Consider the following 230,686-nt stretch of genomic DNA (forward strand, 5'->3'; position numbering starts at 1 on the left):
GAGCGAAATTATGTTCATCTTGCGCGATATGACTCAACATCGCGTAAGCATTTGCTAGGAAGACCTGATTTCGAGGTGCCTTTCGCCCCGCTTCTAGCGCTTCGAATATCCGTGTTTTAAGTACATGTTTATTCTCTGGGTAATATTTTAAATAGTAACTAGCTACATTCAGCTTTGCGATAGCGTAAGTCCGACTTGCAATTTGACCCTGAAATTGATGGTTTAACCTGATGGCGTCTTCACAAATCTTGAACACGCTGTCCAAATCAGATTTATCTTTGTGTTGATCATATTTGTAGGTGTAAGCTACGGCGAGAGCGGAATATGCATTTGACAACAAATTTTTGTCGCCCGATTTTTTCGCTGAAGCCACAGACTTAGCCGCATAGCGCAGCGTATTGTCCAAATCGTTCCAATTGGTGTAAATGCTGTAAAGCAGGTAACAGGTCTTGGCTTTCAAAAAATCGTCGTCGAAATGTTCTGAAAGAGAAAGAACAGCTTGAAATAATTGAATAGCCTGTTCGTACTCTTCGTATTCATTAAGTAAATAGCCTTCCAAATAATTGCTATACGCTATAGCCAACTTATTTCTAGCCTTACTTGATGTCGCACGCGCCGAATCTAGGTAGATCTGTGCTTGCAGATAATTTTCCTCGCCAACACCTATTATCCCCTGAGCAACGTTGGCTTTGGTAAGCTCCGTCAGATTATTCTCTTTACCTGCCAATGCAATCAACTCCTTATTCTTTTCCGTTGCCCTATCATAGCGATCTTCTGCCCTCAATTGCTCGACCAACGACGTATAGATCTTCATTTTTGCCATTCCGTTAGTTGATGGCTGCTCCAATCGATTGATCAAACTGTCGATGTAAACGCTTTGAGCAAATAACAGGCGACTACACGATAAGATGCAACATAAAATAATCGCTTTTCTCATTACTCAAATGTATAAAATGTACCCTACAATATAAGTTGCTATTGCAAAGCCACCGAACAAACACAAAACATTGTAAATCAAACCAAAGCAAACCAATGTAGTCATTTTGTAGACAGCTTCATCAAATGTCGTAGTAATTTTGTAATGTCTACAAGCTACCATTTGACAAATAAACTGCGGAGCTTTGTTTAACGCTAAATCTTAGGCTAAATAAATCGGCTATGAACAACAAAATCGCATCCATGACATACAAAAGACTCCTTACTCAAGTATTCCCTCATCCGTTATTAAAATTTGCTAAAGAACGACATTTAGCAAACTTTTCTTCATTCAATTTTGCAAATACACTTAAAGGTATTATCGTATTTGGTTTGTTCGTCAGCTTTTTTTCCTGCACGATGATTGGAGCCAATCCGCAAAAGATCTTCAACAAAATTGGACTAAACGGCAATAAAATTCCGAGAAGCTTCCAACAGCATTTTAAAGAAATACGTGCCCAAAAAGCTGCCGGATCATTAACAATTGTTACCAAAGAAAACAAGGTAAAGAAAGGCATAACCGCCACCGAATACATCGAAAACAACTACATCCATATGTTTGAGCCCGATATCCAAGGCATTAAAGAATTGACTTCTGATAAGGAATCACAACCCATTATAGATGCTGGATTAGAAATGTTCAGCTATGCTGATGTAATCTACAAAACGGATTTTCCAAGGATAGCTAAAATGATAGATGACGGGCTTGATGATCAACAAATAGATGAGGCGATTGGAGATCTCGATAAGACTAAAGGGATAGATTTGAATAGAAAATATGAGAAAGCGATGGAATTATTACTTCCCTATGCAGATAAACATGCTGTGCAATATGAAGTAAAACACATGCCCTTCTAACAAGATCGAAAATCAACACATGACGACATTAAAACATTTTACCAAAGATGGTAATACGTATGCGATGAAACCGCAATACGGATTCAATATTGTACTGATAGCAGGCCTATTTGGTCTTGCATTCGTCAGCCATTATACAGCGCTTCCCATACTGATGTGGATCATGCTAGCATTGGGCATTTTATCGATATTAGCAATTGTTACAAAAAAAGTAATTATTGATATGCGTAATACGACGATAAGCATCAAAGCAGGCCTACTAAGACCAGCAGCACGCATTATCCCTATTGACAATATCGTGAATTTAGAATTTCGTACCGTATCATTTAACGCGATCCGAACAAGTACGGAGCTCGTGGTTTACTACCAAGAAAAGGGAAAAGAAAAATCGATGATCATCGTTCAGGCTTTTGCCGCCAGTGCCGTTCAAAACATCATCAATGAAATGGAAGAAATTATGGAATATGATCAAAGATAGGTATCAACTTGTAGAAACAGCCACATCCTTTTCTTTCAGGCCGTTTTATCACTATAAAAAAAGGTTAAAATGGTACTTGTCGCTAATTTTAATAGTAGCAGGATACCTTTTTATTGAGTTCCCTAGACTAAGTGAAACCCTACTCATTATAGGGGTGACCGTTTTGCTACTATCGCTTTATTTTTTCATGAAGGAGATGGTACTGATTCCTATCACATACATTTTTGAACAATCACAAAGGATGGTCTATCGTCGTTTCTCACCATGTTCGCAACAAGAAATCATGCCGTTTGATGACATCGTCATTCTGCGGAGCAGCGCGCATGGTGTTTGGCATTACGCTACGGGAAGAAAGCGAAGGCAATTTCTAAAAAACTACGCAATCAGCGAAAACTTCAACGACAGTAATAAAAAAGAAACAAGACGTATTGCTTTTGAACGGGAGATCCTAGATAAAATTGAAAATCTTATTTCCTCAAATCCATAACGTTCCGTATATGCGGAAAACATTATCACTAAAAAACAAAAGCTTAAAAATCGCATTGTCCAACTAGTAGAGTCAAAACATATCACCTTCAGCAACAAGTAGCTATATTGGCGAAAAGCACAAGTCAAAAAGTCAAAAAACTTTGTAAATTAGCTTAAAATAAGCGGTTGTTTAAATATATTCTCGTGGTTTATAAATTGGCGGAACCCATTCAAGTAGGGTATCTGCGTTTGTCTATAGGAGATTTTTGTTATGAAAAATACAACAGAAGCGGAAAAAATACTGGCGCAGATTGGCAGCAATACAAAGTTGGGCGATCTACGTAAAATTGCCAAAGAGATAAAGAAAAACCACGCGCTAGCAATGGAGCTATGGGCCACCAAGCTATTCCTGCCTAAACAATTGGCGATCTTGATCATGGACAACAAGCTTCTGGACCACACTATTATCGATGGGCTGACCGAAGATATGTATATCCATGATGCTACGGAGAGAAACCAGCTGATAGATTGGCTAATGGCCAATCAGCTTACCAAAGACAAAAAGAATATTGCGCTCATGCAATCTTGGGCTGATAGCCCATTTTCGCTTCAGCGACGCATCTACTGGTATTATCAGGCTAGATTGCGATGGACCGGACAGACGGCCCCAGCAAACACGGCTGACCTACTTGCGGCAATAGAGAAGAATATTGCAGGCGAAGAGCCTGAAGTGCAATGGGCCATGAACTTCACTGCCGGATGGATTGGCGTATACGAAAAGAAATATCGGGATCGCTGCATAGAGCTCGGTGAAAAAACAGGGCTTTACAAGGGTGATATGGTATCGAAAGGCTGTACGCCAAATTACCTACCGGAATTTATTGCTATGGAAAGTGAGAAAAGAAGTCTTTAACGTTATCAGGAAATAACGTCGATAACTTTAAAATAGATGAAGTAATTTTGTTTAATCTACAAACGTCTATATTCGTGCTGTACTGAGCAAACCTAGATGATGGTGCACAAAACAATAATCCTTAAACGGTAACCCACAAGGTTAAGGTATGTTAATTTTCTGAATATGTGCGTAAAAATAATTTTATTCGTGCATTCAAGAAAAAAATCTAATCATAACCTTGCGATATGGCTTTACAACATCCCTGCTCTTTACTCGCTATACTTTGTTTGACATTTGCATTCATAGCATGCAATACCGATAAAAGAAATGGCGACGCCGAGCCGCTGCTGAACCATCAGTTTTCTATATATGCCAACGAGATTCGAGATAGCTTTCAAGTTTCTGTACAACTACCCGAAGAATACAACGCCGACAGCAGCAAGCAACACTACCCTATGGTGCTACTTACCGATGCCGATCTTTACTTTCCTATGTTGGCCCCAGTTGTACGACAATACGAACGGATTGGACTGCTACCTCCAATCGTTCTAGTGGGCATCGGCTATGGTAGTATTCCTAAAATGGACTCCCTGCGTGTGCGAGATTTCTTGTATCCAAAAGCCATTACCTCCGATGAGATGGAAGCACCCGGTGGCGGGTTGAAATTCTACGACTTTATTTGTGAGCAGCTCATTCCAACGATCAGTCAAAACTATCGCTTAGCTGAAGAACGATTGCTGTTGGGTCATTCCTTTGGCGCCAACTTCAGCCTATTGGCTATGCAAACGCAACAGAAAAGTGAAGAACAAACATTCCATGGCTTCGTGGCTGCCAGTCCCGCCATATGGTACAACGACTTTTACTTCTTGAAGCAAGCGGTGAGCCTTCCTCCTACTAAAAGCATCAGTAAACTTTTCTTGACGATTGGCAGCAAGGAAGACAAGCAATGGACTATCGAACCCGTTAAACAGTATGCCGCGGCTATAGGTAAAATGCAAACCGACTCCATGGCCTTATCTGTATTCCAATATCCCGAGATGACACATATGGAAACGGGCTTAGTTTCCATGTTACAGGGAATAGTTGCCCATTTCGGAAATGCTGACGAATATTAAGTACACAAAATCATCTTTAACATTTTTTTACAAACGAAAAGCTGCTGGCAGCGTTCACTATACAAACAAGGAGGATATATTATGAGTGAATTAACATGGAAAGGACGTTGGAACGAAATTAAAGGTAAAGTAAAGCAACAATATGCAGACCTTACGGACGACGATCTATTATACGCTGAGGGTAAAGAAGATGAGTTACTCGGAAAGCTTCAAAAAACAACAGGAAAAACTAAGGATGAGGTCAATAGTTGGCTGAATGAGTTGTAGGTTTAGTGTAGTTTAGTTTTGGATGAAAAATGCGGATGGCCAGTATGGTTATCCGCATTTTTATTTTGACAACTACCTATTTTTTGCTCCACAAACATTAACGCGACACCTTAAAGAGCGACAGCTGGATAAAAAAATGCGAAGCTCGAAAGGAGCTCCGCATCTCGGACAGTAACTGTCCATATCAATATACCCGTGTGATTACAAAAAAGTCCTACATAGACACGGGAACAGCCGTATTGTCGTCGATATAGGATTGAATAGGTGAAAAATCCGTAATATTATTTCCGCGCAAATCGAGTTCGGCATCTGTCTCAACATAGCCCGGCGTTGTTTTTAATAATGCACCCTTTGCCATCATCTCGCCCAATACCGTAATGTTGGTTACACCTGTACTACGAATATTCAATCTGCTTAATTTTCCGAACTTGGCGATGGTGGTCATCATCTTGTCGCCTATTGCATTTCCGCGGAGGATAATCTGCTCGATATTTACATTTTTATCCAATGCGGCGATATCCGTAATACTACCTGCTTGGTTAGCATTAAAATAAGTCAGTGTTGTGTAATCGGCTACAGGACTAAGATCTGTAACAGGCGTTTCGTTCATACGCAGATAAGTCACTTTTGTTAAGCCCGCGATAGGCGTCAAATCATTCACCTTTGTATTGCCAAAATCGAGTAGGGTCAATTCCGTTGCATGTTCCAAGCCCTTTAAGCTCGAAACGTTCGCCAAGGTCTGACGGCGTTCAATCGCCGTACGAATATTAAGAGATGATAGCTTTTTAAGATCGCCGCGTGTGATCTTCGCCGTTGTAGCCAGTTCCAATTGCTCACGGATAAAAGAAGCTAGATCGGCATTTTCAAATTCCACCTCTAAGGTATTCTCATCGATCTGTTCCTCTTCTTCCGCAACTGGAGCGTCATCTTTGCTACAAGATTGTAGTACAGCGGTTGATCCTAAAAGCATAAATGCCAGTAAAAATGTGTTTAACTTTTTCATGTTTATGTTGATTTTTATTCTTATCGCCTGATGTATTTATAAATTGGTGGATAGCCGGCCAGGCTTGCCCTTTCACTTGTCGTGTAATAGTTGTCATCCGCGTTGAAGCATACGGCTTCTCCTTGCACCTCTCCCACGTAAGGTAAGCGCTCGGGGGTGTGGGCTAGCATTTGCCAAATCGCTTCATTGGCCTGTCGCTCCCAGTAAAAGATGTTCTGCCGATTACGGATGATCACTTTATTTCCTTGAAAATTCATCGTGGCGGCCGAAGCTTCACGAAAACCAAGATCACCTACCCAATAGCTGTTATTGGTTTCACTTGCCGAGTAAGGATAAGGCATCACATATACTTTCGATGCAGCATCACGCTTGGTTACAAAATAGACATCCGAGGTTTCGGGATCCACGAACATACCTTCTACATCATGGCTTCCGTCCGGATATCGTACATTGATTCGCTGTACGGTTGATGCATCAATATCCACAGTCATGCCACGGTTGGCTTGCGTGTAGCTAGGTTCCTCCAATTTATATACCGTTACGGGTTGTCGTCTTTCATCGTTGTCCCCCGTATCCGCGATATACAGATAGGGTATACCACTCGTGGCATCCTTCGCAATTTCAATATCTTCCCAATCTTGGTTCGTAGCGCCTACCACACGATAGCGGCAGACAATTTCGGCTGTCGCAGCATCCACGAGAAAAATAAAATTTACGTTCCCGCTATCTTCATGAGTCCATAACATCCCCGGATTCTTCACACTACTGCACAGACCCGAACTCTCGTTCAACTGCAGTGGTCCGATATTAATGGGTTCCGTTTCGTACGCCCCATTAAAAGGAAGTAAATCGGCCATATAGGAAACTTGGAAGGGCTGATGAGCTATCCAATCATACCCATTAGTTTCTTCAGATTCCTCTACTGTGGGGCTTTCATCTTTGCACGAGATAGCGCATCCGAAAGTAAGTCCCGTTAGTAAAAAGAGCAATAAAAATGACTTCATATCTGCGCGATCTTAGTTTGCTACCCCATATGCCCCAAAATGGGCTGCCGGTACAGGTGCTTGGTAACGATCACCTTTTAAGGTCACATATTCTGCGAACTTCGGAACGAAATTGGTGTTTGCTCCGGTTCTAGCGGGCGATGCCGCACGTAGACGAAAATCCGAACCCGCTGGAATTGCGTTTGCATTTAGCACGTTGTGCCCAAGCGAAAGTACTCACATTGTAGTTAACAAAAAGCGGATCGTTTGCGCCCGGAGCGCCGATGACATCCGTTGTCGGTATTGGCAATTCCGATCCTATCAACCCATTAGACGGATTGTTGGCGCCTGTTGGATAGAAGTTTTCCGTAATATCCGTTACGGTACCATAATGCCAATTGTATCCAAAACTTAACGAAGCGACACGCGGTTTTGCTTCGCCAGATGTAAGGCGTAATCCATAACGAGAGTTGACAATAAGGTTGTTGTAGGCTTTTCCATAGGCATCCGACTCGTAGTTAAGGCTACCACCGCGCGCAGCCTCTGCGCGTCTGTATCCCGAATTTACAATGGTATTGTTGTAAAAATTGGTTTCCAAAATACCACGTTCGCCAGCTTGAGTATCGGCCGACTTCAATCCATTCGTTGCGATGTTGTAAAAGAGGTTGAATGCATAGTCACCAGGAGCACCGGCTTTAATGTTGACGCCCTCACCGCCATTTAATCCTACCACTTCAAACACATTATGTGCCATCAAGGTTTTACCACCATTAGTACGGATGGCATCATCTAAGGTATAGGCGATATGCGAATTCAGCAAAATAAAGACACCATCTTGGCGGGAATCCGCGGGACGACAATACCATAACGCGTAACCTCTATCTCCAGCGCCTAAGCGACCGCTGCCGCCAGATTCCGGCGTGGTCATGATTGTCCCTTCACGGGCAATGCCTTCCGCATGCAAAACCTCCGCATATTCAAGCACAAGATCGCCTGCCTTCCGACCGGCGTGAATACCTCCCCAAAGCCCTCCGTATCCATCGTTACGGTCGGATGCCAAAGCGGACGCTGATCCCGTGAAAACAACCGGATCTGCAGCGGTACCCTTTACATAAAGTGATCCATGTACATCGATTACCCAAGCTTCATTCCGGGGGCCAATGTTAAACTCAAAAGTTACACCGGCAGGAATCGGAACATCCCTTCCTTCCGGCACATTTAAATCGCCCGTTACGGTGTATGTGGTTCCCGCCGTCAGCGTTACTGCAGACAAGTCACCAGAAATTCCAGCAACTGGATTTGTTGGAATCTCCTCATCTGGGTTTGTCGGATTTGCTGGTTCCGGCGCATTTTTACCGCAGCCTGCCAAGACAAGCAGCAGAAGTAGCAAATAGATTTTTTTTGAAATCTTCATGATATCTAATTTTAGTTTTTACTTGTTTACAATAGTTACAGTTTATAGCGCACACCTAGGCGGAAGGACAAACCATACCGATCTTCCCGCACATTGGCCATGTTGACTGGATCTTCTTGATGTGGATAGAAGCTTTCTGGATTTGCCAATCCACGATTGACGGTAATTTTATAAGGTGTATTGAGCAGGTTGTTAGCCTTAGCAAATACAACAAATTTCTACAAGAATCTGATCTAAGGCTGAGGGAAAAAGCTCGTAGCGCAGCTCGAAATTATGAGCAATCGTTGGTTGCAGGTTTGGATTTCCTTCTTCTGCATAAAAGGAGTCGCCCCCGCCGGCAGCACGTCTAGTAGGCACGATTTCGAAAAAACCCGGTCTGCTGATTGCTTTATAGTAGGTAGCTTTCAGCCAATTATCTGTAGCCAAAGCATATTTTGCACTGGCCGATGGAAAAAAGTTGATATACCGTTGCTCTTTGGAGAGATCGGTTGCATTGGCTTCAGCAGCATTGGCATTTATTTCATAGCCTTGAACAGTATGTTCTGCACGTAGACCTACCTGCAGTGCCAAAAGACCAAAGTTCCAATTACTGTTGATATACCCCGCAGCTACTGCTTCGTTAGCATCGTAGACCAGACTACTTCTGTTACCATCACCGAATCCATTAGTAAAAGATTTCCAAGGTAAGTCACCAAAATTTTGCCAATCCTCCCCGCGAACGCCTGTTAAGGTAGCAATGGCATCATATCGGTAATAATTATAGAAATTGTCCCTGAACTTTGATCGGTACATCCCTCCGATCTTGATCTGATCAAGGGCTTCGATAAAGTTAGGCTTGTAAGTAGCATTTACAAAAGCCGATATATCTTCATCGCGGTTCCGTTCCCAAGTCCTTGTGTTTGGAGAATCCTGAAAGTAGGGCTGTTCGTCGAAGTAACCATTTTGCGCATTACTCCAACGGGCACTCCGCATAAAAACACCATCGTCAGGCAACTCATTTTTTGCCGTTGAATAAACAAGGTGCCAATCCAACAGCAATAGATTGGAGAGTTGGTGCTTACCCTGTAAATCGGCTATAGAGATTGTTTGGTAGCTGTTCGTAATGCGAGTGGTCGGGAATACCGGATAATTATCGTTCGAGCTGAAGATATCTCTCCTATACTGCTCCCGTACACGAAACTCATTCAGCAGGTATTGTCCTCCATACACGGAGACTGTGTGCTTGGGCGAGAAGTTGTAATCCAGCTTCGCATGAAATGCCATTCGTTGCTGCTGGGTGCTGGTTCGTCTTTCGATCAGTTGCTGCATATTTAATGCATTGCTGGCAGCCACATTTGGCCGTGGATCGTAAAAGTAACTTTGATTAGGTCTGTATGAATTTTGGAAGCTTCCCCCGACCAATACACCAAATTTATTGTTCAACAATCGTGTTCCGTAACTCGCACTAGCTAAAATGTCGGGCAACACCTGCTTATTGATCGGCGTAAACATCTTGGGGGAGAAATCTCCCGGTACAGCATAATAATCAGTACCGAAATACTCTGCTGGAGAGCGTTTGTAAACTTCAGATCGATCGTAGGTAATGAACTTGCCGTCGTTGCTCATCGTATTACCACCTAGTTGAAAATCTGCCTCTAGAAGTCTTCTATTCTGCGGAACAGATTTCATGATCATGTCTATCGTTCCACCAATCGCATCAGCCTCCATGTCAGCCGAAAGCGACTTCGAAACAGTCAATTTTTCCAAAAAGACGGCAGGAAATATGTCCAGTGGTACGAAACGATTGTCATTATCAGGAGAAGGAATCTTGATACCATTGACCAAGGTATTATTGTAGCGCTTGTTCATACCCCGTACTACAGCATACTGTGGATCACCGTTAGCATTCCGCTCGATGGATAGTCCAGACACACGCTGTACAACATTTGCTACGGTAATATCTGGAGACAGCTCGATTTGTTTGGCAGAAATCACATTGATCACATTTGGAGATAGTTTCTCCATATTTCGAGCTTCCTGATCAGTTCCTTTATAATGTGCCTGCACTTCCACGGCCGATAGAGTGTTAAAATTTGGTTGTAGGGCGTATGTTTGGTCTTCCCCTTTATCGACGTAAGGCACCCGCAGTTGCTGGTAGCCCATAAAATCGAAAACGAGCACATAGCTGCCTGTTGTAGGAGCCGAAAAGGAGAACGCGCCATTGAGCCCCACCGCCCTAGAGCTTAGCACATCGCCGTTTGGGGATTGCAAGGTGACACTTGCTCCTGTGAGGTATTCGTTGGTTTGTTTATCAACAACAAAACCGCGTACATTGTCGTTTTGCGCAAAAGAAAAGACGAACCAAAAGGAAGCAAAAATGCTGAGTAAATATTTATACATTAATTATTATTTATGTTAACTACAGTTTGTTTTGACAAAGGTGAGACTGTTATGTAAACAAATTAAAACCCTATCATTAATATACGGTTAACACTAAATTTCTAATTAAACTCTAATGTACATCCAATGATTCCCTAACCTAAAGAGCAATCCATACCGCAACTTTAAGAACATATATTTCTTCCCAGTAAATAGCTCGCTTAAATAGCGATTAGCCGAACTAAGCACAAAAAAGGCATGTGACGAATCTACGCCACATGCCTCTATACTAGCTTATTTAATGTTAAGTACGGCGAGCCCTTAATAGCCTATAGCCCCGCCGCCCGCTGTTAACGGCTAGCCTGGATTTTGATAGATAACAGAGCTTGCAATATTATGATCGCTTGATGCAATCTGGAAGTTTTCAATGGCGATCGGTGACAAGTAATGCGCCATGGCAAACTTCGCTCCGCCATAGGAAAAGCGGTTAAGCCCCGATTCAGTTGCAAACCATAAAAAAACTTGTCGGTCGCGTGCAGCACCAACAACGTAGTTGCTAGACAACCCGTCTTCTACGCCCAAGCGCGAAATATGATGCTCCTGCCCCATAATCAACACCGGCAGCATGCATACACAAGAAAGAACTATGGATATAGCTTTTATCATAACGAGTTACTATCTGCTACAGCCTAGTAATTACTGTTGAATGCCAAAGAGAAAATGCGACTTCTCCTATATGGAGATGCACTGCCTAAGCCATGAAAAGCTTAAAAAACAGCCTAAAAAGCAATTATTTATAAAATATGTTTTTCATGTGGCTTAAGTTATGTCAGATTCTTATTTTATTCCCATTTTCATTAGTATTTTTGCCGTCAGATATTACATCATTATTCATGGATTCACTTTTACCGTTTTTACACAACCTTACCGACCCGGACTGGCTGGTAGCGCATGGCGGACTTTATCTTCTTCTTCTTATTATTTTTGCCGAAACAGGTATCTTGATTGGTTTCTTTCTTCCGGGCGATCCTATTCTTTTTATCGCAGGAATTATCATTGCCAACATGAAAATTGAACCGGGGCAAGAGATCCCTACACTGCTGTATTGGATTTCACTCATTTGTGTCGCTGCCGTTATCGGTAATTTTGTAGGCTATTGGAGCGGTAAATATTTTGGTCATAGGCTGTTAAAGATGAAAGACAATTTTATCTTTAAGAAGCACTATATTTTTAAGGCGCAAGAATTTTATGAACGTCAGGGTGGTGCGGCAATTATTCTAGCGCGTTTTCTACCTATCGTTCGCACCTTTGCCCCTATCGTAGCAGGCATCGTAGGCATGAATTTCAGAAAGTTTGCTTTTTACAATATTACGGGGGCCGTGCTTTGGGTAGCGAGTCTTGTTACGCTGGGTTACCTATTGGGCGAAAATGCGTGGGTACAACAAAACTTGGAGTACGTTATTTTAGGTATCGTGTTGCTTGCCACTGCTCCGGTTATTATTAAAGCCGTTTTCGGCAAAAAACAGCCTATCAAAACCGACGCCGTTACCGAAAAAGTACATTAAACATAAAGGTCTTACCCTTTGAATTTCCTTTATTGACGCCCTTGTATATTGTAAATTGCGGTTAAATCGTATCTTTAGCCTACAGCTACGGATTCTACAATTTAAATTTATGATATAAGGATGGGCAATCGAAAGGATGAACATTTAAAATATTTGGTCGCTAGCGATCTAGATCAGGCATGGGGATTTTTCGTGACGACGATTGGCTTTCAAGACATCCTTCCCAATACCAGCTACCCGCCCGCGGGACATCCGTCGAGCTATTGGTTTAAACCCGAGATAGGCAGGGTTTTAAACGAGTTCCAAGTTATCTATATTATTGCTGGGGAGGGCATCTTCCAGTCTAAAAACTGCAAACGTTGCAAGGTGCGCGCAGGTTCGGCAATATTTCTATTTCCAGGCGAGTGGCATAGCTTTGCTCCGATAGACCGTAGCGGTTGGCAGGTTTATTGGCTCGGTTTTGACGGTAAACATGCCGCGGATATTATGACCAACAGCTTTATCAATACACAACAGCCTGTTTTGGACATCGGCTTTACGGAAAAAGTGGTTGACCTATATGAACAAGGGATTGATGCAGCCCATTTGCAGCGTTCAGGGCATCAGCAGCTCTTGGGCGGTATTACCTACCACCTGTTGAGCTACTTGATCTATTTCCGTAAAAATGAAATGTTTAGAGACAAAGATATGGTCCAACAGATCAATCGGGCTCGGATGATCATGACGGCAAATGCCTATACCAATAAAAGCGCAGAAGAAATTGCTGAAGAACTGAACCTAAGTTACTCTTGGTTTAGAAAGTTGTTTAAGCAATATACCGGATTTTCCCCTGCTCAATACCAGATGGAAATTAAGCTGCAGAAAGCTAAAGAGCTATTGACAAGCAGCAATATGCCCATAAAAACAATAGCTTATGAATTGAATTTTGAATCGGCGAGCTATTTTGTGACCTTCTTTAAATCCAAGACGGGCATTTCCCCAGGTATCTTTCGAGAGCGCCTGCATCGTGAAAAAGACAAGCCCAATTAAGCCAACCTCTACCAGAATCTGTCAGCAAATCTGGATCACGCTTATACCAAGTAGTGCACCTAACTTTTTAATCTTATCGGCAATATGGCCTACCCCAATAGCACAATGGTGCGCTGGGCCATGGCTGTTCCAATCGTTCACGAAACTGCGTGCAGCAATGGGAAATTTGTAGCGGCTATTGGTATTTCCAATTTCCAATATAGGTCCTTCCACGGATGCTCCCTCGGCAACAAGGAGAGCAATGCTGCCATCTTGTTGCTCAATAACCGACAATAGGGTTACAGACCCATGTTTTACCGCCATTTCCACCGACAGTCCTTGCCCCACTTTACCATGATATACCTGTAAAGGCTTAACTTTAGTTTTTCCTTCTGCTATCGCAATATGTCCCGGCCCGTCATGCCCCATAAGTACAACATCATCGTTGTAATCCATGGCGTAATATTCGGTAAACGATCCTCCGGCGCCGAAGCTATCTAGAATCTTCATGGCTTGCACGTTCTTTATCTCATATTCACCAGCAACGGGCACATGTCTTGCCGTAAGCAGTGAATTCCCCAAAATAACCGAACTCATGGTATCCGCATTGTCAGCATTGCCCGTGCCTTTATAGTAATATGCTAGCGACCCGAGGTCATATTGCGCGACCAAGCGATCCAAAGCTATTGAAGTCCGTGCGGCACGCTGCAGCTCTTCCAGCGAACAGCTAGGGTCTACCGCAAAGGTCTCATAAAAAAGGGCTACCCTATCCGCTATTTCCGCCGCAGTTACCTGATGGCGTAGCGCAGAAAGCTCATCCACCTCCAAAATCTCCATATGGCCCCCAAAGGTGATTAGTTGGCGAGTCTTATCGGTATAGATGTCCAACATCCCGCTATAATAATGACCCATTAATCCTAATCGGTTGTGCATCATACGGTGCCGTACTTTCGCCGCTTGCACCCAACTCTCCACTTCTTTCCAGCAGCTATCTTGCTCATCCAAGATGCCCGTTACCTGATAAAACTGTATCCGAGCACGTTGAAAGACATTGGCTAATTCGGGAACAGGACAGGATCCGCAATACCTCAACCACTCGCCTGTCATCTTCGTTCTGTCGTTCATTTGATTGAAAGCGCTGTAGTCTATTGCTGCTTCCGGTGAAATATTCAAAATAATAACCGGTACTTTTACGTGCTGTACAATGGGTAATACCGTGGATGATAAGGCGTAGGTGCTGGCTAGCAAAAACAACATATCGACATCGTGCTCCCTAAATTTGTGGGCGGCATATATCGCCTTCTCTGCATTGTCTATAAGTCCAAGATTAACAACAAACGTACCAACAGCCGCAATACGATTATGCACGGTCTGCAGATAGCCCTCCAAGCGAGGCTTGAGCGTTTCAAACTGTTGCCAATAAGCTTCCAGTCCTATGCCAAAAAGACCAACCTTCATTTCGTAATTCTGCGATTTCATTCCGATGTTTTCTACCGTTTGCATGGGATAGCTATTTTTTACTTTTTTATAAAATTATGCAAACTTACAGCATACATATTGTGGCAAATGGTTGAGCAGTTTAGATTTTTGACATAAAGAAATGTACGAGGACGATCTTCGCCATACGTGCTATCAGCAAAAAAATCACGTAAAAAACGTAGTAAACATGAACAGAAAAAGATTCAAATAATCCTGCAATAAAATATATCATAGTAATAACTTGCGCAAAAAAGCAACGCTTTAACAAACTAAACCGTTTTATTCATGGAGGCATCGCAAAAAGGTAGGGTAACCAGCGGAACCGCCAACGCTCTGCTAGGAGAAGCCTATATGACCTTAAAAGATTTCCCAAAGGCTTTGAGCTACCTTAGAAAAGTGCAAGGCTACAGCCTTGTGTCGGTCTATGCAGATATCTTTAAACCGCAGAATAAGAACAATGTGGAATCCATCTTTGAGATTCAATATCTCGGATCAGATTCCACCTTGTCCAGCAATTTCATGTATAAATTTGCGCCGTTCAATTCGGGAACCGCTGTGACCGATGACGTTGGTACCAATCTGAATTATGATGCAGGCTGGAATACGCCCACACGCGATCTACTGGCGGCTTACTAGACCGGAGATCTGCATAAGAGCAGTTCCGTTGCAGAAACATTTACGTTGGCCGGAACGGTTTACCAAGTGCCCCATGTGATCAAATTTAACCACGGTTTTGTGCAGCCGGGGCAAACAAATGTAAATTTTCCACTTATCCGCTACGCCGACGTGCTTTTGGAAATTGCAGAGTGCTTGAACGAGCAAGCCTTTGTGGCCGATGGCGAAGCATTTGAGCTGCTCAATGCCGTTCGAAATCGGGCAGGATTAGCCGCTAAGACAGCAAACAACCCCAATTTGGCTTTGCGCGTCAGCAATCAGGAGAGCTTTCGCGAGGCCATTATGAAAGAACGCCAAGTGGAACTAGCTTTTGAAAACCATCGCTGATACGACTTGGTACGTACGGGGAAAACCGTTTCCGTGATGAATGCGCATGGCGCACGGAAGATGGCCGCTAATCCACAATATCCTGTGGGCAGTTATCAGGTAACAGAAAACAAACGGTTGCTTCCTATACCACAGCGCGAAGTAAATCTGGACACCCTTACACAGAACGAGCAATAATTAGCTGCTCAATAAAACGCCGTGCTCCAACAAAACGGAGCACGGCGTTTTCCTTCGTTCAGTATCGAACAAACAGCAGGTTTGTATCGTCGATCAACAGCCCATCTTCCCTTAATAGCCTTAGGTTCTATAGGCTAGCAACCGAAGAGCATTGGCTACAACTAAGAGGGTTGATCCCTCATGTATCATCACGGCAGGGCCTATCGAAGTAATGCCCAAGACGGTCAGTGGAATAAGCAACGCTACAATGCCCAAACTAACCCAAAGATTTTGACGAATAATGCTCTTCGCTTTACGGCTGAGTCCAATAGCAAAGGGTAAACTATCCAGTTTGTCCCCCATCAAAGCAATATCTGCGGTCTCTAGCGCTACATCCGATCCTGCAGCCCCCATAGCAATACCCACCGTACTTTTGGCCATCGCCGGAGCATCATTTACCCCATCGCCCACCATCGCCACCATACCTTCGCGAAGGTCTAGCTGTTCGACGGCTGCAACTTTATCCTCCGGCATTAGGTTGCCCATCGCGTCGGTAATGCCGATCTGCTTGGCAACGGCCTCTGCAACCTGTTGGTTATCGCCGGTCAGCATCAGCATTTTTTTGATCCCCAAGGCGGCCAGCTGCTGTAATACAGCCTTCGCCTCGGGTCGCGGCACATCCATTAGCGATAAGATACCGATATATTGACTATCCTCCTTCACCAACATCGTGGTATGTCCGTCCTTTTCAAGCCGCTCCACCTGCTCTATGATTTCCGAAGGCGTATTATCCGCTGCAAATAGCGCTTTGTTGCCAATAAGAATCTTCTTGCCTTCAACAACAGCTTCCACGCCGCGACCAACAATACCTTTCACTTGATCTGCTTCAGGTAGAGCCACCGAACCCAGCTTGGCCAAACCACCCTCAACAATAGCTTGTGCGAGCGGATGATCGCTCAGCTTTTCCACCGCAATGGCCAGTTTCAATAGCTGAGAATCTTCGACCCCGTTTAAGGGAATAACGTTGGTCAACTTCGGCTTGCCCTCGGTCAGCGTTCCTGTTTTATCAAAGGCTATAGCCTCCAGCGATCCTAGATCTTCCAAAGGGCGCCCCCCTTTAATCAGCACAGCTCCTCTTGCCGCGCGCGCCACTCCACTAAGAACAGCGCTTGGCGTAGAAATTGCCAATGCACAAGGGCTTGATGCCACCAGAACGGCCATCGCTCGGTAGAAACTCTCTGCAAAAGTCTCATCCAAAACAACAAAAGCAAAGCATAAGGCGGTAACCAATACAAGCACGAAGGGCACAAAATACCGCTGGAACTTGTCCGTCAACAATTGGGTTGGCGATTTTTGTTTTTCCGCTTCATTGACCATATTTATCAGCCTAGCGATAGTCGAGTCTTTGGCTTCCTTTAACACTTTCACCTCCAAGACTGATGCGCCATTGATGGTTCCCGCAAACACTCGATTCTCCGGCTTTACCTTATTGATATCGCTAACCACTTGCTCCCTGTGGGTCACCGCCATTTTATCCACCGGCACACTTTCGCCAGTGATGGGCGCTTGGTTTACGCTGCCCTCGCCCTGCACCAGCAGTCCATCTGCAGGAATTTTGCTATTAGGTTTAATGATAATCAGATCACCAACAACAAGCTCTTCAATGCGCAGCTCCACTGTTCCGCCATCCCTTTTCACCAACGCCGTCGCTGGTGCAAGGTTTGTTAAGGCCGCAATAGACTTTTTCGCTTTCGCCATGGCGTAATGCTCCAAGGCATGGCCAATGCTAAAAAGAAAAAGCAATAGCGCACCTTCTGCCCATTCTCCCAAGATAGCAGCTCCAGTAGCCGCCACCAGCATGAGGAAATCTATCTCAAAGCCTCCCTTTCGGATGGTGCCTACCGCTTCTACTGCTGTAAAGAAACCACCTAAGAAGTAGGCCATTATATAACATATCAGTGGTACCTGCGTAGGGACACCATCTAAAAAGGACAGTCCGCAGCCTATACCGAGAGCTAATCCGCAACCGATGGCGAAGAGCAGTTCTGTATGCTCACCTAAAATCGCACCGTGTTCATGCGATTCGTGCTCTTCGGCATGCCTGTGTTTTTTTTCTTTTGCTTCCATAACGTTTATTAATGTTCATGTCCACCCGTGTTACTCAATTTAGCATTGATAAAAAATCCGCCTTTAACAACCACTTTAGCTCCTGCAGGAAGATTGCCAACAGCTGTTATTGCTGTGTAGCCCATTTCCGAGACGCCCTTTGCAACCTCAACTTTTTCAAAATTTATCGTATTCCCCGCTTTCTTCACGTCATCATTATCGTTGTGTGCATGACTGTGTTCTTCGCCCTCTTCGTGTTTGTGCCCCTCTTCATCATGGTGCTCTTCGCCTTCTTTATCCGTTTGTACAAAAACATAATATTTACCATCGGCTTCCACGATAGCCTCATTGGGCACCGCTGGCGACATAACATGATCTAGGCTAATCATACCTACGGTATTCATGCCATCGATAAGCCCCTCTTTGTTGCCAACAACCGTACAATGTACAGCAACGGATTTACTGTCGCCCTCAAAGGATGCACCAATACTGAACACTTTCGCTGAAAAGCGATTAGTCGGATTATTTGTGATGGTAAAATCGACCAGTTGCCCAACTTTGATCGCCGGAAGATCCTTCTCAAATATTTGGAGATCCAGATGCAGCAGGCTATTATCAACGATTTCCAAAACAGGCGAAGAAACATCCACGTAACTACCAATTTTAGCAAAGACATTGCTCACTGTCCCAGCTATAGGACTAGTAACAACTAAACTGGCACGAAGGTTTCCACTACTCACACTAGCAGGGTTTAAGCCCATCAGCTGAATCTGCTGTTGTAACGAGGCTCTTCGGGTACGCAACGTGTTTAGTGTGGAACTGGCTGTTTGCAAATTCTTACGCGCACCGGCATTACCGGCATTCAATTCTTCCTGACGTTGTAATTCTTGTTCCGCCAGCACGATCTGTCCCGCAATGGTGAGGTACTCCTCTTGCACTTGAATAAATTGCGGGTTGCTTATTGTGGCTATGACCTGCCCCTTTCGAACGCGATCGCCAAGCTGCACAGGCATAGTTTTTATCACACCGCCATAGAGCGAAGAAGCATTTGCCTTGTTGTTGTTTGGCACACTGAGCACACCATTTGCCTTAATCATATTAATTAAGTTCTTCTGCTCGATATCCCCTAGTTTAATGCCCACCGCAGCAATCTGTTCAGCCGTGAGCGCGGACATATTACTGGTTTCTTCATGTCCTTCTTCAGCATGCCCGGCTTCCGCTGCCGAGTTGCCGTGCGTATGCCCGTCACCCTCCGAATGTGTTTGTCCACAGCTGGAAAGGACAAATGCCAATGACAAAGCGAAAAATATATGTTTATTGATTTTCATCTCTTACGTTTATTTATTGTTGTAGTAATTGAATGCTATGGCCGACTGGTTGTACACGTTCAGCACATCCAAATAGTTTTGCCTAATACCTATGGCTTGGCTTAAAAACTGGCTTAACTCGGCAAATCCGATTTCGCCCGTGTTGTAGCTTAGCGTTGCCGCCTTGATGATTTCCTCTGCTTGGCGCAATCCATCGGCTTCGTAAAACTGCAGTAACGCGATATTTTTCTGTATGGATGCCTGTGCGTTGCGCTGCTGCGTCGATAGCTCCTGCTGCCTAAATACCAGCGTTTCCTCTTGTACCTGCACCTCCGCTCTTGCGGCACGAACTTTATTCTTGTTGGCCGCAAGCCCAAATATCGGGAAGGCTGCCGTCACGGAGAATCCGGTAAAAGGATCGTTGGCACCCCATAGTCGTTGCGAAAAAAAGCGGCCGCTGAAATCCGGCATATTTCCTTGTTTCTGTATGTCTATGTTTCTTTCCGCAATCGCGACATTTTGCTGTTGCAAAGTCAGTGTCGGGTGAGATTCTGCTAATTGCAGGAGGTCGACATCAATCTTTCCCAATGGAGCCTCAATCGGCAACATCCATTGGTTGATGTTCAGCAGCAACATCAGTTGTTGCTGTTGCATGACCATTTCCTTCTTATTCTGCTCTACCTGCGCACGTATCTCACTCGATTTTGCCTGCGCTGCTATTTTATCCAATGCAGCCACATCACCCGTGCGGAGTCGGAGGTCTGTCGCATTAAAGAGCGATGTGTATACGCTATCAAGCTTATTGTACAGCCGTTGGCGATCCTGTAAAAACCACAATTGATAATAGGCCGCGCGCACATCACGTTTGATGGTTGCCTGCAGCAGTTCCCGATTCATCTCTGCAAATTTCAGCTGCTCCTGAAAATAACGCCGACGAGCAGCAAACAGGCCTGGCCACGGCAGATCTTGAGAAACGCCTATTTTTAAGATTCCTATATTGTCGGACGGTCTATAGTCTTCATTTTCGAAAAAAACACCCGTCTTAGGTACATCATTTGCCGTCTTTACCTGCAATCCAGCGGATCTTACCTCGGCATTGTTCACCTTAAACTGCTGATTGTTTTCCATCGCAATAGTAATAGCTCCGTCAATGGTCAATCGCTGTTGCGCATGCAGTGCGGGGATAGAAAGACCTAGAATCAGTAAACCCGTTGTTATCGTTGTCATACGTTTTCCGCTTCGGAAGTTAAATGTTGAATTAAAAATAATGTAGAGCAGAGGCAGTACAAATAGCGTCAGGAAGGTAGCCGTCACTAAACCACCGATCACTACTGTGGCCAATGGTTTTTGCACTTCGGCGCCGGCACTGCTACTTATCGCCATTGGTAGGAAACCAAGAGAAGCCACTGTTGCCGTCATTAAAACAGGTCGTAGACGCGTTAATGTACCTTCTTTTACACGCCGGAAAACATCGGTCATGCCTTCCTTTTCTAACTGGTTGAATGTACCGATCAGCACGATGCCATTTAACACTGCAACACCGAACAGGGCTATAAATCCAATTCCTGCACTGATGCTGAACGGCATATTGCGCAATAACAAAGCGATCACCCCGCCAATGGCGCTCATCGGAATCGCTGTAAAGATTAAAATAGCCTGTTTAAAGGAATGGAAGGTAAAAAAGAGCAGCATAAAAATCAATAACAGCGAAACAGGCACAGCCACCATTAACCGTGCACTGGCCTCCTGCAGGTTTTCGAACTGCCCACCATAGGTGAAATAGTATCCTGATGGCAATTTCTCCCGTTGGTTCAACTGTTCTTGGATATCACTTACCACACTCTGCACATCTCTTCCCGCGACGTTAAAACCGATCACGATCCGGCGTTTGCCCGCTTCACGGCTGATTTGTGCTGGCCCCAATTTATACCCCACATTGGCGATCTGATATAGCGGAATTTGATTGCCACCGACAATCGGAACCATCAGATTACTTACATCATCTATGTCGCTCCGGTTTGCACTATCCAAACGAACAACCAAATCAAAACGACGTTCGTTTTCATACACTTGGCCTGCCGCCTTACCGGCAAATGCCGTACTGACGATATCATTTATTTGTTGCACAGAAAGGCCATAGTTGGCAATTTTCGTGCGATCATATTCAATATTGATCTGCGGTAAACCATTGACTCGTTCGATCTGCGGCGCCGTGGTGCCGGGTACAGACTGCACCACACGTGCCACCTCGATTGCCAAATTGGCTAAACTATCCATGTTTTCGCCAAATATTTTCACCGCCACATCCTGCCGTATACCAGTCATAAGTTCATTGAAACGCATCTGTATAGGTTGGTTTTTCTCAAAAAACACGCCCGGTATCACCTCCAACCGTTCCATAATGGCATCGGCCAGTTCGTTATAACTGCGACCAGAGGTCCACTCCGCTTGCGGCTTAAGTACCACCATCATATCGGTAGCCTCCGGCGGCATCGGATCTGTAGGTACCTCGGCAGCCCCCGTTTTCCCAACCACCATTTTCACTTCGTCGAACTCCTTGATAATCCTTGAGGCCTTCATGGATGTTTCAATACTTTGGCTCAGGGAGCTTCCTTGCGGGAGGATACAGTGAAAGGCAAAATCACCTTCCTGCAGTTGCGGGATAAACTCGCCTCCCATACGGCTGAAGATAAAAACAGCAAGTGCAAAGATGCCAATGGTCAGGGCCACGATGAGGTATTTGATGCGTATAGCCTTTTGCAGCAATGGCGCATATATCTTTTGGAGGCGCTCTATAAAGCGATCGCTAAACGTCTTTTTGCTATGTCCTGTTTTAGGAAGAAACAAGGCACACATCATTGGGATATAGGTAAGCGATAAAATCAAGGCTCCCAAAATAGCAAAACCCACGGTTTTGGCCATCGGCGTAAACATTTTACCTTCCACACCCACCAATGTAAGAATAGGGATGTACACAATTAAGATGATGATTTCGCCAAAAGCGGCGCTAGTGCGGATCTTAGAGGCCGATTCAAAAACTTCCGTATCCATTTGCTCTTGGCTAAGCCTTTCCGTTGATTTGCGGAGTCCGAGATGGTGCAACGTTGCCTCCACCACAATGACGGCACCATCGACAATCAATCCGAAGTCTATGGCGCCAAGGCTCATCAAATTGGCACTTACACCAAATACGTTCATCATGCCGAGGGCAAAGAGCAAAGACAACGGGATTGCGGATGCCACAATTAAGCCGGCGCGCAAATTGCCCAAGAAGATTACCAATACAAATATGACGATCAATGCCCCCTCAATCAAATTCTTCTCGACGGTGCTGATAGCCCTGCCCACAAGATCTGTACGATCGAGATAAGGCTCAATCACGACATCGCTGGGAAGCGATTTTTGAATGGTGGGCAACTTATCCTTCACCCGCTTCACCACTTCATTACTATTTTCGCCCTTCAACATCATCACCACGCCGCCCACGGCATCAACCTCACCATTATACGTGAGTGCACCATAGCGTACCGCGCTACCAAATCGCACGTCAGCAACATCCTTTACATAGATAGGAACGCTACCGGTCGTCTTGACAGCAATACGCTGTATATCTTCGATCGAGGTTACTAAGCCTATGCCACGAATAAAGTAGGCATTCGGCCGCTTATCGATATAAGCGCCTCCTGTGTTTTGGTTGTTCTGTTCGAGGGCGGCAAATATCTCTGGAATAGTGACGTTCATCGCCTTGAGGCGGTCGGGATTTACCGCCACTTCATATTGTTTCAGCTCGCCGCCAAAGCTATTTATCTCCGCCACACCGGGGGTTCCATACAACTGTCGGGCGACGATCCAATCCTGCATAGTTCGCAGATCCTTGGCGTTGTATTTGCTCTCGCTCCCCTTCTTGGGGTGTATAATATATTGGTATACCTCGCCTAGTCCAGTACTCACGGGCGCCAGCTCAGGCGAACCTATGCCTGCAGGGATGGATTCGAGAGCTTCTTTCAGCTTCTCACCGATAAGCTGCCTAGCGAAGTAAATATCGACATCTTCCTCAAAAACCACCGTGATAACGGAGAGGCCAAATCGAGAGATACTCCGTGTCTCTTTAATACGAGGCACATTGGCAATGCTTTGTTCAATAGGAAACGTGACCAGCTGTTCAACCTCCTGTCCTGCTAACGTAGGGCAAGAGGTAAAAATCTGCACTTGATTATTCGTTATGTCGGGTACCGCATCTATCGGAAGCTTTGTTGCACTCCAGACACCCCAAATAACAAGTAATAAAGTCATTAAACCAATAATGATCTTATTCTTTATACTAAATTTGATAATGTTATCTAACACAATACATCTTATTAATGGTAAGTATTCAAGTCCTAACGAAAGTTGGAACCCATACATGTTGTTGTTGGCATAGATATAACAACATAGACGAAGCTATATGCGCTATACTGTCTTATGTTATGTTCTTTGGACCAACAGCAGAAACTGTCCTCTTATCTTGGCGAAGCCAGAAAAGAGACAGTGCCCATAGTAAAATTAAGCGATGTATTTTGGCGGTTGCCAAATTTGGTTGGGGTAATTATCTATGCTAGGGGCATCCATTTCGTAGGGCGCTGCGGCCAATTGAAATACGATTTTCTTGCCAATCCCAGCTTCAAACTTCTGAAAAGTCTCCATCTTCAGACTGCAGCATTGACAAGAACAAAAAGGCGAACATCCGTCGTTTTGATGGGCATGTCCAGCATGTTTGTGGGTATCTGCAGCACTATCGGTATGAGCTTCGGTAGATAAAATTGGTAAATGCAAATCATCTCCAGCATCTCGGCAGGGAAGCGCCGAAAGCACAAGGAAATAGATCGTTAACAAGCCTAAAACCAACTTCATAATAACAAATCTAGAAAAATATTTTTATTCGTTTAAAGGCAAAACAAAATATTTACAATCTTAAGTAATTTTTACCGTTCGCGCCTCTCCCTTTTTTTTAGCTTTTTGCCCCACTTCCGGTTGTACCAAACGATAAAGCCCGTCACGGGAAGTGATCCTGCAACCAATGTAGCAAAGAACGCCAAGATCTTCGTGGGTAAACCTCCGACAGAGCCCACGTGTATATCATAGTTCAACCGGCGAAATTTCTCGCCAGCATCCAGTTCATAAAAATCCTTGTTAAATAAGGAGATGCTGTTCGGTAAAAATGCTGCCGTGTATCGATCGAAGGAATAATACCTGTTGTTGTATTGGCGATCCATGCTGTTGCGGATATAAACTTGTATACTCGCATCTGCTCGCTTTGCATCGGGATAACTAATCGATAGATAGTGTGGATCTTTATACTGGCTCAATATACTGCCTATCTGCCGATCGAATGCTGCAGGGAAAGCATCGATTAGCGCCATCTTTGTGGTATCGGATTGTACTGGGCGTCTTTCTGCCAAGGTCTCTCCCCATTTCGTAGACCAATAGAGCGCCTTGTTGAACCATGTAATACCGTAGTACATGCCGGTGATGGCAAGCAGGATAACCAAAAGAAAGGAATAAAAGCCAAAGACATTGTGCAGATCGATATTTAGCCTTTTCCAACCGGCCTTCCATTTTACCTTGAAGCTTTTGGTACGGGTAGATTTGTTCCATTTTTTCGGATACCACCAAACAAGGCCCGTTAGCAGCGTTACTGTAAACACAAGCGTTGCGTAATTGACGATAGGCCTACCGATGTCTCGGGGCAGCCATAGAAAACGGTGCCCATCGATGGCCCAAGAGAAGAAGCCCTCCAAGCGTTGTTCTAACTTATCGTGTGTCGAACGCTCCTTGGTCTTTTCGCCCAAGTATACGCCGCTGTAGGGATGCAGAAGATGCGTGCTCCCTTTTTTATCCGCAGCACTTACTTCATCTACGGAAAAAGAGATCGGCGCATCTTTGGTATAGGTAATGTTTCGAACTAAAGCGTTTGGAAAAAGTGAGTCGGCAATATGGACGATCTGCGAGGGCGGCAATAACGATTCATGTTGGGCAAGAATAAACTGACTCTCCTTACGCGGCACCAACAAAGTCGTTATCTCATGATGAAATACCCATAAACAGCCGGTAAAACAAACGATAATTAAGATAGTACCCGAGAGCAGCCCGAGCCATAGATGCAGCCAATTGTTGACGCTGCGAAACGACCACATTTTCTTTTTCTTGATTTTTGATGGCATGATAGCGCTTTTTGACGCCCCGTAAAGTAGAAATCAATCTAGATGGGCGGATGGTTTATTGTACTTTATGGAGGCAAAAAAATAAGTTGTACGACGGTGCGTACAACTTATTGATGTATCGCTAAGAAAGCTTATTTTATCTTGTTGACATGATACACCCAAGTTACGCCCGGATCAATCTCAGCACCACGTTTGAGACTATTTGTTTCAGGATCGTATTCATAAACAAACCATTTGGACTCGTCAGTCTTGAACACATCATACAATTTACCATTTTCCATAAAGTTCATGGTTGTCTTTGGCTCGGCGCCTCCCGCAAGGATACGCAAGTCAGCGATTATCTTCTTGTTTGCCGGGTCAACCACATAAGGACTAATATAGGCTTTTCCGTTACCCAATTTCTGTATCATGGATGAGGAGTTCTTGAATACATTGAAATCTTTCAGATCGAAGAAATAATCAGGGTCAATGGCAGTCTCTCCCGATTTTATGCGGAGCAATCCATAACTTGAGGTTCCCACGCGACGTGTCAAGATATACAGGTCGTTATTATCGTCCAAGAAGGTCGGCTTATTGATCTCCCAGTGGCCAGCGGTGAATCCCCCACGCGGGTCCTTAATGATCTTGCCATTCGCCAAGCTCGGATAATCACAAACATAGATATAAGCTGTATCGATGATATCTGTTCGGGTAATATTGCTTCGATATTTGTGTCCTACGAAAAGTTTATCGCCACGAACGGTCATGCTGGTAGGCACGATATAGGGATCATCGTCGGCTCCATTCGTCTGTTTTGGAACATATTTAATCATCGGAATATCTACCGTAACACTCTTATTGATTGTTAAGTTATTGGTATTCATGTAATAAATAGGCTGCTCAAGCACTTTTTTCGTCGTGTTGGTCGTTCCAGCGGTCTTTGTCAACACCAGTTCATCTTTGGTACAGATGTTATCCAGCACCTTTCCCATAAAAAAGTTCCCCGGAAAAACATAATTATTCGTTTCGCGGAACTGACCATCGCTGCTTATTTCATGTTGGCTGAAAAGCTTTCCGTCGTTGGACAGGTAGAATTTACCATGGTGGTTGTATGCATACACGCCATAGAAAGCCGCCGGGAGATGAGATGTGATATCTATCCCCTTATTGTTGTTGGGAGATAAGAGCGTATCCTTCATTAGATCATTCGTAGTCAAGAGATAAGAACCGGTAGATGAGGTAACCCACAAACTGTATAGATTACCACTGGTATCTATGGTTTCTGACGGAGCATCGTCTGGAGAGTCCTTACAAGAGGATAACAGCGCCGTAGCGGCAATACATGTAGCGAGTAAGTGTTTAATTTTCATTGGATATATAGTATTACAATTAAATGATTACATTAATGATAGTCGATGTTTTAGATAGAAGGCGCGCCCCGGTTTTTGTAACCTAAAATTATCGTATGCGCGTTCATCAGTAAGGTTTCGTGCTTCGAAGGATACGTTGTATTTGTTGCGGCTCCACGAGTAGCTCAATATCGCCGAGTGGATAGTTTGTGTTGGGATATGATCTTTCGATGCCAGCGATCCTAAGTTGGATTCACTCAGGTAAAACCAATGCGTGTATTGCGACAGGTAAGAAAGTTGTACCCTACTCCCAGACTGGAACCAGTCATTTTGCATCAGGCTGATATCCATGCTGCCATAAACCCACGGACGATTGGCAATTTGCTGACCATAGGTTAAGCTCACTTGTTTTTTATTATCGTCGGTAAACTTTTTATTATCGATGGCACGGTCGTAGGATCCATTGAGCGTGACGGCCACTAAATCTTTATAACCATACTTGAGCTCGGCGGCTAAGCCATAGAGTTTTACACCCGGAATATTGTAAGCCTGCGTATATCCTTCGCCATTCACGTAGACCACACGTGTGTTGATATAGTCGGCCGCAAGGCGATAGAAGGCCGTGACATCCACATTCAAGAAGTTATTTTCCCGGATAAAGGTGTTGTAATAAAAGCCAGTGTTCAAGTTATCGCTTCGTTCCGGTTTCAGATCAAAGTTAGCGATGCCATTGACGCCATCCCCAAAAAGCTGCGTCATAGCAGGCAAATTGTAAGCCCGCTCATACGAAAGCTTCCATCCTCCATCGCGAGTAATACGGTAGCGAGAGGCTAAACTCAGGCTGTAGTAGTCCCAAGCTTTCTTGTAGTGTACCAAAGCACCGCTAAGAAGTTCGTTGTTGCCATCAAACACGCGCTCGTCTCTGTCTTTTGCCGCATCCAGTCGGTAGTATTTAGCAGAAAGGACATTGGAAAGCCTTTTATCAAACCACTGATTTTGCCAAGCCAATCCCAGAATATGGCGACCAAGGCTAGACGGCAGCCCCGATCTATCGTAACCATCCATCATATCATACTCTTTTTGGTTACTACTATTGTAGTTATAGTTGACATTGATGCTCTGGCGTCGTTCTTCGTCAAAGTCATAGTTGAGATTTATGCGCGCCAAGTAGTTGGACAGATCATACTTGGTATGGGTTTCCTGCCGGGGTAGATCATCCCCTATGGGCACCCAGTTTCCTGACCAACTATAATTATAGGCCGCTGTATCGCGCACGTGCCTAGTATCCATGCTGTAGCTCGTAAAAATATCGGCATATAGCCTTTTAACAATAAAGTCACTTTTCTTGTAGCTCAGGGTTGGCATCCAATAGTTGCTCTCGGTCCATTGTCCCACATTAAGTGTATTGATGGTAGCCCCCAACTGATTTTCTTTGTGGTTTTGGGAATAGGTTAAGCCAACATAGAACTGATCTGCCCAAGATTTATCCCGATAGCCCAGCTCTATCTGCCCCATAGCCGAGGTATAGGCATCGTAAAATCGACGCACCTGATCGATGGTATCCAACTTATTATTACGTTCACCACGCAGAATCACATTGTAACGCTCTTCGCTGTACATCTTGTAGTCGTTGTCCGAATGGTTAAAAAAGGCATTCAAACGCACTGACAGTTTATTTTTCGGATTGGTAAACGTTCCCACAACCGCCGCTTGGTGGGTATTGAACGAGCCTAGGCTATAGCTGAAGTCTAGAAATGGGCGAGCTCGTCGCTTGGTGATGATATTGACTGCTCCACCAAGCGCATCCGATCCCAAGAATGCAGGAACGACTCCTTTATAGATCTCGATACGATCGATAAGATTGACGGGAATATTGTTAAGCGACATAGACGAACCAAAATTATCCATGGGCACGCCATCTATAAATATTTTGGCATCCAATCCATTGATTCGAAACACGAAATTAGAGCCTAGACCACCATCTTCCCATATGGTTACACCGGTTGCTCTTTTCAATACTTGTGTCAGGTTAGCAGCTTCGTTGCTGAATTTATTGAGATCAATAACACTTACATTAAAGCCTGATCGGCTGATTTCTTGCACATGGCGCTCATTGTCCGTCTGTCCGACGATGGTCACTTCATCAATCTGTCGGCTATCTTCCCTCATCAATATATCCAAAGTGAGTTTACTGTTCGCCCCTACAGGCAGTGTTTTCTTTTCAGTCAAAAAGCCTACTGCCGTGACTACCACCGTGAGCATCTCGTCTTGGGCAATTTTATCGAATTTAAAATAACCATCATAATCGGCCTTCGTCTGCTCATTTTCAACGCTGATGGTAGCGGCATGCACCGCATTGCCAAAGTTGTCCTTGACATAGCCGGAAAGTTCTACTGTTTTCTTGTTTTGTGCCAAGGTAGCCGTATGCAGGCCACTGAGCAGGCATAGCAAGAAGGCTAAAGGGATAAATTTCATGTTTGGATTAGAGGTATTGCTGAGGTTTGTTTTTTAAATTTTCATGATCTACAGCTGCCGCTAGGTAGGCGGCCAAGGGAACATCAGGCAGCATCTTCAACTGATCGGCAGAGAGGATCAATTCCTTCTGCCCGATAACGCCGGGATCCTGCTCCAGTTGTACATGAATATAGCTTTGATTCTCCGCTAGGCAGTATATCCTACCGCTAGGTTGAAAGGTGATTTGAATCGGTTCTTCGGTTGGGTTGTGAACGCGATGTATGTCCACCAAGCCTTCCGCTTTGCTATTGCCCATGGCGTAGTTGATCTTTTCGATATGAAGCAGGTGCCCATCACGACCGAGCGATAGCAGTACATCATTTTCCTGAAAGGTCAGCAACAGTAATATTGCAGCCGCTACGCTGTACTTCGTCAAGCGCATAATAGGCAGATTAACTTGCCGTCGCGTTTTTACGGATATATCGGCCCAGATTTTTCGCTGTAGATCTTTATGATCGTCCGAAATGGAACTATGCGGTTGCGAAAACTCTGTTGGCTCCAACCAACGCTCTACCTGTAATCGTTCCTCTTCCGTGCAGGTGTTTGCGAGGTATCTTTGTATGATATCTTGATTCATCTACAGGGAAGTCTACCCTGCATCGCGATTGTCCCGAAATTTTTTTTTTTGCCCCTATTTGTAGCCGTAGGTTTTTAACTTCTGCCGAACGATGGATAGCACCATGGAAAACTTATTGCGTATGGTCTTCTCCGATAGCGCCAAATGAGCCGCAATAGTCTTGTTATCCAACCCATCTTCAAAGCGCATCCGGAATATATCCTGCTCGTCGCGTGTCAATGTCTCGATTATCCCTTTTAGATTTTTGTCCAAATCGTGCTTTAACGTCAGTTCATCGGCTTTTGATGTCGATGGCCTTTGCACCCCTTCTACCTCTTCCTGATGGGCGTACCGTTGTTCTTTCTTTAGGGCTGTGATGCAGGTAAACTTAACAGCCTGTATCAGATAGGCTTCAGCATTATCCAAATGTAGTGTTGCTCGACGTTCCCACAATGACACAAAAACCTGCTGTACGATATCCTCAGCAGCTTCCTTATCCTCCATGATGCGCTTCGCGTAGTTATACACTTTCGCCCAATAGGATTCGTAGATCGCTCGGAAAGTATCGTGATCTATTGCAGACATGCTGGTAAAGGGACTAGGATAAACATTTGCCTGCGAATCTATACTTAATTTAGATTAATTACAAACAAAAAGAAAAAATAGCATTCGCAACATGCTGTTGATACAGTTGCACTATTCGAAAAGTTTTTGGTCTATTTTTCTGCTACTGAGCTTCCACTCTTTGGAAAGTAGGGCTGCCAATCAATAGTTTTTTGGGTTTCCGATCATTTCTTTCTCGACAGTATCGTGATGACAACAGGTAGGGCGAGCATCAGCGCAAGACCAGCATAGGTAAGTGGTTGGTTTCTGCCATTGTCTGCAAAAAAATAGATAAGAACAGCCACAAGAACAATCGGCACCATCGGGATTATTTTTTGTTTGTAACGGCGATTTTCTTCATCAATCTTTGCTTCCAAGACAGCTTCTTGCGACAGCAGCTGCGGAAATTGTCGTTGCACGAAATCAAGAACCGAAGCCACTTCGTCCTTGGTTAATTCCAGTGGCCGTATCAAAAGATCTCCAACAGAAATTAACAAATTATTTTTCAATACTTTAACAGCAGTCACCTGATCGCTTCGATAAGTTTTGCGATAAGCTTCGGGGTTTAAAGCGTACCCCTTATAATCACTATCGTTCAACATCACCAAACAATGTAGTTGTTTGTTATCCCAATAAAAGACATCTACGGTATGTATGGCGCGATAGGCCTTCAAGGCAGATCGCAAAAAAAAACCAAAAGGGAGAAACAACGCCGTTACGAAGGCAATCAAAAGATCGACCGGCAGCACACAACTTATTAAATAGAGCGCAAATACCGCTAGTCCTACGAGCCACAACAGGCGTTTAGTTGAGTGCCCGCGCTGCAATAGATAAAGCAGAACAACGAGTATGGCTGCTGTGCCTCCGCTTTTCCAGTCGACGACGATACCTACTACCCCCAGCAGAAACAGTACACTACAGAAAAACAAGGTCGCTAAACTGCCGGATTTACCGAAGTTTTTTCTTTGAAAACGTATATATTGGGATGGTTCCATGCTACAGAATTATTCCCAACACACTTTGTGCCAATTTAACTACATCTACGCTTAGATCATTTTTTTCCGACTAGCTAGTGCTCCGCCGCTAACAAATGTCCTTATTTAGCCAAGACAAAGTTGCCAAAAGACTTGAGCATCGGCGTTGTAGCTGAAAGGTGCTGAAAGATAAAAATACCGGATGGCATCTCGCTTGAACATACGGGTATCCAACAACTTGGCCTTATTGATGTAAATGCGCATATGCTCCCCCTCTACCGCGATGGATACATGCAGAGTCGCATTGGAATAGCTGTTCAATGGAAACTTGACCGGATTGTAGATTTTCGTGTCGCTGCTGGAATTTGTCACTTCCTTATTGTGAAAATGAAGCTGCGCACTCGTTATTGCATTATCGTTGTAAGCATCGGAGATGTAGGATCGATTGGCATTATCTCGGGCAAATCCAAAAGACATGCTGCCAATATCTCTAGCCTCCACACTTTGCGTAAATAGATCAAACTCCAAGGTGAAATTTTCGGGCAACATCAATAGACTGTCCAGTCTGTAGCTCGTTCGTGCAGCCAATGCAAGCCATTTACCGGGTACACCGGGAGCTTCCTCTACACTACCACCTCCGCTGGATTTCCATTTTTTAGGCATACGTCCAAAGGTTTCGTTCTCAAAGTTGTCCCTAAAAAACACGGTGTTTCCTGGTAGAAAAGAGTACGTCTTCTCTAGATTAGGTAAGGTAGTCGGTTCGGCATCTCCTGCTTTTGTTTCGGCTTTGCCATCCAAGGCCTGATCAATTTGTTGCTCTACCTTGTTCTCCAGTTTTTGCTGTACCTTTTTCCATATCTGTGCGCTTGCAGATTCGGTGCTAAAACATAGACATCCAAACAGAAAACTTCCCAAAAGTATTTTTCTCATATGCATAAAAATTTATGTTGACCTTAGCAGGCACTAGATCTCCCTTGGCAAATACTGGAGAGATCTGAATTAGCGACGGCCAGTGATAACAAATTTAGCCAGCAGATTTCGTTATGAGAAAGAGAAAGGCAAGCGTTTGGTATTTGCAGGGAACGCTCTTGAATTTGCCTTAAAAAAAGCGGATTTTCCTAAAGAGCGTTGAGGTAATTGATGAGTAACGGACGTTTATGCAGCGATACGGGCACCACAATTCCCCCTTCCAGCGAAAGTTCATTTGTCTTTTTTCGGAATGCACTGATATACTTTACATGCACCAGATGGGATTGGTGCACGCGCATGAAACCGTTGGAACGGAGTCGGTTTTCAAACTCCTTGAGTCCCTGCGACACCAGAATAACCTGACCTCCGCGCAAGCGAAAGGTAGCATAGCTGTTATCAGCTTCTATGGCCACGATATCGTCCAAGTTGACGACGTGGATCTCTTCCACAGTTTTGAGCACGATACGCTTTTCTGGCGCATCTTGTCTATGTAGATTATGAAAAAGAGTCTCCAGTTGTAGATGATAATGCCTACTGCCTATTGCATCAACCGCCTTATATACGGCGTGAACAAGCTCTTCGGGAAGAAAAGGTTTCAATATAAAATCCAGCGCGCTGAATTTAAAAGCCTCCACAGCATACTGCGTATAGGCGGTTGTAAAGATAACGCTAAAGGTTTGGTTCTGTTGAAGGAGTCTCGATAACCAATCAAATGAAACACCATCGGGCAAATTGATGTCCAGAATAAGCAATGCGGGTAGGGCCTGCTGGCAAGCTTCATCAGCCTCTTGGATGGAGGAGCACACGCATTGCCTGATATCGGGAAAACTTTCCAAGAGCGTTTGCGAGATCATCTCGCGTGAAGATGCTTCATCTTCCAATATCAAACAGCTGATGGGCTCTGCGGGCTTAAACATGTTCATTTTAAAAATTGAATATATAAATGTACGATTGTTCCTTCGTAACCCGGCACGGGGCTACTTTGCGAAATATTCATGACGATCTCATATCGTCCCATTTTATTGAGTTGCTCGATACGCCCCTTAACAATGTCCATGCTCATCGATTTATGTAATCGGCCAGCCTGTGATGTGCTCCACACCTGACGTCCATTATCTTTGATGAAAATATCGATGCCCTTGGCATTGTTTTCAAACAACAATTCGATACGCCCATCACCATGCTGCTCCACGCCATGGTTTACAGCATTCTCCACAAAAGGTTGCAGAAGCATGGTTGGTATCCAAATGTTGTCTGGCTCCAGCTCCTCTGCAACTTGCACATGGTAAGAAAAAGATGGATTACGGTTCAGCTGCTGCAAGTGCAAGTAGTGTGTCAAGCTTTCAATTTCCACATCAAGCGAAACGGCATCCTCTTCCGAATTTTCCAATACCAGACGTATCAATCGGCTAAAACTATGCAGATATGTCAAGGACTTGTCCCTTTCATTCTTATGGATAAAATGTTGCACACTCTGCATGGCATTGAAAATAAAATGAGGGTTCAGCTGAACCAGCAAAAAACGGTGTCGCCATTCGGCTTTTGATAGGCGATCGCTCACGCGGTGTTGCTTCCACCGTAGATAAATGATCCCTGCGATCAAAAGAGCAATCAACGATATCGCCACAATCAAGTAGGTTTGCTGGGTCAGTTGCTTTTCTTGCAGCGCATTTTGCATGGCCAACTGTTCTATATGCCTTTCCTTTTCCGCAGATTGATACTTGGCTTCGAGTTCAGCAACTTTCTGTTCGTAGTTTGACGTGGCTAGCGAATCTTTTACTGCGTCGTAGCGCGCGATGGCTCGCCAAGCCTCCTCCTCCTCCCCCAGCGCTCTGTAGGCCTGGTGTAAATTATAATAGATCTGCTTCTTTTCTGCTATGCTTGCCTGTTGTAAAGCAACATGGTAGTATTGAATACCTTCTTTAAGACTCCCTAGTTGCACCAATGCATAGCCAAGGTTATTATAGGTAATTGCTGATGGGGGCTGCCCCAACCCTTTTCGAAGGGATATACTCTGTTTTGCATACTTGACCGTTTCTGCCCATTGTGCTTCGCCAATGTAGTAGTTGCTTAAGTTGGTATATAATATAGCTTCCACGGATGCATTCTTCAATTGACGGGCAAGCTGTATTGCAGCATAAAAGGTTTGGAGGGCTTCCGCTCGTTCATTTGTTTCCATATACACGCCCGCAAGATTGGCTAGCGTCTTCAAGCGATTGGCATTTTCCGTTGGATTAAGTTCCAAGGCCTTAAGAAAATAATCTTTGGATCGCTGGAACTGCTTAAGTCCTGAGTATAGCGCCCCCATGTTGGAATATATACGAGATAGCTCGCCGGCATATTGGTCGGCATGAAGGTGCTTTATGCTAATGAGGTAGTTCTCCAAAGCGGCATCCAGCTTTCCCTGCAGCAACAGCAGATTTCCTATTCCTGCATGCGACCTTCCAATAAGTGCAGCATCGTCGACCGCGATGGCTTTACGCAACACACTGTCCAGCAACGTTGCCGCCCGCTCATATTGTTTCTTGGCAAAAAGACTATCTAATGCCGCTAATCCGTCTCCAGACTGCCCATACAGTTTTCCGGAAACACTGCTTACGATGAGCAAGAACCATGTACCAAACAGAAAGGAATAAAAATTACGCATGTTACTGTAAATGATATGCTATAAAGTAAAGGAAAACAAGCTCACTTCGGCATGTTTTCGCTTCGAACGAACTACCGGAAGGTAAGCCGCCATTCAAAAATAATCTATTTCAAATGGCTTGCAAATATAATTCAGTAATTGTAACAGGTTCCGTGCATTTTGTTAAGCTTACATCTTCAAACGGCCGTCATCGTGGTCACTATCATCCATCTAGAGCCAGATTTCAAGTGCGGGTACATTGCTGCGGTAATAACGAAAGTAAAATCCCCGATTTGAGGGATTTCGAGAGTAGCTAAAAATATGGATTTTTGTATTATGAGGAAAGAACCGAGAAAAAACGCTGCCTATAAAAACTTTATTGGCTTTGCGTTGGCTATATTGATGATGCTAAGTGGCTGCACGCCATCATCAAGTAAACAAAAGGCCTTTGTCATGGATGAAGACATCAAGCAATTGATGGGCGGAGAATATGTAGGCGCGTGGCTTAGAAAAGTGCCCTACAACAACAAACTGAAACAAGCGGATAAGGATAAATTGATTTTCACCAACGCGAAGCAGGTATTCCCCTTTATGAACCGCTATTACGATGAGTTGGAAGAGCTGCGCATGGGGAGTGACCCCGCTACGGATACGGTAGTCTATACGACCACCGAGGTATTGTACCAAGATTCGGTTTGGGGCGATGTGTTTGTTGCCGCCTCCCTCCTCTACGATAAAAGGGAAGTTTTTTTAGACGATAGCTACTTGGAAACTGGTGATCCATTTTTTGGTGGCTCCAACGCCGTTACCGATATACATCGTGCTTCCTTGTACGAAACGGCAATATTGGCTAAGACGGCAAAATATAAAACAGGGATTTACAAAGTTTGGACAAACCACCGCGATTACCTTTTGGGTTTCTATCAACAGGGGCAGCTCGTTTTCGAAGTGGTCGTTCCGTTACTAGGATTAGACAGCTTGGCCTCGCTCAATAAAATGAAGGAGATCAACAGTAATTTAGGGTTGAACATTCCAGAGTGGGAACAAGCGACTGTAGCACAGCTCAAGCAAACAGATGAACCAAGTAGTTTTTGGCAAGATCCCTTCGTAGGCATCTATCCGGGCGAATACATTAATCTGGTATACCTAAAGTTAAAAGATAGTGCATTGAAACCGCAGGAACAACCATCGCAGGGCGATCACTCCTTCGCCTATAGTACCGATGCCGGCGAAGTTTCACTGTACACCACTTTACAGAAGACCGACATGTCAAAAGAGGCCTTTGTTAAAGCTAACGAATCGCTCCACAGTTATCGTTTTCGCTATCAAGATATCTTCTACGACGAGCAGCAACAAGATAAATTCATAAGAGGTATAGCAAAAATCTATATCAAGGAAGGACAATACCTGACGGTTCATTTCTCCTATCCAGCAAAGGATTTCGAAGCCAAGAAAGAGATACATGGCATACTCCGCAGCATATATACTATCGGATAAATGCGCTTACTTGTGCGTGAAAGATGATAGCTTTCTATCTTGAACTGCCTACGATTGCGCGTGAATACCTAACGATACACTGTAACAGCTATCTGTTCTGTAAAAAGTGCTAGCGTTTTTTCAAACAAACAAAACAGACATTTATCGGTCTTTAAACCCTATTTAAAAGCATTTTTTACCCTAAAAAATTAGGAAAACGAGCAAGCATGATTTTTGAAGTTTGTAGAATTTTGACTCGATTCTCCTAGTTCCGTGCGTTGTTTACGTTCGGGCTTAAAACAGGATAAATTGTTACGTTAATGACGAATTTAGGCAAACAAAATTGAAGTGTTCAACACGGTAAAAGGCCGAACTCGGGAGAGACGGCCTTTTACTACTAACTAAACAACAATACCAAGGGATGGTATCTAAAAAATTTATACGCTATTTTTCTTCCGGCTTCAGCGTCACGATGATTTCATTTTCTTGACGCAAGATCTTGCGCAGATAGGCATTAAGCTTCTTTAAATTCACCTGTGCCAAACGATCATTATGGCCAGCGAACTCATCCAATGCCTCTCCTTTGTCCAGTTGGCCTTTGAGGTAACCTAACCAAAATTGGTTCGATTTTTCCTGCAATTCATGTGCACGTTGCTCTTCGGCCATAAACTTAGTCCATTCCTCTAGCGAAATGCCTTCTTTTCGCATTTTGCCCCACTCCTCGCGCACAGCGGCAATCAAGTCTTCTTCCCGTGAAGGGTCGCAATCGAAGGAGATAACCAGTGCGTAAAAGCCCAATGGTTTTTTGGCTTTGGTAAGCTGTACTGACGGCGAGTAAACTCCACTCTCCTGCTTGCGTAGGCGCTCCGTCAACCGAAGCTCTAATGCAGCTTTCAAGGCATCCATATAGATATTGTTTGTCGCCGAATAAGCATACTTTCCACTAAACACCAGCTGTACAGTGCCCTTATCGCCTTGTCCCATATGCAGGTCGCGACGTATCTTGCCTTCGGGCACACGAATGTTCAGGTCGCGCGCTTGTTCCCTTTTTGGACTGCTAGGGAGCGATCCTAGATATTTCTCCGTTAACAGGCGCAACGAATCGAGCTTGAAATTACCTACAAAAACGAATGAAAAATCTGCGGCATTGGCAAAGCGTTCGTCAAAGATTGCCTTTACCCTATCGGCTTTGATCTGTTCGAGTGTAGCCAATGAACTTGGCTGCCGCCGAAAGTGGTAATTGCCCAATATATTGCCCACCGTGTCAGCAAAGGCACGCTTAGGATCGAAACCACGGCTGCTTATTGCGGTTCTGGAACGATCCATGATGATCCGAAAACGAGCCGTATCCAACCGCGAAGCGGACATATACAAGTGTGTTAAACCCAGTCCCGTCTCGAGTTCCTTGCCGATACTCGCGCCACTCACTCCTTCTTCCCGTTCGCCAATGAAAGGACTAACCTGAACGGCCCGTGCGTTCAAAAATTGGCTCAGCTGGTTGAGATCAAGTGTCCCCACGCCGCTATTCACAACAAAAGCAGGGGCATTCATAGCCGAGTAATAATCCTCATCGGCATACAGGGAGCTTCCGCCCGGACTAAATGCGGTAAACAAGATTTCGTCATTCTTAAAATCGGTAGGTTTGACCCATACCTGCACACCGTTGCTTAATGTCCAAGACGTTAACCCTAGGGCATCGTCCTTATTTTCCTTTACTACTTTACCCGCAGTGGGAACGCTATCCATTAAGCGAACAAGCTGCCTTTCCTGCACATAAGGTTCAATATGCTGCTGTCCCAAATCATTTATCCATTGCTTAAGCTGTTGTTGTTCTGGCAAGGGCTGATCGGCTTTGTCTAGCCCTAGCATCAGCCATAACTGATCTTTCTCATTCAGAAAATCACTGAGGTACCTTTTCACATCATCCGTCGTTACAGTCTCTAGCATACACCGGGTCAGTTCGATCTTTTTGTCGGTAGATAGATAGGCCGTTTTGCTCAAGAAGTATTGCAGGTAGTCTTCCACCAAGCGCAATGATGCAATCTTATTTTTTTCACGTTCCTGCATCGCTATTTGAGCTTTTAGGCGAGCCTTGACATCATCAAGTTCAGCAGCCGTAAAGCCATGTTTTTTCACGCGTAACACTTCGGTGTAGGCTGCTTTAAAGCCTTGCTCCCACTTATCCGGTGCTATCGATATACGAACATTTAGCAGCGATAGATCAGCTACAAAATCGCTAGCACTAACCTGCAGCCCCATATAGGTCAGGCTTCCCTTACGTGCAATTTCCTGAAATCGTGCAGCGAGCAGGCTGTTGCTCAACTGCCGCACCAAATCCCGCTTAAAACTGTCTTCATCCACGACGGGGCTGGTCTTTCTCTTCACAAACAATTCGATCTGTGCCGATGCATATTCCTTGTCCTTCACCTGCTTAACACGCAGGCTATCGATCAGGTCTATGCCGTATTCGGGTCTTACCGCGTTGGCGGCAGCCTTGCTTTTAAGATCGCCAAATAGCGCCTTAATTTGTTGTTCAACCGCATCGACATCGATATCGCCCACCACGATCAGCGCTTGCAAATCTGGCCGATACCAGCGGCTATAGAAATCACTGAGCACTTGGATATCGGCCTTTGCGATCACCTCGCTAAGGCCTATGGGTGCGCGCTCGGCATAGCGCGAGTGGTTGTACAACGAGGGCATATACTGCTCGCGCATGCGCCCCGCAGCATTCTGCTGTAAGCGTTTCTCTTCTAAAATAACACCTCGCTCTTTCTCAAATTCCTCGCGATCAAGCGTAGCTTCGGCAGCCCAGTCGCGCATAATTTGCATACCATTTTTCCATAGCTCGGCATTATCCGTCGGGATGGGCAGTTGGTAGATGGTTTCATCGTAAGAGGTGTACGCATTGAGATCAGCACCAAATCGTACACCAGATTTCTCCAAGTAGTTGATCAGTTCATTCTTCGGGAAATGTTTCGTTCCCTTAAAATTCATATGCTCCATAAAGTGCGCTAATCCGCGCTCTTCTTCTGTCTCCAGTATAGACCCCACCTTGTTGGCCAAATACAGCACGGCTCTTTTTTCGGGGTAAGCGTTTTGTTTAATAAAATAACGAAACCCGTTTGGCAGCTCTCCTACGCGAACCGTAGGATCCAACGGCAGCTGTTGTGCCAGCAGAACGGCTGCTGGGCAGAGGCCCAGCAACGTTCCGACTAGTAAACTTTTCAATCTCATACTATCTTCTTTTTCTTCTTAACAATAAAATGATCACGCTACCCGCCACCAGCAGTGGCAAGCCCAACAGCCAGCCAAACTTGATCAAGTCTAAGCCCGTGGATGTCACGTTGCCAATATCCGTAGGCTCGGTGCGGTTAGTATCAATTGGGAATTCATTATTACTGAACCAACGGAACAGGTCAGTCATCACCGAGAAATTGGCAGTTCTCGGCGATTGGCGAATTAGCTCGGCATTGTTCATAAAATCTGCATCACCGATCACCAAGATACGCTGTTGTTTATCTTTCAATTCACGTGTTAATGTTAGCGCAACTGGGTAAGATTTCTTCTCTTGGTTGCTGCGTGGATCGTTCAGTTCCTCCGAGCGGTCAATTTTTAGTCCGGGCTGCTTCCAGGTGTTCGCCGCTTGGGTCACAAAGAGCGGCTTGCTGCTGAAACGGCTATTTGCTCGCGCAGACAGCGACACCGAGGTAGGCACTGATACCAAGACACTATCTTTGTTTAGAAAATTGCTTTCGCCGACAGTCTCCAGCCAGTTGCTCTTCGAGATATTGGCCAAGATAAAATCGCGCTCGTAGTTTTGGCTTTGCTGCACCAATAGTCCTTCATCCATCTCCACATCCAGCATATCCAAGATCGGCTTTATGGTCGATTTATTTTCGGGTTCGGCCAAAACCATCAGGTTACCGCCACTTTCTACATACTGTTGCACATGCTGTAGCTCTTCGGCGCTAAAAGCACGCATAGGATCGGCAATAACCAAGATGTCTAAACCGACTTTCGGTGTTAGCGCATGCAGGTCTACCATCAGCACATCAAAACCTTGGTTGATCAATGCATAACGAAAAGCGATCTCTGTGGTGGCCACCTGATAGTCGCGGTCGCCCGATCGTTGAACGCTACGCTCATTATGGCCGGTCACGAAACCCACCTTGGGCGCTTGCACCAGCAAGCGTTTAAATGCGGCCGAAGTCTCCTTTTCGTTGGGATGTTTAAACAAGTCATCATACACGCGTAAAAACACCTCTTTGCCCTTATAGCTCAGCTTGCGTACAAATCGGTTACGCTCGGCACTCAAATCAATCTCTTTTTTGATCTGCGCGGGTGTCAAAAACTTCTTAAAAGGCAGTTTGTTTGTCTTGGCCATCTTGCGGGCAAGTTGTTCATCGCTCAACCCGGGGTTTTCTGCATAGAGGCGTTCGTTTGTGCTATGATCCCAGTAATACACATAGTCCATCGTGAGGTATGGCATAAACCTAAAATACATATCGAAGCGCTTCTTATCGCTGTTATGCCCCGCCGGAAGCCCCGAGTAATAATTTTCGTCCAGTAAGTTCACATAGGTAGTGATGTGCACGGGCTCTTCAAATTGTTTAATGATGGCTTGGCTGGCAGGGGTCAAGGTGCGGCTGTTGTTGGCCGTCATGTCTTTGTACAGGATAAACTGTGGCAGCGCGCTCAAGTAGCCCAAAAACAGCATCACGGCTATAAAGGCCACATAGCGTAAGCTTTTATTGAGCAAAGTCAATGTTTGGCGCTCAAACTGTAGTTTTAGGTAGGTCAAGCCTAAAAACAGTACGATAACGATGACAAAATACAACACATCATTGCTACCGAGCAGGCCATTGATGGATTCCTCCACACGTCCAGATATGGACAAAAAGTAGGTGATGTCACGCACAAAGTCTATATCCTGCCACAATTGCCCCACGAAGGTCAATGCCGCCAATACCACCAGCGTGCTGATGGCCGCCACCACTTGGTAGGTGGTCAAGCTGGACATGAACAGACCGATAGCGGCATAGGCACAGATCAAGAGGTATAGCCCGATGATCCCAGAGAGGATCATCGAAAATTCAGCGTCTTTGACGGTGAACAGGGTCAGCACGCCAAGTCCCAACAGCACGGAGATCAGGATCAAGCAATAGGTCATCATGGCCAAGTACTTGCCCAATATGATTTCACTGACTTTGATGGGCGATGAATACAGCAATTTAATAGATCCGCTGTTGGTTTCGCGGCTGATAAGCCCCATCGTCAGCAAGGGAATATAAAGGTATAAGTATTCCTGCATCTGCGGAAAAAGGGAGCGGAATCCAGAGAATATCCGGTTGGTGGCCCCTGCCACGATAGAGCCCATCTCCTGCCCTTGGTAAATACGTTCGAGGATGCCGTGGTATTGCCAGCCCGATTGTATGATCAGTACAATTAAGACGATCCAGGCTACGGGCGAGTAAAAAAGTTGACTCAGTTCGATCTTTGCTATGCGTAGGGTGGTCTTCATGATTTCTTGTTTGGCGTTTTATTAGAAAGTTGGGCAAATATTTGATCCAGCGAGCTTTTCTCCAGCGTCAGCTCACGCAGTCGCCAACCGGCCTGCACGCTGGCTTCGATCAGCCGCTCGCTGATACCGTTGGCATCGGAAAAGCGAATCCGGAATTGCTGGGCAGACAGCACTTCCACCTCCGATACGCCCGACACGGCCTTGAGTACTTCGGGGATCGGCGGATTGGCCATCACCATCAGCAAGCTATCTGGCTCGATGTAATTATTGAAGGCATCCATGCTGTCTTCAAACACCATAATACCATTCTCGATCATTTTTACCTGCTCGCAGGTGGCCTGCACCTCGGAGAGGATGTGGGAGGAAAAGATAACTGATTTCTCTTCGCCGATTTCCTTGATCAATTTCCGCACCTCGATAATCTGGTTAGGGTCCAAGCCATTGGTTGGCTCGTCCAGCACCACCAGTTTGGGTTCGTGGATAATGGCCTGCGCTATACCCACGCGTTGCTTGTAGCCGCCAGAAAGATTGGAGATCAACCTATTCCTGAAATGCGAAACCCCACATTTGGCCATCGCCCTATCCACCGCTTTATCAATCTCTTTGCGGGGTATCAACCGCAAGTGGGCACACTGCGTCAGGTACTCGTGTACCGTGAGGTCAAGGTAGAGCGGCGCATTTTGCGGTAAAAAACCGATTAGCTTTTTTGCTTCTATCGGACTTTGGCGCATGTCATAGCCACCGATGTTCACCTCCCCTTTTACTTGGTTAAGCACGCCGCACATGATGTTCATCGTTGTGGATTTACCCGCTCCATTGGAGCCTAGTAAACCTAAGACCCCAAATTCTTTGATCTCGAAATCGATATCTTGAATGGCCCATGCCGTCCCATAGCGGTGCCATAAATGGGATATCTTTACAATCGTATTTTCCATTTATTAAAAAAATTAGTCCATAGCCTTGGGCCAAAGAGCTCGGTAGGGTTGCTCCATTGCTGGGCAACCATCCTGTGCTCTTTAGACCAAGCCTTTCATATAGTTGTCTTGTTATCTTATTATCTGTATCCGTCGTTTTGGGTCAGAAATGGATTCGTGTCACGCGCACCCTGCGGTATCGGGTAAAGCTGCGCATAGCTATGCCAGGTGTTGGGCCGCAAAGCGCCCATAATGGTATCGGCCTTGCCCATACGTTTTATGCTGTACCAACGATCACCCAGCTCACAGAAAAATTCTATCTGGCGCTCTTTGAGTATGGCCTCTTCGATGTTTGCAGTTGTCGCCACGTCATTCAGCCCTGCACGGCGGCGGATCACATTCAGGTCTTCGCGTGCACCGGTTGTGTTGTTGCTGCGGAAACGGGCCTCGGCACGGATAAGGTATTGTTCGGCCAGCCGAAGCAACATGGGCAATTCTGTTCGCGTTAAAGAAACTGCCGTAGCTTGGTTAAAGTTGCGGAACTTATAGGGCTGAAATGTTTGCTTACCCGAGAGGTTGCTTTCTTTTACCCAGGCGGTTCTGCGCGCATCGCCTGCCTCAAATGCCGATAGCAGGTAGCTGGTAAGCTCGTAGTTGGCTACGGTGGATGTTGTTGTGGGCAAGAAGGTTGATCCTTCGACAGTGTATCCGTTGGTGGTGGCCACGGCAGGCCCCATTTGCAGGATAGCTTCTTTGGCATCTTTCAAAAATACATTGGCCAACTGTTCTTTGGGTAACAGGCTGTAGAGGTCGGTTTTAGCGATTACTTCTGTGGCATACTGCTCGGCTAGTGCATAGTTACCACTGTATAGGTATACGCGGGCCAGCAATGCCTTGGCGGCCGACCGGTTCACCTGGGAACGGCTATTGACATTGTTATTGCTTTGGTAGGTTTCGCCCACCTGATCTTTAGCTTCCTCTAGCTCGCTGGCCATCCAGGTGTAGATCTCCGTAGCAGGTACACGGGGCAACGTACTGGTGATATTGACATCGGTGGTATTGATCAACGGAACTGCGCCAAACATATTGATCAGGTGAAAGTAGCAATAGGCCCGCATCACGCGTGCTTCGCCCGTCATCTGTTGCACCGAGGCAGCAGGGATGGCTGCATTGTCCTTTAACCCTTCGATCACGCTGTTAAAACGATAGATCGCGGCATACACTTCTGACCACAGGCCGCTCATGCGGGTGGTCACGACGGGATCATATGTATTTTGCATAAAATCCTGAAACACGGTAGATCCTACAAAATCGATCTCGCCGGCGGCCATCGCGTTGAATTGTGTAAAATTCACGTTGAAAGCGCTGCTGGTGGTCACGGCGGTGTATGCACCTGCCAGTGCTGACTTTGCCGTGCCCTCAGATTTGAAGATCACGTCCGATGGTAATTCATTGGTAGGGGCATCAATTTCGATGAGCTTTTCGCAACTGCTCAAGCCCAGCCCGGCCAGCAATAATCCTATATATAATGTTGATTTTAATTTCATGATGATAACGTTAGAATGTAAATTGTAGCGTGCCGACAACCGTGCGGAGCGGTGGCAGGGATAGCCCTTGTGATTCCGGATCAAAGCCCACATAGTCTGTCACGGTGAAGAGGTTGTGCCCCTGCACTTGCAGGCGAAGGTTTTTAAAACGCAAACGCTCGACAAAAGTCCCCTTGATGTCGTATGACAGGCTTACATTCTTAAGCCTGATAAAGGATGCATCTACAATACTGGCCGATGAATAGGTATAGTTAGACCAAGCGGTGTAGGCATTGGTAAAATCTGCCGCCACCTGCAATTGCTCTGACGAACCTTGGCTCAGATAGTCCATTATGGGTGCTGCCGCAAAATTCGTCATGCCATAGCCCGGCGGGCTCCAAGACTGCGCCAATATGCTGCGGCCTTTTTGCTTGACAAATTGGAAGAGGAAATCCAACGTAAAGTTTTTGTAAGATATGGTATTGGAGAGCCCACCAAAATATTTGGGCAAGGTCGTGCCGGCTAGGTATCGATCGCCGAGGGCATAATCAACCAATCCGGTGCTGATCTTTCCGTCTTCGTTAAAATCGCGGAAGGCTGGCAATCCCGTAGCTTCATCAAAACCTATATATTCATAGGCATATAGCGGGTTCATCGGGTGTCCGATCACGAGTGATGAGGCGTAGGATGATGCCTTAATATTGGGATAATCGATCAGTTTATTCCGGTTCAGGGATAGGTTGAAGTCTGTGCGCCAACGGAACCCATCACGTTGGATATTGGTGCTTGACAGCGTGAATTCCCAGCCTTTGTTTTCTACGAGTGCAGGAAAATTGGCCTGGTAACTGTTCCATCCGGTCTGCGGGCTCACCAATTGGTTAACAAGTTGATTGCCGGAGCGGTTGCGATAGAATGCGCCGGTAAAGGATAGGCGGTCTTCGAACAAGCCCAGCTCGAGAGCTGCCTCAAATTTTGCCGTTTGCTCCCAACGGAAGGTGTTGTTGGCCAAGCGAGCGGGTACGAGGCTGGTGACACCGTTGAAAACATAGGAACTGGAGCCGTAGGAATCAAAGTATCCATAGTCGGCGATCTTGTCATTGCCCACCCAACCATAGCTGGAACGGATCTTGGCAAAACTGATCTGGGGAATAGATTTTAGGAAGTTTTCTTCGCTCATTATCCAGGCAGCACCCACAGAGCCAAAGTTTCCGAAACGTGCATTGGGTGCGAAACGGGACGAGCCATCGCGACGGAACGTTCCATTCACGATATACTTGCCATCCCAATTGTAGTTTAGACGGCCAAATATCGATGAATACTTGTATTCGCTGCTACGCTTAGAGATACTCATGGTGCGGGCGCTGGCTATGTTCTCCAAAAATTCATCGGAGGCAAAATCGTTGGCACTGATGTAAGATGGTTGGTTGGCCACACTGTGCTGCCAAGTAGACCCCAACATGGCGCTAAGCTTTCCTTTGGCAATATCCGTGCTATAATCTAGCTGTGGCTCTATCGAGTAGGTATCATTGACATTGTAGGCAAAGAAGCTATTGGACAAGCTGGTTGCCAAGCCCGGATCGAGGGCTGTTTTTGGCGTAAGACGCTTCTGGTCCATGTCCGATTTGCCATAGCCAAAGTTGGTCTTAAAATGAAGACCTTTCCAAAGGCGGTAGCCTAAGTTTAAGTTACCGATGAGGTTGGTCCCTTTATTTTTGACCACTTGGTTAAGCTGTGCCAATGGGTTGGCGGGCACGCCATAGCTTATTCCGCTCCAATATAGGCTGCCATCCTCATTGTACAAGGGGTAGTTTGGTGGCAGGTTGTAGGCTATCGATGTCTGATCAAGCAAAGCTACATTATTGTCATCTGCGGCATATATGGCCGAAAAGCCGAGGTTAAAGCGCTCATTGGCCGATTTGTGCTGCATATTAAAGTTTACAGCCGAGCGGTTGTAGCCTTGATCGCCGATAAAGACATTGCCCTCTTTATGGAATGTTCCGCTTAACCTAAAATTGGTACGTTGGTCGCCACCGCTAATCGAGAGGTTTGCGTCGGTAGATTGCGCGGTATTCCCGATGAGCAGCTTTTGAAAATCGGTGTAGGCCGTCTGATCCCAAGTGGTCAGGTCGAAAGCGTTTGTGCGTTCGGGTGTTGTATTGGCATTAGCCGCATTTGCGAAAGCTGTCCTACGCATAGCCAAGTATTGTTCGGTATTCATAGTTTCTACGAAATGGCTGACCTTGGCTACTCCATGCCGAAACAATCCATCCACCTGTGTACGACCGGCTTTACCTTTTTTCGTGGTGATCAAGATAACACCGTTTGCAGCTCTAGATCCATATATCGCTGTGGCATCGGCATCCTTCAAGATATCGACACTTTCGATATCCATCGGGTTGATCAGATTCAGGGGACTGGCTCCTCCCGAAGGGGCATTTGCACCGTTGAGGCCCGCACCTACCGTTCCGTTTATGGCATCAGACAGATAGGGTACGCCATCCACCACGATCAATGGCGCATTTCTATCGATGGTGCTGCCGGCCGTGATCAGTGAGTTTTGTCCACGGATGGTGAAGCGCATCGGGCTTCCGGGCAATCCATTGCTTTGTACAATCTGTACACCCGCGGCTCGCCCTTGCAGAGCATTAGCAAAGTTTGTTGCCGGCGTATTCATAATCTCTTCGGCCTTTATGGATACTGTTGACCCCGTATTGTTTCTACGCGTAGTGGTACCGTATCCCACAACGATAACCTCGTCCAAATTAGCCTGGTCAAGTTGCAACTCCAACTTCATCAATGCATTGCGTTGGCTTTTTTGTGCCACATTTTTATACCCCAAGTAGCGAAACTCAAGGGTATAGGAATCATCAACTACCCCGATATTAAAATAGCCGTTTTGATCGGTCTGCACGATATTTCCTGCTCGACGCACCGTTACAACTACACCTGCCAAAGGATTACCCTTTTCATCGATCACAACGCCTGACTGCACAAAGCCATTTTGATTCACGCCCTCGGGTATACCATTGCCTATTGTAACATCTTCTCCTTTTTTCGGGTTTCTCAATACGATGTATTGATTGTCAACGAAGTCAAAGGTTAGTTGATAGCTTGATAGCAACTGCTTCACAACGGATTCCAAACTACCTTCGTAGTTGCCGTTAACCAAGTTTTTAGTCTTCATATGCCCGTCATTGTAGACAAAACGAACATCAGCTTTCGCTTCAAGCGTCTTAAGTGCTTGTTGTAGCGAAGTATTGGTAAACTTGACTTTTACACGTTCGCGTAACACTTGTGCCTGCGCAGCCGATATAAGTAAAAGGAAGAAGAATAGTAAGCAGAAACTTCTGCTTCGTGACAAACGCGCCTTCCGGCTCTGTAACTCGCTTTTTACGCTTGTTTTTACAGAAACATAACGCGTCCATGTCAAATTTTTTTTATACATTTGATAGGTTAATTTGTTGAGTAAAATTAATAAGACCAAGATTTTTGCGGGGGTGTTGCGAGCATCTCCGCATTCTTATTTCTTAAGGTTGTTAGTTCATTTGTGTTTAGGGTTGATGTATTATCGCATTAAAAACAGCCTCCTCCTGTTAGTCTTATCGTATTGTCTGTCACTTTAAAATCGGCGTTGATCGATAAACTGAGTAATTTCAGTGATTTCTCTAGCGATTGATCGGTTAGGTCGGCCGTTACCTTACAGGATTTATATTCGCCAGTGTATCCTTCAAAGGATACATTAAACTTTTCCTCAAAACGTTTCATGATGTCTTCTACCGGTTCGGACACGAAATTCATGTCGTACTCGGTTCCCGCCGTCAACGTAGCCAGCTGCGCATCGGGTAGTGTGATGGATGGTTTACCCCATTCATCGGCTTTTGAGCGCAATGTTTCGTTAGCCTCTACTTTGTAGGCTTTTGCTTTGCCCATCCCTACCCCTTTTTTGGTTACTTCTACTGTTCCAGTCAGTACAGCCAGATCCAGCTCTCCGGTCTTCGGATCAACTTTCAGGTTGAAACTAGTACCTAATACTTTGGTGCTGTAGTCGGCCGCACGAATGATAAAAGGCCTGTCTTTGTCTTTACTGACCTCAAACAGGGCTTCGCCGATGAGTTCCACCTCGCGGATGCGCGAACCAAAGGCTTCCGGATACTTCAATTTGCTGTCGCCTTTAAGCCATACAATGGTTTGATCGGGCAATATGATTTTCTTGATTTGCTGTGCGGTGGATGCTGCAGAAATTATCTCTCCAGTTTTCCCTAACTCTGTACGAAAATAGGGCGAAAGCGTAAAGAACAATAAAATAGCGGCGGCCGCTGCTGCCACCCAACCTAGCTGTCGCAGGTTTCTACGCTTGCCAGTCTGCACCACCTCAGACTCCATGACATCCCTTACCTGCGCATACATTCGCTCTTTGAGCGCTGGTTCATCATCGCCATACCATTCCAGTTCCGCCGGCAACTCCTCATCATACCATGCGTTGAGCATGGCCTGCTCATCTGCTGTGAGCGAACCGGACTTCCATTTTAGGATCAAAAACTTAATATTTTCTGGAATGTTGGCCATTCTGATCTGTTTGTTCATATATATAGCGTGTAAAAATGGAGGGACTACGTACGCGAAAAAATATTATTTTTATTTTTTCTTTATATTCACAATCAAAAGCATAACGAAAGATCGATAATCTTACAAAAAAAACAACACATTGAATTTTTGTAGCGCTGTTTTAATGACACGCACGGCCTTGCTGATTTGCGTTTCAACGGTGCGGTGCGAAATATCCAGTTCTTGAGCAATCTGCTTGGCCGACAAGCCATCTTCTCGGCTCATTTTGAAGATCAAACGACATTTATCCGGTAATCCATCAACGATATCACGGATCTCGAGCTCAAGTTCGTGCAGCTCCATGCGCCCCATCTCGCTATCATCAATAGGCTGCTGCATGGGCAGCACATTATCCAACGAGAGATGCACCGATTGCTTTACATAACTATCAATAAAGCTGAGTATCTCGTAGCGCAATGCGCTGTATACATAGGCTTGAAATGTACCTCGTAGATTGATATTATTTCTCCTACGCCAAAGATTGATAAAGAGTGTTTGTACCACTTCTTCGGCATCACTTTGGTTATCGAGTTTATGCAGGGATTTCTTAATAAGATTCAGCCAATAGCGATCATAAAGCAACGCGAACGCAGCACAGCTCCCTTGCTGGCACAAGAGAAGCAATTCTTCGTCAGATTGTTCGGCTAAATTCACGTTTTCCTTATTTGAGCGTGTGTAAATATAGAGAATGTTTTGTAATGTACCTTCAAGCAAACTTTTCAAATACGAATAATCCCAATACCATCACCCAAACATCTCCTCCGCTATTTATTAGATTCCGAAGTAATGACGTAAGAAGGTAAATAGGCGTGAAGAACCATTAAATTCAAATATTTTTGCACAAATATTTATTTTACACTATTTTTTGAAAAAAAATGTATAATTTAAGAGCTTGTACCAGTACATCCATCATGCAAAAAATGCAGCATATAGCAATACAACTAGCCTATCCACGAAAAGGGACATGCAAGCTAACGTTTACTGCCTTATTGCCTCCATACCATTACGACATATTGAACCATGCTATTTTTGTATAAAACAAGAACAATGAAACACCTTATATCCATTTTTTCAATAAGCTTACTATCTTTTGCATCAGTCGCTCAAGACACCGTATTAAATTCCCTTGCCAACGAATACAAGCAGATTGTGCATCACGTTGATGGACACTTCGAAGGAGAGGCATGGTCAACGCTATTAAACGAAGTTCGCGCGCATAACCACGTATTAATCGGCGAAGATCACCACATTAACGAGGTTTTAGATTTTACACAGGCTATTGCTGAACATGGAACGTTTGACAACTACATTACGGAGTCTGACCAAGCTACTTTAAGAAGACTGGAGGCGCTAAAAACATTGGATAGCGAACAGTATAGAAAGAAAATAACACCCTTCAGGGAATATCTTGGCTTTTACGGTTTTGAAAAAGATAATGCATTACTCGATTTTTTTTGGAAAGAGGGCACACAGACTTTCGGTATCGATCAGGTCCTCCTTAACGGCGACGTCTTTTTGTATGATCAATTAATGGAGCTGGCGCAAACAGAACAAGCCAAGCTTCGCTATCAAAAATTGAAGAATCGATCTTTAAAAAATTGGATGATCTATAAAAAAAATCCCAATCAGACCCCGCCTTACAACTTTGATTCCATTCCACTACTTTTTGACGCCGAGTTAGCACAACAGCTCAACGAGCTGCTTCTTTCCGCTAGCTCGTTTAAGGAGCGTGAAATATTGGAAGAACTACTATTGAGCAACGATATCTATAGTCTCGCTGCCACGCCGGGGAAAGAGTACGATTCGCATGAAAAGCGAATTTCGGCGATGAAGAAAAAACTAATAATGCTCTACCCATCGCTTAGAGATAAGCGTAACCTCTATAAATTTGGTGCTAATCATTTGACGAAGTTTAAGAGTATAGGGCAAAATATGCCCGATGTGGGAAATCTAGTATACAATTTGGCAGATAGCGAAGAAGGAACGTCGCTACACCTTGCTATCATTCAAAAGCAGGGCGAGGCTGGATCTCTTTTTGAAGATAAGCAACAAACAAATGGCCTCTCCTTCTTAAAACCATTTTACGATCTATTTACCGAAACGCATGCTAGCGGCGACTGGCTTATGTTTGATCTACAAAAAATCAATCAAGCGTTGCGGAAGCAAAAAATAATATTGGAATCTACAGCGCTCAGAAATTATCTTGAAGGTTACGACTTTTTGATCATCTTTCCGCATGCTACTGCACAGAAAAAGCTATAATTAAGAACACTGCGCAGCTTAGTTATAGATTTCTTATTCTCGACATCACATTTCATAAGTCAGAGGCAGCGAATTGTAAATACAGGGAACAGTAATATTTATTAACGCCTAATTTAGGATAAAGGAAAATGGAATAGCTAAAGGGTAAGTAAACAAGATGTATTGTGTAGAAATTATGATTGAAATGAAGCATCGACAATGCAGGCTCCTCGCGATACTGTTATTTTTCGTGCCGTTCTATCTGCATGCAAATATGGCACAGCCCTATTTTGAGGGCTCGCATAATGCCGCACTGTATGGCCACAAAAACTGCAGTGTGCTAAGGGAAGTTATAGACATCGACGTCCGAAAAGATTCCCTTGAAGATCATCTTTATACCGTTTTTAAAGTGCACTACCACCTGCAATCGAACAACGAAGTAGACCTACCGCTTCTATTTCTTGCGTTGTCTTGGTCGGACACCCATGTTATAAAGGTTAACGGAAAAACTATTTCCCACCTGCCGTTGACGACTGCTAACGTTCAAGAGTTTCCTTTTATTACCAAAGGTAGAATGGAGAATAAAGAACAGTTTTATCAAGCTGCCTATAGCAAAAACGAATCCATCACCGTAAAACTAAAAGATCTGCTCTATTTTAAGGCTCCACTGCATAAAGGGACGAATGACATCTATATTGAGTATCGCGCAGATTTCGGCTTTCAAACCTATGGCTTTCTGAAAAATTATAGGCTTAAGTATTCACTCTATCCTTCGAAATTTTGGCAATCTTTTGGCCCTATAGCCGTCAACTTACACCTGAACGGCTTGGCAGAAATCACCCAGTCGAACCTTGGAAAGGCAAAAATAGAAAATGATGTGGTGAAATGGCAGTTATCGTCTTTTGACAACAATCTGGACATCACGATCAACCATCGCACCAATCTTCTCGGCAAAGCCCTTTTGTTGATCCAGCCGATCGGCATGGCTACATTGGCTTTCATTGGCTTATCCATTGCCCACGCCATGCTATTTAAGCGATTCAAGCGAACGAGAAATTGGATATTTTGGCTAGGCATTTTTGTACTTCCTGCGCTTTTCTATACCATTTTCCTTTTTTCTTATGATGTCATAGATCATGTCCTTGGCTATTCCTCGCGGCATGGCTACGTGTTTCTCTCTGTAGTTACCTATCCGCTATTGGTCATCGTGTATGGACTTTTATTCGCGATATGGAAGCGAAAACATCGTAATAATGAAAGTCCTATACTGTCTTAAGTCGGAACAAAAGAGGCTGTCAAAAAGTGATTAAATTTCCTCATCGCGAGAAGGAGGAACGACGATGACACAATCTTATAAAATAAAACTGCAGATTGCTTCGTCATACTTCCTCGCGATGACGCATTTTGAAGCTAATCGATCAGCTTTTTAGACGGCCTCAATAAAAGGTTGGAATGTAAAAGAAGCTGATCAGCCTACTTTAAGCCGTATTCCTCCAGCTTACGATAAAGCGTAGATAATCCAATTTCTAACAAACGTGCGGTTTCGGTTTTGTTACCGCCTGTAAGGTCCCATACCTTGCGAATATGTGCGCGCTCCATTGCGGCAAGCGAGAAGATGGAAGAACCGGAAGCTGTCTGCCCCATTAAATGGGTAATTTCCTGCGGTAGGTCTTCGATCTGCAGCTCATTGCCGGGCGCCGTTATGACGCTACGCTCTACCACGTTTTTTAGCTCCCTCACGTTCCCCTTCCAATTGTAAAGCTGCAAATGCTCTACATAGGCCTTGCTGAGTGTTAATTCCTTCCTCCCGATCTTCATCGCAAAACTCTGGGCAAAGACATTCGCCAATTGGGGAATATCACCTGCTCTTTCGCGCAGGGCGGGAAGCCGCAGTTGGAATGTCGATAGCCTGTAGTAGAGATCAGGCCGAAAATGCCCATTATCGATCTCTGTTTCCAAAATCCTATTGGTTGCGGCAATTACTCTGATATCCACTTTACTAACGCGTGTATCCCCAATTTTCAGGTATTCGCCCGATTCGAGTAAGCGCAACAATTTAGCTTGGAGATCAATGGCCATTTCACCGATCTCATCCAGAAACAACGTACCCTTGTCCGCCTCTTCGACCAATCCCTTTTTGTCTGCCAGCGCTCCCGTAAAAGCTCCCGCGCGGTATCCAAACAGCTCGCTTTCCAGCAGTTCCCTGCTGAAGGCCGAACAGTTGATGGCCACAAAGTTTCGATTCTGTCGCTGGCTAGCGAAATGTATTGCATTCGCAAAAACCTCCTTTCCGGTGCCGGTTTCTCCGAGCAATAGCACCGACGTTTCCAAAGGTGCTACCTTTTTTGAAAGTTCAATTGCCTTGAGCAGCAGTGGCGCGCTGCCAAGGATATTTTCAAAAGCATACTTTTTAAAAGCCTTCGCTTCGAGCTGCGCTACGCGTTTTGCAAGCGTCACTTTCTCTGAGGCGCGGTGAAGCAGGGGAATGATCTTTTGGTTATCGTCACCCTTTGTCAAGTAATCAAAAGCTCCTGACTTGATGGCCGACACCCCATCGGGAATGTTTCCAAAGGCCGTAAACAAGATGACCTCAGAAAATGGTTGCAGCTGTTTTATTGTTTCTATAAAGTGCAATCCGCTACCATCCGGTAGTTTGACGTCGCAAAGCACCACATCTACATCCTGTTGCTTAAGGATCGTGCGTGCCGATTTCAGACTTTCTGCTTCCAACACCTGAAAGCCTTCCCCCTCCACTCCTATTATCCTGCCCACCAATTGACGAAGCTTCTGTTCGTCATCTATTATCAAAACCTTGCTCATGAAGAATGTTTTAAGTAAAAGAAAAAGCGGCTCCCCGATCCAAAATCACTTTCGACGGCAATTTCACCACCTTGCCCCTCTATAAATTCCTTGCTAATACTCAAGCCTAATCCTGTTCCGCCAGTACGCGATCCAGGAACGCGGAAATATCGTTCAAAGATACGATCCATATATTTGGGTTCTATTCCCTGTCCATGATCCTTTACTTCAAATAGAATACGTCCCTTCTCTTTAGAAACCCCTATTTCGATAGAAGAGTGTTCATGCGAATAACGAATGGCATTGGAAATGAAATTTGTCAATACCCATGCCGTTTTTTCATTGTCGGCAAATACCGTGTCGACGTCCTGAGCTATGGCGACTTCCAGCAAGATCTGCTTTTGCTCTGCCGCAACACGATTTGCTTTTACAGCATATTCGACAATTGGTGTAACCTCGCTTTCATGAAGGTTCAGCTGAATAGCGCCGCTATCTACCTGTGCAATATTCAGTAACTCACCCGTAATGCTAAGCAGCCGCTCCGAATCTTCCTTGATACCCGTAATCAGGTCTCGCTGTTCATCGTTCAATGTGCCCACACGCTCGTTCTGCAGCAGCTGAACACTCATTTGGATTGCAGCTATCGGCGTCTTGAACTCGTGTGAAACCGTCCCGATAAAGTTGGTCTTTGCCAAATCCAATTCCTTGAACGGGGTAATATTCTTGAGCATGATCACTTGTCCGATATAGTTTGCTTCCTTTTCTCCGGTGGGTACAATATTGATGTCAATCACCTCCTTCTCGAAGTAGCTTTGCCGGCCATCGGCATATATTTTGAGGTTGGAAGTAAACTGCTGCCCCTCTGATGGCGAGGCGATATCTTTAAAAATATCGCGCAACAGATCATTTCCCATCGCCAGATCGCCCACATACTGGCCAAGCACCGCTGCTTCAGAAAGCCCCGTAATCCTGAGCGCCTGCTCATTCACAAATATGATGTTTCTTTTCTCATCCACAATGATTACCGGATCGTGCATATTCTCCACAAGCGCTTCGATACGTTTCTTGCCTTGCAGGATATCGTCCAACCTACTTTCTGAATACTCTTCCAACTTCTCGGCCATGCTGTTGAACGAAGAGGCCAGATCAGCAAATTCATTCCTCCCTTGAAAATGTACGCGCTCACGATAATTCTGCGCGGCAATCTGTTTGATACTATCTGTAAGCTTCGTGATAGGATCGGCAATATTCGAAGGCATATTGATGAGCAATGTAAAGGCGATTACAAAGCAAAGGGTTCCCGCGACGGCAATGATGATAATTGCATCTTCGGCGGTCTGATCGGCGACCCCACTTTTGCGCGAAATCGCATCCATATTCAGCTGCATGAGTCCGGTAATATCCTTTCGAATAGAAGACTTGAGGGCCTCATCAGCTAGGTTTTCCTGCAGTCGTTTAAAATGAGCTGCAATGTCCGCGGTGGTTTCACGCTCGCCAATTTCGGTAACGTTGCCCTGCTGCTTCTCCAGGTTTTCCTGAAAACGAAGAATAGCCCTATCATCTTGCGCAAATTCCTCTAAGGACAGCAGCATATTTCTGGAATACAACAAGGTATTATAGTTTGCCGTAAGGATGCTGCCCGTATCCTGCTTTAATTGGTTAATGTACCACCCGCTTAGGGCGGCCAGTAGAAAGACCATAAGGAATAAGGTACCTATACCCAGGGTCAGCTTTGTCTTTATTTTCATTTTCTTAACATTTATAATCTCGATATACTTAAGATAGAATAACTAGATCTATGCGCTCTTGCGCCAGCCTATTCAGCAATACACGGAAAGTATCGCCAAGCAAAACAATCTTGCTCAGCGTAATACGCGGTTTACCGATACAAACAGTGCTGATCTTTCGCAGTTCGCATTGTGCCATAATCTCCCGTCCTACATTCTTTCCCTCAATCTTAATGATTTCAGCCCCTAGCTCGGTGGCAAGCTTGAAATTATTGATTAAATGCCGCTGCTTGTCCAATGCTATGCGATCTACACTTTCCCGAGGCAACTGCACATATAACACAAACCAATTGCTATTGTAGTAGCCTGCCAACCTAGCTGTTTTGCGGATAACCGTCCGTGCGGTTTTTTCATTGGAACTGATGCAGGCCATAAAGCGCTCTTTCTTTACCGGACGATCATGCACCACCTCAGCTTCTACCTTACGTTGCACCTGTGAAGCCACTTCTTTCAGCGCCAATTCACGCAGCTGCAAGATATGGTCATTTTTAAAAAAATTATTCAGCGCCGCAGGAATCTTCGACTCATCATAGATCTTGCCCTCCCGTAAACGCGCGATCAGTTCTTCGGCAGTAAGATCTATATTAACTACATCATCTGCCTGATCGATAACACTATCCGGCACACGTTCGCTGACATCGACCCTCGTAATATCCTGTATCTCATCATGCAAACTTTCCAAATGTTGTATATTGACCGCACTGATGACGTTGATTCCCGACGCCAAAATTTCCAGCACATCCTGCCATCGCTTGTCGTTCTTACTCCCCTGTATATTGCTGTGGGCGAGTTCATCCACCAGTACCACTTCCGGGCGCATCTGCAGAACGGCATCCACGTCAAGCTCTTCCAGCTCCTTGCCCCTGTAAAAAAGCTTCCGACGTGCAATTTGCGGAAGACCGTCGAGTAGCGCATGGGTTTCCTTCCGTCCATGAGTTTCGATGTAACCTATTTTCACGTCAATACCATTTTTAAGCAGCAGATGTGCTTCCTGCAACATGCGGTAAGTTTTTCCGACGCCCGCACTCATGCCTATATACAGTTTGAACTTGCCCCGTCTAGACTTGGTAACCAGCTCCATGAAATGTTCAGCACTCTTTCGTTCTTCCATTTGATCAATGCAATAGTAATACAAAATTCCATGCAGAAAAAATCCTGCATGGAAGATCCAGTTAATTTATGCTGTTAGAAGCTAACCGCGATAGCCGTCGCTATAGTCGGACTATTTATCAGCAGATTTCCCGATCGGTTGGCAAAGGTGGCCTCGCGCCCCTGCAGATTTCGAAATTCCGTGCGCCAGACCACATTCCCAAAGATCGCATAGTCTGCATTCAGGGAATAACCGAAGGTGTCAAAGCCGCCGGGGGTATCGCCAGCAGATATAATGACGCCATGCTCATCGCGGTAGTATTCTCCACGCGCGGTCAGACTAAACCTTGCCGTTGGCGCATATTTAGCAAGAAGCACGGGTGTATACCAAGTATTGTAATCGCTACTACCCTTTTCCGTCTGTTCCATACCAATGTCAAAGCCCGCCGTCAAACCAAATTTAGCACTGATCTGATAAATTGCATACAGGTTATGGAAATAGCGCATTTGCCTCACGCTGTCGGCCTTATCGTTTCCAATAAAAGAACTGCTGTTTAGCGTCAGCTTATCATTAGGCTTGTACACGATCTGGTGACCAAAAGCAGGCGTGGTATTGCCATCCACCCGCTGTATGCGCTGCCAGCCATTGAGCACCAATCCGCTAAGGAACCACTGCCCGCTGGGCGAAGTGTAAGAGATCTTGGCACCCGCCTCATAGTAAGGCGAGTTATCGGCAAATAGACTACGGGTAAGGGTCCAGTTATCCTTACCAACGGCACTTTCGAAGCCTAAATGCGAGGAGAAGATACCCGCGTCTATCCACAGGTTGTGTTTTTGCGATACCTTGACCCCGGCGTTAGCCTCGTAGATGTTTTTAAGCACGCCCGGTTCGGCAGCATAGTTGGCATTCATGTAGCTCCCGGCAGCCAGTGCCAAATTTGCACGCACATTTTGGGTGTTGTAAGCGGCTTTGATAAAAGCTAAGTTGACACTAACCTCGTTGTTCCGGTTATGGCTGTACACAAAGCCCGGACGAGTATTGTTCAGAGGGTTATTGAAATCATGTAAGTAATAGGCTTCAGCATAACCACTGATGGTCAGCGGATTTGATGGTTGCTCCTGCGCGATCAACGTTCCTGTAACACCTAGCAACGCGCTAGCGAGCAATACGATTCTGTTCATAGATAATGATTATTTGATAAAATATTGTGTTTGGTATTTATTACTGTTAATTACTGGCCGGAAAGATTGTCTAGTGCGATGTTCAAGTTCAAAACATTGACTTTTTCCGGTCCAAAGAGCCCCCATAGCGGACGATCGGTGTGCATATCGATTATTGCAATCAGTTTCGCTTCCGAAATATTTCGGATTTTGGCAATACGAGCCACCTGCACTTTGGCTGCCTGAACGGAGAAATCTGGATCAAGACCGCTACCACTGGCTGTGACCAGATCCATAGGAATCTGCGAAACGGAAACCCCTGGATTGTGCGCTAGCAGTGTATCGATACGTGCCTGAACCTCGGCGAGATATTCCTCATTGGACGGTCCCTTGTTACTGCCTGCCGATCCCGCGGCATTATAGCCTACAGCGGAAGGGCGGGACCAGAAATATTTGTCCTGTGTAAAAGATTGTCCAATGTTGCCGTAATATTTTTTGCCAGTAGCGCTGATTGTTTGCCCCTGGCCTGCAGCAGCTGATAGCTTGGCGATACCCCAGACAACGGCTGGATAGACGACGGTCAACAATACAATTAGCAGGATCGTCAACTTTATAGCGGGAAATAGATGTGTTTTCATGTTATTAGTTTTAACTTTTGTATTCTTTAAATCCTTTAGATGGCACTAGATGAATATCGAAACCAACATATCGATCACTTTGATGCCAGCAAAAGGAACCAAAATACCGCCAAGGCCGAAGATCAACAGGTTACGACGCAGCAGTGCACTGGCACCTATCGGCTTATAGGCTACACCTTTCAGCGCTAAAGGGATAAGCATCGGAATAATAATAGCATTGAAAATCACGGCAGACAATATCGCACTCTGGGGACTCTGCAGATTCATGATGTTCAATCCCTGAAGAGCAGGAATAGCCGTTATAAAAAGTGCTGGGATGATCGCAAAATATTTAGCGACATCGTTAGCAATACTGAACGTAGTCAGCGTACCGCGGGTCATCAGCAGCTGCTTACCGATTTCCACAACTTCGATCAGCTTGGTCGGGTCGTTGTCTAGATCCACCATATTGCCGGCCTCTTTTGCCGCCTGCGTTCCGCTGTTCATCGCCACGCCCACATCCGCTTGCGCAAGTGCCGGCGCATCGTTCGTCCCGTCGCCCATCATGGCGACCAACCGGCCTTCGCTCTGCTCTTTTTTGATGTAGTTCATCTTATCCTCTGGCTTGGCCTCGGCAATAAAGTCATCAACGCCCGCCTTTTCGGCAATATATTTTGCCGTCAGTGGGTTATCGCCCGTCACCATGACCGTCTTAATCCCCATTTTACGCAGGCGCTCGAAACGCTCCTGAATACCGGTCTTGATGATATCCTGTAGTTCGATGACACCTAGCGCCAGCTCATTTTCGCTGACCACCAGTGGCGTACCGCCATTCTGTGAAATAATTCGCACGGTTTCTTCAATTTCGCTAGGGAAGCTGTTGCCTGCTGCGAGCACAATGGCTCGGATCGCATCGGTTGCACCTTTACGTATCCTTGTTCCTGCAAAGTCAATTCCCGAGCTACGCGTTTCTGCTGTGAACTTGATGAACGAGGGATCTTTCACCCCGTAGCTTAGCGGGTTAACACCGGCAAGCTCGATCACCGATTTACCTTCAGGCGTTTCATCTGCCATGGAGCTCAGGACAGCGGCCTTGATCACCGCCTCTTTGTCTACGCCCTTTGCGGCATGAAACTGTGTAGCCTTACGGTTACCGATCGTGATCGTACCCGTTTTGTCGAGTAGCAAAACATCGATATCACCGGCCGTTTCAACCGCCTTACCACTTTTGGTGATCACATTCGCCCGCAGGGCGCGGTCCATCCCTGCAATACCGATGGCCGATAAAAGACCGCCAATGGTGGTTGGAATAAGACATACAAATAGGGAGATGAAGGAAGCGATCGTGATGCTGACGTTTGCATAGTCTGCGAAGGGCTTCAAGGTGACGGTCACGATGATAAAGACCAGCGTAAATCCGGCCAACAGGATCGTCAAGGCGATCTCGTTGGGCGTCTTTTGGCGGCCTGCGCCTTCCACCAAAGCGATCATTTTATCCAAAAAACTCTCCCCGGGTTGGGTGCTCACGCGCACAGCTATCCTATCAGAGAGTACCTTCGTCCCACCGGTAACTGAGCTCTTGTCTCCGCCTGCTTCCCGAATTACCGGTGCCGATTCGCCCGTAATAGCGCTTTCATCAATCGTGGCTAAGCCTTCGATGATCTCGCCATCCGAAGGGATAACATCGCCCGCTTCACAGACAAACACATCGCCCTTTTTGAGTTGCGCAGAAGATACCGTTTGACCGCTTTGCAACTTGGCTGGCGTCTCTTCGCGCGTCTTGCGCAAGCTATCCGCTTGCGCCTTGCCGCGCGCTTCGGCAATAGCCTCGGCAAAATTGCCAAACAACAGCGTTAACAACAGGATGATAAACACCGTAAAATTGTAGCCGAAGCTACCTTGCGACTGCTCACCTGTCAGGATCCAAAGGCACACTACGGCCATGATCAGGGTGCCCACTTCCACGGTGAACATCACCGGGTTGCGGAACAATATTTTAGGGTTCAGTTTTACAAACGATTGTTTCAACGCCTGCTGAACCATCTCTTTTTGAAACAATGATTGATTCTTGCTCATTTCTTAATTTTTATAGGCTATTAGATCATGGAAAAATATTCGGCGATCGGACCGAGGGCCAGCGCCGGGAAAAATGAAAGGGCAGCGATGATAACGATTACCGTAAAGATCATCATGCCGAAAGTACCAGTATCAGTTTTCAGTGTACCATCTCCTTCAGGGACATATTTCTTCTGCGTCATAAGGCCAGCTATGGCGACAGGGCCGATAATAGGCAGAAACCGGGACAGGATAAGCACGATACCCGTTGTAATATTCCACCAAAGGGTGTTGTCGCCAAGCCCTTCAAAACCACTACCATTATTGGCCGACGCCGAGGTGTATTCGTAGAGTATTTCACTGAAGCCGTGAAAGCCGGGGTTATTTAATGTAGAAGCCCCTTGCTCGGGAAAAGCTGTTGCCAAACCGGTGCCGACCAAAATCAGGAAGGGGTGCACCAGCGCAATGATCATGGCGATCTTCATCTCGCGTGCTTCTACTTTTTTGCCTAAAAATTCGGGTGTGCGCCCTACCATCAAGCCACTGATAAATACGGCAAGGATGATGTAAATAAAGAAGTTGAGCAGCCCTACACCGCAACCTCCGTAGAAGGCATTGACCATCATGGCAAGCATTTGATTCATGCCCGATAACGGCATCGTACTGTCATGCATCGCATTGACCGAGCCTGTAGAGATAACCGTGGTCACGATACTCCAGAAGCCTGAAGCAGCAGCTCCGATCCGCGTTTCCTTGCCTTCCATTGCCCCAAGGCTATTATCCACGCCCATTTGAGCGATAGCTGGATTACCTTTCATCTCCATAAGTACATTGGGAACCGTCAGGATCAGAAAGCCTATCGTCATTACGCCAAAGATGATCCAGGATAGCTTACGTCGACGGATAAAATGTCCAAAGGCGAAGATCATGGCGAGTGGAACGATCAACTGCCCGATCATCTGCGCTATATTGCTGATGTAGCTCGGGTTTTCGAGCGGATGCGCTGAATTGGCGCCATAAAATCCACCTCCATTGGTACCTACGTGCTTAATGGCTACGAAAGCGGCGACGGGCCCTCGGGATACTTCGACCGTATCGCCTTGCAAGGTTAACATCGTGTCCTTTCCTTGGAAGGTCATTGGCGAACCTTCAAAAACGAGGATCAACGCTAAAATAAAAGATAGGGGCAATAATATGCGTGTAGACGATTTGACAAAGTATTCGTAAAAGTTACCAAGTCCGGTGACCGTTTTATCCCGGAAAGCACGGAAAAGCACGACTACAGCAGCCATACCCGTTGCTGCAGAAACAAACTGTAAGAACATCAACCAAAACTGACCAAGATAGCTCAGCCCGGACTCGCCCGAGTAATGCTGCAGGTCACAATTGACCAAGAAGGATATCGAGGTATTGAAGGCTAAGTCCGCAGACATACTTGGATTACCATCAGGATTCAAAGGGAGCGATCCCTGCGTCATTAGGATCAGCATGGAAAGGATGAACCAAATTAGGTTGATAGTCAACATGGCTATCATATGTTGCTTCCAGCCCATCTCAACATGAGGATCAATGCCACTTACGTTATAGAAAAACTGTTCTAAGGGGTGAAAGACTTTATCCAAAAATGTACGTTCACCAGCGTACACCTTGGCTATGTATTTACCAAACGGTATCGCTAGGATGACCGAAACGATAAACATGAAAATAATTCCAAAGATTTCTGTATTCATTTTTTTAGTTAATTTTTGTGGTATAATGCTGAATTATATTGCATTTAGGGAACCAGATCAAGCTATTTGAATTACGCTTAAAAAACCGTTGATGAAGTGTTGGGAAATTTCGGCAAGGACGGCCAAACCAAAACTCATCCAAACAATTCGTATAAAAAGCTTTCAAACTCTTCCTTTCAAGGATTCCCTCTTTAAAATTTCTCCGGTTTGATAAGCACGTAGCAGATATATCCAAAAACTGCCAGTGCTACGATAAATAGTAGTGCCATTTTAATGCTTTATTAATAGATGTTCGTTCATTTGTCTTTGATAGATCTCGATAAAGACCTTGGGCATTTTACGGGTCATTTCATCCCAACATGCGGGGTCTGAACGTCGTTGGAAGCTGCCTAACGAACGTACAAACAGGTTTTCAATAATATATTGCACGTAGGTATTTCCCTGATTGTACACTTTCCCAAGATAATCGATGTATCTGCTCACTTTGTCGAGCTTGCCCAGCGAATGCAGTGACTTCAGGTAATTGACCAATGCCTGCACTACGCCGGCAAAATTCCTATGCCGAGCAAGGTTTCTGATCTCGATTCTGATTTCCTTGAAACGTCCAGCCAAATAGTAGCTTGCCCGGGAATAATTGAGCTTTCTCATTTTTGTTACGCTTTTGTTTCCATGACTAGATCTTCTCAAAAAATCCGATGGATTTGACCAGTAGCCAAAAACATAGCAGACCAGTTATTAGCAGTATTACAGTTAACATATTGATGGTTATTTGTTATAAAATAAACTTGTTCGTTTTGTCCTAGCACCTTAAGCGTGGTAGAAGTATCCTAAGAACTTTTCACTCGGTTTCACATGTGATTGCGCAGCGCTTTCCTTGTCCTGTTTTAATTTTGAAGCTTTCGTTTTCATATCATATTTGTTTGGTACGGGCATACCAAAAGATATTCCATTATAAAAAATAGACAAACAAACAATTGATTATAAACACATTATAACATATCTAAGAAATTCACAAGGAGACAAACCTTACCATAATGACATGCTTTTTTCTCAAAATGAGAAATTGATGTAGATGCTACTTACATGATATCAAAAGCGCTCTACGCTGAAGCAGCAACACATTCGAAAATAATCCTATATTCGCCTACACGATACCTTACATTATTGACTATGCGCATGAGATCTCTATTTCTCCTTTATTTTTGCTGGGCAAGCCTTACATCCTACGCCCAAACTACCAAGCTGACCAAACAGGAGGTTGTGACTGATATCGAAGCTTTAAAAAAAATATTGGACGAAAATTCATCTTACGTTTATTTGAATGGATACGATATCAACGAAGATCTTGATAGATACCAGCGCAGCCTTCCCGATGCTATCTCTCTAGAAGAATTTGGATTGTTTCTTGGCGAAACCATTGGAAAAATTGGCGACAGACATGCGTCGGTACGAGGCTATCGCACACAAGACTCCCTATATCTACCACTTATTTTTGCGCCAGAGAAAGATAAAGTATTGGTGCTGCATCGAGACGACAAGAATTTGGCCTTTCTACAACCTTCGTTTCCATATCTTAAAGCAATAGATGGTGTCCCTTACCGTGAAATTGTTCAAAAAGCGCTTCCTGAAGAGGTTACGGCGCCGAAAGCTTCGTATTTCACACGTGCCGTTAGAGAGCTTAGGGATATTCAAAAGGTATATGGTTACTTACAAAAACCTTTGCCAAATGAGCTGAAAATTACGCTGTCGGACTCGCTATTGAAAAATGATACCACGCTAACCCTATCTCCTGTGGAGCGAAAAAAGACTTTCCGTCCTTGGGATGAAAGATTGGAGAGTGCATATCTTACGCTAAAAGACGAAGAATACAATAAAACGGAAATTCTTGATCAACTTTTCCGCGTAGAAGACAAAATAGGCTATATCCTGCTTCCGTCCATGGTAAGTCAAGACGATGCCCCTAATTTATTTAGTCGGATCGAAACGTTTATGAAAATGATACAGAAAGATAGTAGAGCCTTGATCATCGATGTACGAAACAATGGTGGAGGAACGCGAGACTTAACTTATGCATTGGCAAAATATCTTGTGCATCCGGATTCCATCTACGTTGTAAACGCCACTAGACAACGAGGTCCGCTACCATTGCCAGAAGATTATATAGAAAGTTTGCATGCCCGGTATTTGTTCGCTTACGCAGCGCTGGATTACGATGAGCAGCAAAAAGTAGTTGAATTTTTAAAGACGTTCAAACCCATGTATCAGCTGGAAGACACGAAATATAGTGCATACTATTTTGGGTTACTTCATGGTAAGAAATTAGCGAGTAAGTCCATGTATTACGATAGGCCTGTCTACATATTGGCGAACGAAAAGAGCTTTAGCGCTGCATCGGTTTTTGTCAGTATTTTCAAAGGCTTACCCCATGTACGCATTGTTGGCATGCCAACAGATGGTTCCAGCGGTAACAGCGAGCGATTTGAACTGCCCAATTCGGCATTGCGGATAAAACTTAGTACGATGGTTTCTTTCCAAAAAGACGGTAAAATTTTGGATGGCTTAGGCACACAGCCGGATATAAGAATTGAACGAGATAAAAAGCAAATTCTTTGGAAAACCGATGCACAGCTTGAAAAACTGCGTGAGCTTGTCGTAAAACAAGAACAGCAGCAAATCAATCAATAGCATGAACCAGCTTATTATAAGATTAGCTCTTAGCCATATACATAGAAGCAAATAAAAACGGAAACTACTTCATTTTTTTTAACCGCTCTTTTGCTGCCGGTATCACATCATCGTCTTCTGCATAATTTTCGACCACACTTTCCAATGTGCTCTTTGCCTGACGAACGTCTCCTTTGCGCGCATAGGTATCTGCCAAAAGGATGAAGCTCTTTGCTACCCAATAATCATGGTCGCTCATATTTTCTATGACATCAAAAGCTGATGCTTGCGCTTTGTCGTATTCCTTATTGTCATACTGCAATTGGCCAACACGGTACCTTGCTTCGGCGCTGGCAGCCGACTGGCTTTTGAGTGCTGCTAGGTTCAGTTCATCCGTTGCAGACTTCACGTTTTTCTGTTGTAACAGTGCCTTTGCCGTATACAGGTGTACAGTCGCAATTTCCTCGTCAGATACCCGTTTATAATTTTTGATCAATTTTACATACTTATCCATTTGCTCAAAGTCACCTATTTCAAAATAGCAAATCATCAGATTCGTTACAGCATAGCCATAGCTGTTTTTGAAATCAGCGTTGAGCTCTAGCTTTTTAAGGTGGACGATAGCCTCATTGTATTGCTTTAAGTCGAGATATAAAGCGGCAACCGTGAGCAGGGTATTCTCGGTATAGGGACTTGTCCAGTCGTTCAGGATAATATTGAGGTCGTGCAATGCTTCTTCCGGATGCCCTGTATGGTATAAACTTACCCCTCGAATATAGCGGGCATATTTCTCTTGCCGCGGTTTGGGAAACTTATCAAAATAAGCGTTAATGGCTTCTACGGCAGCAGCGTATTGTGCTCTGGAAAACAAGGTACGGCCAATCTTAAATGCCAAGTTATCTTGCTCGGCAGGGCTCAGCTCTGTAACATTGCTTCCCGTAGCGTACTGTATATAACTCGTTGCATCACCTCGGTCGAGATAGATATTTTCAATCGAAAGAAGCGCCTGTGCTGCCTCATCGGTTTTCGCGTAATCCTCTACCACCTTTTGGAAGGTGGCCATGGCCGCTTCGGTGTCGTCCTTATTGTACTGCACCAACCCTATCGTCATCAAGGCTCTCGGTAAATAGCTGCTGCGCGGATATTTCTCGATCATCTTTTGTAGCCCCTCGATGGCTGCATCGTAATCGCCCTTGGTGAAATAAACGTACGGTATCTCAAAGGCTACGTCGTCCGCATAATTAGAGCTCGGGAATTTCTCGACCACTGACCGCAGGGTATTGATTTTAGCTTCATTATCTCCCTGCAAACCTTGTATAATACCATGCTGAAACAGGGCATAGTCCTGATTAGGGGCTTTGTTATCGATAAGCATATCATAGTATGCATTAGCTCGTCCATAATTACGTGTGGACAAGTAGGAGTCGCCTAGGCGAGCAATCACATCATACCGCACACGTTCTTCCAAGGAACCTTCCTTGGTTGATAAGAAGCGTTCGAAATATTCAGCGGCCAGAGCAAACCGGTTGATGCGGAATGCAGCATAGGCCAAGGCGTAGTTCGCATAATTGTAGACCGAAGTATTCCGCGCGGCGGGCAAAGCTAAGAACTTGGAAAAATTGTCTACGGCCTCTCCATACTTGCGTACTTCATACATAGCCTCGGCTTTCCAATAGGTAGCCAATGCCGCCATTTCTGCATCGAACGGAAACTTTTCCGATCGCATAAACATGGATATGCTGTTTTCGAAAGCACGTTCGTTATAAAATTCCATGCCGCGATAATAGGTTATCTTTTGGTAGGTTACATCCGCTTTCCTATCCCTATTTTTGAATGATTCCAATAAATACACCGCAGCCTCAAAATTGCTGCTGCCGGATAACACATCGATCATTCTTTTTTCTGTAGTCTCCGTGTTTTTTTCATCGGGACGCTGTTCGGCATATTTCAGGGCGAGATATTCCTGAAGGGGTTTCAAAGCTACTTGCACGGAGTCTAGACTATACAGCGTTTTAGCATAGTTGTACAGCGCATCTGTTCTCAACTCTTGATCAAAGTTCATCTTGGAAGCCTTGTAAAACGCATTCCGCGCAGCTTGTTTATCTCCGGTTTTCAGGGAAATATAGCCCAAACCAATGATGGAGCTCTGATAGAAGGCATCCGCCGGTTCCACTTTCTTTAGAATGGAAGCCGCTCTTTCATATTCGCCAGCGCGAAAGGCCAAGATACCGATCCTGTTATTATCGATGTTGTTGCGTGGGGCGTCAGCATACCGTTGCGGCAAGGGAAAGTGGAAAGGTTCTCTGAAGTCATTACGCTCAAAATATAGGCTGGCAGCGACTTGGCGCACCTCGATCTCTAGTGCTGCGCGGTCGATTTTCATATCCGGACTACGGCGAATTTTCACCGCATCCGCCAGCATCGGGCGATAGTCGCGCACGATATCGATAGAATCCATCACCGACGGTCGCTTCTCTGTATGCAGCTTCTCGTCTTGCTGTGCATATGCATTCATCCCGCATAGCGAAAGGATGCTGATTAGCATGTATTGGAAATATTTACCGCCTATCTTCTGTTTACCTGTCATTTTTTCTTCGTATTTCTGCGTTTGCTTCGTCATTCATCCACATCGGGGATAAAGATGACATCGCAATCTTCCTGCCAAGGGACACGATCAAAACTAAAAAAATTCCATAACAATGATATGCACGCAAGAAAACGAACAGGTTGCCGCAGGTTGCAGACACCAGTATTAATAGCAATTTTTACATAAACAGTTACTTAAATCTCCATGCGTGCACTTCTACTGACGTTAGCGTCCATATTTGCTTTAACCTTCGCGACGGTCTATGGACAGGAAAAACAGCGCTCTTCATTTCAACAAATAAGCAATGATTCCTTTTGGAGTACCGAAAACGGATTGCCGATTTATAGCCAAGGCGGTGGAATTTTTAAGTTTAAGGATCCGGATAGCGGTCAATACAAATATTACTGGTATGGCGTACACTATAAAGAGGCAGAACGCTACCGACAAGATCCTTCGGTCACGCATGACCATGCCACGTTCGAAGGGGTAACATGCTACACATCAAGCGATCTTAGCAATTGGAAATACGAGCGCACGGTGCTAGCAAAAGAGGAGACAAACAAAAAGGATGCGAATCCGTGGGTTGGCCGTTTAGGTGTTGCATTTATTGCTTCTTTAAACCAGTATGCAATGTTCGTACAGCATCAAGATCAGGTTTTGGTGGCGTTGGCCGATCAGCCTACAGGCGACTTCAAAGTCAGCCATTTCATCAATATGAAAAACATGATAGGCACACCCAATACCGGAGACCAGACCGTTTTCACAGATGAGGACACGGGAAAATCATATTTGGTCTACTCCTATGGTCGCGGTAGAAACAAGATATATATCTCCGAGATAGGCCTGAAAGACGGAAAAGTTGGACTACTGGACTGTACAGAAATATTTAAGGGCGAAGGACGCGAAGGGAATTGCATGTTTAAATATAAAGGCAAATATTATATGTGCGCCTCCAACCTCTACGGATGGGATTCTTCATTTGCCTACTATTTAATGTCGGATGATATCAGGGGGCCATATCTACCCACCAATGATATGAAAATTATGGAGGGATCGGAAAGCGATTACGCACATGTCAGCCAAACAGGATTCTTTGTTTCCCTAAAAGGAACTTTGGAGGAAACGGTGATCTATTGCGGCGATCGCTGGGCAAATTTTGCAGGCAACGGCTTAGGTTATAATCAGTGGTGCCCTATTTCCTTTGAAGGCGACAGGCCGATATTCAACTCGCTAAGTGCATGGCAATTGACCGCGGAGAGCGGGCAATGGAAAGTAGCTACAGACAACAATTTTGTAAAAAACGGCAGCTTTGAGGCTGACAGAAAATACATCCCCAGTAAAGTAAAACCCGTACAGGAGGATCTCCTTGGCTGGAAAACGGAAGTTATCCAAGGAACGGCGATATCCCAACAGGACAGCATTTCCCCCGTGTTGAACTATTACAATACGACAGCGGATCGCAAAGAGGTCACCGGCGAAAAAAGCCTCAAGATCCACGATAGGGTTTCTTACAAAAGAAAGATTTCCCAAAAGATCAAGTCCACGAAGTACGTGCAATTAAGCAGTGGCAAGTATACGCTGCGTGCGAAAGTGAAAAACAGCAGTGGTTTTAACAACTTAGTGCTCTATGCTAAAAATCAGAAAAAAACCTACCGCTACACTGTTGTTGGAGAAACAGCTGCATGGAAAAAAATAAAGATCGAAAACATCAGCATTCGTCACGGAGAGGTGGAAATCGGCATATTAGCAGATGGCAACGCGGATGCTGTTTGCTATGTGGACGATATCGAGCTTGTTAAAACTGTTAAATAGTGATATAATACGACAAATTGCCAAGATACATTTTTATACTCCTCAGATAAGCTAAGTCTTCAAAAATCGGTTTTATTTTATATTTTAGCACGGCAGATTCAACGCTAAATTTGAATCCTCATAGAAAACTACACCAAAATATCTACATGAAAGCAGTCACGTTATTCTTCTGTTTATTATTCTCCCTTGCAACATTAGCACAGCAGCAGACAACAAAAATTTTATTAATTGGAACAATTCATTTCGAAACTCCTCACAAAGATGCCTTTGAACTAAAAGTAGAAGATTTTTTGAGTGACAAACGTCAAAAAGAACTAGAAGATTTTACGAATGCTTTAGCTCAAACAAAAGCGACAAAGGTGATGATTGAAAGACCATTTTCTGAGCAACAATCTAGCGACAGTTTGTATCACTTATACGTAAAGGGTCAATATAAAATGCCTGTGACAGAAAGAGAACAAATAGGTTTTAGATTAGCAAAGAAACTAGCACTGCAACAGGTAAACTGCGTGGATAAATTTTACGGATTAGTACGTGATAGCTTATTGTCAGCAACTGCGAAAGAAAATAATCAACTTTATTTGTTTGGCGATTTAGGAAAAATGGCAAATCAGATGAAGAGTAACTACGACGATGAGCTTAAAAACAACTCGTTTACGAACCTTATAAAATTCATCAATAAGCAAGAAGAGTTACAGAAAAATCTATCCATTTACCTGAAGTACTTAACGAAGGTTGGTGCTGGTAAAAACTATGCGGGAGCAGAATATGTCTCCGACTGGTATCTAAGAAATCTGAGACTGTAAAATAAACTGTGTCAAGGATAATAAATAGAAATATTATTTTTGAGATAGTAATTATGAGTATTAAAGAAAGCGATTTTGATTTTGAGTCCATGAAGGATAAAGCTCTAGAGCAGTTACGCAGCGGAGAATCACTTTATGGCAAGAATGGATGTGAAATTTTGAATTGCTCCCTTGGTAGCGGCATACGGCACCAATGTCGGATTGGGATTATAAGCGTTAACCGAAGTCGTGTTAATGATAGATGATCCAGGTGGCATATGCGGTTTTGCATATTTAACGAAATAGAACATTGCGCTCATATTTGTCTCAAATGTTTTGTTCCATTCTTCAGCCGATATAGCGGTGATTTCTTTGAAGGTCATCTGATAAGCTGCATTGTTTACCAGAATATCGATCTTTCCGAACTCGGCCACCGTTTCTTCAACAATTTTTCCGCAAAGCTCTTCATTTCGGATATCCCCTTGGTACAGCAGTACCTTTCGACCAGCCTTTTCTATCCACCTTTTGGTATCTTCGGCATCCTCGACTTCCGTTTCATCTTTATACGAAATAACAATATCAGCCCCCTCTCGTGCCATGGCAATTGCTGTAGCCTTACCGATTCCCGAATCGCCCCCAGTTATTAAGGCCACCTTACCTAATAGGATCTCGCTCCCGATGTAACTGTTTTCGCCATGATCAGGAATTGGATCCATTTTCCTACTGATACCCGGCGGATTCTGTTCTTGAGTCGGAAAAGGTGGGACTGGGTAAATATCTTTCGGGTTTCCTTTTTTAGTTGTTTTCATCGTTTAACTAGTTAAAATACACGTAAGCATAGAACGCTGCGAAGACCGTTTAGTTTCTTATGTTAACTTAGAAGTACCAGTGTCGATTCTTTCAGACTTCGGCAGACAAAATATGTACCTAGTTGAATACAATAAAATACACTCATGAAAAACGGTTACAACTATTAAATAAAAAACGACAGCCAAGTAGAAACCGAAATTAGCAAAATAGTATCAACCAATTGCTGTAATAAATCGTTATCTAATAAAGGCAGCCCATAGGCTTTGCCGATAGATTATTAAATTTTAAAAAGATGACGATAATAAAAAACCTCCTTTCGGCTTTTGCCGGATCCGTTGCGCTAAACGTAATTCACGAAGTAGCGCGTAAAACATGTACCAATGTACCGCAAATTAACAATGTAGCTGAAGAAGCCATTCAAAAATCCTTCTCATCAATTGGTGCTGAAGAACCAACGGGAAAAGCACTGTATAGCTACGCCTTGGCTGGAGATCTTGTAGCAAACACCGCCTATTTTACTTCGATTGCAGGGAAGACAACTAAGCAAACTTGGATAAAGGGCTTAATTGCAGGAGCTACTGCAGGGCTAGGAGCAATTACGTTGACTTCACCAATGGGGTTAAACGATGCACCAATTAATCGAAATCGAAAAACACAAATACTCACCGTACTTTATTATGTAGCGGGCGGGCTCGTTAGTGCAGGTGTAAGCAATTATCTGCGTACTCGACATAAAAAAATTTAAGAGGAACACGCTTCCCGAAAAATTACCCTGCTATCTAAAGCTGAATAGGCTAGGTATAGACCAAAAAATAAAACACATGAGACAATATCATATACCTAAGCAAGTAAAAGGGAAGCAAATAGTTATTAGCGAAAGCAGAAATTATAGTACACAGGAAGAAGTCACTGGTGCATTCCACCACGCAAGAAGTCGTCTTGGAAGTATTAACCAGTGGCAAGATTTCGCAGGAACCACATCCGCAACCTTCCAACTATTTGACGAGCTTGGCCATCAAATTACCCGTTTTCCAAAAATAGGTGATTATGTCAGGATTGACATTCCTGGGCCAGGCAGCTTCATCGGTAGGGGTTATGACTGGGTAAAAGTTACCCAATTCGACGATCGGCCGGAAGATGGTTATATACTAATTACCTTACAACCCAGTGTTCCTCCCGCCACCATAAAGAGAGACGCTGAGGTTGCACACTTCTTTAAAGCTACAGCTAGCACAAACATTGAAATTAAGGTTCAGCGCCTCTGCTTGCAGGTCAACTACTTTGGACGAAATGAGGAAACAAACAATACAAGCGCTCTGCTAATGGAGAATATCCGAAATTCCCTTATAGGATTTGGAGCAAAATTAGGATTTTCATACCCGCAGTGGAAAAAACTGGTAAAAGGCTTATTGGCGACCTGAAGTTAAGCACGCTTTTACGACAATAAAGACTGCACCACGCGCAAACTGGCCTCTTCGACAAAGTCGAGTCCCGAGTAGTCGGGATTGAAACCGCCGATAAAAGGTACTGCGAGCATATAGATACGCTCGTTAATCTTCCCGTACATGTCCGTGATCTGGAAATGATCGTTAATAGCCACGCCCGGCAATTGCATGTAGTAATGACCATCTTTCGCTTTACCCACTCCTTTGACGCCCTTGGCATAAGCGTCTTGACCTGCTTTATAGCTTTTAAATTTTACTACAGCTGGCGCAACGGTCTCTCGCTCTTTTAAGCTTTTAAAATGCAAATCGGCAATCGACAGTACCGGCTGTCCTACGCAGTCGACAAACATAGCATAATAGTCATTACATGCTTTGCCTTCGCTACTTTTGTAATGATAGCGTATACCTCCGGTTTGTAGCGGTTCCACCCTACTGTCTTCACCTACCTCAACTAGCGATAGTATGCCAGCGGCATGTAACGCCAATAGTTCTTCCACAGAATGCTGCGGCACAAAAGCAATCACAATACTAATCAATGGTTTGAGCGTATGTTCTAGCCGAAGCATATCCTCTGCGCAGAAATATTTGGCCGGATAGTTCATCGTGTAACTTAAGACGGCGAGCATTTCCTTCCAATAAATAGACTTCTGCTCGATTATTGAACGCGCCGCTTCGCGGTATTCGCGTTCTAGCAATTCAAAGGGATCCTTATCCTCTCTAAACTCCATCATTTTCTCTACGAAATCCTCCATAGTCAGCTCTTCAATCTTTTGGTGAAAGCTTGGTCGCTCTTCTTCTATACGCCTAAGGAATACGTGCTCGTAAAGATAGTCTAGCGGAACAAAACCTCCGTTTTCAGCTTTTATCCGCTCAATGTGTGCCGCAGAAAGGAGCTCACCGCGGCCTATTTGCGTATCGGCCAAATGAAAGCGCACTGCAGGAAGAAGTCCCGCTCTGGAATGCATGACCAATTTGAAGTCCTTTGATTCCGAAGCCAGACTATAGCATACAGCCCCCGATGCTGATGTGTAGAAGTGTCCATTGTTCCTGGCTAAGGTGCGAATGGCGTCTACTGCCGTCAGGGATGCGCCACGTATCGCGACGGAATAATTGTTTCGGCCAACTAACTTTGCGGGCGGATAGGGTGAATCAAAGTAGTTAGGTATATCTCCTTCGCCCATCTTTGGCCAAAGGTGCCCTGAACAGATAATCGCCTTATCAAAATCAGTACGCCCTTGCTGATGCACGACTCTGACCCGGGCGTTCTCAGGTTCATCAATAATATCAATCACTGCGCATCGATAATGTATTTCTATAGAAAAGCCCTTGACTTTACATTGTTGGATGAGCATCGAAAATTCATCCGCTAGGTAAGAGCCTAACAAGAGCCTCGGCAGCGCTCTGTGTTCATTGAAATCTTCTGCGTTTATGGCGAAGCGTTCAAGGGTTTCGCTGTCTTGCTTTTTTATCCAGTCATCCAATGAACTGAGCACCTCTGGCAATTCATTTGCAGAAATATTGGCAATATGTTCGTCCTCAGCGCCAAGGTGGCTATAGGGCATGCCAGCCCCTAGGACGTCTTGTTTTTCAAACAACTCGATAGCAAGTTGCCCCTCAAAATGGTCCAGCAGCCGTCGTATTAACAGCAGCGCCATCGGCCCACCACCAATAATAGCCAAGCTTGTAAATGCATCGATTTTCTTCATGAAAATATGTGTGATTGCTTGTATAACCATTGATTGGGAAAATCGTTTTTTAGAATTGTTTATTTTGCGTGAAATCAGATCCCTGCTTGGTAGATGAAAAGGATAATCGACGAATTGACAGAACTATTCTGCAAGAAATACGGTTCGTTAAAAAAGAATAATGTTATGGAAAATTCAAATACGCAAAAAGATCCAGATGAATGGACAACCGGCGAGGAGCCCATGACCGGTGCGCAGGCATCCTACCTAAAAACACTGTCCGATGAGGCGAAGGTACCTTTCGAAGAAGGCCTTACCAAAGCCCAGGCATCCAAGCGCATCGATGAGCTGCAACATATTACCGGTAGAGGTTTGGACAGCGCATCCGAGTAGTCAGCCGCTAAAACTAATGGCTGGAAAAGATAATTTCTAGCCATTAGTATCTTCATTCAAGACAAGCTTATGAATGTCCTCCTCCACCTGCTACTATTGCACGCGCTAGTGTTATTCTAGGCTCTTACGGAGTTGTCTTCTCGCCGTCCAACTGTATTGTAGTTTCATCTCTTTTTATCGATCAAATTTCAATACCGAAGCTTTTCTACTATAATTGGTTATATACCTGAGCAGCCCTATCAGTCGATGCGGCAAGCGCGCTACGGCTCAGAATGGATTCGCTTTGATAACCTTTCTTTTCACGTGTATCGCTGCTAGCGGGGCAATACCCTATTGACCAAGGTTAGCGTGCCAGAAAGAAACTTTGGGCAAAGTCCCTGCAGCGCAGCGGCCACCTTAGCAGGTAGTGTTAAGACCATTTCCTTTTTGCCAGATTCCATCCCGTCGGCAATTGCCGATGCGGCCCTTGCCGCGCTCTGGGATACAAAAGGCAGCGAATCGGCGATCTTAAACCATGCATATTCAAGCTTATGGCTTCCCTTTACGCCAATATTTAGAGGACTGCCGGTGCGCATCAAGCTTGGAACGACGGTCAAGACGTCGATGCCTGCGGGCGCGAGCTCAGCGGTCAATCCCTGACTTAAGCCCAGCAGGGCGAATTTGCTGACACTATAGGGCAACATATGGGGCACGGCAATTTTACCACCAATGGAAGCAATATTCACGACCTGCCCCGCAGACTGTGCGGTAAAATGTGGTAAAACGGCTTGTATACAATAGAGACTAGACCAACAATTATTGTCCATGATCTTTTTATAATCTTCGCTATCCATAGCCGCATGCGGACCTACTAACATGGCGCCGGCATTGTTGACCAGCACATCAACACGCCCGTAGTGCCCGACGACCTGCTGCACTAGGATATCCACTTGTTGTGGGTCGGTAACATCGGCTGGGTAAACAAATACCTCCGCTCCCCTTTCGATAAGCGCCTGCTTTGCAAGCTGCAAATGCTCATCACTTCTTCCGCAAAGCGCAAGCAAGGCGCCCCGAGTAGCCAGCTCTTGAGCCAGCGCGAAGCCCAAACCACGGGAACCTCCCGTTATAAGAACGACCTTTCCTTCTACGGATAACTTGCGACGCTTACTGCGCTGCATACCTATCATAGCTCCACTTACGGCAGCCAAGAGGGCTATTTTTGCCAGTTTTCCAAAAATCATTACACGTTGTTTAAAGATTTACATTTCGCCGAGCTGCGATTACCCTATATACGATCCGTAGCATATCGATATCATCTCGCCGCTTTACTTCCATCACTACGGCTTAAGCACCACTTTGACACAGTCATCCTGCTTTTTATCGAATAGCTCATAGCCGTGCGCAGCTTCTGAAAGCGGAAGGCTATGGGTAATAATATCATCTAGCACTACCTTGTTTTCATTAACGAGCTCGACTAGCTTATCGATGTAGTTGAGCACGGGCGCCTGCCCCTGTTTGATGGTTATTCCTTTGTCGAATATGCGGTGTAAAGGGAAATTATCATAGGGCGAGCCGTAGACACCAACGATGGATACGGTTCCCATGCGGCGCACCGCCTTAAAACACATATCCAACACCTTCATTGAACCCACTTCGAAATTTACCGTAGCCTTTACCTTATCGAGAAAGCCCCGTTCAGGCTCGAAGCCCACCGCGTCTACGCACACGTCAGCTCCGCGCCCCCTTGTCATTTCCCGAATAGCCTCGATTACATCCACCTCATTCGGGTTTAGGGTATCCACGTTATTCACCGCCTTGGCCTTGGCCAAGCGGTAATCCAGAGGGTCTATCGCGATAACCCGACCCGCGCCATTGAGCCAGGCCGCTTTTTGTGCCATAAGCCCTACCGGTCCGGAACCAAAAATAGCTACCACCTCACCGCCCTTGAGCTGCGCCCAATCAATGGCCGACCAACCCGTTGGGAAGATGTCTGTCAAAAAAAGGGCCTGCTCGTCACTTAAGTGATCGGGAACGATGCGTGGGCTGATATCCGCATACGGCACACGCACATATTCTGCCTGCCCACCAGAGTATCCTCCATATAGGTCTGTATAGCCGAACAATGCCGCGCCTTTTTGGTCCAAAAGATCTCCATTTGGACCGTAGTGTTTGTAATTGGAATGCTCGCATGCCGGCGAAGCATCATGCGTGCAGAAAAAGCAGGTTCCGCAGGAAATGGGAAAAGGAACCACTACACGGTCGCCCTTTTTCAAATTGGTTATTTCCGCTCCGACCTCTTCCACAATCCCCATGAATTCGTGCCCCATGATCATAGGTTCTTTTTGCGGTACCGCCCCGTTCAGGATATGGAGGTCAGATCCGCAAATGGCCGTTGAGGTAACCTTAAGAATAACGTCCCGTGCATCAAGGAGCCTTGGATCTTCGACAGTATCTACACTGATCTGTCCTGCTTTATGGAATACTGCTGCTTTCATATTAAATGCTTTAATAATGTTTCTCTGTCAACTGCGCACGTAGCAGTTTAATAAAGGAACGGCGTAGCCGCAGATTCGGTTTTTCCGAGCGGAATGATAAAAATATTTGAAAATTTATCTGCTGCAGCCTTCTTGCATAAAACAGGCTATTACAGCTTATACAAGCATATTGAGCCTATCGGTAATGGCGACGGAAAAATACCTATCCAAGATGGTTAGTACGGGAAATGCACATCAGCACTTTTGATCAACGCGCTCCATACCATCTTAAAACGTATTGAACAGAGATTCTCGTCCATGCGAAATACGCAGGAGGCGCGGCATTTACCTATTTTATCTAACAAGCGAGTCGATCAGTGCATTTTCCACAAATCCAGCACTCTTTTTGCAGGTTTCAAGACAACAATACATGATTTATTCACCATTAAACAATCATCGCTATGCTTACATTACAACTCAACCAACAGATAGAAAAGAGCAAGGTATATCTTAGCAAGATTGCCCACAAGTTTACCAGTGATCCCGAAGAGGCGCAAGATCTTGTCCAAGAAACCTTGATTCGCTCGATCAATCACACCGAAGGGTTTTTAAATAACTCGAAAGTTGGGTCTTGGCTCTACGTGATCATGAAGAACGTGTATATTAACCAATATAGGAAACAACAGAAACGCAGACAGTACGAACATGCAGAAATCTCTTCCTTGCTGGATCAGGGATGCAGCGAGCCCTTTACCTTTAATCAGGTAGAAGACCGCTTTGCCGCAACGGACATCAAGCGCGCAATGAGCGCACTTTCGCAGGAGAACTACGAAATTTTCAATATGTATATCGAGGGGTATAAATATCGGGAGATAGCGGATCAATACGCCATGCCGGAGGGGACCATAAAAACTCGAATATTCCATACAAAAAAGGTGCTTCGCAAAAGTCTCGCAGCGTATGAGATTAGCAAGACTGCATAGCGAGCGGCGTATATAGTTGGCATGACCCCAAGCTTATTCATTTCATACATACTACCTCAACCTTACACAATGTAAATACATATAAACGGAAATTGACATGACACAACAAGAAGACAAGGACAAACGCACACCGAGCGAAAAAGAAAACGGTGTAGCTGAGCATGACAAAGCGAATTATACAGAAGGTGATAACGATTCAAAAGAAGGGCAACAACATCGGGATGACGATCCATCCATCAAGCAGACCGATGATGAAAAGAAAAAGGACGACACCGGCGGCGATTTAGCCGGAAACGCTTCTGGCAATAGCGACATCGACTAAAAAAATAGGAGCAAATATTTTATATTCGCTCCTATTTTTTTAAATGACTTAAAATAGCCTAGAGGTCATTCAACCAGCTATTTACCTCATCTTTGGTTTTGCCCGTTGTTTTCTGCAGCTTGCCGAGCAGCTCGTCTTCCTTACCTTCGGCATACAGCAGATCATCATCCGTCAGATCAGCGTACTGCTGCTTTACTTTTCCCTTGATTTCGTTCCAACGTCCTTTCCATGTTAATTCACTCATGATAAAACTCCTTTCTTTTATAGAAGAACGTGCAGCAAGATAAATAGTTCTCTTGCTGCATGTTCAACATTATTTATTTTTTATAAGATATCCATTTTGTTAACTACTCGGCCAATTTGGTCTAAGCCAAAAGTTATAAAATATGATGCTATACCGCAATTTGTGCCGTCTTTGCCTCCCTTTCCCAATTTCGGTGCATCGCCAAGGAAGCTATAAATTCCTGCGGGGTGCCATCTGTGAGGATCGCTTTATCCTCCAAAAAATCCTTTGCGACAGATAGATCCCGCAGCTTTTTTGCCTTGCCCAAGAAAGCCAGCGTCTTGCAATGCTTTACAGCCTCATTGATAAACTTAAAAGTCTTCCCCTGCTCGGCCAGTGCATTGACGCTTTTCTCGCCACAGGGGATTAAAATGGCATCATAGAACACACTTTCTGTCGTGGAGAGCTGGGCATCGACCTTATGCTTCATGCCTTCGCTACAGGTTATCTGCCCGCCACTTGGTGAGACGATCTTTACCGAGGCATTTTCTGCTTCAAGCGCTTTCTTAAATTCTTCAAATCCCTTCATATCAAAACCGTTATCGACCAGCACAGCAACCTGACGACTGGCTATCGGCGATGGTTGACCTTTGTCTTGGCTAAGCGCCGAAGAACGCTCCAGATAATTCTTGGCCTTACCGGGTTGCTGCGTAGCAGGGTCTTCATCGGCACCAATATTCCTATTGATCGGTTCCTCGATTTTTTTAGGGATTGTAAGGCCAATATTGGCTGATACGCGTTTAGCCAGTGAACTGTCTATTTGATCAAGTAAATATAACATACGGGACTTGATCGCATCGATCTGGCATTTGCCCAGTTCAAAGGAATAGGCGCCGATAACGTGTTCCTTTTCCCACGAAGAGAGACTACGATAAAAGAGCGCTGGCTGGGAGAAGTGATCGCTAAAACTTTCCGATCGCGCCCTTACTTTTTTTCCATCTATGCGTTCTTCATAACTGCTAAAACCGCCTTCAGCTATTTTGGATAAAAAAGGGCAACCGCCAGCCATGGTATTGGGATGGTAGGCCACCTTGCCCTTGTTGATCGTTGTGCGCATCTGGGCGTCACGCTGGTTGTTGTGCACCGGAGCAACCGACCTATTGATTGGCAATTCATGAAAGTTGGGACTTCCCAATCGAGATAGCTGCGTGTCGGTATAGGAAAACAACCTGCCCTGCAATAAGGGATCATTGGTAAAATCTATGCCCGGAACAATATGTCCAGGATGGAAGGCCACCTGTTCGGTCTCGGCAAAGAAATTATCAGGGTTGCGATCCAGCGTCATCTTCCCCACAATAAGCACCGGAACAAGTTCTTCCGGAATAAGTTTCGTGGCATCGAGCAGATCGAATTCAAATTTATGTTCGTCGGCTTGCGGAATAATCTGCAGACCTAGCTCCCAACTAGGAAATTGCCCTTGTTCAATAGCCTCCCAAAGGTCACGCCGATGGAAATCAGGATCGGCTCCGTTGATCTTCACGGCCTCGTCCCAAGTGACCGAATGCACGCCCAGTGCCGGCTTCCAATGAAAGCGCACAAAATGCGATTCTCCTGCCGCGTTCAACAGCCTAAAAGTATGGATACCGAAGCCCTCCATCATACGTAGACTGCGCGGGATAGCGCGGTCGCTCATGGCCCACATATGGTTGTGCAACGTTTCGGTGGCCAACGATACAAAATCGTAAAAGGTATCATGCGCGGAGGCGGCCTGCGGAATTTCATTATCCGGTTCCGGTTTTACCGAATGGATAAGATCCGGAAACTTCATGGCATCCTGAATGAAAAATACAGGCGTATTGTTTCCTACCAGATCGAATATACCTTCCTGTGTATAAAATTTAACGGCAAAGCCGCGGATATCGCGTGCCAAGTCGGCCGAGCCCTTGCTGCCCGCCACGGTAGAGAAGCGGACGAATACAGGGGTCTTTTCCCCCACTTTGGTAAAAAGTCCCGCTCGGGTGTAGTCGCTCAGATCTTCGTAGAGCTCAAAGAACCCATGTGCGGCACTGCCGCGCGCATGAACGATACGCTCGGGAATGCGCTCGTGATCAAAGTGCGTAATCTTCTCGCGAAGGATAAAGTCTTCCAGCAAGCTCGCTCCACGCTCCCCTGCTTTGAGCGAATTGGCATCGCTATTAATCTTGACACCCTGATCGGTAGTCATTGCCTTATCGCCGTCATCCGACGTGTAGCGCGCAAGATCATCTTGCTTGACGAGCTCACCTTTATTAACGTTCTTCTTTTTCATATGAAAATGCTGTCTTAAGCTTTTAGATTTTTGCAGAAGAACGGGCAATAGTGCAGATAGTTCAGTAAGGACTCCTATTTAGAATCTTTCGATTTAGTACGGTCCGCGACCATGGCATATCAACATGCAGAAGCTCCATGATGCAATAATAACCAGCTCTCCACACGCGCTGACACTAATGTAACTAAACTGCCCCAGTCAAAACAGACAGCCAACATACACCGATCTCTTAGGATGAAGATTAGTCTTATTGCCATGATCCCACTTAAAAGAGCAATTACCCTAAATGCATACTAGGCTGCTTTATCGTTTCTTCTCTTTTGGTCGATCGGTAGGATCATTGGGCATCTGGTTGAGCTGCTCTTTTTGTGGATCAACCCCAGCTTCTGCATCGCCATCTTTGGTTTTCTCCGTTTTTTCAACTATTGATCCCAGTTCCTTATGAGTTTTCCCTTCACGTTTTTTCCGTTTTTCGCCGATTCCGCTCAGCTCGTTTTCTACTTTCGTTGCCATAGTTCAGTTCGTTAAATCCAACTTATAATGTCCTTTTTTATGTTTTAATTGAACGGGGCTACCACGGAATAGTTCACCTAACGAGGACTATTATCCTTGATTGCTTTTACCTTATATACGAACGTAACATTGGTATCAAAAGTGGGGAAGCTTACAGTTAGGGGAACTATAATTTTAATGAATTTTCAAATGAATATCGGCAGTCACAGCTAGCAAGTAACATTTTAAAGAGGGTTTAAATGTCGATAAGCAAATGTATCGACTGCGGAGCTACCCGCAGCATGCGTTCCCTAAAAACAACTTAGAAAGGATTTTTTTTGGACTTTAACCCTCGTCCAACGCAAAAGGAAAACGGGACACCAGAGAGACAACGACGGTTTATTTGATCCCCAACAAGCCAGCTGACGCTAAGCCATACAAGATCGTACAGCGGCAATTAATTCGATTTCAGAGCTACTCCGTTTAAGAATTTTATCTATTTGGTATTCGGTGATAAACCTACTATCAAATTTTCTTTCCCCTAACAGGAAAATCACTTTGGCACGCTTGAATTTACGCCGTATTGCCTGTAGAAAATTCACCATCGAGACTCGAACATTGTCGAGATCTACAACAAGTAGCTGCGCATCGGAGACATGTTTTTTTTGTTTACTATCAAGTTGATCTGATGTACAATCCCAAATTCTATCAATCTGGCCTTCGTTCTCACAGGTAAAAACCGTATGGAGCGCTAGCCGAAAACTTTTGCAATCACTTATAATTCCAACCGCTATCTTCTTCATAGTAGAAACCTTAAAATAACTCCGTTACACGTTAATCTAGCTAACGTTGAAAAGAGAAAATAGTTTTATCATCCCTGATTTAATTAGATGCCAAAGGCTTTTTTAAAACTATTTTTAACTACTGTCGTTCGATAAATAAAACTATTACCTACAATGCGCTCATAGGACCGCGCAACATAAATTTTCTCGTGCCCCCAGCGCTCAGTAGGAGAGCGCACACATAAAAAAGTACAACTATGGAAAAGGAGTATGTTAAGGAAAACTATAAGGAGGCTGTCTTTCGTTGCAGCCAATTACTTGCCGAGCGGAACCTTACCATTGCCTTTGCGGAAAGCGCTACAGCAGGTAAGCTTGCTTATGAGTTTTCGCTCACTCCTTATTCAGGTAAAATTTTAAAAGGTGGAATAGTATGTTATAATGCCTGCGTAAAGGAAGACATGCTTGGTATTTCAAGCGAAATCATGTCAACATACACGCCCGAATCTGCAGAGGTGACAAGGGAAATATGCTATGCAATCCAGCATAAAATGCCAGCTGAGGTAAGTGTCGCTATCACCGGCCTCACGACTCCCGGAGGAAGCGAAAGTCCACTTAAGCCCGTGGGAACGATGTTTTTTTGTATCGGATACAATAACATCTTGAATGAACAACAAATTCTTCTCGAAGGCAACCCGCCGGATATCGTCAATAAATCCATCGCAGCCATCTCTGATGCCATATGTTCGTTAGTAACCTCCTCGTAAGTCTAGCTTGTAATGAACGAGATAAAGCAGCTGTATAGCAGTGCAGCAATATTTTTTGTTGGATTTCGGACCTCTAACCGCGAGCATTAGCTAAAATTTAATTGGCTTCGGGTAAAGACTCACTATTTTCCAATCGAACAGATTCGCGGCGAGTATATCGCAGTCTTAGACGTCAGTAAGTCGCTATTGCTAATGCGGACATCTTGATGACATGGAAAATAGATGTGGTGCGATCGGTGATCTCTTGCAAAATACCGCTATTCTATTAGCTATTTTTATACGTCAATTTACGCTATGCACAACGACCATGACATGTTATTCAATAAAAATTGTCCTCAAGCATTAATTTAACAAAGTTATTACTAGCTGTAACGCATTAAAATATTAAGCGAGCCTAATCCTCAGTACAGATTTTCCTCAATTAAACCGTCAAGAACTATGGACTAAACAGTCTCATTCTATTACCCATTTGGCAGAAACTCGTTTGCAGCTAAGGGAGCACTACCAACGTGCAGATATGCACTTAATTTCAAAACAAAGTAGACCACTATTCACGCAGGCATGGTAAGCGAAATTTTTCTCGCTCCTAGATGTAAAGATCAAGTTTTACCCGAGAGGTCATGTACACCTTAAAATGTCCTCTACATCGAACACGTTGGATATTTTGCAGTGTCTACGCGGCGCGGTCGATCAACGTCAAATCCCGATCACCCCATTGTAGTAAATCTTCGAGCAGATGGAATCTTGAAAAATCTACTATCTGCGCAATGTAATCCCATAGGTCAATATCGATCTTTGTTGGAGCACCGTTTACAATAACTTTGTATCCCTGCGCAATTAATTCGATGATAAGTTTTCTGTTATATGTCTCCTCTTGCATACAATTTCATATTTGATGAATAACGTAATTGCAGCGTATCGGTTTTGTTTATTATTGGTATTCTTCTCTACTTAAAACAGAATTTTAAAATAACAAAAACCAAATGACGGCTTCGGTTGTGCATATAAAAAATTACAACATAGATATATATACAAAACATCCCTAGCGCGAGGCCGGGGATGTTTTTTTTGTACAACTTTTTTTAATCCCGAGTGTTCATAGCACAGAATTTATATTGCAACAGATTTCCCTAGCGGCGAGGCTAGGGAAATCTTTTTGTAAAAACTTTTCCTGATATAATCTGTTATGTACCTATCAAATAGTAAAAAGGATTGTGTACGAACCTTAATCCCCTGCAGCGATGCACGGGATTATTTTTTTTTAAAGTTTCCAGCATGAAATTTTTTACCTTATTAACCTCGATGGGAAAAGAACCTTATGTATATTCTTTTAAATCGTATGCTTTATCGCGCGTCGTATTTGTCGTATTTGTACCAGAGAGCTAGCATATGGAGTGGGTTGAAAAAATCCCGGACAAGGCTGTTCAGGATTTTTATTTCCCCATGAACTTTTCCAGCGCGCAGTCGTTAAACCTACAGATAATAACGAAAGTACTTATTCATTTTTTCAGCTTTCCCCCGGATGCTCATAAACCGGGGGATTTTTTTCGTCTGTGCCGCAGTTAACATAAATAGCGTGGAATCCGTCACTGAAAAGATTTCGTGGATCGCTTGCCGACACGCTAGCATACTATTCTTGATCAATCTACTGCTAGCACTCCTTAGGTACAATTTTTGTAATCAGGTTACTATGAAAAAAATACTACTGATTGCCTTAGCCCCCCTAGCCTTCCTATCATGCCGTAAGGATGATGATGCCCCCGATCAGATCGAAGGTCGATGGTACCTTTTTTCCATAGAAACCATTCGCACGAAAGACAGGAGTACGCAGATAGATATTGACACGTTGGAAGAAAAGGATCAAATCATAGCATTTCTACCTAATGGTATTTTTAGAGTTGAAGGAGCAGAAACCACCTATAGGTTAGCTGGAGATTCCCTACATATTGTATTGCGATCAGGGGAAGTAGAAGACTTGGAGTCATTCAGGTACAAAATCGATGAAAATGATCTCATGCTGTCAACAAGCGACTTTTGGAATGAAACACATTATGAAGACATCCACCGTTACAAGCGCCTGTAGAAGATAGCCTCAACCACGCCTACCGCCCATTTGGCCAGTGTATTTTTACTCAAAAGCCCACCTGTAAATCCTATAAAGCTCACGAAGATCTGAAACCCCTGCACATTGACCATCGTCGTTATGCTCGATCAAGGTTTCCCGACCAGCAGCGTCTTTTAGGAAAGCAGCGGTACAAAGATCATTTTTATACTGATACATAGCAATACCAACCGGATACTCGGTTATTCCGACTAAATAATAGCTAACTACAGGATTGTTATCTCGATCTCTAAAGATCATAATCGGATCGCCTATCTTGACTAGCTTTTCTGCATCCATGCAGCAAAAGTAGCCTTATATTTTTTAGACAGCAATAGAAAGAAGATTAAATTATTGCATGCGACATGCTTTCACCATAGTTTTCAATTGCTCCTCGAGCGGCGTTTCTATCTCCAAAATAATAAGCCTTGTACATTTCCGATCAGTTCGATAAGTGCTCCGCATAGAACCGTTATTTTTTGTACTTTGCAAAGCAGCCATATACCGTTTTAAATTAATCTGCAGGCACAAATTAACATGATCATTAAGGACATAATAAGATTTCTAGCTAGCGATCCCAACGAAATTCAGACCGAAAAAATGAATCGCACTCAGCAGCTATTTTTGGCTGTCAAAACACTATTCTTGATATACATCATTAAACTGTCCTTTACAGCCATACAGGTAAGTTTAATAAAATATGGAATTCTCCGTGAGATTAAAGGAACCGATGGAGGCAGTACATTACTGTCGGAATCTGGACCTGTACTGTTTCTTCTAGAATTTGTTCTTATAGGTCCTATACTTGAAGAATTCGGCTTTCGAGCAATATTGCAGAAAGGTAAACTACTTACCGCGGCTGGTGCATCCAGCATGATCCTGCTTGTATTCGTCCTGCTGTTTAACATACCTATTTATTCCCTTACAAGCTGTAGCGCACTTGCTATAGGCCTTGCCACTGCGATCTTTGCCATATTAATCAACACACCATCAATCCTGCTTAAAATTACAGCGTTTACAAATAACCACGCTCGGAGTATTTTATGGATTAATGCTACCGCTTTCGCCTGTTGGCATTTTTACAATTTTGATTTTGCCCAAACTGGCGTTTTTGAAGTAGTTTGGTACCTAACGCCACACTTCATTGTCGCCTTGATCTTAAGTTGGATATCCATAAAGGCCGGCTTTTTAACAGCTTGCGCAGTCCATGTATGCAACAATCTGCTTCCCGCCGTATTTTTCCTTTACGCAAATCAAGCGTAAAGCGGCGTTTCAAAAATCGGCAATGAACCTTAAAATAATCATAACAAGCATTCGCATTGCTGCGCTCTCGCGACAAACAATCCAAAACGATAGACAAACTATAAACTCTATTTTACGCGCTATGCTTTACGCAGCAAGCGAAGAGCACAAATGCTGGACAATCGCCGCGAGATGCGCTCTAATTATGCTATCACACCTTCAGCTGCCTGCTCCCTCAAAAAAGCCTTCAGTGGTCCTTTTAAAACTTCTTCATCAGCGTAAGACGACATCCCTATTATAAATGGGACAGATTTACCTGCTTCCAGTAAGCCGCCTGCTAGATTAACTTAATACAATTACAAATAGCAACTAAATCCTCTCGAGAGTAAAACAAAAAGCTACTTTTATACGCTGGCCCATCGGGGCTGGATAAAATATGGTATCTCTTAACGCTGGCACAATGAATAAAAAGGAGAACAAAATTTATATACAGGCGCGAAATATTTTAGATCAATATTTGGACGCGCATAAGTATCGAAAAACTTCCGAGCGTTACGCTATCCTCGAAGAAATCTACTCGCGCAAAGATCATTTTGATGTGGAGACATTTTATATTGAAATGAAAAATAAGGGCTTTAAGGTCAGTAGAGCTACGGTGTACAACACGATGGAACTGTTTAGTGTTTGCGGACTTGTTAAGCATAAGCATTTTGGTGATAACCTCACTTTCTACGAGAAAGCGATAGGTCAGCAGCAACACGATCACATCATCTGTACAGATTGTGGTAAAGTCGTCGAGTTTAGTGATCCGAGAATCAAGGAGATCCAGACTACAGTAAGTTCATTGTTATCCTTTGAGATTAAGTACCATAACCTGAATCTTTACGCCAGTTGCCGCGGTTGCCCTATCAAGCCACAGTAGCAGATTCAATCACATTATTGGAGCAAAAGTAAGTCACAAAATCTTGACGCCTACCAATGTATCGTCTTAAGTGCTATCTGACAAAAACAAGATGCGCATTAATTGGGTTCCATTTCTTTAGGAGCGGCTGAGGAGGTATTATATAGAAGATGATTTACCATAGCGCGCGAGAAAATAAACAATACCTGCCTATCCATGTTCTATACGAACAGAACAACATTTAATAGACAGATATTTATGCCAGAATATGATGATGCTTTGAGCAAGATTTTCAGTAGTGCGCTTGACGCTTCGGTTGATGGTGTCGTGATAACCGATAACGCGCAACCGGATAATCCGATTATCTACTGTAATAAAGCATTTTGTGATATTACAGGATATTCCAAAGATGAAATCGTCGGACACAACTGCCGCTTTCTGCAGGGTAATGACAGAAGCCAAGACGTTAGAAAAGAAATTGCACGTGCCGTAGCAGAAGGCAGATCTTGTCAAGTAGATATTCGTAATTACAAAAAAGACGGCTCCCTGTTTTGGAATGAACTATCTATATCACCCGTGTATGGGATAAAGGGGGAAGTAACGCATTTTATAGGCATACAAAATGATATATCTCGACGCAAGAACGCCGAACATAATTTAAAACTGGAACGCGAAAATCTTGAACGCCGAGTAAAAGAGCGAACCAGAGAGTTACAGGAGCACGAACAATTCTTAAAGGGAATAGTAGAAACCATCAGAGAAAGTTTACTTGTCCTAGACCCCAACTTGAACATCGTACTGGTAAACAAGCATTTCGAAAAATTCTTCAAGGTTAATGCCAACGAGCTGCTCGATAAAAAATTGACAGACGTATTGGAGGGCTCTTGGAATATTCCAGAACTTATAGATCTTCTAAAAAATGTACTCCCAACCAATAACCCCTTTGAAGATTTTGTTGTGGTGCACGATTTTCCATACATCGGTCAGCGCAGGCTTATTTTAAATGCTTCGCAGATATCCGTTGGCGGCAGCTTTCAGGATTGGATACTGCTCGCTATGGAAGACATTACCGAACGGCATGTGATTGAGAAAAAGAAAGATGACTTTATAGCCATTGCTAGCCATGAGATGAAAACGCCCCTCACCGTTGTAAAAGGAAACTTACAACTTTTAGAAAGGATGATCAGCAAAGGTATAACGGATGGATATCAGTCCCGTCTTCGCCAGTCTATGGATTCTCTTGACAACCTCTCCACATTGATAAATAATCTCTTAGACACCTCTATCCTATCATCTGGACTAAATAAGCGAAAATCCGAGCTACTAACGCTCGCTGAGATCGTCAAGTTTCCCTTGGATCAAGTATCCGCTGTCTACCCAAGCCATGACTTCGCAGTAAGCGGTGAGCTAGAACTGCGTATACTCGGCGATAAGGATCAATTAATACAGGTACTCACCAACCTGCTGACCAATGCCGCCAAATATTCCAAAGATTCAAAAGCGATAAAACTGCACGTTGGTCGGGTTGGTAATTTTGCAAAGATTTCAGTTACCGACAACGGGATAGGTATAGCTAAAGATAACCACAAGCGAATTTTCGATCGATTTTACCGTGTATCGGCAAACGACAATGCATTCTCTGGAACTGGTATCGGCCTTTATATCTCTCAGCAAATTGTTGCTGATCACGGCGGTACGATTTGGGTTGAAAGTGAGATAGGAAAAGGTGCTATGTTCAGTTTCACCGTACCCCTATCAATGTAGCTCGGATATTAGAAATATTTCGATGGAAGCAAGCAATCATCAAGAGTTTATGCGAAAGGCCATTGCCCTTTCCAAGCAAAACCTTACTACCTTACAAGGCGGGCCATTCGGCTGCGTTATTGTAAAGGACGGCAAAATCTTAAGCGCAGCAGCTAATTCTGTCACTGCTGACTGCGATCCAACGGCTCATGCTGAAGTCAATGCGATCAGGCAGGCTGCTAAAGAACTAGGTAAGCCCGATTTGAGCGGTTGTATCTTGTATAGCAGCGCTGAGCCTTGCCCAATGTGCCTCAGTGCTATCTATTGGGCCAACATCGCCAAAGTATACTACGGAAATAGCGCAGAAGACGTCCAATGGGCAGGATTCGGCGATCAATTCCTTGCCGATGAGCTACAAAAACCACCTCGTCAACGAAGAATACAATTGGAGCGTATCTGTGCAAGCGAGGCCATAAAGGTTTTTGAGCTGTGGCGTGGCGCTTCAGGCAAAACAGCGGAGAACCTCAAGGATGGATCCTTGTAAAGAAATCTTAGCTTTACCATAATCGAAGGTCATAAATTTCAATTATTCTTACAGGAAGCAGGGTTGACTTTCCTGCACGTTGCAAAGTTATCGCCGCTGCTAGACCATTGGGGCCAGCCCCTACCACTATTGCATCATAGTTTTTTTCCATTACCATTAATAAATTCTCAATTTATGTCGGCTACATCGGCAAGGTAAGCCGCTCCATCCTTTTCAATGTCCCAGCCGACTACCGGATTGAAGTGGTAACCAACTTTAGACTCGCGAGCTTTCACTAGCTGATTGTACGTTGGTTGTTCGTAACCCGTTTCATCGATTACCTTACTTAATATTCGAGTTGGTTTGCCATCCCAGTTCCACATCAGGCGAAAGGCCGTATGTGCTTTTTCAAGTACCGGCCCTTGAATATGAGCCTGCTGCCAATGCGCACCGTCATCGGTACTTACCAAAACCTGTTTTACCTTTCCCCTTCCACTCCAGGCAATACCACGGATTTCTTGCCAGCCCTCTTCAATTTTCTTGGGGTAAGCCGGATATGTAATTATTGAGCGCGCATCCATTACTAAACTAAACATTCTGATCTTACCATCCTTTACTTTCTCGGTATATTTAGAAGTTTCTTCGCGCGTCATCACCGGCTCGTCCGTTAGCTCGATGCGTCGTAGCCACTTGATCTGGGTATTTCCCTCAAATCCAGGTATCACAAGGCGCATGGGATAGCCTTGCTGGGGACGGATTGCTTCGCCATTTTGTCCATATGCAATAATGGCTTCTGGCAACGCCTCATCTAAAGGTACGCTACGCGCCATCAGCGCCCCATCCGCACCTTCTGCTAAGAACCATTTTGCAGATGCTTTCACGCCAAGATCGCGCAAGATGGTGGACAGCAGTACGCCCGTCCACTCGCTCTGACTAGTCAGCCCACAAACCTCCTGTGGCGTCATCTCACGCTTACCATATCTAAAATTCCCCGAGCATTCAATAAAACAAATACGGGAAACCGAAGGATAGCGTTTGAGATCTGCTAAGGTCAAGCGTATAGGTTTGTCCAGTAGTCCATGGATCAGCAACTCGTGTTTATCGGGATCGATAGTTGGTACCCCTGCATGATGCCGCTCAAAATGCAGATCTGCGGGGGTTATGGTTCCATAAAGGTCCTGCAATGGTGTTCGCGAAGCTGTCGATGAAGTGAGTTTCTTAGGAGACTCAAAAGCCGACCGATAACCAACCTCGCCCGTTGGCCCACCTTGCACCTTGCTAGGATCTACAACGATCTGCGTAGGCGTAATAGGTTCAATAATCTGATTTCTTGACCCAAAAAACAGGTAGCTTGTCAGGCCAATACCTACCAGCACGAATATAAATACAGCTAGACCCAAGCTGCGTTCTGACCATAATTGCGATACTTTGCTCTTATTCATTACTTATTATTTTACTTCCGATCCACCTCGTCTGTCGTCTATTACGTAGCGCTTCAGCGCCGGCATCTCGATCAGGGGAAGCGTTCTTGCATTGATTACTTTATCTTTGGTTATTATCTTATTTAAGTACAGCAGGTAGGCCGTGATGTCATAGACCTCTTGATCGCTTAGCGAACCTGGCGCGTTAAACGGCATCGCCCGGCGCACGTAATCAAAAATGGTCGTTGCATAAGGCCAGTAATTGCCAATGGTATTTTTTCCTGTGCTGTCACTCACCAACTTATCATATGGTCCTTCATACCCATTCACGCCGTGGCAGGAAGCACATTTCTGCCGGTAAAGCAGTTCACCTGATTTCACCGTACCTTCCCCATTTTCAGGAAGGCCCTTGCCATCGGGACGTACGTCAATATCCCATTTAGCAATAAATTTCTTATCGGCAGCTTTTCCAATCTGGAATTGTGCCGGCCATGTCTGTTGGTAATTATCCAGACCGTCATCCCATCGCATATGATAAACCTGCGTGGTGTCTATCGCTTGCGCATCTCTGGGTTCGACCGAACAGCAAACAAAAAGACAGTGCAACAGCAAGAGACCATATGCATGCAGCTTAATCATACTGACCAGCGTCGAGTTTACCCGGTGAAATCTTATAATCTTTCTTAACCTTATCCAAGACGACATATAGCGAGTCTCTATTTTCATCAATTCCATGCAGCACAACCCGATTACCGTTCTGCTCGATTTTATAGGACACTACAAAACGCTGTCTTATTTCTTTTTGCGCCATCTGATCAGCTTTAGCGAATTCACGCAGACGACGGGCAGTTCTTGCCCGAGCATCGACATAAGAAGCCTCATTCCCCAAACGCGCTTTTACCTCTGCGGGAATCCACTCAGCAAGGGTAAGACGTGGTTGGTCATCGTCTGCTTGTTTTGCCAGTCGATCGAGGTAGTTTTTCACGCCAGCGTCACCACCTTCACCGGCCGTAACATTGCGTTCGTCAGGAATCAGCTTATATTTATCTTCCAAGTAAAGCGTTTGTGTGGCATTATCGGCATAATAATGGAAAGCTCGTTGGCCACCAGCAACCCCTGAAATTTCGAAGGTTCTGTTCACATCGCGTTTAGGATCTCCCCCTCCGTTAGACAAGTCTAGCTTGAGCGGACGATTTACTTTGAAGGTCAAGGTTGACCAGCGTTCAAAAGTTGCCGATTGCCAGCGTATGCTGTCCTTGGGATTGAAAGGCCTTGCCACACCGTTGATCTTAAACTCGGTGACGTTATAGTTTCCACGTAGTTCTGCTACGCCTTTGCTGGATGGCTGTTTATACGGATCGTAGCGAAAGTCCACATATTGCAGATAAAAGAATACGCCCAAGAAGAGGAAAATGGTGAAAGTCTTAGCTAGCAGACGCAGTACCTGCGGAATAGTACTGAATGTAGGGAACGATAAGTTTACTCTTGAAGGGACCTCTCGCACAAAAACTTCATAGTAGGGCCGGAAGTAAGGTACCAGCAAAAATAAGCTCAGGAGCACAAAATAAGAGCTGTACACATGCACGCCTCCATCATAGGCAAAATTAACGGCAACGATGGCCCCTAAAGCCCCAACCAGCAACGTCGAACCTAGCGCTACGGTCTTGCGGAAAAGTAGCATGGTTCCCGCACCTACTTCAACAATACCGGCAAAAACCTGATACCAAGGCACTATACCAAATGACAACCAAAATATTTTTTGGGTGGTCAGATCCCCATAGTCTGTATCTAGAATACCAAAGGACGGATAAGGCATCTGCACGGGAAACAGTTTGGTAAAACCAAATCCAATGATGCCAAGTCCTGCCCGGTACCGCACCACGACATTTAGCCAATAGTAAAGACTGTTGTACTCCTTTCGCGGCCACTTGAAGATCGATACCAAGAGTGTCCACAGTAATCCTGCAATAGTGGCAAAAAAGAGTGTATTGACCCAGATACTGTAGCCTTCTAGACGGTAACCGAAGGTTGTTCGACCAAACCAATTAACACCCGAACCAAACCTGCAGATATCGTATAGATCTCGGTAATCCAGGTTCAGCCAATCCAGCGCGATAACCTGCTGGTACCATAGCGGATTATTAGGTACGGATATGATAATAAAAAAAACGAAACTTACCCTGAATGTAATTAACTGCCATAAGGGCCAACATTTTTCTGAAGTGTGGTTTATTTCCTTTTGGGCATCCACATCACGTATTTTTTTTTCAAGTATAGACATAGTTAAAGCAAACCAGTGGTTTATAGTGTTATAATTTGAAACCTAATCTTCTGCGACCTTCTTTTTTCACCTCCTGTAGTAGATATTTTTTATCAACCTTCGATAAGCTGACAATCAAAGAATCGCCTTGGAGATTACTACCGTTCAAGGTAATATGACTGCTATCTGGACGATCGATCGCGAAGGTGTAGCGATCGTTTACATAATTTGGATTAGGATTCTGCAAAGTGAGCTGCTTTTCATCGCCTGCCGCCGTGTATCGGTAATACAACCGGTCGCCAACTTGCGCATATTCGTAATCACGCTGGGCATCTTGACGTTTTAAAAAACCTGGACTTTTGGTCGTTTTTATCGTTTGGTTCACCCGTACACTGAGCGTATTCCATTTTTCGAAAACTACATCCTTCCAGCGCAGACTATCTGTTGGTGAAAATGCGAGCGTATCACCGTTCAGTATAAAGCTGTCCACTGCATATTTCCCGGCAATCCCCGTTAAACCCTTTTGCTGGGGATAGTAAAGCGATGAGGAACGGCTAACATCAACTGCACGAAATCCGACAAGCACAGCAAATATGATAAAGAACACGAATTTTGCTGACCATCTCCATCGCCCCCAGTTTGTCAGCTTCCAGTCAAATTTCCAGCGTTCAGGCAAGGTGATCTGAAGATTTACAATCAATTTGGATAGGCGCCCAACATCGTAAAGAAAGATAGGTAAGGTCAGCAGCACAACATAAGCCGAAGCTAGGTAGTAATCACCAGCATAGGCAAGATCCGCTAAAAATACGTTTCCGTAGAACGGTATAATGATGATAACCGCTAAAAAAGATGTGCGACGGAACAATAGCAACAGCGCAGCGAGGAGCTCTACCACCCCAAGAAAGATGAGGTAAGCGGGCGCGGCGGATAGACTCAGATAAAGATGCTTAAGATCCGCAAAGTACCCATAACCTGTATTGAGATGGCTAAGTGATAGCTCAGGAGCGAAAATCGCAAAAAGCTTGGTAAATCCAGCGACGAACAAAATGGCCGCTAGTCGAAAACGTACAAAGATCCGTAGCAGATAAAAATATAGCGCGTCTCGATCAGGAGCTTTCCGTTCTTTTTTGAGCCAAATGGCAGCGCCGATCAGCGCAAAGGACAAAGCTAGTAACCAGTCATAGATATGCGGTGATTCACCAAAAAAGTGCGGTAAAAAAACAAGCAGATTAAACAGGTCGGTTACCAGATAATTCCACCGCAGTTCAAAAAGCGTACTATAAAAATCTGCCTGCAAAGGCAGGCTTAGCAAAATAATGAAGAGCGCACCTAGGCGAATAAGATATCTTTGCCAAGGGGCATATACAGGAGCGAAAGTTGTTTGATTTGCCATAGTGATCAACTATTAAAAGGAATAACCCGGGTTTTGCTCCAAACTAGGATCTGCCAGTATTTGGCTATACGGAATAGGTAACAGCAACCTAAAGGATTCACTGATGCTGAGCACCTGCTGCGCTCTACCAGTACGCACCAGATCAAACCAACGATGTGCCTCAAAGGCAAATTCAAGCCGGCGCTCGTTCTCGATCCACAACAAAATTTCAGCTTGGTTTTCGGAATTTGTACGGGAAGACAGAAGCGCCCTTGTTCTCACGGCATTCAGATCATCTGTCGCTTGCTGGTAATCATTGATCCTAGCGCTAGCTTCGGCACGTATTAGATAGAGCTCTGCTACGCGGATGATGTAGGTAGGATCTGTGGCAGGACTGCGGTAATATAAATTGCCATACCATCTATTCTGATTGTCTCTTGCGATGAGCTCATTTCTAGCGCCACCAGTTTCTGGAGTATTCAAGAGTGATACCAACGCAGCATTGGGTGCCCACTGCCGCGTTCCACCATTGGTTTGTGGCTGCCACTGCCCCCGATGCGGGTTGAGTTCATTGGCGTTATAAAACAGCTCAAAGACGGATTCCCGCGTTCCCGTAACGTTATTCCTAAAGAAGCTATAGTAAGGATTCAGTAGCTCATAATTCGTATCGCTCAGTAGCCTATTGGCATACGATATTGCTTGTGCCCACTGTTCCGTGTACAGGTAGAAACGTGATTTAAGTGCCCAAATCGTCTTTTTTGTAAAGATAAATCTGTCGGTGGTTTCTCCTAATAGTTCTTCAGCTGCAGATAGATCTGAAAGAATCTGTGCATAGGTTTCTTCGCTGCTACTGCGCGCGATCCCCGCATTCTGTCCCACACGCTCAGTCGGCTCCAGAATAAGCGGTACACCTCCCCAAATTCGTGCTAAATCAAAATAACTTAGCGCTCGGATAGCGTAAGCCTGTCCTAGGATACGAGCTCTGTCTTCAGCCGCTATATCCAGCTCCTGATTATCCCGCAGCACTTTAATCACATTGTTTGCGCGATTCACTGCCTGATATATGCCATTCCAAGTTGATGCAATGGTCGAATTCTCCGCATTCACCCGATGATTAATAAACTCCTGAATCTGGGATTGCGATCCCGTCCATTCCACATTGTCCCCCGATAGGTAGGCAATAGATTGAAAATTCACGCTATAGTAATCACGCAGCGCTACATAGGTTCCGTTCAGTGCAGCCTCCGCGGATGTCAGGTCGTTTATCACGTTGTCCCCCGATATCGAAGTTTTGGGATCCACTTCCAAAAAGGAGGAACAGCTACTACTTAGCAGCAAATAAGCTATATATATAAGAAAATGACGTTTCATGATTAAAGGGTTAAGTTGATACCTAGTTGAAAGCTCCGTGGCTGTGGTGGCGTACCTAAATCGATTCCCTGCTGGTTAGCCGATCCGTTAGCAGCCGATTCCGGATCAAGTCCCGTATAGGCCGTCCAGGTGAATAGGTTGGTCGCCTGCGCATAGATGCGTAGTTTGGATACCGCAAGGCGTTCCAATACCTTACTACTCACATTATAACCCAAGCTAACTGTGCGAAGGCGCAGGTATGATCCATCTTCTAGCCATCGGCCTCCACCATCCTTGTAATTGTTATTATTTACACCATCCGAGCGAGGTACATCGGTGATGTCACCGGGCTGCTGCCAGCGATCTAGGTTGGAAGCGAATATGACGCGTGCGGCATCGCGCGCGCCCCCGGCTTCTCCAAAGAAGCGATTATGGTTATACACCTCATTGCCAACGGAAAAATTGAAAAAGGTCTGTAGATCAAAATTTTTATATTGGAAATTATTTGACAATCCGCCAAAATAATCAGGCCATATACTGCCCAAGATCTGTCTGTCATCGGTTGTTATCTTTCCGTCGCCATTGACGTCCTCGTAGACAGCATCACCAGTCGCGGGATCCACGTAGAGTTGATTGTACACCCAAAATGAATACATTGGACTACCTTCTTGGAATAAAATAAGATCACGGCTACCAAAATTCATCGGTTTGGCCAGCTTTTCGATGTTGTTAACATTACGCGCGATATTCAGGGAGCTACTCCAAGAGAAATTTTCCTTTTGGATATTCACCGAATTTAAGGTTAGCTCAAAGCCCTTGTTACTTATCTCAGCCGCATTGTTTAGATATTCACCAAATCCGGTTGTTCCCGGCAATACTTCCGTTAGTAGGCCATCGGTGGTATACTTGCTGTAGTAGTTAACAGCTAGGGATAGTCTATTTTTAAAAAGCGCGGCATCCAGACCAATATTGAACTGCGCGGTCTTTTCCCAGCTCAACTGCTGGTTTGCAAGCTGCTCGGGCACAATACCGGCCGATCCTTGATAGGACGTGTTTACACCCGACCAAAGCTGCCTTGAGGCAAAAGAATTGATACCATTTTGGTTTCCCGTTATACCATAACTACTCCGCAGTTTAAGATCGTCTAAAAACGTGACGTTTTCCAGAAAGCTTTCTTTTTTCAATCGCCAGGCAAGCCCCACTGCGGGAAAATATCCCCATTGATACCCCTTGTTAAACTTGGAAGAACCGTCTGCTCGCAGTGAAAAATCGATCAGGTAGCGATCATCATAAGCATAATCGATACGACCGAAGAAAGAGGCCAAATTGTACTTGTCCCAATCTTGCGAGCTGGTTGTATTAGCTGCCGCACTGATCAATTTAAAATCATTGGTTGCAAAGCCCGTCCCGCTGGCCGAGGTCAAGGAAAAAGTAGAGCCTTGCAGCGTGTTTCCGACAAGCAACCCGACGGTGTGCAGTCCAGAAAACTTCTTACGATACGTTAGGGTCTGTTCATTGATCCAAGTGGTGGCCTGACCAATGGCTGAGGTGGCCAGCCCTTCGGGGCTACCTGCTATCAACAGGTTATTCCAATACTCGTGCTCATCATATTGATTATAGTCGAGACTAAACGTTGAGCGAAACCTCCAGGATGGAGAAAATTGGTATTCACCGTAGAGATTCCCAATGTAACGCAAGCTGACTGAACCAACATCATAATTATCGAGTAGCAGGGTAAGATTATCAAAACCGGCTCGTCCGACCAGTACACCTTGATCATTGTAAGGCGATAGGTAGGTCGGCGTATGCAATGCGGCTTGCAGAATCCCTCCTTGGGGACCATCACCAGCGCGCCCCTGGTTACGACCGGTACGACTTAGCGAGTTACTAGATCCCACTTTGATTTTATCATTTACTTTCTGATCCGAGTTGAAGCGAAAGCTTGATCGGTCAAAAGAAATTGGGCGAAGGATGGCTTCTTGCTTATTATATCCCCCACTCAAGTAATATGTCGTGTTATCACTACCCCCATATAAGGAAATATCCGCACTATGTACACCCGCCGTTCGAAATGCATCGGACAAACGATCGTAGGTCTGCTGCTCTGCGGGCGTTCCCCGACCGCCCTCAGCGGTAGATACAAAAGGTTCTGCACGACCGATATTTCCATTGTACTCATTGACCAGCAAAGCATGCTCTTCACCGGTAGTAAGATCCCACAGTTTGGCTGCCTTAGCTCTTCCACTATATAGATTAACGTCTATTTTTGTAGCCTGACCATTCTTGCCTCTTTTGGTAGTAATTAAAATAACACCGTTGGCCCCCCTAGATCCATATAGCGCTGTTGCCTCGGCATCTTTTAGCACTTCCACAAACTCAATGTCAGAAGGATTGAGATCGGCTATGGGTGAAGTGGCCTTACCACCAGTGTTGATCGTCTGGAGACTTTCGGAATTTACAAATACACCATCAATTACGTACAGCGGATTATTATTAGCGTTGATGGACGTCGCCCCACGCAGTCGAATATTGAGAGCCTCCCCAGGAACACCTGTATTGCTGGCTACCTGCATGCCGGCAACTTTTCCCTGCAACTGGGCGTCGAAACTTCCTGTAGGAATAGCGCTTACATCTTTTAATCCAACCTTTTCTATAGAGCCAATGAGGTTCTTTTTTTCGACAGTCGTATAACCTACAACTACTACTTCATCCAAATCCTCTGAAGAACGTTTAAGCCGGATGACCGTAGGCGATGTATTGACCACAAGACGTTGCGATTGATACCCTACATAAGACACAAGTAGCGTAAAGGGCAATTTTTGGCCGGTAACAAATTGAAAACGCCCTTTTTGGTCTGTTTTCACGCTGTGCGTGACGGCCTCCAATTTGATGGTCACGCCTTCAATACTCTCCCCTGTCAGATCATCTAATACGACACCTTGCAGGGTTGCGTTAATAATGGGTTGGGTTTCCACTTGCCCCAAGGCCAATTGGGAGAGTAACAGAAAGGTGGAGAATATACAAAGTACACCATACTTTGATAGTCCAATATTTTTCATACATGAATATTTAATAGTTGATTATTACAAGTGCCAACGCCAATTGATTACTTGTTAAGTCATTATTTAGTATAGGAAGCCCAGCCCCCTCATACTGCGTCACCAGAAGGTGATGGAAACTACATTTGACAGCACATTCGACCGTAGATATCCATCAATTTACGGCTGAAAGAATAGGAAGAAAAGTAAGAAGGTTGGTTGATGATTTTTTCCATTTTGATTAATTCATTTTAAATAGTTAATGTTTGCACACGCCACGTACTGGCTTTCAGTGCACTTATCTACAAATATATAAATATAAACAAAAAAGACTACAATATTAGTAGTCTTTTTTTTATTATAGAAAGTCATTCTCGCTAAAAATCTACAACTGCAGCAGACTAAATCAGCAAGAAAAGCTGCGGATCAGCAGCCAAAAATATAATCTCTTAAATCCGAAACTAAGGAAAGGGAGCTGTAGCTCCCTTTCTGGCGTTGGTGTTTACTGATTAAGCAAACTATTTGAAGAAATCCTTAAAACTATAATTCTACCATCCTTTTACGGCACCGCCCCCGAAAATCTCTTTTGCAGCAAGCTCAGCGGCGTTTGACTGATATGCTTTAACAAAATTTTTTATGTCCTCATTATCTTCCTCTCCTTTTCTGGCAACAATGACATTCACATAGGGAGAATCTTTACTTTCGACTATAAGACCATCGATTTCAGCACGAAGACCAGCTTGCCGGGCAAAGTTGCTATTGATTATTGAAAGGGTAACCACTGGATCATCAAGTGTACGCGGAAGTTGTGGTGCCTCAAGTTCTACAATTTGGATACGCTTGGGGTTATCTAGAATGTCCCTAACGGTTGGTAGAGATCCTTTCTTCGGTGTTAACGAAAGGAGTCCGGCCTGTTGCAATAACAAGAGTGCCCTTCCACCATTTGCCGGATCATTTGGAATGGTAACAGTGGCACCATTAGGAAGTTCACTTATTTGCTTGATCTTTTTCGAATATGCGGCTATTGGATATAGAAACGTTTTTCCAACAGCCACTAAATGGTAGCCGCGATGAACAGACTGTTCTTGGAGATACGGCACATGTTGAAAAGCATTGAGGTCAAGCTCGCCGTTATTTAATGCCTCGTTCGGCACAACGTAGTCATTGAAAAGCACCAGTTCAACTTCAAGTCCATATTTCGCTTTGGCTTCTTTTTGGACTGCAACGGCGATCGCTCTTTCCGGCCCCCCGGTGATCCCCACCTTTAGTTTTTTTGAGCCATCAGATCCGCTGTTGCATGCACCGGCATGTAGTAACGAGCTTAGTAAAGCAGTGTAAATTAAAACTCTATTAATCATATTGAAATTCAAATAGCCATCATGTTTTAAAAGTGAAACATGACGGCAGTAAGGCTGACCTAGGTACTATTGCCATACCTACTATTTTACTTCGTCCGAATTGGTATACATAGGTTTGATTATTCAATCGACTTACCATGAACAAACTCGGTATTGGGCCTGTGAAAAACTGTTGTGTAGGGCTCCACACTACGCGTAAGCCACACGTTACCACCAATAATCGAATGATGGCCAATAACCGTCTCCCCACCAAGAATTGTTGCGCCCGCATAGATGATGACATAATCCTCGATAATGGGATGCCTACGCTTACCCGCAAGAACCTTATCCACACTAAGCGCACCCAAGGTGACTCCCTGGTACAGCTTTACGTGATCACCGATGATCGCCGTTTCACCGATCACCAGCCCTGTCCCATGGTCAATATGTAGATATCGGCCTATGGTGGCTACTGGATGGATATCTATACCCGTACGCTCATGGGCGTACTCGGTCAATATACGAGGAATGAGCGGCACATTATCAAGCCATAGCTGATTTGCCATACGGAACATGCAACTCGCCAAAAATCCCGGATAGGTCCTTATCACTTCACTAATGTTACGCGCCGCAGGATCTCCCTCAAGGATAGCAGTAGCATCGTCCATCATCAGATCATAAAGGTCCGGGAGTTTACTAAAAAAATTGGATACTACCCAAGTGTGGTCACAAGCTGCGCAATCTTTGCTCTTACTAAGGAGATCATAAAGCTCATTTTCTAGTAGTTTAAAACTCGCTTTCAAAGCATCAAGCGTCAGCAGCTTTTTTGCGTTACGCTCAGGAAATAACAGACGAAATACGTCTCTAGCCCACTCCCATATCCGCACATTACTGGGCATATCATGTGCCTGCCGCTGCCTTTCAAATATATGTTTATAGAATTCTTCCATCTAAATAGTGTCTTGTAAGATTATGTAGGAACTACTGCGCAATTTGACAAAAGACAAACCTTTACCGTCCGAAGGTATGTTAATGCCAAGAGCAGTCAACAAAGGTTCCTGATAGCTACAACAGCTGCTATTGGAGCTGTACACAGCTAGGATTACAGAAAATCATAAAGCAAGCTAGATAACGAACCATCTGGAATCGAGCTAAACGAAGCGGATTTACTTTTTTCCAACTCCAATGATTGGCTTTTTGAAATTGCTTCAGTATTGGCACTCGGAATATCTTCAATCAGCTTTATATCATGAGCTATGTAGACTAATTGAACACCAGGGATCTGCCTCAGCAAAGTAGCCCCATAAGACAGTAGGTACTGCGCATTTAAATAACCTTTCCCTAATCTCGAGCCTTGCAATCGATCTGTAGCAACTTCTCGTTTTATTGTTTGTCTAGCCATGGCGTATAGTGATTTAAGTAGTAATCAAATCAATCGATCTTAAAATAAGAGGGTTTTATAAAACCTATAAAACCCTCCCTGCACAAAACATAAATAAGAGCCTAATAATAAAAAATAATACTTTTTAAGCAATTATAAAACTAAATTGAAGAGAAATCACCTACATTCCAGCAGCAAGAATATCAAGCAAATTATTCATAAGCTGCTTTAAAGTAGATGCAGAACAAATATAACACAGTCTTGAATAAAAACAAAATAAAATCTATAAAATTAATAGACTTTATTTTTTTAATTAGCAATCACTTCAAACCGACCTCCGCATCTGTAACGCTGAAAGCAAGATAACTCACTGCTGACATGATTAATATTAAACCAAAGTCAACCTTATCAAGCAAGATCAACTAGAGGGTGACCATACTTAAGCTTTGCATTTGCTACTAACAATTTTGTAAGTACTGCAATTCGAGTGAAGCAATAAATACCTTTACGATCTCAAACACATAAAAATGAATTTAGCAAAAAATATCATAGGATTTCACCATGTCTCCATCAAGGCGAACGATCTAGACACGACGATAAACTTTTACCAAAATCTTGGATTTAGCACAGTCCATGGCTGGTCCCTGCCGGAAATTAATATGCAAAAATGTGTGATGATGTACAATAGATCGATCAATTACTATTTGGAGATATGTGACAAGGGTGCGCAAATGCCTACTCAAGGAAGAGCGCGCAAGGACGGAGATGAATATATTGAAAATGCCCTGCTGCATATGTGCTTTACAGTCAAAAATGCCGCCGCCGCACGAACGGAAGCACTGAAGTACGGGGCAAAGGAGCTAAGTGAATCTGCTATAGAACTGGAACTCACCAGCGTCGAAAAATCTGTAAAGGTAACCAACAGTCTTGTATATGGCCCAAATGAGAAGTTATAGAATTCCTCGAAAAGGCAACCTTTGATTAGTGCTGAAAGGTAGCAAGGCTACCTAAAACTTCCTCTAACTTACGCCCTTTAGCCGTTAGTGAATATTGAGAGGAAGTTTTACTTTTTTGCTTTAAAACCAGTCCATCACCTACCAGTTCATTAAGCTGCTTGGAGAGCGTTCGATCACTAATATCAGGAAGTAGGAGTTTAAAATCTGAATAGGATGCATCCCCTTTAAGCAATCTCATTAGCAAAGAAAGCTTCCACCTACCACTGATATAGGAGAGTGTTTTAAAAGCCGTACAATTAGACAATAGTGCTCGTTCGTTATGCGCATTTGATGAATTTTCTTTTCTCATATTACAAAGTAGATCGGGAATGCTTTTTTGCAGACTTGCCTACACAGGTCCAAATTGATTCGAAATTACATAATTGTAGCATTCAATAGTAACATCATGACTAGCTTCAACGCTACCGAACAGTATACAAGAGGATTACATTTTCAAGGTTCCCATCTACGATCGCTCAACCAGCAACAAATACCCTTATAAAAATTTGAATTTGATATATTCCCTGCACTCATTACTAGACGTCCGTGATTAATGATGAAGAGCAAGGCATGCTTTATGTGTCATGGCAATAAAATATGAACGCGCAGTATATAACGAATTCCCAAAATATCTGTGGCACTAAATGATATGGCTAGAATTATAGCTACTCAAGAATTTGGTTCATCATAAAAAGGCCGTTCCGAAAAATTGGAACGACCTCACAACAACGAAACAAATTATCCTTATGGTGGGAGACCTGATTCTTTTATTGTTGATTGATGGACAAACCCACCTGACGGTATCGCGTGCTAGGCTGAATTTCAGCATTCCCGTCCAATTGCAGCACTAAGATTCTATTCCCAGACGAAGCACCAGCATCCAACACATTGACTAACACCTCTCCAAAACTGCTATTTGCAGGAATGGTAACTGTTCCAGCCATGCTATAATGTGTGCCCTGCACGGCGGTAGACTCTGCTGAAACGACACTATAAGGAATCTCGATAGCTGATGAGCGCTGCGGACCGACTAAATTAACACGTAAGCGAATCTCACCCGAGGTCCTCGTGATTAGTGGCTGTGCATTATTCACGGCGGCACCGTACACGGGCACCCGTGTAAAGAGCGCATATTCCTTACCGGAGGCCTTTGCATTGAAGGTTGTTGCATCCCATTCCACCAGCGTATCTGTAAATAGGATCTCTTCGTTCTTAATGCAGGAGATCGAAACCAGCAAGAGCACGACTCCAAAGATCAATTGGATAAACTTAAATTGTATTTTTTTCATGTTCATTCATATGATGTGATGCTACCCTAAGAAACCAAAGCTTTTCATTAGTTACTAGGCAGTAGCAAGACTGATTTACGATTGTTTAATAACCAAAATTTTGCAGTATATCACCATCGCTGCCATCCACATCCGACTGCGGAATTTGAGGCAAGATCAAGTAACTTGAAAATGGCACCACCGAGTTGGTGTTAGGCTTGGCGAGATCCGATCCACGTCTCTTTAGGTCAAAAAAGCGATGGCCTTCAAATGCAAATTCCAATCGACGCTGCAGTAAAATCTCCGTTAAGAGCTGGGATGCAGATAGTCCTGCAACCGGGGTCAATCCGCGATTGGTACGAATGCTGTTCAGATCGGCTAAGGCAAGCACTAAATTCTGTTGACTTCCCGATTCGGCATAAGCTTCCGCCCTGCTCAAATAGACTTCTGCGATCCGCAAAACTGGCACATTGTCCACGTTTACCGCACCACCTCGTCCAAGGAATTTGGTGACCTCCACATTGGGGCCATTAGTCCTATTGGAGCCGCCGATTTCGAACAATCTATTTCGCACATCCGTGGAACGTGCTGTAATGCGCGCGGAACTGTTACCGTTGTTGGTTACGGTGATTCCTAATGCCGTAAGCAGATCCTGCGTGGGTACTAGATCACCGTGTCCAGCCGCAGGTTTCTTTGGTAAAGCAGGATCCCGACCTGGAAAATTGTCGGTCACATCATTATCAGGAGCGCTTGATCGTGCCGTGAGCGTTGCAAACAAGGTTTGCAGGGAAACGTTAACCCCCAACGTTTCGCCTGCCGTAGCGTAGGTCACTTCAAACAAAGACTCTGGATTTGTTGCCGCCGTAAATCCGGCAAAATACCCATTTTCATTAAGCAGTTTGGTTCCACTTGACGCAACAAGCTCATTCCCTAAAGAGATCACACGCGGATAATCCTTATTGTAGAGCGCGACCCTCAATAACAGTGCCTGAGCCGCCTGCCTGTTCGCTTTGGATGGTGCGCCACTTAAGTTGTTCAACTTCGTGATCGCTTCCTCCAGATCAGCATATATGGCCGCATACACCTCCTGAATACTTGCACGCGGCGTGCGAGCATTAAGCGCACCTTCAGCAGTAGAAATAGCGGTCAATATAAGCGGCACGCCGCCCTTATTCTGCGCTTCCACCACAGCACCTGGTATATAAGCGTAGGTGCGCACGAGATCGAAGTGGTACAGTGCACGCAAAAATTTCAGCTCGCCCTCCCAAGCCGCTTTATCGGCATCGGATATCCCGACACCGGAGACGGACGGCACCGCCTCCAGCACAAGGTTGATTCTGTTTAACGCATTGTAGGCCGTGCCCCACTGCGAGAAATGTGAACCGCGCGTATTTAGTACCTCGGTGACATAGCGACCACTATTTTGGGTTGCCCGACCGTTATCGGCCAATGCTTCGGGAACCCCGATAAGTCGGTTACCATAAAATGCTTCTCCTTTTAAGGTTGCATAGATTGATGTTATCGTTGCATTAATACCGTCTCTCGTCGTCAGCGCAACGCTGGCATCAATACTATCTTTTGGATTCAAGTCCAAGGTATCTTTACAGCCTGCAAAAGCGAATACTAATGCCGTAAAAAGTACGAGACTGCGTATTGTTAATATAGATTTTCTCATTTTTTTTCCTTTCCTGATTAAAGACCCAATTGAACACCGAACGTTATATTTTTTGATTGTGGAATGATACCCGTGGAGGCGCTAAAGAACTCTGGATCATATCCGGTCCAATCGCTCAAGGTCCATAGATTTGTGCCCTGTACATAAAACCTAATTGATTGGAATTTTGCTCGATCCACGAGTGATTTCGGCAATGAGTAGGAAAGCTCAACATGCTTCAAGCGAATGTAATCGGTTTTCTTGTACAGGTAACTAGATGCCGATGTGGCAGCAACCCCCTGCGGCTCTATCCCCCCATTGTATGCCCGTGGCACGTCAGTGATCTGTCCTGGTGTTGTCCAGCGACGATCATAGATATCCTGCAACGTATTAAACGCCCTTCTACCATTTTCTGAAAGAAACGACTCTTGCCCGTCTAGCTGGTAACGCCCATATTGGTATTGCAAAAGGAAGTCAAGCGACAGGCCTTTGTAAGAAAGTGTATTGGATAAACCACCGGTATATTTGGGCAATGAAGAGCCAATATAGTAACGATCGTCCGCAGTAGGCGCATAGGTAACATCTCCATTAGTATCGTAATAGAAGTTCCTGCCTGTCGCAGGGTTTACCCCCGCATAGCGGTAAGAATATATGGCCCCTAGATCCCATCCGACCCGAAAGGCAGGATCAGTTGGCAGTTCGGTCAATCCACCGTACAGTTGGGTAATTTCATTCTTGTTGTACGTAAAGTTGAAACTTGTATTCCACTGAAAGCCCGCCTTATCGACATTTACACTACTGATCTCCAGTTCGACCCCCTTATTATCCAGAGCGCCTACATTAGTCGTGATGCTACTGTATCCCGATGTGGAAAGCAGTGGTTGCGAAAGCAGAAGATCGGTGCTACGTTTAAGATAAACGCCAGCAGATCCGGTTAACCTGTTATTGAAAAAGCCGTAATCAATCCCTAGATCGTAGGTCGTAATCTTCTCCCACTTCAGGTTCGGATTTGCCAAATTGCTCGGAGCTATACCGGACTGGCCTGCGTAAATACCCGAACTGCTAAATAGCGCACGAGAGGCAAAGTCACCTATCCGATCATTACCAACTGAACCCGCGCTCGCCCGAAATTTTAGCAAGTTGATCCACTCGGTATCCTTAAGAAAATTTTCGTCGGCAATATTCCAGGCTAGCGTTGCCCCGGGAAACCATCCGAATTGGTTTTCGGCCCCAAATCGGGAGGACCCACTGTAGCGCAACGTCCCGCTAATCACGTACTTCCCTTTGTAACTGTACTGTCCGCGGGCAAAACCACCCAAAAGCTTGTATCCACTCCAAGTTTCATCGACACTTAACGGATTTGCTGCCGCGCCCAAGTTTTCCAGTAACGGCGAGGGATAACCATCTCCAAAAGCATAAGTCTGATTGGTTGTGTAAGATTTATATTCAAATCCCAATAGACCGCTCACCGAATGGTCACTGGAAAAAGTCTTGTCATAGTTTAGTGTTTGGTTGGTCAGAAAATTCGTCTTCCAGTCCGTAAAAACTTCGCCATACCCTTTACGGGCAAAAGCATCGTTGGTCAGCGGGGAATTAAAATGTTTTCCGGTAGCTAAACGGTAATCCAGTGAATAGAATGATTTGAAAGATAGTTCAGGTGTAATCTTATAGGTTGCCTGCACGGAACCGATAAGATTATTGGTCGTCTGGTTTGCCACATTGTAGGCATCTGTAAGTACGACATTATGCGAAGCTAGGCCGGGAAAAGCCTGCCCGAGCGCTGGAGCACCAAAAAAAGTTCCATCTTCGTTATAGATCGGATTCGACGGCAGAATAAGACTTGCCGCCCAGGAAGGATTACCGAAAAAAGACCCCGAAGTGGCATACGGCCCTTTCTGTTTAAAGCTACTCAGATTCAGTGCCGTACCAAAACTCAGCCGCTCGCTAGCCTTATGATCGACCTTGACGTTAAAGGTTCCCCGCTTAAAATCGGCCACGGTAAGGATGGCCTGTTGGTCATTGTAGGCGCCCGACAGATAAAAGGTCGTTTTATCATTACCGCCTCTTGCAGACAGCTCATAGTTCTGTATCGTCCCTTCACGAAATGTCTCATTTTGCCAGTCGTAAGTGGGCAATGCAGCAATTTCTGCTTCACTAAGATCCGTCGGTTTCCCTATTTCCTGAAGCACCCGTTGCAGTGGGTTTGCAATACCGGCATTTGTGTAAGCCTCTGTTCTCAATCGAATGTAGTCCTGCGTATTGAGCACATCAAATTTCTTAATGGCACTTGCCCTACCGGTGTAAGCATTTACATTAAACTGTGTTCTGCCTGCCTTCCCTCGTTTTGTCGTGATCAGTACCACGCCGTTTGCGGCCTGCGACCCATATATCGAGGCAGTCGCTGCGTCTTTGAGAATTTCAATAGATTCGATATCATTGGTGTTTAAGCCAGCCAGACTATTGCCCTGCGTGAAGCCTGAAAATGTACCGCCGCTCAGCTGCACACCGTCCACGATATACAGCGGTTCTGTTCCAGCAGTAAAAGATCCTACTCCCCTAATCTGTACGTTAATCGCTCCTCCAGGAATTCCATTATTGGCCTGAACAACCACACCTGCAGCCCTACCTTGAAGTGCTTTCTCAAAGGATGCTATCGCCTGATTTTCGAAATCTTTACCAGACACCCGAACAGAGGCACCGCCAAACTCCTTAAGTTTTACTGTGGTGCCATACCCAGTGACCACCACCTCTTCGAGCGCGGAATCTTCCGGCTGCAGTTTCACATCAAGCCTGGAGATATTATTGACGTTCTGTCGTTGGAAAATATACCCTACATAAGTAAACAGTAGCGTCGAGCCTGCCGATGCTTCGATAACATAGCGACCTTCGCCATCGGTTTGTGTCCCCTTTCCTGACCCAAGCACAACGACAGAAACACCACTCAAATTAGCGCCACTGGTGGCCGAGCTAACCCTTCCCTCTATGCTTTTGGATTGCGCATTTGCGTAACCTTGTAAAAAACATAAGAGCAAAAGAAATCTTACTAGAATTTTCTTCATGTTTTTTTTAGTTTAATAAATTAAATAGTTCAACTACGTAATAGACATTCGCATAGCATGTCGTAAAATCACGAAATGAACCTAAGGCAAAAAGTATTGGTAATTCTCATCCGCAGAAGAGCGGAATGAAGCTGCGGACAGGACGTCCTACATCATGTGCATGGGCACGCACATTCGCTTTGTCGGCATTTTTGCCGAAATAAAAAACTGCTTATCAGCAAGATATATCACTGAAATTAATCTAGAAAATGATGCTAACCAGATTCTTCCATCCCGTAATGACAATTGATTTTCCTTCATGGTATGTTATTGTTTAGTTAAATGCTTAGTATTGTTAGTTCGTTGTTCCCGCTGAAGGAACAGCATTGTAGAGATTCCTCTCCTGTTCTTATGACCTATTCTAGAGGATAACTTTTCCGTATACAAAAATATTGGATACGATGCGTGCTGTGCCAGCTAGGTCAAATCAATGATCAGCACGCAAAATTGGCCATTTGATGTAAACCAATTATTTTAGGTAACTGGATATCTTTTCTGTCAGATCTTCGCCCCGCAAGTTTTTTGCAACGATTCGTCCTTCCGGATCGATAAGAAAGTTCTGAGGGATAGAACGGATGTTGTAAAGTTTGGCAACGGCATTATCCCAAAACTGCAGGTCGCTTACCTGCGTCCAATGCAATTTATCATCGTCAATAGCTTTTAGCCAATCCGCTCGATGTCCGGGCCGGTCAAGTGAAACCCCCAACACGGTAAAATTATTATTTTTTAATGCGTTGAAAGCAGTTACCACATGTGGATTTTCTGCACGGCAGGGACCGCACCAACTTGCCCAAAAATCAATAAGCACGTACTTGCCGCGAAATTGTTCCAAGGAAATCTCGTTGCCTTCCTGATCGACCTGTTTGAATTCTGGAGCCAAGCCCCCAATAGCGGTGAGACGTAGCTTGTCAATGGTTTCGGCGTAGATCTTGCCTGCTTTAGATTCCCTAAGCTGCGGAGATAGCAACGAAAAAACACTATCCAATTGTGTTGCCTCTGGTGAATATCCAACAATATCATTCAAGTGATCCAAACTAACGATGGAATTAGGATTCTCTGCAACATAGGTACTGATAATCGCTTTGCGATCCCTGCCTATCGATTCAACTTCGCGCTGGATATCCGCTCTAAAATCATCATCCTTACGTAACTCTTCCGATGCCGCTCCATATTTCTGATATAGCGCCTTATTTCTATCATTGACCGCCGTAAGCTTCCCCTGAAGACTGTTAAAATCAACATTTGCTGAAGTTCCTGTAATCACCGCATTTCCCAACGAATCTGGACTGTTCAATTGTGTGGCTCCACCTTCTAGGTACAATTGTTTTCGTTCAGTTTGCAAGGCGGATTGTAAAGACTTTCCCGTAGCTATGGATGCTCGTATTGGATAATCAACCGTGCCGGAAAAACTAAACGTACCATCTTCAACAAGTACAGAATCGACAATATTGTTTCCATTGTCTTTGTAAAGCAAGTATGCCTTCTGATCAGGTCCAGAAATGTTCAGCTTGCCTATAACTTGAAAAGGTTGCTCTTGAGCCTCTGCGAGCCAAGGTAAAACTAGAAGGATGGGTAAAATAATCTTCTTCATAATCCTCTTTGTTAATATTTAAGTTAGAGATTAGGGACGTTAAATTCCCTTAAACAGTACAAATATAACAAAATAAAATAAAGTCTACTTTTTTAATAGACTTTATTTTATTTTTTACATCATCCACTCTTGAAAAACACATCAGAAGAAAACCATGCGCTAAGCAAAAGCTACATTATTTTGCATTAAGGAGTGAAAAACAACTCTTCTAATCGTTGCTGCAACTTTTCGCCCTTTAGATTTTTACCAACGATAACACCATGTTCATCAATCAGGAAATTTGAGGGTATTAACCGAACACCATATTTTACCACTGCATCCCCAGCCCAAGCTTTTTGATCGTAAACTTGCGGCCAAGGTAAGCCGTCCTGTTCAATAGCAGCAACCCAGGGTTGAACCTTTTTATCCAGAGATATCCCGAGAATCTCCAAACCACGATCGTGGTATTTTTCATAAACGTCTTTCAAATTGGGATTTTCAGCACGACAGGGAGGACACCACGAAGCCCAAAAATCAATCAGCACGTAACCCTTACCCAAATAGTCTCGTAGCGATACCTTGACGTTCTCTTTCGTAAACGCCTCGAAATTCGGCGCCTTATTTCCTAGCGAAACCCCCGCCAATGTTTCAGCGAGCTTGGTTAAAACCTGCACATATTCCGTGTTTCTAAAACTAGGATCTAATAGGGATATACTATGACGAAGCTCAGCAGGCGTAAGTCGGTAAGACTGATAGCGATAAAGGTAATACAGTGCCGCGATAGATGTGGGGTTGGCCTTCAGTATCTGCTCCACAGTTTTGGAGCGGTCGGCAAGAAAACTCACTAGAAGATCCTGCTCTCGCGAGCCTTTTACAACGGTATTCTTGAATTCATGAGCCGTATCAAGTGCAACTGTAATGGGGTCGCTGTCCAAAAATACAATGAAAGAATCAAAAGGATTGACACCAGATCCGACTAGCGACAAACCATATATTTCTGGCAATGGCACCTGACTTGTAAATTTAAATTTGCCTTGGCTAATATCGGTAGAGTCAATCGTTGTGAATGACTTATTTTCGTATCGCTGCAGGTAGATCTTGCCATGCAGTTTCCCCGCTACCGAGCCCGATAGATTTAGTTTGCCAAGCTTAGCTTGCGCTTGGACAGAAATTAGGCTAACGAAAAAAAGCACAATGGAATAGCATAGTATTTTCATGATATATGGGTATTAGTTATTAATTAATTTATTGGTCAGTATTTCTCCATTTGGCAGAGGCAGCACGTATGCTTCATCGGTTGGATTTACTTGCCGTGCGGTGAAGCTGCTTAACGAAGGTTTGGCTGGAAAGGACAGCAGGTTGCGCGTAATATCAAAGGAACGTAACCCCTCGCCCAGAAATTCAATTCTTCGCTCCCTAGCAATGGTCTCCAGTATATTGGAAGACGTTAAACTTTCGCTAGTAAAAACATAGCTTCCGTCCGCTCGATTTCGAATTGCTTTTACTAAAGAAACCGCCTTAGCAAGACTACCGCCAGGACTTCGAACCTCCGCTTCAGCGAAGTTCAGTAACACCTCCGCATACCTGATCACTGGTATATAATCCGTATTTGGATTTCGTTTAAGGTATTTCGCCAGCAAATACAAATTCAAACCGGCATCCAACCGAACAAACGTTCTCCGTCTATCCGAATTTGACCACGTATTGTCCGAAACAATTCCATTGGCACTACTATTTAGTACAAAATCAGGCGCATAATAATACACATTGGAGAGTGCGGATCCTGCGGGAGGATCTTCCGTAGACATCGGAATAGAGAAGATAGATTCCTCGGATGTGTAATTGCTCGAAAAAATGCTGGAAATGTCCGCCATGAGTTTGTTGTTCACGCCCGAGGTCGCCTGAAATGGTTCGGTATGCTGCGGAACGATCTTTTCGGCTTCCTGTCTAAGCTTGTCAAAATTTTGGACATGGAGATAAACCCTTGTTTTAAAAGCTATCGCTGTATTCCTGTGGGCTCGCGTGGTATTTAGCAAGGGCGTGGTATAGCTCAAAGGCAGGTTTTGTTCCGCGAAGTCCAGATCGGCAATGATCTGAGCATAAACTTCTGCCGTGCTGCTTCTAGCCAAATCATTGTTGGCCGAGGAAGATTCGGGCTGCAGACGAAGTGGAACCGCCTTCTTGCCACCATTGCTATCCGCATAAGGTCTGCCGTAAAAAGAAACGAGATTGAAGTAACACAAGGCACGTAGGAAATGTGCTTCACCAAGGTACTGTAGGCGCTTTTCTTCAGCGAGCACCTGTATTGGCTGCTTCAGTCCCTCAATCAAAATATTTGTGCTGTTTATGACCCGGTAGAGCTGCGCCCAAAGTTCATTGACATCACCGGTGAGATTCGTGGTGGTATGTTCCCATACATAGCCCCCGGTTAACGCATTTTCTGTACGTATTACAAATTCTTCCCCGCGCAGATCGCCGTACATAAGAAGGCGACCACTATAGAGGTTAGCGCTTTTTAACGCCTTGTAACTGCCGTTCACCAAGCCCTCTATACGTGCAGCTGTTTGAAATACACTCGAAGAACTGATGGCGATTTCGGAATTCGTATCGAGTATCTTTTCACAAGAGGCTGCCGTAAGAAGGATGAGCAATAGCCATGTCCCCAAATAGAAATTACGGCGCTTAGCCCATTTCTTATTTATATTTTTTCTCGTTTTCATTGTCATGTTAAAATGTAAGGTTCAAACCAAAGGTGAATGTACGGCCGAGCCCAGCTGTATTGTATTCGACACCGGGCGCCACATTGGAATCGCCGTTCGATGATACTTCGGGGTCAATACCCGTGTAGTTCGTCCATAGGAAAGCGTTATTCACTTGCACAAAAAAGCGTACTTTATTAAATTTCAGCACGTCAAGCAATGGAGCAGGAAGCAAATAGGACAATTGTGCTTGCTGTAGCCTCAGAAAATTTGCCTTTTCAACATGTTCCGATATCGGCGTGGAGCCGCCAAAGGAAATTCGATCTCCAGACACTACGCGCGGCACGTTAGTCTGTTGACCAGGCGTTGTCCAACGGTCAAGTATCTCGGTTGAGTTATTAAAAAATATTTGATCTGTCAACGTCGACCGTGTCCTGTTCATCACGTAATGTCCACCTGCGTAGGTAAAATTCAGCACAAGTTCGACATTTTTGTAAGCCAAGCGGTTATTGAATCCGCCGTACCATTTTGGCAATGTATTACCTAACAGGTAGAAGTCATTACCCGATAAAGAGGCGGCATTACCCCCATCGAGGTACGTCCATTTTCCAAGACCATTATACTGCACCTCTTCGCCCTTTGCATTCATGAAAATCCGCTGTCCATTCTCCGGATTCACGCCAATGGTCTTGAGCCCATACAAACTTCCAACGGCATATCCTACGCGTGTGACATTGGTATTCCCGGTTCCCGTCGCACCAATGATGTCGGCATTTCCATCGGCCAATGCTGTTACCTCATTCCGTAACGCGGAAAGATTAAAACCTGCATTCCAAGTAAAATTGCCCTCAGCCAATATATCCGCGTTAACTCCCAACTCAAATCCTCGATTGTACATGGATCCGACATTAGCTAAAATCGTATTTCCAGGGATACCTTTGGACAAAGATTGCGGTGTATTAAGAATAAGATTATTAACGTTATTTTTAAAATAAGCCAGTTCGAATTTCAGACGTTGCTTCCAAGTGGAGAAAGTTAACCCAACATTTGTTTGATCACTAGTTTCCCAAGAAAGCATGGGATTTCCTTGCTGACTAATTCCCCAAGTGCCGACGTTACCGTAAAGCGATGAGGAGTATAAGTCGTAAGAGCTATAATCATTTGCTAGGTTTCCGTTACCGACTCGTCCCCAACTTGCATTGACCTTGACATCAGAAAATAGGCGAGCCAACGAAGAGTTACGGAAAAAAGTTTCATCAGAAAGGAGCCAACCTACCGCCACACCACCAAAATCGCCATATTTTCTCCCTAGCGCAAGTGCCGAATTTCCATCACGTCGATAATTAACGGTAAGCAGGTACTTGTCTGCCAACTCATAGTTCAATCGTGAAAAAAAGGAAGCATAAACCCGCTCACCCCTATTGTTGCCCGCAGCGACTACACTGCCCCAACCGCCCTGGTAATAGGTAAAGAAATCATCAGAAGCCTGCGTAGCCCTTGCGCCCCACGAGGACAATTTATTTCGTTGAATATCAAACCCGACCAATACATTAAACGCCTGTTCAGAACCAATCACGGTATTATATTGAGCGGTGTTGGTCCATATTTGGTTAAGCCGAATGACCGAGGTGTTGGTGACAGCCCCACCAGTAGTGTAAGCTTCCGATCCCAACAGTGGGCTACGATATGCTTCATCTTGAACATCGATACGATCCACCGCGTAGAGCGATGTTAGGGAAAGTTTCTCAATAGGCTTCAAGGTAGCACTGAAATTCCCGAGGAAATGACTATTGTTCGAATGGTTTCGGGAAAGATCAAAAATAGAAACGGGATTGTACAAAGGTATCGTCGTCTTGTTTTGTCCGGAGCCAAGCGTGCCGCTATTTGGATTAAGATGGTAACTACCATCTTCGTTGTATGCAGGAATATTCGGAGGTAGGACTAAAGCCAGGCGCGTAGATCCGGTGGTGGTCATGGAGGCTCCGGGCAAACTTCCCGAGTCAAATGATTGATTATTACTGTTGCTGTAGCTTCCGCCAGCCGATAACTTTAACCACGCAGTTGTTTGGTTATCCAGATTAAATCGTAGGCCCTTTCTGTCGAAATCATTGCCAACAAGAAAACCTGACTGGTCGGTAGCATTGGCTGAAATATAGTAGTTAACCTTCTCGCTTCCTCCCGATACATTCACCGTATGATTATGCGAGAAGCCAGTTCTATACACATAGGATTTCCAATCAGTATCAACAATTGATCCGTCAGTCAAACTGCTCAAAAAATAGACTGGTGTTCTGCTTATGCCATCGATAGCGCTGGCATTTGCTATAGATTCATTTTTTATTGTGGTATACTGTTCGGCATTCAGTACTTTGGGAATCCGCATTGCATTGGCGATTGATACCCACCCGTCATAATTGACATTCGTACTACCCTGCTTTCCGCGCTTTGTTGTAACGAGGATTACCCCTCCAGCGGCTCTTGATCCATATATCGATGTCGATGCAGCATCTTTAAGTACGCTAATTGATTCGATGTCATTAGGGTTGATATCGGCCAATGGATTATTGGACGCACGAGTACTGGATACCTGCCCACTCGTTACCGGCACCCCATCAATAACGATCAATGGAGAGGCATTTAAAGAAATAGAGTTTACTCCTCGAATACGAATGACCGGTGGACTGTTCAGCTGTCCATTGGGCAATGCCACACTGACACCAGGTGCCTGCCCCATCAGTGCTTGATCAAAACTTTGAACTGGTCGATCTACTAGCGCACCGCCTTCAATAGTCGAAACCGATCCGATGAAGTTCTTTCGCTTCTGCCTGCCGTAACCTACGACCACCACAGCATCGAGCTCTTCCTCTGCGCGCTGCAAAGCGATGATAATCGGTGATTGGGACAATGTTACAGTCTTCGTTTTATACCCCAGGTAAGACACCGTTATTTGCACCGGAAATTTCTGTCCAGTTACAAATTGGAAATGACCATCCGGATCGGTTTTTACACGGTGCGTAACGGTTTCAAGCTGCACGTTTGCCCCCTCGATCGGTCGGCCGGTTATGCTGTCTGTAACGACGCCCTCGAATTTCGCATGGACGATTGGAGCCGTTTGCTGTGCTTGTAAATGAAAAAAAAGTGATAAAAGACCTACTAGCATAATAGTAGACCCAGATAAGCGTATGCTATCCATAGATTAGGTTAAGTTAATAGAGAAAACAAGTGCCAACGCCAATTGTACCTGCATAAATAAGTATAACGTGTTATCTAACTTCCTGAGTAAATACTATCAAACATCCGTCGAAAACCTCAGTAAGGACGAACAAAAAATTTACAAAAGAAGCTCAGCTTGTACCACGCTATATAGGGGGTCTATAAAAGAATTTCATCGCGTCAAAGAGTTTAAGTTAAATTTTTAGTTCTCGAATTTTGGATCCAACGTAAATATACTACTAATTTAGTAGACTTTATTTGTTATTTGCTTTTTATAATGCTGTTGAAAGACTGCAGAAATAATATACAATAACTCCACCTAGCACGGTCTATTAGATCTACGACACGGCATTTTTGTTTTCATAGCGTTAACTAGGAAGGGCTTTGCCATATGGTTTTGACACAGGCATCCCCCTTCCCGATTCGTTGAAAAAGTCTACTGCGAACGTTTCCAGCCAACATCTGCTGCCGTAGCGCGTTCACCGTAAATCCCGGTTTCTCCGAAATAATCTTTACCGCCGAAGGTGTATGTTTCCAGCCCAATCAGCTCCAGTTGAATCTGTGGAATTGGGAATTGCGTAGGTGTGCCGCCCTGCAATAGATCATGCCTTCGCATAAATGAAAAGGGAACAAACGTTCCGCCAGCGGCATCGATCTCTATAGTATATTCGTAATGCAATCCTGCTCTGAGAGCATCTTGCGTTGCAAGAATATCCGGTAAGCCGCCTTTAGCTTTTCTTGCAGCTGTTGTCGTGTTGAGCTCCGCCGCGGCAGAAGTGTAATCTTTTAACCAAAATTTCGCTTCCGCGCGCAGCAAGCGCACCTCTTCAGCTAGAAAGTAAGGATTTACTGCGCCAGCAACATTTAAAGTGCTCAAGCGAGGATACATCCAACGCGATCGCATATAATTGCTGAACAATCCACGTCCGCGTGCTTCTAGTAGAATTCCAAAGTTGCTTGTGTAGGTAAAATATTGATAGAACCGTTTGTCGTCCGTCTCGATAGGTCCGAGAATCGTACTATTGTTTAGGGGGTAGTAATTAGGTGTCGTTCTATTTTTGTCCGCTAGGTACGCGACCTTGATATCCAGCGGAACATAAGAAGCCGTTCCGTAAGGGCGCTCCAATACATCGACTAGGGCATTGTAGTAGCCGCCGACAACCGTCGTAATCATAAAGTCTTGGGTAAACCCCTTATTTGCATAGCTCAACACGCGCTGCCAAAAAGCTTCGCCCAATGCTTCAGCTTCCGCTTTGTCCCGCGCCACGGATGACAAGATACGCGCAGCCATCGCATTGGTCAGCGAAACCAGTTCCGTTTTTGAAATGCTAACTCCAGTAAGAAAATCGAACTTTAAATTAGGCGTGGCCTCAATCAGCTCCAAGGTCCTATCTAGATGGGCAATTCCGTTATCGATTAGCTGCTTGTAGGAATGCGGAAATTCCCGTTGGGTGATGTCCACCGCATCAACAATGATCCCCCGATCAAAGATGACGCCCAAGTAACCCTGAGCGATGCCTTTGGCATAGTAGGCTCCAACCAGGCAATCGGCCGTACGGTCCGCACCCTGTTCATCATAAATCGTTACTCCCTGCACTTCAATCAGATCAATAACCTTGGTTGCATCCAAATTTGCCTGATAGAAATTGGAATAGATCTCCCTGACGGCGGCATTTCCGCGATAAGCCGAGTTGTTGTTAAGCCTAAGCCTGGGTTCGTTTGCAAAATTCCACCAAGACTGGCTTCCATTGGTATTTGTAGATTGATCTGCCCAAAGGCTAAAATGCGATCCTCCAGCATTGTTTGTGGTACTCTTGAAAGCCGTCTGTACGCTGCTGGTCGTTAGCACATACCCCAGACTCTTAATTTTTTCTACGGCCTCTTCATTAGTCAAGGTCGTTGGGTCATCAAAGTCAATACCCTCGCAGGAGGACAAAAATGCCAGCGTAAGCAAACTATATATTATTTTTTTCATTGTTTGAGCGTTAGAAGTTGAAAGTTAATTTGCCCGAGATAATCCTGTAGGACGGGTAATTAAAGCCATCCTGCCCTATTCCATCCACGTTGACACCTTGATAATTGGTCAGGATAAAGAGATTTCGACCGATAAGTGCTAGATTAGCATTTTTCAGAACTTTTGATAGACCTAGGGATTCCGTAGGTAATTTGTAAGAAAGCGATAGCTCGCGCAAAGCGACATACGTGGTTTTCTCGATCCAAAAATCCGTCACCTGGGATGCATTGAACACCTGCGTCGTAAAATTCAACGGTTTACCCGCCTCGGCCGAGAGATCCGAAAAACGGGATCGATAAACGTAGGTAAGGTATTGGGCCGTTTCGTTGAACTTCTCGCCCCCCTGCTGCCAGTCGACCACCGCATAGAGCGACAAGGGGCCATAGGAGAAGGTATTGCTGAAGCCTACGGTAAAATCAGGTGTAGCCTCGCCAATAATCTTGGCGTTGCCGGTCGCTGCATTAACATAAAATACAGGCGCTTCGTTAGCCGTACCCAGTGCAGCTTTCTCCACTAGCACACCAAACTCATTGACCACATAGTCCTCTACTCGTTTTGTACCGTTTCCCGCATTGGTCACAAAACCTTCCGAATTGGTTTCCAGCTGTCCCAGATCAGAATGGATACTGTATCCATAGATGGCCGAAGTACTGGCTCCAACCGCCTTACGGTAGCCATTCTGCGTAAATTCGGGGACATCGCCCAGCGAGGTAATCGTGCTCCTCACTTTGCTAAAGGTCAAGCCCGTGTTCCAGGAAAATTTTTGCTTGGAAACAACATCTCCATTGACCTCCAGTTCCAGGGAATTGGATTTTACCGAACCTAGGTTATCGTAGATATTCGCCGACCCCGAGATAGGCCCGAAAGCAGGTACCGAAATAAAATCATTTGTACTATTGGAAAACGCATAGTTGAACTGCACATTTAACCTCGACCAGAGAATCGCATCAAAGCCCAGTTCGGTTTCCTCGGTAACCGCACGTTTAAGATCGGTATTGTCATTCTGCGTATAGCTCACCCCACCGGAATTGGATATCGCTACGCGGCTATCCTTTGCACCAAATGGTGGCAAGCTTCCTGCCTGTCCGTATGCCACACGAACCTTGAATTCTGTCAATGGATATAAAGGGATATCTTCGGTGAGTCGGTAGGCAGCGGATATCCGTGGAAAAAAGGCCGTCCCCACATCACGGCCGAAACGGGAACTTTGGTCCAATCGGCCAAGCGCATCGACAAAAAACTTATCCGCCCAAGCGAGCTTAGCATTCAGAAAGTAGCCGTGATTTACTGTTTTCTCCCAAGAGGTACCTGCCTGACGCGTACTTGGCTCAGTAACATGAAGGCTCTTCACTGGGCCGGTGAGATTACGACCAGATGCTTCAAAGCCGGTTGCCTGAGAGGATTCATAGACATATTTTGCCGTAAGGCCCCAATCGACCTTTCCCGTTGTCCTGTTATAGTTCAGTTGAAACTGACCATTTTTAGTATTGGAGCGCAGCGTCTGCTGCCCGAAATTACCGTTATTGAGTTCCACGTCAGGCGTAATAGTCTGATAGCCGATCGGATAGTACTCCTCTACATTGTAGTTTTTAGTCTGTAGCGAAAGAGCTCCTTCGGCATTCAAATGGTCAGAAATTGTATAGCGCAACTTCCCGCCAAGCAGCAAATTTTCGGTTAGGTAACTGTACTCAGCATTACTAAGCCTATAAAAGGGATTGGTCCACTGCTGGCCCGATAGTGCGCTGCCCTGCGGCAGATAAACATATTTCCCGTCTGCTACCTTCTCAGCTAGGTTTATATGTGGTTCTACTAATAAGGTCGAATAAAGCAACCCTTCCGATCTGGAGGAGACAGCGCTGGAAGGTGTATTGAAATATCCGTATTGTGCCGTAAGATCGGCACTTAGCTTAGGCGACACCTTATACCCGAGGTTAAACAGCAAATTTTGCCGCTTATCAGCCTTGACAACAGGAGAAACGCCACCCCTGTTCTGGTTCTGCCCCGATAAGTAAATGTTCGACTTCTCACCACTAGTCGCCACGGCAAAAGAGTTGGTATAGTAGCTGCTGGGGCCCAACAGATTCTTTGTATTGTCGTATGCATCTTTGTATGGATGTAAATTGACCGAAAAGCCATTTTCTTGATAATCGATCACCCGTGCGCCATCTACCAAAAGAAATGAGCCATCGGGATTTACTTTAAAATGATGTTTATCCGATGTGGGCGGCAATAGCAAAATGCTGGAATAGCCAAGCTCATTATCCACACTGATCTGGATATTTCCGCGGCCTTTACCACTTTTTGTGAGCACCTGTATAATACCACCTTCCCCACGGGTACCATACAAAGCCGAAGCAGCAGCACCTTTTACCACTTCTATGGATTCAATATCATTGGGATTCAGGTCGGAGAGCCTTAGCCCGGTTACAAAACCATCCACGACGATCAGCGGCTCAATATCTCCGCTAACGGACTTTGCGCCGCGCAGGTAAACAGAGGCTCCAGCATTCCCGCCCGACTGGTCGATGCGAAGACCGGCCACCTTGCCACGTAGTGATGTGGACGCATCCAGCGCCGGTACCGTATTGATCGATTCATTATCTACTTTGGTCAAGGCAAAAGAAAGCTTTTTGCGACTAACGCCTTGGGCAACCCCTGTTACCACAACTTCCTCAAGCTGTTTATCAATTGGATTAAGCTCGATCACAATAGGACTACGTGAGGCAACCAAAGTCGTTTGTTCATAGTTCAGATGGGATAAGATCAGTTTAAAGGGAAGTTTTTGTCCGGTCACAAATTGAAAGCGGCCTTCATGGTCCGTCTTCACGCTATGCGTTACAGCCTCAAGCTGAATGGTTACATCTTCAATGGGCTCTTTCGTGCGGGCGTCAATGACGGTTCCCTCCAGTGAAGCATTGACTATTGGTCGGGGAGCGACCTGCGCATAAGTTGTTGCTAGCAAAAAATATAGCAACACAAAACAGGTAGAATACAGCGGTATTCCAGAATTTTTCATATTTTAGAAGTGTTTAATAGTGCGTAAAATTCAAGTACCAACGACAATTGATACATCATTCGTTATTAAACTAACGGGAAACTAGTCCTTTCCCGTTAATTTAAAACCAGCGGCAAATCAGCATTTGTTTCGGGCTGATCACGGCAAGGGCAGATCATATCGGATGATCGATAAGGATAAACTTCAGGTGCATTTCGTATATGGTTTTAGATAAGGATGATTTTTATTTTTTGGACAATAGACCTAGGGTTTCTCGCCCTGTCCATAGATCTCGGCTAGCTTACGTTGCAGATCTTCCCCTTTTATATTTTTGGCTACGATCGTTCCATCGGGGGCGACCAAAAGATTGCTGGGTATAAAACGAACACCGTAAAGGGCCGCCGCTTGGGTATCCCAAAATGCCAAATCCGAAACCTGCGTCCAGTGAAGCCCATCGTCGTTTATGGCTTTCAGCCAGGCCGACTTTTCCTTATCCAAGGAAACACCGAACACCGAAAATCCCTGGTCTTTATATTGCTTGTAGGCAGCCACAATATTGGGGTTCTCCTTTCGGCACGGCGGGCACCAAGCGGCCCAAAAATCCAGTAACACATAGCCCTTTCCCAAGTGGTCAAAAAAACGGACTTCCTTTCCATCCTGGTCTTTGGAGAAAAAGTCAATTGCCTTTTTTCCCGGTGCTACGGCAGTTTGCTTCTCTACCAGATCGCGCAATATTCGCACATACTGTGTCTGCTGCAATGCGGGTGAGAGCAAGGCAATATGACGCGTGATTTCCTCTGGAGATAGCGAATAGGAATAATTTCGAAACAGTGCATATGCTGAAACAATGGAGCTAGGATCCTTGGCTATAAATTCCTCAGCACTAAGTCCCCTACTGTTTTCCCGAAGCTTTTCGAAATAGGCCTGCGCTTTAGAACCCTGTACGCTATATGCAGAACCATCCTCGCTGACACTGACCTGCACATGTCCCTGCTCTAAGAAAACGGGATAAGGATTGCCATCTCTAGCAATGCTCAGACCGTAGAGTTCGGGCAATTCCACGAGGGTTTTAAAATTAAATTTACCACGCTCAATCGTTGCAGAGTCAATGATTTTAAAAATTTTGTTATCGTACTGCTGCAGATAGATCTTCTTGGCATCTGCACCTTTCACCGTGCCGGTAAGTTGCAGATTAGCTTTATGCTGCGCGTAGCTGCTGATTGCAGCAAACAGCGAAGTGGAAATAAGGAGTAGATTCTTCTTTTTCATGGGTTAATTACGTGTTAGTGGTAAGAATAGTTAAAGCTATACCGTCCGTCAATCGATGAGCGGACAATAGCGCTACAATTCGGCAGATCGGGGAAACAGCATCTTCAAGAGCACCTTAAAGTACCTTGGATTGCTATCCCTACTCCGGTATATTTTTGTGGGTGATTGTATGTTCGCTGAGGCAACCGAATCACCCTAAGGCATTCGATAGCAAAAGTCTAGAGATAGACAAGATGGATAGAGCTGAAAATAAAATAGAGGTAGTTTCATTGCTTTCATAGACTGTTTAAAGTTAATACAGATCGTTGCCAACGCCAATTGAGAAACGAATACGGAAACAAATATATAAATAAAAATAATTAAGTCTATTAATTTAGTAGATTTAATTTAAAAATCTAACCGCACAAAAAAGAAAGCTCGTAAGGAGGAATATCCCATGCAAAAGCAATGGTATTCACGTTGCAAAAAAGACACAGATTCATCGAAAAAAAACGGGGGTACATTTCTCAGATGTATAGCGTGTCCTTGGGACAAAACATGAAGTTTGGGGATGTACCTAGAATACTTCGAGAATGACTCTTCCAATCTACCAAAGAATGGAATACGGGAACGATCCGCCTACGCTCGATTGTTCCCGCATAGTTATACGCTAAGCTAGCCTAGCAGCGATAAAAGCGGCTAAGTAGCTCTCAGGTTTCTCGATAACAAGCTATTGCGACTCATTAAGCTGAAGGTATTCGATCACCTTGCCATCGAGCTGCTCCACAATAAAACGGGTTCCGGTACTCACCCTGTTAACCGGAATAATGACCGATCTACAATGATCTTTTAGGATAGACCAATATGCCGCTAGATCGTCTACTACAAAGATGGCGTTAACTAAACTAGGAATCTCTAGCGCTTTCGGATCACCAAGTGCTCCTAAAATCACAAAGCGATCTACTTGGCTCAATTTGTATCCATCGTGGGCAGCGGTGAGGCTCACTTCACTACCCGACACCTTTTTATAAAATTCTACCGTTTGCTCAAAATTATCCGTCACCACTGGTAACACTACAGATTTTATTTCCATATCGTAAATATTTATATTTGATTCAAAGGTATCTCCAGAGAAGTAGCGATACAATAACTCATTTTTTTATTAGTATACAAATGTCACATAGCATCAAGGAATCCTCAACAAATCAGGCCAACAAGCAGCAACTGGCTCAGCGCTGTAATGTCAACGATACCCTAAGCTATATCGGAAAGCGCTGGCTAATGGCCATCCTGTATGAAATATCGATTGGACATAAGCAATTTTCTAGCCTAGCCGGCCAACTTACGGGCATTTCCGAGCATATACTTGCCTCAAGGGTCCGAGAGCTTGAAAAAGAATCCTTGATCACCAAAGCATTAGTACCAAATACTACGCCCACGCAAATTCATTACACAGTAACCCCAAAAGGATATGCTTTACTGGAGGTCATTGATAACCTACATCGATGGAGCGACAGCTGGAAATCCGAGCAATAAACGTAGCTCCATCACCAAAAAAAATGTAGGAATAGTAAAGCTACCATTCCTACCGTACACTTCCGCCAATAGGACTTAGCAACATGTGGCCTTACTTTCAGGGACCACAACATTACGCGTTCTACTTTTGGGCAAAGTCATTAAGATCCAGCGAAACAGTACCTTTGATATCTGCCGCATCAGCGAGCGTCATCTCCGTTATAAATTCATCCTTGGATAAGCGAAACTTTTTCATATTCACAAGCCAGTCACCGGCCTCCTCTCGGTAACCAAGCGGCAAAATAACCGTGCTACGATACCCATCTTTACGAAGACTCAGCAGCTCATCCAGCTGATCGGCAAGAAAACCCTCCATCGGCGTCGCATCAACCTTCTGCTCTGCGGCGGCGGCGATGGCTAATCCAAAAGAAATATAGCTCTGCTTTGCAGCATGATGTGCCTGCCAATCGGGCCCTGCATTTTTATAGAGCTCCAAGATCGTATTTTTATAGGCATCCATCGTGCCGTGAGGCAATCCCCGCAGATCCATCATCTCATTAAATCGTTCCGAGATGCGATCCTCGTTATAGCCATCCCAAGCAGCCCAGATCAGCAGATGCGAGCATTCGGTAATCTGACTTTGGTTATAAGCAATCGTCCTTATCTTTTCAAGCAGTGCTCTGTCGGAGATTACGATCAATTTATACTGTTGCAATCCCGAAGAAGAAGGTGCCAATCTTGCAGCTTCCAAAATGTAATCCAGTTTATCTTGGGGAACGACCTGTCCATTCATTTTCTTTGTGGCATAACGCCAATGTAAATCATTTAATAAAGCCATAGTAAATCATTAAAAATTCGATAATGACAAACTTAGCACTATTGTGTTTAGTTTTGTAACTTGGTATACAAAAGTAACGGTAACCAAAAAGTAACAAGGTAACTTATGTCGGAAAACGCATTTAATAAAGATTGTAGGAAAGATGTTAGAGCGGTTCATGATGCCATGGATGTACTTAACGGGAAGTGGAAGATTTCCGTCATTGCTGTATTATGTTATAGTAAGGAGCGCAGGTTTTCGGAAATACTTTCGGATATCGAGGGTATTTCCAATAAAATGCTAAGTAAAGAGCTCAAGGAACTTGAATCAGACCGTCTGGTCAAACGCACAGTACTCGATACCCAGCCCATAGCGGTTAGTTATGAGCTCACCCCATACGGAAAAAGTTTAAAAGAAGTGATTATGCATCTCGCCCGCTGGGGTTCGGAACATCGTCAACATATCATTGGCTAATCGTGCCATTACTACTAGAAATTGTACTTTATTTAGGCGAAATTCAAACGATCATTTTAATGAACTAGGGCCATTTTAAAAAAAAATAGAATGGAGCCACAACGGCATATCGATAAATCGAGGAAGCTCGTTTGTTGTATAGTCCTTTATAGCTAAGAGTAGATCCAAAAATTCTTCGTCAGGTAATTAACAAATCGAAACTTCCGGATTTCTATTGGATAATTCGGGTGTGTAAAACAAACTGTGTCAGTGGCTGAATTACCACCCCGCGGGGCGGTAATTCAGCCATTTTGCTTATTGCAAATCTAACACCATTCTTCCCGGAAACCAAATTGCTAATTTCTGCGCAGTAGTCCCCCAATTGGCCAGTGGCATCGTCCATTTTTTCTTAATGTTTTTATGTGCTAAATAGACCAGTTTCAATAAGGCCATATCTGAGGTGAAGGCACCTTTGGTTTTAGTTACCTTACGGACCTGGCGATGGAACCCTTCGATCGTATTAGTGGTGTATATCAATTTTCGGATGTATTTATCGTATCGGAAATAGGTGGTCAGACGATCCCAGTTACGCCGCCACGAGTCGATGACCACCGGATACTTTTCGCCCCATTTATCCTGAAGTTCATCCATCCGCAGTCCGGCAAGATCCAATGTATCGGCTCGGTACACTGGTTTTAGGTCGTTCATAAATTCCTTTTGGTCCTTACTGGCCACATACTTTAAGCTATTACGGATCTGGTGCACGACACAGGTCTGCACTTCGGTGTCGGGAAAAATACTTTGTATCGCTTCTGAAAAGCCTTTTAGATTATCGATACAGGCTATCAAGATATCCTCCACACCCCGGTTCTGTAAATCGGTCAGTACGCTCAGCCAAAAGTTAGCACCTTCATTTTCCGAAACATACATTCCCAGTAAATGCTTGTACCCATTTCGATCAATGCCAAGGATATTGTATACTGCCCGAGAAACAAAACGATGATCTTCTTTTACCTTGTAGTGCATAGCATCCATCCACACGATCGTATAAAGAGAATCTAGGCTTCTTGATTGCCATTCCTTGATCTCAGGAATGATCTTATCGGTAATGGAAGAAAGTGTACTGTGGCTGATGTCAGTGTCGTACATTTCCTTGATGTGGTTCGAAATATCACGCAGGCTTATGCCAAGACCATACGTACCTAAAATCTTCTTCTCAAGACTCTCAGCTAAAATAGTCTCGCGTTTCTTAACCAGCTGGGGCTCGAAGGTAGATCGACGATCACGGGGTGTTTCGATATCGATCGTACCATCCGAAGTTCGGATCTGCTTGCTGGACTTGCCATTACGCCGATTACCACTGGAGCGCTGGGCCTCGTCCATATGGCTCTCCATTTCAGCTTCTAACGCTGCTTCTAAAAACTTTTTCATTAATGGAGCAAAAGCTCCATTCTTGCCATAAAGTGATTCTCCGCTGCGTAACTGCTCTAGAGCTTTATCCTTCATGGACTCAAAATCAAAATCGCTTTCTTTAATACTCATAATTACTATCTCAAAAATAATATTTCTATTTATTATCCTTGACACAGTTTATTTTACAGTCTCTGTTCATTTTTTTGTTGCAATTCCAGGATTACGGGAAAGGAATCAAAACTGCGGTGATCACAAACTACACACTTTTTATTTTGAAATATCGCTGGATATTTTAAAATAACGTAAATAGGTGAGCAGATCCCAATGTGGCGCAGTGAATCCGAAATAATTGGCTCATTCACGCCGAAAGCACTGGCCAATATCTCCGAATACACAAATTCTACAAAGCAGAATTCTTACATGGTTGCTAAATGCTATAAATACCTACTTTTGAGCTTTTCCAGAACGCATAAGCTGTCATATTGCGCATTTTTATCAATACCTTTCCTTCTCCATATCTCGTTCCAAAGATGCACGGTAAAACTTTTCTCTATGTCATAATCTGGCTGAGCTGAAAAAAGTAAATCCGTTTCGTACCAACTTATGGGGCAGAACAAATTGGGGCTTTTAATATATTTTTTTGATGCATATTGCTGAACTACATAATTAAATAGATTCGGCCCTAATGTCCCCCATTCAACATCTTTAAAGTCTGATGACTCTATATAGGCCAATAATTCTTTCAAGTAATCAGCTCCGCTGGGGGATTTTATCAAACATGTAGTTATTATATTCTCTTCACCGTGTGAGTTTACCTTCTCGCTAGCAAACACATATTGCGCTCTAAAATTTAGTTTTTTAACACAAACTACATCCAAATCTGACCACCATCCTCCGTTTTGGTATAGTAACTTATATCTGAACCAATCTGAAAATGCTGCCCAAGTACTGTGGCTATCTAAAAACATGAGATCCTTTGAAATGATTGAATTTGCATCTATTAGAACCGCACCTTCAGGTACATTTTCGATTTCCTCATAAGTGTACAGATGGAAGGTATGTCCATTTTTTAAAAAAGAGGATATACACAGTCTTTCAATTTCTGACAATTTAGACCCAATCCATAACCCCTGTATAATATCATTCATAATCTTTGATTTATAATTCATTGCAAGAAAAAAACTAAAAAATATGTTTCCGCTTATCGGAACGTCTGCCATGTGGTGATATTTGATAACCCAATTTTTCAAAAGATACTATACCATACTTCAGTATTTTATCGACTTCTGCAAATTCATCCAAATTCTTTTCATAATTGACAAATCCTCTGTTATGATGTCGGCGTCTGCCATAATACCGGGTTTTAATAAGATAATTGAATCTTGCGCAGTACGATTAATTGCTATTTTGGAAAAAAAAACACTATCGCGAATTGGGATATCACTAATAAATGAAACATTTCCATGTAGATAGCCATATTCTTGATATGGATAACTCCGAACTTTTATTAGTACCTCTTGACCAACCTTGATCTTCGAAGAGTTTATCTGTGGAATAAATACTTCACCATAATACTCATCAAGATTCGGATTAATATAAAACAACTCCTCACCCGCTTTCACATACAGATTCTCTTGTAGAAAACCTCCATATACCAATTTTCCAGCAATAGGTGCAGACAGCACATGTTGACGCTTCCATGTAGCTGCCTCACTAACAAAACTATTAAAAGCTTGAGTAAATTTCTGCAGCGCTTCAAATACGTGATTATTAATCTCTGCCAACTCCCTATCCTTACTCAACAGACTATTTTGAATCATGAGAAGATTACTCTCCATTTGCGGAATACTTTGACGTTTAGATAAAAGTACAACCTCTTTTTCTTGAAGCTCTTGTGGGCTAATAATTTTTTTCTGTGCCAATGTTTTGTATCGCTCGTATTCTTCAATGGCGATATCCAATTCTTTCTGCTGCAGTTCTAAAACCTGCTTAGATCGTTCATCCTGCTGCCTAATGATTTCGACTTCGTCTTGTATAGATCTTTTACGTGTCGAATAAATACCTTTTTCAGCAGCAGCTAGGTAATTTAAATAAGCCATGTAAAAAGATTGGTAGCTTCCCTGTAGCTCACCAAGCTTCAACTCACTGGGAGAAATAATTTTCTCTAGATCAATAGATTTTGGATCATTCTCTCGCATTTTGTGCAAAGCCGTCAATAAAGACAATACTTGCAGGTGATCAGCTGTACTTTCAATGAAAGCTACTTCCTGCCCTTGTTGAACTATTGTTCCGTCATCCACTAAAATACTAAGCAAATTGCCGTCAATTGGATTTACAATTTTTTTGGGCGAAACGGGAGTTGTAAACTTCATATCTACTGTCACAATCTCAGGATAACGTATGAAAGCAGTAGCGCCGACAAGCATTACTATGGTAACAAAAATTAGGGAGATACCACGTGATAATAACCATGATGGAGTTTTAGCAATTATATCTTGAAGGTCTTCTGAGTGTAAATCTTCCTCTAACATGTCTTGTAACTTCATAAATACTAATTCCCCAATTCCAATTGATTTCTGACCAAATCGTAATAATATCCCTTTTTAGCTGCTAATTCTACATGTGTTCCTTCTTCAATGATTTTACCTCTGTCCAACACAATAATCTTATCTGCGTTCCGCACGGTACTCAAACGATGGGCAACAACTATTACAGTTCGGTTACGGAAAAATCTGTCTAACTTCTCGATGATGATTTTTTCATTGTTAGCATCCAAAGCATTTGTAGCTTCGTCGAGAAAAATAAAACTTGGGTCTTTATATACCGCTCGAGCTATCATAAGTCTTTGTTTTTGCCCTTGACTAATTCCTTTTCCTGCCGTACCGATCTTCGTCGATAAACCAAAAGGTTGATCTTCAATAAATTCCGTTAGGTTAGCAATCTCAATCGCGCGTTCAATTTTACCTTCATCGATCAATCCATCATTCACAGTGATATTTCCTTGAATTGTATCGGCAAAAATATAGTTTTCTTGTAAAACACTCCCGCAGCTATCCCTCCACAAATGATGGTCAATGTGTTCTAGTTTCTTTCCTCCAACTAAAATTTCACCAGATTCATATTCATAAAATCGTAACAGCAGTTTCAATATAGTCGTTTTACCACTACCACTGGCTCCTACAATCGCAGTTGTTTTTCCTGCGGGGAAAGTTAGATTGATTGTGTTAAAAATAGGTTCATTTCCAGCACCATAATAACGAAACGTTAAATTACGCATCTCGATGGTCGTATCTTCCGAAAGTTTCTGTACGTAATCCATTTGCACATTCTCTTCTTCTTCTGTCTGATAAATCTCATTCAGTCTTTCTAAACTTATTTTAGCATCTTGGTAGGATTGCATAAAGCCAAGTAATGACTCGACAGGACTAGAAACCATACCGACAATATATTGGGTTGCCATCATTCCACCCAATGTAAGTTCTCCTTCAATAACTGCTTTCGCAGCAATATATGTGATAAAAATATTTTTTACTTGATTAATCGCCAAAGATCCTATGGACTGATATTGGGACAACGACAGGCTTTCAACTTTAAATTTGAACAATTTGGCTTGCAGACCTTCCCATACCCAACGCTTTTGCTTTTGCGCATTATTTAATTTAATGTCTTTAACACTTTGTATCATCTCAACCATATATGTCTGGTTTTCTGACGCAATTTTAAAGCGACGGTAATCCAATTCTCGACGATATTGCATAAAAACAAGTATCCAAACCGTATACAGTACAGTAGCTACAAAGAAAACTAAGAAAATAATTTTGTTATAAACTAATAACAGTGTTCCGAATACGACCATATTCAATAATGAAAACAAACTTGTCAAAGTATCTCCTGTTATAAAAGACTCTACACGCTGTTGATCATTCATTCGTTGCATAATATCTCCGTGCGTTTTTAAGTCAAAGAAATGCATTGGAAGTCGCATAATTTTGATCAGTAAATCGGTCAAAATAGATATATTTACCCTCGTTGTAATATGCAATAATATCCAAGAGCGGATAAAACTTACTGATGTTTGTCCGATAAAAAGCATCAATTGAGCAATAAGAATAAGATTTATAAAATTGATGTTTTTAGTATTAATACCTATATCAACTACTGATTGTGTTAAAAATGGAGTGAGCAGTTGAAGTAGCGTTCCAATCAACAAACCTAATATAAGCTGAATAAATAGTTTTTTATATTTATAGAAATAACTAAATATCTTCCCCCAGCCTAGTTTAAGCTCAGCTTCCTCATCACCCAATTGATAGAAAGTAGGGCCTGGACTCAGAACAAGAGAAAGTCCAGCATGTAGTTCTTTAGTAGAAAACCAATTATTAGTGAAAACTTTTTCCTCATATACCATTAGCCCTGTTGCAGGATCAGATACATAATACTTTCCTCTTCGAATTTTGTATAATGCTACAAAATGATTCTGATTCCAGTGAAGAATGCAGGGCAACTCTATTTCTTGTAACTGATCAACAGATAAACGAATACCCTGAGTACGGAAACCGAGCTTTTCAGCTGCCTCACTAATACCTAACAAATTAACCCCCTCTTTGGTGGTCTGACATAGCTTGCGAATTTTTTGAATAGAAACAATCTGTCCATAATATTTAAAGATCATACGTAAACAGGTTGCACCACAGTCCATTTGATCCTTTTGTTTATAGTGAGGAAAGCGTTTTAGCATAAAAAAAAGCTGTAGTGTATAAATATTTTATCATCAATAAAAGTGAGGCCAACTGTTCCAATTAGCGATTATTAGTACCCTCCCCTTGTTGCATCACCTGATTCATATCTGACAGATATCTCGATATTTCCCTCACTTTTAAAATTGTGGATTCGCATCTTTCAAATTCAAATAACTGTTCACTGGATGCTGATTCGTCTATCTTTGTATCAGCAAGTTTAAAATCCTCCCCAAGGGATATAAATGGATGGATGACATATTTATTTGCGCTAAGGGAAGACAGCTTACTATCTACTAGATCTCCATCATATAACGACGCAGCTAATATTGTATCGAAAAAAGCGGAATAGATAATGGTAAATTGAGCACCCTTAAAAAGACTTATCCAGCAAAGGTTTTTGCTTACGGGTATTATCTGCTGCACCTCGTTGATACCACCTAAAATTAAATCAGCGCCTAGATAAGCGCCTTCGTAAATAGCTTCAAGTAACTCTTCTTTTTTGTACCTGTCACTAAAGAGATGATGATCTTGGCAAATGAGAATGACGTCATCTTCTTTTTCCATCGCACTTTTAATAACTACATGGATAGTTTCCCAAAGTGCCGATTCCTGATTATTGCCTGATTTCATTTCCACAAAAGACACATCCAACTCCATTTTGTCTTTAAATTGTTCATTTATATGTGCTATCCGATCTGAATGGGGTTGCTTAATAATGTAAGTCGGCAAATTCATATCATATCCTATATCATCATGCGGATAATGAGTGGTTATACTATTTTGCACATGATCATTTACGTTTTGGAGTGCTTTCCAGCGCTCCATCGTATCTGAAAACAATTTTTCGACCCTGCCTACAACATTATTTTTGTCTGTTACGTCTGAATATCCAAAATCATGTTGTACCGACAGCATCGGTACAGCGACGAATACCTTGTCAGAAAGGTTGCTAATCCAATTATCAATGATATCAAGTTCGGTAAAAGTACTTTCCAAGATTTTCTGATAAAATCGGGCATAGATCACTAAGAATTGAGCTCCAGTAAACCTATCTATCCAGTATAAGTCTTTTTCGGCTTGCAAAGCGCAGTTGAACCAACTCACTCCTCCGGCAAAGACATCTGCATCGTACTTCGCCATACGTTCCAAATACCCATTTAAAATATCAACATGATACTCAGAAGTAAATTGATGATCATCCTCACAGACCAATACATATGGAAGCTCCTGTTGTTTAGCAACAGAAATTACGTAATGTAGCGACTTATATAGACCAACTGCTGGAATAGAACTTTCGATAGCTTTTATGATGTGGATATCAAACTCACTCCTGCAATAAAATTCATTTTCTATGTAAGAACGACGATCTTTTCGTTTCTCTAAATTAATAATGTAGACAGGAATAGACAAACTCATATATTTATAATATTATGATAAGAAACAAACAGTCGGAAATAAAAAATATTAATCAAAATATTTCCAAATTGCCCCACAAACACCGAAAAAAAGCTTTTTTTTAATGAAGAAAAGCTATACAAAATTGTTAAGACTATTTATAATATTTCGGATTTTTTGCACAATCGACGATTATCCAAACAGCTGCTTTAAACTCAAAAAAAACTAAATACTACAGTTATTTTAACAAAAAACAACCGCTGCATACTACAATAGGTTGTTAATGACTTCTTTTACTTCGTCATTTCTCATAAACCCTGTGAATTTAGTTGTGAGTTCACGTTCTTTATTATATATCAGATAAGATGGAATACTTTCGAAGTCAAAATCATCCATAATTTGAATCCATTGGTCGTCTGTGAGATAATAATGTTCATTACCAATTCCTTTAATTTTTTCTTCCCATAATTTTGGGGGGGAGGAGCTATTTGTGATATATACAAACACAACATCTTTATCCAGAAATTCAGCCTTTGTATCCCTGAATTTTCTCATCGCTTCTAAGCACGGACCACACCAAGTAGCCCAAAAATCAATAAACACCACTTTGCCCTTATATTTAGAAACAATAGTCTCCATGATTTTATTATTTGGAACCTGAGGAGTTTCATTAATGACTACAGGAGACTTAACTTTGTTCAAATCAGTAACTTGTTCATTTTTTCGAAATAAGATCTTGGACACTTCGTTATTTTTCCAATATTTTGTAATATTATCTTTCTGCCTTTGAGATAATGGCTTTAGCTCTTCGTTAAGCTGCCGAGCATAGACATTTGCAGCTAAAATATCATAATAAGATCCCTCATTTAAATTTATCAAATCCGCCAAAATATCTTTCACACTGGCAATCCAAGTCGTTATCTCCTTATCTCCAATTAACGGAATGTCTAAAACTTCATCCCTCAAGATATATCTTTGAAACTCAGGGAATGCAAATCTTTGCTGAAAGTCCGGCATATTTAAATTTAGGTCTTTTAAAAAGCGATAGTAAGATCGGTCAATCTGGTGGATTTCAGGCTCGCTTTCTCTATCTTGGGTAACGTTGTAATAATTACGGGTCATTTCATTATTATAGTCCAATGCATGATGAGCATACATTAACAAACGTAATTCATCAGATATGCCTTCTTTAGCTTCTTTGGATAGTGAAGTATCTTTGTTTACAAAGATTTCCAATCTTTCAGACACAGCTCTACCAATGTAATTCAAATATTCATCTGGACTCTTATTATATAAAGGTATAGGTTCAGTTCTATAAGTTAGCATTTTATGTAAAAGCTCTATCGTCCGACTTATGTCCCTTTTATTTTGCAAAGGTTTAACTTCTGTAAATTTTGCATTAAGAGATGAATCATAACTTATGTTAACTTTGGTAACATTTCCATTTAGTACTTCGATTGTAAAAACCTTACTAGGATCTATATCCGCATACAACGAAACAATAGTTTTCTTGGCTTCCACATCAAATTCCAAAGAAAAATTGCCAGATCGATCGACAACAGTCTCGTAATTAATGTGTTCTCCAGAAATCATATATGGAACTTGTACGATTACAGAAATATCACTTCTGTTTACATTATCAAGAGTACTAATGTCACCTGTTATTTTAGATGTGCCTGCAACAATGCTAGCAGTGTCTATACAACTTCCTCTAGTTAGCTCGCATGAAAAAATAACCAAAAGGCTACATATGCAGATGAGTTTTGTTTTCATTAATATTAATTATGATAAATACTGGTAGATCTTTCAGTAGACCTACCAGAACAAATTATTTATTACCTAACTTGTACAATGTAGTGGACCAGGAACTTCATCACAACGTCCTGTATAAGTGACGCCACCGTGAACCCATGAACAACTATCCCCTTTCTTTTTACCGCTACAGGCATCAATTTTAGGATTGTCAGAACCACTTCCCGAAAATCCACCCAGCACCGTTTTTAATTGCTCTAGGGAAAGTTTCTCGACCTCGCGAGACCCCAAATCTTTAAATGAAATCTTTTTCATTTTAATTGAAATTTAAATTGTTTAAATTTGCATCCACTCACACCGGATTGCATGATTACTTCGCAATAAGGGAGGATTGTGAGCTCCCTTTGCCCGAGTACATTTCGAACTGGCTCGGGCATATTTTATTAGTCTAATAGAATATGCTTTAGCTCTGCCACCTGATAGCTTTCTGGCAGTTCATTCCCATTAATATAGATAGTGGGAGTAGCGCGAATCTCCATATCCTTGCACCACTTAAACATCCTTTTTATTTTCGCACCTTGTTGGTTTAATTTGCCGTTCATCGGGTACTTTTCAGCAAAGGCCTCATACTTTTTTTCCTCCGTTAGATACCATTCCTCTAGTGCTTGCTGAACGACTTTTGAGCCCAAACTCTCTTCGATGGCTAACAAATGTGAAACCGGTGCTGTTTTCCTGTCATTACCATCTCCACTTGCAGTAAATATAATTCTCAATTTGACATTAGTATTATGCTGTGTGATCTCTTTTAGTGTCAGATGTATTCTTGCGCAAGGATCACAATATGGATTACAAACTTTAATAATTTCATGTTTTGCAGTAGGATTTCCGATTACGATACCTATATTTTCTACAGGAGCTATTATGGATTTACTTTTTTGTAAAAGCCAGTGGAAAATATCAGCATTGTGTCTCATTTTTTTCCATTGAATCTCGTACCTTCTACTATCTTTGGCTTTCTTTAATACAGGTATCATAAGATGACTTGCTGTAAGAAATGACGAACCGAATAGCAGCGTTACAGTAATTAAGTACCAATCAATATGGAGTGTATTGTCAGTCAAAAGATAAACGAGAGAAACACTAGTATTGATTAACAAAACCACCTGTACAGTAAGACACAGCGGGCACCATTGCTTTATAATATATCCTTGATAATAAAGAGAATATATTATAAATGGTGACGCCAACAACGAGACTGTAGACCAAAAAGCTAACTGAGATTGTAAACCTGGATATAAAATTTGTATCAGATAAAAGGAAGCAAAATACGCCCCTCCCCATACCGACCAACTTATACCTAAAAAATTAGATGACTTGGAATTCAATACAGCATTGCAACTCCTATTACGATCACTATTACGGCTACCACCACAAACCTCCTGTAAGAATGGATTATGTGCATCAATTTCATACCACATTAATAGTAGTGATGCTCCAAAACCAATAAAAGAAGCTAGAATAAATAAAAAAGAAACCCAACTATTTAATGAGGAATTACCTGAAATACATAATTGGAAACCAACCAAAAAGACAGGCGCAAAGAAAAGTAGATACGATAATTTCCTAAGTGACTTATCTCTCAACTGATGTCGCTTATGCAAATAATAGTTCACTTCGTCTTTCGCATGCTCTCCATCTAATAAGAGAATAACTTCATTAGCAAAATTTTCAAATTGACTCACATCAACTGTTAGGTTCCTACCATTTATCGGATGAAGATACGTGATACTATTTTCGTCTGCATCTTTAACAATTGTAAACATGGGACTAGGCCATTCATCTTGCTGAATTAAACAGACGAATGGCGTCTGAAAATCAGCATAGTCAAAATTTCCCTTCTTGATGGCCTCACTTTGAACACCGTATTGTAATAGCACCTCCTTTATTGCTAGAAGCGACGTAAACTCAACATGTTGATTCAATAATTGATCAACTCCCATATCGGTGAATTTAATATTGAAATGCTTCAATATTGCCTTTAAAACCACATAAGAATTATATTTCTCCTTTCGAAGATATTTAAGAATATGAAACATAGATTTAGCAATTGACTAACAGTCTTGATATCTCAAACATATGAAAAAAAAAACAGAAACTCATTATAAATAAATATAAATACACCATTATTTTTATAACTAAAATAATATAAAAACGTGCATAATGTTAAAAAATATAGCCCAAAATAACTTCTAATTCGATTAAGCAACGCTTCTCCAATCGATGAAATAACTTAAAAATAATTTTCGATTTCTAATAAAAACATAACTTATTTCTATTTTCCTATAATTTCATCAGGAATAAATAGAAATCTTATCAAACAGCGCCCCTTTACCTACTCTTTTTCACAGCCTATTAAAGGGCATTAATAAGTTTGACTTTACAATACTATAAACTCCAATTTATGATTACCAACTATGCACTAGTCTCACGAAAGAATCAGAATATCCAAATCACATTGATATTTTGAAAAGGAATGTTTATACTAAAGTCCTCACTTGCATAGTGATTGGCGTATGTGAGCATCGTCATGGTTTTCGGGATTTATTAAATTCTGTTCGACGCGACGATATAGTAGTTTATAAATCAGATTAAATTTGCAGGTCACTGAAAATTACCTCAAATAATATTATAATTTTCGCAGCATTTTTGCGGCAATAATTTTCTATAAAACCCATGTAACAAACTAAAAAAACAGTTAAAACAGTTCAAATCCCACCCTAATTATCCACTAGTTTCAACATGACTTTACTGTTAGACACAATATAACTTGGCTATCTCTCAATAAACTTATCTCAATTACAAAGAAAGCAGAAAAGGCCTACAAGAGACCTTCATCTCTAAAGGAATAATATCCCTTAGCGGTCAAAATAATATGATCATTTAAATTAATATTCAGCAGCTTCCCAGCAGCATCAACCTGTCTAGTCAATACGCGATCCGCTTCGCTAGGTTTCATCGTACCACTCGGATGGTTATGTGCGATTACAATCGAGGCGCTCCTACACAACAGTGCCGTTGAGAACAGTAGCCTCATATCCACTAAGATGGCATCCATTCCGCCGTCAGCTACCTTTTGAAAACCTAGTAAGTCCAATCTACTCGAGAAACACAATAAGTAAAAAGATTCCCTGACTTCCATTTCATCGGAATTCCAGATGGATCTCAGCAAAGCAGCTACCTTGGCAGAACTGTTAATACTATAGCATCCCATATCGACAATTACCGAAGATTTCCGGTAAGTCAACGCTAGTTCATTCACGTATCCGCTGTTTACATTCTGCTTAATTTGATTTTTTAAATGAAGAGTTTTCATGTGCTTTAAAGTTGAAGTGAAACAAAAAATTAATTAACACTTCACCACCACGAGCCTAAGGGAGACTAAGCAAACATGACTCAGAAAAAAATGAACAGCGTGATGGAGGCTCCATGGCAAGCATGGATACCCATTTTTTTTAAAGGCTTGTTTAGCGGCTAGGCAACCCAAGAACGGCCGCGTGTCGAGCTGGCGAAGTAACTTTGTGCTTAATTAATAGTTGTCGTCTCGTTAGGCATTAAAAAAATGAAGGAGAATTAACAAAACTTAATAAATGGGGCTAGGTAGAATGTATACCTTTGGCAGCACACAAAACAATAAAGCATGAAAGAATTAATCGAAAAAATCGCGGCAGAATTTGAAGCATTTAAAACCGATGCAGACACGAAATTGGAAAAAGGCAGCAAAGCAGCAGGTGGCAGAGCACGCAAATCCTCCCTTAACTTAGAAAAACTTCTTAAAGAATTCCGTAAGAGTTCGCTAGAAGAAAGCAAAAAATAAAAAAAAGATGCCCCGATGATTTAGTGTTCCCTCGGGGCATTTTTCTTTTAGCAAGTCTATCACTAACCCAATATCGGCCTTCTTATAAAAGGTAGAGTAAATCAGGCTACCAATCCCCAAAATATCGTTTCCACCTACTTATCAGCCCTAAATCAGGCAGATATTGACGAGGCCGCAGTCTCCATTTTTTATCCTTCTCACCTGTAAGCTTCGACCAAGCAATGGCTGATGCGATTCCGCACGTCCAATAGCCCGCAGTTTCCCCAACCACCCTCGCTAGCTTTCCTTCCTAAATAGGCCAATTCTCCAACATTGCCCTTACCCATAACCCGCAAATTGGCAGTAGCTTAAATACAGCCTAATCCCTACAAAAACAACCAATATACCAGCCCTACTCCGTCATCTTCTCTCCAAAAAACTTACAAAAATCCTAAAAAAACTGCCTTACCCATTGGCAGAGCTTGGCAAAACATCCCAAAATCATGGCGCAACTTTGCTTTACAGGCCGGCCAGCCAAGATGGTTACACAGATAAAGCAAACGACTATGAACATTGACAGAATAGAATTTAATAGCTGGATGGAAAGGATCGTGCAGCGCATGGATATGCTCGAGGACTCCCTTCGCCAGGCTGAACGAAACCGAACGAGCGTTGATGGCGAAGAGCTCCTAGACAATCAGGACGTGTTGCAGATGCTAAAAATATCCACCCGCTCTCTGCAGCGCTACCGCTCCTCGGGCAGACTGCCCTATTACACAATCAGCGGAAAACTCTACTACAAGCTCTCGGATGTGCACGAGTTTATCCGCTCAAGCTTCAACCAATCCCCGGTGCGCAGGAAAGACAAGCGGTGACAAAGAAAGCGCTGCTGCGACACGAAGCGATAAGCTAGCGCATCCATCCTACTTTCGATAAGCAAACATAGGTTAACCATGCAAGAAAAGACAAACAGAGAAAACATGGAGCAAAAAGCAAGCGATATGCTGCTTGTGCTGGATAAGGCATTAAAAAAGATCATGGCAGTAAAAGGCATAAGCAAAGATGGTCAGCTCCAGACGGTCGAGCCGCTGGAAAAGAATAAAAACCAGTTTTTAAAGATCGATAAGCAGGGAGATCCCCTATCGAACTTCTTTAACAATTTCGCTAGCCAGCTGGACAACCCCACAAACTTTTCCTTCTACCGTATTCCCCTGACCAGCTTATCCTGGGCCAGAGGATCTCTGCAGCAGCACGCGCTGAGCGAAAGTGAGCAAAGCAAAGATTTTCTAGCCATGCATGCAATCGACTTTACGCAAACAAATAACAAAAAAACCGATAAGATGAAAACAGCACAAAACACAGAAACCTCCAGCGAATACCGCTATCAGCCTGAGCAGATCGACTGGAAAACGATGAACAACATTGGCCTTGGAAAAGAGCGCCTAGAAAAATTGAACCTCCTTGATCCGCTCCTGCGCGGCTTTAAAACCAATCAACTTGTGCCCTTAACGCTAAATCTTGGTACGGCGGTCACCCGGCTAGAGGCTAGGCTATCCCTCCAAAAGAGCGATAACGATCAGGTCGTTCTGGCCATCCATGGTGTTCGCAAGGAGCCGCAACTAAATAGCCGCTTTTTTGGACACGAGTTTAGCCAAGACGATAAAGACAACCTGCTGAAAACCGGCAACATGGGGCGCGTGGTCAATTTGACCAATCCCAAGACCGGGGAAGCAACGCCCTCGATGATAAGCGTGGACCGCTTTACCAACGAGCTGGTGTCCATGCGCGTGGATAGGTTGAAGGCGCCCGATGAAATCAAGGGGGTCAAGCTTAGTGAGCCGCAAAAGCAGACCCTGCTAGAGGGTAAGCCGCTACACCTACAAGGCATGATCTCTAAAAAGGGAGACCCGTTCGATGCGACCATCCAGTTCAATGCCGATAAGCGGCACGTCGAGTTCATCTTTGATCGCTCGGAGCTACGTCAGCAATTACAAAACACGCCACAGAACACCTTGCAAGAACCACCGAAAACCTTCCGAGGAAAGGAGCTCAGCGATGAGCAGTACAAGAACTTCGCTGCCGGGCAGACCGTCTACATGGATAACCTGATCGATAAGAAAGGTCAAAACTATCAAGGATACATCACGCTAAACAAAGATACCGGTAGAACCGACTTCTCGTTCCAGAATCCCGAGCAGCTAAAAAGCCAGGCCAAACCTGTGGAAGCCTCCAAAACGCAGACCGCGGTAAATTCCGAGGGCAAGAGCAATGAGGCGACCAAGAATATCAAGGAGCCGCTCAAAAATGCGCAGCAGACAGCAACTAGCGAGCAGCAAAAGCCCGCTAAATCCAAGGGACGCAAAATGTAAGAACAATGATTACCATACTAGCAGAAAAGCCGAGTGTTGCGCGCGAAATTGCGCGCGCGGTCGGCGCAACAAAAAACCAAGATGGCTACTTATCGGGAAACGGCTATCAGGTGAGCTGGGCGATCGGCCATCTTATAGATCTGGCCATGCCCGAGGACTACCTCACTGAAGGCTCGTCTCCCACAGCCGAGCTGCCCATTATTCCTGATCCCTTTACCCTACGTGTTCGCCGAACAAAAGATAAGAAAGCCTACAATGATGATCCAGCCGCGAGCAAGCAGTTAAAGGTGATCAAAAAGCTTTTTCAAACTTGTGAAAGCATCATCGTCGCAACCGACGCAGGAAGAGAGGGCGAGCTAATCTTTCGCTATATCTACCAGTACCTTGAATCCAAGACGCCCTTCCAGCGCCTATGGATCAGTTCGCTCACCCAAAAAGCCATTATGGATGGCCTTACTAATCTGCAGCCGGGAAAAAACTACGATCGCTTATATCATTCGGCCAAAGCGCGAAGTGAAGCTGACTGGCTCATTGGTATCAATGCCAGCCGAGCGCTGAGCATCGCTGCCGCAGAGCGGGCGCACTCATTAGGACGTGTGCAAACGCCTACCCTTGCTTTAATATGCAAGCGTCACAAGGAACATGAACATTTCATTTCCAGCAGTTGCTGGCAGATCGAGCTTAGCCATAATAAAGAGGGTGTAGCTTTTAAAAGCCTTTCGATAGGCCAGTGGAAAAGTAGGCAGGAAGCCCAATCCACTTTAACGTCCCTAGAGCGAAAAGACAGCTTCCTGCTAGTCAGCAAGCTCGATAAAAAACGTATGGAGGAACAGCCGCCTCTTCTGTTTGATTTGACCGGACTTCAAAAACAGGCTAATAAGCAATTAAACCTTACTGCACAAGAGACTTTGGATATTGCCCAAAAACTTTATGAAAAGCGTTTTATCTCCTATCCGCGTACCTCCTGCGAATATATTCCCGAAGACCTCTGGCCGGCAATCCCCGGACTGATCTTGCTACTTGGCCAGCGGGAAAGCTGCAGCAGAGCTTCCGGCACGCTGCGTCTAGAAAGACCAAACAAACGCATCGTGAATAGCCAGAAGATAACCGACCATCACGGTTTGCTGATTACCGAAGTCCTGCCAACAGCCCTGAGCGCAAAAGAAAACGCAGTATACGATATGATTGCCCTGCGCATGCTGGAAGCACTGGCAACCCTGTGCGTAAAAGAACACAGCCAAGTGGAGCTGCAAGCTGCAAACCATGCTTTTATTGCAAAAGGCAGTCGCATGATTCAGCAGGGATGGCGCGCTGTGCGTGGCATCTTCAGTGAGGATGATCAGCCTAATGAAAGCCTCCCCGAGTTCAGCGAAGGGGATACCCTAAAAATTGGCGAAAGCAATCTTAAAGAAAAAAGAACTAAAGCCCCGGCTTTATACACCGAGGCCAGCCTGCTTACCGCGATGGAAACAGCCGGAAAAACCTTACAAACGCAAAACGAGCGAAAGGTACTCCAGCAGCTCGGTCTAGGCACTGCGTCCACCCGAGCAGCTATCATGGAGACTCTAATTAATCGCGGATACATTGAGCGGCGCAAAAAAGCCATCCTGCCCACCAATAAAGGACGCGAGATTTATGAGCAGATCAAAGATCTGCTGATCGCTTCTCCCGAGATGACCGCCAAGTGGGAACTCGCCTTGCAAGAGATCGAAACCGGCAAAATGGATGCTGGAGAGTTCGCTGCGCAGATTACGGACTATACCCGGCAGGTTACTAGCGAGCTTAAGGCGATTAATCTTCCAGACAATCAAATAACCGATCTAAGCTGCCCAAAATGCAAGATTGAAAAGCTGCACCTCAATGATCGGCAAATTCGATGCAGCAGTGCCGCTTGTGGCTGGAAACAATACCGCATGATCTGCGGGGTGCAGCTTAGCCCGGAGGATCTCAAGCAGCTTGTTACCAAGAACAAAACCGGACTTATCAAGGGCCTCAAAGGTCGATCAGGAAAATCCTTTGATGCGCAGCTCGTACTAAATGATCAGGCCGTAAGCAGCTTCGAATTCCCAAGAAGATAAGATCGTACAATAAAGATTAAAATAAATCTTACAAAACTAATAATAAACAAATAGCAACGATTATGTCTAGTAAAACTTCAAAGAATATGTCTTACTTTAAGCAACGTCTACAAGAGCTACTCTTCAGCAGCTTCCCCGAATTAGCCCATGACCAAAAGTTTATTGAGCAGCGCTCTAAGTGGGCAGCCAATGCCTATGAAGGGGCATTTCTCGCCGGGAATCCCGTTATCGAGTGCGAGCAGATTGCCAGCGAGATCCTGTTTGAAGGGCTCTATTTCTCACGCTTTGATACCGTCTTTCAGATTGTCTGCAACGAGTTTGACCGTTTGATGGCTGACGAGGAACTTCGCCCCTTTGCGCTGCGTATGCTGGCGGTATGCAGACCCACCTTTAACAAATACGAGCTTAGCGACGACCTCAGTTACAGCCCGAACTTCGATGAACTCTATAGTGAGCTAACCGGCGAGATCGCCCTATGGATTGCTGAGCATGGCCTTCAATAAGCGAAGGGCACTGCAGGACAACATTATCGCCCTACAGACCGCCTTCACCCTAGAGTCCGAAGGTAGACCGGCCAGCCATCATGAAATGGAGCAGCTGCGCCGCTACCACGGATTCGGAGGATTGAAGTTTATCCTCAATGCGGCTAGCAAACCCGAAGATATCGCAGCTTGGCCTAAAGCAGATCGGAGCTATTTTACTTTAACTAACGAGCTTTATAGCCTTCTAAAAAAGCACAGTAAAGATGATCAAGATTACAAAATAAAGCTGGATAGCATGCGCAGCTCCGTGCTATCCAGTTTCTATACGCCACCTCCCCTAACAAAGGCTATCGCGACAGCGTTCTTGCAGCACGGCATCCAACTGGGCAACATATTAGAGCCCTCGGCTGGAGTAGGTGTCTTTCTTGATGCTTTTGCGGGGCAGCCAAACATTCAGACAACAGCATATGAAAAGGATATGCTGACTGGGATGATCTTGGGGCAGTTACACCCTAGCTCCCGGATTCATATTAAGGGGTTTGAAGAGATCCCGCAACGGGATCATCTTAGCTACGATCTGGTGGTTGGTAATATTCCTTTTGGTGAAGCATCGGTTTTTGACCTATCCTATTCCCGAGGCAAGGATATAACAAAAAAGCAAGCAGCACAAAACATCAGCAATTACTTCTTTATCAAAGGAGCAGATATGCTTCGCGAAGGCGGCATTTTAGCCTTTATCAGCTCGCAGAGCCTGATGAATGGCAAGCATAATCAGCCTATCCGGCAAGCTTTGCTCGGCGAAAATAATCTTATCGCAGCCTTTCGACTGCCAAATAACCTGTTTACCGATCATGCGGGCACGCAGGTTGGCAGTGATCTAACCATCTTACAACGTAATTCAAATAAACAATCACTAAATACTAAAGAACAAGCATTTATAACCAATACAATTGGAGATCATGGCGAACCAACAAACGCATACTTCGATGATCACGCAAACATTATCCATACCCAGCAAAAGCTTGGCAAAGATCCCTATGGGCGCACAGCGATGCTCTATTTACGCGATGGGGGCGTCGAAGCGATAGCGAAAGATTTACTTAAAGGTCTCTCCAAAGCACTAAGTGACAACTTTAAACAAGATCTGTATCTAGCAACAGCATCAACCGAAATAAAAACATTAGGCAATGACATACAAAAACCTACAAATGAAATTATTAAAATAGAAAAATTAAATAAAGATATTGAAACTAATATCCATGATAGCCAGCCAGAAAAGCCGAAGCAGCTGAGTATTTTCGATCAACATGATAGTGAGCTCCCTCCAAATAGCAAAAACCCCAAGTCTATTGCCAAAGCGAAATTAAACCGTACCCAAACAAGCAAAAAACCTAGTCCGGCACTGATCCAAGGAAACTTGTTTGCTACAGCACAAGATCAGCGTCTATCAACCGACATTAGCAGTACAGCAAATGCACCTCAAAATACTAAAAACAAACAAGATAACCAAGTAGAAAGTAAGATCTAAAATCTTAACCAAAAGCCAACATCGGAGCTACGTTCAAGGCTTTTAAATCCAGTTCCGTATACAGGAATAATGCAACCCTATCATCGGGAGAACTGTTTTATTTTACAAGACCAGCAGTTAGGCAATCTCCGCGGACTAAGCAGCGGCAATCCACCAACCTTTCATCCATTAAACCTCCCCTCCCATCAAAGTCGGAGAGCAAAAGTCTATATAGAACTTCGAGACGTTTATTATGCGCTTTACCATACCGAATCTAATGCCCAGCAGGAGCAGCCCGAAATGCGTGAGAAGCTTAATACAGCATACGAACTTTTTGTAAAGCAATATGGGAGGCTCAATAGTGCTGAAAATATCAAACTCATAAAGAGCGATAGCGCTGGAAGGGAGATCCCCTATCTAGAGCGCACTGTTGGCGGAGTGATCCATAAGGCGGATATCTTCCATCGTCCGGTAAGCTTCTCCACAAAAAATATAGCATCGGAGAACCCGCAAGAGGCGCTTGCTGCATCCCTAAACAAGCATGCAAAAGTAGAACTGGCCTATATGTCTCAAGTAAGCGGATTACCAACCGATGTCCTTAAGAAAGGCTTAAAAGATCATATCTACTTTAATCCCATAGATGGGGATTACCAAATTGCCGAGCGCTGGATCGCGGGTAACGTGATTGACAAGGCTAACTTTGTGCGCGACTACCTTAAAAACCAACCCGAGAACACCGAGGTCAAAGACAGTCTGCAAGCCCTTGAAAAAGCCCCACCGCAGCCTATAGCCTTTGAAGAGCTAGACTTCAATCTTGGGGAACGCTGGATTGCGGCAAGCACTTATGGCCGCTTTGCCTCGCAGCTATTTGATACGGACGTTAATATCCACTACTCGGAAACCTTGGACGACTTTAACATCAGCTGCGCTAGAAAGAACGTACATATCCTAGATAAATTTGCCATCAAATGCTACAAATTAATGGTGTTGTCCAGCAATCCCCTGTTGAGGCGTTGGGCGCTAAGCTAAACGAGATCGCTAGCAAAGCACGTAGAGGCTCCGAGGGAAAATTTATAGGAAGTCTATACGGGTTTCAGCTCGGTCTAAAAACCGAGGTATCACAAAAAGAAGGTTCGGAAATCTATCTCAATCGCTTTTTTATTCGTGGTGAAGGGCAGCTCAGCTACAACTACAACAACGGTATTATGGCTAAAGACCCCGAAACCGCAGCCATGCATTTCCTAAAAGCTTTAGAGAAAATTCCCAATTACATCCAGAAGCAACAAAAAACTATCGCCGGGCTAAGAAAGGATATCCTCGTACTAAAAACGGTTGTTGATAGTTACTGGATCAAAGAAGACATGCTATCAAATACAAAGACACAGATTGCTGCAATTGAAAGAAAAATCCATCTTGTTATCACGCAACAAAAAAAAGAAAACGACAATGATATAGAACAAACCATTGGTCAAAACTATGAGCAGAGCCCGCAAAAAGTGCAAACGCATACAAAAAAGCTTAACTGATGTCGCCAGATGCTTAAATTCTTCAACTTCAATTTAGTCTTCCACGTCTTCGTACATCCTTGTATCAAGACTCGAAATAGAGCGGTCATATCCGACAGCAGCAGCAGAACTATTTTTACGTGACTTCACACGATGATCACTCCACCTGTCCATTATCGCCAAAGCGAATGTAACGACTGCCATTAATGCCACTAAAATTTCTAACAATGATCCCATGCTATACACAACGATTTATCGAGTGCAATCGCAGTACAAAGATAATGCCTATTTTGATTTGGGAAGTACAAGTGAACGGTAAGGCAATTCTTTTGTCCACCGCATATAAGCCCGTGAGAGAAAAAAGTAAAATGGAAAATAAGACTAGGGCAATAACCTTTTTCCTGATGCCCTTGCTAGGCTACCATATTAAGGGATTGTAAAAGTATGGTTTTATTTAATGCGAGAAAACCTTTTGGTTTGCTTAACGTTCAAATATTGGATTTAATACTATGAGTGAATTCCCTAGCGCGAGGCTGGGGATTTTTGTTTAAACCCTTTCCTGAACACCAATCTTATACTGTGCTACGTAACCTATGCCAAGCAGCATAACAGCTATTATTGTAAATTAATGCTAACGTAGACGACTGTCACGCTTTGCAATATCTGCTGCGACTCCACCGATAGGACCCGCAGCATCCAGTGCCCTAACGCCGAAGCACGACGATCTCGATAATGCTTATCGATGTTCCGATGCTTATCAAACAACAAAGACGTGAAAGGAATAAAATTAACAAACATTGGTATGGCAGCTAAGTAGATTTTGTTATTTGAAAATAATATACATTTCGTAAACTATACATCAGCCAACGCGCAGTCCTACCTAATAGGTATACAGGGTTGCTATCTAATTTTCCTTTTCAAATATTCCAGTTCGATTGGATACAACCGAACCAAACCAAAAGGAATTAATACGATATTGATCTGTTTGCAACTATATACCGACAAACCAACAAAATCAGAGATTACGAGCTCAAATAGCTTGCACAATTAGTTAATTTTACACAAAAATAATTTCAGATGTCTGAATTCCACATCATAGAAGTTTTTAACGCGTTCTCTGCTGGTGCGCTATTTTTACTGGGAACCATCACCTTTATTAGGCAAAATGATGCACTCGTTAACGCAAATCGATGGCTGGGAGCATTTTATGGAATTCTTGCCTTAACTTTCTGTCAGCTTTTTTTAGAACATATTAAGATAGCCAACGCGCTGTTAATACACTTGTTAGAAATACCACGATGGGCGATGCTACCCTGTTTATATGTCGCCGTGTGTCATCTTACTTCATCTGCTGTTCGTAAATCTAGCCTGATGATGCATTTCTTTCCATTCCTACTTTTTGTTATTTATTCTATAATATATGTGATTCCCGATTTGTACAACCGACATGAGTATATACTAAAGCTACCAACATGGGTGGGAGGGATTATCCGATACTTCTTCTTTGTACAGATGATTTGCTATTGGATACTTTGCTTTTTTGATCTTAGAAAGCATAAACAAAAACTAAAAATGTTGGCTTCATTCACAGAAAAAATAGACCTAAAATGGTTACAGTATCTACTCCTATCCGTATTACTGCTACTCGCCGTCCGCATATTGAGTATATCTGTCACCCAAATCAGCTCCTTCTCCCCCATCCTATATTTTGTCGGTATTATCTTCTTGGCCTATGCCAGCCTAGCACAACAATCGATTTATGTTACCGAAGCCATGCCGTTGCATGAGCAAGAAGAAATAGTGTTGACAAAAGCATTTCATGAACGACTTACTCCGGAACAAGTCTATGAACTTAAAGCATGGGTCATTCGCAAAACCCAAGAAGAGAAGCTTTACCTCGATCCTGGTCTGACCCTTTCTGTGCTTTCCCGGCATATCGGCATCAGCAGCCATGAACTATCCTACGTACTGAACCAAGGTATTGGAAAAAGCTTTTATCAATTTATCAACGAATTGCGAACCGAAGAAGCTAAATCACTTTTGCTATCCGAGGAAAACAATCATTTAGATATGTTAGGCATCGCTATTCGAGCAGGTTTCAACTCCAAAACGACTTTTTACACGACGTTCAAAAAGCTAACCAACCAGACACCTAAGCAGTATCTACATCAACATAAAACACCTCCGCAACCCTGAAAATTGTCCAATTGTATCCATCGGGACTAAATTCTTTTGCTCGTGTAGTATCCTTGTTCTATTAAAAATTTAAAAAAATGAGAACAAAACACACACAAAAGCCCATGTTCGCCACAAGGATGGCGATGGGCATTGGTAGCCTTTTTCTTTTTGCAGCAATACTTTCGCTACCACTTCAGGGGCATTGCTCGACAAGCGTTTCAGACCTTATGCTACATAAGCATAGAATGGAAACAGGCAATGGACTTGAAGAGTTTCTAGGCATATATCAACTACCGAATAAGATCGCCTTTATTTCCTTTACCCTAGACGGGGATTCGCTGTTAGCAACACAGCTATGGGACAATAAAAAGTACCGGCTTAGTCAGATCGACGAGGTAACCTTTGAAACAAAAGAAGATGGCCAGCAGGTTGTATTTCAGAAAGATTCCTTTGGTATGTACAACAAAGCTACATTACTTGGCAGAATTGCCACTGTGAAAGTTGCATTTGATCCTAGAGTTGTCCAGCAACTAACAATCGAGCAACTAAAAAAATATCAAGGAACCTATGTATTGCAGGATGATGGTCAGTTTGAGATTGAAATCAGGTCTTCAGCAACGGGACTAATCTTAAAACAGCTTTGGGACAACAAAGAAATTCATTTCAGCGCACGATCGGAAACTTTTTTCCTAAGCAAAGACCACAGCTTTCCATTGACATTCTTACTGAAAGGCACGCAAGCTATTCAGGTTACGTGTTTTGCGGATGATATATGGAAGAAAGTAAGTCAGTAACTCAGTAAGATGCGACAAGCAATCCACAAATTCCTTTGTATCCTATTGTGTTCTATTTGCTGGCTTGCTGAAACTGCGCCGCAACAAGTGTCCGATCAGGATTATCATTATGCGATTTTAGATCCGCTGTACCACGCCGGAACTGGCCCTCAGGTGCTATTTGATGAGGCTCACCACAATGGAGTCAGCCTTCGTGGAACATACGCCGCATTTGGCAAACTACTCGAAGCTGACGGATATCGGATAGCTAGCACGCGAGAGAAAATAAGCAGGCATTCTTTAAAAGGGGTAAGCATATATGCTACGGTCAACGCGACGTATGACTTAACTGATTGGAATCTACCCGCTCGATCTGCATTTTCCGAACAAGAAATAGCGATACTCGTTTCTTGGGTAAAATCTGGCGGAAACCTGTTGCTGATTACCGATCACATGCCCTGCGGAGGAGCCATTAGCCAACTCGCTGCGGAGTTTGGGATAAATGTAATAAATGGATTTGCAGTTCGAATAGATGGAAAACCTGAGATTTTTTCAAAAGCAAGAAAAACACTTCATTCCAGCCAACTTACGGAGAACAGAACAATAGATAGCATCATGTGCTGGGGCGGAACAGGTTTTCTAGTTCCGTCCCATGCACACGTTGTTTCTACTTTAGGCGCAGACTATAAAATCTACCTTCCAAGTGATATTAAGCAGATGGAAAAAAAAAGGAGATATGATTCCATTCCTTTTATTACGGGAATTGGATTAGTCAATGGCGCATACTTAAATTTCGGGCAAGGCCGCATTTTCATTTATGGTGATGGAGCGCCATTCTCGGCACAACTCCAGGGCATACATAGTGAGAAACGCGGTATAAATCATCCCTCAGCCACAGACCATCCACAATTTATTCGAAATATTATACACTGGCTTGATCAAGGCTTTCTATGAGCGAGTATGGAGCCCATGATGCATTTGGCTATTGGTATGAAAAATAAATGTTTAGCTTTTAATCAGGTGTTTAAGATCCGGATCCTCAGCAATACGACTTAACTCGCGCTGTATAATAAGCACGACATCCTGCTTAATGCGCAGGTAATTACCTTCAATGGCCAATTCCATTTGATCCGTACCATCTTCTGCGATAAAAGAGACGATATCAGGAATCTTTTGATAGGCCTTACTTTCCGCAGCTACCCGCTCATTATCGACCACAATCTCCGCATGGAAGATCTTCTGCTCAATACGCTCATCAAAATTATCCGACACCGCGCCAACAAACATTCCTTGGGTCAGGGTTGCAATCTTGGAAGCCGGAATAAGGCTGTCAAGTTGTGTAGATATAGAAGTAGACTTGTCACTGCGATTGATGGTCAAGCTCTGCCGTTTTTGAAGCACTTTGCCAAAGCGCTCGGAGAGACTTTTTGCGGTCTCTCCGACCACCTGACCACTAAAGACATTTCCTACCGTATTCTGAATCACTTTGCTCTCCTTGTCCCCGTAGTCTCTCGCTAATTGGGAAAAATCCTGAAATCCCAAACAGACCGCGACTTTATTACTTCGCGCTGTGGCAATTAAGTTATCCAATCCCCGGAAATAAATAGTCGGCAGCTCATCAATAATCACCGAGCTTTTAAGCTGCCCCTTCTTATTGATCAGTTTAACGATCCGCGAGTTGTAAAGTCCCAATGCCGCCGAATAAATATTCTGTCTGTCGGGATTATTGCCCACGCATAGGATTTTGGGCTCTTCGGGGCTGTTGATATCTAGCGAGAAGTCATAACCTGTCATTACCCAGTAAAGCTGCGGAGAAATCATGCGGGAAAGTGGAATTTTGGCCGAAGCGATCTGCCCTTGCAGTTGATCCTGCGCTCCACCCTGCCAAGCATCCATAAAGGGAGAAAGGTAATTTTCCAGCTGCCCGTAAGAAGTTAGTATGGTGAAGACATCCTCGTACTTTTTGTTCAATAGCTCAATGGCATGGGGAAAGGTGCAATATTTCCCACCATCATAAATCTTTAGAAACCATATAATGGCAGCCAGTAAAATAATCGGACTCTCTACAAAGAAATCTCCCTGCTTTTGTATCCATGATCGGTTCAGGTTCAGCATGATCGTATAAGCTGCCTCATAGGCATCGGAGATATCGGTCATAAAAGCCGGGTTGAGCGGATTACAGCGGTGACTTCGGCGCGGGTCATCGAAATTAATCACGTAGAACTTGGGCTTTACGGTATAACCAGCGCTATGCTTGAGTAAGTGGTTATAAGCAATGGTCGAGAGGTCATCGAACTTAAAGTCATAGATGTACATCGAAAAGCCCTTTTCAATTTGCTGCTTGATGTAATTATTAACGATGGCATAGGATTTACCAGAGCCTGGCGTTCCAAGCACCAGCGTCGCTCGAAACGGGTTGACAATATTGATCCAGCCGGCATTCCATTTGCCCTTATAATAAAACTTAGTGGGCAGATTCACCGAATACTCGTTTTCCATGAATCTAGTTTCCTGCAAGAAGCTCTCGTTTTCATTATTAAATACATCTTCCATTAGATTAGTCTGCAGCAAGCGGCTGATCCATGTGCCGGCAACCATCAAAAGAATGTATCCAAGCGCGCTAATGAGGATGTACATAATAGCCAAAACCGTAGTCTGTGAGCGGAGCATTAATACGGAAAAAAAATACAGCAGACCACCTGACAAGCCTAGCCAGCTAATCTTAGCCCAAGTGACCTTTTCATGCTTTACACCTTTGCTTCCTAAACAGCTAAGCGCAAGTAGCAACAGCGCGCCAATCTTACTGTAGAGCGGATCAGCAAATAAACCCGCCGTGCGATTAAATCCCATTAGGATCCTGTTTAGCAGATCAAGCGTCCAGCCCTGCCCTAAAAATAAACTATGTGCGTACCAGTAGAAATGCATAAGTAGCAGCAGAATGCTCACTGCCCGCATAAAAGCCATGATCTTGGCCAGTCCACGAATATCGTCTTCTCCTTGCATTGTTTTAGCATCTATGATTAGACGCACAAATTAATGCCTACAGATAAAAGGTAGTCCGATACCAGCGGCAATGGCCTTCTTTGGCCGATATCGGCTGCTTTGCCGTGCTGTAGACAAATCATCTAGCAATGATTAATAAGCGGCCAACATAACACCAATACATTTTAGTATATTCAGCACTGAAATATCCCTTGTGACGATTTGGGACGAGGCCGCGGTGTATATGAAATCCCAAGCTGCCAATCAACTCGTCACATAGCTGTAGTTTAGAAATTATTAGAAAAAATCCCGTGCAAAGCAAAAGAAAGAATCCCGCGGTCTATTTTGAGATCCCCGTTGAAGACATGCAGCGAGCCATACACTTTTACCATACACTTTTTAGCTTCACCTTCGAGCGCGAGCAGCTTGATGGTTATGAGATGGCTTTCTTTCCACTGGATGAGCAGCTGCCCGGGATCACTGGAGCACTTGCCCAAGGTGATGTTTACATCCCCTCTAAAAACGGAGCGATACTCTATTTCCATGTAGATGATATCGATGATTCGTTAAACAAGGCAAAGGAGCTTAAAGCAGAAATACTTTATCCAAAGACACTAAACACTGCGTACGGATTTGCCGTGACAGAAATAGCCGATAGTGAAGGAAACCGGATAGCCCTAAAGCAAAGCCTCCGTGATTAAAGGCAGCTACAATAGCGCATTACAATTTCCTTCGTTTGTTCTTTCGACGTTTTTTCATGTTGTTTGCGAATTGCTGCTCCTGCTGATCCTCGTAATCTGAACCGGACAAAAGCGCCTCAAAAAGTCCAAAAGCAGTGTCAGCAGTCGAATCACGGAATGGATCCTTAGGGTTAAAGTCGGCTGACTCCCTCGTGCTTACCTTACCAAGGGTTTCATTTCCTTTATTATCAGCATCCTTCTTTCGGTCGCTATACAGTTTTTCGTTTCCCGTTGCATTCCCCCAGAGTTCATTAAAAATATTGGCCGAGTAGTCCCGTTCGAGCCGGGAGCCATTAAAAACAGTCTTTAAGCGGTGGTCTACGAAGGTAATCCCATAAATCCTTCCTGACTCATTTCTTCGAAGGACAAGATCGACGCCCTGCTGTGCTAATGCGGATCTATAGGAGGCTTCATTTCCTTTTAGGTGTAAAGCTCCACGCAGTACTCTACGCAAGCTATCTTTCGCTTGGTAATCACTTAGAGAGATTTGGCTTTCCTTGATCCTCTTCTCGATAGCATCTAAACTCGCATAGTCACCGAAAACGGACGATTTCAGCGGAGGCCCCTGCTTCTCTCCCACTTCATCCAGCCCCACATACTGAACCCTAGCATGAACCTGTCCATTTATATGGCTATCCACCAGCTCTGCGGTCACATTGAATAAAGAAAGTAGCGTATTAAATTCTTTGAAAGTTTGAAAGCGATATTGCGGTATCAAGACTCCAAGTACCGAAGAAATTTGGCTTGTGATATTCCCCGTCTGGTAATCCACCGGCTTTGCAACTTTCAGCGATGCACGAGGAGCCTTATCCGCAACCTGCTGATCCCAGCCAAATCGTCGTTTGATCACTTCACACAGCTCCATCGAGCGGCGCTTTTCAAACTTGTCCGATATTTTCCGTCCATTTTCATCTACGCAGGTTGATACGATATGAATATGTGTCCTTGCTATATCACGATGCTTAAAAACAATGTATGGCTGCTGCCCATAACCCATTCCTTCCATATACTGCTTGGCCAGCTCGCAAAACTGCTCATCACTGACCGCAAATCGAGGATCAGGATTGAGCGAAATATGCAGCGCATACTTCTTGGTTTTCCGGTTAGCGGCTAGATAAGGATCAAAAGAGCGCATCAGTTGCGGGACAGTATGTTTACCATCCCGCGTTTCGATGATCTTGTTTAGCAGTAATATCTCCGCTTTTCCCTGATCAACTTTTTGCTGATTATAGCGCAGGGCAGCATACAACTTATCACTTCGAGCTATTTTAGCGATCATCTGATCTGTTGATTAAAGGATACTTCTTTTCAAACTCATCGATCAGCGCAATAATTTGCTGACATAAAGCTGCCAGCTGCGCAGTTTGCTTTTCGAGTTTATAGAGGCGCGCTGCTGCTTTTTTCTCGGAGAAAGTCGTGTAAAGTATCTTTACAATCTGGTTATAGTTCACACCAATCGCGCGAAACTGATTGTAAAAACTCGTCAGCCGCATATAAAAATCGACCGTTCCCTTATCGATCTTCACCATCCGCAGCTCTCGGGAGAACAGCCAAGAGACAATAAAATTCGCTTTATTCGGCGCACCCGACTTCTCAAACATGGCCAAGAACTTCACATTTTCCTTATCAGTCAGCCGAAATACATAACGGTGCAAGGCCGGATTATCCGTCAGCTTCCTTCCCTTATTGGTTGACATTTTCTTTGCATTAATTTCCATATAGCTATCCTTTCATCATTTATAAAAACCCTGACTTTGGAAGGTTTTTAGCCCCGCTCAGGGCAAGTGGTCTTGAGGCACCAAAAGTATTTTGAGTGCCTCAAGACACAACTTGCCAGTGTTCAAGGGAACACTACTGTCCGCCCGCCCGAAAAAGCGGAAGCGGATAAAAATGAACTATCTAGAAACTCGTACAGGCCGCCCAAGCGCAAGCGGGGCTAGAGACCTGCTCGCACAAACCTTCCAACTCTACTAAATACAAAGTAAGCGCATGGCTAGTCTTAATTCGAGTAAACCAAAAGGCCATAACGGGTCCGCACAAGTCAAACTAGGACATGAAGACAAATCCCCCAAAATCAAATCCTTTCTTTGTTTAAAAGCAACATAGTAAACAGTATAGCAAATAAGAACACAGAAAAACCAAATGGTAAATCGTAGAAATAGTAAAAAATAAAAGCATTAGGTTTTAAAAGCATAAAAATGCTAAAGCATAAAAGCGGGCAAGTAACCTGCAGACCTGCACTACACAAATTTGTAAAGCTAACTAGCCATACAAGCAAATGAGCAGTAAAGCATGAAGATAATTAACAGGTAAAACATATAGAAAAGAATAAAAGCGCACACTTTACCTGCTAAACAATAACAAATACAACAAAGCACATAACAAGCATGGAAACAAGAAAAGAACCTTTAAAGATCAGCATCTCCACGCAAAAAGGAGGCGTTGGTAAATCCACGATGACAAGCCTGCTAGCGAGCGTACTGCATTACCGAATGGGATACAATGTTCTGGTCATCGATTGTGACTTTCCGCAGCACAGCCTAAACAACATGCGGGAGCGAGATCGCGTTAATATTATGCAAAATCCGTATCACAAAAAGATGGCGATGAAGCAGTTTCAGGCAATCAACAAAAAAGCCTATCCCATTATCCGCTCCAAGGCCGAGCGAGCGCTAAAAGACACCGCTGAGCAAATTGCTAAAAGCAGTCCGCAGCCCGATATCATCTTTTTTGATCTTCCAGGCACCGCCAATACCAAGGGCGTACTGACTACCTTAAAATCGATGGACTACATCTTCTCCCCGGTTACAGCGGATCGATTGGTACTGGAAAGCACGCTCGGGTTCACCAAAGCTTTTATGGGATTGCCCTCTAGCGAGCAAGAGGGTAAGGAGCAACAGATATGGCTATTTTGGAACCAAGTAGACGGCAGAGAGAAGACCGGCCTATACGAAGCTTACCAAATTGTCATCGAGCGGCTGGATCTTTCGCTCATGAAAAGCAGAATAATGGATAGCAAACGTTTTCGTAAGGAAACCGAAGCTACGGGCAGTTACGTCTTTCGATCGAGCCTGCTTCCTGCAGAGGCTCACCTGTTGCGCGCAACGCGGCTAGATTTGTTTATCGAAGAATTTCTAAGAATCACTAAACTATAACTTGACAAGTATGGCGAGAGAAAATAATAGCAATAAGGATAAGCAAAACGATGTAGATGAAGAATATCTCATGAACATTATCAGTGGAGAACAGCCTCCAACTACGGAGCCAGAAATGGAAAAGGTACCAAAGACAAAAGCTCCAAAAGTAAAATCGGAGCATCAAAAGTCAAAACCCAACTATCAGGAAACATTTTTGGTCAACCGGTTTCCATCCGGCCGTAACGGTAAAGTTGTCTATATCCGCGCAGAATACCACGAGCGATTATTGCGTATCGTGCAGTTAAGAAGCGACGATAGAACGACACTTTATTCCTATATCGACAATATATTGCAGCAGCACTTTATCGATTACGGCGAAGATATTACCAGTTACTTTAATGAACACTTTAAACCCATCTTGTAATCATGCAGACATTAATCACATGCTGTCTTTGCTTGATAATCTTGCTACTGCTATCCGAAAAATTCGAAATTTGGCGCAAGACAAGCAAAAACAACACTCCAGCGAAAAATAGAAACCCCTTACCTGAGATCATAGGTCGACCCAAGGATAATTTTATCACGCAAGCAGAACATTCCGTCAAGAATCTACAGCCCCTACCAACCTATAAAGTAGAAGACCTCGACATTGAGCCTGATGAAAACGAAGCGACCAGCTTTCGCACCGTTGAGAGTGAAGTAAATCAAAAGGATAAGGTTATGGATTTAGAAGATGAAGAGGAGGAATTGGCAATATACGCAGCTGCCGATGAGGCTGGTTTTGCACGAGGGGTAACATTTGACGAGTTGAGCGAGGTTGCTACACTCGTTCAATCGGATAATTTATCGGCTGAAGACAAACAGACGATTGTACATGTAATAGCTAAAGTGAAGGATACAGAACTATTTACCCTTTTGGAGCAATCGATAAGTGCATATTCACAGGATATTGCTGATTATTTAAACGACCAAACTAAAGACGAGCAATCCACGGACACTGGCAATGAGCGTACCTCACCATTTGATATTGACAGTTTTCTGTAGAAAACCAGCAGAAACCACACGATCTAGCCTTGCGAAACTACTGTTGCAGAATATTTAATGGATTTTTCGTGTAAAGGTTATATAGGAGATAATTACCGGTAAAACTATTTGCACATGCACCAATATTTATCATATAGTTTGCTAATTGGTGCGTGAGTAAACCAACGAAGCTCCCTCCTTCAGCTTTTTTGTGGCAAGACCGAAACGTAGCTATTTACTTTTTCCTATTTTTACAGCATATTAATAATTCGATCATTAATTTTAGTGCGCTAAAAAAAAGCATAAGCATACCATCTTAAGGCTCGCCCCTATGGAGAACGACTTTTATCATAAATTTATAAGTCCGCCGGATACACTTGCCGATTTCGTGGAGAATCTAGGCATGTTTTACAACCCCACAGCGACGGAAAAGCCTGTGGTGATTGTTCCAGATGGTCGCATTGATCTTTTTCTTACAAAATCGCGTAGCGCTGGCCTGCAGCTTACATTGGTTGGACTAGAAACCTTTCCAGAGGAACGCTGGATACCTCCCGGAATCGTTCACTATGTGATCAGCTTCAAACCCCTGGCGGTTGAGTATATTCTCCAACACCCCATTGCTGCAATTCTGAATACCGCACAAGTCTTGGCTCCCAACTTTTGGGGTTTTGTGGAGGAGGATCTAACCGACTTTAGCACCTTTTGCGACAAGGTATCTGCAAAAATTACTGATCTACTCCCCGCCACTATTGATCCGCGTAAGCGTAAGCTGTTTCACCTCCTCTACGGCTCAAAGGTAGACATCACTGTACACCAGCTGGCGGAGCAAGTGGGTTGGAGTAGCCGACAAATGAATCGATATTTTACCCAACAGCTCGGTCTCTCTTTAAAGGCCTATGCCAACATCCTACGTTTTAGAGCATCACTAGAACATATCGCACAGGGTCGGCTCTTTCCCGAACTTAATTTTACCGATCAAAATCACTTTATTAAAACGATCAAGAAATTTGCCGGTGTAGTACCGAAGGAACTTTCCAAAAACAAAAACGACCGATTTATACTATTATCCGTTCTCAAGCAGCAGTAATTTTGTGCTGTACTTAATTGAGACAGTATGTTACTAGCAAATAAAAAAATCGCTATCGTGGGCGGTGGCACTGGAGGCTTAACATTGGCTACACTTTTACAAGGTCGTGGTGCCGATGTGCAGGTATATGAGCGTGATCTAAATAAATTCGCACGTGTGCAGGGGTCACCGCTTGATTTGCATGAAGAATCGGGTCTAGCCGCCTTAGCGAAAGCCGGCCTCCTAATAGCCTTTAAAGAAAATTACTTACCCGGTGCTGATCGAAAATTGATCGTGGATGAACATGCAAAGATCTTTTTCAGCGATCACGAGAGCAAAGTCGAAGAAAACTTTGGAAACCCTTACTTCCGACCAGAAATTGATCGTGGCGCATTACGCAAGATCTTGCTGGATGCCCTTGCCCCAGATACCGTAGTATGGGATTGTAATTTTCAGCATATGGAGCAGGCTGGTCAAGGCTGGCTATTGCATTTCAAAGACCGAGAGTCTCTTTACGCGGATATAGTGATTGCTGCCGAAGGTGCCAACTCTAAAATTCGTCCGTATATCACCTCCACAAAACCGTTTTATACCGGTATCTGTATGTTGGAAGGCAATGTTTACGACGCAAAAACAAATACACCGCAAATACACGCCCTGCTTAATGGTGGTAAGATCATGGCTTTTGGCAACGAAAGAAATATCTTGATGGGACAAAAAGGAAACGGCGATATCGGTTTCTACGCCAGTTTCAAGGCTGATGAAGATTGGGTGACAAGCAGCAGACTGGATTACAACGACAGGCAAGAGGTATTGGCTTGGTTCAAGCAGGCGTACCCAACCTGGAGCGACATATGGGCAACACTCTTTGAGCATGCGGCGTTGCCGTTTATCCCGCGACCGATCTATTGTATGCCAGCAAATAATGCGAACTATGGATTACCCAACTTGACCATGCTAGGAGATGCAGCCCATGTGATGCCGCCTTTTGCCGGCGAAGGGGTCAATATGGCGATGCTGGATGCGCTGGAACTCAGCGAGGCCTTAACATCGTCTGACTATGAATCGATTCAAGCGGCCATTGCCTCATTCGAGCAGAAGATGTATAGCCGGGCAGCTCTTGCCGCGCAGGAATCCTTGGATAATGGCGAACGTATGCACAGTCCCCAAGCCTTAGCCCATATGCTGGCCTTATTTACCAGTCATTAAGCGGGCACCAGTTGGTTCATTTGTAATTCTTGGCATAGCATTTGCGTATATTACGTAATTCATAATTTAGGTTAATAATTGGTTAGTTAGTAAAAAATCCTGAAGCTCCCCGCTTCAGGATTTTTTGTTCAAATTTGGCTTTGGACAGCAAAATTTCCGCAAGTGTATTGACGATCAGTGGAACAATGGCAACAAACCCAAATTAAAGATACAGGACAGCCCAGTTGCCAAAACGATTAAAAGTAGCTGGGTATTTTTAGACGGAATGTCCGCACATCGGAAGGGATTGTTCCCAAGCGTAATGAAATATAGGAAAGTTGGTAATAACGCCTGCTAAGTTATCGCAGGCTCAACCTAACGTCGCCATTGTTTTCTGTACAAAATCATACCATTTACGAACAAATGCAAACCCGCACGCCGCTTATTATGGTTATGTTTGCCATAACAGCAAAACACCTATAAACCATGAAAACAATTATAGAATACATGACCCTTGCTCTTATATTTTTTAACTTATTTTCCGTATCAGCGCAGCATGCCACGCCCGAGACCAATCCCTTGATGTCGGGATACCACACACCTAATATGTACAGTACCGGCACACAGATCGAACGCATAACACAAGCTATCCAAGATGCTCAAGGCAGTACTGGCCGAGTTATCATTCCCGCTTACGATGTAGTTTCGCGCTCCAAAACCTGGTTGATAGACCGAGCCATCTTGCTTCCTAGCAACATCGAATTGGTATTGGATAACTGCACGATCAAACTCTCTGACCAATGCCGCGACAACTTTATTCGCTCTGCCAATGCAGGATTAGGCATCACAGATATTAAACCCCTCCACCACATCCGCATCCGCGGGATGGGAAACGCTGTGCTGGAAGGAGCTGACAACCCGCGCTCAACAGGTGACCACAACAAAACCCTATCTACTGATCCTAATGGCAACTATAAACTATCTTACGGTAGCGACGCAGGAAAAACAGGTGAAAATCAAAAAGGAGGCTGGAGAAATCACGGAATAATCCTTGCGCATGTAGATCATTTTCAGATCAGTGGTGTAACACTCAAAAACTACCATGCTCATGGTATCGTTTTAGAGCGAGCGCAACAAGGAAAGATCATGGATATTACCTTTGATGTTCGCCAAGCGGTCAACGTAAACGGGCATGACAAACAGGTCCTCAACCAAGATGGTCTAGGCGTCCGATTCGGTTGCAAGAACATCATCATCGATAACTGCCGCGGTAAAAGTGGCGACGATTTTATCAATATCGGGCTAACAGACACACAGGTGTCTGCAGGACAGGAAAATGTTAATGTGGTCAGCGGGTCTATCTATCGGGGCAAGTCGGATGACATCGCAAACATATATCTTCAGAATTGGCAAGACTTCTACTCGCTATCTCACCGCGCGATCCGCATCATGCCCGTTGGAAAACTGCGAATCAGCAATATCTTTATTGATAACATGATCATCCCCCCGCGATCACGTCAAGGTCTTGTCGCTGAATATGCAGAAAATATCCAAGGGCTTTTTGTCCGCAATTTGGTGACGCACCATCCAATTATCAGCAAAGGTATCCGTTACGCGAGCTTCCGTAACATACTTTACCATGGACAGGGAAAAGCCATCGATGTGGTGCCCACGGACAGCGTACAGATTGAGCACGTGTTGAACGTCCCCGAATAGATTTCATTTTAGCCAAGAGGATTCGTGAGTTTCGTACAAAACAGCCAAGTAGCCTTAAAAAAGGGGGTTAATGTACAAAAATGAACCTTTTCCGAACAAACCAATACCCTCGACACCTAGGTCTTCAACTAATTTTGTCCTATGCCAAGGCCGCAGTAAGGTCTTGGCACACCAAATATAAAGCTATAAAATGCTCGACCGCTTGAACAGTAGATCGAGTTATGTAACAATAAACCTTAGTGCCTATTGAAACAAACATGATCTAGGAAGACGAACCTGCACCCTTGGGCGCTAAGCGATAATGAAGGCTGAAGATCTGCTTCTTAGAATACGTTAACCAAAAATAAATCTATGATAACAAAAATTCACAAACAGCTGATGGGCTATGTCTGGATCGTTGTGTTGCTAACTATCTCCACGACCGGTAGTTACGCACAACAAACACCGATCAAAATCTTTGGAAAGATCACCAATCAAAACGGAGAAACGCTGTCGGGCGTAACAGTAAGGGTAAGGAACAGCGAGGTACAGGTCATCTCGGATCCGGAAGGGAACTACAATATAGAAAGCCCCGTGGGGTCGACCCTAGTGTTTTCCTTTGTAGGCTATGATACGCAGGAGGCTCTCGCCCGTGCTGCGGGCACGATGGATATTAAACTGTCTGGCGAGGGAATGCTCGATGAGGTCGTGGTGGTAGGCTATGGTACTGCCCGCAAAAAAGATCTCACTGGAGGACTTACCGTTGTAGGCAAGGAGCAGCTGGAGATGGTATCAAGTCCCAATTTAATGGACAGGTTGGTAGGTCAAGTTGCCGGCCTAAATATTACAACATCAAATGCTGCTCCTGGGCAAAGTCAGTCTTTGCTGATCCGCGGAGAAAATTCGCTTTCGGCCAACAATAGCCCTTTAATCATTCTCGACGGAATCCCCTACAGCGGCTCGCTGGTAGACCTCGATCCCAACAGTATTGAAAACCTGACGGTGCTTAAAGACGCCTCTGCCGTAGCGATCTACGGATCTAGGGGATCCAACGGCGTTATCCTTATTCAGACCAAACGCGGATTTGAAGGCAAACCACAGGTAGCTTACAAAGGATTGTTTGGCGTAGCAGAGCCCATGCAATACATCCAAGTAATGGGGCCTGAGGAATACATCCGCTTACAGCAGGATATCGGACGGCTACGCGAAGGACTCAGCGGCGAGCTGTTAGATCCCATCGCAGGTAACATTATAAGCCAAAGCGAACGTCAGAACTATGCAGATGGCATCACGCACAATTGGCAGGACTACATATTCCGCAGAGGGTTGACCATGGACCAGCAACTAAGTTTCTCTGGCGGAACGAGTGCCACCAAATATATGGCCGCAGCATCCTATCTCAATCAAGAAGGCGTGGTCTACAATTCCAAATTATCTAGAATAAATATCTCCTCAAATGTCGACCAAACGTTCAACGATTGGCTGACCACTGGGATAGGTACCCAGTTTGTACAGCGGGGTGATGGCGGTGTAACGCCGAATATAGAACATGCCATAAAGCAGAGCCCTTATGGACGTTACAAAGACGATCTGGGCAACTACGTTCCCGAACCGATGGAATACTCGCTGATCACCAACCCTATGTTAAATGTAAACGCGGATCAAGAACGCATAAACCGCAACTTTTTTATAAACGGTTATGCAAACATCAAACTTCCGCTGGAAGGACTATCGTTTCGTTCCAACCTAGGATACAACTATCGCAGCAATTTCACGGGAACCTACTATGGCCGCGACACGTTCATCGGGCGCGAACAGGGTAGCCAAGTGGGGGGCAGTGCGAGCATCAGCAATGCCCACAGCACTGACTACACCTGGGAAAATGTGTTGCGCTACGAGCGCGAAATTGGAGATCACCGCCTTGATGCCACAGGTCTATTCAGTCTGCAAAAGACAAAAAATGTCTCCTCAGGGCAGAGCGGACAGGGCTTTGTCACCGACAATACAAGTTATTACATGATGGGAACAGCCGAACGCAATCAGGCCATATCTTCTGGACTGTCTGAAACGGCCATGCTGTCTTACATGATGCGGCTGAACTACAGCTACAAAGGAAAGTATCTCGCTACTCTCACAGGTCGTAAAGATGGAGCATCGGTGTTCGGAGTGAACAACAAATATGCATTTTTCCCGGTTGCAGCTCTCTCGTGGAACGTTGCTGAGGAAGGTTTTATCAAGGACAATGTCGACTGGATGAACATGCTGAAGCTGCGTGTTTCCTACGGTGCAAACGGCAACCAAGCGATAAGCCCTTATCAAACCCTCGACCGTCTGTATTCCAGTGTCAAATATATCTGGGGCGATGCCGGACTACCGATAAACACAGTTTATCTGGCTGGAGACGGCGTTGGCAACCCCAATCTAAAATGGGAAACTACCTATACAAGTAACTTCGGTCTTGACTTCCAATTTTTCAACAACCGATTGGGCGGAACGGTAAATGTTTACCGATCAAGGACCAAGGACTTGCTAATGATCCGCACGGTGCCCATCATGAATGGCTTCAGCAGGATTTGGGATAATATAGGTCAAACGCAGAATCAGGGTATCGAGATCGAGCTGAATGCAGCAAACGTGCGAAAAGACAACTTTCAGTGGCACACTAATTTCAATTTCTCGCTGAACCGTGATAAGATCATCGAATTGCGGGGTGACCAAAAAGACGACATCACCAACCAATGGTTTATCGGAAAGCCCCTGCGTGTATTCTATGACTACAACATGGTGGGGATATGGCAGCAGGATGACGCCTACTTCACCACCGATGCCAACGGAACTGAACGCGAGATACAAACCGGAGCTACACCGGGATCGGCCAAACTGGAAGATATTGATGGCAACGGATTCATCAACGCCGATGACCGAAAGATCATAGGTTCGAAGATGCCCAGCTTCACGGCTTCTATCGGTAACCGGATTGCCTTTCATGACTTATATTTCTCGTGCCTGGTCAATGGTGTCTTTGGTATGTGGCGCGAGGACAACTTGGCAAATATGGGCTCTTGGACTTACGGTATCACCAACTACGTGCACAATGCAGATTACTGGACACCGGAAAACACCGCTGCGGAAATTGTATCACCTGGGTATATCAACACCTTTGGACACGGATATTACAAAAAAGTAAACTACGTCCAGATCAAGAATATAACGCTGGGATATAGAATGGGACAAAGTGTAGCACAAAAGGTAGGACTGCGAGCCATCGATGTCAACCTTAGCGTTAACAATGCACACACATTTTCAAACACCCGACAAGTACTCAACTATGACAATGGGTGGATGGCCTCCTACCCAACCGCTCGCTCTTATATGCTGGGATTAAACTTGACTTTCTAATTAAAAAAATACGGACAACATGAAACGCAAATATAGTATCATTTACACTCTTCTACTGGCGCTAGCTCTAGGAGCTTGTGGCTGCAAAGATTTCTTAGAAGAAGACCTCAAATCACAGCTTGCTCCCACCAACACCTTCACCAGCACCTACGGATTTGAGGTGGGCTCAGCAGGGCTTTACGCGCTCACCCGTTCTGAATACAATACCTTTGGTGAAGGCGGTGCGTTCCTGCACAACAACGCAACACCGTACGAGGCGCTTCAAGCAGCAACTGACATTGTCGATGTGATCAACAGCGATGCCTCCCTGACCGCATTCGCTAACCTTACCTTGACTGCCCAAGAGCGTTTTGTTCTTTCTTATTGGAACTGGTCGTACAGCGTCATCTCTTCGGCCAATGAGATCTTAATGTATGCCGACATCAATACCAATTGGGATAATGCTGCAGACAAGGAACGCTTTCAGGCCGAAGCTCGGTTCTTCCGAGCCTATGCCTATCGCACCCTGCTTTACCTGTATGGTGATGTACCTTATGTGGAGACCATACAATATGATTTCCAGTTGGACTTCACCCGAACGCCGCGAGCCGAGGTCTTGCAGCGCGTAGTGGACGATCTGACCTTCGCTGCCCAGCACCTACCTGGGGATCCCGACCAACTGCAAGATGGCAAGCTAACAAAATGGGCAGCGTACCATCTGTTAAGTGAGATGTATTTGGCCCAGAAGGAGTATGCCTCGGCAGAACAGGCAGCCCTACAGGTTATCAATAGTGGGTATTTCCAGTTGATGAATGCCCGTTTTGGGAAAGGCGCTGACAAGCCAGGTGACGTGTTCAGCGATCTTTTTATCGAAAACAATCAAAATCGCAAAGGAGGAAATAAAGAAAGTATTTGGGTTTTGCAGTTTGAATTTAACACCATTGGTGGTGGCACTAATTCCGACGACTGGACACGCCGCGCATGGAGTCCCAAGTACCAAGATATTTCGGGTTTTGTATTGGCCGACACACTTGGCGGAAGGGGACTGGCACAGATTATCCCGATGAAATGGTGGATCGGTACCAGCCGCACCAATGCCAGCGGTAATGCACCGGGCATCTTCGAAGCAACGGACATCCGCAATTCCAATTATAATATTAAGCGTGATTGGTATTACAACAATAGTAACAACGCTGCGCTCTATGGAAAAAAAGCCGTCATCACCGAGCAGACTTGGTTTTCGACAAAATCTCTCTTTCCTGCACTCACCAAGTTTTTCTACGGGCGAGCGGAAAACCTAGGCTTGACTGGCAGCTACAAGGACCGTATGAAATTCCGTTTGTCAGAGACCTACCTCCTACTCGCCGAAGCGTACATCGGGCAGAACAACCCATCAAAAGCGGCAGAGGCGATCAATATAGTGCGAGCAAGAGCAGGTGCGAGCCCAGCAACAGCAGGCCAAGTTACCTTAGACTACCTCTTGGACGAGCGCATCCGAGAACTTGTGGGAGAAGAAAGCCGCCGGTTCACGCTAGTGCGCACCGGCAAATTTCTTGAACGTGTTAAAGCATATAATGGCCTCGTGGGCAACAAAGTACAGGAGTACCATGCACTATGGCCCATACCTCAGGCGATTATCGATGCAAACAGAGACGCTGTTTTTACACAGAATCCCGGTTACTAAAGGTCTATGTGCAGCAAAGGGTTATGCAGGAAAATAGCGCCATGTGGACACGCTTATAAAACTATAGAAATACACTATCCTATCTAGAAACAATGATTGGGGAAAACACTTTAAAACATCTAGCGCCGCTGATCTTGTGCACATTGTGGCTACAGGGATGCACCTACGAAATCGAAGACATCGACAAGGTAGAGGAGCGCATGGAGCTAGAGAGCAACAACAAGGAGATCACACTCCGTGCAGACCAGTTGACGGCGGACATCTTAACCTTCAATTGGCTTGCCGCACGCACTGTCGAGGGAGAAAATATGGTATCATACCGCACAAAACTGGATGTAGAGGGCAACAATTTTGGTTCGGCTACTGCCATTATGAGCCACGAAGACGAGGGAGTTCTGACAAAAAGCTTCACCTCAGAGCAGTTACAAAACTGGGCTAACGAAAAATGGGGGCTACCTGTCAACAAACCATTCAACCTACAATTTAGGGTGATTGCTCAATATGAGGGCAGTTCGGCATTTCACGCGCCCGAGGTACGAACAATAACCGTCCGAGTGCAGCCCATCCGCACGGTTGCCTTTGATGCCGATGACGTCTTTATTAGTGGATCGGCCATCGGAAACAGCTTACCGCACATAGCTATGAGCAAAACGCTGGAAAATGAAAATCAATATGCACTACTGCTGGACTTACAAGCAGGCGACATGCAACTTCCAGTATCCTTTAAGGGAGAAACCAATTACATATGCCCAAGCAACAGCGATGGAACATTGCAAGATGGCCAGGCGGTATCCGTAAACATGCGCGAACAACCCATTGCTTGGAAAATTCCCAAGGCCGGTCAATACCGGGTAGTGGTCAATATGCAACAAGCTACCCTCGCGATCTACTCGCCGGACCAGGCGCTGACGCCCAAACAGGTCACCTGGAACGGCGATGCTGGAGCTAGCATTTCAACCAAAGTGGTCGATCTCTGGATGCATGGGGCCATCAATGGTTGGGGCTCTCCCATCAAAATGGAATGTAGCGTAAGCCTTGCCGATCCGCAAGTGCTGCTGTACACAGGAGGTAGAACGGGCAAAACAAAGTTTATCGTATACGGCGAAAACGATAACAACAAAAACCTCGCCTATGCCTTTAGCTGCCCACTTAGTTCTAGTGGGACAAAGCAGGAACTTTCCCTGACGCTGGGCAAAACGGCCGACCTTTCAGGCGACATATCCAGTGCGCAGCGCGACTCCTATTATACCATCCCCACGGGAACAAACTTTTTGGTACTAGACCTGCGAAACATGACGATACGCGCTGAAAAGAAATAGCAACAGAAGATAAACTAATAGAAAAATTAATACACATAGCTATGAAAAAGACAAACTGTGAGATGGTCCTAAAGATGGCATTCGTGCTAATAGCCTTCCTAACTTCATTCTCCTGTTCCTCGAGCAGCCTCGAGGAGAAGGCCTTGGCAAGCCAAGAAGGAAAGACGTTGGTATCCCCAAAATATAACCGAAATACTCCGCTGCGCAATCCGCTTTCAGGATGGGTAATGTATGCCGGCCGCACTGCGATGCCCTCTTTTTGGGACCAAGAATATTACGTGCCCGACTTGGGAAAGAAAGTAAAGGCCATAGATTATGCTGCTGCGGGGTATATACGCACAAGCTGGTCATCGCTGAACCCCTCTGACGGAGTCTACGCCTGGCGTGACCCTAGTTCACAGATCGGTCAATTGATCCAGGGTGCCTTAGATAGAGGTCTGCCCATTGCATTGCGCATTGTCATTGACGGACGGGATCAAGGCCTGAACACGCCTCAATTTGTATTTGATGCCGGCGCTCAGTACTACTTAGAAAACAGCAACTTCCCAACACGCAGAACGCCCTACCCTCAGGATCCGGTTTTTAGACAATACTATACCAAATTTATCGAAGCATTGGCCGAGGACTTCAATGATCCCGACAAGACATCCTTTATCGATGCCTACGGCTTTGGTAAATGGGGCGAGGCACACAACGTCATCTATGAAGACCCTAACACATCGACGGGCGCCAATACAGAGGTTTTGAAAGAAGAGGTTCTAGATTGGGTAACTGATCTTTATACACGTACATTCACACAGGTACCCCTGGTTATCAACTACCATCGTTTGATAGGCCATCCTGCAAGCTGGGGAAATGCCAATCCGAACAGCGACCGTCTACTGGTAAAAGCCATAAATAAGGGATACAGCCTCCGACAAGATGCATTTGGCATGACCGAATATTACCAAGGCTGGGAAAAGCAATTTGCCAAGACATGGAACTACAAACGTCCCATCCTAATGGAAGGGGGATGGATAACTTCGGGTACGCACCGATACTGGATCGACCCCAGTGGCAATTATAGAGAGGGGCACCCCGAAGATGTTCGACAAGGGGAATTTGATGCCGCCAAAGAGGCTCATGTCAACATGATGGACTTCCGCGCAGGCGACACGGACTCTTGGTTCGAGAAAACATTCAACCTAGTACAGAGCTTTATCTCCGAAGGGGGTTATCGCCTCTACCCCGACCAAATATATCTGCCCGCTACTTTGGAAAAAGGTCAGCAGACCACCATATCACATCGCTGGCGCAATATGGGCTGGGGCTATTTTCCGAACAACATTCCCCAATGGAACTATAAATATAAAGTCGCCTTTGCGCTGCTCAATGAGCAAGGCCAGCCGCAGCAAGTATTCATTGATGAGGAAGCTGAACCTTCGAATTGGCTAAAAGACCAGGCCTCCGTACATGAGTTGAATGCTACGGTCGATCTTCCGGCAGGCACATACTCTTGGGCAGTAGCGATCATCGACAGCAGCAAAGAAAATCAGCCCGGCATTGAGCTCGCTGTCAATGGGGAAGTCACCGACAGCGGATGGCTCAAGTTGCTGGAGCTGACAATAAACTGATTGCTGATGGTTTAGTAGGCTCACTTATCCGAAATTACCTCACACATCTCCCGATCAGCATGTAAAGTTGCCGATCGGGAGATCAAATTACCCAATCAGCGAAAAGCACATTAAAAAGCTATTTTTATGAAGATAAAGCACTATTTATCCAAAACATGGAGCCTTTTGATCCTGCTGCCCTTTTACCTTTCGGCACAGACCATGACCAACGTGCATGGCCGGAAAGTTCAGGTACTGAACGGTAGATGGAATGCCATCATCGATCAATATGCGCAGGGGCGAAAAAATGAAATATACTTAAACAAAAAACCAGAAGGAAAAACAGAGTTTTACGAATATGCCTTTAAGCACGGCCTACGGCTTAATGTTCCCGCTGACTGGAACAGTCAAGCGCCCGAGCTTAAATATTACGAAGGAACAGTATGGTATGCTCGAGAGTTTGATTCCCAAAGACAAGCTGGAAAACGCCATTTTCTCTACTTCGGGGCAGTCAACTACCGCTGCAGAATATACTTAAACGGTGAGCAACTGGGAGAGCATGAAGGGGGCTTCACACCTTTTCAATTTGAAGTCACCGATAAGCTCCTAGAAAAGGACAACTTTCTGGCTGTAGAAGTCGATAACAGCCGCAGTCCTCACGCTATCCCTGCAATGGCCTTCGACTGGTGGAACTACGGTGGTATTACCCGTGATGTGTTTCTGATAGAGACGCCCGAGCTGTTTATTGAAGACTATTTTATAAGGCTGGACAAACACCTGCCAGACCACATAGATGCTGAGATCAAGCTTTCGCAGCCGGTAGCAGGAGCGCGGATCAATCTTCGAATACCTGAGCTACGCATTAACCAGACACTTCGCACCGATGCGCAGGGCAAGGCCCAGTTGACATTTAAAGTTGAAAAACTACAACGCTGGTCTCCAGCAGCCCCAAAGCGCTATGAAGTTGTTGTGGCGCATGCTGGGGAAGAAATCAGCGAAGAGATGGCTTTCCGTAACCTTTGGGTTAAAGGGGAAGATATATTTCTGAATGGCGAACCAATCTTCCTAAAAGCGACTTCTTTTCATGAGGAAATACCGCAACGCCAAGGACGTGCATTCTCAGAGGCTGACGCCGTAATGCTCCTTTCGGAAGCCAAGGCTCTTGGATGCAATATGATCCGGCTGGCCCACTACCCACAGAATGAACATACCGTAAGGTTAGCAGAAAAAATGGGCTTTTTACTATGGCAGGAAATACCGATATGGCAAGGCATAAATTTCGACAACACAAAGACTAAAGAAAAGGCGCAGGGGATGATCCGCGAGATGGTTGGAAGGGACAAAAACAGAGGAGCTATCGCATTTTGGGGAGTCGCCAATGAGACGCAACCTTCACCCTCACGCAACAGCTTTCTGCTAGACCTCATCGCACAATGCAAATCAATAGACAGCACTAGGCTAATTATTGCTGCATTTGACTTAGTAAAATTCGACCGCCAGAGGCAGCTATTTGTCATGGACGATCCATTCGTGAAGGAACTTGATGTCGTAGCGGTCAACAAATATTTGGGCTGGTACCACCCATGGCCCGTAAGTCCTGATCGATCCCTTTGGGAGGTTGCTAGAGGGCAGCCGCTCATTATTTCCGAATTCGGCGGCGAGGCACTGTATGGACAAACGGGCAAAGCGGATATGATTAGCTCGTGGAGCGAAGACTATCAAGCCCGATTGTATGCCGATAATCTAGAGATGTTTAAGCACATCCCTAACCTACGCGGTACAGCGCCTTGGATCCTATTTGACTTTCGTTCCCCCTTCCGGTTCCATCCCAGCAACCAAGAAGGCTGGAATAGAAAAGGACTTGTGTCCGACCAAGGGCATCGAAAAAAAGCCTGGTACTTGATGAAGAGTTATTACGAATCAATTCCATAATCGTTTTTCATGAAATCAAAATATATAAAATCACTCGATATGATATGTAGACCATTATGCCTGTACCTCATATTGCTCGGCCTGACGGCGTGCAGTGCTACGCGTGCCCAAACCAATGACACCTCCGTGGAAGCTACCGTAGACAGTGCCTTGGCATTTGCCGAAAAGCAGAGTTTACTGCTTGCAAAAAAATACGAAAAGCAGCACGACCAGCTACCACGGACCTTTCAGCAAGACAAAGATATTTCCTCTGACTCCCGATGGTGGTGCAGTGGATTCTTCCCCGGCGTACTATGGCTGCTCTATGAAGCGCATCCCTCTGCAGAGCTGCTGGCCTATGCCAAGCGCTACACGCAACGTGTGGAACGTGAGCAATACACCACTGACAACCACGACGTAGGCTTTATGATATTTTGCAGTTTTGGCAATGGTTATCGACTGACTAAAGATCCGCATTATAGGTCTGTCATACTTACCGCAGCCAAATCGCTGAGCACACGCTATGATCCGGCCGTAGGTCTTATCCGTTCGTGGGACCACAACAGGGAGCAATGGCAATATCCTGTCATCATAGACAACATCATGAACCTAGAGCTATTACTCTGGGCAGCAAACCAATCGGAAGATAGCACGTATAGCGCTATGGTTCGTTCTCATGCCGACCGAACCATGCAGCACCATTTCCGTTCCGACTACAGCTCTTACCACGTAGTATCCTATGACACGCTTAGCGCGCTACCGCACCATAAGCAGACCCACCAAGGTTTCTCCGACGAGTCGTCCTGGAGCCGAGGACAGGCCTGGGGACTTTATGGCTACACCTATCTGTACAGGGAAACAAAAGATCGACGATACCTTCAACAGGCGCAGCACATCGCCGACTACCTGCTCGATCATCCGCACATGCCAGAAGATGGTATTCCCTATTGGGACTACGATAGCCCTGATATCCCGAACACGCCTCGGGATGCATCTGCCGCTAGCATCATGGCCTCGGCTCTTGTTGAGCTCAGCGACTTTGTCGACGGGGAGCTTTCGCACAAATACCGCGACTTCGCTAAACTACAAATTACCACCCTAGCTTCTCCCCGCTACACGGCCAAATTGGGAGAAAACGGCGGTTTTATCCTGAAGCACAGTGTAGGAGCCTATCCGCTACATTCGGAAATCGATGTGCCGTTGACCTATGCAGACTACTACTATGTGGAAGCCCTCAACAAACTGAAAAAGAAACGCTAAGCAAACAATTCATAAAAACGAATTCGACATGAATGCCATCCTACCCCACTTTATTACATGCATATACACTTTCCTACTCTGCCTTGGACCACTTTTATCGCGCAGCCAAACCATCGAACGTGACCTTTCGGGATCATGGGGCTTCCAAACAGACCTCATGGATTTCAGAAGGGGCTCACTCTCTCCAAGGTACAATCACAAGCTCCAAGACAGCATCATGCTGCCGGGCATCACTGATGACTACCAAATCGGATACAGATCGCCCTATCGCCACATCGACCGATTGACCAGAAAATATGAATACATGGGTCCCGCTTGGTACCAGCGCGATATCGAGATCCCAGCAGAATGGGAAGGCAAGCAGATTTTCCTATACTTCGAACGGACACACTGGCTAAGCAGCATTTATGTAGATACCAAAGAAGTAAGCAAGATAGACTATATCAGTGTACCTCATAACCATGACCTTACACCTTATCTTCAGCCAGGCAAGACCCATCGCATTACCGTATGCATTGATAACAGGTTCCAATACGATACCCACAAATGGAACCACGCACATTCAGAATTTACACAGATCAACTGGAACGGTATACTCGGAGATATCAAGATGTTGGCTGTTGATCCAGTATATATTAACGATCTGCAAGTATATCCTCAACTTGCAGATAAGAGCATTCGCGTGAAGCTGCAACTCAACAATACCCTTGCTAAGAAAGCACAGACGCGTGCTACCTTCCATATTGCAGGAGAAGGTATTAACATCGAGAAAGCGGTGCAGCTGAGCAGCGGTGACTCTAGCTTTACACTAGAAACAACAATACCGCTGGGTCCTGATATGAAAACCTGGGACGAGTTCAACCCGCACCTGTACACAATAAACTGTGCACTGCAGACCAACCTCGAGGGTAAGGACTACGAGCATTCTCGAGAAACGACCTTCGGCATGCGGGAAGTAAAACAGGGCAAGAACCATATCCTGCTCAACGGCCGGCCCATCCACCTACGCGGAAATGTCGAGAATGCGGTATTCCCCAAGACCGGACACGCCCCCCTAGATGACGCTTCATGGGAGCGCATCATGGTTTTGATGAAAACATATGGACTCAACCACTTACGGTTTCACTCATGGTGCCCTCCAAAGGCCGCGTTCCGCATGGCCGATAAGCACGGAATCTATCTGGAGGTCGAAATGCCCATGTGGGGTAAGGATGCCGAACCTGAGGAAAAAAGATTTGCCTTTTTCAGGCGCGAGATCCAGGCCATATTGCAAGAATATGGAAATCATCCCTCATTCATCCTATATTGCAACGGGAATGAGATCACTGGTAACTTCGACTTTATCGAAGAACTGACGGCCCAAGGCCGCAAGCTTGATCCGCGTCATCTCTATAGTGGATCGACAGCGCGCACACGTGTGCCCTCGGATCAGTACTATGTGTCACAGCAGACCAACAAAGGCCCAGTGAAAGTGTACGAAGGATTACCCAGCACTAACTGGGACAGGAATAATGAGTCGGATGTTGACGTGCCGGTCATATCGCACGAATCGGGTCAGCGCTGTATTTATCCAAATTTTCAAGAGATCGAAAAGTATGCCAATAGCCCTGTTGAAGCACGCAATTTTGAGCTATTCCAAGAGATGCTAGAGCGCAACGGCATGCTCGATCAAGCAGACCAGTTTTTTAAAGCCTCTGGGGCCTTAACGGTACTGGAGTATAAAGCCGTGATCGAGGCATTACTACGTTCATCTAAGTCGGCAGGCTTTCAGCTGCTTTCACTCAATGACTTTCCCGGACAAGGTTATGCGCCAGTTGGCATCCTTGATCCCTTTTGGGACTCGAAAGGTCTTATCAGCGCCGAAAAATTCCGAGAGTTCTGCGCTCCCACCGTGGCGCTACTTCGCTATGAAAAAAGCGCTTATTTTGAACACGAGCCGTTCACTGCGCAAGCTGAGGTATATAATTACAGTGCATCGGCCATACGGCGAGTGCGCCCAAGGTGGTGGATAAGCGATGAGAAGGGAAATATACTAAGAAAAGGCAGTCTCAAGATGCATTCCATTGCTAGGGACAGCGTGTCTGCGCTCGGGGAGTTTTCCGTATCGTTAGGTGGCCTCGCCAAAACACAAAAGCTGACCGTTCACCTAGCCATAAATGAGCAGGTAAAAAACAGCTGGAACATATGGGTCTACCCTCCCCCCTCTCCCATCATGGAGTCTACAGCGGAAGTACTCTACACCAAGCATTATGATGCTGCTGCCCAGCGCCATCTGGCCGAAGGTAAAACGGTGATCTTAACACCTTCGCCCAACCAGGTAAAAGGTCGTAAATCGGTGTTCCACAACCATTTTTGGAACCCTATCATGTTTGCTTGGCCACCTATGACCATCGGCTGCCTGATCCACCATGAGTCACCTCTATTCAAAGAGTTTAATACTTCGTACCACAGCGACTGGCAATGGTGGGATATTCTGAACCACGCCAAGGTCATCGAGATGCAGGGAGCACCTGAGGCTCTACGCCCCTTTATACAGGTGATCGACAGCTACGATAACAACCAAAAATTAGGAATAGGCTTTGAGGCGAAAGTAAATGGTGGCAAACTATTGCTGCTGGCCGTAGATACCGAAAAGGACATCGATAATAGACCGGCCACCCGTCAGTTGATGCAAAGTATTGATGCCTATGTAAAAGGACAGCAATTTGCGCCAAAAGTAGAAGTCGATGAATCGTTCATTAATTCATTCTTATCAAAATAACTGTTATGCGCGAAATAATAATTCTCGGGCTAATACACCTTTGGCTACCACTGCTCGGCCAAGAAATTGTGCTTGATAAAAAAGCCTCCCTGGAGAGTGTTTATACCCAAGAGGTTACCGAACAAATGTTACTACCAATGAATGAACTGGGCCTAGAGGCGGGATATGCCTGCTACGAAACCCTTCTAAACACGACCTCGCGCCAGGCAACACTTGAACTGGAACATGTGCGGGACTATGCGGTCGTATACGTTGATGGCCATCTGCAAGGCTCTCTAGACGATAGCCGAAAAAAGATTGTCCTAAGCGGCATGTCCGGTAAACATCACTTACAGCTGTTTGTTGAGAATATTGGCAGAATAACCTATGGCCCCGAAATTCTCGACAACTCAAAAGGTCTCTTCGGATGGGTAAAGTTGGACGGTGAGCATGTCGAGGACTGGACCATGAAAACATTGGACATTAAAAATTATCATGTGGAGGATCTGTCCTTCTCTAAAGATTCGACATTGCACGCGCCATGCTTCTATCAAGGCGTATTTTCAACTGATGCTTCCTCAAGCCCTATTTATTTGGATATTTCGGGCTGGGGAATGGGTGAAGTATGGATCAACGGCCACTACTTGGGATCCTTCTGGGAGCAGGAAAAACAGCAATCATTGCTCATTCCTTCCAATTATCTTATCCCTGGCACAAATACTTTGGTGGTATTTGAGATGCACGACAAGGCACAGCAAATTATGAAGCTAACGGATAAGCCAGTCTTTAAATGATGCTGACTTGCCAGCGTTTGAAATGGATTCTCTTGGTCGTCTACGGATAATTTTGGTAAATTGGGACGCTAATCAAGCACGCTAACACATGGAAAAAAACTGCCTAGCTACCATTTTTTTTATTTTGGCATTCCGAATGCTTTATGCTATTGATGCATCGGCATATCGGTTCCATGTGATGCCCGAGACATCCTATTATGGCGGGATACAAAGCATCTGCAAAGATAGTTTGGGCAGGATTTGGTACACAGGGCCCGATGCACTTTTTATGTATGATGGAAATAGATTCCATCAACTCAATGAGCTGGTATCCAACATATCGCCAAAGGTAAAGTGGGGATATGGCAATCTGCTCACGGATAAAAGTGGGCAGCTCTACCTGACAAGCAACTTTGGTCTCCTAAAGTTTAACTACGAGCACTTCTCATTCGAGTTGCTGGTGGGCGGGAAGATCCGTTCAGTCACAATGCATAGCGATGGCAACATCTACATGCTTTCCGGCGACAGCTTACTGCGCTACGAGCAAAGCAGTGGCCAAACCGCCGCCTTTGCCTTGCCAACAAACAAAGCCTTCAGCCACATCATCAGTATGGACAACCAACTCTACCTTTCCCTAGAGGGCACGCTATACCATGTAGACTGGGCAAAAAGAAAATTTACAAAATATGCCTCCCTAGGCGGCAGCGCCAGCACGGTGAATGACGCTGTGGCCTACCGAGGTCACTACTATTTTCTGACGCAGCGGGACGGTCTTTACATTACCGACAAAACAGGCAAGGTCACCCTGCATGTGATCCTAGCCAATAACGGTACTGCATCGGCGCTATCGAAAAAGATACTCCTGGATGAAAAAGGCACCATATGGGTGGCCACACAGATGGGACTTTATCTTTACGATCCCGACGAGCAGAGCGGCGAATTTCTGCGGATGAATCTCAACGATGCTTTTTCACTACCCAACAATTCCATTTGGACGATCTATCCCGATCCGGATCAGGGTATTTGGATCGGGACCTATGGGGGTAAGATGGCTTACTGCTCCCTTTATGATGCAAAGGTGCGCTACTTTACCCCCAGTCCAGGCGGTCTGAACCATCCCGTAGTGAGCAGCTTTCAGGAAGACGAGCAGGGAAATATATGGATCGGTACTGAAGGCGGCGGAATAAACCGTTGGAATAGGAAGAATGATAGTTTTAGCCATTTTATGCGCTCACAGGGAAATTCGCCCAACTCCAATATGATCAAAAGGCTAAAATTTAATACGCAAGGCTCGAGGCTCTTGGCCTCCGCTTTCGGCGGTGGCATCACGGAATACGATATTAATACTGAAACGTTTTACGATCTAGGCATCTATTCGCCAGCAAGCCACATGCCCTTAACCGTATATGATTTTGTTAGCGACGAGGACGGAAACCTGTGGATGAGCGACCCAGATAAATCAATGCTCTATAAAAAAACTAATAAAGGTGTTTCAACTCAGCAGGTGGTAGGTGCCGATAACAAAAAGCTAAACTTGGAGATTGAAGCGTTATACATCGACACCGATGGCCACCTGAGGCTAATCACCCACCAAGGGCTATTCGTCGTATCACGTAAGACTCTGCAAGTACTGCACGAGTATCGCATTGAAAGCGCACCCTATGCTACAAATATGCTTTGCAGCTACTACCTAGCGAGCAATGGCGATCTGTGGCTTGGTACCCTAGGCAAAGGTGTCAATGTCCTCAGCAAGGATGGCCACTACAGAAACTATAGTGAAAGTAAAGACTTTCCTGCTAAAATGGTCTTTGGTATCTTGGAGGACGAGCATACCAAAAACATTTGGTTCAGCACCAGCGAGGGCCTATATTTTTATGACACAGCGACAAAAAATTTTAAAAAGGCTCGTTTCTATCGCGAAAACACATGCGGATCATTCTACATCCGTTCGGCAGCCAAAACCAAGAGCGGAGAAATGCTCTTCGGCGGCACCAATGGCTTTGTTATGTTCAACCCCACGCTGACCAACAAAAACCCACAAAAACCGCGGGTATTCTTCACCGGCTTTTTAGTGAACAACAGACTGGAGACCAGCCACACACCCAACTCGCCATTGCATAAAGATATCTCCAGCCTCTCCAACAACATCGACCAACAGATACGCCTGTCCAACAAACAGTCCAATATTGAGATCCGCTTTTCTGCCAACAGCTACCTTTCCGCTGATAAGAATGAGTTTATGTATCGCATGGTGGGCATTTCAGACCGCTGGCTATCGATAAGCAACAACCAGAAATCGGTACAATTTTTCAACCTGCCTGCTGGCGACTACGTATTCGAGGTTAAGGCGTCCAACAACGATGCCGTTTGGGGAACGGCTATCTCACGGCTCTATCTTCACGTGGATCCTCCATTTTTTCTGTCTTGGTGGGCTTATTGCCTTTACAGCCTATTAGCCGCAACACTCCTCTTTTTTGTACTGCGCTACTATACGAACAAAAAGGTTTTTAAGGAGCGCCTGGCGCTGGAAGTACTAAAAGAAAAAAATATGCGCGAGCTGAACCTCGCACGAACCAATTTTTTCACGCATATCTCACACGATCTAAAAACGCCGCTTACCTTAGTACTGCAACCTTTGAGGCAGCTCAGAGAGTCCCTTACAGAAGACGAAAAGGCATCGATATACTTGCAACATATCGAAAAAAACGTACTGCGTATCCAGCGTATGATCAGCCAGCTCTTGCGCTTTCGAGAAATTGAGAGCCAACGTATCACCTTACACCCTCAAGTTGGAGATTTTATAAATTTCGTATTCGATCTCTTCGGATTGTTTGAGATGTATGCCAACAAGAAGGAAATTGAAACACAAAGCGCGACACATATTGCACATCTACAAGTAGCCTTCGACTATGACATCATCGAGAAAATACTGACAAACCTCTTCTCCAATGCACTGAAATATACACCAAATAAGGGCTACGTTGGGTTGCGCATATATGCTGCAAGCGAAGAGGAAGTGATGATGCTACCAAAACCGGCGCAAACTGATGAACAGGAATACATCTCCATCGAGGTGCTCAATAGTGGCGATGGTTTTTCCGAGCAGCAGGTTGCAAACCTATTTACCTCTTTTAACCGCCTTTCCTCTGCTCGCCCCGCCTTTGAAGAAAGCTCGGGACTCGGTCTGGCTATTGTCAAAGAACTGGTGGATGTACTTGACGGACGGATATGGATGGAGAACAAAGTAGATATGATTTCTTTTACGATCACCCTTCCCCTACGCCGAGAAGTTGGGCATGCCAATCTACAGGCTAATCTTTACGACTATACGATATCGGAGATTGACGCTATCATGCTTGATACGACGGATGCCAAGAACAACGCGAAACATACAAATAAGGGCACCAGTCTTCTACTGATCGAAGATGATCCTACCATGAGAACCTATCTAGAGCAGCAACTTTCCGAAAAGTATCAGGTTTACACCGCTAGTGATGGAGCAGAAGGCATAAGCAAGGCCGAGAAAATCTATCCACAATTGATAGTCACCGACCTAATGATGCCCCAGTACAACGGATTTGAACTGTGTCGTAGAGTACGACAGAATTTCAAGACCAGCCACATCCCTATTATTATGATCAGTGGCATGGGGCATCAAAATGAAAACAAAATTAAAGCGCTAGAATATGGCGCCAATGTATTTATAGATAAGCCCTTTCAAATTGGCTACCTGCTGCAACAAATAGATAGCCTTTTAAAGACGCAGCACGATCTTAAAGAGAAATACAGCAAAAGGGTAACGGTAGACCCTTCCAATGTGACCATTACTTCGATGGACGAGGAGCTCCTACAAAAAGCTATGAAGCTTATTGAGCAGCATATTGCAAACCCGCATTATTCGGTTGAAGACTTCGTCTCGGACATGAATGTGGGTCGCACCGTTCTTTACCAAAAGATACACGACATTGTGGGCATGTCCATCAAAGAATTTATTCTGAATTTTAGGTTAAAGCGCAGCGCTTATCTATTGGAAAATTCGGACCTTACCATCTCGGAAATAGCTTACCAAACGGGCTTCAATAATGCGAAGTACTTTAGTGTATGCTTTAAAAAACAATTCGAGCTCAGCCCCTCCGAATTTAAAAAACAAAGAAACGATGGGGTTAATGAAATCGAGGAGAAGAATAGCAACCCTAAAGCATAGAAAGCTAGTTCCGCTTTAACGCTTTACGTACAGCTTTTGGATATGGTTGCACGGTGTATGAAGTGATCGCTTGTTTGCTAAATCAAGAACGCTCAAATATGAATCCTTCTTTGTACTCCCATGGCCCGCCCCTATAGATCCACAGGTCCATACCGATTGCCCGAGCCGTGAAGGGTATGAAGCTTTTACTGAGTTCCAGTAATAATGCTGTTGCGGCAGCGGGCGTAACTTTATTCTGCACCGTGATATGCGGCATAAATCGCTGCTTATCTTGTGGAATCAGATCATCGGCAAAAGCAGCACCTAACTTTTGGTGAAGGCGCTGTAAAGTTTCGCTTTCGATTTGGTAAGCTACTCCAGCTCCCAAATGCCGAAGACGGGTAACATGCATGTCGAAAGCGTCTTGGATGATCTCACCTAACACAGCAAAAGTGTGCGCACCGTCAGGCAATTTGTGAAATAACGTTAGATGGGCTTTTAAATAGTTCCGCTCAGGCGGAAAGTGCTTTTTGCGAAGCGCATCAAAAAAGGCTTGGCTCTTCTGATCTAGCCGAAGCGACAATATATAGGTTATAGCGTCTTGTTTTTCTTGCATCGCTCTGAACAATATTTAACTTCCTCCCAATTCTTCTCCCATTTTTTACGCCAAGTAAATGGCCTCCCACAGGCTGCGCAAAGCTTCTGCGGTAGATATTGCTTTTTAACCCCTTTCATTTTTCCATTGCTTTTTCATCGCCGCATATCGCGCATTAGCCTCGGCCTGCTTCCATCGTTTATAAAACACGTCTGCAGCAGCGGCCTTTTCCATATCACCAGTACCGCGATCCAGTAGCGCATAATCCTGATCCTTATCGTACTTTTTCCCTCCCTTGTAGTTCGCATAGCGTCTTGCGCGCGTATAGCCCATCTGCAAATACTTGCGCGCCATGTCTGCACCCACAAAATCATCTGCTTTTAGATAGTCCTCGAACATCGCGAAGATCGTAGCACTACTTTGCTCTGCGATGGCTTCGGTTTTGAAGCGCCAGTGCTGGCCAATTTCTGATTTATAGGGCTCGCAGATCAGCACGCCCTGCTCCCCCCTACCAACACGGTATTTCCATGGGCTCGCTCGATAATTGATATCGGGCTTCCATGGATAGTCCTTTTTATCAAAGTTCAAATAACTGGGCTGACGTTGTTTCATATGGCCAAATGTGCTGATGATAACTTTAGGACGGATTTTAAGCAAGAACAGTTTGCCAAACGGTATAATTTAATAACGGAGAATTCTTCAAGCACTTAAATCAAGGTCAAGCCATGTAACGAAAAAGAATTCCTCGCAATACTAACCCTGCGAAATCCTCCTTGCCAATAGCAACTTTTGTTCAAGCCGCTCAAAAGGCTTAGTCATCAGTCCCAAAACAAAAGTTCAATATCATGAAAAAAAACAACAAACACATCCTTCTCGCAGCGCTAACATTAGCCGCTATTCATGCATCAGCTCAAGGTAATGGTGCCGCAGGCATTAGCGAAGCTACCCAAATGGTTACTTCCTACTTTGATCCAGCTACCCAATTAATCTATGCCATCGGTGCGGTTGTTGGCCTTATCGGCGGGGTTAAAGTGTACAACAAGTTCAGTAGCGGTGACCCGGACACCAACAAGACCGCAGCTTCTTGGTTTGGCGCCTGTATCTTCCTGATTGTGGCAGCAACCATTCTACGCTCATTCTTCCTTTAAGCCTCATCGCTATGAAAACTTACGAGATCAACAAAGGCGTAGGCCGGACGGTAGAGTTCAAAGGACTTAAGGCGCAGTACCTTTTTATTTTCGCTGGCGGGCTTCTGGGCATACTGGTTCTAGTTATGATCCTGTACATGATTGGCCTAAGCAGCTACCTCTGCCTCTTTCTAGGCGGCGGTAGCGCTTCGCTGATCGTCTGGCAAACCTTCCGGTTGAACAAAAACTACGGCGAGTACGGCCTGATGAAAGCAGGCGCCCGCAAGATGCACCCCAGATACATCATCAGCCGCAAATCAGTCAGGCACATTATCCCAGTAACCCATCATTTAGAAAAGCTATGAGGAACATTTTAAAACGAGCGACGCTGGAAAGCAAGCTTCCGATTCTCGGGGTAGAAAACAATTGTATCCTGTCTAAGGAAGCCGATATTACCCTTTGCTTCGAGGTAATACTACCCGAGATCTTTACCGTGGCCGCAGCTGAATATGAGGTCATTCATTCGGCGTGGCTCAAGGCCATAAAAAACCTGCCCGAGCAGACCATCGTTCATAAACAGGACTGGTTTACTAGGGAAGCATTCGGAACCAGCACGAGCAGCAGCGAGCAAAGTTTCTTATCCAGAGCCTTCCAAGGACATTTCAACGAGCGGCCATTCCTGCATCACCGCTGCTACCTGTACCTTACCAAGACCAGCAAACAGCGCATGGCCCAGCAAAGCAATTTCACCTCACTATGCAAAGGTGTGCTAATTCCAAAAGAAATGAGAGACAAAGCCGCCGTTCAGCGATTTATGGAGGCAGCCGAACAGTTTAGCGATATACTAAACGACAGCGAACTTATCCAGCTAAGGCGTTTAGATCGCACGGATATTTTGGGCGATGAGGATTCACAAGGACTTCTTCCACAATACCTGTCGCTATCGTCCGATCCCGCGCAGCCTTTGCAGGATATCGCGCTCAGCGCAGAAGAAGTACGCATCGGCAACAAACGACTTTGTCTGCATACACTGAGCGATACCGAAGATCTGCCCGCAAGCATCAGCGCGGCCGGCAGGTACGAGAAGATGTCTAGTGATCGCAGCGACTGCCAGCTGTCCTTTGCCGCACCTCTGGGGCTGTTGCTAAATTGCGATCACATCTATAACCAGTATCTATTTTTAGACAATAGCGAAGAGAACCTTAAAAAGTTCGAACGCTCGGCGCGTAACATGCAGTCCCTTGGCCGTTACAGCCGCGCAAACCAGATCAACAAGGAGTGGATCGAGCGCTACCTGAACGAGGCGCATTCCTTCGGCCTGCAATCCATTCGGGCACACTATAATGTGATAGCCTGGTCGGATGATCCGCTGGAGCTCTCCCGCGCACGAAACGAATGTGGTAGCGCCATGGCACAGATGGAGTGCCGCCCGCGGCACAACACCAGTGATGCTGCTACACTCTACTGGTCAGCCATGCCCGGCAATGCCGGGGACTTTCCGCATGAAGATAGCTTTTACACCTTTATCGAGCCCGCACTTTGCTTTTTTAACGGGGAGACCAACTACCGCGATTCCCTTTCCCCTTTTGGCATCAAGATGGCAGACCGGCTCAGCGGAAGACCGTTACACCTTGATCTCTCGGATCTCCCGATGAAGCGTGGGGTGATCACCAACCGCAATAAGTTTATTCTTGGGCCATCGGGCAGCGGAAAATCCTTTTTTACAAATCATATGGTGCGGCAATATTACGAGCAGGGTGCGCACGTGCTCCTTGTCGATACAGGAAACTCTTACCAAGGTCTTTGCGAGCTGATAAAAAGCAAGACCAAAGCAGACGACGGCGTCTATTTCACCTACACCGAGGAGAACCCCATTGCCTTTAATCCCTTTTTTACTGAAGACGGCGTGTTTGATATCGAGAAGCGCGAAAGCATTAAAACCCTTATCCTAACCTTGTGGAAGCGCGATGATGAGCCGCCCACCCGGGCCGAGGAAGTCGCCCTATCCAATGCGGTAAGCGGCTATATCGCGCAAATCAAGCAAAGTGAAAGTCATCCTTCGTTCAACGGTTTCTATGAGTTCGCCAGAACCGACTTTCGCGAGCAGCTCACCCAGAAGCACGTACGCGAAAAAGATTTCGATTTAACGGGCTTTCTCAACGTGCTGGAGCCCTATTATAAAGGCGGCGAGTATGATTACCTGCTCAACTCCCCCCAGCAGCTTGACCTGCTCGCTAAACGCTTTATTGTCTTTGAGATCGATGCCATTAAGGATCATAAAGTACTTTTCCCTATCGTGACGATCATCATCATGGAAGTCTTTATCAGTAAGATGCGCAGGCTCAAGGGCGTACGAAAGCTGATTTTAATTGAAGAAGCTTGGAAGGCGATCGCCAAGGAAGGCATGGCCGAATATATCAAATACCTTTTTAAGACAGTCCGTAAATTCTTTGGTGAAGCAAACGTAGTTACCCAAGAGGTAGACGATATCATCCAGTCCCCTATTGTCAAGGAAAGCATTATCAACAACTCGGACTGCAAGATCCTGCTCGATCAGCGCAAGTACATGAATAAGTTCGATCAGATTCAAGCCATGCTCGGACTAAGCGAGAAAGAGAAATCGCAAGTACTCTCGATCAACCTAAATAACGACCCCAAGCGCCTGTACAAAGAAGTATGGATCGGCCTTGGCGGAAGTCAATCAGCCGTCTATGCGACCGAGGTGAGCCTAGAAGAATACCTATGCTACACCACCGAGGAAAGCGAAAAGATGGAAGTCATGGCGCTAGCTGACAAGCTGGGCGGAAATATGGAACTCGCCATTCGGCAAATTGCTCGCGAGAGGCGTGCAGCAACAAGCAACTAAGTAATAACATAAAAATACAAACCCATGAAAAAGATCATTCAAATCACATGCTTACTGCTGCTATGCATGGTAAGCTTAATCAGCAAGGCGCAGTTCGTGGTCACTGACCCCGCCAACCTGGCTTCGGGCATCCTAAACTCAGCCAACGAGATTGTGCAAACCTCCTCGACGGTCAGCAACGTGGTCAAGAACTTTAAGGAAGTAGAAAAAGTCTACCAGCAGGGCAAGGAATACTACGATAAGCTCAAAGCCGTCAGCAACCTAGTCAAAGATGCCCGTAAGGTACAACAGACTGTACTGCTGGTTGGCGATGTGTCAGAGATGTATGTGCAAAACTTCGGTAAGATGATGAACGACCGAAATTTCAGCCCGCAGGAACTCGCGGCCATCGGCAACGGTTACACCGCCTTGCTAAACGAAAGTACCGAGCTATTAAAAGAGCTCAAACAAATTATCAGCTCAACAAGCCTCTCGCTAAATGATAAAGAGCGGATGGACATCATCGACCGGGTATATAACGAAGTTAAGGACTACCACAGCCTTGTGCGCTACTATACCAATAAAAACATCTCGGTCAGCTACCTGCGCGCTAAAAAGAAAAACGATGCCGCCCGGGTAATGGATCTCTACGGAAATGCAAACCAAAAATACTGGTAGCGATGGAATGGAACAACATGCACGAGGTATTGCGATCGCTCTACGATGACATGCTGCCACTAGCTGGGCAAATGGCAGCTGTCGCTAAAGGCGCTGCCGGCCTTGGCGCACTTTTTTATGTAGCGCTCAAGGTTTGGCAAGCCTTGGGTCGGGCAGAACCTATCGACGTCTTCCCCCTGCTCCGACCCTTCGCGCTAGGAATCTGCATTATGTTTTTCCCAAGCATTGTCCTGGGATCGATCAATGCCATCCTTAGCCCGATCGTCAGCGGCACCCACGGCATTTTGGAAGGACAGGTACTGGATTTAAACAGCCTGCAAGAGCAAAAAGACCGACTCGAGTACGAGGCCATGGTGCGGAATCCCGAAACGGCCTATATGGTTTCCGATGAAGAATTTGATAAGAAACTCGATGAGCTGGGCTGGTCGCCGAGTGATCTGGGCGCCATGGCAGGCATGTATATGGATCGAAGCGCGTACAATTTTGAGAAAATGATGAAAGATTGGCTGCGTAATCTGCTGGAAATCCTATTTCAGGCCGCTGCCCTAGTGATCGATACAATACGCACCTTCTTTTTGATTGTACTCTCGATCCTGGGCCCCATTGCCTTTGCCATTTCCGTCTGGGACGGCTTTCAAGCCACCCTAGCCCAGTGGTTTACCCGATACATCAGCGTTTACCTTTGGCTGCCTGTCTCCGACCTGTTTAGCTCCATGCTCGCTCGGATACAGTCACTCATTTTGGAGCGGGATATCGCCATGCTCGCCGATCCCAGCTATATTCCAGACACGTCCAATACGGTTTACATCATCTATATGATTATTGGAATTGTGGGCTACTTCACCATTCCGACAGTTACTGGCTGGATAATCCAAGCAGGTGGTGCAGGAAATTTCACGCGCAATGTGAATCAAACAGCTATGAAGTCCGGCAATATGGCGGGCGCAGCAGCGGGATCCGTAGTGGGAAATATTAGCGGAAGACTTATGAACAAATAAAAATCAGCACCATGGAATTTAAGATATTACGAAACATCGAAAACAGCTTCCAGCAGATTAGGCTCTACACGATCCTATTTGCAGGACTGTGCTTAGGGCTCACGAGCTACGCCCTGTGGAAGTCCTACGCCTTTGCCAGCCAGCAGCGTGAGAAAATCTACGTGCTAGACAGCGGCAAATCCCTTATGCTGGCGCTATCCCAAGACGCGGCAATCAACCGCCCGGTCGAAGCGCGGGAACATGTCAGGCGCTTTCACGAGCTTTTCTTCACCCTAGCACCCGATAAATATGCCATTGAAAACAATATGAAACGCGCATTTTACTTGGCCGACAAGAGCGCTTTTGACTATTACCGAGACCTCTCGGAGAAAGGATACTTTAGCCGCATCATTTCTGGCAACGTGCAGCAGCTCATCGAAATAGATAGCGTAGTTTGCAGCTTTGAGCAGTATCCCTACAGCGCAAAGACTTACGCCACGCAGTATATCATCCGCTCCAGCAACCTGACCAAGCGAAACCTAGTCACCTCCTGCTCGCTGCTCAATTCGGTACGATCGGACCATAATCCTCAAGGCTTTAACATCGAGAAATTTCAGGTACTGGAAAACAGGGACATCGAAACAATCGATCGATAAACCGCTTATGAAAAACTTAACAGAACTGACAAAGCTGGCCAAAAACAGCATAGAGCGCAACTGGAATAAACTATCCGGCAGGCAGCAGCGAATATACACCAAGCTTGCTTTCTGTAGCTACCTCCTGTTGACACTTACAGCCTTCAGCAAGCTATACGGCGAGATCAGCACCTTTTATAGCGATCAAAAACAAAACAAGCAAGTCCAGGCTGGTGAAGGACTTCAACCAATCCACATCAGAAAAGATTTAACTACACCACTAAAAACAAAAAACGCTATGGAACAAAACAACATATCTGAGCAGACACATCAAGAGTATAAGCAAGAAAATACACTAGAAGAACAAATCGAGCAAACTCCGAGAGAAAAGCTAGAAAAGTTAAAGAGACCGCTTATCTACACATTTATGGCCGTCGCTTTTCTCAGCGTCATGTACCTGATATTTAAACCCTCCGTAAAGCAAGATGAAGCAATCAATCTAGGTATCAACGAACAGGTACCCGAGGTTTCCGGAAGCAGCATACCCGAAGACAAACAGAAAGCTTATGAACAGGAACTGCAGCGCGAGCGTGAAAGTCAAAAAGAAAACGATCTTGTGACGCTATCTGATTTTTGGGACTTTAGCAACGAGCAGAGCAGCGATCAAGAACCAAACTTCCAACTTGACAATACGAATCCAAATCAAAACATCCAGCAGCGTCCAGCCGTCAATACCTACCGCGAGGCAAGGTCAACGCTTGATAATTTTTATAATGAGCAGAACGACGAGTCTAGGCAGCTGCGTATTCAAGTTGAAGAGCTGCAAAAAGAGCTCGAGCAAAGAGATATTCCCAAACCCAGCACCGTGGATGATCAAGTAGCCTTGATGGAAAAGTCTTATCAACTCGCCGCAAAGTATCTTCCAAATAACTCGCAAAGCCAGTCAAAAGCTACAGAAACCATTCAAAGCACAAAAATTACAGAAAGTGAAACCTCAGCGCAAAGCAAAGCACTTCAAGTTCGTCCATCTAGCGAAAACCCGGTATCCTGGCTTATAGAGCCATCCAAGCTACTATCAGCAGAATCCCCAGCTCGGATTCAGAGCGTATTTTATAATGATTTCCAACCTACTGATCAAACTCGTGCTAAAAATACCATTCGCGCGCAGGTCGAACAAACGGTTACGATTATAGGTGAAACGTCCATACGGCTGAGGTTGCTAGAAAAAGCAGAAGTAGCGGGACACATCTTAGCTAAAGACATGACGTTAACGGGCCAAGCTAAATTTCAATCCGGAAGACTGCAATTAAACGTTAACAGTATTCAGTTATTTGGAAACATCTTACCTATAAGTCTTATTGCCTATGATTTAGACGGGCAGCAGGGACTGCATGTACCGAGTTCAGCAGAAATGAATGCGCTGAGTGAAATAGCGGCCAATATGAGCCAGACCAGCGGAACAAGCTTCACGCTAAGCCAATCAGCCGGTCAACAGCTTACCGCAGATCTATCTCGCGGTGCAATGCAGGGTATCTCAGGATACTTCTCAAAAAAACTACGCACAACTAAAGTGACCGTTAAGGCCGGCCAATTTGTACTGCTTGTATCAAGTAATTAATTATCTAATTCAATAACAAAATGAAAAACATCATCAAAATATCTCTAATTGCTCTATTACATTTAATCTCAATAGAACTGCACGCGCAGCATTCCAATACAATACATATGAAAGTCATACCTGCAAGCTATTTGGAGTTGACCTGTGAGAAAACAACGCATCTGATCTTTCCAGCAAAGATTAGCTATGTGGATCTGGGAAGTGAGGCTATCGTAGCCGATAAAGTCACCGAAACTTCCAATATACTACGTATTAAAGCGTCAGCTGAACCGCTTCTAGCTGAAAGCAACCTAGCCGTAGTCACCGATGACGGAAGTTTCTATAGTTTCCTAGTCCGGTATAACCAGCATCCCCAGAGGATGAGTTACGCCATTTCAAAAAGCAGATGTAAAGACGCTGACGAAAATGAAATCTACTTTGAAAAGTTCGGGGAAACTTCAGCATCCAAGATCAAGCAGTTATTGGAACAAACCTACAACAGTGAGTCAAAAACGCTTAAACGTTCGAGATCTAAAAAAAGACAAATTGAATTTTCTTTGACCGACCTAAGTATACACAACAGTCAATATTATTTGCGTTTGAACATTAAAAATCTTAGCATCGTACCGCTGCATGTTCGCGACCTCAACTTCCAAGTCGTAGATAGAAAGCTTGCTAAAAGAACAGTCGCGCAACAAATCCCAGTAGTACCATTAAAGCACTATAAACCCTTAACCACTATTGACGGTAAAGCAAGCGAATCGACAGTCATCCTTCTTGATCAGTTCCCGATTACCGAAAAGCAGCGACTTATCATAGAACTGCGCGATCAACACGGAAGTAGGAATCAGAAAATTTCGCTTAAACTCTCAGATCTCTTGCAGGCAAAAAAATCCACCACACAGAAACATTAATACTAATACTAAAACTTAAATAGTATCTGCTGAAAAACTCAATGATTTTTTCAGCAGATTTTCAAGGATTGTATTTACTTATAAAATTTAGTACAAAACATTCAACTTTCCTTCAATCTCCCTGATCCTATCCAACAGCAGATTCCACTTCAAACTCTCCCCTAAAATCATGTTCTCCTGCATTGTTTTGTAATCAGTTTCCCATCTTTCTATGATAACATCTGGTGGCATGACACTCAATTTTCCTTTCACGTGATTTGAATAATCTATTCCACGTAATGGAGTAACAGTTTTACGATGCTGGACAATTGTTTCAAACAATTCTTGATCAGCAATAGCCATTTCACCATATTCAGATTTCATAATTTTATCTAGGTCATATAAATGCCTGGTTAATCGATCTGTCCTAATATTGTCGACAGGTTTTGAAAATTCCTCATGCAATAGTAGCACTTTCTCTATAAACGTACGCGTTGGGATAACGACCTGAACATCAAAAGAAGGTTGTGTAAAATCAAGATCTTTATAATGATGGTCAAGAAATGATATTACGGATTTTGTTTCAAACGGCTCGGTTAGTGATCTCGCACCCAGTTCCAAAAGAACCCGTTGCTGAATATAAATATTATCCGTTGGGACAACGGTTTGGTAATGGATCTCCAATGTATTGGGATCGCTCGTATCATCTATATGATCGTTATATCTTATTTCATATAATTTCTGATCGATACCAAGTTGATCCAATTGAGTTATAAGCTCCTCGCGGAATTCATTAATAATAAAACCACCAGAAGCTTTCCGCAATTTTTTTATTTGAGATTTAGATTCCAATTGATCAAATCCTAACAGATGACGATCAATGATCAGGTCTATATCTTCGGAGAAACGATCTATCAGATTATATGCCTTGCTTAAAGAAGTACCACCTTTAAAGATTATGGAATCTGCATATTTGGACTGAAAAACTGCTTTTAATATAACACATACCCACCAATCCTTTTCGACCACAAATGCTGGTAATCCAATTGCGTTTTCAACTTGATCCAAGACCTGCAGCTTTTGTCCATAGGCTAGATTTATCCACATAAGTTAAGACTGATAAAGGTTGTTAATTTGCTTCTGAATCCATACAGGTGCATATACCACTTCATTTTGAAACACTTTCTTATCAAGTTTTTTTACAGCTTTCTTGATGATCTCTAAAAAATCTTCTGTAATCTCCTGTTGCCCTTTCTCTTTGAAAGCCTGCACAATAAGATGCAGTAACTCATCTTTTATGGCAAAACTTTTGGGAACAGTTCGTTTAAATTTGATGGTTCGATTTCCTATTTTCACTTCACGTTGGGAGCCGTCTGTCAAATATACCGCCTTTAATGGCACTTGTGTCGTAAGCCCCAGTAAGTACAGTGACATCACACCTGTTGGAGCAATTCGAGCTTTATCTCTTTTGGCAATTTCTTTTGCAACCTCTCCGATATTAGGATAGATCGTACCCAGCAAAGGATCTTTCTTTGGTTTGATATAGATCCCATGAGCCAGTCTTTCAACAAGACCATCATTCTCCATACGGAAAAGCGTCACTCGGATATTTTCTGGTGTAGCAAAATTCTTAAAATCGTCAGCGAAAAAAAACTCACCACGAGAGGATTTTAAAATTTTGTTTTCTATCTTATTTCTAGCTACTTCTGGCATTTATAAATTCGTTATCCTGTAACAAATTTAGTAAATATTTGTTACAGGATACAATAGTATTTGAGATGAAATACTCTATTAAAATTTAAATAGTCCTTAAGCACACTTATCTTTGCAGATGCATGCATCTGCAAAGATAAGTGTGCTTTATGTGCATTCACATTTGATTACATCAATACTTATAAAACAACGATGTCTCGATCAGTACGAAAAACTAAAATTTTTGGAATCACTACAGCTGAAACGGAGAAGCAAGACAAAAGACGTTGGAACAAAAAATTTAGGAAAGTGTGTAAAAAACTAATCCGTCTAGCAAAAGAGGCTCCTAGTAAAATTCAAGGTGTAACTAACGTTTGGGATGGTGCTAAAGATGGAAAAAAGTATTATCGTGGTGCTACAAAAAAAGATATGAGGAAATAGTTTTTCAGTACTGAAAATGTTGTGAATAGAGTGCCTTTAAATCGTCAGATTGCCAGTACTCCTGAGTATCAACGTCCATTATCGTTAACTTACCTACTTGTCCAGCTCCGGTATCCAGATTGGTTATATTAAGCGCTTGCATCGGTAAATCAGTTTGCCAATATGTCGTTGCAGTATGACCAATGAATATATTTTCAAAGCCTCCAATTTTTTCCTGTTCAAAATCTCCTCTTGAACGAGATTTATGCATCGCATTCGTCCATAAATCCCGATCAAAATAATAGGTCGACTCCTGCTGACCTTCAAAAGGAAGCTTCGCATTAAAGCCAGCATGCACAAACAGGCGATTTTGACTATCGATATGGTAAAGCATCTGATCGGAGAAAAGTTTGCGGTGAGACAATGGGATATCACTAGCGCCTAGCGAAGTCTTGAGCGAATCTCCCTTTCGTATAATAACACCATCGGGCCGAACGTTTCGGATATAGGAAGCAATAGTCCCCTCTCCACCATAACGCCACCCTACAGGATGATAATCACTGTCTATAAATTCCTTAAACCATACATCGTGATTCCCTTTCACGGCAATCAAATGCTTAATGTTTAGGAGTTCTTCTACACACTCAAAAACTTCATTATGACCATCTGCAATATCACCGAGCTGTATAAGGATATCATATTGGTAATCAAATCCTGAGCGCTGAATACATTGTACCAAAGCCTTATGTGCACCATGTATGTCCCCCATCACAAAAATTCTTTTTTGCATAAAAAAAAAATTAAAGAAATCATCACCGTTACCAAATAACACTATCCAGTAAAAGACTAAAAATAACAGCTATTTGTTTTCAACCACTATCGCTTATACATCTTGGCCGCTTTTTGTTTAATTTCCTCAGCGCTCATATATGATTTTGACAATATCCACTCATCGATCTTCTTGCGTTCAAAAAATAGTATCTTACCATTGGGCTTGGAATACGGAATTTTGGACATGTGGACCAATTTATAAATATGAGATTTGGAAAAGCCCGTGTACTGACTTAGTTCCCCTACATTTAAAATCGCCTTTAGCCCAATTACATTCCTTTCGATATCTTCGAGCTTCTGCATAACCGCGTTTAAATCCATAATTTAATCCTCCAGTATTAAGCTATATCTTTCAGATCGAAGACTTTATAATCTGACCTTCCAAGACCGTCAATTGCTGCAACAGTCTGAACACAGATGGTATACCTAGCAAAGGTCGAATTCAGAAATAATATTCGCCGACTGCCTCATTTTCTCATCCACGATCTTAGCATAGATAGCTGTTGTCTTAATCTCCTTATGACCAAGACGTTTTTGAACCGTAAACAAATCAGCTCCATTTTCAAGTAAAAGAACCGCGTTGGTATGCCGTGCAGAATGGAAAGTAATATGCTTAAAAACTCCTGCCCTGTTACACCAACGAACAATCTCATTATTGTAAACAGCACCATACTTCAGTCCTTTAAATACTCGGTGGGTTGGATTGTTACGTTCTCCTAATAATTCTCTCGCTTGCTTAGAGATATATAGGTACTCAACCGCCAAGGTTTTCTCCTGCCTGAAGTTAACGCGATGAACCTCATTCCCTTCGTCTCTTACCTCTGACCAGATCATTTTGTTTATGTCAGACCAGCGAAGTCCAGTTAAACAAGAAAAGATAAAAGCCCGCTTAAGTATCTCATATTTACAAGGCGTATTAATTAACGCCTGAAGCTCCTTAAAAGTCAAGTACTCGCGTTGGCTTTCTGCCTGCTCGAAGGTCTTAACTTTGATAGCATAGTTTAGCAAAGTCAGTCCTTCTTCATAAGCCGTACGAAGACAAGCCCTAAATTTATTAAAATACGAGTATTTCGAATTCTGTGATAAAGGTAGATTGCTCTTTGTTCGTGCATCCTTCTCAAAATACCTACGCACAGACTTTATAAAATCATCTGTCACGTCTTCAAAGGTTAAGTTTTTGGGCACACATATCTTCATGTGGTGCAAAGCAGATGTCCACACACCATGGTTCTGAACGTTATTCACACGCTCATCAGTTTTCTCTTGAAAATAATCTAGAAATCGTCGCTTACCCCTTGACTTGTCTGCAATTTTGAACTTGCCTTGCAATATCTCACTTTTACGAATAGCCAGGATATCATTTGCGAGCTGAAGTTGCTCCTTATTTTTCTTTCTCTCTGCAGCAGTACTGGGATTAGTCACTAGATAGATTTGAAGATTTTCATAATCTCGGAGATGATTCCTCTTACCATCGTTCTCTATAATCGAGCCTCTGTAGTATTCGATATATAGGCTGATGGTGCCGTTGCTTAGTTTACGTTCTTTAAGTGAAATTTGCATATTAAATCATTTTAAAATGAATTATAAAAAGCTTGTACTACTTTTGTACTACTTTTGGGCATTTCCAGCCTCAAGTAGTACAGAAGTAGTACACAATATGCAAAAACGTGCTTTTATATCAAAATATCGGAAACATAAATATTTGAAAATCAAGCAAAAGACAACAAGAGAAAGTAAGAAAAACTAGAATTATTTTCCGATACAAAACTTCGAAAAAATATTTTCCAGTAAATCATCCGTAGTAACCGTCCCCGTGATCTCACCGAGGTGGTGCAATGACTGCCGAATATCCATAGCCAAAAAGTCCGATGTGACCGGGTTATCGATGCCATACAACACCCGATCTAGCGCTTCGATCGTCTTTTGGAGTGCTTCAACATGGCGAATATTTGTCACTAAGACATCGTCCGTCTGAATATTAGCCACGTTCACTTGCCGCAAAAGCTCCTCTTTCAGCTCTTCTATACCGAGCTGTTCTTTTGCAGAAATGTATACCGGTTCGAGCACCGCATACGACGCACGCTGTGCCGTCGACAGGAGATCAGACTTATTGATCAGCGTAACAAAAGGAATGGACAATGCCGCTACTTCAGCAATTTGCTGTTGCACGTCGGCCACAGTATCCTGTGTAGGATCGAACAGATATATAATCAATCGAGCCTGCTTCATCTTTTCGCGTGTACGCTCCACTCCTTTTGCTTCGATAACGTCCTGCGTCTCGCGGATGCCTGCCGTATCGATAAATCGGAAGGTCACCCCATGTATATTGATCTCATCTTCGATGGTATCGCGCGTGGTACCCGCAATATCCGACACAATAGCTCGCTCTTCGTTCAGCAAGGCATTCAGCAAGGTCGATTTCCCCACATTTGGTTTACCCGCAATCACCACCGGTACGCCATTTTTCAATACATTACCTTGCTCAAAGGAAGAAATCAAGCGACGAATCACCTGATGGATGTTCGTGATTAGCCGTTTCAACTGATCACGGTTAGCAAACTCCACATCTTCTTCTGCAAAATCTAGCTCCAGCTCGATCAACGAAGCGAAGTGAACCAGATCTTCTCGCAGCTTTTTCAGTTGATTAGAAAACCCACCACGCATCTGCTGCATAGCCACCTGATGCGAGGCGGCCGAATTAGAAGCTATAAGATCCGCCACCGCTTCTGCTTGCGAGAGATCCAAGCCCCCATTCAAAAAAGCACGCAAAGTAAATTCACCGGCACGCGCAGCACGCGCACCTTTCTTCATCAACAGGCCAATCACCCGCTCGATAATATATTTGGAGTTGTGCGTAGAAATCTCTACCACATGTTCCTTTGTGTAGGAATTAGGACCTATAAATAAAGAAACCAGCACCTCATCGACAATCTCATCGCCGTCGCGAATAGTACCAAAATGTATAGTATGCGAAGCCTGCGTACGCAAATCTTTCCCTTTGAACACCGAATTTGTAATGGCAATAGCCTGCGAACCCGACAAACGAATGACAGCAATCGCACCATTAGCTCCCGGAGAGGTGGCCAAAGCCACTATTGTATCTTGTGAAATCAAATCAGTTGACATAGCACAAAGGTACGTTTTTCGAAATAATTTTGATCAAAACTTTATCCCGAGAGCACCGTTCGTTTAGTAGTATCAATAAGAAAAATCATGAAAGAAAAAATAGCTATTCTCACAGAAGTAGGTTTCGAAGAAGTCGAATTAACCTCGCCCAAACAAACGTTGGAAGAACAGGGCTATGAAGTACACATCATCTCGCCCAATGAGAAAAGTAAAATTAAATCTTGGAATCACACCGATTGGGGTCGCGAGTTCGATGTCGATGCTGCGGTCACAGAAGCCGATCCATCCGCTTACCGTGCCGTTATCCTGCCCGGCGGCGTTATCAATCCTGATAAATTGCGCGTGAGCAAGGAAAGTATATCCTTTATCGACCACTTTGTGCAAAGCGATAAACTGATTGCTGCCATTTGCCACGGCCCGTTAATACTTACAGAAAACGGATTCGTTAAAGAAAAACGACTAACCTCTGTCGAGAATATCAAAACCGATCTGATCCATGCTGGTGGAAATTGGGAAGATTCCGAGGTAGTGATCGATGGAAACTTAATTACAAGCCGCACTCCAGAAGATCTAGCAGCCTTTAACAAAGCGATTGTCACCTACCTCAGCGTTAACAGCAACGAGTAAGCATCGCACAAATACAACTAAGATAGAAGGATAGCATCGCCAGTCAAGAAAAGACTGAAGTAAGGGCTCCGTGTCCGCTATCATCATCAATATCGGAAAGCTATCAAGCATGACTATACATTGCGGGGTAGCTTTCTTACATTTCTTCAAAGAGCAGAACCTTCAACCATTTGGTATCAAAGCCTTCAACGCAAGCTTTAAAAGAGCAGTTCATCATTGGAATTTCTTTCAAAAAAAGAAAACATGCGCACTGTGTGAAGTTAATATCTTGTTAATATTATTGTTATATTTAGGACATATTGCAGACCTATATTTAAAGCTTCACTAATAGTGGTTAAGAAGAAAATGACAAAAAGATTCAATCCTCGAGATATCAGCTGGTTAAGCTTTAATGGTCGTGTATTACAAGAAGCAGCAGATGAGGATGTCCCCTTATCCGAGCGCATAAAGTTCCTCGGTATATTCTCCAACAACCTCGACGAATTTTTTCGTGTGCGGGTTGCGGGGCTAAAGCGAGCACTTGTTTTCAACGAAAAAGAAGCCAAAGAAATATTCTTCGAAAAACCACAAACCATCTTGGATGAGCTCCATGAGTTGGTCATCAAGCAACAGAAGAAATTTGATAGCACTTGGGAAAAGATTCAAGGGGAGATGGCCAAGCAAAAGGTGTTCATCAAGACCGATACTGAGCTCGACGAGGAGCAAAAGCTATTCGTCAAGCAGTACTACGAAGAAGAGGTCGAATCAAACGTCATCCCTCTTCTGTTGGACGACGCACGAGCCATGCCCTACCTGCGCGATAAGAGCCTCTACTTAGGTATAGCCATGCGCAAAACCGACTGGGAGTATGAGACGCGCTTCGCTATTATTGAGAATCCAACGCGCACCAATGGCCGCTTTCTTTTATTACCATCGCCCAAGGGCGAAAAGCATGTGATGTTGTTGGAGGATGTCATTAAATTTAATCTTCCATACATCTTCTCCTACTTCGGATTCGATAGCTTCGCTGCTAATGCATTTAAAATCACGAAAGATGCCGAGTTTGATATCGACAACGATATCAACACTACGCTGGTCGAAAAGATCGAGAAAGGAATCAAGAACCGCAGAAAAGGAAAACCAACCCGTTTCGTATTCGATAAAGACATGGATCCCGCTTTGGTTGAGTTCCTGATCAAAAAGCTGAACCTATCGAAGAAAGACAGCATAATCCCCGGACAGAAAATCCATAACTTCAAGCATTTCATGGACTTTCCGAAAGTCTTCAAATCGGAAACCCATCCCAAAGAGCGCAGCTCATTTGAGCATCCCGATTTTGCGGGACGGCAACGTGTTAGTGATGTACTGGTAAAGAAAGACGTACTACTTTCCTTCCCCTACCATACCTTTATGCCGGTCATTGATCTGCTGCGTGAGTCGGCCATGGATCCCGATGTACGGTCTATACAAATCACCATCTATCGCATGGCAGAGAATTCCAAGATCGCCAATGCCCTTGTTAACGCTGCCCGCAATGGTAAGGAGGTGACGGTGATGCTCGAGCTGCGTGCCCGTTTTGACGAAGAGCACAACCTAGAATGGAAAGAACGCTTCGAAATGGAAGGTATCAAGGTATTATTGGGTATTGCAGATAAGAAGGTGCACGCCAAACTATGCATCATCAAGAAGCGGATCAACAATAAAACCGTACAATATGGATTCGTGAGTACCGGCAACATCAATGAAAAGACGGCGAGAATATATGGAGACCACTGCCTGATGACAAGCAACCGCGGCGTCATGGCGGATATCAACCGTATTTTTGCAGCGCTGAAAAAGCCCAAGATAGATATCTACCAAAGCTTAAAGCCGTGCAAGACCCTACTGGTATGTCCTATAGACATGCGAAACACCTTGATCGATCATATCGATAAAGAGATCGTCGAAGCGCGGGCAGCACGAAAAGCACATATCGTCATTAAGGTAAACTCGTTGAGCGACAAACTATTGATCAAAAAACTTTACGAAGCCGCCGATGCAGGCGTCAAGGTAGACATGATCGTGCGCGGCATCTATTGTGCCATCAATCAAAAAAAATTCAAAGAGCCGCTACATGCCATCAGCATCGTAGACGAATACCTAGAACACGCACGTGTCCTCTACTTCCACGCTGCAGGGAAAGAATTGGTATACATTTCTTCTGCAGATTGGATGACCAGAAATCTAGACCATCGCGTCGAAGCAGCCATCCGCATCACGAACAAAAAAATTAAAAATGAGCTAATTGATATGTTGGCCATACAGCTCAAAGACAATGTCAAAGCGCGCATCCTGAACAATGAGCTAGACAACAGCTATGTCAGCAACAACAAGTCGCCACACCGATCGCAGGTGGAGCTACACCGCTATTTACGCAAAAAAACGAAGCACGATTAACTCGTCTTGCAATAAGGTTCTGATAGCTTAATCGTATATTTACGCATGGATATTACCAAGCGCTTTCATCGTATCATTGCTATCTATTTCCAGCTGCAGGGCAGATCTGTTGTCAAGGCGCAGGATCTTGCAGATCGATTTGATGTAAGCCTGCGTACCATCTACCGAGATATGCGCGCCTTAGAGCAGGCCGGCATCCCGATCTATGGCGAGGCAGGTACAGGCTATTCCCTATCCGAAGGGTATAAACTCGCGCCGGCGAGCTTCACCAAAGAAGAGATATTGAGCCTCGCCGCTTCGGAAAAACTGATGCAGAAATTTGTCGATCAAGATATGTTCCGGAACTTCAGCACGGCCATTGCTAAAGTTCGATCCTTCCTGCGCTACAGCGACAAGTCCAACATCATGCAGCTGGAAGAAAACATGTGGATGTCTTCGCCGAATTTTATGTTTAATGAGAAAGTTCCCGAGGCTTTATCCATTCTGTTCGAAGGCATTACCCTACGCAAGATCATCGATATGGAATATCGCGCCGTCATGAGCGATGAAGCCAATACGCGCAAAATAGAGCCTGTAGGCATTTTTCACGAAAGCAATTTTTGGTACTTTATCGCCTATTGCCACCTTCGCCAAGAGCATAGACAATTCCGGATAGACCGTATCCAAAAAATAAGCCGCACCGACGAACCGTTCCGAAAAGAGCACAAGCCCCTCAGCCATTATATCGAGAGAAACGACTCGCGGCCTATCACAACCATACGCATTGGCGTAGAACGCACGATCGCGCACTACATGGAATGGGAACGTATGCACTTCGGATTTGCCTGCGAAGAAACACAAGGCAAAGAAGTACTGATGACTTTCCAAAGCAATGCACCCATCGAGGAATTCGCGCGTTGGTACCTCCGCTTTGCTGATCGAGCCCGCATTATCGAGCCCGATACACTCAAGCAATGTGTACGCGATATTCTCCAAAACATAACGATATAATCGCACATCCTGCCACATTTTTGAAACATTTGCATTTTGCTAAAAGGTTTTTATATATTTATAGCTACCTAAGTAAACAAGATGATCAAGAAAACAACAGCTATAAGCCTTTTTGCCCTACTGTGCGGAACTGTAAGTTTTGCGCAAAAGAACCCCGTAATTTCAGGCTGGTATGCCGACCCAGAAGGAATCGTGTACAACAACGAATATTGGATTTTCCCAACCTATTCTGCCCCATACGAACAACAGATCTTTTTTGACGCCTTTTCTTCCAAAGATTTGGTAAACTGGAAGAAACATCCGCGCATTATCGACGCCAATGAGGTCAAATGGGCAAACAAAGCCATGTGGGCCCCTAGTGTAATAGAAAAAGATGGAAAATACTATTTCTTTTTCGGAGCCAACGATGTGCATGAAGGTGAGATCGGCGGAATTGGTGTTGCTGTGGCCGATCGTCCCGAAGGCCCTTACAAAGATTTATTGGGCAAACCGTTGATCAACAAAATAGTGAACGGCGCACAACCCATCGATCAATTTGTTTTTAAAGATAAGGATGGCCAACATTACATGTTTTACGGTGGCTGGAAGCACTGTAATGTGGTGAAGCTAAGCGACGACTTCACCAAACTACTTCCATTTGAAGACGGTAGCATCTACAAAGAGGTGACACCGGAGAATTACGTTGAAGGTCCGTTTATGTTCATACGCGACAACAAATACTATTTCATGTGGTCGGAAGGAGGCTGGACAGGTCCTGATTACAAAGTGGCCTATGCCATTGCAGACAGCCCATTCGGCCCTTTCAAGCGCATAAACACCATCTTGGAGCAAGATCCTAAAATCGCTACCGGTGCTGGACATCATTCCGTGATCAAAGTGCCCAACGAAGATAAGTACTATATTGTTTACCACCGTCGCCCCTTAGGGAAAACGAGCGCACACGAACGAGAAACCTGCATTGAGGAAATGACCTTCGACAAGAATGGCCATATCAATCCAGTAAAAATGACTTTCGAAGGCGTAAAACACGTATTGAAGTAAAAAGCTAGAAAAGGCAAGCAGTAAGCGCTTGCCTTTTCTCATTTTAAAACTTTTTACAGGCCTGCAACCGAAGCTCTATGCCTGCAGCAGCGTCAATGCCATCAAAAAGCTAATGAGCAGTAGTAGACGTGCGACTTCCATACAGAGCGTTGGCCTTGTTTCCATATTTGTTTTATCAGACTGCTCTACTTAACGAATTTCCTTTTATTTAATAACGTTCCCAAAAGAAAGGTGGCTCAATACCGAGTGACCGCAGATAAACGTAGCCTTGTGCACGATGGTGAACTTCATTATCTACAAAGTAAAGCAGGTTACTATAGATCGGAAACTTGTATTCTCCAAATAGATTGTATTCTTTGTGGAAGTCTTCCACAGGAATCTGATTGAATAGATCGATTATTTTTGGGGTATCTTCGTCCCATTTCGCCAAAAGAGCTTCTTTTGTTGTTAAACCGATATCATGATTATAGGGCTCCTCTTTTTGCTGAACGATGCCACGTAGCCCCGGTTCAGCAATAGAAAGCAATTCTTTTACTAGATCAGCGAAGGTACGCATCCCACCAATACTGTAACTGAACAATTCCTTTTCTGGAAATTTCTCAATTGTACGGCGTGTTAATGTACGGTGACCCAACCAATGTTCTAAAAATTCTGCTTTGGATAAAATGACTGATGTGTTCATATAAATTAATTTAAAAGTGTATAAATCTTGATATTATAGCAGTATGCTCACCGCCGTATTGTTATTATACACCAAAATTAAGCGCGATTATGACAACAGTCTGTCAGCAGGATTTTCTTCTTTTTACTTTTTAGGCAGGGATATGCAAATTACTTTTAAACGTGTGGCTATTACTATTGAATAAAAGCTGATGTTGCTCTCCAAACAAGGATACCAATCGGCTCTTGAACCGATCGATCAACGAGTTATCTTCTTGCGAAGCAATATGATGGTTAACGTGATTCGTCACGTCCACCTGCAAAGCCTTTTCGAAAATGCGAATCTTGATCTTGAGTGGAAATTTTTCCATGGAATTATAACCATGCACTAAAGCATTATGGATCAAGGGAAAGAGTACAAAGGCAGGCAACAATCTATCCGATTCCGCTTGGCAATCGAATCGTAAAAAGAGCGCATCGCCCATCACCTGCTGATAAAAAGCAATGTATCGCTGCAGCAGGCCGAGTTCTTGGCTAGCCGCAACATGCTGTCCCTCCGATATCGCCGCAACGTCACGCAAGTAGCATAAAAAAGACTGTTGCTCTGCCGCATCCAGTCGCTCGGAAACCATGTTCGCCAAATGGCTATCTATACGGCTCTCGTGAAAGCTGAGCTTGGCCTCCAGCTCGATCTTCAACAGGTCTACCTCAATCTTGCTTCCGAAGATCTTATCTAGAAAATTTGCCATATTAGCTATTCTATACCACTAACACCACCCGAGACCACCAGCTTCATCGCATCTGTTGCACTCATATTTAGTTTTTGCACATGGGACGATTTCACCACCACCACTTGACCGGCTACCGAATAAGAATACGGAAAGTAAACAATCACGTCATCGGGCAAACCGATCTTATCTAAATCACGTTGTGTAAGAAATCCTATCTTCTTGAGTCCCGTTTCATTTACCAGTACCAACACTGGCTCATTAAATTTCTTGGCATCGCCAACAAAGGCTTCTGTAAAATCTTTAATGGAAGAATACAAGGTGTTAAACAGCGGAATCTTGTTGATCGATCGTTTCAACCAAGCACGTATCGGTGCTGTGACCAAATTGGTGAATATCAATCCTACTAAGATCAATACGCATAGCACCGTTAAAATACCAATACCGGGGATATACAAGGGATGCCCCTGATCGTCCTGTAAAAAATGACTGGTAAGATTGAGCGCATTATCGAGGGAAGCTACCGCCCAAATGATCAAAAATACAGCCCCCGCTACGGGAACCACAACCAATGCTCCCTTAATAAAATAATACAGCAGTTTCTGCGAAACTTTCTTTATCATAACGTTCTTTATTAATTACCCGTAAAAATACACCCTTTTTACACGTGATGAAATATTGACCAGCAATTCATAGGGGATAGTCCCAATATCGGCGGCGGCCTTCATTAAATCGGGAAACACGACCACTTCATCCTCTTCATAGGCCACAATATCCGTCACATCAAGCATACACATATCCATACATATGGATCCCACGGTCTGTACCAGTTGTCCATTGATGGACATTTGTCCAACACCTTGGCCAAAGCGTCGGCTATACCCATCGGCATAACCAATTTTCACCGTTGCGATACGGCTTGCACGATGCAACACCCCCTTCCTGTCGTAGCCCACCGTTTCGCCTGCCGGCAGTTCCTTGATCTGTGTGATCGTCGTCTTTAATGTACTCACTTGCTCCACGTCTAAGGTCCTATCCATATCTACGCCATAAAGACCAATGCCCAAGCGCACCATATCCAAGTAAGCCTCCGGCCAATGCACAATGGCGGAGGTGTTAGCAATATGTTTGATCAAATTGCAGTCGAGTTCACTTTCCAACAAAGCCGCGCAACGCGCAAAAGTATCCAATTGCTGCCGCGTAAAATCGTCGTGATCCCTGCTGCCCGAGGCCACCAAATGCGAAAAAACACTTTTAGGACGCACAGCCTCGGTAACACGCAACACTTGAATCAATGCATCCATCTCTTCTGGCATAAAGCCCAATCGATGCATGCCCGTATCAATCTTGATATGGATAGGAAAATCCTTAATCTGCCGACGGTCAAGGAATGTGATAAACGCGTGCAATATACGGAAGCTGTAGATCTCTGGCTCTAGTTCGTTGGTCAGTAGCGTTTCAAAAACCTGTTCATCGGGACTCAGCACCATGATAGGCAAGGTGATGCCGCCCTGCCGAAGCTCCACGCCTTCATCGGCAAAAGCAACAGTCAAATAGTCCAGTTTATTGAACTGCAGCAGGTTGGCTACTTCATAGCTCCCGCTGCCGTAAGAAAAAGCTTTCACCATAGCCATCATCTTAACCCCACTCGGCAACATGCCACGGTACACCTGTAGATTATGCTCAAGTGCATTAAGATTAATCTCCAAGACAGTCTCGTGAGATTTTGAAACCAAAACCCTACTCACCTCTTCCAAGTGGTAAGCGCGGCTACCTTTTATCAAGATCGATTCCTGCTGAAACGGAATATCCTTAAGCCCGAGAAGCAGAGCCTCCGTGCTATCGAACAGGAGAACCGTTGTATGTAGCTGATCCCTCATAAAATGGGTTCCCTTCCCCACCAACACAATACGATCAAGCTCCTGTCGCTGCAGCAACGCCAATAATTTTTGCCGTAACTTATCATCAAGTCCGTCCATATCCGAAAGAATTAACGTACGTTTCTGATGTTGTTGCTGCTGAAAAAGGAAATCCAAAGCGATTTGTAAAGAAGCCAAATCATTAGAATAGGTATCGTCGATGACGGAGCATCCATTCTTTCCCTTTTTTAGTTGCAAGCGCATATCCAAAGGTTTCAACTTCGTCAGCTTACTCGCTATAGCATCCAAGGAATACCCAAAAAACAAAAGTACGGTAATGCAGATCAATGCATTCTCTACAGAAGCCTTATCCCGGAAAGGAATCGAAAACGTAGCGATCTCCTGCGCATGAGCGACCTGTATCTGCGTTGCTGTACGGCCATAATCTTCTATCCGCAAAACCTGTACTTCGTCCATAGGCTCTGTACCGAAGCTAAATACGCGTAATCCTTCGGGCAACATGGAGGCAATACCATATCGCGAGGGAAAAAGTAGATCCTTACTATGGGTAAATAGTTTAAGCTTTTCCACTATCTTATCTTGCTTACTAGCAAAACCGCTGGCATGTGCCGCTCCGATATTCGTAAAAACACCAATCTCCGGCCTGGTCATCGCTTCCAAGGCTACCATCTCTCCCGGTTGGCTTATGCCAGCTTCGATAATCGCACAATCATACTCGTCAGAAAGATTCCACAGTGCCAAAGCGACTCCCAACTGCGAGTTATAACTCTTCGGGCTTTGGTACACTCTCCTGTCGTCCTGTAGCAGTTGCGTCAGCCACTCTTTGACCACCGTTTTCCCATTACTTCCCGTAATACCAATAACAGGCTTCTTGAACTGCGTACGGTGATAAGCCGCCAACTGTTGCAGAGCCAAAAGAACATTATTAACCCAAATAAAATTACCTTCCGGATACAAACTGACATCGATATCCTTTTGAGACAGCACAAATGCGCGAACGCCTTTACGATACGCTTCGCCAATAAATGCGTGTCCATCCCGAATACTTTTCAGGGCAAAGAAGAGGCTCTGACCGCCACGACGGATTTTCCGCGTGTCATAGGCCAAGTCAAAAATCTCTAATGCGGGATGCACCAATATCTTGGTACTTGCATGGAGAATAGAATAAATATCTGCTACTGTATACATATATAGTGGTAGGAACAAATTTCATCAATATTTTCAATAAGTGCACCATTTTTTCAAGATTTGCAGGATGGAAGAATGGAAGAAAGAAAAGAAATCATATAGTCCGCAGCAGGCTAAACTCAAAGCAGAAAACTACTGTGCGTACCAAGAACGAGCACAACAGGAGGTGCGAGATAAACTCTATTCTTGGGGGCTACACCAAGAAGATGTCGAAAATATTATCGCCTTGCTTATTGAAGAGAACTTTCTCAACGAGGAACGTTTCGCAAAGGCCTACGTTTTGGGGAAATTTCGCATGCAGGGATGGGGAAAAATCAAAATAAAGCTCCATTTGAAAGCTAAACGAGTATCAGAACCACTTATCCGGATCGCTTTACGCGAAATAAACGACGAAGATTACCACAATATGATCACAAAAACGATAAAAAAGAAAACAAATCAACCATTATCCAAAATATCACTCACAGAAAAATCAAAACTATCCAAATACCTACTAAGCAAAGGGTTTGAAGGAGATATAATACAAGAAAAAATAAACAAACAACACACATAAATTACAATTCAATCATAAATTGATCTGTTTTTTTGATTTTTTTTCAAAATAAATATTGTTTTTATAAAATTTTGGTCTATTTTAGCATTAATTAATCAAATGTCTATCTAACAACCAAAGTTTTTATGAAAAAAAACAACTTTTTAAAAACAATTCTGTGCATCACAGCAATTTCAGCTAGTGTTTTATCTGCAAAAGCACAAGACAGCAACGCAACTTTCTCATTAAGCCTCACTTCTGACCAGTTTTTCGGTGTAGCACCGAGCGCTGGCGTTGAATACAAGCTTTCTGACAAGATTGGCGTATCTGCTTATGGGATTTTTTGGGGTGCAGGAACCGCCGGTGCCTGGGGAAACTGGACGGAATTTGGTGGAGGGGTAAACCTTTACCTAGCTGATGGTATTACGTTGAACCCAAACATTGGTTTCACATTCGGTGATCTACTTTCTAAAGGAGCAACATCAGGCCAACTCGGTGGTATTGCTGGTGATGGTATCGTACCTAATCTATTTTTCAATGTCGACAAACCGAAATTTGAAAGTGAAATCTATGTAGGCTACTACGCGCCACTTCGTGATGAAGCGCCAGCCGACGCGTCGACACTAGCCTACCTACATTATTGGGCAAATGCCGGTTTCAAAGTAAGCCAAAACTTCTCTGCAGGCGGTCACTTCGAACACTTGAAACGTACCAAAGACGATGTAAATGGCAAATTAGATTACTACCAATGGCTAGGTCCTTACGTGCAATTTAATGTTCCGCGCGTTGCTAGTTTCATCCGTCTTTCTGCAGGTCCTGAACTAAAAAATGGCCTACGAGCTAAAGACTCGTTCTACAAGCTTTCTACTGGCTTCTCTTTCTAAGCGAAACAGTAATTATCTAACAAATGAAGGAAGTGGCTAATGGCCACTTCCTTTCCTAACAAACAGAAGCTACTCGCTAAACCTGTAAGAAAACCAATCGTACTAACAAACCAAGGACATGACTATAAAACAGATAATTCCATTTGGAACCCTCGTTATCGCAGTAATCCTCGCTATCCTCGCCCCCTCTACCGAAGTTACAACTGTTGAAGACAGCACGATAGATACGGGCGACACGGCATGGCTATTAATGTCTGCCGCACTGGTGCTCCTTATGACACCCGGCCTAGCCTTCTTTTACGGAGGTATGGTTAGAAAGAAAAATGTAATTTCCACCATGCTACAAAGTTTTGTGTGCATGGGGCTTATCACCATAATTTGGGTAATATTCGGCTTTAGCTTGGCATTCGGCGAAGACATCGGCGGTATTATCGGCAACCCATCCACCTTCTACATGATGAAGGGGATGCTAGGCAATGCCACTTGGCCAGCTTTGCCAACTATTCCTATCGCTCTTTTCGCCATGTTCCAACTGAAGTTTGCTGTCATCACCCCAGCCTTGATCACTGGAGCATTCGCAGAACGCATTAAGTTCAATGCCTATTTGATCTTCATTACCCTTTTTGTTATCGTCATCTACGCGCCGCTCGCTCACGCAACTTGGCACCCCGAAGGCATATTGGCCAAAATGGGTGTTCTAGATTTCGCTGGAGGCACGGTTGTACATATGTCTGCCGGATGGGCAGCACTCGCCTCAGCCCTTTATCTTGGCAAACGCAAAGAACAGGAACATACACCATCACGCATCAGCTACGTCATCCTGGGCACCGGACTTCTTTGGTTCGGCTGGTTTGGATTTAATGCGGGCTCTGCCGGTGGTGCCAATGAACTCGCGGCCTCCGCTTTCGCCACCACCACCACGGCGTCCGCCGCTGCAGCCATGGCTTGGATATTTTTCGACATCCTAAAAGGTAAAAAACCTTCGGCTATGGGTGCGTGTATCGGTGCGGTCGTTGGACTGGTCGCGATAACACCTGCCGCAGGTTTCGTAACCATCCCCCACTCCCTCATCATCGGTATAGTCGCTGCCGTCATTAGCAACTTGCTTGTCATATGGAGAACAAAGAAAGGAATCGATGACACCCTAGATGTGTTTCCTTGTCATGGTGTCGGCGGTATGGTCGGCATGCTCCTGACCAGCGTATTTGCGCACAGTTCGGTCAATGCTGCTGTAACCACAAACGGTCTTTTCTTTGGCGAGACAAGCTTATTTACAGCACACCTCATCGCCCTTGTTGGCGCATCAGCATTCGCCTTCTTCGGCGCTCTGCTACTCTTGAAAATAACAGATATGCTTGCACCTTTACGGGTAAGCGAAAAAGATGAAGTTCTTGGTCTAGACGTCAGTCAACACGACGAAGAACTGTAAAATATACTCTTTGTTTTTACCGCCGCCCGGATCTATTTTAGGCTTGACAACCTCTGGGCGGCATCTTTTCAACGCTCACCATCCTTCTTAAAATTACCTAAATGACCATTGATGGATCAAAATTTGACACGGAAAGACAGGGAAAACTTTTTTAAAATATATTTTGCAGCACTACGCAAATCTTCTATATTTGCACCACGTTAAGCGAAAGTAGCTCAGTTGGTAGAGCACAACCTTGCCAAGGTTGGGGTCGCGAGTTCGAATCTCGTCTTTCGCTCTCAGTTGCCTAGGTGGTGGAACTGGTAGACACGCAGGACTTAAAATCCTGTTCCTGTTAAAGGAGTGCGGGTTCGATTCCCGCCCTAGGTACGATAAAAGCTCATCTTTCGGTGAGCTTTTTATTTTTAGCATCTCCTCCGTTTCACAAACGATGAATTAAGTAAATTTCAGCTATTAAAAGCTTTGTGGAAACTGAATTTTCAAAAGTTCATTGTCAACAAACTACAACTTAAGCGGATGCGAAACCTCCCCCATTGACGAAAGCTCCGACAAATCAACCTCCTCATCAAAAATACCGTAAACCGCCGATCCCGACCCCGACATACTCGCATATAAAGCCCCAGCCTCATAAAGCGCTAATTTCACCTCGCGAATCTGTGGATATTGCTCAAAAAGACCTTCCTCAAAATTGTTCTTGATGTAAAACTTCCAATCCTGTACCGGCAAGCTCACTAGCTCACGCAAATCATGTTCTGCGGCTTGCGGCCTTACTTGACGGTAAGCCTCTGCGGTTGACACATGCACATCAGGCTTTACCAGCACCATATAATAGTCGGAAAGATCCAAATCAATAGGCCTCAAATCTGTACCGATCCCAGTCGCATACATGGGCGTATTCTGCACGAAAAATGGACAATCGGCACCCAGCGTCGCGGCCTCCGCCTCCAATTGTTCAACGCTCAATCCTAACGCAAACTCCTCATTCAGCATTTTCAAAACAAATGCGGCATCCGAGGAACCTCCTCCCAAACCGGCCCCGAAAGGTATCTGCTTGTGCAGATGTATATGCACGGGCGATAAGGAGTATTTTGCAGCCAACAACCTGTAAGCCTTAAAGCATAGATTATCATCCGCCAATTCTAAATCCATCCCTGTAATCTCCATCGTTGTATCTCCTTCCTCTTTCCGAGATAGCTCTAGGATATCATACAACGGAAAAGGATAAAATATCGTTTCCAGCTCATGGTAACCATCTTCGCGCTTACGCGTGATGTGCAGTCCTAAATTTATCTTAGCGTTGGCAAATGAAATCATACCACAATATTACTGAAATCCACGATTATCTACGCGCGAAATAAGATTTTGTTTTAGACGCATGGAGTTAGTAACTTGCATGCTTGTCAGATTATAGCTATGGTTCGTCTTCTTATTGTTTTCTTTCTTTACATGCTAAGCAATATTGCATACGCACAATCTATCTCCTCGGCGGGCAGTCCCTACGTACAAAACTATACCAAATCGCAGTACAAAGCAGGCAACCAAAACTGGAGCATAGCGCAGGGAAAAGACGGCATTATCTATGCCGCGAACAACAACGGACTGGTGGCCTTCGATGGTGCCTACTGGAACCTTTACCCATTGAGCAACCGTAATTTTGCCCGAAGTGTGGCCGTTGCGCCAAACGGGAATATTTATATCGGCGGAAAAGAAGAGTTCGGTTATTTTGCGAAACAGCAAGGAAAGTTAAAATACCACAACTTGTCCCGCTTGGTAGATCCCGAAGTACTCGAAAATGATGAAATATGGAAAATCCTCTTTGTTGATGACCGTGTTATCTTTCAATCCTTCTCCAAGTGTTACATCTATAAAGACAATAAAGTAGAGCTCCAATATGGGCAGGGACAGCCTTTTCTTTTCGCCCATCAGGTAGGCAACAGCAGGTGGATCGAACGTATACCCGCAGGTCTCGAAAAATGGAGCGGAAAAACATTTAGCAGCTTGCAAAGCCAGCTTAGCAACGTAATGAGCATACTGCCTTTTGACGAGCAGCAATTTCTAGTGGGCACCGCAAAACAAGGACTATACCTGCTCTCTGCTGACGGAAACGCACAGCTATGGAAGCCAGAATCGACCATCAACAACCTTCTTAGAGAAGCACAACTCAACAATGGCTTAAAAATCGATGAAAATACCTTCGCTTTCGGCACGATCAAGAATGGGATTTTTATCATTAACAAAGCCGGACAGCTGCTGCAACATATACATAAGCGCAATGGCCTACAAAACAATACAGTCCTTAGCATGACCCTCGATCGACAGGGCAACATCTGGGCAGGTTTAGACAACGGCATCGACCGTATCGAGGTAAACTCACCCTTCTATTACTACCGTGATATCTTTGGCGAAATCGGCACCGTTTATGCCATTAAGGTTTTTCAAGGTAAAATTTATTTAGGTACCAACCAAGGGCTATTTTACAGCAACTGGACAGATGGAACCAACTTGCAATCGCTTAAACTAGCGTTTATCCCCGGCTCCCAAGGTCAGGTATGGACCTTAGACCTTTTCAACGGACAATTGATCTGCGGCCATAATGACGGTACCTTTCTCGTACGTGGAAACACGATCTCCAGGATATCAAACTGGACCGGGGGATGGTCCAACGTGCAGCTACCTGGCCAACCACAACTTTTTTTACAGGGAAATTACACCGGCTTAGCACTTTTTGAGAACAACGGTTCATGGTATCTAAAACAAAAGTACCAAGAACCAAAAACGGCAGTCATTTCCGTATATCCGCGCAATGACAATCAATTTTGGGTCGTGTTCAACAATTCCATACAGCTTGTCGAGTTTGCAGGAAACTACCAATCGTTCAAAACACTCAAAACATTCTCATTCAGCAAGGATTTCCCGCAAATACAGCGCATCACTGCCGCAACCGTCCAGCAGAATGTTATTTTCGCTACTGACAAAGGCATCTTTATTTATGATAGTGTGCTATCCCGCTTCAAGCCATATGAAGAACTGAACAGCACCCTGGGATCCTTCGCGCGTTCTAAAAAAATAATACCGCTCAATGCGAACAACTACATGTTTGCCCATGAAGGACATTTTGCTGAAGTAACCTTGCAAAATAACCAGATACGCGTTGACTCCTCCAGCTTTAATAGCCTGCAGGACATCGTCATGAAGAACTATGAGGTTATTGAGCCGGTCGGTGACAAACTCCTGTTTGGGTTAGATAACGGCATCGCCTTCTACGATCTCAAGAAGAAGCAAGTGCAAAAACCATCCCAACCGATCATCATCGGCCTGCAAGAAATATCAAATGCTAGCGACACCTTGCACTACCTTGACAAACCGAATGCGATCCCTTACGACCAAAATAACATTCGTATTCAATTTGCCTCGCCTTGGTATAGCAATACGGCAGTGAAATACCAATCCTTATTGGAAGGATCGCAGACGGAATGGTCTGTACCGACAGAAATACCTTATATTGATTTCACGAACTTGCACACAGGAAACTACAGCTTTAAAGTTCGTGTCATTACCGCCAACGGATTGATATCCGATACAGCGACATTAGCCTTCCAGATACTGCCCCCATGGTACCTACAATGGCCAGCCCTCCTGCTTTACGTGTTACTTACCGTCATCGCTTTTATTTTTGCCCGAAAGCTCATTACCGAAAAAATAAAACGCGACAAACTGGAAATCAGAAACAAACTACAACTGCGACAACAAGAGCTGCTGCGTAAGGAAAGCGAGCAGAACGAGAAAAAGCTGATGGAGCTCAAAAATGAGCAGCTCACCGTCGAGCTCGAGGCCAAAAACCGAGAACTTGCCAATGCAGCGACCAATATCGTTTACAAAAACGAACTGCTGAACAACCTGCACGAAGAACTCCTCAATGTTAAAGATCGCGATGGAAAAAAACTATCCCAAGATCAACTGCAGAAGGTCAATAAACTCATCGATAATGCACGTAGTGACGAGCGCGATTGGGACTTGTTTGAAAAGAGCTTCAACGAGTCGCACGAAAACTTCTTTAAGAAATTAAAGACAGATTACCCTAGCCTATCCCCCAATGATCTTAAACTTTGCGCTTACCTCCGCTTAAACATGTCCAGCAAGGATATGGCATCCTTAATGAACATCAGCACCCGCGGAATTGAGATAAGACGCTACCGTTTACGCAAAAAATTCGATCTTCCGACAGAGAAAAACCTCAGCGAATTTCTACTTGAACTGTAAAACACTACATCATCACTACTACATCGTAATAGTGTACTTACTACACCATTAAAAAGAATTTGAGCAATCACTCACCAAATTCAAAACACTCATAATCAAAATATTATATCGTTGAACAAATCATCATTGTAGCAGCAAAAAATCATTGAAGTAGCAATGTGAAGGCAAATAATTTCTTCGCTAAACGAATACATCACATCTTTGTTTTAATTATAAACACTGTGTTACGATAACCAGTTATTGTTGCATACAAACAAACTAAAACAAACTAGCTCTATGAGGAAGTTATTTACACTTTTCTTATGTTTAACCGCTATCCTATCAAGTGGATATGCACAGGTTAAAACCGTCACCGGTACGGTCAAAGACAGCGGATCGCTGTTCGTACTGCCGGGCGTGACGGTATCTGCAAGCAGTGGGCAAAACACCCAAACTGATGCAGCAGGACGCTTCACAATTGAAGCATCTGCCTCCGATTCGCTTACCTTCCGGTTTATCGGCTATGCGGCGCAATCAGCTCGGGTAGGTAGCCAGACAAACCTAGACGTCTTTCTAATTAGCAATGACCAAGCGCTGGATGAGGTAGTCGTAATTGGTTATGGTACGGCACGGAAACGAGATCTAACTGGATCAATAACAAGCATTAAAGGAGACGAAATTGCAGACAAACCCAACTCAAATCCATTAGCATCTTTACAAGGAAAGGTAGCAGGTATGCAAATCGTCAATTCGGGTCGTCCCGGAGCGGAGCCTGATATTCGCATTCGCGGAACGAATTCAATCAATGGTGCAAAACCGCTATACGTAATTGATGGAATCTTGAATGACAACATGAATTTTGTAAATCCTGCGGATATCGAATCCATGGAAATATTAAAAGATCCCTCGTCTTTAGCAATATTTGGTGTAAGAGGAGCAAATGGCGTTATTGTCGTAACCACAAAGTCAGCAAAAGCCGGTCAGATAAATTTCAATTTTAATACTTCTGTAGGTTTTAAAAGTGTACAGGATAGAATGAACCTTACCGACGCATCAACTTTTAAATCTCTTTATAGCGAGCAGTTAGCAAATGAAGGAAACCCAGCTTATAACTACGATAACTGGGGGGCAAATACCGATTGGCAGGATGAAATCTTCCAAAATGGTATGGTGAACTTTAACAACCTATCGGTAAGTGCTGCCAATGAAAAAAACAAATTCTATCTAGGACTGGGCTACATGCTCGATGAAGGAGTAGTTAAGAATGAGAAACTTGACAAAATAAGTTTATCACTAAATGATCAACTAAACATAACAGACAATTTTCGAGTAGGGGTAAATCTCACAGGATACAGATCGAATATTCCTCGTGATAATGGTTTTTACGATCCTATTATTGCTAGTGCCGTACGTGCAGCACCTATTGCCCCAGCTTATAATATGGAATATGGCTTATATAATACCCTTCCCGACTTCCAACGTGCACAAATCAGAAACCCACTGGTCAGTGTCATGGACCTCAGTGATAATGCCATTCAGCAAGAGTATAGAACGACTGGGAGCCTTTACGGAGAAATCGATTTCTTGAAAAATTTCACTTTTAAAGCGAATATACTTTACGATTACGGTTTCAATAAGGGCAGAACCTACTCACCATTAATAAACGTATACAACCCAGAGATTGAAGGTGATGACAAAACAGATCGTCTGACGCAGATTACCGCTGTTGACCAATATCAAAACACGTATGCCAAAGTTCAAACGGATTGGCTATTGACTTATAAGAATACATTTGGAAATCATAATTTAACGGCAACTGCTGGGTGGACTTCCTATTATAGAGGTTATGAATTTGCTACATCAAATGGTACACAAGGAACTGGTGATCCTATTCCGGATGATCCACGTTTTTGGTATGTCAACATGACTGCGCAACCGACAAGAAGAGGAACCGGCGGAGCAGAAGAATTTACAACGTTATCGTTTTTAGGAAGAGCAATTTACAACTACAAAGAAAAGTATCTTCTGAATGCTTCATTTAGAAGAGACGGCACCTCCGCCTTTCAGCGATTTGGAAGAGGGTGGAATAATTTTGCGACAATTGGAGCTGGTTGGGTAGTCACAAATGAAGAGTTCATGAAAAGCCAAACAGCCATCAACAACCTAAAAATCAAAGGATCTTGGGGACAGCTGGGTATTCAAAACACAGGATCAGACCTTTACCCACTTTATCCAGTTTTAGAATCTGATAACTCAGCAGTCTTCGGGGATAATATTATACCCGCTTATGCTCCACAGTATATTGTTGATAGAAATTTGAGCTGGGAAAAAGTAAATGCTTGGGAAGCAGGATTTGAGATGTCAACATTTAACAACAAGCTGAGTATCGAGGCAGTCTACTACAGTAAAAATACCCATGATATTATCGTACAACGGCCAGGTCTATTAGGTAGTAAACCGGGGCTAACAAATGCAGGACAAATTAAAAATGCTGGTATTGAGTTTTCTACAACTTGGCGTCAGCCTATCAATGAAAATTTGTCGTACACGATTTCTGGAAACTTAACCACAATCAAGAATAACGTCGTTTCATTAGTGGATGAAGGCTACGAATTGACCGACGGTATCTCTCGTACTACTTTAGGAAACCCAATTGGATATTTCTATGGTTATGTTTCTGACGGTATATACCAAACGAACGAAGATATTAGAATTAGTCCTACGAACACGCTAAATGAAGTATTCCCAGGTGATATCAAATATAGAGATATAAACGGTGATGGTAAGATTGACCAAAATGATCGTACGTTAATTGGCAATCCCACCCCAGACTTTACTTACGGCATAAGTCTAGGTTTAAATTACAAGGGGTTAGATTTCAGCGCTGATTTCATGGGCGTTTACGGAAACGAAATTTTTAGGGATTGGAATCGTGGAGCGTTTGCACAGTTTAATTATCAAACTGAACGACTGGGCAGATGGAACGGTGTGGGCACCTCCAATTGGGAACCCATTTTGCATAGCGGAAGAGCAAATAACCGACTTGTATCTGATTATTGGATAGAAGATGGTAGCTTTTTTAGATTAAGAAATGTCCAAGTTGGTTATAGATTCAACACGGAAATGCTCAATCAAATAAAGATCAAGTCTTTGAGAGTATACCTAAATGCACAAAATCTGTTTACTGCAACCAATAGCACAGGATATACTCCTGAAATTGGTGGATCAGCAACATCGTTTGGGGTAGACAAGGGCACTTATCCCCTGCCAGCAGTGTACACCTTTGGTGTTAATCTAAACTTTTAAAACTAGCAACTACGAAAATGAAAAATTTCTCAAAAATATTATTAATCGGACTTCTGACAAGTAGCATGTTGTCTGGTTGCAAAAAAGACTTCTTGGAAAGGCTTCCACAGGGGCGTTTAACCGAAGATGATTTGACATCAGGCGCCTTAGAATCGAAGGTGTTTGCTATATACTCCGGTTTACGTAGCGAGGCCTTAAGCGGATTACCTTACTTAGCTGTTCATAATATTAGAGCTGATGATGCCGACAAAGGAAGTGCTCCCTCTGATGGAGTGGACGCGGAAAATATCTTCGACAATTTCCAATATAACACTAATTTTTGGTTAATAAACACCTATTGGTCTGGACATTACACCTTTATTAATCTAGCCAATATTGTAATCGATGAAGGTGCGGCGATCGAGTCTCCAAACGAAGCAACTTTAATCAACATTGGAGAAGCGAAGTTTTTCAGAGCATTCGCCTATTTTAACCTTGTTCGTGCGTTCGGAGAGGTTCCGCTTATCGATCACGCAATTGTAAACGCTTCGGATGCTATCAAGCCAAAATCGACGATAGCTGAAATATACAATCTTATAGATCAAGACCTTCAAGATGCTACTGCAGCACTTCCATCTGAGAAGGATTGGGGAGGACGTTTCCCAGGAAGAATCGCCAAAGGAGCGGCTTTCGCATTACAGGCAAAAACCTTTGCCGCTAGGAAGAATTGGTCTGCAATGCTTACCGCGTCTGAAAACGTTATGAGCTTAAATCAATATGATCTAAGCTTACCCTTCGATCAAATTTTCAGAGAAAGTAATGAAAATGGAAAAGAATCTGTATTCGAAATTCAAGCCTTCTATGACCAAAGCACAACTAATCTAGGCATAACGTATGCCAGCAGGCAAGGTGTACGTGGTTCGGGTGAATGGAACCTCGGATGGGGATGGAACGTGCCAAACGAAGTGCTTGCAACAGCCTTTGAAGTTGGAGACCCACGCAAAGACGCTACCCTACTCTATACAGGCCGTACTAATACACCTTACAATGAAGTTGTTCCTAGTGGACTACCACGCCCATACTGGAACAAGAAAGCATATACTAATCCAGCTATCCGAAATTCAGCCGGTGATCGTCAAGGCGGATGGTTTAACTTTCGGGTAATTAGGTATTCTGACGTCGTTTTAATGGCAGCTGAGGCAGCTAATGAGACGGGCCAAGCCGAAAAGGCAGTTGGTTATCTTGAGCAAGTGAGGAGTCGTGCAAGAGGTGCCGCAGACGTGTTGCCGAAAGTTGAGTCGACCAATCAATCAACTTTAAGGACTGCGATAAGACATGAAAGGCAAGTTGAACTAGGAATGGAAAACGAGCGTTTTTTTGATCTAATCAGATGGGAAATTGATGTCGAGACGTTGCATAATGTCGGAAAAACCGGCTATCAACTACGTCATCGTTATCTTCCAATACCACAAACTGAAATCGACAAATCTGGAGGTGTATTAGTCCAAAACCCAAACTACTAACAACATGAATTTACAATATATATCAAAATTAATTTGTGGCCTACTAATAGGGATCACATTTGCTAGTTGTCAAAAAATGGACCGCCCTGCGATGAACATTATTCCAGATGATACCGCACGTATTAATGGTCCTTTACAGCTTTATCTTCCGTTCGAAGATGATCTTACGGACAGCGCACAATACAACAAAGCTTCTGAAGCTGGAACTTTTTCTTTCATCGAAGGGCCAAAAGGCAAAGCTTTTAAAGGAACCGCAAATTCCTACTTACAGTATCCACTCCCACAGCGCCTAGCAGACGCTGGAAGTTTTACAATTAGCTTTTGGATGAATACAGCGAAGCATACTGGTGGAGCACAAGGTATTTTCGTACTCCCAAACACGGGTGATTTTTGGGGAAATGTTTTTGCGATAGTCGAAGGCAATGACTCTCCTACAGACAATTCCATGTTACTGAAATTTACCTTCATGGGAAACTGGATAGAATTTAATGGCAACAATGGTTTATCCCGTTTGCCAGACATGTACGGAAAATGGAAGCATTTAACATTTACATACGATGGTACAACATCCGTTTTTGCAGCGTATCTAGACGGCGTAAAGCTTGATCTTCCACAAAATGTAAGCAATAGAACCAAAAACAACGCCCCTCTTGGAGCATTAAAATTTGCCAACCCTTCGAGATTTGTAATAGGAGGTTTTCAACAACACATAGGCATCAGTGGAGCTAGAGATAGCTGGATGCTCTCCTACACGGGAGCGTTAGATCAATTCAGAGTTTTCACAAGAGCCTTAAGCCCTCAAGAAGTCAACAATTTATACACCGGTAGATAGCAATAATGAAATTATTCTATTCGATATTGACCATTCTGGTTCTCTTTTGCTCTTGCAAAGAGGACCAGGATGATCCCCTAAATGTTTTTCGATTGGAGTCCGCAAGTCTAGATGGACGCACGTTAACTGAACAAACATCAGTGATTCGATCCAATAGTGTCATCACTTTACGCTTCAACCAAGCCGTCGAAAAGACAAGCTTTGAAAACGCAGTGCAATTTATAGACCAATCCTCGTCGCTTAAGATGCCCTTACACGTATCTTTACTTGACAATGATCACACTATCCAAATTCAACCAACAGCTCTCACATCATTCAGTCAATATAAACTAGTTGTCGATAAAACAGCACAGTCCTTCGATGGTGTCAACATCATTTCTCCGTTAAACTATACATTCCGAACAGCGTTGGACAGTACAGACAAATTCGAACGAATTTCCACGGACGAGCTGTTGACAAAAGTACAACAACAGACCTTTAAATATTTTTGGGATCACGCTCATGCTAGTTACGGCATGATTCGGGAACGTAATAGCTCTGGAGAAACCGTTACAACCGGCGGCACCGGCTTTGGTGTCATGGCTATTCTGACAGGCATTGAGCGCAACTTTATTACTCGTGAACAAGGATTGGAACGAACGAAAAAAATAGTATCATTCTTAAAGATGGCCGACAAATATCATGGAGCATTTGCACATTGGTATAACGGCAGCACGGGCAAAACTCAACCTTTTAGTGAAAAAGACAACGGCGCAGACCTTGTAGAAACCGCTCTTCTCTTTCAAGGCCTATTGACCGCTCGTACATACTTCAATGACGCAGCGCTAACGGCAGATATCAGCACGTTATACAATGCCGTTGAATGGAGTTTCTTTCAGAATGGACAACAAGCCCTATTGTGGCATTGGAGCCCCAACTTTCAATGGGAGATCAACCTTAAAATAAGTGGATGGAACGAGTCGCTCATCGTCTATATACTGGCTGCTGGATCGCCAACACATGGTATAGACGCTTCTGTGTACGAACAGGGTTGGGCGAACAATGGTAATATGCGGAATGGAAATACTTACCATGGCATCCAATTACCACTTGGCCCAGCGGGTGGGGGTCCTCTTTTCTTATCGCAATACAGTTTTCTCGGGCTCAATCCTAACGGATTGCAAGATCAGTATGCATCTTATGAGCAGCAGGTAAAAAACCATAGTCTAATCAATCGCGCTTACTGTATCGCCAATCCGCAAGGCTTCTCCGGCTACAGTGCAGATTGTTGGGGACTTACCGCAAGCGATGATATCAACGGCTACCGTGTACACTCTCCTACTGAGGATAATGGCGTCATCACCCCTACCGCAGCGCTTTCCTCCATACCATACAGCACAGCGGAATCTTTACAGGCATTGGAGTTCTTCTACTATAAATTGGGCGATAAAATATGGGGTGAATATGGCTTCAAAGATGCCTTCTCCCTGCATGAACCTTGGTTTGCAGACTCTTACCTCGCTATCGATCAAGGCCCCATCATTATCGGAATAGAAAACCATCGCTCGGGCCTATTATGGAAAAATTTTATGCAAACACCTGAAATTAAAAGCGCATTACAAAAATTAAAATTTACATCACCTAATCTTTAATGTATGAAACTGAAGTATGCAACCTTTACCGCTCTATTGGGCATTATTGCAATAAGTTGTCATTCTCCTACAAATAAGCACACAGCTTCCAGTAGCGACTCTGTCGCCCATAACCATGATGTGAGCGAGGACAGCCTACTCACCACCGTCCAAAAGCAAACCCTTCAATATTTTTGGGAAGGCGCCGAGCCAAATTCTGGATTGGCACGCGAACGCATACATATCGATGGAGAGTATCCGCAAAACGACCAAAATGTAATAACCATTGGTGGCAGTGGATTTGGGTTGATGGCCATTTTGGTGGGTATACACAATGAATTCATCAGCAAGGCCGAAGGATTTGCCCACCTGCAAAAGTCGTTGAACTTCTTGGGCAAGATCGACCGATTTCAGGGTGCCTGGTCGCACTGGTACTTTGGCGATACCGGCAAGGCAAAAGCCTTCAGCGCGAATGATGATGGCGGCGATATCGTCGAAACAGCCTTTATGGCGGAAGCACTAATTTGCATTCGCGAGTTTTACAAAAATGGATCGCCAGAGGAGCAGAAGCTAGCAGCTCAGGCCGACGAACTATGGAAAGGCATTAACTGGGATTTCTACCGTAACGGCAAAGACCTGCTGTATTGGCATTGGAGCCCGAAACATGGCTGGGGCATGAACCATGCCATCCAAGGCTTTGACGAGTGTATGATCGCCTACATCATGGCCGCATCTTCCCCTACCCATCCCATCCCGGCATCCACCTACCATAAAGGCTGGGCGCGCGATGGCGCAATAAAAACCTATATCAAAAAGTACGATATACCGACACTGGTCAAACACAACGCTAAAGAGGGTGAAGTGGGACCACTATTTTGGGCGCACTACTCCTTTTTGGGACTCAACCCTATCGGGTTAAAAGACCAATATGCCAACTACGAGGATGTCGTCACCAACCATACGAAAATCAACATTGCCTACGCCAACGAAAATCCCAAGAAATTCAAAGGCTATGGCGCCGACAAAGGCTGGGGCTGGACAGCAAGCTATTCAACAAACGGCTACAATGCGCATCACCCCGACAATGACCCTACGGGCGTGATTTCACCTACAGCAGCCTTATCTTCTATGCCCTATACGCCTAAGGAAAGTTTAAGCTTTATGCACTACTTAAAAGACAGCATTGGCGATAAAGTTTGGGGAAAATACGGGTTTTACGACGCCTACAGCGAAACAGAAAATTGGTATCCACAACGTTATTTGGCGATCGACCAAGGACCTATTGTCGTCATGATACAAAATTACAAAGATGGCTTCATCTGGAACCTGTTTATGCAGGCGCCCGATATGCAGGCCGGCTTAAAGAAATTGGGATTCCAAAGTCCTAAACTAAACAACTAAACAATGAAACAACTACTTGCTTGTTTCGGTATGGCGATATTGCTCCTGTGCACCGCACAGGGGCAAACACGCCAAACAACCTATTGCAATCCGATCAATATCGATTACGGCTACACCCCTATTCCTAATTTTTCGGAATGGGGCCGCCATCGTGCTACGGCCGATCCCGTGATCGTCAATTATAAAGATGATTACTACCTGTTCAGCACCAACCAATGGGGATATTGGTGGAGCGCAGACATGATCAACTGGACGTTTCAATCCAAAAAGTTTCTGCGCCCTTGGAATGGCGATGTATACGACGAGCTCTGTGCCCCTGCCGTTGGCGTCGTGGGCGACACCATGTTGGTATTCGGGAGTACCTATACCGATAAGTTCACCATCTGGATGAGCACCAACCCGAAGGCGAACGAATGGAAGCCCTTGGTAGATAGCTTTGCTATCGGTGGTTGGGATCCGGATTTTTTCACCGACAGCGATGGCCGTTTCTACATGTACAACGGTAGCAGCAATCGCTATCCGCTCTATGGCATTGAGCTCGATCGCAAGACCATGCAGCCAAAGGGCACGCGCAAAGAGCTGCTCCACCTCGAAGATTGGCGCTACGGTTGGCAGCGCTTTGGCGAATACATGGACAATACCTTTTTGGATCCCTTTCTAGAAGGTGCACACATGACCAAACATAACAATAAGTATTATTTTCAATTCGCTGGCCCCGGAACGGAGTTCAGTGGCTATGCCGATGGGGTGGCCGTGGGCGATTCGCCCTTGGGTCCCTTCACGAAACAGTCAGATCCATTAAGTTACAAACCCGGCGGCTATGCCCGCGGTGCAGGTCATGGCTCTACCTTTCACGACAAACATGGGCAATACTGGCATGTGTCCACTATCGTGCTGGGCGTAAAGAACAATTTTGAACGTAGACTGGGCATTTGGCCCACCTATTTTGACCAAGACGATGTCATGTACAGTAATACCGCATTTGGCGACTATCCACACTACCTACCCGACAGCGAGCAAGCAGGCAAGTTTACCGGATGGATGCTCCTGAATTACAAAAAGCCAGTGGCCGTATCGTCCACGCTTGGGGCCTATGTTGCCAATAATGCGGTGGATGAAAGCATGAAAACCTATTGGAGCGCAGCGTCGGGCAACAGCGGCGAATGGATCAGCACAGACCTCGGTGAAGTATCAACCTTGCATGCTATACAGATAAACTATGCAGATCAGGATGTAGATAGCAGCTTCTTGGGCAAAATACCAGACATCTATCATCAATACAAACTCTATGCCTCCAATGGTGGCAAGAAGTGGAAGCTCATCGTTGACAAAAGCAACAATAAGACAGACGAGCCACATGCCTACATTGAGCTGGATAAGCCTGTAGAAGCACGCTACGTAAAATTGGAAAACGTCCACATGCCCTCCGGCAAATTTGCCATCAGCGGATTACGGATTTTCGGAAAAGGCAACAGCGCCCCGCCCGATCCTGTGAAGCAGTTTGTCGTCATGCGCACCGAAAAAGACAAACGCAGTGCTTGGATTAAATGGAGCCCGGTAGACAATGCCTACGCGTACAATATTTACACGGGCTTGGAACCGGATAAACTATACAACTGTATCATGGTTCACGATGCCAATGACTACTATTATAAAGCTATGGATAGTCAAAAACCTTACTATTTCACGATCGAAGCCATCAATGAAAACGGCATATCGACACGCTACCCGATCGTCAAAGTAGAGTAGCGAAAACAGACACAAAATCACCTAAACAACAAACGACATATATGAGAAAAATAGCAATATGGATGCTCGCTATCGCCACCGGTTGTAGCGTGCGGGTGCAGGCGCAAAACAATCCCAAGATGGACAAGTTCGTTTCCGAACTGATGGGCAAGATGACTGTAGAAGAAAAAATCGGTCAGTTAAACTTGGTCACCGGCGGTGAGGCCGTAACCGGATCGGTCGTATCTACCGGTGTGGAAAGCAAAATCAAATCGGGCCAGATTGGCGGTATTTTCAGCATGTCCAGCCCCGCTAAGATCAGGGCTGCGCAGGAGCTCGCTGTAAAACAATCGCGATTGGGTATTCCTATTATCTTTGGTATGGACGTCATCCATGGTTATAAAACCCTTTTCCCTATCCCTTTAGGTCTGGCCGCTACCTGGGATATGTCCCTTATCCGCGAGTCGGCACGTATAGCTGCCGTTGAGGCTACGGCCGACGGCCTCAACTGGACCTTCTCGCCCATGGTAGATATCTCGCGCGATCCGCGTTGGGGACGTATATCCGAAGGAAGTGGCGAAGATACATACCTCAGTTCGCGCATTGCTGCCGAAATGGTGAAGGGCTATCAAGGCACAGACCTGAAAGCTAATAACACCCTGATGGCCTGCGTAAAACATTTCGCCTTATATGGCGCGGCCGAATCGGGCAGAGACTATAACACAACAGACATGAGCCTACACCGCATGTACAACGAATACCTGCCGCCCTACAAAGCAGCGATCGACGCGGGAGCAGGAACAGTTATGGCCTCATTCAACGATATCAATGGTGTGCCCGCAACGGCCAACAAATGGCTCATGACCGATGTATTGCGTCAGCAATGGGGCTTTAAAGGCATGGTAGTCACCGACTATACCGGTATCAATGAGTTGGTAGATCATGGATTAGGCGATCTACAGACCGTATCCGCACTTGCTCTTAAAGCCGGCATACATATGGATATGGTTGGCGAAGGATTTCTAACAACCTTAAAAAAATCGCTTGACGAAGGCAAAGTGACGCTCGCGGAAATCGACGAAGCCTGCCGCTTGGTATTGATCGCCAAGTACAAACTAGGGCTCTTCGACGATCCTTTTCGCTACTGCGACGACAAACGCGCCAAAAACAATATATTGACGCCTGCCCACCTTGCGAAATCGCGCGAGATTGCGTCAAAATCCTTTGTCCTACTTAAAAACGAGCAACAAACGCTCCCTTTAAAGAAAAGCGGAACAGTAGCCCTCATCGGCCCTTTGGCGAACACGAGAGCCAACATGCCCGGTACTTGGAGCGTCAGTGCCGATCTGGAAAATACCCCTAGCCTTTTGGAAGGCATGCAAGCAGCCCTTGGCAACAAAGTCAAGATTGTACATCACCTCGGATCCAACCTGATATCCGATGCTGCTTACCAAGAAAGAGCCACGATGTTCGGTCGCAGCATTCCACGTGATGAGCGCCCCGAGGCGGATATCATTGCCGAAGCAGTACAGGTGGCCTCATCCGCCGATGTTATTGTAGCCGCGCTAGGCGAATCCTCCGAAATGAGTGGAGAAAGCTCCAGCCGTACAGACTTGGATATCCCCGACGCGCAACGAAGATTATTGGAGGCTTTACTGAAAACAGGAAAACCTGTTGTGCTTGTACTCTTCGCCGGCCGGCCGATGACCTTAACTTGGGAGCAGGAACACGTACCAGCCATCTTAAATGTGTGGTTTGGCGGAACAGAAACCGGTAAAGCCGTGGCCGATGTGCTATTCGGCGACGTCAACCCATCTGGAAAACTGCCGGCTACCTTCCCGAAAAACGTGGGTCAGATTCCGCTATATTATGCCGCAAAAACCACCGGACGACCGCTAGCGAAAGACGCTTGGTTCCAAAAGTTCCGCTCCAACTACCTAGATGTGGACAACCAACCCCTTTACCCCTTTGGCTACGGTTTGAGCTATACCCATTTCAGCTATGGCGATATTAAGCTTAGCAAAACCACGATGCACGCCAACGATAAAATTTCGGCTACCGTGCAGCTCACAAACAGTGGAAACTACGACGGTGAAGAAGTGGTGCAGCTCTATCTTCGGGATGTATACGCATCTATAACCCGTCCAGGCAAAGAATTGAAGGGTTTCCAAAAAGTATTCCTGAAAAAAGGTGAATCGCGCGAAATTCAATTCGAAATTACAGCGGAAGACCTAAAATTCTATAACAACGATTTACAATTTGTCGCGGAACCCGGAGATTTTAAACTCTTTATCGGTACCAATTCCAGCGATGCCAAAGAAACTCAATTTACGTTGTTAGATTAACAGCATAAATTAGGTGGGTTAGTTTGTGGCCGCTTTCCGATTGGAAAGCGGCTTTTTTATGAGGCACACAAATATTAATCGGGAAAAATGGACGATTTTTGTTACTTTTACCTGCCTTAAAAAGCAAAGAAACTGTATCGAAATAAAAGCCACTTTGTCGTAAATGAGCGAAGAAACAAACTTTCCAGAAGAAAACAACGACCCAAATACAGCCGGTCAAGACCAAGAATTAAATAGCACGACCATACCATTATCCGGTCTATATGAAAATTGGTTCTTAGACTATGCTTCATACGTTATCTTGGATCGCGCTGTGCCCCATATCAACGATGGATTTAAGCCTGTTCAGCGCCGCATCCTGCATTCCTTGAAAGAGATGGATGATGGTCGCTACAACAAGGCCGCCAACGTCATCGGGAATACCATGAAGTATCACCCACATGGGGATGCCTCTATTGGCGATGCGATGGTACAAATAGGACAGAAAGACCTGCTTATCGACTGCCAAGGAAACTGGGGCGATCCGATCACGGGCGACTCCGCGGCAGCACCACGTTACATTGAGGGAAGATTGTCCAAATTCGCCAACGAAGTTGTCTTCAATCCAGATACCACCGAGTGGCAACTCAGCTATGATGGGCGAAACAAAGAACCCGTCACATTACCGGTTAAGTTCCCGCTCCTTTTGGCGCAAGGTGCCGAGGGTATTGCCGTGGGCTTGGCCACCAAGATTATGCCGCACAACTTTATTGAGTTGATCGACGGATCTATACAAGTATTGAAAGGCGAACGTCCTAACTTATTTCCAGACTTTCCTACTGGCGGACAAGCCGATGTTTCCAACTACAACGAAGGACGTCGTGGTGGAAAAATTCGCGTACGCGCAACCATCGAAGAGCGCGACAAGAAAACCTTGGCCATTACGCAAATCCCATTTGGTACAACTACCGGAGGATTGATCGAGAGTGTGGTTACCGCCAACGATAAAGGAAAGATCAAGATCAAAAAAATTGAGGACAACACGGCTGAAAATGTAGAAATCATCGTTCACTTGGCTCCCGGTATATCGCCTGATGTCACCATCGATGCGCTTTATGCATTTACGGCTTGCGAGACTTCTATTTCACCCAACACCTGTGTGATCATCGATAACAAACCGCACTTTATGAGTGTGAATGATATCCTGATCGCCAATACGCACCAAACAAGAGATCTGCTCAAGCAAGAGTTAGAAATTAAACTGCATGAATTGCAGGAGAAGATTTTCTTTAGCTCTTTATTGAAGATATTTATCCAAGAAGGTATGTACAAACATGCCGACTACGAAAATGCAGGTGATTTCCAAACGGTAGTTACGGTGTTGAACCGCCTTTTCGAGCCTTTCTTTCCGCAATTTTACCGAGAGATTCAGCCAGAGGACTATAAGCGCTTAATCGACAAACCGATGAGCAGCATCACCCGCTTTGACGTAAGCAAGGCTGATGAGCAAATGAAGGCGCTGGAAGACGATATCAAAGTCGTACGTAAGAACCTCAAAAATCTGACGGAATATAGTATTGATTGGTTTGAACATTTGCGTAGCAAATACAGTAAAGGCCGCGAACGCAAAACGGAAATCCGTATTTTCGATAAAGTGGAAGCCTCGCAGGTAGCCTTGGCCAACGCCAAACTGTACGTTAACCGCGAAGAGGGATTCATCGGTACGGGCATGCGTAAAGACGAATTTGTATCCGAATGTTCGGATATTGATGATATCATCGTATTCCGCGCCGACGGCAAATATTCCATCACAAAGGTGCAGGACAAAGTTTTTGTCGGCAAGGATATCATACATATTGCGGTATTCAAAAAAGGTGACGAGCGCACCATCTACAATGCCGTGTACAGTGATGGCGCAACGGGCACCAGTTATGTTAAACGTTTCGCTGTGACAGGTGTTACGCGCGATAAGGAGTATGATATATCCAAAGGCGCGAAAGGATCAAAACTACTTTACTTCACCGCCAATCCAAATGGAGAGGCTGAAGTCATCAACATTCAGCTGAAGCCTCATTCTAAGCTCCGTAAGTTAACGTTCGATCAAGATTTTGCGGAGATAGCCATTAAAGGGCGCGGATCACAAGGAAATATCGTTTCCAAGTACCCCGTAAAAAAGATCACCTTTAAAAATGCAGGCGTATCGACCCTTGCAGGCCGAAAAATATGGTTTGACGATGTGCTGCGCCGCTTAAATGCAGACGAGCGTGGTCGTTTCCTTGGCGAGTTTGATGGAGATGATAAGATTCTGTTGGTATACCCCGACGGATCCTATGAATTCTCCAGTTTCGACCTCAGCAACCACTTCGATACAAACCTCCTACGGATGGAGAAATATGTTCCCGAGCACGTTTACACAGCCATACACCAAGATGGTAAAACGGGAACTTATTTTGTGAAGCGCTTCAAATTTGACGACCAACCAGTACGTAAACGCATTACCTTTATCAACGATAGTCCCGGCTCCAAACTTATTTTGGTCACGAATGGTTCCGCGCCTATTGCCAAAGTGAACTTGCTTAAAGGAAAAAGTCAAACGCCGGAAAGCCTTGAACAACCGCTGAACGAAATCATTGATGTGAAGGGCATGAAGGCACAGGGCAACAGACTATCGTTCCACACGGTGAAAACGGTAAAACTGCTGACCGAAGAAATTGATCTATCGATCAAGGTCGAGAAGGAAGAAGCTGCCAAAGCGACAAGCGGTGAAGGAACTGATGCTAGTGGAGAGCCGGCGGAAGGCGCAGTCGATAATACAAAAAATACCGAAACGGCCAATACCGTCGTTCCTGCAGCCAATGACAATGTAGGCTTCGAAATTACCAATCCGGATGATATCAATTTGGATGAAGGAGACGACGCTAAGTCGGATGACGAAGGACAGACGTCCTTGTTTTAACGAGACCTAAATAGCATAAAAAAACACCTCCGAAAGAGGTGTTTTTTTATGCTTAAGCTTTATATTCTTTCAAAAATTTCTGCAGCTTCGGCGCAATCACGGCCGCGCAAAAAGGATTGCCCGGATTTTGATTAAAGTAATCGTGGTGATAATCCTCCGCCTCCCAAAAAGTAACTGCAGGCTCTACCGTCGTCACAATCGGATCAGCAAAGGCCTCTGCCTCCTCCAAGCCTTGAATAAATTTGTTTGTCGACTCCTTTTGCGCATCACTGTGGTAAAATACCACCGAGCGATATTGCGTTCCGACATCATTCCCCTGTCTGTTTAGTGTGGTCGGGTTATGTGTCTTAAAGAAGATCTTCAGCAGCTCCTCAAAGCTCACCTTATCTTCATCAAAATCCAATTGTACCACCTCTACATGGTCCGTATCGCCATTGCAGACTTCTTTATAGGTCGGATTATCGTTCTTACCCCCCATATAGCCGGGCAAAACCGTATTCACGCCATCTGTATTTTGGAAAATCACCTCCGTGCACCAAAAACATCCTCCTCCAAATGTTGCTTTCATATCTAAAATTAAAAAGGAAAAATTAAAAAGTAAAAAAACTAAAACATGGCAATGTCAAGAAAAATAAGGAAACCCCTTACGCGATGCGCATTACATAAACCGCTATACTAAATACTAAAAAATATGCTTCCCCTTAATCACTAAGTCCTGCTTCTGCGCATCACATACCGCATACGTGAAGCCCGATTGTAATGCGTAAGAACCATACTCGCCTTTTTTGTTCAAAGCCAAGAAGCCTACCTGTATTTCCTTAGCTGTATCCGGCTTCTTTTTCACGATGCGTGCCACCGCCTCTTTACAAGCCGCCTCCGGCGAATAGCCCTGACGCATCAATTCCACGACAAGAAAACTACCTACCGTACGAATAACCTCCTCGCCCACGCCCGTTGAGGTTGCTCCCCCCACTTCATTGTCGATGTATAGTCCAGCGCCGATAATGGGGCTATCGCCCACACGGCCACGCATCTTAAACGCCATTCCGCTGGTTGTACAAGCGCCCGACAGATTGCCCGCCGCATCCAAGGCCAACATACCAATGGTATCATGGTTATACTGGTTTCCCGGAAGACGCTCGGTATTAAACGACTTGTTTTCTATGTTCATGATCGGCTTATACTTCTTCTCCTTCAGCCACTCCTGCCACGCTTTTTCGGAAGATGGGATTAACAGGTTTTCCCGTTCGAATCCATTCTCCAACGCAAACTGCAAAGCCCCCTCGCCCACCAACATCACATGTGGCGTCTTTTCCATCACCATGCGCGCAACTGAAATAGGATGCGCAATATGTTCCAAGGCAGCCACAGACCCGCAATTACCAAGCTCATCCATAATACAGGCATCCAATGTCACATGTCCATCTCGATCGGGGTAGCCCCCCTTTCCTACTGTTGGGTTCGACAGGTCAGCTTCGGCAACCTTCACTCCTTGTTCCACCGCATCCAAAGAACGTCCATTATCTTTTAGTACTTCCCAAGCAGCCTTATTCGCCGCAACACCAAAATCCCAAGTCGATATAACAATGGGCTTTACTCCTTTTCGCGAACCTGGCGCTGCAATAGCTTGACTGACAGCTGTAGCCGCAGCCGCTCCAACTAAGGTTTTCTTAATAAATTGACGTCTTGAATTCATCCGATGAAATATATTGCTTAATGCCTGCAATTATACAAAAAAATACCACATACCGAACACCTTTGCTACTAAAACGATTACATGTCTAATTGACACAAACACCTTGTTTCGAAGAAGGAAGAGCCAATGACCGCAACAAAACGCGTACCATAGCCTTTGGATATGCGGATTAATACACCTAAAAAAGCAAAACAAATAAAAAAACGCAAATTCTAGAATCCATTTTTAAGCTTTAAGTGCTATATTCGCTTAATGACTATGAAAAGAACAACTTTTGCGGGAATATGCAGTACTGTTTTCCTCCTGTTACTATCTATAACAGCGATAAATGCACAGCAAAAGCACAGCGAGCAAACAATAATAGAGGAAAAGCTGGCCGCATTCCGTATTAACCAAGCGTTGGATAAACGCACATCTATCGTCGAGTTGATCCCTAGCGATTCTAGCAAAGCAAAATATGACATACAAATCACTGATCCGGCACTTCGATTGCCGCTAGAAAAAGAGATGGTCAACATTATTGGAAAGGTGAACATCATCGTCCTTCCAGATACCGGCATTGGCGAGAAGAAGAAAGGACTTATCAACCTATCCGTGGCAAACTTACGTACACAGCCTTCACATGCAGCGGAGATGGCGACGCAGTTGCTATTAGGTGCAGCAGTCGACATCCTGCAGAAAAAAGCTGGCGATTACCGTGTGCGAACAGCAGAAGGATACATCGCTTGGGTACCGACCTCATCCGTCACCCCCATAACCGAAAAAGAACTTCGAATATGGAATGCTGGTAAACGAATGATATATACCAACGAATTTGGCAAATCGTTGTCCGCACCAGATCAGCAAAGTTTGCGGGTCTCCGATTTAGTGTATGGCAATATCATGACCTTGCTGGCCGAAGAAAAGAACTACTACAAAGTTGCTTATCCTGACGGTCGTCAAGCGTATATCCCGAAGCAGGAAGCAACGCTCTTTACCGAATGGCAGCGCAGCCGAATACCTTCAGCCGAAACCGTCCTACAGAGTGCCAAAACGATGTTGGGGCTTCCCTACCTTTGGGGAGGTACCTCCGTGAAAGGTGTCGATTGTAGCGGATTTACCAAAATGTCTTATTTCATGAATGGGCTAGTCATTCCTAGA

Annotated in this window: 183 protein-coding genes and 2 tRNA genes (2 of these 185 running past the window's edge); 87 read left to right on the plus strand and 98 right to left on the minus strand. The window is 44.3% G+C overall.

Features of this window, described 5'->3' with window-relative positions; genetic code table 11:
• Nucleotides 1-823, minus strand: partial view of a helix-turn-helix transcriptional regulator gene (locus tag SCB77_RS01015; RefSeq protein WP_320184574.1) — the start only. Its footprint begins 893 nt before the window's first position; 823 of the gene's 1,716 nt are visible here — the first part of the coding sequence; it begins with the start codon at nucleotides 821-823; its stop codon lies beyond the left edge, outside the window.
• A 335-nt stretch (nucleotides 824-1,158) separates the two neighbouring features.
• Between SCB77_RS01015 and SCB77_RS01020 the strand changes: the two genes are divergently transcribed.
• The 6 genes from SCB77_RS01020 (at nucleotide 1,159) to SCB77_RS01045 (ending at nucleotide 5,056) form a co-directional block, all read left to right on the plus strand.
• A complete protein-coding gene (locus tag SCB77_RS01020; RefSeq protein ID WP_320184575.1) occupies nucleotides 1,159-1,833 on the plus strand; it encodes a hypothetical protein in 675 nt (224 codons plus the stop codon).
• A gap of 19 nt (nucleotides 1,834-1,852) precedes the next feature.
• On the plus strand, nucleotides 1,853-2,311 hold the full coding sequence (locus SCB77_RS01025; RefSeq protein ID WP_320184576.1) for a hypothetical protein: 459 nt from the start codon (nucleotides 1,853-1,855) through the stop codon (nucleotides 2,309-2,311).
• Nucleotides 2,274-2,798, plus strand: coding sequence for a hypothetical protein (locus SCB77_RS01030; protein WP_320184577.1), 525 nt, complete (start codon nucleotides 2,274-2,276; stop codon nucleotides 2,796-2,798). The genes SCB77_RS01025 and SCB77_RS01030 overlap by 38 nt, the downstream gene beginning before the upstream one ends.
• Nucleotides 2,799-3,050: 252 nt before the next feature.
• Nucleotides 3,051-3,692 carry a DNA alkylation repair protein gene (locus tag SCB77_RS01035; RefSeq protein WP_320184578.1) on the plus strand — a complete coding sequence of 214 codons (642 nt, stop codon included), beginning with the start codon at nucleotides 3,051-3,053 and terminating at the stop codon, nucleotides 3,690-3,692.
• Between the two features lie 227 nt (nucleotides 3,693-3,919).
• On the plus strand, nucleotides 3,920-4,789 hold the full coding sequence (locus SCB77_RS01040; RefSeq protein ID WP_320184579.1) for an alpha/beta hydrolase: 870 nt from the start codon (nucleotides 3,920-3,922) through the stop codon (nucleotides 4,787-4,789).
• Between the two features lie 81 nt (nucleotides 4,790-4,870).
• Nucleotides 4,871-5,056: a CsbD family protein gene (locus SCB77_RS01045; protein ID WP_320184580.1), complete on the plus strand. Its 186-nt coding sequence runs from the start codon at nucleotides 4,871-4,873 to the stop codon at nucleotides 5,054-5,056.
• Between the two features lie 214 nt (nucleotides 5,057-5,270).
• Here the strand turns inward: SCB77_RS01045 and SCB77_RS01050 are convergent, their stop codons facing one another.
• From SCB77_RS01050 to SCB77_RS01070, 5 genes are all read right to left on the minus strand, one after another.
• A complete protein-coding gene (locus SCB77_RS01050; protein ID WP_320184581.1) occupies nucleotides 5,271-6,059 on the minus strand; it encodes a leucine-rich repeat domain-containing protein in 789 nt (262 codons plus the stop codon).
• A gap of 20 nt (nucleotides 6,060-6,079) precedes the next feature.
• Nucleotides 6,080-7,063, minus strand: a complete 984-nt coding sequence (locus SCB77_RS01055; RefSeq protein ID WP_320184582.1) for a hypothetical protein — start codon at nucleotides 7,061-7,063, stop codon at nucleotides 6,080-6,082.
• Nucleotides 7,064-7,193: 130 nt separating this feature from the next.
• Nucleotides 7,194-8,456, minus strand: coding sequence for a hypothetical protein (locus tag SCB77_RS01060; RefSeq protein WP_320184583.1), 1,263 nt, complete (start codon nucleotides 8,454-8,456; stop codon nucleotides 7,194-7,196).
• A gap of 198 nt (nucleotides 8,457-8,654) precedes the next feature.
• The gene (locus tag SCB77_RS01065) at nucleotides 8,655-10,835 is read right to left on the minus strand and encodes a TonB-dependent receptor (protein WP_320184584.1); all 2,181 of its coding nucleotides are present in this window, start codon (nucleotides 10,833-10,835) and stop codon (nucleotides 8,655-8,657) included.
• Between the two features lie 336 nt (nucleotides 10,836-11,171).
• Nucleotides 11,172-11,480 carry a hypothetical protein gene (locus SCB77_RS01070; protein WP_320184585.1) on the minus strand — a complete coding sequence of 103 codons (309 nt, stop codon included), beginning with the start codon at nucleotides 11,478-11,480 and terminating at the stop codon, nucleotides 11,172-11,174.
• A 146-nt stretch (nucleotides 11,481-11,626) separates the two neighbouring features.
• Here SCB77_RS01070 and SCB77_RS01075 point away from each other — a divergent pair, with 146 nt between their 5' ends.
• Together SCB77_RS01075 and SCB77_RS01080 are read left to right on the plus strand one after the other, a co-directional pair.
• The gene (locus tag SCB77_RS01075) at nucleotides 11,627-12,379 is read left to right on the plus strand and encodes a DedA family protein (protein ID WP_320184586.1); all 753 of its coding nucleotides are present in this window, start codon (nucleotides 11,627-11,629) and stop codon (nucleotides 12,377-12,379) included.
• Between the two features lie 120 nt (nucleotides 12,380-12,499).
• Nucleotides 12,500-13,408 carry an AraC family transcriptional regulator gene (locus tag SCB77_RS01080; protein ID WP_320184587.1) on the plus strand — a complete coding sequence of 303 codons (909 nt, stop codon included), beginning with the start codon at nucleotides 12,500-12,502 and terminating at the stop codon, nucleotides 13,406-13,408.
• 21 nt (nucleotides 13,409-13,429) lie between these two features.
• On the opposite strand, the gene SCB77_RS01085 is transcribed toward SCB77_RS01080, so the two are convergent.
• Nucleotides 13,430-14,890, minus strand: a complete 1,461-nt coding sequence (locus SCB77_RS01085; RefSeq protein ID WP_320184588.1) for an arabinose isomerase — start codon at nucleotides 14,888-14,890, stop codon at nucleotides 13,430-13,432.
• A gap of 261 nt (nucleotides 14,891-15,151) precedes the next feature.
• On the opposite strand from SCB77_RS01085, the gene SCB77_RS01090 reads away from it, so the two are divergent.
• Genes SCB77_RS01090 through SCB77_RS01100 form a run of 3 tightly spaced genes read left to right on the plus strand, consistent with a single transcriptional unit; the run spans nucleotide 15,152 to nucleotide 16,045 of the window.
• Nucleotides 15,152-15,502 carry a hypothetical protein gene (locus tag SCB77_RS01090; protein WP_320184589.1) on the plus strand — a complete coding sequence of 117 codons (351 nt, stop codon included), beginning with the start codon at nucleotides 15,152-15,154 and terminating at the stop codon, nucleotides 15,500-15,502.
• 45 nt (nucleotides 15,503-15,547) lie between these two features.
• Entirely contained in the window at nucleotides 15,548-15,868 is a 321-nt protein-coding gene (locus SCB77_RS01095) for a RagB/SusD family nutrient uptake outer membrane protein (protein ID WP_320184590.1), read from the plus strand.
• Between the two features lie 33 nt (nucleotides 15,869-15,901).
• Nucleotides 15,902-16,045 carry a hypothetical protein gene (locus SCB77_RS01100; protein WP_320184591.1) on the plus strand — a complete coding sequence of 48 codons (144 nt, stop codon included), beginning with the start codon at nucleotides 15,902-15,904 and terminating at the stop codon, nucleotides 16,043-16,045.
• 120 nt (nucleotides 16,046-16,165) lie between these two features.
• On the opposite strand, the gene SCB77_RS01105 is transcribed toward SCB77_RS01100, so the two are convergent.
• The 13 genes from SCB77_RS01105 to SCB77_RS01165 all read right to left on the minus strand — a co-directional run bounded on the left by SCB77_RS01105 (nucleotide 16,166) and on the right by SCB77_RS01165 (nucleotide 35,228).
• Nucleotides 16,166-18,151 carry a heavy metal translocating P-type ATPase gene (locus SCB77_RS01105; RefSeq protein ID WP_320184592.1) on the minus strand — a complete coding sequence of 662 codons (1,986 nt, stop codon included), beginning with the start codon at nucleotides 18,149-18,151 and terminating at the stop codon, nucleotides 16,166-16,168.
• Nucleotides 18,152-18,159: 8 nt separating this feature from the next.
• Nucleotides 18,160-19,458: an efflux RND transporter periplasmic adaptor subunit gene (locus tag SCB77_RS01110; RefSeq protein WP_320184593.1), complete on the minus strand. Its 1,299-nt coding sequence runs from the start codon at nucleotides 19,456-19,458 to the stop codon at nucleotides 18,160-18,162.
• Nucleotides 19,459-19,467: 9 nt separating this feature from the next.
• Complete coding sequence (locus SCB77_RS01115) at nucleotides 19,468-23,730, minus strand: CusA/CzcA family heavy metal efflux RND transporter (RefSeq protein WP_407028953.1); 4,263 nt, start codon at nucleotides 23,728-23,730, stop codon at nucleotides 19,468-19,470.
• 249 nt (nucleotides 23,731-23,979) lie between these two features.
• Complete coding sequence (locus SCB77_RS01120) at nucleotides 23,980-24,327, minus strand: DUF6660 family protein (protein ID WP_320184595.1); 348 nt, start codon at nucleotides 24,325-24,327, stop codon at nucleotides 23,980-23,982.
• Between the two features lie 71 nt (nucleotides 24,328-24,398).
• A complete protein-coding gene (locus SCB77_RS01125; protein WP_320184596.1) occupies nucleotides 24,399-25,637 on the minus strand; it encodes a PepSY-associated TM helix domain-containing protein in 1,239 nt (412 codons plus the stop codon).
• A gap of 131 nt (nucleotides 25,638-25,768) precedes the next feature.
• A complete protein-coding gene (locus tag SCB77_RS01130; RefSeq protein ID WP_320184597.1) occupies nucleotides 25,769-26,986 on the minus strand; it encodes a hypothetical protein in 1,218 nt (405 codons plus the stop codon).
• 27 nt (nucleotides 26,987-27,013) lie between these two features.
• Entirely contained in the window at nucleotides 27,014-29,440 is a 2,427-nt protein-coding gene (locus tag SCB77_RS01135; RefSeq protein ID WP_320184598.1) for a TonB-dependent receptor, read from the minus strand.
• A gap of 7 nt (nucleotides 29,441-29,447) precedes the next feature.
• Nucleotides 29,448-30,056, minus strand: a complete 609-nt coding sequence (locus SCB77_RS01140) for a hypothetical protein (protein WP_320184599.1) — start codon at nucleotides 30,054-30,056, stop codon at nucleotides 29,448-29,450.
• Between the two features lie 54 nt (nucleotides 30,057-30,110).
• Nucleotides 30,111-30,620, minus strand: a complete 510-nt coding sequence (locus SCB77_RS01145; RefSeq protein ID WP_320184600.1) for an RNA polymerase sigma factor — start codon at nucleotides 30,618-30,620, stop codon at nucleotides 30,111-30,113.
• Nucleotides 30,621-30,823: 203 nt separating this feature from the next.
• Nucleotides 30,824-31,633 carry a hypothetical protein gene (locus tag SCB77_RS01150; RefSeq protein WP_320184601.1) on the minus strand — a complete coding sequence of 270 codons (810 nt, stop codon included), beginning with the start codon at nucleotides 31,631-31,633 and terminating at the stop codon, nucleotides 30,824-30,826.
• 105 nt (nucleotides 31,634-31,738) lie between these two features.
• Nucleotides 31,739-32,542, minus strand: coding sequence for a hypothetical protein (locus SCB77_RS01155; protein ID WP_320184602.1), 804 nt, complete (start codon nucleotides 32,540-32,542; stop codon nucleotides 31,739-31,741).
• Nucleotides 32,543-32,730: 188 nt separating this feature from the next.
• Complete coding sequence (locus tag SCB77_RS01160; protein WP_320184603.1) at nucleotides 32,731-33,504, minus strand: LytR/AlgR family response regulator transcription factor; 774 nt, start codon at nucleotides 33,502-33,504, stop codon at nucleotides 32,731-32,733.
• A complete protein-coding gene (locus SCB77_RS01165) occupies nucleotides 33,501-35,228 on the minus strand; it encodes a histidine kinase (RefSeq protein ID WP_320184604.1) in 1,728 nt (575 codons plus the stop codon). The genes SCB77_RS01160 and SCB77_RS01165 overlap by 4 nt, the downstream gene beginning before the upstream one ends.
• Nucleotides 35,229-35,543: 315 nt before the next feature.
• On the opposite strand from SCB77_RS01165, the gene SCB77_RS01170 reads away from it, so the two are divergent.
• Nucleotides 35,544-36,704: a hypothetical protein gene (locus SCB77_RS01170; protein WP_320184605.1), complete on the plus strand. Its 1,161-nt coding sequence runs from the start codon at nucleotides 35,544-35,546 to the stop codon at nucleotides 36,702-36,704.
• Nucleotides 36,705-37,127: 423 nt separating this feature from the next.
• Here SCB77_RS01170 and SCB77_RS01175 read toward each other — a convergent pair whose 3' ends face one another.
• The 7 genes from SCB77_RS01175 to SCB77_RS01205 all read right to left on the minus strand — a co-directional run bounded on the left by SCB77_RS01175 (nucleotide 37,128) and on the right by SCB77_RS01205 (nucleotide 49,906).
• The gene (locus tag SCB77_RS01175; protein WP_320184606.1) at nucleotides 37,128-39,920 is read right to left on the minus strand and encodes a M16 family metallopeptidase; all 2,793 of its coding nucleotides are present in this window, start codon (nucleotides 39,918-39,920) and stop codon (nucleotides 37,128-37,130) included.
• 1 nt (nucleotide 39,921) lies between these two features.
• Entirely contained in the window at nucleotides 39,922-42,207 is a 2,286-nt protein-coding gene (locus tag SCB77_RS01180; protein ID WP_320184607.1) for a Gldg family protein, read from the minus strand.
• Nucleotides 42,204-43,142: an ABC transporter ATP-binding protein gene (locus SCB77_RS01185; protein ID WP_320184608.1), complete on the minus strand. Its 939-nt coding sequence runs from the start codon at nucleotides 43,140-43,142 to the stop codon at nucleotides 42,204-42,206. Before SCB77_RS01185 ends, SCB77_RS01180 begins: the two co-directional genes overlap by 4 nt.
• 119 nt (nucleotides 43,143-43,261) lie before the next feature.
• Nucleotides 43,262-44,668, minus strand: a complete 1,407-nt coding sequence (locus tag SCB77_RS01190) for a RagB/SusD family nutrient uptake outer membrane protein (protein ID WP_320184609.1) — start codon at nucleotides 44,666-44,668, stop codon at nucleotides 43,262-43,264.
• A gap of 10 nt (nucleotides 44,669-44,678) precedes the next feature.
• Nucleotides 44,679-48,092, minus strand: coding sequence for a SusC/RagA family TonB-linked outer membrane protein (locus tag SCB77_RS01195; protein WP_320184610.1), 3,414 nt, complete (start codon nucleotides 48,090-48,092; stop codon nucleotides 44,679-44,681).
• A 128-nt stretch (nucleotides 48,093-48,220) separates the two neighbouring features.
• On the minus strand, nucleotides 48,221-49,231 hold the full coding sequence (locus SCB77_RS01200) for a FecR family protein (RefSeq protein ID WP_320184611.1): 1,011 nt from the start codon (nucleotides 49,229-49,231) through the stop codon (nucleotides 48,221-48,223).
• Nucleotides 49,232-49,333: 102 nt separating this feature from the next.
• Complete coding sequence (locus SCB77_RS01205) at nucleotides 49,334-49,906, minus strand: RNA polymerase sigma factor (RefSeq protein ID WP_320184612.1); 573 nt, start codon at nucleotides 49,904-49,906, stop codon at nucleotides 49,334-49,336.
• Between the two features lie 393 nt (nucleotides 49,907-50,299).
• Here SCB77_RS01205 and SCB77_RS01210 point away from each other — a divergent pair, with 393 nt between their 5' ends.
• Both SCB77_RS01210 and SCB77_RS01215 read left to right on the plus strand, forming a co-directional pair.
• Entirely contained in the window at nucleotides 50,300-51,514 is a 1,215-nt protein-coding gene (locus tag SCB77_RS01210; protein WP_320184613.1) for a hypothetical protein, read from the plus strand.
• A 184-nt stretch (nucleotides 51,515-51,698) separates the two neighbouring features.
• Nucleotides 51,699-52,769, plus strand: coding sequence for a hypothetical protein (locus SCB77_RS01215; RefSeq protein WP_320184614.1), 1,071 nt, complete (start codon nucleotides 51,699-51,701; stop codon nucleotides 52,767-52,769).
• 197 nt (nucleotides 52,770-52,966) lie between these two features.
• Here the strand turns inward: SCB77_RS01215 and SCB77_RS01220 are convergent, their stop codons facing one another.
• The 9 genes from SCB77_RS01220 to SCB77_RS01260 all read right to left on the minus strand — a co-directional run bounded on the left by SCB77_RS01220 (nucleotide 52,967) and on the right by SCB77_RS01260 (nucleotide 63,379).
• The gene (locus SCB77_RS01220; RefSeq protein ID WP_320184615.1) at nucleotides 52,967-54,313 is read right to left on the minus strand and encodes a sigma-54-dependent transcriptional regulator; all 1,347 of its coding nucleotides are present in this window, start codon (nucleotides 54,311-54,313) and stop codon (nucleotides 52,967-52,969) included.
• Nucleotides 54,310-56,040: a HAMP domain-containing sensor histidine kinase gene (locus SCB77_RS01225; RefSeq protein WP_320184616.1), complete on the minus strand. Its 1,731-nt coding sequence runs from the start codon at nucleotides 56,038-56,040 to the stop codon at nucleotides 54,310-54,312. The genes SCB77_RS01220 and SCB77_RS01225 overlap by 4 nt, the downstream gene beginning before the upstream one ends.
• Before the next feature lie 28 nt (nucleotides 56,041-56,068).
• Nucleotides 56,069-57,190, minus strand: coding sequence for a sensor protein KdpD (locus SCB77_RS01230; RefSeq protein ID WP_320184617.1), 1,122 nt, complete (start codon nucleotides 57,188-57,190; stop codon nucleotides 56,069-56,071).
• Between the two features lie 74 nt (nucleotides 57,191-57,264).
• Nucleotides 57,265-58,350 carry a porin gene (locus SCB77_RS01235; RefSeq protein ID WP_320184618.1) on the minus strand — a complete coding sequence of 362 codons (1,086 nt, stop codon included), beginning with the start codon at nucleotides 58,348-58,350 and terminating at the stop codon, nucleotides 57,265-57,267.
• 50 nt (nucleotides 58,351-58,400) lie between these two features.
• Entirely contained in the window at nucleotides 58,401-58,967 is a 567-nt protein-coding gene (locus tag SCB77_RS01240; protein WP_320184619.1) for a K(+)-transporting ATPase subunit C, read from the minus strand.
• A 45-nt stretch (nucleotides 58,968-59,012) separates the two neighbouring features.
• Complete coding sequence (gene kdpB / locus SCB77_RS01245) at nucleotides 59,013-61,022, minus strand: potassium-transporting ATPase subunit KdpB (RefSeq protein WP_320184620.1); 2,010 nt, start codon at nucleotides 61,020-61,022, stop codon at nucleotides 59,013-59,015.
• Between the two features lie 20 nt (nucleotides 61,023-61,042).
• Nucleotides 61,043-62,731: a potassium-transporting ATPase subunit KdpA gene (kdpA, locus tag SCB77_RS01250; protein WP_320184621.1), complete on the minus strand. Its 1,689-nt coding sequence runs from the start codon at nucleotides 62,729-62,731 to the stop codon at nucleotides 61,043-61,045.
• A gap of 191 nt (nucleotides 62,732-62,922) precedes the next feature.
• Nucleotides 62,923-63,000, minus strand: a complete 78-nt coding sequence (locus SCB77_RS01255) for a potassium-transporting ATPase subunit F (protein WP_320186646.1) — start codon at nucleotides 62,998-63,000, stop codon at nucleotides 62,923-62,925.
• Between the two features lies 1 nt (nucleotide 63,001).
• Nucleotides 63,002-63,379 (minus strand): DUF7674 family protein, encoded by a 378-nt coding sequence (locus tag SCB77_RS01260; RefSeq protein WP_320184622.1) that lies wholly within the window; start codon nucleotides 63,377-63,379, stop codon nucleotides 63,002-63,004.
• Nucleotides 63,380-63,907: 528 nt separating this feature from the next.
• Between SCB77_RS01260 and SCB77_RS01265 the strand changes: the two genes are divergently transcribed.
• Nucleotides 63,908-65,416, plus strand: coding sequence for a S41 family peptidase (locus SCB77_RS01265; protein ID WP_320184623.1), 1,509 nt, complete (start codon nucleotides 63,908-63,910; stop codon nucleotides 65,414-65,416).
• Between the two features lie 64 nt (nucleotides 65,417-65,480).
• Here SCB77_RS01265 and SCB77_RS01270 read toward each other — a convergent pair whose 3' ends face one another.
• Nucleotides 65,481-68,015, minus strand: a complete 2,535-nt coding sequence (locus SCB77_RS01270; protein WP_320184624.1) for a tetratricopeptide repeat protein — start codon at nucleotides 68,013-68,015, stop codon at nucleotides 65,481-65,483.
• A 171-nt stretch (nucleotides 68,016-68,186) separates the two neighbouring features.
• On the opposite strand from SCB77_RS01270, the gene SCB77_RS01275 reads away from it, so the two are divergent.
• Nucleotides 68,187-69,794: a family 43 glycosylhydrolase gene (locus SCB77_RS01275; protein WP_320184625.1), complete on the plus strand. Its 1,608-nt coding sequence runs from the start codon at nucleotides 68,187-68,189 to the stop codon at nucleotides 69,792-69,794.
• A gap of 146 nt (nucleotides 69,795-69,940) precedes the next feature.
• Nucleotides 69,941-70,600, plus strand: coding sequence for a DUF5694 domain-containing protein (locus SCB77_RS01280; RefSeq protein ID WP_320184626.1), 660 nt, complete (start codon nucleotides 69,941-69,943; stop codon nucleotides 70,598-70,600).
• Between the two features lie 128 nt (nucleotides 70,601-70,728).
• On the opposite strand, the gene SCB77_RS01285 is transcribed toward SCB77_RS01280, so the two are convergent.
• Nucleotides 70,729-71,388: an SDR family NAD(P)-dependent oxidoreductase gene (locus SCB77_RS01285; protein ID WP_320184627.1), complete on the minus strand. Its 660-nt coding sequence runs from the start codon at nucleotides 71,386-71,388 to the stop codon at nucleotides 70,729-70,731.
• Between the two features lie 293 nt (nucleotides 71,389-71,681).
• Between SCB77_RS01285 and SCB77_RS01290 the strand changes: the two genes are divergently transcribed.
• Both SCB77_RS01290 and SCB77_RS01295 read left to right on the plus strand, forming a co-directional pair.
• Nucleotides 71,682-72,134 (plus strand): hypothetical protein, encoded by a 453-nt coding sequence (locus SCB77_RS01290; RefSeq protein WP_320184628.1) that lies wholly within the window; start codon nucleotides 71,682-71,684, stop codon nucleotides 72,132-72,134.
• Between the two features lie 76 nt (nucleotides 72,135-72,210).
• Entirely contained in the window at nucleotides 72,211-72,810 is a 600-nt protein-coding gene (locus SCB77_RS01295; protein ID WP_320184629.1) for a hypothetical protein, read from the plus strand.
• A 14-nt stretch (nucleotides 72,811-72,824) separates the two neighbouring features.
• Here the strand turns inward: SCB77_RS01295 and SCB77_RS01300 are convergent, their stop codons facing one another.
• A complete protein-coding gene (locus SCB77_RS01300; RefSeq protein ID WP_320184630.1) occupies nucleotides 72,825-74,540 on the minus strand; it encodes an FAD/NAD(P)-binding protein in 1,716 nt (571 codons plus the stop codon).
• Between the two features lie 165 nt (nucleotides 74,541-74,705).
• On the opposite strand from SCB77_RS01300, the gene SCB77_RS01305 reads away from it, so the two are divergent.
• The gene (locus tag SCB77_RS01305; RefSeq protein WP_320184631.1) at nucleotides 74,706-74,912 is read left to right on the plus strand and encodes a DUF3072 domain-containing protein; all 207 of its coding nucleotides are present in this window, start codon (nucleotides 74,706-74,708) and stop codon (nucleotides 74,910-74,912) included.
• 314 nt (nucleotides 74,913-75,226) lie between these two features.
• Here SCB77_RS01305 and SCB77_RS01310 read toward each other — a convergent pair whose 3' ends face one another.
• Both SCB77_RS01310 and SCB77_RS01315 read right to left on the minus strand, forming a co-directional pair.
• On the minus strand, nucleotides 75,227-76,132 hold the full coding sequence (locus SCB77_RS01310; protein ID WP_320184632.1) for an SDR family NAD(P)-dependent oxidoreductase: 906 nt from the start codon (nucleotides 76,130-76,132) through the stop codon (nucleotides 75,227-75,229).
• Between the two features lie 96 nt (nucleotides 76,133-76,228).
• Complete coding sequence (locus SCB77_RS01315) at nucleotides 76,229-77,386, minus strand: zinc-dependent alcohol dehydrogenase (RefSeq protein ID WP_320184379.1); 1,158 nt, start codon at nucleotides 77,384-77,386, stop codon at nucleotides 76,229-76,231.
• A gap of 93 nt (nucleotides 77,387-77,479) precedes the next feature.
• Here SCB77_RS01315 and SCB77_RS01320 point away from each other — a divergent pair, with 93 nt between their 5' ends.
• The 3 genes from SCB77_RS01320 to SCB77_RS01330 all read left to right on the plus strand — a co-directional run bounded on the left by SCB77_RS01320 (nucleotide 77,480) and on the right by SCB77_RS01330 (nucleotide 78,670).
• Entirely contained in the window at nucleotides 77,480-77,605 is a 126-nt protein-coding gene (locus SCB77_RS01320; protein WP_320184380.1) for a hypothetical protein, read from the plus strand.
• 221 nt (nucleotides 77,606-77,826) lie between these two features.
• Nucleotides 77,827-78,348 carry an RNA polymerase sigma factor gene (locus SCB77_RS01325; RefSeq protein ID WP_320184381.1) on the plus strand — a complete coding sequence of 174 codons (522 nt, stop codon included), beginning with the start codon at nucleotides 77,827-77,829 and terminating at the stop codon, nucleotides 78,346-78,348.
• 97 nt (nucleotides 78,349-78,445) lie between these two features.
• The gene (locus tag SCB77_RS01330; RefSeq protein WP_320184382.1) at nucleotides 78,446-78,670 is read left to right on the plus strand and encodes a hypothetical protein; all 225 of its coding nucleotides are present in this window, start codon (nucleotides 78,446-78,448) and stop codon (nucleotides 78,668-78,670) included.
• 58 nt (nucleotides 78,671-78,728) lie between these two features.
• Here SCB77_RS01330 and SCB77_RS01335 read toward each other — a convergent pair whose 3' ends face one another.
• The 4 genes from SCB77_RS01335 to SCB77_RS01350 all read right to left on the minus strand — a co-directional run bounded on the left by SCB77_RS01335 (nucleotide 78,729) and on the right by SCB77_RS01350 (nucleotide 82,496).
• Nucleotides 78,729-78,914 (minus strand): CsbD family protein, encoded by a 186-nt coding sequence (locus SCB77_RS01335; RefSeq protein ID WP_320184383.1) that lies wholly within the window; start codon nucleotides 78,912-78,914, stop codon nucleotides 78,729-78,731.
• Between the two features lie 148 nt (nucleotides 78,915-79,062).
• The gene (locus SCB77_RS01340; RefSeq protein ID WP_320184633.1) at nucleotides 79,063-81,201 is read right to left on the minus strand and encodes a catalase; all 2,139 of its coding nucleotides are present in this window, start codon (nucleotides 81,199-81,201) and stop codon (nucleotides 79,063-79,065) included.
• A 303-nt stretch (nucleotides 81,202-81,504) separates the two neighbouring features.
• Complete coding sequence (locus SCB77_RS01345) at nucleotides 81,505-81,714, minus strand: hypothetical protein (RefSeq protein WP_320184634.1); 210 nt, start codon at nucleotides 81,712-81,714, stop codon at nucleotides 81,505-81,507.
• Nucleotides 81,715-82,121: 407 nt separating this feature from the next.
• Nucleotides 82,122-82,496, minus strand: coding sequence for a hypothetical protein (locus SCB77_RS01350; protein ID WP_320184635.1), 375 nt, complete (start codon nucleotides 82,494-82,496; stop codon nucleotides 82,122-82,124).
• A 236-nt stretch (nucleotides 82,497-82,732) separates the two neighbouring features.
• Here SCB77_RS01350 and SCB77_RS01355 point away from each other — a divergent pair, with 236 nt between their 5' ends.
• A complete protein-coding gene (locus SCB77_RS01355; RefSeq protein WP_320184636.1) occupies nucleotides 82,733-83,239 on the plus strand; it encodes a CinA family protein in 507 nt (168 codons plus the stop codon).
• A gap of 673 nt (nucleotides 83,240-83,912) precedes the next feature.
• Here the strand turns inward: SCB77_RS01355 and SCB77_RS01360 are convergent.
• Nucleotides 83,913-84,119 carry a hypothetical protein gene (locus SCB77_RS01360; protein WP_320184637.1) on the minus strand — a complete coding sequence of 69 codons (207 nt, stop codon included), beginning with the start codon at nucleotides 84,117-84,119 and terminating at the stop codon, nucleotides 83,913-83,915.
• An 810-nt stretch (nucleotides 84,120-84,929) separates the two neighbouring features.
• Between SCB77_RS01360 and SCB77_RS01365 the strand changes: the two genes are divergently transcribed.
• Complete coding sequence (locus SCB77_RS01365) at nucleotides 84,930-85,322, plus strand: hypothetical protein (RefSeq protein ID WP_320184638.1); 393 nt, start codon at nucleotides 84,930-84,932, stop codon at nucleotides 85,320-85,322.
• A gap of 45 nt (nucleotides 85,323-85,367) precedes the next feature.
• Here SCB77_RS01365 and SCB77_RS01370 read toward each other — a convergent pair whose 3' ends face one another.
• Entirely contained in the window at nucleotides 85,368-85,640 is a 273-nt protein-coding gene (locus SCB77_RS01370; protein WP_320184639.1) for a hypothetical protein, read from the minus strand.
• 300 nt (nucleotides 85,641-85,940) lie between these two features.
• On the opposite strand from SCB77_RS01370, the gene SCB77_RS01375 reads away from it, so the two are divergent.
• The 4 genes from SCB77_RS01375 to SCB77_RS01390 all read left to right on the plus strand — a co-directional run bounded on the left by SCB77_RS01375 (nucleotide 85,941) and on the right by SCB77_RS01390 (nucleotide 89,770).
• A complete protein-coding gene (locus SCB77_RS01375) occupies nucleotides 85,941-86,603 on the plus strand; it encodes a CPBP family glutamic-type intramembrane protease (protein ID WP_320184640.1) in 663 nt (220 codons plus the stop codon).
• 439 nt (nucleotides 86,604-87,042) lie between these two features.
• Nucleotides 87,043-87,504, plus strand: coding sequence for a Fur family transcriptional regulator (locus SCB77_RS01380; protein ID WP_320184641.1), 462 nt, complete (start codon nucleotides 87,043-87,045; stop codon nucleotides 87,502-87,504).
• A 237-nt stretch (nucleotides 87,505-87,741) separates the two neighbouring features.
• A complete protein-coding gene (locus SCB77_RS01385; RefSeq protein ID WP_320184642.1) occupies nucleotides 87,742-89,247 on the plus strand; it encodes a PAS domain-containing sensor histidine kinase in 1,506 nt (501 codons plus the stop codon).
• 22 nt (nucleotides 89,248-89,269) lie between these two features.
• Nucleotides 89,270-89,770, plus strand: coding sequence for a nucleoside deaminase (locus SCB77_RS01390; protein ID WP_320184643.1), 501 nt, complete (start codon nucleotides 89,270-89,272; stop codon nucleotides 89,768-89,770).
• Nucleotides 89,771-89,783: 13 nt separating this feature from the next.
• On the opposite strand, the gene SCB77_RS23120 is transcribed toward SCB77_RS01390, so the two are convergent.
• From SCB77_RS23120 to SCB77_RS01435, 10 genes are all read right to left on the minus strand, one after another.
• Nucleotides 89,784-89,927 (minus strand): FAD-binding protein, encoded by a 144-nt coding sequence (locus SCB77_RS23120; protein ID WP_407028954.1) that lies wholly within the window; start codon nucleotides 89,925-89,927, stop codon nucleotides 89,784-89,786.
• Nucleotides 89,928-89,937: 10 nt separating this feature from the next.
• Nucleotides 89,938-91,191 (minus strand): sulfite dehydrogenase, encoded by a 1,254-nt coding sequence (gene soxC / locus SCB77_RS01395; protein WP_320184644.1) that lies wholly within the window; start codon nucleotides 91,189-91,191, stop codon nucleotides 89,938-89,940.
• A gap of 6 nt (nucleotides 91,192-91,197) precedes the next feature.
• A complete protein-coding gene (locus tag SCB77_RS01400) occupies nucleotides 91,198-91,809 on the minus strand; it encodes a c-type cytochrome (RefSeq protein WP_320184645.1) in 612 nt (203 codons plus the stop codon).
• Nucleotides 91,802-93,451, minus strand: coding sequence for a hypothetical protein (locus SCB77_RS01405; protein ID WP_320184646.1), 1,650 nt, complete (start codon nucleotides 93,449-93,451; stop codon nucleotides 91,802-91,804). Before SCB77_RS01405 ends, SCB77_RS01400 begins: the two co-directional genes overlap by 8 nt.
• Nucleotides 93,452-93,479: 28 nt before the next feature.
• Nucleotides 93,480-94,823: a hypothetical protein gene (locus SCB77_RS01410; protein ID WP_320184647.1), complete on the minus strand. Its 1,344-nt coding sequence runs from the start codon at nucleotides 94,821-94,823 to the stop codon at nucleotides 93,480-93,482.
• Between the two features lie 12 nt (nucleotides 94,824-94,835).
• The gene (locus SCB77_RS01415) at nucleotides 94,836-96,173 is read right to left on the minus strand and encodes a RagB/SusD family nutrient uptake outer membrane protein (protein ID WP_320184648.1); all 1,338 of its coding nucleotides are present in this window, start codon (nucleotides 96,171-96,173) and stop codon (nucleotides 94,836-94,838) included.
• Nucleotides 96,174-96,175: 2 nt separating this feature from the next.
• A complete protein-coding gene (locus tag SCB77_RS01420) occupies nucleotides 96,176-99,211 on the minus strand; it encodes a SusC/RagA family TonB-linked outer membrane protein (protein WP_320184649.1) in 3,036 nt (1,011 codons plus the stop codon).
• Between the two features lie 527 nt (nucleotides 99,212-99,738).
• Nucleotides 99,739-100,548, minus strand: coding sequence for a MetQ/NlpA family lipoprotein (locus tag SCB77_RS01425; RefSeq protein ID WP_320184650.1), 810 nt, complete (start codon nucleotides 100,546-100,548; stop codon nucleotides 99,739-99,741).
• 119 nt (nucleotides 100,549-100,667) lie between these two features.
• Nucleotides 100,668-101,477 carry a serine O-acetyltransferase gene (locus SCB77_RS01430; RefSeq protein ID WP_320184651.1) on the minus strand — a complete coding sequence of 270 codons (810 nt, stop codon included), beginning with the start codon at nucleotides 101,475-101,477 and terminating at the stop codon, nucleotides 100,668-100,670.
• Nucleotides 101,478-101,629: 152 nt separating this feature from the next.
• Nucleotides 101,630-101,929 carry a hypothetical protein gene (locus tag SCB77_RS01435; RefSeq protein ID WP_320184652.1) on the minus strand — a complete coding sequence of 100 codons (300 nt, stop codon included), beginning with the start codon at nucleotides 101,927-101,929 and terminating at the stop codon, nucleotides 101,630-101,632.
• Nucleotides 101,930-102,435: 506 nt separating this feature from the next.
• Between SCB77_RS01435 and SCB77_RS01440 the strand changes: the two genes are divergently transcribed.
• Complete coding sequence (locus SCB77_RS01440) at nucleotides 102,436-102,864, plus strand: VOC family protein (RefSeq protein WP_320184653.1); 429 nt, start codon at nucleotides 102,436-102,438, stop codon at nucleotides 102,862-102,864.
• Nucleotides 102,865-102,889: 25 nt separating this feature from the next.
• Here the strand turns inward: SCB77_RS01440 and SCB77_RS01445 are convergent, their stop codons facing one another.
• From SCB77_RS01445 to SCB77_RS01500, 12 genes are all read right to left on the minus strand, one after another.
• On the minus strand, nucleotides 102,890-103,213 hold the full coding sequence (locus tag SCB77_RS01445; protein WP_320184654.1) for a winged helix-turn-helix transcriptional regulator: 324 nt from the start codon (nucleotides 103,211-103,213) through the stop codon (nucleotides 102,890-102,892).
• A gap of 457 nt (nucleotides 103,214-103,670) precedes the next feature.
• Complete coding sequence (locus SCB77_RS01450; RefSeq protein WP_320184655.1) at nucleotides 103,671-104,192, minus strand: hypothetical protein; 522 nt, start codon at nucleotides 104,190-104,192, stop codon at nucleotides 103,671-103,673.
• Between the two features lie 85 nt (nucleotides 104,193-104,277).
• A complete protein-coding gene (locus tag SCB77_RS01455) occupies nucleotides 104,278-105,846 on the minus strand; it encodes a RagB/SusD family nutrient uptake outer membrane protein (RefSeq protein WP_320184656.1) in 1,569 nt (522 codons plus the stop codon).
• A gap of 17 nt (nucleotides 105,847-105,863) precedes the next feature.
• The gene (locus SCB77_RS01460; RefSeq protein WP_320184657.1) at nucleotides 105,864-108,884 is read right to left on the minus strand and encodes a SusC/RagA family TonB-linked outer membrane protein; all 3,021 of its coding nucleotides are present in this window, start codon (nucleotides 108,882-108,884) and stop codon (nucleotides 105,864-105,866) included.
• Nucleotides 108,885-109,392: 508 nt separating this feature from the next.
• Nucleotides 109,393-110,514, minus strand: a complete 1,122-nt coding sequence (locus SCB77_RS01465) for a TlpA disulfide reductase family protein (RefSeq protein ID WP_320184658.1) — start codon at nucleotides 110,512-110,514, stop codon at nucleotides 109,393-109,395.
• A 185-nt stretch (nucleotides 110,515-110,699) separates the two neighbouring features.
• Nucleotides 110,700-111,710, minus strand: coding sequence for a TlpA disulfide reductase family protein (locus SCB77_RS01470; RefSeq protein ID WP_320184659.1), 1,011 nt, complete (start codon nucleotides 111,708-111,710; stop codon nucleotides 110,700-110,702).
• A gap of 12 nt (nucleotides 111,711-111,722) precedes the next feature.
• A complete protein-coding gene (locus tag SCB77_RS01475) occupies nucleotides 111,723-113,213 on the minus strand; it encodes a RagB/SusD family nutrient uptake outer membrane protein (RefSeq protein ID WP_320184660.1) in 1,491 nt (496 codons plus the stop codon).
• A 7-nt stretch (nucleotides 113,214-113,220) separates the two neighbouring features.
• Nucleotides 113,221-116,385 carry a SusC/RagA family TonB-linked outer membrane protein gene (locus SCB77_RS01480; RefSeq protein ID WP_320184661.1) on the minus strand — a complete coding sequence of 1,055 codons (3,165 nt, stop codon included), beginning with the start codon at nucleotides 116,383-116,385 and terminating at the stop codon, nucleotides 113,221-113,223.
• A 456-nt stretch (nucleotides 116,386-116,841) separates the two neighbouring features.
• Nucleotides 116,842-118,380, minus strand: coding sequence for a RagB/SusD family nutrient uptake outer membrane protein (locus tag SCB77_RS01485; protein ID WP_320184662.1), 1,539 nt, complete (start codon nucleotides 118,378-118,380; stop codon nucleotides 116,842-116,844).
• Nucleotides 118,381-118,390: 10 nt separating this feature from the next.
• On the minus strand, nucleotides 118,391-121,435 hold the full coding sequence (locus tag SCB77_RS01490; protein ID WP_320184663.1) for a SusC/RagA family TonB-linked outer membrane protein: 3,045 nt from the start codon (nucleotides 121,433-121,435) through the stop codon (nucleotides 118,391-118,393).
• Nucleotides 121,436-121,678: 243 nt separating this feature from the next.
• Nucleotides 121,679-122,683, minus strand: coding sequence for a TlpA disulfide reductase family protein (locus SCB77_RS01495; protein WP_320184664.1), 1,005 nt, complete (start codon nucleotides 122,681-122,683; stop codon nucleotides 121,679-121,681).
• 709 nt (nucleotides 122,684-123,392) lie between these two features.
• A complete protein-coding gene (locus SCB77_RS01500) occupies nucleotides 123,393-123,755 on the minus strand; it encodes a hypothetical protein (protein ID WP_320184665.1) in 363 nt (120 codons plus the stop codon).
• 80 nt (nucleotides 123,756-123,835) lie between these two features.
• Here SCB77_RS01500 and SCB77_RS01505 point away from each other — a divergent pair, with 80 nt between their 5' ends.
• Entirely contained in the window at nucleotides 123,836-124,198 is a 363-nt protein-coding gene (locus tag SCB77_RS01505; protein WP_320184666.1) for a winged helix-turn-helix transcriptional regulator, read from the plus strand.
• A gap of 121 nt (nucleotides 124,199-124,319) precedes the next feature.
• Here the strand turns inward: SCB77_RS01505 and SCB77_RS01510 are convergent, their stop codons facing one another.
• Nucleotides 124,320-125,015: a nitroreductase family protein gene (locus SCB77_RS01510; RefSeq protein ID WP_320184667.1), complete on the minus strand. Its 696-nt coding sequence runs from the start codon at nucleotides 125,013-125,015 to the stop codon at nucleotides 124,320-124,322.
• 105 nt (nucleotides 125,016-125,120) lie between these two features.
• On the opposite strand from SCB77_RS01510, the gene SCB77_RS01515 reads away from it, so the two are divergent.
• Nucleotides 125,121-125,468, plus strand: coding sequence for a winged helix-turn-helix transcriptional regulator (locus SCB77_RS01515; RefSeq protein ID WP_320184668.1), 348 nt, complete (start codon nucleotides 125,121-125,123; stop codon nucleotides 125,466-125,468).
• Nucleotides 125,469-125,762: 294 nt separating this feature from the next.
• On the opposite strand, the gene SCB77_RS01520 is transcribed toward SCB77_RS01515, so the two are convergent.
• From SCB77_RS01520 to SCB77_RS01560, 9 genes are all read right to left on the minus strand, one after another.
• On the minus strand, nucleotides 125,763-126,989 hold the full coding sequence (locus SCB77_RS01520; protein ID WP_320184669.1) for an IS256 family transposase: 1,227 nt from the start codon (nucleotides 126,987-126,989) through the stop codon (nucleotides 125,763-125,765).
• Between the two features lie 305 nt (nucleotides 126,990-127,294).
• Nucleotides 127,295-128,080 (minus strand): glycosyltransferase, encoded by a 786-nt coding sequence (locus SCB77_RS01525; protein WP_320184670.1) that lies wholly within the window; start codon nucleotides 128,078-128,080, stop codon nucleotides 127,295-127,297.
• 48 nt (nucleotides 128,081-128,128) lie between these two features.
• Complete coding sequence (locus SCB77_RS01530) at nucleotides 128,129-129,391, minus strand: HlyD family secretion protein (RefSeq protein WP_320184671.1); 1,263 nt, start codon at nucleotides 129,389-129,391, stop codon at nucleotides 128,129-128,131.
• 20 nt (nucleotides 129,392-129,411) lie between these two features.
• Nucleotides 129,412-131,598 carry a peptidase domain-containing ABC transporter gene (locus SCB77_RS01535; RefSeq protein ID WP_320184672.1) on the minus strand — a complete coding sequence of 729 codons (2,187 nt, stop codon included), beginning with the start codon at nucleotides 131,596-131,598 and terminating at the stop codon, nucleotides 129,412-129,414.
• A gap of 61 nt (nucleotides 131,599-131,659) precedes the next feature.
• A complete protein-coding gene (locus SCB77_RS01540) occupies nucleotides 131,660-133,015 on the minus strand; it encodes a glycosyltransferase family 25 protein (RefSeq protein ID WP_320184673.1) in 1,356 nt (451 codons plus the stop codon).
• Nucleotides 133,016-133,261: 246 nt separating this feature from the next.
• The gene (locus SCB77_RS01545; protein WP_320184674.1) at nucleotides 133,262-134,767 is read right to left on the minus strand and encodes a TlpA family protein disulfide reductase; all 1,506 of its coding nucleotides are present in this window, start codon (nucleotides 134,765-134,767) and stop codon (nucleotides 133,262-133,264) included.
• A gap of 66 nt (nucleotides 134,768-134,833) precedes the next feature.
• A complete protein-coding gene (locus SCB77_RS01550; protein WP_320184675.1) occupies nucleotides 134,834-135,061 on the minus strand; it encodes a hypothetical protein in 228 nt (75 codons plus the stop codon).
• A gap of 128 nt (nucleotides 135,062-135,189) precedes the next feature.
• Nucleotides 135,190-136,842, minus strand: coding sequence for a vitamin K epoxide reductase family protein (locus tag SCB77_RS01555; protein ID WP_320184676.1), 1,653 nt, complete (start codon nucleotides 136,840-136,842; stop codon nucleotides 135,190-135,192).
• A gap of 782 nt (nucleotides 136,843-137,624) precedes the next feature.
• A complete protein-coding gene (locus SCB77_RS01560) occupies nucleotides 137,625-138,119 on the minus strand; it encodes a JAB domain-containing protein (RefSeq protein WP_320184677.1) in 495 nt (164 codons plus the stop codon).
• Between the two features lie 324 nt (nucleotides 138,120-138,443).
• Between SCB77_RS01560 and SCB77_RS01565 the strand changes: the two genes are divergently transcribed.
• The 11 genes from SCB77_RS01565 (at nucleotide 138,444) to SCB77_RS01615 (ending at nucleotide 150,445) form a co-directional block, all read left to right on the plus strand.
• Nucleotides 138,444-138,620 carry a histone H1 gene (locus tag SCB77_RS01565; protein ID WP_320184678.1) on the plus strand — a complete coding sequence of 59 codons (177 nt, stop codon included), beginning with the start codon at nucleotides 138,444-138,446 and terminating at the stop codon, nucleotides 138,618-138,620.
• A 545-nt stretch (nucleotides 138,621-139,165) separates the two neighbouring features.
• Complete coding sequence (locus tag SCB77_RS01570) at nucleotides 139,166-139,474, plus strand: helix-turn-helix domain-containing protein (protein WP_320184679.1); 309 nt, start codon at nucleotides 139,166-139,168, stop codon at nucleotides 139,472-139,474.
• 78 nt (nucleotides 139,475-139,552) lie between these two features.
• Nucleotides 139,553-140,968 (plus strand): DUF3945 domain-containing protein, encoded by a 1,416-nt coding sequence (locus tag SCB77_RS01575; protein WP_320184680.1) that lies wholly within the window; start codon nucleotides 139,553-139,555, stop codon nucleotides 140,966-140,968.
• Between the two features lie 5 nt (nucleotides 140,969-140,973).
• Nucleotides 140,974-143,046 (plus strand): type IA DNA topoisomerase, encoded by a 2,073-nt coding sequence (locus SCB77_RS01580; RefSeq protein ID WP_320184681.1) that lies wholly within the window; start codon nucleotides 140,974-140,976, stop codon nucleotides 143,044-143,046.
• A 62-nt stretch (nucleotides 143,047-143,108) separates the two neighbouring features.
• Nucleotides 143,109-143,549, plus strand: coding sequence for a DUF1896 domain-containing protein (locus SCB77_RS01585; RefSeq protein WP_320184682.1), 441 nt, complete (start codon nucleotides 143,109-143,111; stop codon nucleotides 143,547-143,549).
• Nucleotides 143,536-145,056, plus strand: coding sequence for a class I SAM-dependent methyltransferase (locus tag SCB77_RS01590; RefSeq protein WP_320184683.1), 1,521 nt, complete (start codon nucleotides 143,536-143,538; stop codon nucleotides 145,054-145,056). The genes SCB77_RS01585 and SCB77_RS01590 overlap by 14 nt, the downstream gene beginning before the upstream one ends.
• A 69-nt stretch (nucleotides 145,057-145,125) precedes the next feature.
• Entirely contained in the window at nucleotides 145,126-146,064 is a 939-nt protein-coding gene (locus SCB77_RS01595; protein ID WP_320184684.1) for a hypothetical protein, read from the plus strand.
• Nucleotides 146,065-146,240: 176 nt separating this feature from the next.
• The gene (locus SCB77_RS01600) at nucleotides 146,241-146,561 is read left to right on the plus strand and encodes a hypothetical protein (RefSeq protein WP_320184685.1); all 321 of its coding nucleotides are present in this window, start codon (nucleotides 146,241-146,243) and stop codon (nucleotides 146,559-146,561) included.
• Nucleotides 146,562-148,112: 1,551 nt separating this feature from the next.
• Entirely contained in the window at nucleotides 148,113-148,736 is a 624-nt protein-coding gene (locus tag SCB77_RS01605; RefSeq protein WP_320184686.1) for a helix-turn-helix domain-containing protein, read from the plus strand.
• Between the two features lie 77 nt (nucleotides 148,737-148,813).
• Nucleotides 148,814-149,512 (plus strand): hypothetical protein, encoded by a 699-nt coding sequence (locus SCB77_RS01610; RefSeq protein ID WP_320184687.1) that lies wholly within the window; start codon nucleotides 148,814-148,816, stop codon nucleotides 149,510-149,512.
• Nucleotides 149,513-149,521: 9 nt separating this feature from the next.
• Entirely contained in the window at nucleotides 149,522-150,445 is a 924-nt protein-coding gene (locus SCB77_RS01615; protein WP_320184688.1) for a hypothetical protein, read from the plus strand.
• 51 nt (nucleotides 150,446-150,496) lie between these two features.
• Here the strand turns inward: SCB77_RS01615 and mobC are convergent, their stop codons facing one another.
• Nucleotides 150,497-152,494, minus strand: coding sequence for a conjugal transfer protein MobC (gene mobC / locus SCB77_RS01620; RefSeq protein ID WP_320184689.1), 1,998 nt, complete (start codon nucleotides 152,492-152,494; stop codon nucleotides 150,497-150,499).
• Nucleotides 152,495-152,784: 290 nt separating this feature from the next.
• Between mobC and SCB77_RS01625 the strand changes: the two genes are divergently transcribed.
• On the plus strand, nucleotides 152,785-153,174 hold the full coding sequence (locus SCB77_RS01625) for a VOC family protein (protein ID WP_320184690.1): 390 nt from the start codon (nucleotides 152,785-152,787) through the stop codon (nucleotides 153,172-153,174).
• Nucleotides 153,175-153,193: 19 nt separating this feature from the next.
• Here SCB77_RS01625 and mobB read toward each other — a convergent pair whose 3' ends face one another.
• Nucleotides 153,194-154,492, minus strand: a complete 1,299-nt coding sequence (mobB, locus tag SCB77_RS01630; RefSeq protein WP_320184691.1) for a conjugal transfer protein MobB — start codon at nucleotides 154,490-154,492, stop codon at nucleotides 153,194-153,196.
• Nucleotides 154,482-154,931, minus strand: coding sequence for a conjugal transfer protein MobA (gene mobA, locus SCB77_RS01635; protein ID WP_320184692.1), 450 nt, complete (start codon nucleotides 154,929-154,931; stop codon nucleotides 154,482-154,484). Before mobA ends, mobB begins: the two co-directional genes overlap by 11 nt.
• 669 nt (nucleotides 154,932-155,600) lie before the next feature.
• Between mobA and SCB77_RS01640 the strand changes: the two genes are divergently transcribed.
• The 15 genes from SCB77_RS01640 (at nucleotide 155,601) to SCB77_RS01710 (ending at nucleotide 180,183) form a co-directional block, all read left to right on the plus strand.
• Complete coding sequence (locus SCB77_RS01640) at nucleotides 155,601-156,368, plus strand: ParA family protein (protein WP_320184693.1); 768 nt, start codon at nucleotides 155,601-155,603, stop codon at nucleotides 156,366-156,368.
• A gap of 10 nt (nucleotides 156,369-156,378) precedes the next feature.
• Nucleotides 156,379-156,774, plus strand: a complete 396-nt coding sequence (locus SCB77_RS01645; RefSeq protein ID WP_320184694.1) for a DUF3408 domain-containing protein — start codon at nucleotides 156,379-156,381, stop codon at nucleotides 156,772-156,774.
• A 2-nt stretch (nucleotides 156,775-156,776) separates the two neighbouring features.
• Nucleotides 156,777-157,394 carry a hypothetical protein gene (locus SCB77_RS01650; protein WP_320184695.1) on the plus strand — a complete coding sequence of 206 codons (618 nt, stop codon included), beginning with the start codon at nucleotides 156,777-156,779 and terminating at the stop codon, nucleotides 157,392-157,394.
• A gap of 310 nt (nucleotides 157,395-157,704) precedes the next feature.
• Nucleotides 157,705-158,460: a helix-turn-helix domain-containing protein gene (locus SCB77_RS01655; protein ID WP_320184696.1), complete on the plus strand. Its 756-nt coding sequence runs from the start codon at nucleotides 157,705-157,707 to the stop codon at nucleotides 158,458-158,460.
• 27 nt (nucleotides 158,461-158,487) lie between these two features.
• Nucleotides 158,488-159,648 (plus strand): FAD-dependent oxidoreductase, encoded by a 1,161-nt coding sequence (locus tag SCB77_RS01660; RefSeq protein ID WP_320184697.1) that lies wholly within the window; start codon nucleotides 158,488-158,490, stop codon nucleotides 159,646-159,648.
• A gap of 465 nt (nucleotides 159,649-160,113) precedes the next feature.
• On the plus strand, nucleotides 160,114-161,343 hold the full coding sequence (locus tag SCB77_RS01665; protein WP_320184698.1) for a glycosyl hydrolase family 28 protein: 1,230 nt from the start codon (nucleotides 160,114-160,116) through the stop codon (nucleotides 161,341-161,343).
• Nucleotides 161,344-161,694: 351 nt separating this feature from the next.
• Nucleotides 161,695-164,721, plus strand: a complete 3,027-nt coding sequence (locus SCB77_RS01670; RefSeq protein ID WP_320184699.1) for a SusC/RagA family TonB-linked outer membrane protein — start codon at nucleotides 161,695-161,697, stop codon at nucleotides 164,719-164,721.
• 19 nt (nucleotides 164,722-164,740) lie between these two features.
• Entirely contained in the window at nucleotides 164,741-166,384 is a 1,644-nt protein-coding gene (locus SCB77_RS01675; protein ID WP_320184700.1) for a RagB/SusD family nutrient uptake outer membrane protein, read from the plus strand.
• A 92-nt stretch (nucleotides 166,385-166,476) separates the two neighbouring features.
• Entirely contained in the window at nucleotides 166,477-167,703 is a 1,227-nt protein-coding gene (locus SCB77_RS01680; protein WP_320184701.1) for a SusE domain-containing protein, read from the plus strand.
• A 41-nt stretch (nucleotides 167,704-167,744) separates the two neighbouring features.
• The gene (locus SCB77_RS01685; RefSeq protein WP_320184702.1) at nucleotides 167,745-169,316 is read left to right on the plus strand and encodes a DUF4832 domain-containing protein; all 1,572 of its coding nucleotides are present in this window, start codon (nucleotides 167,745-167,747) and stop codon (nucleotides 169,314-169,316) included.
• 126 nt (nucleotides 169,317-169,442) lie between these two features.
• On the plus strand, nucleotides 169,443-171,227 hold the full coding sequence (locus tag SCB77_RS01690; protein ID WP_320184703.1) for a glycoside hydrolase family 2 protein: 1,785 nt from the start codon (nucleotides 169,443-169,445) through the stop codon (nucleotides 171,225-171,227).
• A gap of 9 nt (nucleotides 171,228-171,236) precedes the next feature.
• Nucleotides 171,237-172,466 carry a glycoside hydrolase family 88 protein gene (locus tag SCB77_RS01695; RefSeq protein WP_320184704.1) on the plus strand — a complete coding sequence of 410 codons (1,230 nt, stop codon included), beginning with the start codon at nucleotides 171,237-171,239 and terminating at the stop codon, nucleotides 172,464-172,466.
• Nucleotides 172,467-172,494: 28 nt separating this feature from the next.
• A complete protein-coding gene (locus tag SCB77_RS01700) occupies nucleotides 172,495-175,227 on the plus strand; it encodes a sugar-binding domain-containing protein (RefSeq protein ID WP_320184705.1) in 2,733 nt (910 codons plus the stop codon).
• 125 nt (nucleotides 175,228-175,352) lie between these two features.
• Nucleotides 175,353-176,000: a beta galactosidase jelly roll domain-containing protein gene (locus SCB77_RS01705; RefSeq protein WP_320184706.1), complete on the plus strand. Its 648-nt coding sequence runs from the start codon at nucleotides 175,353-175,355 to the stop codon at nucleotides 175,998-176,000.
• Between the two features lie 88 nt (nucleotides 176,001-176,088).
• Entirely contained in the window at nucleotides 176,089-180,183 is a 4,095-nt protein-coding gene (locus SCB77_RS01710) for a hybrid sensor histidine kinase/response regulator transcription factor (RefSeq protein ID WP_320184707.1), read from the plus strand.
• An 82-nt stretch (nucleotides 180,184-180,265) separates the two neighbouring features.
• Here SCB77_RS01710 and SCB77_RS01715 read toward each other — a convergent pair whose 3' ends face one another.
• From SCB77_RS01715 to SCB77_RS01725, 3 genes are read right to left on the minus strand one after another with little or no spacing between them, the layout of a single operon-like run.
• A complete protein-coding gene (locus tag SCB77_RS01715) occupies nucleotides 180,266-180,778 on the minus strand; it encodes a 2'-5' RNA ligase family protein (protein ID WP_320184708.1) in 513 nt (170 codons plus the stop codon).
• Nucleotides 180,754-180,897, minus strand: a complete 144-nt coding sequence (locus tag SCB77_RS01720; RefSeq protein ID WP_320184709.1) for a DUF2256 domain-containing protein — start codon at nucleotides 180,895-180,897, stop codon at nucleotides 180,754-180,756. Before SCB77_RS01720 ends, SCB77_RS01715 begins: the two co-directional genes overlap by 25 nt.
• On the minus strand, nucleotides 180,884-181,369 hold the full coding sequence (locus SCB77_RS01725) for a DUF4385 domain-containing protein (RefSeq protein WP_320184710.1): 486 nt from the start codon (nucleotides 181,367-181,369) through the stop codon (nucleotides 180,884-180,886). The genes SCB77_RS01720 and SCB77_RS01725 overlap by 14 nt, the downstream gene beginning before the upstream one ends.
• A 233-nt stretch (nucleotides 181,370-181,602) precedes the next feature.
• On the opposite strand from SCB77_RS01725, the gene SCB77_RS01730 reads away from it, so the two are divergent.
• From SCB77_RS01730 to traN, 8 genes are read left to right on the plus strand one after another with little or no spacing between them, the layout of a single operon-like run.
• The gene (locus tag SCB77_RS01730; protein ID WP_320184711.1) at nucleotides 181,603-181,905 is read left to right on the plus strand and encodes a DUF4134 domain-containing protein; all 303 of its coding nucleotides are present in this window, start codon (nucleotides 181,603-181,605) and stop codon (nucleotides 181,903-181,905) included.
• Nucleotides 181,906-181,916: 11 nt separating this feature from the next.
• Nucleotides 181,917-182,249 carry a DUF4133 domain-containing protein gene (locus SCB77_RS01735; protein WP_320184712.1) on the plus strand — a complete coding sequence of 111 codons (333 nt, stop codon included), beginning with the start codon at nucleotides 181,917-181,919 and terminating at the stop codon, nucleotides 182,247-182,249.
• Nucleotides 182,246-184,750 (plus strand): TraG family conjugative transposon ATPase, encoded by a 2,505-nt coding sequence (locus tag SCB77_RS01740; protein WP_320184713.1) that lies wholly within the window; start codon nucleotides 182,246-182,248, stop codon nucleotides 184,748-184,750. Before SCB77_RS01735 ends, SCB77_RS01740 begins: the two co-directional genes overlap by 4 nt.
• A 24-nt stretch (nucleotides 184,751-184,774) precedes the next feature.
• Nucleotides 184,775-185,407, plus strand: a complete 633-nt coding sequence (locus SCB77_RS01745) for a DUF4141 domain-containing protein (protein ID WP_320184714.1) — start codon at nucleotides 184,775-184,777, stop codon at nucleotides 185,405-185,407.
• A 2-nt stretch (nucleotides 185,408-185,409) separates the two neighbouring features.
• Nucleotides 185,410-186,405 carry a conjugative transposon protein TraJ gene (gene traJ, locus SCB77_RS01750; protein WP_320184715.1) on the plus strand — a complete coding sequence of 332 codons (996 nt, stop codon included), beginning with the start codon at nucleotides 185,410-185,412 and terminating at the stop codon, nucleotides 186,403-186,405.
• A gap of 11 nt (nucleotides 186,406-186,416) precedes the next feature.
• On the plus strand, nucleotides 186,417-187,040 hold the full coding sequence (gene traK / locus SCB77_RS01755) for a conjugative transposon protein TraK (RefSeq protein WP_320184716.1): 624 nt from the start codon (nucleotides 186,417-186,419) through the stop codon (nucleotides 187,038-187,040).
• 7 nt (nucleotides 187,041-187,047) lie between these two features.
• Nucleotides 187,048-188,637 (plus strand): conjugative transposon protein TraM, encoded by a 1,590-nt coding sequence (traM, locus tag SCB77_RS01760; protein WP_320184717.1) that lies wholly within the window; start codon nucleotides 187,048-187,050, stop codon nucleotides 188,635-188,637.
• Between the two features lie 20 nt (nucleotides 188,638-188,657).
• On the plus strand, nucleotides 188,658-189,530 hold the full coding sequence (traN, locus tag SCB77_RS01765; RefSeq protein WP_320184718.1) for a conjugative transposon protein TraN: 873 nt from the start codon (nucleotides 188,658-188,660) through the stop codon (nucleotides 189,528-189,530).
• An 87-nt stretch (nucleotides 189,531-189,617) separates the two neighbouring features.
• Here traN and SCB77_RS01770 read toward each other — a convergent pair whose 3' ends face one another.
• Complete coding sequence (locus SCB77_RS01770) at nucleotides 189,618-190,616, minus strand: nucleotidyl transferase AbiEii/AbiGii toxin family protein (protein ID WP_320184719.1); 999 nt, start codon at nucleotides 190,614-190,616, stop codon at nucleotides 189,618-189,620.
• Nucleotides 190,617-190,619: 3 nt separating this feature from the next.
• Nucleotides 190,620-191,222 carry a DUF6088 family protein gene (locus SCB77_RS01775; protein WP_320184720.1) on the minus strand — a complete coding sequence of 201 codons (603 nt, stop codon included), beginning with the start codon at nucleotides 191,220-191,222 and terminating at the stop codon, nucleotides 190,620-190,622.
• Between the two features lie 192 nt (nucleotides 191,223-191,414).
• Between SCB77_RS01775 and SCB77_RS01780 the strand changes: the two genes are divergently transcribed.
• Nucleotides 191,415-191,642 carry a hypothetical protein gene (locus tag SCB77_RS01780; protein ID WP_320184721.1) on the plus strand — a complete coding sequence of 76 codons (228 nt, stop codon included), beginning with the start codon at nucleotides 191,415-191,417 and terminating at the stop codon, nucleotides 191,640-191,642.
• Between the two features lie 4 nt (nucleotides 191,643-191,646).
• Here the strand turns inward: SCB77_RS01780 and SCB77_RS01785 are convergent, their stop codons facing one another.
• The 4 genes from SCB77_RS01785 to mnmE all read right to left on the minus strand — a co-directional run bounded on the left by SCB77_RS01785 (nucleotide 191,647) and on the right by mnmE (nucleotide 195,578).
• Entirely contained in the window at nucleotides 191,647-192,411 is a 765-nt protein-coding gene (locus SCB77_RS01785; protein WP_320184722.1) for a metallophosphoesterase, read from the minus strand.
• An 86-nt stretch (nucleotides 192,412-192,497) separates the two neighbouring features.
• Nucleotides 192,498-192,755, minus strand: coding sequence for a helix-turn-helix transcriptional regulator (locus SCB77_RS01790; RefSeq protein WP_320184723.1), 258 nt, complete (start codon nucleotides 192,753-192,755; stop codon nucleotides 192,498-192,500).
• A 123-nt stretch (nucleotides 192,756-192,878) separates the two neighbouring features.
• On the minus strand, nucleotides 192,879-194,012 hold the full coding sequence (locus tag SCB77_RS01795; protein ID WP_320184724.1) for a site-specific integrase: 1,134 nt from the start codon (nucleotides 194,010-194,012) through the stop codon (nucleotides 192,879-192,881).
• Nucleotides 194,013-194,201: 189 nt separating this feature from the next.
• On the minus strand, nucleotides 194,202-195,578 hold the full coding sequence (gene mnmE / locus SCB77_RS01800; protein ID WP_320184725.1) for a tRNA uridine-5-carboxymethylaminomethyl(34) synthesis GTPase MnmE: 1,377 nt from the start codon (nucleotides 195,576-195,578) through the stop codon (nucleotides 194,202-194,204).
• Between the two features lie 87 nt (nucleotides 195,579-195,665).
• Between mnmE and SCB77_RS01805 the strand changes: the two genes are divergently transcribed.
• From SCB77_RS01805 to SCB77_RS01820, 4 genes are all read left to right on the plus strand, one after another.
• Entirely contained in the window at nucleotides 195,666-196,205 is a 540-nt protein-coding gene (locus tag SCB77_RS01805; protein WP_320184726.1) for a type 1 glutamine amidotransferase domain-containing protein, read from the plus strand.
• A 345-nt stretch (nucleotides 196,206-196,550) separates the two neighbouring features.
• Complete coding sequence (gene ppk1, locus SCB77_RS01810; protein WP_320184727.1) at nucleotides 196,551-198,620, plus strand: polyphosphate kinase 1; 2,070 nt, start codon at nucleotides 196,551-196,553, stop codon at nucleotides 198,618-198,620.
• Between the two features lie 45 nt (nucleotides 198,621-198,665).
• Nucleotides 198,666-199,610 carry a helix-turn-helix transcriptional regulator gene (locus SCB77_RS01815; protein ID WP_320184728.1) on the plus strand — a complete coding sequence of 315 codons (945 nt, stop codon included), beginning with the start codon at nucleotides 198,666-198,668 and terminating at the stop codon, nucleotides 199,608-199,610.
• Between the two features lie 81 nt (nucleotides 199,611-199,691).
• A complete protein-coding gene (locus tag SCB77_RS01820) occupies nucleotides 199,692-200,651 on the plus strand; it encodes a glycoside hydrolase family 43 protein (RefSeq protein ID WP_320184729.1) in 960 nt (319 codons plus the stop codon).
• A 208-nt stretch (nucleotides 200,652-200,859) separates the two neighbouring features.
• Here the strand turns inward: SCB77_RS01820 and SCB77_RS01825 are convergent, their stop codons facing one another.
• From SCB77_RS01825 to SCB77_RS01840, 4 genes are all read right to left on the minus strand, one after another.
• Nucleotides 200,860-201,333 carry a DinB family protein gene (locus tag SCB77_RS01825; RefSeq protein ID WP_320184730.1) on the minus strand — a complete coding sequence of 158 codons (474 nt, stop codon included), beginning with the start codon at nucleotides 201,331-201,333 and terminating at the stop codon, nucleotides 200,860-200,862.
• Between the two features lie 130 nt (nucleotides 201,334-201,463).
• Nucleotides 201,464-202,060: a LytS family sensor histidine kinase gene (locus SCB77_RS01830; RefSeq protein ID WP_320184731.1), complete on the minus strand. Its 597-nt coding sequence runs from the start codon at nucleotides 202,058-202,060 to the stop codon at nucleotides 201,464-201,466.
• A gap of 5 nt (nucleotides 202,061-202,065) precedes the next feature.
• Entirely contained in the window at nucleotides 202,066-202,662 is a 597-nt protein-coding gene (locus SCB77_RS01835) for a DUF502 domain-containing protein (protein ID WP_320184732.1), read from the minus strand.
• A gap of 15 nt (nucleotides 202,663-202,677) precedes the next feature.
• Nucleotides 202,678-205,107 carry a bifunctional UDP-N-acetylmuramoyl-tripeptide:D-alanyl-D-alanine ligase/alanine racemase gene (locus SCB77_RS01840; protein WP_320184733.1) on the minus strand — a complete coding sequence of 810 codons (2,430 nt, stop codon included), beginning with the start codon at nucleotides 205,105-205,107 and terminating at the stop codon, nucleotides 202,678-202,680.
• A 67-nt stretch (nucleotides 205,108-205,174) separates the two neighbouring features.
• Here SCB77_RS01840 and SCB77_RS01845 point away from each other — a divergent pair, with 67 nt between their 5' ends.
• The 5 genes from SCB77_RS01845 to SCB77_RS01865 all read left to right on the plus strand — a co-directional run bounded on the left by SCB77_RS01845 (nucleotide 205,175) and on the right by SCB77_RS01865 (nucleotide 208,321).
• Nucleotides 205,175-205,660, plus strand: a complete 486-nt coding sequence (locus tag SCB77_RS01845; RefSeq protein WP_320184734.1) for a regulatory protein RecX — start codon at nucleotides 205,175-205,177, stop codon at nucleotides 205,658-205,660.
• A 125-nt stretch (nucleotides 205,661-205,785) separates the two neighbouring features.
• Nucleotides 205,786-206,523, plus strand: a complete 738-nt coding sequence (locus tag SCB77_RS01850; protein ID WP_320184735.1) for a DUF6733 family protein — start codon at nucleotides 205,786-205,788, stop codon at nucleotides 206,521-206,523.
• Nucleotides 206,524-206,641: 118 nt separating this feature from the next.
• On the plus strand, nucleotides 206,642-207,952 hold the full coding sequence (locus SCB77_RS01855) for an ammonium transporter (protein ID WP_380935267.1): 1,311 nt from the start codon (nucleotides 206,642-206,644) through the stop codon (nucleotides 207,950-207,952).
• A 204-nt stretch (nucleotides 207,953-208,156) separates the two neighbouring features.
• Nucleotides 208,157-208,229 (plus strand) — tRNA-Gly (locus SCB77_RS01860).
• Nucleotides 208,230-208,236: 7 nt separating this feature from the next.
• Nucleotides 208,237-208,321 (plus strand) — tRNA-Leu (locus SCB77_RS01865).
• Between the two features lie 132 nt (nucleotides 208,322-208,453).
• Here SCB77_RS01865 and ispE read toward each other — a convergent pair.
• Nucleotides 208,454-209,266, minus strand: coding sequence for a 4-(cytidine 5'-diphospho)-2-C-methyl-D-erythritol kinase (gene ispE, locus SCB77_RS01870; protein ID WP_320184736.1), 813 nt, complete (start codon nucleotides 209,264-209,266; stop codon nucleotides 208,454-208,456).
• Between the two features lie 132 nt (nucleotides 209,267-209,398).
• Here ispE and SCB77_RS01875 point away from each other — a divergent pair, with 132 nt between their 5' ends.
• The 9 genes from SCB77_RS01875 to SCB77_RS01915 all read left to right on the plus strand — a co-directional run bounded on the left by SCB77_RS01875 (nucleotide 209,399) and on the right by SCB77_RS01915 (nucleotide 227,850).
• Nucleotides 209,399-212,212, plus strand: a complete 2,814-nt coding sequence (locus tag SCB77_RS01875) for a two-component regulator propeller domain-containing protein (protein ID WP_320184737.1) — start codon at nucleotides 209,399-209,401, stop codon at nucleotides 212,210-212,212.
• 276 nt (nucleotides 212,213-212,488) lie between these two features.
• Nucleotides 212,489-215,497 carry a SusC/RagA family TonB-linked outer membrane protein gene (locus tag SCB77_RS01880; protein WP_320184738.1) on the plus strand — a complete coding sequence of 1,003 codons (3,009 nt, stop codon included), beginning with the start codon at nucleotides 212,489-212,491 and terminating at the stop codon, nucleotides 215,495-215,497.
• A 17-nt stretch (nucleotides 215,498-215,514) separates the two neighbouring features.
• Nucleotides 215,515-216,999, plus strand: coding sequence for a RagB/SusD family nutrient uptake outer membrane protein (locus SCB77_RS01885; RefSeq protein ID WP_320184739.1), 1,485 nt, complete (start codon nucleotides 215,515-215,517; stop codon nucleotides 216,997-216,999).
• A gap of 4 nt (nucleotides 217,000-217,003) precedes the next feature.
• Nucleotides 217,004-217,831: a LamG domain-containing protein gene (locus tag SCB77_RS01890; RefSeq protein ID WP_320184740.1), complete on the plus strand. Its 828-nt coding sequence runs from the start codon at nucleotides 217,004-217,006 to the stop codon at nucleotides 217,829-217,831.
• A gap of 5 nt (nucleotides 217,832-217,836) precedes the next feature.
• Complete coding sequence (locus tag SCB77_RS01895; protein ID WP_320184741.1) at nucleotides 217,837-219,462, plus strand: glucoamylase family protein; 1,626 nt, start codon at nucleotides 217,837-217,839, stop codon at nucleotides 219,460-219,462.
• A gap of 3 nt (nucleotides 219,463-219,465) precedes the next feature.
• A complete protein-coding gene (locus SCB77_RS01900) occupies nucleotides 219,466-220,842 on the plus strand; it encodes a glucoamylase family protein (RefSeq protein WP_320184742.1) in 1,377 nt (458 codons plus the stop codon).
• Between the two features lie 3 nt (nucleotides 220,843-220,845).
• Nucleotides 220,846-222,591 (plus strand): family 43 glycosylhydrolase, encoded by a 1,746-nt coding sequence (locus SCB77_RS01905; protein WP_320184743.1) that lies wholly within the window; start codon nucleotides 220,846-220,848, stop codon nucleotides 222,589-222,591.
• Nucleotides 222,592-222,632: 41 nt separating this feature from the next.
• Complete coding sequence (bglX, locus tag SCB77_RS01910; protein ID WP_380935273.1) at nucleotides 222,633-224,915, plus strand: beta-glucosidase BglX; 2,283 nt, start codon at nucleotides 222,633-222,635, stop codon at nucleotides 224,913-224,915.
• A 163-nt stretch (nucleotides 224,916-225,078) separates the two neighbouring features.
• On the plus strand, nucleotides 225,079-227,850 hold the full coding sequence (locus tag SCB77_RS01915; RefSeq protein ID WP_320184744.1) for a DNA gyrase/topoisomerase IV subunit A: 2,772 nt from the start codon (nucleotides 225,079-225,081) through the stop codon (nucleotides 227,848-227,850).
• A gap of 52 nt (nucleotides 227,851-227,902) precedes the next feature.
• On the opposite strand, the gene msrA is transcribed toward SCB77_RS01915, so the two are convergent.
• A complete protein-coding gene (msrA, locus tag SCB77_RS01920; RefSeq protein ID WP_320184745.1) occupies nucleotides 227,903-228,418 on the minus strand; it encodes a peptide-methionine (S)-S-oxide reductase MsrA in 516 nt (171 codons plus the stop codon).
• A 114-nt stretch (nucleotides 228,419-228,532) separates the two neighbouring features.
• On the minus strand, nucleotides 228,533-229,546 hold the full coding sequence (locus SCB77_RS01925; RefSeq protein WP_320184746.1) for a N(4)-(beta-N-acetylglucosaminyl)-L-asparaginase: 1,014 nt from the start codon (nucleotides 229,544-229,546) through the stop codon (nucleotides 228,533-228,535).
• Nucleotides 229,547-229,804: 258 nt separating this feature from the next.
• Between SCB77_RS01925 and SCB77_RS01930 the strand changes: the two genes are divergently transcribed.
• Nucleotides 229,805-230,686, plus strand: partial view of a C40 family peptidase gene (locus tag SCB77_RS01930; RefSeq protein WP_320184747.1) — the 5' portion only. 351 nt of this gene lie beyond the right edge of the window; the window shows 882 of its 1,233 coding nt (coding positions 1-882); the start codon lies at nucleotides 229,805-229,807; its stop codon lies off the right edge, out of view.

Origin of the sequence: Sphingobacterium bambusae (assembly GCF_033955345.1) — a bacterium.
In the GTDB taxonomy this organism is placed as follows: domain Bacteria; phylum Bacteroidota; class Bacteroidia; order Sphingobacteriales; family Sphingobacteriaceae; genus Sphingobacterium; species Sphingobacterium bambusae.

What these genes read in the sequence shown, in the direction of transcription:
- SCB77_RS01885 (WP_320184739.1), top strand. Translation starts at nt 215,515, where the DNA reads ATGAAAAATTTCTCAAAAATATTATTAATCGGACTTCTGACAAGTAGC.
- SCB77_RS01895 (WP_320184741.1), top strand. Translation starts at nt 217,837, where the DNA reads ATGAAATTATTCTATTCGATATTGACCATTCTGGTTCTCTTTTGCTCT.
- SCB77_RS01335 (WP_320184383.1), bottom strand. Translation starts at nt 78,914, where the DNA reads ATGAGTGAATTAACATGGAAAGGACGTTGGAACGAAATCAAGGGAAAA.
- SCB77_RS01160 (WP_320184603.1), bottom strand. Translation starts at nt 33,504, where the DNA reads ATGAACATGTTTAAGCCCGCAGAGCCCATCAGCTGTTTGATATTGGAA.
- SCB77_RS01215 (WP_320184614.1), top strand. Translation starts at nt 51,699, where the DNA reads ATGAAGCATCGACAATGCAGGCTCCTCGCGATACTGTTATTTTTCGTG.
- SCB77_RS01485 (WP_320184662.1), bottom strand. Translation starts at nt 118,380, where the DNA reads ATGAAAAAAATAATATATAGTTTGCTTACGCTGGCATTTTTGTCCTCC.
- SCB77_RS01285 (WP_320184627.1), bottom strand. Translation starts at nt 71,388, where the DNA reads ATGAAAACAACTAAAAAAGGAAACCCGAAAGATATTTACCCAGTCCCA.
- SCB77_RS01645 (WP_320184694.1), top strand. Translation starts at nt 156,379, where the DNA reads ATGGCGAGAGAAAATAATAGCAATAAGGATAAGCAAAACGATGTAGAT.
- SCB77_RS01640 (WP_320184693.1), top strand. Translation starts at nt 155,601, where the DNA reads ATGGAAACAAGAAAAGAACCTTTAAAGATCAGCATCTCCACGCAAAAA.
- SCB77_RS01575 (WP_320184680.1), top strand. Translation starts at nt 139,553, where the DNA reads ATGCAAGAAAAGACAAACAGAGAAAACATGGAGCAAAAAGCAAGCGAT.
- SCB77_RS01730 (WP_320184711.1), top strand. Translation starts at nt 181,603, where the DNA reads ATGAAAAAAAACAACAAACACATCCTTCTCGCAGCGCTAACATTAGCC.
- SCB77_RS01190 (WP_320184609.1), bottom strand. Translation starts at nt 44,668, where the DNA reads ATGAAATTAAAATCAACATTATATATAGGATTATTGCTGGCCGGGCTG.
- SCB77_RS01525 (WP_320184670.1), bottom strand. Translation starts at nt 128,080, where the DNA reads ATGGCAGACGTTCCGATAAGCGGAAACATATTTTTTAGTTTTTTTCTT.
- SCB77_RS01735 (WP_320184712.1), top strand. Translation starts at nt 181,917, where the DNA reads ATGAAAACTTACGAGATCAACAAAGGCGTAGGCCGGACGGTAGAGTTC.
- SCB77_RS01290 (WP_320184628.1), top strand. Translation starts at nt 71,682, where the DNA reads ATGACGATAATAAAAAACCTCCTTTCGGCTTTTGCCGGATCCGTTGCG.
- traJ (WP_320184715.1), top strand. Translation starts at nt 185,410, where the DNA reads ATGGAATGGAACAACATGCACGAGGTATTGCGATCGCTCTACGATGAC.
- SCB77_RS01500 (WP_320184665.1), bottom strand. Translation starts at nt 123,755, where the DNA reads ATGGAAATAAAATCTGTAGTGTTACCAGTGGTGACGGATAATTTTGAG.
- SCB77_RS01695 (WP_320184704.1), top strand. Translation starts at nt 171,237, where the DNA reads ATGAAATCAAAATATATAAAATCACTCGATATGATATGTAGACCATTA.
- SCB77_RS01225 (WP_320184616.1), bottom strand. Translation starts at nt 56,040, where the DNA reads ATGAAAATAAAGACAAAGCTGACCCTGGGTATAGGTACCTTATTCCTT.
- SCB77_RS01375 (WP_320184640.1), top strand. Translation starts at nt 85,941, where the DNA reads ATGAATCGCACTCAGCAGCTATTTTTGGCTGTCAAAACACTATTCTTG.
- SCB77_RS01180 (WP_320184607.1), bottom strand. Translation starts at nt 42,207, where the DNA reads ATGAAGACCACCCTACGCATAGCAAAGATCGAACTGAGTCAACTTTTT.
- SCB77_RS01240 (WP_320184619.1), bottom strand. Translation starts at nt 58,967, where the DNA reads ATGAAAACACATCTATTTCCCGCTATAAAGTTGACGATCCTGCTAATT.
- SCB77_RS01545 (WP_320184674.1), bottom strand. Translation starts at nt 134,767, where the DNA reads ATGAAAACAAAACTCATCTGCATATGTAGCCTTTTGGTTATTTTTTCA.
- SCB77_RS01460 (WP_320184657.1), bottom strand. Translation starts at nt 108,884, where the DNA reads ATGAAGAAAATTCTAGTAAGATTTCTTTTGCTCTTATGTTTTTTACAA.
- SCB77_RS01110 (WP_320184593.1), bottom strand. Translation starts at nt 19,458, where the DNA reads ATGAAAATCAATAAACATATATTTTTCGCTTTGTCATTGGCATTTGTC.
- SCB77_RS01345 (WP_320184634.1), bottom strand. Translation starts at nt 81,714, where the DNA reads ATGGCAACGAAAGTAGAAAACGAGCTGAGCGGAATCGGCGAAAAACGG.
- SCB77_RS01435 (WP_320184652.1), bottom strand. Translation starts at nt 101,929, where the DNA reads ATGGCTAGACAAACAATAAAACGAGAAGTTGCTACAGATCGATTGCAA.
- SCB77_RS01470 (WP_320184659.1), bottom strand. Translation starts at nt 111,710, where the DNA reads ATGAAAATACTATGCTATTCCATTGTGCTTTTTTTCGTTAGCCTAATT.
- SCB77_RS01550 (WP_320184675.1), bottom strand. Translation starts at nt 135,061, where the DNA reads ATGAAAAAGATTTCATTTAAAGATTTGGGGTCTCGCGAGGTCGAGAAA.
- SCB77_RS01520 (WP_320184669.1), bottom strand. Translation starts at nt 126,989, where the DNA reads ATGAGTATTAAAGAAAGCGATTTTGATTTTGAGTCCATGAAGGATAAA.
- SCB77_RS01365 (WP_320184638.1), top strand. Translation starts at nt 84,930, where the DNA reads ATGAAAAAAATACTACTGATTGCCTTAGCCCCCCTAGCCTTCCTATCA.
- SCB77_RS01385 (WP_320184642.1), top strand. Translation starts at nt 87,742, where the DNA reads ATGCCAGAATATGATGATGCTTTGAGCAAGATTTTCAGTAGTGCGCTT.
- SCB77_RS01585 (WP_320184682.1), top strand. Translation starts at nt 143,109, where the DNA reads ATGTCTAGTAAAACTTCAAAGAATATGTCTTACTTTAAGCAACGTCTA.
- SCB77_RS01535 (WP_320184672.1), bottom strand. Translation starts at nt 131,598, where the DNA reads ATGCTAAAACGCTTTCCTCACTATAAACAAAAGGATCAAATGGACTGT.
- SCB77_RS01740 (WP_320184713.1), top strand. Translation starts at nt 182,246, where the DNA reads ATGAGGAACATTTTAAAACGAGCGACGCTGGAAAGCAAGCTTCCGATT.
- SCB77_RS01325 (WP_320184381.1), top strand. Translation starts at nt 77,827, where the DNA reads ATGCTTACATTACAACTCAACCAACAGATAGAAAAGAGCAAGGTATAT.
- SCB77_RS01605 (WP_320184686.1), top strand. Translation starts at nt 148,113, where the DNA reads ATGTTGGCTTCATTCACAGAAAAAATAGACCTAAAATGGTTACAGTAT.
- SCB77_RS01580 (WP_320184681.1), top strand. Translation starts at nt 140,974, where the DNA reads ATGATTACCATACTAGCAGAAAAGCCGAGTGTTGCGCGCGAAATTGCG.
- SCB77_RS01315 (WP_320184379.1), bottom strand. Translation starts at nt 77,386, where the DNA reads ATGAAAGCAGCAGTATTCCATAAAGCAGGACAGATCAGTGTAGATACT.
- SCB77_RS01715 (WP_320184708.1), bottom strand. Translation starts at nt 180,778, where the DNA reads ATGCAAGAAAAACAAGACGCTATAACCTATATATTGTCGCTTCGGCTA.
- SCB77_RS01255 (WP_320186646.1), bottom strand. Translation starts at nt 63,000, where the DNA reads ATGGCACTACTATTTATCGTAGCACTGGCAGTTTTTGGATATATCTGC.
- SCB77_RS01340 (WP_320184633.1), bottom strand. Translation starts at nt 81,201, where the DNA reads ATGAAAAAGAAGAACGTTAATAAAGGTGAGCTCGTCAAGCAAGATGAT.
- SCB77_RS01140 (WP_320184599.1), bottom strand. Translation starts at nt 30,056, where the DNA reads ATGAATCAAGATATCATACAAAGATACCTCGCAAACACCTGCACGGAA.
- SCB77_RS01705 (WP_320184706.1), top strand. Translation starts at nt 175,353, where the DNA reads ATGTTACTACCAATGAATGAACTGGGCCTAGAGGCGGGATATGCCTGC.
- SCB77_RS01710 (WP_320184707.1), top strand. Translation starts at nt 176,089, where the DNA reads ATGGAAAAAAACTGCCTAGCTACCATTTTTTTTATTTTGGCATTCCGA.
- SCB77_RS01405 (WP_320184646.1), bottom strand. Translation starts at nt 93,451, where the DNA reads ATGTCTATACTTGAAAAAAAAATACGTGATGTGGATGCCCAAAAGGAA.
- SCB77_RS01280 (WP_320184626.1), top strand. Translation starts at nt 69,941, where the DNA reads ATGAAAGCAGTCACGTTATTCTTCTGTTTATTATTCTCCCTTGCAACA.
- SCB77_RS01260 (WP_320184622.1), bottom strand. Translation starts at nt 63,379, where the DNA reads ATGAGAAAGCTCAATTATTCCCGGGCAAGCTACTATTTGGCTGGACGT.
- SCB77_RS01120 (WP_320184595.1), bottom strand. Translation starts at nt 24,327, where the DNA reads ATGAAGTTGGTTTTAGGCTTGTTAACGATCTATTTCCTTGTGCTTTCG.
- SCB77_RS01415 (WP_320184648.1), bottom strand. Translation starts at nt 96,173, where the DNA reads ATGAAACGTCATTTTCTTATATATATAGCTTATTTGCTGCTAAGTAGT.
- SCB77_RS01115 (WP_407028953.1), bottom strand. Translation starts at nt 23,730, where the DNA reads ATGACTTTATTACTTGTTATTTGGGGTGTCTGGAGTGCAACAAAGCTT.
- SCB77_RS01310 (WP_320184632.1), bottom strand. Translation starts at nt 76,132, where the DNA reads ATGATTTTTGGAAAACTGGCAAAAATAGCCCTCTTGGCTGCCGTAAGT.
- kdpB (WP_320184620.1), bottom strand. Translation starts at nt 61,022, where the DNA reads ATGAGCAAGAATCAATCATTGTTTCAAAAAGAGATGGTTCAGCAGGCG.
- SCB77_RS01540 (WP_320184673.1), bottom strand. Translation starts at nt 133,015, where the DNA reads ATGAGTTTGTCTATTCCTGTCTACATTATTAATTTAGAGAAACGAAAA.
- SCB77_RS01665 (WP_320184698.1), top strand. Translation starts at nt 160,114, where the DNA reads ATGAAAACAATTATAGAATACATGACCCTTGCTCTTATATTTTTTAAC.
- SCB77_RS01825 (WP_320184730.1), bottom strand. Translation starts at nt 201,333, where the DNA reads ATGAACACATCAGTCATTTTATCCAAAGCAGAATTTTTAGAACATTGG.
- SCB77_RS01035 (WP_320184578.1), top strand. Translation starts at nt 3,051, where the DNA reads ATGAAAAATACAACAGAAGCGGAAAAAATACTGGCGCAGATTGGCAGC.
- SCB77_RS01040 (WP_320184579.1), top strand. Translation starts at nt 3,920, where the DNA reads ATGGCTTTACAACATCCCTGCTCTTTACTCGCTATACTTTGTTTGACA.
- SCB77_RS01650 (WP_320184695.1), top strand. Translation starts at nt 156,777, where the DNA reads ATGCAGACATTAATCACATGCTGTCTTTGCTTGATAATCTTGCTACTG.
- SCB77_RS01600 (WP_320184685.1), top strand. Translation starts at nt 146,241, where the DNA reads ATGGCTAAAGACCCCGAAACCGCAGCCATGCATTTCCTAAAAGCTTTA.
- mobA (WP_320184692.1), bottom strand. Translation starts at nt 154,931, where the DNA reads ATGGAAATTAATGCAAAGAAAATGTCAACCAATAAGGGAAGGAAGCTG.
- SCB77_RS01170 (WP_320184605.1), top strand. Translation starts at nt 35,544, where the DNA reads ATGAGGAAAGAACCGAGAAAAAACGCTGCCTATAAAAACTTTATTGGC.
- SCB77_RS01875 (WP_320184737.1), top strand. Translation starts at nt 209,399, where the DNA reads ATGCTAAGCAATATTGCATACGCACAATCTATCTCCTCGGCGGGCAGT.
- SCB77_RS01200 (WP_320184611.1), bottom strand. Translation starts at nt 49,231, where the DNA reads ATGAACAAACAGATCAGAATGGCCAACATTCCAGAAAATATTAAGTTT.
- SCB77_RS01305 (WP_320184631.1), top strand. Translation starts at nt 74,706, where the DNA reads ATGGAAAATTCAAATACGCAAAAAGATCCAGATGAATGGACAACCGGC.
- SCB77_RS01680 (WP_320184701.1), top strand. Translation starts at nt 166,477, where the DNA reads ATGATTGGGGAAAACACTTTAAAACATCTAGCGCCGCTGATCTTGTGC.
- SCB77_RS01690 (WP_320184703.1), top strand. Translation starts at nt 169,443, where the DNA reads ATGAAGATAAAGCACTATTTATCCAAAACATGGAGCCTTTTGATCCTG.
- SCB77_RS01660 (WP_320184697.1), top strand. Translation starts at nt 158,488, where the DNA reads ATGTTACTAGCAAATAAAAAAATCGCTATCGTGGGCGGTGGCACTGGA.
- SCB77_RS01530 (WP_320184671.1), bottom strand. Translation starts at nt 129,391, where the DNA reads ATGTTAGAGGAAGATTTACACTCAGAAGACCTTCAAGATATAATTGCT.
- SCB77_RS01725 (WP_320184710.1), bottom strand. Translation starts at nt 181,369, where the DNA reads ATGAAACAACGTCAGCCCAGTTATTTGAACTTTGATAAAAAGGACTAT.
- SCB77_RS01430 (WP_320184651.1), bottom strand. Translation starts at nt 101,477, where the DNA reads ATGGAAGAATTCTATAAACATATATTTGAAAGGCAGCGGCAGGCACAT.
- SCB77_RS01165 (WP_320184604.1), bottom strand. Translation starts at nt 35,228, where the DNA reads ATGCGTAATTTTTATTCCTTTCTGTTTGGTACATGGTTCTTGCTCATC.
- SCB77_RS01125 (WP_320184596.1), bottom strand. Translation starts at nt 25,637, where the DNA reads ATGCCATCAAAAATCAAGAAAAAGAAAATGTGGTCGTTTCGCAGCGTC.
- SCB77_RS01915 (WP_320184744.1), top strand. Translation starts at nt 225,079, where the DNA reads ATGAGCGAAGAAACAAACTTTCCAGAAGAAAACAACGACCCAAATACA.
- SCB77_RS01555 (WP_320184676.1), bottom strand. Translation starts at nt 136,842, where the DNA reads ATGTTTCATATTCTTAAATATCTTCGAAAGGAGAAATATAATTCTTAT.
- SCB77_RS01410 (WP_320184647.1), bottom strand. Translation starts at nt 94,823, where the DNA reads ATGGCAAATCAAACAACTTTCGCTCCTGTATATGCCCCTTGGCAAAGA.
- traK (WP_320184716.1), top strand. Translation starts at nt 186,417, where the DNA reads ATGGAATTTAAGATATTACGAAACATCGAAAACAGCTTCCAGCAGATT.
- SCB77_RS01900 (WP_320184742.1), top strand. Translation starts at nt 219,466, where the DNA reads ATGAAACTGAAGTATGCAACCTTTACCGCTCTATTGGGCATTATTGCA.
- SCB77_RS01230 (WP_320184617.1), bottom strand. Translation starts at nt 57,190, where the DNA reads ATGGAAGAACGAAAGAGTGCTGAACATTTCATGGAGCTGGTTACCAAG.
- SCB77_RS01425 (WP_320184650.1), bottom strand. Translation starts at nt 100,548, where the DNA reads ATGATTAATAGAGTTTTAATTTACACTGCTTTACTAAGCTCGTTACTA.
- SCB77_RS01300 (WP_320184630.1), bottom strand. Translation starts at nt 74,540, where the DNA reads ATGAAGAAAATCGATGCATTTACAAGCTTGGCTATTATTGGTGGTGGG.
- SCB77_RS01840 (WP_320184733.1), bottom strand. Translation starts at nt 205,107, where the DNA reads ATGTATACAGTAGCAGATATTTATTCTATTCTCCATGCAAGTACCAAG.
- traN (WP_320184718.1), top strand. Translation starts at nt 188,658, where the DNA reads ATGAAAAACATCATCAAAATATCTCTAATTGCTCTATTACATTTAATC.
- SCB77_RS01295 (WP_320184629.1), top strand. Translation starts at nt 72,211, where the DNA reads ATGAGACAATATCATATACCTAAGCAAGTAAAAGGGAAGCAAATAGTT.
- SCB77_RS01135 (WP_320184598.1), bottom strand. Translation starts at nt 29,440, where the DNA reads ATGAAATTTATCCCTTTAGCCTTCTTGCTATGCCTGCTCAGTGGCCTG.
- SCB77_RS01080 (WP_320184587.1), top strand. Translation starts at nt 12,500, where the DNA reads ATGGGCAATCGAAAGGATGAACATTTAAAATATTTGGTCGCTAGCGAT.
- SCB77_RS01595 (WP_320184684.1), top strand. Translation starts at nt 145,126, where the DNA reads ATGCAACCCTATCATCGGGAGAACTGTTTTATTTTACAAGACCAGCAG.
- SCB77_RS01210 (WP_320184613.1), top strand. Translation starts at nt 50,300, where the DNA reads ATGAAACACCTTATATCCATTTTTTCAATAAGCTTACTATCTTTTGCA.
- SCB77_RS01270 (WP_320184624.1), bottom strand. Translation starts at nt 68,015, where the DNA reads ATGACGAAGCAAACGCAGAAATACGAAGAAAAAATGACAGGTAAACAG.
- SCB77_RS01745 (WP_320184714.1), top strand. Translation starts at nt 184,775, where the DNA reads ATGAAAAAGATCATTCAAATCACATGCTTACTGCTGCTATGCATGGTA.
- SCB77_RS01610 (WP_320184687.1), top strand. Translation starts at nt 148,814, where the DNA reads ATGAGAACAAAACACACACAAAAGCCCATGTTCGCCACAAGGATGGCG.
- SCB77_RS01025 (WP_320184576.1), top strand. Translation starts at nt 1,853, where the DNA reads ATGACGACATTAAAACATTTTACCAAAGATGGTAATACGTATGCGATG.
- SCB77_RS01175 (WP_320184606.1), bottom strand. Translation starts at nt 39,920, where the DNA reads ATGAGATTGAAAAGTTTACTAGTCGGAACGTTGCTGGGCCTCTGCCCA.
- SCB77_RS01045 (WP_320184580.1), top strand. Translation starts at nt 4,871, where the DNA reads ATGAGTGAATTAACATGGAAAGGACGTTGGAACGAAATTAAAGGTAAA.
- SCB77_RS01420 (WP_320184649.1), bottom strand. Translation starts at nt 99,211, where the DNA reads ATGAAAAATATTGGACTATCAAAGTATGGTGTACTTTGTATATTCTCC.
- SCB77_RS01185 (WP_320184608.1), bottom strand. Translation starts at nt 43,142, where the DNA reads ATGGAAAATACGATTGTAAAGATATCCCATTTATGGCACCGCTATGGG.
- msrA (WP_320184745.1), bottom strand. Translation starts at nt 228,418, where the DNA reads ATGAAAGCAACATTTGGAGGAGGATGTTTTTGGTGCACGGAGGTGATT.
- SCB77_RS01370 (WP_320184639.1), bottom strand. Translation starts at nt 85,640, where the DNA reads ATGGATGCAGAAAAGCTAGTCAAGATAGGCGATCCGATTATGATCTTT.
- SCB77_RS01855 (WP_380935267.1), top strand. Translation starts at nt 206,642, where the DNA reads ATGACTATAAAACAGATAATTCCATTTGGAACCCTCGTTATCGCAGTA.
- SCB77_RS01475 (WP_320184660.1), bottom strand. Translation starts at nt 113,213, where the DNA reads ATGAAAACGAGAAAAAATATAAATAAGAAATGGGCTAAGCGCCGTAAT.
- SCB77_RS01145 (WP_320184600.1), bottom strand. Translation starts at nt 30,620, where the DNA reads ATGTCTGCAATAGATCACGATACTTTCCGAGCGATCTACGAATCCTAT.
- SCB77_RS01050 (WP_320184581.1), bottom strand. Translation starts at nt 6,059, where the DNA reads ATGAAAAAGTTAAACACATTTTTACTGGCATTTATGCTTTTAGGATCA.
- SCB77_RS01925 (WP_320184746.1), bottom strand. Translation starts at nt 229,546, where the DNA reads ATGAATTCAAGACGTCAATTTATTAAGAAAACCTTAGTTGGAGCGGCT.
- ispE (WP_320184736.1), bottom strand. Translation starts at nt 209,266, where the DNA reads ATGATTTCATTTGCCAACGCTAAGATAAATTTAGGACTGCACATCACG.
- SCB77_RS01480 (WP_320184661.1), bottom strand. Translation starts at nt 116,385, where the DNA reads ATGGATAGCATACGCTTATCTGGGTCTACTATTATGCTAGTAGGTCTT.
- SCB77_RS01440 (WP_320184653.1), top strand. Translation starts at nt 102,436, where the DNA reads ATGAATTTAGCAAAAAATATCATAGGATTTCACCATGTCTCCATCAAG.
- mobB (WP_320184691.1), bottom strand. Translation starts at nt 154,492, where the DNA reads ATGATCGCTAAAATAGCTCGAAGTGATAAGTTGTATGCTGCCCTGCGC.
- SCB77_RS01830 (WP_320184731.1), bottom strand. Translation starts at nt 202,060, where the DNA reads ATGGCAAATTTTCTAGATAAGATCTTCGGAAGCAAGATTGAGGTAGAC.
- SCB77_RS01400 (WP_320184645.1), bottom strand. Translation starts at nt 91,809, where the DNA reads ATGATTAAGCTGCATGCATATGGTCTCTTGCTGTTGCACTGTCTTTTT.
- SCB77_RS01905 (WP_320184743.1), top strand. Translation starts at nt 220,846, where the DNA reads ATGAAACAACTACTTGCTTGTTTCGGTATGGCGATATTGCTCCTGTGC.
- SCB77_RS01090 (WP_320184589.1), top strand. Translation starts at nt 15,152, where the DNA reads ATGGAGGCATCGCAAAAAGGTAGGGTAACCAGCGGAACCGCCAACGCT.
- SCB77_RS01445 (WP_320184654.1), bottom strand. Translation starts at nt 103,213, where the DNA reads ATGAGAAAAGAAAATTCATCAAATGCGCATAACGAACGAGCACTATTG.
- SCB77_RS01275 (WP_320184625.1), top strand. Translation starts at nt 68,187, where the DNA reads ATGCGTGCACTTCTACTGACGTTAGCGTCCATATTTGCTTTAACCTTC.
- SCB77_RS01880 (WP_320184738.1), top strand. Translation starts at nt 212,489, where the DNA reads ATGAGGAAGTTATTTACACTTTTCTTATGTTTAACCGCTATCCTATCA.
- SCB77_RS01770 (WP_320184719.1), bottom strand. Translation starts at nt 190,616, where the DNA reads ATGTGGATAAATCTAGCCTATGGACAAAAGCTGCAGGTCTTGGATCAA.
- SCB77_RS01850 (WP_320184735.1), top strand. Translation starts at nt 205,786, where the DNA reads ATGAAAAAAAACAACTTTTTAAAAACAATTCTGTGCATCACAGCAATT.
- SCB77_RS01390 (WP_320184643.1), top strand. Translation starts at nt 89,270, where the DNA reads ATGGAAGCAAGCAATCATCAAGAGTTTATGCGAAAGGCCATTGCCCTT.
- SCB77_RS01845 (WP_320184734.1), top strand. Translation starts at nt 205,175, where the DNA reads ATGGAAGAATGGAAGAAAGAAAAGAAATCATATAGTCCGCAGCAGGCT.
- SCB77_RS01815 (WP_320184728.1), top strand. Translation starts at nt 198,666, where the DNA reads ATGGATATTACCAAGCGCTTTCATCGTATCATTGCTATCTATTTCCAG.
- SCB77_RS01055 (WP_320184582.1), bottom strand. Translation starts at nt 7,063, where the DNA reads ATGAAGTCATTTTTATTGCTCTTTTTACTAACGGGACTTACTTTCGGA.
- SCB77_RS01195 (WP_320184610.1), bottom strand. Translation starts at nt 48,092, where the DNA reads ATGTATAAAAAAAATTTGACATGGACGCGTTATGTTTCTGTAAAAACA.
- SCB77_RS01355 (WP_320184636.1), top strand. Translation starts at nt 82,733, where the DNA reads ATGGAAAAGGAGTATGTTAAGGAAAACTATAAGGAGGCTGTCTTTCGT.
- SCB77_RS01065 (WP_320184584.1), bottom strand. Translation starts at nt 10,835, where the DNA reads ATGTATAAATATTTACTCAGCATTTTTGCTTCCTTTTGGTTCGTCTTT.
- SCB77_RS01220 (WP_320184615.1), bottom strand. Translation starts at nt 54,313, where the DNA reads ATGAGCAAGGTTTTGATAATAGATGACGAACAGAAGCTTCGTCAATTG.
- SCB77_RS01675 (WP_320184700.1), top strand. Translation starts at nt 164,741, where the DNA reads ATGAAACGCAAATATAGTATCATTTACACTCTTCTACTGGCGCTAGCT.
- SCB77_RS01795 (WP_320184724.1), bottom strand. Translation starts at nt 194,012, where the DNA reads ATGCAAATTTCACTTAAAGAACGTAAACTAAGCAACGGCACCATCAGC.
- SCB77_RS01615 (WP_320184688.1), top strand. Translation starts at nt 149,522, where the DNA reads ATGCGACAAGCAATCCACAAATTCCTTTGTATCCTATTGTGTTCTATT.
- SCB77_RS23120 (WP_407028954.1), bottom strand. Translation starts at nt 89,927, where the DNA reads ATGGTAATGGAAAAAAACTATGATGCAATAGTGGTAGGGGCTGGCCCC.
- SCB77_RS01320 (WP_320184380.1), top strand. Translation starts at nt 77,480, where the DNA reads ATGATAAAAATATTTGAAAATTTATCTGCTGCAGCCTTCTTGCATAAA.
- SCB77_RS01590 (WP_320184683.1), top strand. Translation starts at nt 143,536, where the DNA reads ATGGCCTTCAATAAGCGAAGGGCACTGCAGGACAACATTATCGCCCTA.
- SCB77_RS01790 (WP_320184723.1), bottom strand. Translation starts at nt 192,755, where the DNA reads ATGCAGAAGCTCGAAGATATCGAAAGGAATGTAATTGGGCTAAAGGCG.
- SCB77_RS01785 (WP_320184722.1), bottom strand. Translation starts at nt 192,411, where the DNA reads ATGCAAAAAAGAATTTTTGTGATGGGGGACATACATGGTGCACATAAG.
- SCB77_RS01570 (WP_320184679.1), top strand. Translation starts at nt 139,166, where the DNA reads ATGAACATTGACAGAATAGAATTTAATAGCTGGATGGAAAGGATCGTG.
- ppk1 (WP_320184727.1), top strand. Translation starts at nt 196,551, where the DNA reads ATGACAAAAAGATTCAATCCTCGAGATATCAGCTGGTTAAGCTTTAAT.
- SCB77_RS01455 (WP_320184656.1), bottom strand. Translation starts at nt 105,846, where the DNA reads ATGAGAAAATCTATATTAACAATACGCAGTCTCGTACTTTTTACGGCA.
- bglX (WP_380935273.1), top strand. Translation starts at nt 222,633, where the DNA reads ATGAGAAAAATAGCAATATGGATGCTCGCTATCGCCACCGGTTGTAGC.
- SCB77_RS01075 (WP_320184586.1), top strand. Translation starts at nt 11,627, where the DNA reads ATGTGGCTTAAGTTATGTCAGATTCTTATTTTATTCCCATTTTCATTA.
- SCB77_RS01490 (WP_320184663.1), bottom strand. Translation starts at nt 121,435, where the DNA reads ATGAAAAATTCTGGAATACCGCTGTATTCTACCTGTTTTGTGTTGCTA.
- SCB77_RS01450 (WP_320184655.1), bottom strand. Translation starts at nt 104,192, where the DNA reads ATGAAAAAAATACAATTTAAGTTTATCCAATTGATCTTTGGAGTCGTG.
- SCB77_RS01350 (WP_320184635.1), bottom strand. Translation starts at nt 82,496, where the DNA reads ATGAAGAAGATAGCGGTTGGAATTATAAGTGATTGCAAAAGTTTTCGG.
- SCB77_RS01565 (WP_320184678.1), top strand. Translation starts at nt 138,444, where the DNA reads ATGAAAGAATTAATCGAAAAAATCGCGGCAGAATTTGAAGCATTTAAA.
- SCB77_RS01465 (WP_320184658.1), bottom strand. Translation starts at nt 110,514, where the DNA reads ATGAAGAAGATTATTTTACCCATCCTTCTAGTTTTACCTTGGCTCGCA.
- SCB77_RS01020 (WP_320184575.1), top strand. Translation starts at nt 1,159, where the DNA reads ATGAACAACAAAATCGCATCCATGACATACAAAAGACTCCTTACTCAA.
- SCB77_RS01835 (WP_320184732.1), bottom strand. Translation starts at nt 202,662, where the DNA reads ATGATAAAGAAAGTTTCGCAGAAACTGCTGTATTATTTTATTAAGGGA.
- SCB77_RS01150 (WP_320184601.1), bottom strand. Translation starts at nt 31,633, where the DNA reads ATGGAACCATCCCAATATATACGTTTTCAAAGAAAAAACTTCGGTAAA.
- SCB77_RS01890 (WP_320184740.1), top strand. Translation starts at nt 217,004, where the DNA reads ATGAATTTACAATATATATCAAAATTAATTTGTGGCCTACTAATAGGG.
- SCB77_RS01085 (WP_320184588.1), bottom strand. Translation starts at nt 14,890, where the DNA reads ATGCAAACGGTAGAAAACATCGGAATGAAATCGCAGAATTACGAAATG.
- SCB77_RS01330 (WP_320184382.1), top strand. Translation starts at nt 78,446, where the DNA reads ATGACACAACAAGAAGACAAGGACAAACGCACACCGAGCGAAAAAGAA.
- SCB77_RS01515 (WP_320184668.1), top strand. Translation starts at nt 125,121, where the DNA reads ATGTCGGAAAACGCATTTAATAAAGATTGTAGGAAAGATGTTAGAGCG.
- SCB77_RS01655 (WP_320184696.1), top strand. Translation starts at nt 157,705, where the DNA reads ATGGAGAACGACTTTTATCATAAATTTATAAGTCCGCCGGATACACTT.
- SCB77_RS01155 (WP_320184602.1), bottom strand. Translation starts at nt 32,542, where the DNA reads ATGAGAAAAATACTTTTGGGAAGTTTTCTGTTTGGATGTCTATGTTTT.
- SCB77_RS01670 (WP_320184699.1), top strand. Translation starts at nt 161,695, where the DNA reads ATGATAACAAAAATTCACAAACAGCTGATGGGCTATGTCTGGATCGTT.
- SCB77_RS01820 (WP_320184729.1), top strand. Translation starts at nt 199,692, where the DNA reads ATGATCAAGAAAACAACAGCTATAAGCCTTTTTGCCCTACTGTGCGGA.
- SCB77_RS01060 (WP_320184583.1), bottom strand. Translation starts at nt 8,456, where the DNA reads ATGAAGATTTCAAAAAAAATCTATTTGCTACTTCTGCTGCTTGTCTTG.
- soxC (WP_320184644.1), bottom strand. Translation starts at nt 91,191, where the DNA reads ATGAATAAGAGCAAAGTATCGCAATTATGGTCAGAACGCAGCTTGGGT.
- SCB77_RS01130 (WP_320184597.1), bottom strand. Translation starts at nt 26,986, where the DNA reads ATGAAAATTAAACACTTACTCGCTACATGTATTGCCGCTACGGCGCTG.
- SCB77_RS01030 (WP_320184577.1), top strand. Translation starts at nt 2,274, where the DNA reads ATGAAATGGAAGAAATTATGGAATATGATCAAAGATAGGTATCAACTT.
- SCB77_RS01560 (WP_320184677.1), bottom strand. Translation starts at nt 138,119, where the DNA reads ATGAAAACTCTTCATTTAAAAAATCAAATTAAGCAGAATGTAAACAGC.
- SCB77_RS01510 (WP_320184667.1), bottom strand. Translation starts at nt 125,015, where the DNA reads ATGGCTTTATTAAATGATTTACATTGGCGTTATGCCACAAAGAAAATG.
- SCB77_RS01685 (WP_320184702.1), top strand. Translation starts at nt 167,745, where the DNA reads ATGAAAAAGACAAACTGTGAGATGGTCCTAAAGATGGCATTCGTGCTA.
- SCB77_RS01700 (WP_320184705.1), top strand. Translation starts at nt 172,495, where the DNA reads ATGAATGCCATCCTACCCCACTTTATTACATGCATATACACTTTCCTA.
- mnmE (WP_320184725.1), bottom strand. Translation starts at nt 195,578, where the DNA reads ATGTCAACTGATTTGATTTCACAAGATACAATAGTGGCTTTGGCCACC.
- traM (WP_320184717.1), top strand. Translation starts at nt 187,048, where the DNA reads ATGAAAAACTTAACAGAACTGACAAAGCTGGCCAAAAACAGCATAGAG.
- SCB77_RS01720 (WP_320184709.1), bottom strand. Translation starts at nt 180,897, where the DNA reads ATGAAAGGGGTTAAAAAGCAATATCTACCGCAGAAGCTTTGCGCAGCC.
- SCB77_RS01105 (WP_320184592.1), bottom strand. Translation starts at nt 18,151, where the DNA reads ATGGAAGCAAAAGAAAAAAAACACAGGCATGCCGAAGAGCACGAATCG.
- SCB77_RS01380 (WP_320184641.1), top strand. Translation starts at nt 87,043, where the DNA reads ATGAATAAAAAGGAGAACAAAATTTATATACAGGCGCGAAATATTTTA.
- SCB77_RS01775 (WP_320184720.1), bottom strand. Translation starts at nt 191,222, where the DNA reads ATGCCAGAAGTAGCTAGAAATAAGATAGAAAACAAAATTTTAAAATCC.
- SCB77_RS01505 (WP_320184666.1), top strand. Translation starts at nt 123,836, where the DNA reads ATGTCACATAGCATCAAGGAATCCTCAACAAATCAGGCCAACAAGCAG.
- SCB77_RS01805 (WP_320184726.1), top strand. Translation starts at nt 195,666, where the DNA reads ATGAAAGAAAAAATAGCTATTCTCACAGAAGTAGGTTTCGAAGAAGTC.
- SCB77_RS01070 (WP_320184585.1), bottom strand. Translation starts at nt 11,480, where the DNA reads ATGATAAAAGCTATATCCATAGTTCTTTCTTGTGTATGCATGCTGCCG.
- SCB77_RS01265 (WP_320184623.1), top strand. Translation starts at nt 63,908, where the DNA reads ATGAGATCTCTATTTCTCCTTTATTTTTGCTGGGCAAGCCTTACATCC.
- SCB77_RS01495 (WP_320184664.1), bottom strand. Translation starts at nt 122,683, where the DNA reads ATGAAAAAGAAGAATCTACTCCTTATTTCCACTTCGCTGTTTGCTGCA.
- SCB77_RS01780 (WP_320184721.1), top strand. Translation starts at nt 191,415, where the DNA reads ATGTCTCGATCAGTACGAAAAACTAAAATTTTTGGAATCACTACAGCT.
- SCB77_RS01360 (WP_320184637.1), bottom strand. Translation starts at nt 84,119, where the DNA reads ATGCAAGAGGAGACATATAACAGAAAACTTATCATCGAATTAATTGCG.
- mobC (WP_320184689.1), bottom strand. Translation starts at nt 152,494, where the DNA reads ATGCAAGGAGAAGACGATATTCGTGGACTGGCCAAGATCATGGCTTTT.
- SCB77_RS01235 (WP_320184618.1), bottom strand. Translation starts at nt 58,350, where the DNA reads ATGAACAGAATCGTATTGCTCGCTAGCGCGTTGCTAGGTGTTACAGGA.
- kdpA (WP_320184621.1), bottom strand. Translation starts at nt 62,731, where the DNA reads ATGAATACAGAAATCTTTGGAATTATTTTCATGTTTATCGTTTCGGTC.